Below are 230,686 nucleotides of genomic sequence, written 5' to 3' on the forward strand. Positions count from 1 at the left end.
CAGAAACGCGAGCTGGCCGAAGTGCTGACCCGCGAGATCTGCCGGATCGGGAACTGCGCCCCGGAATCGGTCGGCATCGTGTTCACCGACGTCGACACCGCGAACTGGGCCCGCGCGGGCAAGCTTTTCGCGGACAGCTGATGGCCAGCCTCCGTTCGCACGTCCTGCTCGACGCTCCCGCCGACGCGGTCTGGCAGGTGATCGGCGATGCCGCGGCGGTCGCCGGCTGGTTCCCGTCGATGAAGTCCTCCACCGGCGATACGCGGCAGCGCACCGTGATCCTGGGCGACGGCTCGGCCCTGGAGGAAGCCGTCGTCACGCACGACCCGGCCCGGCGGCGGCTGCAGTACCGGGTGACTGGCGGCGACCTCCCCGTCACCGAGCATCTGGGCACCGTGGACGTCCTGGAGATCGGCCCGGACCGGTCCATTGTCGTGTACAGCACGGAAATCTCGCCGGACTCGCTGGCGGACGCCTTCGACGCGGCGATCAGCGAGGCCGTCGCTGGCCTGCCCGGTCACCTGTCCTGACGTCCGTGAAGGACTCCATGAGGGAATCAGATTCCTTCAAGGGGTCCTTCACGGACCTTCCACGAACCGGTAGCCGGAGCCGTGTGACACGAGCTGGCCGCCGGTGGGCGGGGCGAAGTGCGTGCCCAGCACCAGGGTTCCCGAGTCGGCCAGCTCGGTCATGAGACGGCGGCGGGTCTTCTCGGACTCCGCCGGGTCGATGTCCACCGAAGCCCCGATCTCCGGACGCGCGAACTGCACCGGATGATGCACCGCGTCCCCGGTGATGAGCGCGGTTTCGCCGGAGCTGGTCAGTTCGACCGAGACGTGTCCCGGGGTGTGGCCGGGCGTGGGCAGCAACCGCACGCCGGACACGATCTCCACCCCGTCGGCGGGAACGTCGACCAGGTCCAGCAGACCCGCGCGCTCCACCGGTAGCACGGAATCCTCGAACATCTGCCGCCGCGGTTCGTCCATCGCGTACCCGGCCCAGAACTCCCGTTCGGCCCGGGCGGTGACGTACCGGGCGGAGGGGAACGTCGGCACCCATTCGCCGTCCCGCTCGCGGGTGTTCCAGCCGACGTGGTCGGTGTGCAGGTGGGTGAGCAGCACCAGATCGACCTCGTCCGGCGCGAACCCGGCGGCGGCCAGCGCGTCCAGGTAGCCGGTTTCGAGGCCGTGCCACACCGGGTTGGCGCGGGTCTTGCCGTTGCCGACGCCGGTGTCGACGAGGATCTTCCTCCCGTCCTTCTCGAACGCGAAACTGTGGCTGTGCAGCCGGATCCCGGCCGGCGCGGCGGGCAGCAGCCACGCGCCGGTGTCGCCGGGGAACTCGATCTCGTCGATCCGGTGCACGGCGAGGTCGCCGATGGTCCAGGTCACAGGTCCTCCTTAACGCAACATGTTTGCGTTAAGCGACACTCGGGCTACTGTCGCTTAAAGCAAATGCTTAGCTTTTAGGAGCCCTCGTGACTGAACTCGCCCCCGACGAGGCCGCCCGCCTGGCCGCCCGCGCCGGGCTGCCGCTCGCCGCCGCGCGGCACACCAGCGTGGCCGCCGTCGCCAACCACATCCACTCGGTGGTGACTGTCCTGCGCGACCTGGATTTCGGCGACACCCCGCCGGCTTCCTTCTACCGTCCGGAGGAGAGCCATGTCGCTCGCTGACCTCAGCCTCACCGAAGCTTCCGCCGCGATCCGGGAACGGCGCGTGTCGCCGGTGGAGCTGGTCGACGATGTGCTGACCCGCATCGACGAGGTGGAACCCCGGCTGCACGCGTACGTCACGGTCGACGCGGAGCGGGCCCGCGCCGAAGCGGCGGAACTGGGGCCGATCCGCGGCCCGTTGCACGGCATCCCGATGGGCTTGAAGGACCTGATCGACGTCGCCGGAACCGCGACGTCCGCCAGTTCCCGGGTCCGCGCCGGACATCGCGCGGAGAAAGACAGCACCGTCGCCGCCCAGCTCAAGGCCGCCGGTGCGGTGCTCCTCGGCAAGACCCACACCCACGAGTTCGCCTACGGGCTCACCACTCCGCAGACGCACAACGCCCGCAACCCGTCCCGTGTCGCCGGCGGCTCCAGCGGCGGTTCGGCAGTAGCGGTGGCGGCGGGCGCGGCGACGTTCGCCCTCGGCACCGACACCGGCGGCTCGATCCGGGTGCCCGCCGCGCTGAACGGGGTCGTCGGCCTGAAACCGACCTACGGCCTCATCCCGCGCGACGGCGTGACTTCGCTGTCCTGGTCGCTGGACCACGTCGGCCCGATCACCCGCACCGTCGCGGACGCCGGGCTCGTGCTGTCCGTCCTCATTGGACAGAGCCAGGCGATTGACCGGGGCCCGAATGGATTGCGCGTCGGAGTACCGGTCAACTACTACTTCGACCACGTCGATCCGGCGGTGGAAGCCGCGGTGCGCGAAGCCGTCGACCAGCTGGCCGCGCTGGGCGCCGAGGTGGTCGACGTCGAGATCCCGATGACGCGTTACCTCCAGGCGACGCAGTGGGGCTTGATGGTCCCGGAGGCCACGGCGTACCACGAGCGAAGCCTGCGCTCGGTGCCCGACCAGTACGCCGCGGACGTCCGAGTGCTGCTCGAAGCCGGTGAACTGATGAGCGCGGGGGACTACCTGCGAGCCCAGCGTGCCCGCACGCTCATGCGGCAGGAGTGGGCGCGGCTGTTCGAGCGGATCGACGTCCTCGCCGCGCCGACTGTCCCGATGACCGCGGTGCCGGCCGGGCAGGAGACGGTCACCTGGCCGGACGGCACCGTCGAAGCGGTCTCGGACGCCTATGTCCGGCTGTCGGCCCCGGCGAATATCACCGGTGTACCAGCGCTGACGCTCCCGATCGGGGACGACCTCGACGGGATGCCGATCGGCCTGCAACTGCTCGCCCGGCCGCACGAGGAGGCAGTGCTGCTGCGGACCGGACACGCACTGGAACGGGCGCGGCTTACAGTGGCACGGTGAGCCAGAAGCGGATGGTGCGGCCCGGCGGGCGCAGTGCGCGAGTCCAGGAGTCGGTGCACGCCGCGGTCCGCGATCTGGTCGCCGAAGCAGGCCGGGACGCGCTGACCGTGCCCCAGGTCGCGGCGCGCGCGGGCGTCACGCCGTCCACGATCTACCGGCGCTGGGGCGACCTGCAGGAACTCCTGTCGGACGTCGCGGTGGAACGGCTGCGCCCGGAAGCCCCGCCGGAAGACCACGGCTCGCTGGCCGCCGACCTCACGACGTGGACCGAACTGTTCCTGGACGAGATGTCCTCGCCGGCCGGCCGGGCCTACATCCGGGACGCGCTGCTCGGCGATCCGGACGGCAGCAACGCCGGGCAATGCTCGGCGTACGCCGCTGACCAGGTGGAAGTGGTCCTGGCCAGGGCGGTCGCCCGGGGCGAGGCGGCACCGGAGCCGGAAGCGGTGATGGACCGGGTGGTGGCGCCGATCATGTACCGGATCCTGTTCCGTCCGGACGGTCTCGACGCCGCCTACGCCCGCCGGCTGGTGGCTGAGGTGCTGGCTTAGAGCGGGATGCGGTCTGACCGGGACAGCGCGTCCGCCCGGGAGACCGCCTCCCCGTGGTGCGCCTGGACGTGCCCGGCTCGCACCAGCGCGCTCGACAGGGTCCCGCCCAGGTAGGTCGACCCGAGATCGCTCACGTCCAGCGACAGGTCCGGCGCAAGGTCGGTTCGCGCGCACTCCGCCTTCCGCCCGGACGGTCTCGACGCCGCCTACGCCCGTCGGCTGGTGGCTGGGGTGCTGGCTTAACTCAGCGCCGGGGGCGCTGCGGGAGCGAGGTGTGCGGTCCGTGAAGGACTCCTTGAGGGAATCAGATTCCCTCAAGGAGTCCTTCACGGACTTGAACTGGCTTAGAACCAGTGCACGCAGTGCGGAATGCGGTTCGATCGGAACAGCGCATCCGCCCGCGAGGCCGCCTCCCCGTGGTGCGCCCGGACATGCCCGGCCCGCGCCAGCACACTCGGCAGCGTCCCGCCCAGGTAGATCGACCCCAGATCGCTCACGTCCAGCGACAGGTCCGGCGCAAGGTCGGTCCGCACGCACTCCGCCTTCCCGTCCCGCACCGTCAGCTGGTACCGGCCGTGCTCTTCCAGGAACGGGTCCGTCACGTCGAGGACCAGCGAACCGTCGGTGAACCAGCCGCGGGTGGTCAGTGCGCGCGGGACGTCCAGCAGCCGCACCCAGAGCCAGTCCGTTTCGACCGGCTGGGCCGCGCGGAGGTCCGCGAGCTGCCAGCGCAGCGGGTTTCCCGGCGGGAGGTGCAGGAACTTGATCTGCTTTACCAGGTCGTGCTCCAGCAGGAACCGGGCGATCGCGGTAAAGGCGGCGTCGTCGGTCGCGATGAGTTCGTCGACGGTCAGGGTGGTGTCGGTGACCAGGTAGCTCGCGTAGCCGTTCGCGACGCCGTCGGCGTCCCGGTGCACGGCGAGGTACCGCGGCTCCGGGCCGGTCGGCGGGTGTCCGGCGCCCAGCGACCACCAGCGGTGCGGCCGGGAGAGGGCACCGGGTTGCGTGCGGCGGTAGCGGTCGTAGATCTCTTCCAGCAGATCGGTGCAGTCGGCGCGGCGCAGGAGTTCGACGGAGCCGTTTTCGGGGGCAACACCGCGCGGGGCGGCGAAAGCGGTGCGGTGCCGTTCGACGGTCAGCTGCTCCGTGTGGGTCGCCGGTCCGTAGCCGAATCGCCGGTAGATCACCGCTTCGCTGCACAGCAGTGCGGACACGAACTCCCCGCGAGCGCGCACGTCGGCGAGCTGCTCCTGCATCATCGCGCGGAGCACGCCTTGCCGCCGGTGCGTGGGCAGGACGCCGACGGCGGTGATGCCCGCGGCGGGGACGACCACGTCGCCCGGCAGCGTGAGGTCGAAGGAGTACGCGCCGGCGGTCCCGACCGGTCGTCCGTCCGGTGTGTAGGCGACCAGGCTCCGTTCGCGCTCGTACGCGCCCAGGATGCCGCTGCCCGCCGATTCAGGCCAGTACCGGCCGAAGGCGGCTTGGACGGTGCTGAAGAACAGGTCGTAGTCGTTGTCGTGCCGGATTTCCATGGCAGGGGTCCCCCAGGAGCTGACGGTGTCTCACCGTATCCCAGCCGCGCTCCCGGAGGCAGGCAAGCGATTTACGCCGGGCTCCTGGAACTTCTGCAGCAAAGCCGCCGCGACGCTCACCGCGATCACCGCCGGTTCCTTCCCGGTCAGGCCCGGCAGCCCGATCGGAGTCGTGATCCGGGCCAGCGCCGCCTCGTCGTGGCCGAGGCCGGTCAGGCGTTTCCGGAACCGCGACCACTTCCCGGCGGACCCGATCAGCCCGATCGACCCGCAGGTGCCGCTGCGCAGCGCCGCGTCGCACAGCGCGATGTCCTCGGCGTGGTCGTGCGTCATGATCAGCACGTGCGTGCCCGCGGGCAGCTGCGACAGCACCGTTTCCGGCAGCAGCGGGACCTGGTGGACGTGCACGCTCGCCACGGCGTCGTCGAGCACGGCCAGCCGTTCCGCGGTCAGCTGCTCCGGACGGCTGTCGATCAGGTGCAGCGAGACCTCGTGCCGCGCGAGCACCCGCGCCAGCTCCAGGCCGACGTGCCCGACGCCGAAGACGGCCACCGCGGGACGCACCGGCAGCGGCTCGAACAACAGCGTCATCGTCCCTCCGCAGCATTGCACGCCGTGCTGGTAAGGAGCCTTGTCGGACAACGAAAGCGTCTGCAGCTCCGGCGCGGTCGCGTTGTCCCGCAACAGTTCCCGGGCCCGCTCGATCGCGACCGCCTCCGCGTTGCCGCCGCCGATCGTGCCGTGGCTTTCCGAAGCGCTGACCACCATTTTCGCGCCGCCCTCGCGCGGGGTGTGCCCGCGCGAGGACGTCACCGTGACGAGTACGCCCGGCAGCCCCGCGTCCCGCAGGTGCTGCACCGCGCTGAGCCAGTTCATGGCTGGCCCACCAGATCCGGTACCGCCGCCTCGACCGCCGGAGCAGCGGTGACGGCGCGCTCGATCGCCCAGAACACGGCCTCCGGCGTCGCCGGGGAAGCGAGGTCGACGCTGTGGCCGGGCTCGCCGAACGCCTCGACCGCCTGCCGCAACGCCTCCCGCACCGCGAAGGCCAGCATCAACGGCGGCTCGCCGACCGCCTTCGACCCGTAGACCGCGCCTTCTTCGGCGGCATCGGTCAGCAGCGTGACGTTGAAGACCTCGGGCATCTCCGACAGGCTCGGCAGCTTGTACGTGCTCGCCGCCTGGGTCGCGAGCCGCCCGCGCGTGGGCCGGTCCGACTCGTCCCAGCGCAGGTCTTCCAGCGTCAGCCAGCCCATGCCCTGCACGAATCCGCCCTCGATCTGGCCGATGTCGATCAGCGGGGACAGGCTGTCGCCGACGTCGTGCACGATGTCGACCCGCCGCGTCCGGTACGCGCCGGTGAAGTCGTCCACCTCGACCTCGGCCAGCGCCGCGCCGTAGGCGAAGTACTTGAACGGCGTCCCGCTCATCGTCGCGGAATCCCAGCTCAGGCCCTCGGTCCGGTAGTACCCGGCGGCCGACAGGTGCACCCGGTCGAAGTAAGCCGCGTGCACGAGTTCGTCCCAGCCGATCTCCTCGCCGGACGGGGTGCGCGCGGCCCCGCGGACGATCCGGACGTCGCTTTCCGGCACGCCGAGCTTGCCCGCCGCGACGCTCAGCAGCCGGTCGCGGATCTGCTCGCAGGCGTTCTTGACCGCGCCGCCGTTGAGGTCCGCCCCCGAACTCGCCGCGGTGGCCGACGTGTTCGGCACCTTGTCCGTCCGGGTCGGGGCCAGCCGCACCTTCTCCGGCGGCACGCCCAGCGCGGTCGCGGCCACCTGCAGCATCTTCGTGTGCAGGCCCTGGCCCATTTCGGTGCCGCCGTGGTTGATCAGCACCGAGCCGTCCTTGTACACGTGCACCAGTGCGCCGGCCTGGTTGAACGCGGTGAGGTTGAAGGAAATCCCGAACTTCACCGGCGTGATCGCGAGGCCCCGCTTGGAATGCGCGTGCTTCGCGTTGTACGCCGCGATCTCGGCCTGCCTGCGCTCGGCGTCGCCCGACTCCAGCAGCTGCTGCCAGATGCGGTGGATGCGTTCCGGATGCCGCACTGGCATCCCGTACGGCGTCTCCTGGCCTTCGGAGTAGAAGTTGCGTCGCCGCATCTCGGTCGGATCGATGCCGAGTAGTGGGGCGCAGCGGCCGAGGATGTCCTCGATCACCAGCATGCCCTGCGGTCCGCCGAAGCCGCGGAACGCGGTCTGCGATGTCTTGTTCGTCTTCGCGATCCGGCCCATCGCGCGGACATGCGGGATCCAGTACGCGTTGTCGACGTGGCACAGCGCGCGGGCGAGCACCGGTTCGGACAGATCGAGGCTCCAGCCGCCGTCCGCGGTCAGCACGACGTCCAGCGCCTGCAGCTTGCCGTCGGCGTCGAAGCCGACGCTCCATTCGGCGTGGAAACCGTGCCGTTTGCCGGTCATCGTCATGTCCTGGGTGCGGGTGAGCCGCAGCCGCACCGGACGCCCGGTGAGCGTCGCGCCCAGCGCGGCGACCGCGGCGTACCCGTGCGGCTGCCATTCCTTGCCGCCGAAGCCGCCGCCCATCCGCAGGCTTTGCACGGTGACCTCGTGGCTGTGCTTGCCCAGCACGTGCGCGACGATGTCCTGGGTTTCCGACGGATGCTGCGTGCTGCTCTGCACGAAAACCTGGTCGGACTCGTCCACGTGGGCCAGCGCGCACTGGGTTTCCAGGTAGAAGTGCTCCTGACCGGCGAAGTCGAACTCGCCGCGGAACACGTGTGCCGAACCGGCCATCGCCGGGTCGACGTCGCCGCGCGCCACCACTCGCGGCTCGCCCTGGAAGCTGCCCGCGGCGATCGCCTCGCGGACGGTCACCAGCGACGGCAGCGCTTCGGTGTCCACCTCGACGGCCGCCGCGCCCAGCCGTGCCGCCTCCAGCGTCTCGCCGAGCACCCAGCACACCGCGTGGCCGAAGAACATGACCTCCGACGGGAACAGCGGTTCGTCGTGGTGCACGCCGGAATCGTTGACGCCAGGGACATCCGCCGCGGTGAGGACGCGGACCACGCCGGGCACGGCCTCGGCGGCTTCGGTGCGGATCGCGAGCACCTTCGCGTGCGCCTCGGGTACCTGTACGGGGTATGCGTGCAGGACGTCCTTGGTGCGGGCGACGAGGTCGTCGGTGTACAGCGCGGTGCCCCGGACGTGCGCGGCGGCGGCCTCGTGCGGCCGGGCGATCCCGATGGACGGGCTTTCCGGGCGTTCGGACAGTGCACTCATGCTCGTGCTCCCTCAAGAGAGTCGGCGTGCAGTTTCAGCAGGCTGCGGCCCAACGTCGCGGCACGGTACGCGGCGCTCGCGCGGTGGTCGTCCATCGGCGTTCCCTCGCCGCGCAGGATTTCCGCGGCGGCGCGGACGGTTTCCTCGTTCCAGGGCTGTCCGATGAGTGCGGCTTCAGTTTCCCGGGCGCGGATCGGTGTCGCGGCGACCCCGCCGAGCCCGATCCGCGCGGTGCGCACGAGGCCGTCCTCGATGTCGAGCGCGAACGCGACCGCGACGCTGGAGATATCGTCGAACCGCCGTTTGGCGACCTTGTGGAACGCGGTGGTTCCGGCCAGCGGCAAGGGAATCCGCACGGACCGGATCAGTTCGTCCGGTCGCCGCACGCTCTGCCGGTAGCCGGTGAAGTACTCGGCGAGCGGCACTTCGCGCTCGCCGTCCACAGAGGACAACACGACGCTCGCGCCAAGGGCGAGCAGCACTGGCGCGGAGTCGCCGATCGGCGAGCCGGTGCCGAGGTTTCCGCCGAGCGTCGCGGCGTTCCGGATCAGCCGGGACGCGAACTGCGGGATCAGCTGGCTCAGCAGCGGGACCCGGCCGTCGAGGCGGCGGTCCATTTCGGTGAGGCTCAGCCCGGCCCCGATCTCGAGCACGTCCGCGCCGAGGTCCAGCACCTGCAGTTCCGGCACCCGATCGATGGCGACGACACAGTCCGCGCGGACGCCGCGGATGTTCACCTCAACGCCCCAGTCCGTCGATCCGGCCACGAAGGTCGCGTTAGGAAGGTCGTGGCGCAGCTGCAGCGCTTCGGCCCAAGTGGACGGTCGGAGGTAGTCCCGTCCCTCGTCGTGCAGTTGCGTCGCAACGGGTTCCGGTGCGCGGCAGCTTCGCCGCTGGGCCAGCGGATCCTCGGCCGGGGGAGCGCCGAGCGCGTGCGCGGCGTCGCGGATCGGCCGGTATCCGGTGCAGCGGCACAGGTTCCCGCTCAGCGCGTGGATGTCGAAGCCGTTCGGCGCGTGGTCGTCGCCGTCCGCGTCGCGGTCGCTGCGGTAGTACTCGGCGGCCATGCTGCAGATGAACCCGGGAGTGCAGTATCCGCACTGGGATCCGCCGCGCACGGCCATTTCGTGCTGCACCGGGTGCAGGTCCTCTGTGGACCCGAGGCCCTCGGCGGTCCACACCTCCTGCCCGTCCAGCGAACCGACCGGGGCGAGGCAGGCGTTGATCGCGACCAGATCCGTCGGGGACTCGACGCCGGGCCGCGCGACCAGGATCGCGCACGCTCCGCATTCGCCTTCGGCGCAGCCCTCCTTGCAGCTGGTCAGGCCCTGTCCGCGCAGCCAGTCCAGCGCTGTCGTGTGCACGGGAACCGCGCCGATCGCGGTGCGTTTCCCGTTGACCGTGACCTCGGGGTCGGCCATCGGAGTTCCTCTCGTCTGTGCTCGGCTGGGTCCACGACCGCCGACGCGCCATCGGCGCAGGTCAGGGGACCGTGGGGAAGAGCGGCAACGGGACTCGGGCCCGTGCGCTAGTGCGTACCGAGCGGGGGAGACCGCTCAGTGCCGCGTTGGCCAGCCGTGCGCGACGCGCCCCTTGTTCCAGGCGGACTGGCGCGTGCGCTGACGGAGGTCGGCGAGCTGTCCGGACGTCAGCAGCATCGCGCACCTCCTCGAGAGCGAACGGAACGGGCGGTGCGGGCGCACCGCCGTTGACGAAGCGTAACCCCGGCCGCAGGTCCGAGACAAGGGCCGCCGCCGCCCGGAAAGAGACCCAGGACACACTTCCAAATACCCCCAGGGGGTATAAAGTTCAGCGCGTCGCCACCGAACGAAGGAGAAACCGATGAACGGCACCGCACTTTCGACCGGCGAGGTCCAGCTCGGCGCAGTGCACGCCCCGGCTCGGCCAGGGGAGGACGGAGAGCTTTTGTTCACCGTCGCCACCGCCGGCGGTCAGCCAGTAACCAAATACGAGGAGGCGCACGGCAAACAGTTGCACCTGATCGTGGTTCGCAACGACGGCGCGCACTTCCGGCACCGTCATCCCGTGCTCGACCCGGAAACCGGCGTCTGGACGATCCCGTGGGTGTGGGAAGCGGCGGGCACCTACCGGGTCTTCACCGACCTGACCCCGGCAGGCGGCGAGAGCGTGACGCTGTCGCGGACGGTCGAGGTCGCCGGTGACTATCAGCCGCAGGCCGCGGAACCCGTCGCGAAGGACGTCGTGGACGGCTACGAGGTGACCCTCGACGGCACGCTCGCGGCGGGCACCGGAACGATGCTGACCGCCCGCGTGACCCGCGACGGCCGGCCGGTCACCGACCTGGAGCCGTATCTGGGCTCGTTCGGCCACCTGGTCGCGCTGCGCCAGGGCGACCTCGCCTACCTGCACATCCACGCGCTCGGCGACGGGGAGCCCGGCGAAATCCGGTTCCACGCCGAGGCTCCGACAACCGGCCGCTACCTGCTGTACCTGGACTTCCAGGCCGAGGGCGTCGTACGCACCGCCGCCTTCGTCCTCGACGCGGCCTGAGCAGCTCTATGCCGTGCTGCCGTTCACCTTGAAGAGAAAGAGAAAACGATGACTACCGCACAAGAAACCCGGCCGAACACGCTCCGCTGGTGGGCGCTCGGACTGCTCGCACTGGCCCAGTTCATGGTCATCATGGACACCTCGATCATCGGCGTCGCCCTGCCGCGCATGCGCGACGCACTCGGCTTCACGCCCAGCACGCTGTCCTGGGTCTTCAACGCTTACGTGATCGCCTTCGGCGGCCTGCTGCTGCTCGGCGGACGACTATCGGATTTGTTCGGCGCCAGAAAGCTTTTCGCGACCGGATGGGCAATCCTCCTGGCCGGTTCGGTGCTCGCCGGCGCCGCCGGGAACGTCCCGGTCGAACTCGCCGGCCGGATCGTGCAGGGGGCGGGAGCCGCGCTCATCGCGCCGTCCGCGCTGACGCTGCTGATGATGCTCTTCGGCAGCAACCCGAAGGAACTGACCAAAGCCCTCGCCCTGTACGGCGCGGCGGCTCCGGCGGGCGGCACCGCTGGCGTGTTCCTCGGCGGAGTGATCACGGAGTACCTGTCGTGGCCGTGGGTGTTCTACCTCAACGTGCCCATCGCGGTGCTCGCGCTCGTCGCCACCCGGGCCGTGCTGCCTGGGGGAGCGACCGGAACCCGTGGCACCGTTGACGTTCTCGGCGCGCTGACCGTCACGCTCGGCCTGGGAACGCTGGTGTACGGGATCGTCCGCGCCCCCGAAGCGGGCTGGGCGGCCACCTTGACGGCGGTCGGCTCCGGTCTCGTGTTGCTGGCGGTTTTCGTTGTCCGGCAAGCGAAAGCCCGCACTCCGTTGATGCGGCTGTCGATCTTCCGCGCACCGCGGCTCGGCGCGGCGAACCTGGCGCAGGTGTTCCTCGGTGCGGCTTGGATTCCGATGTGGTTCTTCCTGAACCTGTACCTGCAGCAGGTGCTCGGCTTCCGCGCCTTCCCGGCGGGCGCCGCGCTGCTGCCGATGACCGCGCTGATCATGCTGGGCATGATCGCACTGGCCCCGCGGGTGATCGGCCGGTTCGGGCCGAAGCCGCCGATCGTCGCCGGACTGGTGGTGCTGGCGGCCGGGCTGGGCTGGCTCGCGCTGGTGCGCGCGGACGGCAGCTTCTGGGTGGACGTCCTGCCCGCGTCGCTCGTCGCGGCGCTGGGGATGTCGCTGGCCTTCATCCCGTCGCTGAGCACGGCGATCTCGGCGGCCCGCCCGGAGGAAGGCGGGCTCGCGTCGGGAATCGTGAACACCGGCTACCAGGTGGGCTCGGCGCTGGGGCTGGCCGTGATGACCGCGCTGGCGGCCACGGCGAGCAATGACGCGGTGGCGCTGACGAACAGCTACTCGACCGCGTTCGTCGGCTCCGCGGTGATCGCCCTGGTCGGGGCTGGCTTGGCCGCTCTCACCTTCCGCCGCCAGTAGATCCGTGAAGGACTCCTTGAGGGAATCAGATTCCCTCAAGGAGTCCTTCACGGCACGTCAGGCTTTGGTGGCGGCGGGTTTTCCGATGCGGCGGTGGAGGCCGACGAACAACAGTACGAATGCGACAGTCAGCAGGATGTGGCCCAGCCCGGCGATTCCGGCGATCGCCGCGCCGGATTCCTTGCCCAGTACGGTGAGCGTGCCGTGCACGACCATTCCGCCGACCGTGACCAGCATCCCGGCGTGGTAGATCCAGAAGAACGGCGCGAACGACCTCGTCGCCGACAGCGTGAACACCTTCTCCAGCACCAGTACGATCAGGAACACCAGCGTCCCGAGCGCGAGCAGGTGGGTGTGCAGCACTGACAGCTGGGTTTCGCCGGTGAAATCGCGGGCCTTGGTGAGTTCGCGGTAGTACAGCCCGGCGAGCAGGCCGAGGATCGTGTAGATCGCGGCGGCCCAGTAGATCTTCTTCGTCATCGGTTCTCCTCGGCGCCGGCCGGGGCCGGCTGGTGGATCCGTCCGTCGACGACCTCGTGCACCGAGTCGACCCCTTCGAGGTGGGAGCGGTCGTGGGTGACCAGTACGGTTGCCGTCGCCTGTTGGTGCGTGATCGTAGTGAGCAGATCGATCACCGCCGCGCCGCGGTCCTGGTCCAGCGCGCTCGTCGGTTCGTCGACCAGCAGCACGGCGGGTTCGTTCATCAAGGCGCGTGCGATGTTCACCCGCTGCTGCTGCCCGCCCGACAACCGGCCCGGCCGGTGCGCCGCCCGATCGGCGAGCCCGACCGCGTCGAGCAGGTCCCGCGCTCGTTTCGCCGCCTCGCGGCGCGGCGTTCCGCTCAGGTGCGCCATGACTTCCAGCTGTTCCGCCGCGGTGAGCGACGCGAGCAGATTCGGTTGCTGGAAAACGATCCCGATCGTCGTGCGGCGCAGGTCCGCCAGCGCGGCCCGGTCCAGGCCGGTGGTGTCCGTGCCGCCGACGACCACCCGTCCGTGATCGGGCCGGATGAGCGTCGCCGCGACGGCCAGCAGGCTCGACTTGCCGGAGCCGGACGGCCCGACCACCGCGGCGACGCTGCCGGCCGGCACGTGGAGGTCGACGCGGTCGAGCGCGGTGAGGCGGGAATCGCCGTCGGGGTAGGTGAGGGTGATGCCGGACAGGTGCAGGCTCATCAGTGCGCTCCGGAGGTGAGTGCGGTCAGCGGGTCGACGGAGGTGATGCGGCGGACTGCCAGCGCGGCGCCGAGCACGCCGAGCACCACCAGCACCGCGGCGGGTCCGAGCAGCGTGCCCGCGCTGAGCACGAACGGCACCGTTCCCGACGCGACCGCGCCGAGCGCGGCGGCCAGTCCGGTTCCGAGCGCGGTCCCGCCGACGAGCAGCACCACGACCTGGCCGAGCGCGTCCCGGAGCAGGTACTTCGTGGTCGCGCCGAGGGCTTTCAGCACCGCGATGTCGCGGCTGCGCTGGATCGTCCACACGGTGAAGAATGCGCCGATCACCAGCGCGGAGATCACGAACAGGAACGCGCGCATGAGCTGGAGCGAGCCGTTTTCCGCCGAGTAGGAACCGATCGCGGACAACGCATCGTCCTTTGTGACGGTTCGGGTGCCTAGGCGGGCGTCGGTCGCGGCGAGGTCGGCGTTGTTGGTGGTCATCGCGAGCACTGTCGCGTTTGGACCGGACAGCTCGGTCCATACCACCGGGAGATGGCTGTACGAGGCGTCTCCGGAGATGGCGGCCACGGTGACTTTGCGGCCTTGCAGGGTGAGCTGGTCGCCTTCGTGGGCCTTCAACGCGTCAGCCGCGCCGGTGGACAACACGGCCGTGCCTGGGCGCTGATCCCGGACTCCGAACGCCGCCAGCGTGGCGGTGTGCTCGCCGACCGCGGCGCTGGCGGTGCTGATCGCGATCGGGTCCACTTTGGTCACTCCGGGGACCCGCGCGTACTGCTCGGCCTGCTCTCGGGTCACTATGGACTGTCCAAAGGAGAGGGATCCGCTGCCCGGTTCGGCGAAGACGAGGTGGTCGGCCTTCAATCCGGTGATCGCGGACGTGCTCTGCGCGGCCAGCCCCGCGGTGAGCCCGGACAACAGCCCGACCAGCAACGTCATCAGCACGACGACGGTCCCCATCAACGCGAACCGCCCCTTGGCGAAGCGCAGATCCCGCCACGCGACGAACATGTGCGTCCCTTCCTTCTCGAGGTCGCTTCCCAGCCTCGTCCGGAGCGGACGCGGGGACATCGCGCCGCGGGCGGCTTCCCGCGAATCGATGGGTGCACTCGCCGGTCAACCTTTCGATTGATGCGAGTTCCCGGCGGAGCACGGACAATCGGAAGAGGAGGCTTTCGTGAACCCGCACACCCTCGACCGGCCGCTGCGCGTGCTGCGCGTCTGCCTGCACCTCCTGCTGGCCGGGCTGCTGGTGCTCGCCGTCGTGCGCGCGTTCGCCGACGGCCTGCCGAACGCGCCCGCGGTGCTGGCGGGCGCGCTGGTGATGGGCGGCGTCTACACCGCGGGCCCGCTGCTGCCGCGCGTCGGCAGGCTGCCGGGCGCGACGGCCGGCTGGCTGGCCGTGCTCGGCGTCGCCTGGCTCGTGCTGCTGTGGCTCACTCCGGACGGCGTGTGGCTGGCTTTCCCGCTGTTCTTCCTGCAAATGCACCTGCTGCCCGCCCGCTGGGGCCTGGTCGTCGTCGCGCTGACCACCGTGCTGGCGATCGCCGGTTTCACGCGCCACCAAGGCGGATTCAGCGTCGGCGTCATCATCGGCCCGGCGCTCGGGGCAGCCGTCGCGGTCGCCACCGTGCTCGGCTACCAGGCGCTCTACCGCGAAAGCGAACAACGGCGGCGGCTGATCGAGGAACTGCGCGAGACCCGCAACGACCTCGCCGCGATGGAACACTCCGCTGGGGTGTTGGCCGAACGCGAACGCCTCGCCCGGGAAATCCACGACACCCTGGCACAGGGTCTCTCCAGCATCCACCTGCTGCTCCGCGCCGCCGAACGCGCCCTGCCCGACCGTCCGGACGCCGCGGTCCCGCACGTCGCGCAGGCCAGGCAGGCCGCACAGGACAATCTCACCGAAGCCCGCCGCCTCGTCTACGCGCTGGCCCCGGTGGAACTGGAAGGCGCCTCCCTGCCCGCCGCGCTGGAACGCCTCTGCGCGACCACGCAACAGCGTTCCGGCCTGACTGTCCACTTTCACCTCAGCGGCACCCCGTTCGACGTGCCGACCGCGTACGAGGTGGCCTTGCTGCGCATCGCCCAGTCCGCGCTGGCCAACACCGTCCGGCACGCCGCGGCGAGCCGGGCCGAACTGACCTTGAGCTACATGGACACGAGCGTCACCCTGGACGCCGTGGACGACGGCACCGGCTTCGACCCGCAAGCCGTCCGCGGCGGCAGCGGCTTCGGCCTCCCCGCGATGCGCGCCCGCGCCCGCTCCCTCGGCGGCTCGTGGACAGTGGAATCGTCGCCCGGCCACGGCACCGCGCTGGCCGTGAGCTTCCCCGTGGAGGCGCGATGATCCGCCTCCTGCTGGCCGACGACCATCCCGTGGTGCGCGCCGGATTGCGCGCCGTGCTGGAAACCGAACCGGACCTGGAAGTCGTCGCCGAGGCTTCGTCCGCGGAAGAAGCCGTGCGGTTGGCGGGCGGGGTCGACGTGGTGCTGATGGATTTGCAATTCGGGTCCGGAATGCACGGCTCCGAAGCGACCGCGCACATCACCGCCGCCGCGGACGCGCCGAAAGTACTGGTGCTGACGACTTACGACACGGACGGCGACATCCTGGCCGCGATCGAAGCGGGCGCGACCGGGTACTTGCTGAAGGACGCCCCGCCGGAGGACCTGGCCGCCGCAGTGCGCAACGCCGCCGCCGGGCAAACCGTGCTGGCCCCGGCGGTCGCCCACCGCCTGATGAACCGCATGCGCACCCCGGCGGCCGCGTTGTCGCCCCGGGAGATCGAGGTGCTGGGGCTGGTCGCGGACGGCCTGTCGAATCTGGAAATCAGCAAACGGCTGTTTTTGAGCCAGGCGACGGTGAAATCGCATTTGGTGCACATTTACACGAAACTGGAAGTGGATTCCCGGACCGCGGCGGTGGCGGCGGGGAAGGCGCGGGGGCTGATCCGCCGCTGACCGCAAACGGGCGACAAGTGTGGTCCGCCCGCCCGGACCGGACGACACTAACTCCCGGGACCGAGGGAGGCGCAGTGAAAGAACACTGGAAAGACGAACCGGACGAACACGATTATCCGGCAGCATTCGACTATCTCACCCTCATCACGCCGGAGGAAACCGCGACCGGGCTTGTCGGTCAGCTCAAGCGGGCGGAGCTGACGCATCGCAAGGCGAAGGACATCCTGCGGGCCAGCAGGCTGAAGCTCCTGCCCGAGGACAACGCGCACGTCGCCAAAGACCTCGAGAAGGTCAAGGACGGCAAGGCGCTCTCGCCGGTGCTGCTCGTGCGCGGGCACGGTCACCCGGGGTTCGAGACGGCCGAAGACTTGGTGATCGCGGACGGTTACCACCGCGTGTGCGCTTCGTATCACCTGGACGAAAACGCGGACATTCCGTGCAAATTGATTTGAGCCCCGGCTGGATTCCGAAATGATTGCGAAGACCGGCCGTTCGTAACGCCAGCTCTCGGTTGTCGATCTTTCGAGGCGAGATCGACGAGGGCGAGGCGGAGGAAGTGGACGAGCACGACATCGAAAGCCATCCGGATCTGATGGATCCGGACTGGCAGCGGCACGCCGAGAAGGAAGCCTGGACCGGCCTGCGCCGTCAGCATCGCCGGGCGCGCTGGCGCAGGCGGGTGGTCATCGGGGCCGCGGTGGTGGTCGTCGCGGCCGCGGCGGGGGTCTACGTGTGGCAGCGGGGGACCAGGCCGGAGGAGATCGCCGGACCGGCATCCGCGCCCGCCACCACCGCGCCCGCGCCTACTGACCTGCCCGCCTCTGCGAAGGTCGACCTGACCAGGCCGTTCGACAACACTCCGGCGCGGAACTGGGCCGAGGGCATCGCCGGGCTGACCGTCCCGGCCCCGGCGAAGGTCGGCTCGTTCTCCGCGAAGCAGGTCGGCGACGCGCAGGAGCAGGTCAAGCACGCGATCGCCGTCGCGCACTTCGACCGGAACACCATCGAGGGCCACCGTCCCGACGCCTATATCGGCCTCTTCGCGCCGGACGCCAGGGCGGAACTCCAGGCCAACCCGACGGCCTACGTCGTCTACCTGGCCGACGGCACCCGGCTGCTGCCCGTGCCGCCGAGGATGACCGGGACGATGACGGTCCGGCCGGGCGAGGCGGGCGAGCTGGTCCTGCACGTCACCTACGTGGTGGCCTACGCCTTCGACCCCGGCAACCGCGGGGTCGAGGGGCCCGCCGACCTGGAGCCGTTCGTCCGGGTCGAAGCCGACTACATCGTGCGCGGCGGCAATGCGTGGGAGCCGGGCAGCCGCGGCCTGTGGCTCGGCGACTTCCGCGGGTTCTACACCAGCGTCTCGTGCGACGACCAGAAGGCGGGCCGGCTCGGGCCCGCCTTCCACGACCCGACCTTCACTGGGCCCTCGCTGACCCCTCAGCCCGGGCAGTTCGACCCGGCCAAACCCGTTCCGGAGAAGGGAAACTGCCTGCCCTGACGGCCCGATCCGGGCGGTCCGGCACCGCCGCGGCCGCCCGCCCGGTACCATCACTCCCGATGATCACGAATGCGTCTCGGCCGGTCCGGCCCGGAGCCGTCGCCCCGTGGCGGGTCGACGAGGTCGGGCGGAAGGTGCGGCTGCGCGAGGTCCGGCCCGGCGACCAGCGCACCCTCACCGGATTCGACCGGGGCTCCGCGCGCGTCGGAGATCCCCAGGTCGGCGGCTACCGGCACTGGGCGACCCACCGCGGCCACCCCTCCCCGGACGGGTTCCACTTCGCGATCGAGACGCTGCACAATCGCACGCTGGTCGGCTCCGTCTGGGTCGAAACGGACCCGTTCTCCGGCCGGTTCAGCTACGGCATCGGGATCGGCCCGCAGCACCGCCGCTGCGGATACGCCGCCGACGCGGTCGCGCTGCTGCTGGCGTTCATGTTCGGGCGCTGCCGGTACCGCGCGTGCGAGGTCAGCGTCAACGGCAGCAATTTCGCCTCGCTGTCGCTGCACGGCGAATTGGGCTTCCGGGAGGAGGCCCGGCTGCGGGATGCGGAGCTGCTGCGCGGGGAGATCAAGTATCCGGTGCTGATGAGCATCACGGCGGAGCAGTTCGCGGCGCGCGCCGCGGTTCGCGATCAGGGCCGTTCGTCGCGCGGGCGGCACTGGCGGGTCCAGCGGCCGGGGCGGCACCGCCGGGTCGCCTTCTCGTAGCTCCCATTTCTCCAAGCCCGCGTCGGTCCGGTCTGCGACGCTGGCCGGGTGATCAAGCGCATCATCGCCTACGTCGAGGGCACTGACGACGCCGCGACCCGCGATTTCTACGTCAACGTCCTCGGTCTCGACGTCGCCATGGACGATCCCGTTCTCGGCCTCCGCGGCCCCGGCGATCCGTCCGGGCAGGTGCTCGTCCTGCCGCCGGGCAGCACCGAGCCCGTCCCACGCTGGGGGATCGACCTCGGCGAGCTGGCGGCAGTCGAGCGGGCCCACGCCGAGGCGGTGCGGCGCGGGCTGCGCGTCGTTTATCCGCTCACGGACGAATCGTGGGGTGTGCGGCGGTTTTTCGTCGAGGATCCGGGCGGCACGGTCGTGAATGTGCTGGCCCACGTGACGGGCAGTTCGCGCACTGAGTAGAAGATCGCGTTCTCCTTGAACTCCAGGCGATCCAGCGGCACGGCGAGCGCCAAGCCGGGGACCCGCCGCAGCGTCGAGTACGCGATCTCCAGCTCAAGCCTGGCCAGGGGCGCGCCGAGGCAGAGGTGGCGTCCGTAGCCGAATGCGACGTGGTGCCGGGCGGGGCGGCGGACGTCGAACCGGTCGGGCTCCGGGAAGGCCAGCGGGTCCCGGTTCGCGGTGCTTTTCACCGCGATAATGCCCTCGCCCGCGCGGATCAGCTGGCCGCCGATCTCCAGGTCCGCCAACGCGACCCGCCGTGCCTCGGTGTGCGTGATCGACAGGTACCGCAACAGTTCCTCGGTCGGGTCCGCGGACGAAGCGCGGAACTGCTCCGGGTGCGTCAGCAGCACAGCGGTGCCCAGCGCGATCATGGCGGCGGTGGTGTCGTGGCCTGCCACCAGCAGAAGCTGGCCCAGTACGGCGATCTCGCGCGGGGGCATCGAGCCCGACAGCTTGCCGAGCAACCCCGGTCCAGCGGCGGCGAGGTCTTCCAGGTAGGCGTTCAGCTCTTCGCTGGCAGCCACCGCGCGCGCCGGGTCTGGGTCGTCCATGACCAGCGTGCGGGCCACGTTCTGGAAGAAGCCGCGGTCCGCGTAGGGGACGCCGAGCAGTTCGCAGATCACCAGCGAGGGGAGCGGCAGCGCGAACGCCTCGACCAGATCGGCCGGGCTCGGTCCGGCGAGCAGCTGGCCGAGGAGGTCGTCGACGATCTCCTGGACGCGCGGCCGCAGCGCCGCCATCTTCCGGACGGTGAACTCCGGGGCCAGGATCCGCCGCTGCGCGGTGTGTTCCGGCGGATCCATCTGCATCAACGTCTTCATCCGCGCGTCGCGTGCCTTGCTGACCGCGTTGGTGTGCGGAAAACCGGGCTGTGCGACGTCGACGCTGACCCGCGGATCCGCCAGCACCGCACGGACCTCCGCGTACCCGGTGATCAGCCAGGGCTCGCTGCCGTCCCACAGCCGCACCCGCGACACCGGCGGCCGCCTCGTCAACGCGGGCGCGGGGGCGAAGGGACACTTCGCCGCCCGTGCCATCGGGAAGGTTTCGCCGCTGCTCATGGAAGCTCCTCACGTCGGATTGCCTGTCCTCGCAGCATGGCCGCGCGGGGAGTCCCGGTAATCAGGCAAATCGGGCGTGAGGTGCGTCACTGCACAGCCGGGCTACCTCGTCCGGTTCGGAAGGCCGAGGGCGGGGTTGTCGTTCCGGATCCCGGCCCCGTCGGTTTCCCACCAGTTCTTGGCATTCGGGTTCGAGTGGTAGGTGACGTTCCACTCGCCCGCGTACGGGTCGTCCGTGTGTTCCCGGCCGGGCTTGGGCTTCCACGTCGTGGTGACGTCGTAAGTCGAACCCTGGGTGTCGATGTTCTTGATGTCCGGGTCTTTGTCGGTCTTGCCGTACTGCAGGCTGGGGGTGTTGTCCCGTTCCCGCCCGGCGTCGTCCCACTTCTGCTTGGCGTCGTTCATTTCTTGCTCTTTTTGGCGGAAGTCCTTGGTTTCCGGCTTGTCCTCGAACGCCTTGTCGGCCCGGTCGCGGAACGCTTTCTCCCGCTGAATCTTCTCGTCGTCGGAGAGCTTGTTCCAGGCGTCCTTGTCGTTGTTCTTCTGCTTCTCGAACGCCTTGTCGACCTTGGCGTCCCACTCTCGCTTCCGGTCGTCGTGCCCCCACTTCGCGTCGTCGTGATCCTCCTTCTTGGCGTCGTAATCGGCCTTGGCGTCGTTCACCTTCTTGTCGATCGGATCGGTCTTCGTCTTGGCGATTTCCGCCGCCTTGTGAGAGAAGACGTCCCGGTGCCATTCCTCGTGGACCCCGCCCGGGTACTTCGTGCCCGTCTTCGCGTCGAAGGGCATGTTGAGCCGGTCGGTCTGGTGCTTGTTCTGGTGGGAGTCGACGTACACCTTCATGTTGTCGCCGTACTTCTCGCCGGGGAACGACAGGCCGTTCTCGTCGTAGTGCGCCGGTTTGGTGCGGTCGCCCGGCTGGCGGCCCGCCTGGTTCCCGCCGCCCGCCCGGTCGTCGACGCCGCCCTTGTTCTTGCCGCACTTCCCGGTGCCCGATCCGGTGGGGGCCAGCCCGAGCGGGTCGCACGCGGCCAGCGGGTTGCCGACGTAGGCGACCGGGTTCGCGGCCGGCGCGAGGCCGAGCGGGTCCTGGCTGAGGTAGCGGCCGGTGGACGGGTCGTAATAGCGGTAGACGTTGTAGTACAGCCCGGATTCCGCGTCGGCGTACTGGCCGGGGAAGCGCAGCGGCGTCGGGGCGTCCGCGGCGGCGGAGTGCCACAGGCCCGCGCCGCCCGCGCGCCACACCGTGCGCCCGGCCTCGTCGAGCAGTTCGGCCGGGGTGCCGACGAGGTCGGTGACGATCGTCCGGAACACCTCGTCCACCGTGGCGGGCTGGTCGATCTGCAGGATCGGCCGGTCGCCGTCGGGGTGGTGCTCCCAGGTCGTGACCCGGCGGTTGCCCGCCGCGTCGACGTGGCTCTGCTCCACCAGTTTCGTGCCGCTCCAGGTGAATTCCCAGTACTCGGCCGTGTTCCCGGCGACGAGCCGCCGCTTGCTCACCCGCCGGCCCAGCGGGTCGTACCGGTACTGCCAGACGTCGCCCTCGGGCGTGGTGAGCGAGGTCAGCCGGTCCTGCCCGCCCCAGACGTAGCGCCAGATCCGGTCGCCCTCGCGGCGCGAGACCATCCGGCCCTGCCGGTCGTGCTCGAACACGGCGGGCCCGGCGGACCGGACGGTGTTGCCCCGGTAGGTGTGCGGACCGGCGGCGGACGCGACCAGGTTGCCCGCCGCGTCGTACCGGTACTGCTCGCCGCGGCGCGGCCCGTGCAGCTGCACGACGCGGCCGGCGGCGTCGAGTTCGATCCGCGTCGTGCCGGTCTCGTCGGCGACCCCGGTCAGCAGGCCGTCGAGCCGGTAGGAGAACCGGCGGCGGCCCGCTCCCGCGCTTTGCTCGACCAGGTTGTCGTCCGCGTCGAACACCTGCGACACAACGACCTGGCCGTCGACGACCCGGCGGATCTCGCGGCCGCCGTCGTCGTGGGTGAACTGCACGGAGTGCGCGCCGATCTGAAGGCTTTCCGGCCGTCCGGCCCGGTCGAACTCCCATCGGCTCTCGACCCCGGCGGGCGTCCGGCGGGTCACGACGCCGCCGCCCCGGGTGCGGGTGACCGTGCGCCCGTCCGTCGTTTCGCTGACCACGGTGCCGTACTCGTCGTAGACGACGTGCAGTTCGACGCCGTCCGCCTCGGCGTAGACGAGGTTGCCCAGTTCGTCGTGCCGATAGGTGATGATCAGCGACGGCGAGGCCTGGGTCTTCAGGTTGCCCAGTTCGTCGTACTCGTACCGGGTTTCTTCGCCGTTGCCGTCGATCGTGCTGACGGGCCGGCCGCCGCGGTCGTAGGCGAACCGCAGCACGCGTCCGTCGAAGTCGGTCTCCTCGACGACCCGGCCGGCGGCGTCGCGGCGGTAAGTCCACTTCAGACCGGCCGAGTTGGTGACCGAGGCCAGCCGCAGTTCGGTGTCGTAGGCGTACTCGGTGCGCGCGCCGGTCGTGTCGGTCGTCGCGGTGAGCAGGCCGAACACCCCGTACTCCGACGACGAGCTGAACCCGGCCCGGTCGGTGCGCCCGATCTCGTGGCCGTCGGCGTCGTAGCGCCGCGTTTCCCTTGCCCCGGACGGAAGAATCCGCAGAGTCTCGGCGCCCTCGACGGTCCAGCCGAGCCGGATCCGCTCGCCCGAACGGTTCGCCACCGTGCGCGGGCGGCCGAAGATGTCCCGTTCGACCCGGGCGGACGATTCGGCCGAGGCGTCCTTCCCCGCCTCGCGGACAGTTTCCCCTTGGTAGGAAAGGGAACCCGACACGCCGATCGGCTCGCGGTAGGGGTTCGGCCGGTCCTCGCCGCGGTGGACGCGGGTCACCCAGGAGCCGTCCGCCGCCCGGGTCCGCAGCGTCAGCTCGACGCCGTCGTCCCACACGTGGACCACCGATCCGTCGCCCCGGGTCACGGCGGTGAGGACGCCGTTGCGGTCGTGGGTGAACGACGCGGTGGTGCCGTCCGGGAAGGTCCGCTGGGCGAGCAGGCCGTCGCCGTCCCACACCGACGTCATCTCGCCGCCGGTCTGGTCGACGATCCGCACGATCTGCTTATTGGCGTTGTAGTGGTACTCGCTCTTCGCGCCGAGCGAGTCGGTGTACGTGGTGATCCGGCGTTCGAGGTCGTAGACGAACGAGCCGCTGAAGAAGCCGCGCGGCCCGGCGGTGCGCACGCAGCGGCCGGTGCGGTCGTAGCCGTAGCGGTACCAGGTGCCGGTGCGGTCCTGCCAGCCGACGATCCTGCCTTCGAGGTCGTAGTCGTAGGTTTCGGGCAGTCCGGAGGAGTTCACCACCCGCGCGAGGTGGCCCTGCGGGTTGTAGCCGAACGAGGCCACCTTGACCGCCGGCCCGCCGTCCGGGTCGACGACCTCGATGCCGGTGATCCGGGTGGCGGTGGCGGTGAGCCGCACGACGGGTCCGTCCGAATGCCGCACCACCGAGGGCGCGCCGTCCGGGCCGTGCTCGACGGTGATCCGCGGCCCGCGCTCGACGTCGATCGCGACCACCGGCAGCACCCCGGCGCGTTCTCCTGCCACCGGGGCGAATTCCGTCGTCCGGCGGTTCGGCGCGTCCTCCAGGACGTACGTCTCGCCGTCGCGGGTCAGCGGCAGCCGCGGGCCGGCGACCGGGAACACCGCGTCGGTCCCGGCGGTCCGCGGGTAGGTCAGGACCATGCCGTCGGCGGAGTAGTACCGGATCTCGTCGCCGCCGAGTTCCAGCCGCTGGTCCACTGTGGACGTCCACGTGGGACCGAACCACCGGCCGGTCCGGTAGGACGACAGGTGGGTGCGCTCCAGCGCCTGCTCCGGCACGCCGGGCAGCAGCAGGTCGGCGACGGTCATCATGACCTCGCCGCTGACGACGTCGACCGGGTCGCCGCAGCCCTCCTTGTCCTCGGACTTCGTTTCGTCGTTCTTGTTCTTCGGGTCCGTCTTGTTCTCGTCAGGGCGTTTCTCGCTGTTGCTGCCGCCGCGCTCGCCGGTGCCGCCGTGCTCGCCGCCGCGGTCCGCTCCGCCGCCTGGGGACTGGTTCTCGTTCTTGGGGTCCTTCGGCGCGTTGTTGTGGTCGCCGGAGGTGTGCGTGTTGCCGCCGTTCCCGCCGCCGCTGTGGTCGCCGGAGGCCGAGGTGCTCTCGTTGTCCTTCGAGCCGCCCTTCGGCTTGTCGGACTTGACGTTGATGTCCTTGGGCGTGTGCGTCGCGCCGCCCTTGCCGCTTTTGAGGTTCTTCAACGACTTCGCGGCGTCCTCGAACAGCGTCCCGGCCTTCTTCAGCAGCGGGACCAGCGCCTTGAGGGCCTTGACCAGCTTCGCGGTCACCTTGGCGATCGTCGAAGCGGTCTTCGCGACGGCGGTGACGACCTGCGGCACCACCCACGCCATGCCGATCCCGAGCGTGAAGACCACCTGCAGCGCCCAGGAGATCAGGTGCCCGACCAGGTCGGCGATCGTGTCGCGCACCAGCGTCCGGACCGCGGCCACCACCTCGCCCGCGGTCTTGACGCCGCTGGCCGCGCCCTCGCTGCCCTTCTGGGCGCTGGCGATCAGCGCGGAGGTGTCCTCGGCGCGCTTGCGGTAGGCGTCGGCGGCCTCGCCCTGCCAGCTCTCCAGGTCCTTCTTGATCAGCTCTTTCAGCTCAGTGGAGACGCCCTCGAGTTCCTTGGCGACGTTCGTCCAGGTCTCGGATTGGGATTTGATTTCGTCGGCGTTGCCGGTGAGCGCGTTGAGCGCCTCCTTCAGCGGGCCGACGTGCTCCATCAGCCAGCCGACCCCGGCGGCCAGGATCGCGCCGAACGGGTCCATCACCGCGGTGAGCACGTCGAGCGCGGTGCCGACCGCGCCGATCGCGACCGAGGCCCAGTTCTTGCTCTCGATGCCCTGCTTCAGCGTCTCCGCGTCCTCCAGCAGCGGAATGCCGGACAGCGCCGTCGTCGAATCTTTGACCGGCGCGATCAACGGGTTGGTCATCGGGCGTACCACTCCTGGCTGTGCATGGACATGACGAACTGGCGGAGCTGCCCCGCCATGCGCCGAGGTTATCGCTCGCCCCGGCAACCGTGCCGTCGCGGCACAGCCGGGGTGCCTGAACGCCGGGGAGGGTTGCCCGAAAGCACCCGTTCAGTCTGTGGTCGCGTCGGGTTCGTCTGGGCGTTCGACCACGCTCCAGAGGAACGAGTGCTTGCGGCCGGTCGGTTCTTCGCGGGCGACGAACTCGTCCAGGAGCGCGTCCAGCCGGCTGCGTAGTTCGGCGGCGGCTTCGTCGCTGAGGCGGACCACGCCGCGGCGGGTCTGCTGGATCGACTCCGGATCGCTTTCGAGCATCTCGGCGCGGTGCGCGTCCAGGGTCGCCAGTTCGACGCGGGCGGTCAGCGCCGGGTCGCCCGCCTGGTCGAGATCGAGATGCCAGGTGCGCCGCGTGGTCCGGTAAGGGCGTTCCCACGCGCCGAGGTCGCTGCGGCGGGCCGGTTCGGCGACCAGGAAACCGGCCTCGGCGAGCGCGTGCACCCGGCGCAGCACGGTGGCCGGGGACTCGCCGAGCCGCTTCGCCAGCTGCTGGTTCGTCCACGCGGAGTCCAGGCACAGTCGCAGGATCCGCCAGCTCAGCGGGTGGGCGAGCGCGCGCAGGTCGTCGGCGGTCGCCTGGCGCGGGAGACGGTCGTCCATTGACAGCAGCTTAGCCGGTTTGCTTCGATGGTATCGATATCAGAAAATGAAATCACTGGAGGACGGGTGCGCCGCATCGAGTCGTACGTGGAGCGGAACCGGGAGCGGCACGAGGCGGAGCTGGCCGAATGGATCGGCGTCCCGAGCGTGAGCGCGACCGGCGAGGGCATGGCGGACGCGGCCGAGTTCGCGTGCGGATTGCTGCGGCGCAGCGGACTCGACGCGCGCCAGGTCGAAACTGGCGGCTGGCCGCTGGTGGCGGGGCACGCCGAAGGCCCGGCGGGCGCCCCGCACGTGGTGATCTATGGCCATTACGACGTCCAGCCGGCCGGTCCGCTGTCCGCTTGGGACAGTCCGCCGTTCGAGGCCACGATCCGGGACGGCCGGATGTACGGGCGGGGCACGGGGGACAACAAGGGGCAGCATCTCGCGCAGCTGCTCGCGTTGCGCGCGCTTGCCGAGACCGGTGAACTTCCGTGCAGCGTAACGGTTTTGCTCGACGGCGAGGAGGAGATCGGCAGCCCGAATCTGGAAGCCGCGCTCGCCGGTCTGCGGGACGAGTGGGACGCGGATCTCGTGCTGTGGAGCGACGGTCCGGTGCACGACAGCGGCGAACCGACGGTCAGCCTCGGGGTGCGCGGCGCCGTCCGGTTCGAGATCCGGGTACACGGCGCGCCCGCCGCGCTGCACTCGGGAAACTGGGGCGGGGTCGGGCCGAACCCGGCGTGGGAACTGGTGTGGCTGCTGTCGACGATGCGCTCGCCCGAAGGCGAAATCCTGGTCAAGGGCATCGCCGACGGCATGGTTCCGCTGAGCCCGTCGGAGCGGGACGCGCTGGACGCGCTGCCGGTCGACGTGCCCGCCGCGCTCGCCGAGGTCGGGCTGGACCGGATGGACGTGCCCGGCGGCGTCGGCTTCAACGATCGGCTCGCCTTGCCGACCTTCAGCATCAACTCGCTGTCCTGTTTGGACGAAGGCGACCACCGCACGGTCATCCCGGCCGTCGCGGTCGCCCGGTGCGACATCCGGACCGTCGGCGGCCAGCGCGCTTCGACAGTCATCGAGGCGTTGCGCGCGCACCTCGCCGAACACCTTCCGCACGCCGAGCTGCACGTGCCGGGAGGGCTGATGGAAGCGTCGCGGACGTTGCCGGAATCGGCTTACACCACGGTGATCACCGACGCGGTCAGCGCGGCCGCGGGGCGTCCGGCGGTGCTGGTGCCCGCGATGGGCGGAAGCCTGCCGATCGCCGCGCTGTCCGACGGGCTCGGGCTGCCGTGCTACGGAATCCCGCTGGCGAACGTCGACGAGCACAACCACGGCCCGAACGAGAACTTCGAACTCGCCCGTTTCCACGCCGGAATCACCGCCGCCGCGAACGTCCTGCTCGAACTGGGCAAGCAGCGCTGATTTCCCGCACATGGTTGTTCCGGGCCGCCGTGCCCGGAGCCGCGATTCACCAATGACGCCGAACCGCTATCGCCTCGGAGGCGACCATGTCGATCCCCGCCCCGGATTCCCCTGCCACCCAAGACAATCCAGCGGACAGTCTTCCCTCGCCGCGCTCGTCCCGGATCGTGCTGGCGGCCACGATCGGCAACACCCTGGAATGGTTCAGCCTCGGTGCCTACACCTTGTTCGCCGACGTTCTGGCGAAACAATTCTTCCCCGCGACGGACCCGGCGGTCTCGCTGATGCTGGCTTTCGCTAGCGTCGCGGTCGCGTATCTGATCCGTCCGTTCGGCGGGATGATTCTCGGGTCCTACGCCGACCGCGCGGGCCGCAAAGCCGCGCTGGTGTGGTCGATCCGGATCATGGCGGTCGCCTCGCTGCTGATCGCGGTCATGCCGAACTACGCGACGATCGGGATCGCGGCTCCGATCGGGCTCGTGTTCGCCAACCTGCTGCAGGGATTCTCGGCGGGCGGCGAATTCGGCAGCGCGACGGCGTATCTGGTGGAGAGCAACCGGAAACGCCGCGGGTTCATGGGCAGTTGGGGCGCGGCGAGCCAGGGGCTGAGCACGCTGCTGGGCATCGTGTTCGCCGCCGTGCTCAGCGCGGTGCTGACTGATCAGCAGCTCGGGTCGTGGGGCTGGCGGATCCCGTTCGCCTTCGGCCTGCTCATCGCGCCGATCGGCTACTACATCAGGCGGCATGTGGAGGAATCCCCGGCGTTCGAGGAGGATTCGGCGGGCACCCCGCTGCGGGAGGTGCTGCGCTCGCAGAAGACCCGGATCCTGGTCGCGATGGGCGCGATGGCGGTGTCGACGGCGATCAGCTACCTCATCATCTACATGCCGACCTTCGCCATCCGGAACCTCGGCCTGCCCAAATCGCTGGCCTTCACCACGACGATCGTCACCCAGCTCGTGCTGACCGTGCTCGCGCCGGTCGCCGGGAGGCTGTCCGACCGGACCGGCCGGATCCCGCTGATGGCCGCCGCCTGTTCGGTGATGCTGCTGGCGATCTTCCCGCTTTTCCTCGCGCTGAACAGCCAGCCGACGTTCGCGGTGATGACGGCGGTGATGGCCGCGATCGGACTGGTCAAGGTCTGGTACGTCGGCCCGCTGGGCACGATGATGGCCGACGTCTTCCCGACCCGGACCCGCGCGACCGGGTTGTCGGTCAGCTACAACATCACCGCGTCGCTGTTCGGCGGGTTCACGCCGCTGGTGGTGATCTGGCTGATCGAGGTCACCGGGAGCAACCTGGCGCCGAGTTATTACGTGATGGCGCTGGCGGTGCTGAGCCTCGCCGCACTGGTCTTCGCCCGGAAACGGCTGCGGGTGCGCTGAGGAACGACCAGGTGCGGCAGCCGCCTGCTTCGGGGGCCAGCCGGGCAGGTTCTACTTGCGGTCGTGGCCGGTGAGCAGGAGGTGTTCGAGGGACGTCGGGGGGTGTCCGGTGAGGGTGGCCACGTCGGTGGTCACCTGGGCCAGTTCGCCGGCGGCGATCGCGGTGTAGGTGGAGATCCAGGCTTCCTGTTGCCAGTCAGGGGCGTCGTAGGCGGCTCGGGATGCCTTGGCCTCGTCGAGGGTTTCGTGGTGGTAGCGGGTTTCCCGGCCGGTGATCCTGGTGATCAGCTCGGCGATCTCGGACAGGTTCAGCGCCTGCGGTCCGGTGAGGCTGTAGGTGTGGCCGGCGTGCGGACCGGGGTTTCGCAGCACGGCCGTCGCCGCGTCGGCGATGTCGTCCTGGGTGACCGCGGCGACCCGGCCGTCGCTCGCCGGGCCGCGGATCACGCCGTCCGGCCCGGCCAGCAGGGGCAGGAAGTCGGCGTAGAGGTTGTCCCGCAGGAACGTGTACGCCAGGCCGCTGGCCCGGATGTGCTGCTCGGTCGCGGCGTGGTCCCTGGCCAGGGTGAAGGTGGCCGAGGGGCTTGCGCCGTAGAAAGAGATGTAGACCAGGTGAGCGACACCGGCCTCGGCCGCCGCGTCGACGAACGCCGTGTGCGCGGCGACCCTGCCCGGGTCTTCGTGCCCCGAGACCATCAGCACGGTGTCCACCCCGCGCAACGCCTCGGTGACCGCCGCGCGGTCCGCGTACTCGGCCACTGCCACCTCGGCGTTACGCAGTACGGGCGCCCTGGAGGCGTCCCGCACGATCAGCCGCTGGGCGCGGTCCGCCGCTTCCAGCCGCCGGGCGACTCTGCCGCCGAGCTGCCCGGTCGCCCCGGTCACCGCGATCGGGCTGGCAGACCGGAGCCGGGCGGTTCCGGTTCGGGGGAGGGATGGACGGTTGATCATTGTGGGCTCCTTGGGAGTGTTGGCGGGGACGAAGATCAGCGAGCGAGTTCGGTGAGAGTGCCGGTGTGCAGTTCGCCCACCCGGCCGTGCGCGGTGGAGTAGGTCCAGAAGGCGTGAACGGTGCCGGTGCCGAGGTTCATCGCGTGGGTGACCGTCATTCCCGACTTCTCCGTCCAGCCGACCAGGAACACGCCTGGGGCGATCTCGGCGGCGTGCAGGTCGACGTTCTCGGTTGCCCCGGCGGCCGGGCCGGCGAGGACCTCGTAGTGCAGCCGGGTGCCGTCGGCGGCGTAGGCGTTGCGGAACACCGTGCCGTTGTCGACGGTGAACCGGTAGGTCTTGCCGGCGTAGGTCAGATTGCTCATCTCGGGTTCCTCGCCTTCCTAGAACAGGCCGTTGCCGTGCGGGAGTTCGGCGGGAACGGGGGCGATGACGTCCCAGTGCTCGACGATCTTGCCGTCGGCGACCCGGAACAGGTCCCAGTAGGCGACCGGGACGCCGAACTCGCCCTCGGACTGCACCAGGACGAACTCGCCCTCGGCCACGACCCGGTGGATCGTGCGGTAGACCAGGTTCTTGCCCTGCTCGGCCCAGGCGGCGGCGGCCGCGCCGAAGCCGTCCAGCCCGTCCGCGGCCTCCGGGTTGTGCTGCCGATAGGTCTCGGCGGAGATGTAGTCGGTCAGCGCCGAGTAGTCGGCGTCCTTGAGCACCTTCTGGGCGAACTCGGTCACCAGCTTCCGGTTGGCCTCGGTGTTGTGCGGGTCGCCCGGCGCGGTCGGGCCGTCGGTCTGCGATCGGCCGGACACCGTGTCGGCCACCACCGGGGTCAGTGCGTCCCAGTGCTCGGCCAGCCTGCCGTCCTCGACGCGGAACAGGTCGAAGGCGACCAGCGGCTGGGGGCCGAAGCCGTGGTAGGTGCCGTGCAGCGCGACCAGATCACCGTCGGCGATCACCCGTGCGGGCTCGTAGCGGAAACCCTCGGGCAGGCTGGCCACCAGCTCGCGCAGCGCCTCGGGACCGTCCGCCGCCAACGAGCTGTGCTGCCGGTAGCCGGCGGCGACCCAGCGGTCCACCGCGGCGGGGTCCTTCGCGCCGAACAGCTCGCCGGTGGCCCGCACAACCAGATCCTTGGTGTTCATCATGCCCTCGTTTCGTTGTTCGCGGGTGTGGCGTTGATGGACTCCAGGTTCGTCCGAACAGGACGGAACGGCGAGGTAAGATCAGGAACCGCTATGGTCAAAAGTGGACAACACGATGCTGCCGCGGCCGTTGCCGAGTTCAGCTTCGGCAACCCGGACCGCGCCTTGCTTGACGTCGAGGTCGTCGACCTCGGCCGCCTGACAGGCAGAATCTCCCCCGAAACGCGTACGGTCGTGCACCGCACCGACTTCCACCAGATCTTCCTTGTCACCAGGGGCCAGGCCACCACCATGGTCGATTTCGTGGATCACCCCTGCGCCCCGGGCACGCTGCTCCACGTCACGCCCGGACGCGTCCTGCGCCTGCCCCGCCCCAGGACCCCCGGCGGCGACCTGCAGGTGCGGATGGTGCTGTTCGCCCCCGCCTTCCTGCCCCGGCTGGAGCCGGCCCGCACCCTGCTGAGCCCGTTCGGCCCCGTCGTCCTGCGCCTGCCGGCCGGCCAGCGAGCCGGCATCACCCGCGCGATCGACGACCTGGCCGCCGAATACGCCCACGCCGTCGCCGACACCGACGAGATCGCCATCGAGATCCTGCGGCATCTGCTCAGCGCGCTGATCTTGCGCATCGCCCGGCTCCCTCAGCCAGACGGCCTCGCCCCCGCCGCGAACGACACCTTCATGCGCTTCCAGCACGAACTGGAACGCTCCTTCGCCACCACCCGCAACGCCAACGACTACGCCACCCGGCTCGGCTACACGCTCCGCACCCTCAACCGCGCCTGCCACGCCGCCACCGGCCGCACCGCCAAAACCCTGATCGAAGCCCGCGTCACCCTCGAAGCCAAACGCCTCCTGGCCCACACCGACCTGCCCGTCGCCGCCATCGGCCGACGCCTCGGCTTCACCGAACCCACCAACTTCGGCAAGTTCTTCCACCGCGAAACCGGCCACCCGCCCGGCGCCTTCCGCACCCGCGAACGCACCTGACCCACCGGCGGCGGCCGCACGTCCAGGTCTGTCCGGCGAGCCCGGGGCGAGGTGGAACAGACACCCCTGACACAGCACATCCCCGCCGCGGCTTGAGAAATACCCTCCGAGGCCGAGGGTTGCGCGGCGGGGAAGTGCCATGCCAGAGTCAGTGCAATGTCACATAACACCTGAGGGGACTCGATGCGCACCGTCGACCGACCTTGGCGCGGCATCCACGTCGCGACCGCCCTGCCGTTCAACGACGATCTCTCGGTGGACTACGACGGTTACGCCGAGCACGTCCGGTGGCTCGCCGAAAACGGCATGGACGGCGTGACCCCCAACGGTTCGCTGGGGGAGTACCAGACCCTCACGGACGAGGAGCGGGCGCGCGTCGTCGAGGTCGCGGTCGAGGCCGCACCGGACGGTTTCGGGATCATGCCCGGTGTCGCCGCGTATGGCTCGCGCGAGACCTGCCGCTGGATCGAGCAGGCGGCTCAAGCTGGTGCGCAGTCGGTGCTGCTGCTTCCGCCCAACGCTTACCGGGCCGACGCTGACGCCGTCGTCGAGCACTATCGCGCTGCCGCCGCGGTCGGTCTTCCGGTCGTGGCATACAACAATCCGTACGACACCAAGGTCGACTTGACCCCCGACCTGCTCGCGCGGCTCTTCGCCGAAGGATTGATCGTGGCGGTCAAGGAGTTCACCGGCGACGTCCGGCGCGCCTACGAGATTGCCGAGCTGGCTCCGGGGCTTGACGTGCTGATCGGCAGCGACGACGTGGTGCTCGAACTCGGCATCGCGGGGGCGGTCGGCTGGATCGCCGGGTATCCGAACGCGCTGCCGGTCGCGTCCAAGAAGCTCTACGACTTGGCGACGTCGGGGCAAGCGCAAGCGGCGCTTCCGCTGTACCGGGACCTGCATCCGTTGCTGCGCTGGGATTCCAAGACCGAGTTCGTGCAGGCGATCAAGGCGTCGATGGACCTGGCCGGACGCAAGGGCGGCGCGTGCCGTCCGCCCCGCCACGCCTTGACCGGCGCGGCCGCGGACCGGGTGCACGCCGCTACCAAGGCGGCTCTCGACAAGGGCTACTGCTGATTCCCGGAAGAGGAGGTGAGCACCGATGAGGACGACCCGGATCATCCACGCCGTCGATTCGCACACCGAAGGAATGCCGACCCGCGTCGTGACCGGCGGGGTCGGCGTGTTCCCCGGCGCGAGCATGGCCGAACGCCGCGTGTGGTTCCAGGAGAACGCCGACGACCTGCGCACCTTTCTCATGTGCGAGCCGCGCGGGCATTCCGCGATGAGCGGGAGCATCCTGCAGCCGCCGACGCGGCCGGACGCCGATTACGGCGTGCTCTTCATCGAGGTCTCCGGCCTGCTGCCGATGTGCGGGCACGGCACGATCGGGACCGCGACGGTCCTGGTGGAAACCGGGATGGTCCCCGTTGTCGAACCGGTGACCACCGTGCGGCTGGAAACGCCGGCCGGTCTGGTGGTCGCGGAGGTCGCGGTCAAGGACGGGAAAGCCACGTCGGTCACGATCCGCAACGTGCCGTCCTTTTCGCTGGCGCTGGACGCGAGCGTCGCGGTTCCCGGTTTCGGGGACGTGCGGTACGACCTCGCGTTCGGCGGGAATTTCTACGCGATTGTCGACCTCGACGACCTGGGCCTGCCCTTCGACCGGAAGGCCAAGAACGAACTGCTCGACGCCGGGCTGAAGATCATGGCCGCGATCAATGAGCACGCCATTCCCCAGCATCCCGAGCGTCCCGACATCTCCGGCTGCCATCACGTTTATCTCAAAGCGCCCGGCTCCGACGCGAAACATTCGCGGCACGCCATGGCCATTCATCCCGGATGGTTCGACCGTTCGCCCTGCGGCACCGGGACGAGCGCGCGGATGGCTCAGCTGCACGCACGCGGAGAACTGGGCCTCGACACGGATTTCGTCAACGAGTCGTATATCGGCACCACTTTCATCGGGAGATTGGTCGAAGAAACGAAGGTCGGCGGAATACCGGCTGTGGTCCCGACAATCACCGGACGCGCCTGGATCACCGGCACCGCGCAGTACATGCTCGACCCGACCGACCCGTTCCCCGCCGGGTTCGAGCTGTGACTACGCCGGACGTCCTGATCATCGGCGCCGGCGCACTCGGCACCGCGACGGCTTGGTTCGCCACCCGGGCGGGCCTTTCCGTCACAGTCGTTGAACAGGGACAGGTGGCCAGCGGCACGACCAGCAGGTGCGAAGGGAACCTGCTGGTGTCGACAAAGAAGCCGGGCCAGAACTCGATCTCGCGCTCTTGTCGCTGGCTGCCTGGCGTGAGGATCTCGGCGAACACGGCGCGCTCTGGGAGTTCGAGCAAAAGGGCGGGCTGGTGGTGTCGTCCACAGTGGAGTCTGCCGCCGCGCTGGCCCAGCTCGCGGAGCGGCAACGTCTCGCGGGTGTCGAAGTGCTCGACGTGGCTCCTGAAGCGATTCCCGAATACGAGCCGCATTTGACCCGTGATCTTTCCGGGGCGGCGTTTTATCCCCAGGACTGCCAGGTTCAGCCCATGCTGGCGGCGGCTCATCTGCTTCGGATGGCACGGGAGCGTGGCGCCGAAGTTCGCACCGGCACGCGGGTTGTCGGCTTTCTCCGGGACGGCGAACGGATTCTCGGCGTCAAAACCGATCGCGGAAATCTGTACGGCGGATGCGTGGTCAACGCCGCGGGAACCTGGGCAGGCGAAGTCGCCACGCTCGCGGGCGTGGACGTCCCTATTCTGCCGCGCCGAGGGTTCATTCTCGTGACGCAACCATTGCCGCCGACCGTGTTCCACAAGGTGTACGCGGGGGAGTACGTCGCGAGCACGCAAAGCTCCGACGAAGGGCTCCAAACGTCAACGGTCGTCGAGGGAACCCAAGCCGGAACGGTGCTCATCGGCTCCTCCCGCGAGCGGGTGGGCTTCGACCGTTCCGTTTCGCCCCAGGCACTCCGGGAGATCGCCGCGAAGGCGCTCGTGCTCTATCCGTCGCTGCGCCGGACCAAGGTGATGCGCAGCTACCTTGGCTTTCGCCCGTACTGTCCCGATCACCTTCCGGTCATCGGCCCGGACCCGCGGGCGCCCGGCCTGTGGCACGCGGCGGGCCACGAGGGCGCTGGCATCGGCCTGTCCGCCGGAACCGCGAAGATCCTCGTCCAATCGCTTCTCGGCGAGGCACCCGACATCGATCTTTCGCCCTTCGCACCCGAACGTTTCGCCGTGATGGAGGCTTCGTGACCAAGACTGTGACGCTGACCTTCGACGGCCGGCCGCTCACCGCGTCGGCAGGGCAGAGCGTCGGCGCGGCGCTCACCGACGCCGGGGCGCGTTCCTGGCGCACGACTCGTCACGCGGGCCGGCCGCGGGGTCTGTTCTGCGGGATCGGCGTCTGCTTCGACTGCCTGATCACCGTGGACGGCCTGCCGGACCAACGGGCCTGCCTGGTGCCCGTCCGGGACGGCATGGTGCTTCGGAGCGACTCCGATGAGTAGCTACGACGTGGTCGTGGTCGGCGGCGGTCCCAGCGGTCTCGCTGCCGCGGCGGCCGCGTCCGGGAACGGCCTGCGCGTGGCGCTCGTCGACGCCTCGGCCCAGGTCGGCGGTCAGTACTGGCGCAGGCCGAGTGACCAAGTACCCGGACAGCACGGCACGACCTTTGAGTCGCTGCGCCGACGCCTCGTGGACGTCGACCATTACCCGGAACACCAGGTCTGGCTCCTCGAACCCGCTCCCGGAGACCACCGCCTGCACCTGGCCCCGACCCACGAAAGCGTGCGCACCGCGGCCCCGCCCGTCCTCCGCGCGCGTTCCCTGATCCTGTGTCCAGGTGCCTACGACCGCCAGCTGCCGATCCCGGGCTGGGACCTCCCCGGGGTCATGGCGGCGGGCGGAGTCCAGGCCCTGGTGAAGGCGCACGGCAGCCTCCCCGGCCGGCGAGCCGTGGTCGCGGGCACCGGGCCGTTTCTGCTTCCGGTCGCCCGGCAACTCGCCGAAGCGGGCGCGGAGGTCGTTGCCGTCTGCGACGCGAACAGCCCCGTGGGCTGGATGCGGACGCCGCTCGGCGCACTGGCCGTTCCGTCCAAAGTGGGCGAAGCCGTGTCGTACGCTGCTTCCTTTGCGCGGCACCGCATTCCCTTCCGGGCACGCACGGTCGTGGCTGCCATCGAAGGCGACGAGAAGGTCGACTCGGTGCGGATTCGCAAGGTCGACCGTACTGGTCGCGGTGAGACGCTCGACGGGATCGACCTGGTCGCACTGGGGTGGGGCTTCACTCCGTCCCTTGAGCTGATCCTCGCCGCGGGGGCCGCTACCCGCGTCGATCTGGACGAGTCGCTGGTTGCCGTGGTCGACGCTTGGCAACGCACCGATGTCGCCGGTGTCTACGTCGCCGGTGAAGCGACCGGAGTCGGCGGGGCGCTTCTGGCGCTTGCGGAAGGCGAGATCGCGGGCATGGCCGCCGCCATGGACCACGGCCGCACCGTGGACCGCCGACGCGCCGGGCGTCTCCAACGCCAGGTGCGGCGGGGAGAGCCTTCGCGGCCGCCATGCATCGCGCGCACCCCTTGCCCGCAGGTTGGCGGGACTGGCTCGAACCGGACACCACGGTGTGCCGGTGCGAAGAGGTCACCGTCCAGGACATCCGCGACGCCTGCCAGTCCCTGGGGGCCGTCGACGCACGGACCGCGAAGCTCCTGGCGCGCCCGGGGATGGGCTGGTGCCAGGGCCGGGTGTGCGGATTCGCCTCGGCCAAACTCGCCCAAGGAAAACGCTTGGGCGTCAACGATCTCGCGCCGATGTCCCAGCGGTCGATCGCGACGCCGGTGTCGCTGGAACGCCTCGCGGCGGACGACCTCACTAGGATGAGCGTCCGGGAAGAAGAGGGGTGAGGCGATGAGCGCGAACATCCAGGAGTTCGAGAAGACGACACTCCGGGAGCGAGTCTCGCGCGCCCTCCGCGCGGCAGTCGTGGCAGGCGAACTCGAACCGGGCACGGTCTACTCCGCGCCGGAGCTGGCCAAGCGGTTCGGAGTGTCGGCGACCCCCGTCCGCGAAGCGATGCTCGACCTGGTCCGCGAGGGGCTGGTCGAGACAGTCCCGAACAAGGGCTACCGGGTCACGGAGATGGCCGAGAGCGAACTGGACCAGATCACCGAGCTTCGCCTGCTGATCGAACCGTCCCTGGTCGCCCGCGCGCACATCCCCGACGGCGACCTGCCCGAACTGCGCGCGATGGCCCAGGCCATCGTCGACGGCGCGGCCGAGGGCGACCTGATCGCGTACACCGAGGCGGACCGGGCCTTCCACCTCAGGCTGCTGGACTACGCCGGAAACGCCCGCGCGACCTCCCTGATCGCCGATCTGCGCGCGCATACCCGGCTGTACGGGCTCGCCGCCTTGTCCGAGCGCGGCGAACTCGAGGAGTCCGCCCGCGAACACCACGCGATCCTCGACGCGATTTCCGGCGGAAACCCCGGGCTGGTCGAGAAACTCATGCGCACCCACATCGGGCATGTACGCGAGTCGTGGGCCAGTGCCGAGCCGACCCAGCGGAAACGGAAGTCCTGATGGGCCAGGAGTACGCACTGACGTGCGAAGCGATCGACATCGTCCTCTCGGACGCACCGCAGAAGACGAAGCGCCTTCTGCTGGGCGATGTCCTGCGTCGCATCCTGAAGGCGGACGTCTTCGCCTCCTTCGTCTGCGATTCCTCCGGCCCCTACGCCGATCCGGTCCAGCTCGACCTCGGCGACGACGCGCTTCGCGCCTACCACCGGCATTTCCGGCACGTCGACGACCTGACCCCGAGGCTTTTCGCCCGGGGACGCGCTTCGCGGGTCACCCCGGCCGCCGGGTTCTCCGCTGAGTTCGTCCACGACTTCCTGCACCGCGGCGGCATGTACCACGGCATGAACTACTTCCCGGTCGACGCCGGCCCCGGTTCCGTGGACCTGCGGCTGTGGCGGGGACGCGGCGGCCGCGCGTTCACCGAGGCGGACGCGCGGGTCCTCGAGTCCTTCGGGAACCTGGTCGCCCGGACCTGGCCCCGGGAGGCTCCGTCCGGTCAGAAGCCGTTGTCCCGGCGCGAAACCCAGGTCGCGGAGCTGGTCGCGGACGGCTACAGCGACAAGCAGATCGCCGCGGCCCTCGGCATCGCGCCGCCGACGTTGCGGACCCACCTGAGCAACGCGTTTGCCAAGACCGGCGCGCCCAACCGCGCGGCCCTGGCGGCGTACCACCTCCGGCATCGTCAGAAATAACGATGGCGGAGGCCGCGCGGCATGCCGAGACTCCCGGATAAGCCTCATTCCGCTGCAAAGGAGCCCCGGATGCCGCTTACCCCCACGGCCGCCCACCCCGCTGTCCTGGACGCGGTCGCACGGCCGGAACCAGGAGACTGGACGCAAACCTGCACTGCCGACGAGATCGCGGCCCAGCTTCCGTTAGCGGGCGGGAAACCGTATCCGCTCGCGGTGAAGGCGAACATCGCGGTGCGCGGACTGCGCCGATCGGCGGGATGCGAGCTGCTGGACATCGCGCCGGAGGAGGCCGACGCCCCGGTCGTCACGTTGCTGCGCCGCTCGGGCGCGGTGGTCGTCGGCATGGCGAACATGCACGAACTCGCCTTCGGGATCACCTCGCAAAACGCCTCCTACGGTGCGGTGTGCCTGCCGGACCGTCCGGGCTACCTGGCAGGGGGCTCCTCGGGCGGCAGCGCCGCGGCCGTCGCGCGCGGCCATGCCGAGGTCGCTCTCGGCACGGACACCGGCGGCTCGATCTCGATCCCGGCCAGCCTGTGCGGGGTCGCGGGTTTCCGCCCCAGCACCGGACGCTGGCCGACCGCGGGCATCGTCGGCCTGTCGTGGACCCGCGACACCCCCGGAATCTTCGCGCGCTCAGTGCGGCGCCTAGCCGAGATCGACCAGACGATGCTCGGCGCGACCGCGGACCAGGACCCTCCGCGCCCGAGGATCGGCGTGCCCGCCGAACTGTTCCACGCGCTGCACCCCAGCACGCGAGCGGCGATCGAACCGGCCCTGGACGCGCTCGCGGACACCGTCGAACTGGTGCCGGTGCAACTCGGGGAAGTCTGGGAGCTGACCCGCGCGGCGGCCATGCCGATCGTCTGCTGGGAAGCCCGCCGGCTGCTCGGAGACGTCGCCGCCCGCGCTCTGGGCATGAACGCGGAGCAGGCGTTCGCCCGGCTGGTCGCGGACGTGCGCAGCCACGATGTCCGGCAGATCCTGCGGGCGGAGGCAGAGTCCCCGGTGTCGCCCGACGCGTACGCGATCGCCCAGCGGCAAACCGACCAAGCGAGAGCGTGCTACGCGGAACTGCTGCACAAGCACGCCCTCACCGCGCTCGCGTTCCCCACCACGCCCGCACCGGCCCCGCCCGTCGACTGCGACGGGACGGTGGAACATCTGGGCAATCGCGTGGACGCTTTCGAGCTGTACACCCAGAACACGACGCCAGGCGCGATGCTCGGAGCGCCCATGGTCACCTTCCCGCTGGCCGTTCCCGAGACCGGTTTTCCAGTCGGGTTGACCGTTCAGGGAGCCCGGTTCGATGACCGGCGGACGTTGCGCCTTGCCGAACGGATGGCGGACTGCACTGGCGAGGCTGGGGCCGCTTCTCGGTGAACATGCCGGGCTTCAGGGAACCTCGGCTGTCCCGGCCTGGTGCCGGTCCCGTATGCACGGTGCGGCCGTTTCCGCCCAGGCGTCATCCGGTCCGCAGGGCGCACACCACAGGAAAGATCCTCGTGGCGACGATGCTGTTTCGCTCGCGATGGCTTTCGCCCAGGGCGCGGCCGCCGCCGTGTCTGGCGCCAGGACCGCTGACGCGAGGGCGCCGGTCACCACTACTGCGAGTCCGGCCTTCGTGCATCGATCGACGTGAACCATGGAACCCTCATTTCGGACCGGGCCGCGCGAGCGGAAACGCACGCGGTGCGTCTCGACAACGGCCGACTGGCTTCGGACAATGACCGGTGGCGGTTCGTGCTCGGCTTGGGCCCGGTCATGCTGGCCACCGTGGCCGCCGGTGCGTGCGAGGTTCCTGCGATCTTCTTGAAACGCCTGGTCGGACCTGCTGCGCACGCCTGAGGGGAGGGGCGGCGACATGCGGTGCGAGTTCGTTCTGCTCGGTGCGGTCGAGGTGCGGCTCGACGGGTGCTCGGTCGACGTCGGCGGGGCCCGGCAGCAATGCGTGCTGGCCGCACTGCTCCTGGACCTCGGGACTGTCGTGCAGACGGATCGGCTGATCCCGCGGGTCTGGGGCGAGTCGCCTCCGCTTCGCGCTCGCGCGACGCTGCACACCTACGTTTCCCGCCTTCGCCGGGCGCTGGCCGCGGCCGAGGGCGTGCTGTTCCAGGGCCAGACAGGCGGGTATCGGCTCAGCGCCGACCCCGAGACCGTCGATGTGCATCGGTTCCATCGCCTGCTCGCGCAGGCGCGGTCCGCGGCCGACGACGTTGACTCAGCGGAGCGATTCGAGGAGGCGCTCGCGCTGTGGCAAGGCGAGCCGTTCGCGCGCCTCGAGAGTCCGTGGCTCGACTCGGTGCGGGATTCGCTTGGGCAGGAACGGTATTCCGCCGAACTTGACCTGGCTGACCGCGGTTTGCGTTGCGGGCGGCATGCCGAGCTGCTGCCGGCGCTGCGGGATCGGGCGCGGGCGCATCCGTTCGACGAACGCGCTGCGGCACAGGCGATGCTGGCGTTGTACCGAAGCGGCAGGCAAGCGGAAGCATTGGCGGAGTACCAGCGCGTCCGGCTGCGGCTGACCGCCGATTTGGGCGTCGACCCCGGTTCGTCCCTGCAACTGCTGCACCAGCAGATCCTGTCCGCGGCACCGGACATCGACCCGCCTGAGCCGGTGTCCGCGCCGGTGACGCCCCGCCAGCTGCCCGCGGCCCCGGCAGCCTTCGCCGGCCGTGCCCGCGAACTCGCGACTCTGGGGGAGCGGCGCGAGCCGGCGGCGTGGGCGTTGTCCGGCGGCGGCGGTGTCGGGAAGACCTGGCTGGCGTTGCGCTGGGCGCACGAGCATCTCGCCGAGTTCCCGGACGGTCAGCTTTTCGTGAACCTGCGCGGTTTCGACCCGGTCGAGGAACCCGTGCCCGCAGTTTCGGCCCTGGGCGGGTTCCTGACCGCGCTCGGGGTGGCGTCCGCGTCGATCCCGCCGGACGCCGACGCCCGGGCGGGGTTGTACCGGAGCCTGATCGCCGACCGGCGGATGCTCATCGTCCTCGACAACGCCCGCGACACGGCACAGGTCGCGCCGTTGCTCCCCGGCGGGCGTGGCACGACCGTCTTGATCACCAGCCGCCGCAGGCTGGACGCGCTGCTGGCCGCGCACAATGTCCGGCCGTTGCCGGTGGGCGCGGTCGAGGAACGCGATTCCCGCGCGATCCTCCTCCGCCGGCTGGGTGCCGATCGCGTGGACGCCGAGCCGGGCGCCGCCGAGGAACTGGTGCGGCACTGCTCCGGCCTGCCGCTGGCGTTGGGAATCGTCGCCAGCCAGGCCGCGACCCATCCCGATTTCCCGCTCGCCAGCTTCGCCGCGGAACTGCGCGCCGCCGACGAGCGGCTCGACACGCTCGGCACCGGTGAACTGCCGTGGAGCCTCCGCACGGCGCTGTCGGCCTCCTACCGCGTGCTCAGCGACCAGGCCGCGGCTGTGTTCCGGGCACTCGGCCTCGCTCCGGGGCCCGACATCGCGCTTCCCGCCGCCGCCGCGCTCGCCGCACTGCCTCGCCCGGCCGCACGAACGATCCTCGCCGAACTCGAGACGGCAAGCCTGGTCGATCAGCCTCGCCCCGGCCGTTACCGCATGCACGACCTCACTCGCCTTTACGCCGCCGAACTCGCACATGCCGACAGCGCCGAGGCACTGACCCGCTTGCTCGGCCACTACTGCCACGTGGCGGCGGTCGCAGCGGACCTGCTCGCCCCGGGCGAGCGGTACCGGCGTCCGCCGATCCCCCTCCTTCGGGACCCACAGTCGCGCTGCCCGACGCCCACGCTGCCCTCGCCTGGCTCGACGCCGAACGCGACAACCTCGTCGCAGCCGCACGAGCCGCCGCCCAGCGCATGCCGAGAATGGCGATGCACCTTTCCTTCACGCTGTACCGATACTTCGACAACGGCGGCCACTTCCAGGACGCACTGACCCTGTACACCGCCATCCGGGACGCCGCCGATCCGGACTCTGTCGACCGGTCTTACGCACTCTGCGCGCGCACGCACACCCTCGTCCGGCTCGGCCGCTACGACGAAGCGATCCACGACGCCGACGAAGCTCTCCGGAATTCGCCTGAGGACTTCCTCGTGAAGTACAGCGGCTGCACCGATCTCGGCATCATCCACGAGTACCGGGGCGAGCACGACCAGGCGGTCGCCTGTTACCTGGACGCGATCGCGGCCAGCCAGGCCGCCGGCCATCGAGTCAATCTCGGGAACGCCCTCAACAACCTGGGCGACCTCTACCGCGAACTCGGCCGCTATGCAGAAGCGGACGACCATTTGCGGCGCAGCCTCGCCATCGCCGAGGAAGCTGGCGCGACCGGCCTCGCCGCCACCGCATTGACCGGCCTCGGCGAACTGGAACAGGCACAAGGGCACCACCACGACGCGCGCACCTATTATGCCCGTGCCCTCGATCTGGTCCGCACCTGGGGAAACCGCAGCGTGGAAGCCGAACTGCTCAACTGCCTGGCCGCCGCCGCACCCGACCGCCGCGAAAGCCTCGCACAGCACCAGGAAGCTCTCCGGCTGGCTCGCGACACCCATTCCGCCCTCGAACAAGCACGCGCCCACGACGCCCTCGCCCGCCTCCACCACGGCCTCGGCGAACTCGTCCTCAGCCGCCGCCACGCAACCTGCGCGCTGCGCCTCTACACCGCGCTGAAAAGCCCGCACGCAGACGCTGTCGAGGAATTCATCGCGAGCGCACTGGACCACACGGTCAGGATTGGTGGTGCACCAGCGTCGCGCCGGTCCGGAGGTCCTTGAGGGACGCGGTGATCGACCGGTCGCGGATCACGCACTGATAGCCGGGATCGTGCTGAATTCTCACCTGGACGGGGAACTTGGCGATTCCGGCGACGACGCCGTCGCTGATCGGGTATTCCGTCGTGACCAAGCCGGTCGCGGACGCGCGGAGGTCGAGACTCGACTCGCCGTTCGTGCAGAAAGCCTTCACTTCGGCGGACAATTTCGTGGAAATCGTTGTCGTGCCCCGCACCGCCACGTCGACTTCGCGGAACGAGACGGTCGCGACGACGCCGTCCCAGCCGATCGTGGTGGCCTCCGGCACGAAGTGCGCCTCGGCCGCCGACGCGGCGTCGGTGCCGGCGGCCAGGAGCGCCGCGGTGATCGTGGCGGTCGCGGCGATTCTCGCCGGATTCCGCCAGGCCGGCCTGGCCGGCCGACGAATGGTGAGCAGCGCACGAGCTTTCTGGAACGGCATATCGGCTCCTTGTCCGGTATCCGAGCGAAGAGAACGCGACTGACCGGCGACGCGCGCGCCGCCGGTCAGTCGTCAGAGCTAGGAGATCGGGTCGAAATGGATGGGGATGTCATGGTCTTTGTCGTCCTTGGCGCCGCCGGACGAGCTGTTGACGACGGTGAAGTCCTTGGTCGTCCCGTCGAGTTGCAGCCGCAGCGTCTCGAAACCGATGCGCAGGGAGGACACGCCCTGCATATCCGCGGCCTTGATCGTGAAATGCGCGCTGACGTGGAAGTGGTGCTGCTCCTGGTTGAGGTAGGTGTTCTTCAGCACGCTCCGGTTGCTGTCGTGCGAGAAGCGGAAGCCCCAGACCTTCCAGCTGTCCGACGACGGAAGGTTGTAGACCTGCCACAGGGCCTTGTAGTTGTAGGTCCAGAGATCGCCCTCGATCGTTCCGTCGAGATCGACGCCGTGCGACTGGAGCACGAAGGTCTGGAAACTGCTGAACCCGTGGAACGCGGTGATTTCGCCGGCCGGGGCGGCCGGTCTCGCCCGGCCGACCGGAACGACGAGGTCGAATCGGCCGTGGGTCACCTTGATCCCCGACGAGGGCGACGAGCCGGGCGGGGCCGCGGAAGCCGCCGCCGCTCCCGTCGTCAAGGCCAGGACGCTGACCGCGATCGCGGCCGCCGTTCGGGTGCATGCCTTCCAGGCACGGTTGTTCATTTCGTCCTCTTTCCTGTCGGGGAGACCGCCGATTCGTTAAGCGCGGCGAATAGCAGCCAATGCCCCGCGACGCCGTCGACCCGGTTACAGTATTTTCGCGGGGTTGCTGTCCATGTCCGGCTTGCCGGAATTGTTCACGCCGGCCGGGTTTGTTTCTCCGGTGAAACGCATCTGTCGGGGTGCGGTGTCCGGGAAAAGTCTGGGCCGCCGCGCCTTGGCAGCGGTTTGGCGGCGCTTAAACCGCTTGGTCGGGCGAAGACGTCCCGGTGCGAGGGCTCGGCGCGGGGGAGTGGTGATGGAGATCCAGTTCCGGCTGCTCGGCGAGATCGAGGTGCGCGTCGGCGGGCAGCCGATCGATGTCGGCCATGACCGCCAGCGGTGCGTGCTGGCGGTGCTGCTGGCGGAAGCGGGCCGCCCGGTGCCGGTCGGCCAGGTGGTGGACCGGGTGTGGGGCGGGCATCGCCTTCCCGGCCGTCCGCTCAAGACGGTGCAGACCTATGTGTCGCTGCTGCGGCGCGCGTTGGCTCCCGCGGCGGTCTCCATCACTCATCAGCCGGCCGGTTACCGGATCGGCGTCGACGAGCAAACGGTTGACCTGAACCGGTTCCGGAACCTGATCGACCAGGCGCACGCTGCCGAGGACGAGAAATCCGCGGCGCTGCTGGAGCAGGCTCTCGCGCTCTGGCGAGGCGTGCCGTTCGCCGCCCTCGACACCCCGTGGATCAACGCGACCCGGGCCGTGCTGGCCAAACAGCGGCACGCCGCCCAGCTCGACCTGACAGACCTCCGCCTGCGCCGCGGCCAGCACGCCGCGCTGGTGCCCGAACTCGCCGCCCGGGCCGCCGAACATCCCTGGGACGAACGCGTCGCGGGGCAGTTGATGCTCGCCCTCTACCGCAGCGGCTGCCAGAACGAGGCGTTGCTGCACTACCGGCGGATCCGCCGGCGGCTGGCCGGCGAGCTGGGAATCGACCCCGGCCCGGCGTTGCGGGAACTGCAGCGGCGGATCCTGGCCGCCGATCCGGCACTGGCCGCGCCGGCGACCGCCGCGACGTCCCGGTCGGTGCGGGTCGTCGTGCCGCGCCAGCTGCCCGCCCCGCCGCGGTTGTTCACCGGGCGGGCCGAGGCGCTCGCCCGCCTCGACACCACACTGCGGAGACAGGGCGAACCGCTGCGCACGATCGTGATCTCGGGGATGGGCGGCATGGGCAAGACCTGGCTCGCGCTGCACTGGGCACACCAGCACCTGGACCACTTCCCGGACGGGCAGCTGTACGTGGATTTGCGGGGCTTCAGCCCGGCGCAAGGCCCGGTCCCGACCGAGACGGCAGTACGCGGGTTCCTCGCCGCCCTCGGCGTCAGCCCGGCCGCGATCCCGCCGGAACCGGAGGCCCAAGCCGGGCTGTACCGCAGTCTGGTGGCAGGCAAACGGATGCTCGTCGTGCTGGACAACGCCGCGGACAGCGCCCACGTCCTCGACCTGTTGCCCGGCACCGGCGGCTGCGTGACGCTGGTCATCAGCCGACGGCGGCTCACCGGCCTGATGACCACGCACCGGGCCGATCCGCTGGACCTCGACGCCCTTCCCGACGGAGAGGCCGCGGAACTGCTGGCCGCTCTCGTCGGCCGGGACCGGACCGCGGCCGAGCCGGAAGCCCTGCTCGAACTCATCGCCTGCTGTGCCGGGCTGCCGTTGGCGCTGGGCGTCGTGGCGGTCCGTGCCGCCGCCCACCCTCGATTCCCGCTCGCCGCGCTGGCCGACGAGCTGCGGGAAGCCTCGACCCGGCTCGACGCGCTGGATTCCGGAGAGCTGACCACGCGCGTACGCACGGTGCTGTCCTGGTCGGATCGCACTCTTGATCCCGCGACAGCCGCCGTGTTCGCCCTGACCGGGCTGGCCCCCGGCCCCGAAATCGGCCTGCCCGCGGCCGCCAACCTCACCGGTCTGGCGACCGATCGGGTCCGCGCGGTGTTCCGGGAACTGGAGAACGCGTACCTGGTGCAGCAGTGCGCGCCCGGCCGATACCGGATGCACGACCTGATCCGCCTCTACGCCGGCGAGCAAGCCCGCCGCCAGCCGGAAGCCGGGCGCTCAGCCGCCTTGCGGCGGCTGGTCGACTACTACCTGCACACCGCGCACATCGCCGACAATCTGCTGGAGCCAAGCCAAACCGTCGAACTCGACCCTCCTGGCGACGGATGCCGTCCCTGCCGGCTGCCCGACATTCCAGCAGCCCTCGCCTGGTTCGACAAAGAGCACCCCTCGCTCGTCGCCGCGCAGCGCCTCGCCGCGGACAACGACTGGCACGCTCCGGCGTGGCAGCTGGCGTGGGTGCTGGACAACTTCCTCCTCGCCCGCGGCCGCCTGCACGATCACGTGCACACCTGGCGGATCGGACTCGCCGCCGCTCAACGGCTGAAGGATCCAGCCGCCCAGGCGCTGGCCCGGCAACGTCTCGGACTCGCCTGCTCGCGGGCGGGCTTGCACGCCGAGGCACTCACCCATCTGCGGTGCGCCCTCTCCATCGCCAGGCGGACCCGGGACCGGCGCGACCTGGCGCACACCCATCGATTCCTGGCCAAGGCCTGGGGCGAGATCGGCGACAACCACCAGGCATTGAGCCATTCCACGATCGCGTTGCGGCTGTTCCGCCTTTCCGGCAGCCCCGTCTGGGAAGCCATCGGACTCAACCAAGCCGGATGGTTCCACGCCCGCTGCGACGAACCAGACCGCGCCCGAGCCTACTGCGAACGCGCGAATCTGCTCTTCACCCAGCATCGCGATCGCGAAGGGCAGATGGTCACGCTGCACAGCCTCGGCTACATAGCCCACCGCGACGGCCGCGACGCCCAAGCGATCGACCACTACCAGCAAGCCATCGCCCTCTGCCGCGACATCGGCCGCACTTACACCGAAGCCGACATCCTCGAACACCTCGGCCACGCGTATGCCGCACTCGGCAGGCACGGCGATGCTCACCGGATCTGGGACCAAGCCCTTGACCTGTACCGAACCCAGCACCGGGTCGCCCCGGCGCACCGGCTCGAGAAGCACCTGGCCGCGTGCACCGGCAACATCCGGAGCGACCCCGGCAGGCGCGAGTAGGGCTTCGAGGAACGGCAGGCACTGCGGAATCGGCGATGTCCTGTTCCCGCAACCATTTGACGGGGTCGACGCGACGAGGCGGTGTCATTGGGTGAAAGCACGCCGGTAGGCGGTCGGAGTGGTCCCCAGGGTCCGGCGGAAATGCAGCCGCAGATTAGCCGCGGTGCCCAATCCGCAGTCGCGGGCTACCCGGTCCACTGAATGATCGGTCGTTTCGAGCAGTTCTCTGGCCAGGCTCAGCCGCGCGGTGACCAGCCAGCGCAGCGGGGTGGTGCCGGTTTCTTCGGTGAACCGGCGGATGAAGGAACGCTGGGAGACGCCGGCGTGCCGGGCGAGTGCGCGCAGGGTGAGCGGCTGGTCGAGGCGTTCGAGTGCCCAGCCGCGGGTTTCGGCGAGGGACGCGTCGCCCGCCTCCGCGACCGGGGCCGGGACGTACTGGGCCTGCCCGCCGTCGCGGTGCGGTGCGGCGACCAGGCCGCGCGCGATCTCGTTGGCCACCACCGCGCCCAGGTCGCGGCGGACGATGTGCAGGCACAGGTCGATGCCGCAGCACACGCCCGCGGAGGTGAGGACCTCGCCCTCGTCGACGTACAGCACGTCGCGGTCGACTTCGACGAGGGGATGGTCGCGTTCGAGCTGATCGACGTGCCGCCAGTGCGTGGTGGCGTGTAGCCCGTCGAGCACGCCCGCGGCGGCGAGTGCGAACGCGCCGGTGCAGATGGACACCACGCGCTGGCCTCGGTCGCGGGCGTCGGCCAGCGCCTCGAGCGCGGGTTCCGGCGGGCGCAGCAGCGGCTCGAACCCCGGCACGATCACGGTGTCGGCGGCGCGTACTGCTTCGAGGTCTCCGTCGACGACGAGGGCGAATCCGGAGGTGGTGATCCTCGGCACCAGTCCGCAGATCCTCATCTCGTAAGGCGTCTCCGGGCGGGTGTTGAAGACTTGCGCCGGGATGGCCAGGTCGAGCGGGGTGACCCCGTCGAGCGCCAGTATCGCGACTCGATGCACCGTCATGGCAAAATACTAACGAAGAGGGGCAAATTTGCCACTCGCTGAACGGGGCCGGGTTCGGGCAGCCTGGGTGCCTCCGCCCGCGAACAACCGGCTGACCGGCAAAGGAATCTGATGGCAAGCCTTTTCGACCCGATCACCCTGCGCGGCATGACCGCTCGCAACCGCGTCTGGCTGGCTCCGATGTGCCAGTACTCGGTCGACGCCCAGGACGGTGTCCCGGCCGAATGGCATCTGGTGCATCTGGGCGCACGTGCCGCGGGCGGGTTCGGTGTGGTGCTGACCGAGGCCACGGCAGTCGCGCCGGAGGGGCGGATCTCGCCGCAGGACACCGGCATCTGGAACGACGAGCAGGCGGAGTCGTGGAGCAGGATTACCGGTTTCGTGCGAGCGGCCGGCGCGGTTCCGGCGATCCAGCTCGCGCACGCCGGGCGCAAGGCCTCGACTGCTGCGCCGTGGCGGGGCAGGGGAGTGGTCGCCGCGGCGGACGGGGGATGGGTGCCCGTCGGGCCGTCGCCCGAGCCGTATCGGGGTCTCGCTGCCCCGGACGTCCTGACGGTTCGCGAAATCGACGCGACGGTGCGGGCGTTTGCCGACGCCGCTCGACGGGCGGTGGCTGCGGGATTCGGGGCGGTCGAAGTGCATGCCGCGCACGGGTACTTGCTGCACGAGTTCTTGTCTCCCCTGTCGAATACCCGCACCGACGGCTATGGCGGGTCCTTCTCGAACCGGGCCCGCGCGCTGATCGAAGTCGTCGAGGCGGTGCGGCGGGTGCTGCCGGACAGCACACCCTTGCTGGTGCGGTTGTCGGCGACCGACTGGGTCGACGGCGGCTGGACCCTCGACGAAACCCTTGAGCTGACAGCGTTGTTGGCCGCGCGCGGGGTGGACCTGTTCGACCTCAGTTCCGGCGGCAACGATCATCGGCAGCAGATCCCCGCCGCCCCCGGCTACCAGGTGCCCTTCGCGCGTGACGTGCGCGCGAAAACCGGGACGGCGACGGCCGCGGTGGGCCTGATCACCGCGCCCCGGCAGGCCCAGGACATCCTCGACGAGGGCGCGGCGGACGTGGTCCTGCTGGGACGGGCGGCGTTGCGCGAGCCGGCGTGGCCGTTGCGCGCGGCCCACGAACTCGGCGTCGCGGACGCTCCATATCCGGTGCAGTATCGGCGAGGGGCGTACGGCTCCTGAGGCTAAAGACGGGGAGAGACCAGCAGCCGGATCCCGGCTGCCGCGAACAACCCGGCCAGGGTGCCTTCGATCCAGCGATAGGCGCGGCGGTAACCGCGTGCCACGGCGCTGATCGAGAACACGAACGCATAGCCGGCGAAAACGGCCATTCCCAGTACCTCGCAGGTCGTGATGACCGCGAAGGGAACGACCGGGCTCGAACCCGCGTGCACGCCCAGGGCCATGACCGCGATCCAGGTGAGGACCGACTTGGGGTTGCTGATCTGCAGAATGAACCCGCGGCGCGCGAGAACGTGCCATCGCGGGGTGGCCTCCGCATTTCCCGGGGCAATGTTCTGCGCCCCGTTAAGGGCGGCCCGCGCCGATCGCCACGAAAGCCAGAAAAGAAACGCCGCGCAGGCCGCTTTCAACGCGATCATCGCCTGGGACACCGACGCCAGGACCGTGGATACGCCGAGCGCGGCCAGCACGGCCCAGCTCGCGCCGCCCGCCAGCAGCCCAGCGGCGAAAACAAGCCCGGACCGGCGTCCGTGCCGGGCGGCCACGGCCCCGATCGCCATGGTGCCGGGACCGGGGCTCGCCGTCATCGCCAGATAGGTCAGGAATGCGGGCGTCAACTGTGAAATCAGGGGAATGCTCCGTTCTCAACGCACACTTGAGCCTGAGGGTGGTCGCAGCGCGGCAGGTGTGCGAGCGGCAGGAGCGCCAGTTTTCGCAAGATTCTTGCCCCGAGGGCCTCAGTCCGACGGCACCGGATCGAGACGTGCGGCGGAAACCGGTTCGGCGAGGCGGTTCCAGTGTTTCTCGATCGCGGCGAGCGCCTTCGACATCAGCGACCGGGTCACCGCTTGCGCCAAGCCGCTGTCGCGCGCCTGGTAGGCGTCGACGAGGTAGCCGTAGTCCCGGCACGAGACTTCGAGCCGGCCGGGGAGCGACAGGCCGAAACTGCGGAGACGGTAGGTCCGCAGGCCGAGCGAGTCCATCAGCGGGCCGACCCGGCGGTTGGGGCAGATCGCGGCCTCGACGCGGCGGAAGTCCACCGTGGCATAGAAATACGCCTGCACGTCGCCGTCGTCGCGAGCCTGCCGGAGCCGGGCGAGGGGGTCGGCGAGCAGGGCGATCTCGGCGTCGGGCGTCCGCTCGGCCACCGCACTCGCGATCAGCGCGTAGAGCCCGGCCCGGATCTCGTAGAGATCGCGGACCTCGCTGAGGGAAAGTGTCGCCACTCGGGGGCGGCGCCGGGGCTCGATCTCCACCAGCCCTTCGCGCTGCAGCACCCCGAGCGCCTCGCGCACGGGCGTCCGGCTGGTGCCGAACCGCCTGCCGAGTTCCGCGGACGTGAGCTGGTACCCGCTCGGCAGTTCGCCCTCGATGATCTCCCTGGCCAGCGCGGCGGCCATGTCCCGCACCAGGTCGCCATGCCCGTCGAGGCTGGGCGAAGCCGCCAGGGCTTCGGTGATCCCGGTCGGTTCCTGCGCGTGCATGACCGCACTGTATCCCGCTCCCCGGCGGCGCGACACCGAGCAGTCAATCCGCAATCTGTCGCCAGTTTGCTTGCCAAACTCGCTAGATGACGCTTAGAGTCCCCATCGCTCGATCAAAGTGGCGACAGATTGGCGCTTCATGTATCCCGATGCCCGCACCGCGGACCTGGTCCGCGAGGTGCTCCCCGAAGTCGGCGAGATCGTCCGGAAGGACCTGCGCGACAGCGTCCTGGAAGTCTGGGTCCGGGCCTGGCGGTCCAGCGCCTGGCAACGGCTTTCCGACGTCCCGAAGTCGGTCGACCTGCCGCGCCGCCGGACGCTGGCCGTGCACACCCGGGCGGTGGCCCGGATGGCCGCGCAGATGGCCGACACGGTCGCCGAACTGCACGAGGTGCCGGTGGACCGCGACGCGGTGCTGGCGATCGCGCTGCTGCACGACGTCTGCAAGATCCGCGAATTCGAACCCGCGCCCGGCGGCGGGGGACAGTGGTCCGAGGTGGGACGCCGGTTCCAGCACGGTTTCCTGGGCGCGCACTGGATGCTCGAAGCCGGGATGGACGAGGATCTCGTCCACGCGGTCATCGCGCACACGCCGCACTCGTCGGTGCTCCCGCAGACCCAGGAGGCGGTGATCGTGCACTACGCGGACTTCGCCGATTCGGACGTGCAACTGCTCGACGCCGGGCAGCGGCTGTTCTGCAAGAGGCGCCCGTGAACGCGCCGGCAACCCTTCGCTACGACCTGGACGCGCTGGACGGCTTCGCCCGCGACGTCCTGCTCGCCACCGGAATGCGCCCGGACGACGCCGGGCTGCTGGCCCGATCGCTCGTCGAGGCGGACGCGACGGGAGTGGCCACGCACGGGCTGACCCGGCTGCCGGCCTACGCGGCCCAGCTCCGGGCCGGGCAGGTCAATCCCGTGCCGCGAGAGGAAGTTCTCGCCGACGCTCCGTCCGCGGTCCTCGTCGACGCGGACGGCGGCTTCGGGGTTCCGGTCGGGGTGCGCACCCTCGACCGGCTCATGGCGAAAGCCCGCGAGACCGGAGTCGCTTTCGGCGGCGTGACGCGGGTGGCGCATTTCGGCGCGGCGGCGTTCTTCACCCGGCGTGCCGCCCGGGAGGGGTTCGCGGCCTTCGCGATGAGCAGCACGTCGCCTTCCGTGGTGCCGTTCGGCGGGCGCGGACCCCGGATCGGCAACAGCCCGATGTCGTTCGCCGCGCCCGGGGTGCGGGAACCGGAACTGGTCATGGACATGGCGCAGTCGGTCAGCTCGCGCGGGCGGATCAAGGTTTTCGAGGCCGAGCACCGCGAGCTGCCCGAGGGCTGGGCGGTGGATCGCGACGGGCTGCCGACGAGGGATCCGGCGGCCGCGCTGGCCGGCGGGGTGCTGCCGAGCGGCGGGCACAAGGGTGCGGCGTTGTCGCTGATGGTCGAGATGCTGGCGTCCGGGATGACTGGCGCCCGGCTCACCCGCGACATCCGGCACGCCGGGTTCACCTCGGCGGGCACCCCGGACCTCGCCTCCGACGTCACTGTCGGCAATTCTTTCCTGGTTCTCGACGCGGCGGTCTTCGGCGACGCCCCCGGGGTTCGCCGCCGGGCGACCGAGATCGCGGAGCACGTGCGGCGCAGCGAGCCGGCCCGCGACGTCGACCAAGTCCTCGCCCCGGGCGATCCCGAGCGGGCGCGGTTCGCCGAGGCGGCCGTGGCCGGGGTCCCCCTGTCTTCCGCGGCCGCCGATGGCCTCCGGGCTCTCGCGGACGAACTCGGGCTCGCCTTTCCCCATCCCTTCAACGACGATCAGGGAGCCGACCATGGACACCGACGCAAGCAAGAAACCGGCCCCGCACTCGGCTGAGGAGCTGTCTGCCACGAACTCCGCGAAGGACAGTCGCCGGACGATCGTCGCGGCCTCGGCGGGCAATTTCGCGGAGTGGTACGACTGGGGCGTCTACGGCGTCGTCGCCACCATGATCGCCCAGCGGTTCTTCCCGGCAGGCAACAGCGCCCTGGCTCTCGTGGGCGCCTACGCGATCTTCGCGATCGCGTACCTGACCCGCCCGTTCGGCACCGTCCTCTTCGGACATATCGCCGACAGTTTCGGCCGGACGAAAGCCCTTTCGCTCACCATCGTCCTCACCTGCGGCGCGACCGCGCTGATCGGCTTCATCCCGACCTACGCGTCCATCGGCGTCGCCGCGCCGCTGCTGCTCCTGCTCTGCCGGTTGATCCAGTCGCTCGGCACCGGCGGAGAACATGCGACCGCCATCGCTTTCGTCTACGAACACGGACCGCGCGGCGGAAAAGCGAAGGCAGTGGGCATGCTGAGCGCACTGACCCTCGCCGGTCTGCTGTCCGGGACGCTGCTGGCGACCGGGCTGTCCGCCGTGCTGCCGGCGGACGCGTGGAGCAGCTGGGGCTGGCGCATGCTGTTCTGGCTGTCGCTCCCGATGGGGTTGATCGGCCTCTACGTGCGCCGCAACACCCAGGACAGCGAGGAATTCCGGCAGCTGCAGCGGTCCCGGTCGGAGAAGGCCACGCTGCGCACCTCGCCGGTTCTCGAGGCCATCCGGACTTCGTGGCGCAAGATTCTCCTGTTCGTCGCCTTCCTCGGCACCTGGTCGATCGTCTCGGCGATCGTGACCTCGTACCTGGCGACGTTCCTCAAACAGAACCATGCGCTCTCGCAAGCTCAGGCCTACGCCGCCAACACGACGTCCTCGGCGACGGCCGTGGTGTTCGTGCTGCTCTTCGCCCCGTTCGTCGACCGGCTCGGGCTGCGCCGGGCCACCGTCGTCGCCTGCCTCTTCGTAGCCGCGGCCGTCGTGCCGGGGTTCCTGCTGGCAGGCACGAACCCGGCGGGCGCGTTTCTCGGGGCGGTCCTGCTGGGCGCGGCCAAGGGCATCCTGGCCGTGCCGTCGCTGCTCGCCGTGAGCCAGATCTTCCCGGCGCGCTTCCGGGTCAGCGCCGGCGGCCTGTCGTACAACGTCGCCGCGTCGGGGCTGGGCGGCACCGCGCCGATCGTGGCGATCGCCCTCAACGAGACCTTCGGGTCGTCGCTGGCTTTCGCCTCCTACATTGTGCTCGCCGCCCTCGTCACCGTCGTGATCATGCTGACGGCGGGCCGGCGGTGGACGGCCGCGTAGCTCGCCGGGGCCGCGAGGCGCTGTCCGCCTCGCGGTCCCGCCGCGCTTATTCCCCCGCTTCGGGATAGGACGCGGTCGCGCGGATCTCCACGAGCAGGCCGGGACTGGCGAGCGTGCTGACGCCGATGAGCGACCAGGTGGGGTAAGGCGGCTTGACGAGACGCGCCTTGGCCGCGCTGAAACCGGCCATGTGCTCGTGCATGTCGACGTGGTAGCTGGTGACGTCGACGAGGTCGCTGAGGCTGAGCTTCTCCAGCCGCAGGATCTCCTCGATGCGCCGGATGGCGATCTCGGTCTGTTCTCCGATGTCCTCAGGGATGGTCCCGTCGGCGCGCCTGCCGATCGTGCCCGCGATGAACAGCTGGCCGTGCGAACGGACGGCCGCGGAATAGCCGAACCGCTCGAAGGCGGCCCGCGCCTCGCCGAAGACTTCGTTGCCCTCGGGGACTTCGACGGTGTACTTGGTCATGGGAATTCCTTTCTGGGGTGGGAAAGTCAGTCGCCCCAGCGGGACGAGCGGCAGGCGTGTTCCATCCGGGTCCGGCCGAACTCCCGGCGTTCGAGCAGGAATTCGCCGGGAATCGAGTAACGGGGCGCGTTTCCCGGGTTTTTCGCGGCTTGCGCGACAATCGCGTCGGTGAGCGAGCCGATCATGTCGAGCCGCGGATAGGCGAGGTGCACGGTGCCGGCTTGCTCCTCGGTGACGGCGTCGAGCTGGCCGGCACCCATCGGACCGCCGAATTCGACGGCGAGGCCTGCGCGGACGAGCACGCACAATGTCCCGCGTCGTTCGGCGATGCCGGGGGAGGTGTGCAGGGCGATGGCCTGCCACACCTCGTCGGCGTCCGACGCGGGCACTCCGTGCGAGGCAAGGAATTCCGCGGCCCGGTCCGCGCCCTCGACCTCGAACCGCTGGCGGTGCGGACCGTCCGACGCGACGCCGAGGTCGTGCATGGCGCACGCGGCGAACAGCAGATCGTCGTCGTAGTCGCGCCCCGCGGCGAGCGCGAGGCGGGGCGCGACCAGGCGGGCGAACAAGTAGGTGCGGATGCTGTGGTTGAACACCGACGGCGTTTCCACCGGACGGACGAGACGCACCACGGCGTCCGCGAGCGGCGTGCCGGGCAGCGCGACCAGTTCGTCGGCCGCCGCGGCGGGAGTGGTTCCGGTCATGGCTTCAGCCTGCCGGGGCGGGGGTAGGTCGGCGAGTGGCAACTTTGCCAGGGTTCGATAGGATCTTGCCAACCGGCGTCGGCGCTTGGCTGCGGAAGAAAGTCCGTGCGGGGAACCCTGACGGAATCTGGGTCGGTGAAGGTTCCCCTCCCGGACGACCCGCGCTCAGGCGGGATCGCGCGACAAGGGTTCCGCCGCGTGATCGCCGTGGGCGACGGACTCGCGGTGTACGCGGACGAGGGCCTGCGCCCGGGCGAATTCGGCGGGGGTGAACGGCAGCGGAGGACGGTGCGCTTCGAGGAGTTCGCCGGCGCGGCCGTGCAGCAGCATGGTGGTGCCGGCCAAGCGCTCGTCCCGTCCGCGCCGGCCGGTCTTCCGCTGGACGGTGCAGGACGGGCCGAGCAGCGTGCCGATGAGTTGAGCGAGATCGGCTCCGGGGCCGGCTGCCTGTCCGGCGATGGCGAGCATCCGGGTCGGGAGGTCGACGAGGTCGTGCACGTCCGTGCGCACGACCCAGACGTTCTCGCCGCCGCCGGACCGGGCCGCTTCGGCGATGTCGGCTCCGGTCGTGCCGTCCGGGGTGCGGAGCAGGAATTCGTCGACGGCGCCGTCGGGCACGGCGAGGACTTGCATGGCCGCGATGTCGTAGCGGTGCGCGGCCAGGGTGGCGGTGAGGGCGGCCAGGCTTCCCGGCACGTCGCGCACGGTCGCGCGGAGGCGCCATTCGCGCGCGTCCGCCGGCTCGGACGCAGCGGTGCGCCGCGGCGGCCGGTGGCTCCAGCGGTGCCGCAGGGCGGCGGAGACGATGAAGAGCCCGCCCAGCGCGAACATCAGGGCGGGTCCGACGCGGTTGTTGGAGAGGGTGCTGACGAACAGGTCGGCGATCCCGGTGGCGAAGAACAGCGCCGCCAGCTCGACCAGGTCCCGGTTGACCGAACGCTTCCGGCTCTCGGCGGTCGTACGCCGCTTCTCGGATGCTGTCATGCCGTCCAGCGTCGCGGCGGGTGTTTACCGTTGGTGCCACGACCTGTCACGATTCAGTTAACCGGCCCGGGGCGGCGGCGTCCACACCAGCCGCGGGTCGGTCTGCACGAAGCTGCCCAGCAGCTGGTCGACCCGCATCAGCACGTCCAGGTCGAGGCGGATGCCGGCGGCTTTCGCGTTCTCGGTGATCTGTTCCGGTGTGCTCGCGCCGACCACCGCCGCGGCCACGGTTTCGTGCTGCAAGGTCCAGGCGAGCGCGAGCTGGGCCATGGTCAACCCCGCGTCGTCCGCGACGCCGCGCAGCAGCTCCACCCGGTCCACCAGCTCCGGGTACCGCAGCGGCCGCGCGTACGCCGGTCCGGTCGCCCGAGAGCCCGCCGGGACCGCTCCGTTGCCGTACTTGCCGGTCAGGACGCCTTGCGCCAGCGGGACCGCGGCGAACTGGCCGAGGCCGAGGCGGTCGGACACCGGGATCACCTGTGCCTCCGCCACGCGCCACAGCATCGAGTAATGCGCCTGGTTCGAGATCAGCGGCACGTCGTACCGCGCGGCTGCCTCGGCGGCTTGCGTCAGCTGCTCCGCCGTCCACTCCGCGGTGCCGACGTAACGCACTTTGCCTTGCCGCACCAGGTCGGACAGGGTCAGGAACGTCTCCGCGACCGGTGTCTTGTAGTCGAATCTCAAGAGCTGGTAGACGTCGATGTAGTCGGTGCGCAGCCGCCGCAGGGAGCCCTCCAACGACGCGATCACGTGCTTGCGGCTCAGGCCCGCGTCGTTGGGCCCGGGGCCTTCGGGCCAGAACACCCCGGTGCACAGGACCAGGTCGTCACGGCGCGTGCCGGCGAACGCCGCGCCGAAAGCGGCTTCCGCGGCACCGCCGTCCCAGGCCGCCGCCGTGTGGAATGTGGTCACGCCCGCGTCCAGCGCCGCGGCGACACAGCCCGGCGCATGGTGGTTGTACCAGTTGCCGTAGGCGATTTCGCTCACGGCGAGTCCGCTCGCGCCGAGTCTGCGGTGCTCCATGTCAGCCTCCTTGGGCGGTCATCTCGTTGATCCACGCGTCGAGCGTGCTGGCTTTGCGGGCGAGCGATTCGTGCGGCGGGATCAGGAACTGGTCGCGGTCGGGTGTGTGGTGGTGCCGGTTGCCGTAGGCGAGCCCGCTCGCGCCGAGTCTGCGGTGCTCCATGTCAGCCTCCTTGGGCGGTCATCTCGTTGATCCACGCGTCCACCGCGCTGGCCTTGCGGGCGAACGATTCGCGCACCGATTCGTGCGGCAGGATCAGGAACTCGTCCCGGGACAGCCCGCGCACGACCGCGTCGGCGACGTCTTCGGGTTCGAGCAGCGGCGCGGCGGCCGCGATGGCCAGCGCGGCCGGGTGGCCTGCGGCGAGGCCCGGCTCCAGCAGCGCGGTGCGGACGCCGAGCGGGCACAGCGCGCTGACCCGCACCCCGCGCGGCCGGTAGGTGATCGCGAGCCATTCCGCCAGCGCGACGGCCGCGTGCTTGGTGACCGAGTACGGCGCGTCGCCCGGCACTCCGAGCAGGCCGCCCGCCGACGCGGTGAGCAGCAGGCAGCCCTCGCCCCGGGCGAGCATCGAGGGCAGCACCGCCTGCGCGGCGTGGACATGCTGCATCACGTTGATTTCCCAGGACTTCGCCCACTGTTCGTCCGCGGCGTGCACGCCGGTGCCGAACGCGGCGCCGGCGTTGGCGCAGAACAGGTCCACCGGCCCGAACTCGCCTCGCGCGCCGGCCACCAGCGCTTTCAAGTCCTTTTTGGACGTCGCGTCGGTCGCCGCCGCGACGGCCCGTCCGCCCGCGTCCCTGATCTCGGCCGCGACGCGCTCGGCACCGGCAGCGTCGAGGTCGGACACGACCACCCCGTGCGCGCCCTCGGCGGCGAATCTGCGGGCCATGGCGGCGCCGATTCCGTGCGCCGCGCCGGTGAGCACGGCTACCCGTCCGGTCAGTTCCACCTGCGCTCCACTATTTCCTGAGGCATTGTTACGGGGGTGAGCAAATTGTATTTCCGGACTGTCAGCTGGATGATAAAAGACCTGGTCAGCGGCCTGTGATGGGTTCGGTGCACGGTTTCGGACATTAGCACGCTGACGGTGGCGATGGTATGCTCCGCGGCAATTATTCACGGCCGGTATTGCGTTTTCCGCGGCCGATGCGTTATTGCTGTAAACGGTTCCGCGGCGATCACCGCCCACCCCGCTACAGGAGGTCAGCCGATGGTCGAGCTTGTCCCGCCGTCGCACGCTCGACGGCTGCGGTGCCTCGGTGTGGGCGACCCCGGCACGGTGGCGGCCGTCGCGCGCGGCGGAGGGCTGGGCGTGCTCGACGGGACCGATCCGGTGGAGCTGCAACTGGTCGCGGCCCGGGTCCGCGTGCCCTACGGCGTGCGTACGGACGGTCCGGTGCCCGCGGGCGCGGCCTTCGCGATCCGGACGAAAGCGCCGTGGCGGGGCGCGCTCGCCGAGGTGACGGATGCGGAAACCGCCGCCGAAGCGGTCCGCGGCGGTGCGCTGGGGCTCGTCGCCGGAGTCGGCGAGCTGAGCGATTTCGTGCTGCTGCAACAGCTTCTGGGCAGGTTTGACGTCCCGGTGTGGGGCCGTGCGGCCGGGCCGAGGACGGCGGTGGGCGCGCTCGCCGGGGGCGCGGCGGGAGTGGTCCTGCCGTCCGCCTCGGAGGCCGACGTCCGCCGGATCGTCGGGGCGGAGCTGCCCTCGGCGTCGTTGGGCGATCGGCTGTGCCGCACGCTGGGCACCGCACTGCCGATCGTGCAAGGCCCGATGACGCGCGTCAGCGATCAGCCCGCGTTCGCCGCCGCGGTCGCGGACGCGGGCGGCTTTCCCTTCGTCGCGGTCGCCACCGCGAACGGCGCGCGCACGGCAGAGTTGTTGCGCGGCACCGCCGAGCGGCTCGGCGACCGGCCGTGGGGCGCGGGCATCCTCGGCTTCGTGCCCGACGATCTGCGCGCCGAGCAGCTGGCCGAGATCCGGTCCGCCCGGCCGCGGTGCGTGCTGATCGCGGGCGGGAAACCGGGGCAGGCCAAGGCGTTGGAGGCCGAGGGCATCGCGACGTTCCTGCACGTTCCCTCGCCGATCCTGCTGCGCCAGTACCTCGACGCCGGAGTGCGCCGGTTCGTCTTCGAGGGAGCGGAATGCGGCGGCCACGTCGGCCCGCGGCCGAGCTTCGCCCTGTGGGAGGAGCAGCTGGCTGTCCTCGCGGGGGAGAAGGACGTCGAGGTGCTGTTCGCCGGCGGGATCCATGACGCCCGTTCGGCCGCGATGGTCGCCGCGATGGCGGCGCCGCTCGGCGGTGCGGGCGTTCTGCTGGGCACCGCCTATCTCTTCACCGAGGAAGCCGTGCGGCTCGGCGCGATCACCCGGCTGTTCCAGGAATGCGTGCTCGCCGCCGACACCACCGTCACCCTGGAAACCGCGCCGGGCCATCGGACGCGCTGCCTGCTCAGCCCGTACACGACGGAGTTCGAACAGCTCAAGGCGAACCTGGCCGGCGTGCCCGCGCGGGAAGCTTGGCAGCGGCTCGAGGAGCTGAACACCGGACGCTCGCGGATCGCCAGCAAGGGCGTGCGCCGCGACGGGACGCGGCTGAGCGCGCAGACCCAGCTCTCTGACGGGATGTACCTGGCCGGGGAGGTCGCGGTGCTGCGCGACCGCCGGACCACGATCGCGGAGCTGCACGCCGAAGTCGCCTCGGGACGGACCTTCGCGCGGCCCGCCGAAGAAGCGGCGGTCTCGAGCAGGGACATCGCCGTCATCGGCATGGCCGGTGCCTTCGCGGGCGCGCCCGATGTCGAAGCGTTCTGGTCGAACATCCTGCGCGGCGAGGACTCGGTCGCCGAGGTGCCGTCCGGGCGCTGGGATCCGGAAGTCTACTTCGGACAGTCCGCGTCGAAGTGGGGCGGGTTCCTGCCGCCGCTGCCGGTCGACCCGCTCGACTACGGCATTCCGCCGTCCGCGATGGGCAGCATCGACCCGGCGCAGCTCGTGTCGCTGGAGATCGCGCGCCGCGCACTGGCCGACGCCGGGTACGAAGACCGGGAGTTCGACCGGGAACGCGCGAGCGTCGTCTTCGGCGCCGAAGCAGGCGGCGACCTTTCCAACGCGGGCACGCTGCGCTCGCTGCTCGACGGCTACTTCGAAGAGGTCCCGCCCGAACTGCTGGACCAGCTGCCCGAACCGACCGAGGACACGTTCCCCGGCACGCTCGCCAACGTCATCTCCGGCCGGATCGCCAATCGGCTCGACCTCGGCGGCGCCAACTACACCGTGGACGCCGCCTGCGGATCTTCGCTGGCCGCACTGGATCTCGCGGTGAAGGAACTGCGCGCCGGCACCAGTTCGGTCGTCCTGTGCGGAGCGGTCGATCTGCACAACGGCATCCACGACTACCTGATGTTCACCGCCGCCGGCGCGCTCTCGCCCACCGGACGCTGCCGCCCGTTCGACGCTTCCGCCGACGGCATCGCGCTCGGGGAGGGCGTCGCCTGCCTGGTGCTCAAACGGCTCGCCGACGCCCAGCGCGACGGCGACCGGATCTACGCCGTGGTCAAGGGAGTGGGCGCGGCGAGCGACGGCAAAGCGCTCGGCCTCACCGCGCCGCGTCCGGAAGGACAGGCCCGTGCGCTGGAACGGGCTTACCGCGACGCCGGAGTGTCCCCGGCGGAGGTCGGGCTGGTGGAGGCGCACGGCACCGGCACGGTCGTCGGCGACGCGACCGAACTGCGCACGCTGACGAGTTTCTTCGCCGAGGCCGGGGCCCGGCCGGGCTCCTGCGCGCTCGGGTCCGTCAAGAGCCAGATCGGCCACACGAAATGCGCGGCCGGGCTGGCCGGGCTGATCAAGGCGGTTCTCGCGCTGTGGCACGAGGTCGTGCCGCCGACGCTGCACCTGGCCAAGCCCAACGCCGCCTGGGACGCGGCCGCCAGCCCGTTCGCGTTCACGACCTCGGCCCGGCCGTGGGCGGACCCGGCCCGCCTGGCCGGCGTGAGCGCGTTCGGCTTCGGCGGCACCAATTTCCACGCCGTGCTCGGCGCGGGCCCGGTCGCTCCCGACCGGCGGCACGGTCTTCGCGACTGGCCCGCCGAGGCGGAGGAAATCCTGGCCGGAATCACCACGGCCGCAACCGATCCGGGCAAGGTCGCGTTCCTGTTCCCCGGACAGGGCAGCCAGCGCGTCGGCATGCTCGCCGAGCTGTTCGTGCACTTCCCCGAACTGGCCGACCTCCTGCGGCTCGCCCCGGAGGTCGCCGCTGTCGCCTTCCCGCCGCAAGCGTTCGATCCCGATTCCGTTGCGGCGCAAGAGAACGCGCTGACCGACACTCGCGTCGCGCAACCCGCGCTGGGGCTGGTCGAAACGGCGGTGGCGCGGCTGCTGGACCAAGTCGGCGTCCGGCCCGACTTCCTCGGCGGGCACAGCTACGGCGAACTGGTCGCGCTGTCGGTCGCGGGCGCGTTCGACACCTCGGCGCTCGTGCGGCTCAGCCAGGCCCGGGCGAATGCCATCGCCGACGTCGCCGCGCCCGGCACCATGGCCGCGGTCAAGGCGTCGCGCGACGTCCTCACCGCGACCCTGATCGGCCCGGACGTCGTGGTGGCCAACCACAACGCGCCCGGCCAGAGCGTGCTGTCCGGGCCGGTCCCCGCGGTGGAGCGGGCGGTCCGGCGGTTGCGGGAGACCGGGATCGCGGCCAAGCGGATTCCCGTCGCCTGCGCGTTCCACAGCCCGCTGGTGGCCGGAGCGGGCGACGTCTTCGCCGCGGCGCTCGCCGGCGAGGACGTCTCGGACCCGCGGCTGCCGGTGTGGTCGAACCGGACCGCACGGGCCTACGAAGGCGACGTCCGCGGCGAACTCGCCGCGCAGATCGGCGCGCCCGTGCGGTTTCTCGACCAGATCGAATCGATGTACGCGGCCGGCGCGCGGACGTTCGTCGAGGTCGGACCCGGCCGGGTGCTGACCGGCCTGGTGGCGGAGATCCTCGGCGACCGCCCGCACACCGCGGTCGCGTGCGGACCCGGTCTCCAGGGGTTCCTCACCGCGCTGTCCCGCCTCGCGCAAGCCGGCGTCGCCGTGCGCACCGAACGGCTGGCCCGGCCGCCGCGCCCCGAGCCCGCCGCCACCGCCTGGACCGTCGACGGCCGGTCCGTCCGCGCGCCCGGCGCCGAAGTTCCCGCCCTCCCGCCCGCCCGACGGATCCGGAGCACCGCGATGACCGAGCCCGCCCCCGGCCGCGACCAAGCTGTCGTCGACTTCCTGCGCACCGCCCGCGAACTCGTGGCGGCACAACGCGACGTGATGCTCGGCTACTTGGGAACCCCGGTCGCCCCAGCTGTCCCAGCCGCTCCGGCCCTGGTGCCAGTGACGATCGAGGAACCAGCCGCGGCACCGGAACCGGTAGAGACCGCGCCCGGCGACGTGCTGACGACGGTGATCGGCGTGATCAGCGAACGCACCGGCTACCCGGCGGAGATGATCGCGGGCGACCTCGACCTCGAAGCGGACCTGTCGATCGACTCGATCAAGCGGACCGAGATCGCCGGAACCCTGCTGGGCAGCCTGGGCTTGCCCGCCGACGACCGCACCGACCAGCTCAGCCGCGACCGCACCGCGCATGCCCTCGCCGCCCGGCTGGAGAGCTGGTTGTCGCCCGCTCCGGCGGCCGCCGCGCCGAAGCGGTACCGGCTGGCCAGAGTGCCGGTCCCGCTCGACCCGGATCCCGCGCGGCTGCACGGAAAGTCGGTGGCGGTGCTGGGCGAGGACGAGTCCGTCCGCGAGGCTTTCGCCGGTGCGGGAGCGAAAATCGTCACCGGCGACGCCGACCTCACGGTGCTGCTCGCCGGTGGCGCCGAGGCCCCGGAGGCGTTCGCCCGGCTCAAGGAAGTGCGCGGAGCCGTCCTGATCGCGGCGGAGCCGGATGCCGCCGGGCTTCGCGGCCTGGTCCGCTCGGCCGCGCTGGAACGGGAGGGGTCCACCCGGCTCGTCGAGGTCGCGCAGGACCTCGCGAAGGTGCTGGTCGACGAAGCCTGCGGGGACGGGCCGTCCGTCGTCGGCCATGACCGCGACGGCCGCTTCACGATCGAGCCGCGGCCACAGGATCTCGGATCGATCGCCTACTCCGGCGCCGGACCGGGCGGCGGCGAACTCGCCGCGCTGAACCTAGGGCCGGATTCCCTGGTCCTGCTGGTCGGCGGGGCTCGCGGGATCACTGCCCGCGCGGCGGCCGCGTTCGCCGCGTCCGGCTGCCGGATCGAACTCGCCGGCCGCACCCCGTGGCCCGGCGAACCCGACGACCTGCCCGCCGATCCCGCCGCGATGCGGGCCGTGCTCGCCGGCCGCGGCGGCTCGGTGGCCGGCATCGAACGCCAAGTGCGGACCGTGCTGGCGCAACGGGAGATCGGACGTACCCTCGACGAGGTCCGGGCCGCGGGCGGCGACCCGGCCTACCAGCCGCTCGACGTGTGCGACGCGAACGCCGTGCACCAGCTGGTCAAAGACCTGGTGGCGCGGCACGGCCGGATCGACGGCGTCGTCTTCGCCGCCGGAGTCATCGACGACAAGCTCATGGCGGACAAGGACGAGCAGTCGTTCCGCGCCGTCTTCGAGACCAAAGTAGACGGTGCACGTGCGGTGCTCTCGGCGTTGACGGAATTCGGGGTCGAGCCGGGCTTCGTCGCCTTCTTCGGCAGCATCGCCGCGGTGCTCGGCAACCGCGGCCAGACCGACTACGCCGCGGCGAACGACGCGCTGGAATCGCTGGGCACGAGCTGGCCCGGCCGGGCAGTCACTGTCCACTGGGGACCGTGGGCCCCGGACGGCGGCCACGGCGGGATGGTGTCGCCGGAGCTGGCCCGCGAATACGAACGCCGGGAGGTCGCCCTGCTCGATCCCGCGGAAGGCGTCGCGGCCCTGGTGCGCGAACTCGCCTACGGAACTGATCGCGCGGTCCTGTACACGGCGTCACTGTGGTGAGGCAGGAACCGGTCGCGCTAGTTGGGATGGGCGTGTTCCTTCCCGGAGCGTCCACTGTGGACCAGTACTGGCGGAACCTCGTCGAGGGCGCCGACGCCGTCACCGAGATTCCGGAGGACCGCCGCGACCCGGCGTTCCACGGGCAAGACAGCTCCGCGCCGGACCGGACTCACGGCAGGCGAGGCGGGTTCGCTCCGGACACCCTCGAATTCGACCCGGCCGCGCACGGCGTGCCGCCGGCGTCGCTGGCCGGGATCGAGCCGGACCAGCTGACGGCCCTCGCGGTCGCCGTGGCCGCGGTGGACGACGCCGGCGGTCTCAGCGGGCTCGGCGACCCCGAACGGATCGGCGTCGTGCTCGGCCGGGGCGGCTATCTTTCCCCTGGGCTGCAAGGATTCGACCAGCGGGTCCGCACCGTCCGGCAGATCGCCCGCACGGTCGGCGAGCTGGTCCCGTCCGCCGGGCCGGACGTGCTCGGCCGGCTGCGCACCGCGCTGCGGGAAACCCTGGGCGAGTTCCGGCCGGAGACCGCCGCCGGGCTGGTGCCCAGCCTCGCCGCGGCCCGCGTCGCCAACCGGCTCGACCTCGGCGGCCCCGCCTACACCGTCGACGCCGCGTGCGCGTCGTCGCTGGTCGCGGTCGACCAGGCGATCGGGGAACTGGCCCGGGGCCGCTGCGACGCCGTACTGGCCGGCGGAGTGCACCAAACGCACGACGACACGCTCTGGTCGCTGTTCACCCAGCTCGGCGCACTGTCGCCGAGCCAGCGGATCAGCCCGCTCTCGCGTGCCGCGGACGGAATGCTGATCGGGGAGGGCACCGCGATCGTCGTGCTCAAGCGGCTGGCCGACGCCCGCCGCGACGGCGACCGCGTCTACGCCGTGCTCCGGGGCAGCGGCACGTCGAGCGACGGGCGCGGAGCGAGCTTGCTCAGCCCGTCCGTCGCGGGCCAGACCCTCGCGCTGCGCCGGGCCTGGGACGGCATGGACCCCGCGGAGATCGGCCTGCTGGAGGCGCACGGCACGGCCACGCCCGCCGGGGACGCGGCCGAGCTGACCACCGTCGCCGAGGTGTTCGGCACGACCGGCGGCCCGCGCGCGGTGATCGGTTCGGTCAAGTCGATGATCGGGCACACGCTGGCGACGGCCGGGGCCGCCGGGCTGGTCAAGGCGGCGCTCGCGCTGTACCACGAGGTGCTTCCGCCGACGCTGCACTGCGGCGACCCGAACCCGTTGCTCGACAAGACGCGGTTCCGGGTGCTGGCCGAAGCGCAGCCGTGGGGCGCGCTGCCGCGCGTGGCCGCGGTCAGCGCGTTCGGGTTCGGCGGCGTGAACGCGCACCTGGTGCTGGGGGCGGGCGACCCGGCGCCGAAACGGAAAGCCCGCGTCACCGAGCCGGAGCGCGTGCTGCGGCTGGCCGCGCGCTCTCCGGAGGAACTGCTGGAACGGCTCGACCGGCCGGGGGAGCCGGGGACGGGCGGTGCCGGATCGGGATCGTCGGCCCGGACGAGCGCAAACTGGCCATGGCCCGCAAGGTGATCGGCAAGGTGGCGGCCACCGGCCGGGCGTGGCACAGCGCCGACCTCTGGTGCACCGCCGATCCGCTGCTGCCGCACGGGAAAACCGTGTTCCTGTACCCGGGGCTGGAGGCGGACGCCGAACCGCGGCTGGCCGACGTCGCCCGGCACTTCGGGCTCGACCGTCCGCGCTGGTCGACGGCGGACGTGCCGGCCAGGGCGGCGAGCGTGGCGGCGGCCGGGCTCGTGCTCGACCAGGCGTTGCGGCGGCTGGCGATCCGCCCGGACGCGCTCGCCGGGCACAGTGCGGGCGAGTGGACCGCGATGCAGGCCGCCGGGATGTACCGGCCGGAGCCGGATCTCCTCGACCGGTACTGGCCGGAAGGATTCGAGCTGCCCGCCGCGGACTACCTGGTGCTGGGCTGCCCGGCCGGGCGCGCGGCCGAACTGCTCGCCGGAGATCTCGTGATCTCGCACGAAAACGCGGCGCGGCAGACCATCGTGTGCGGTCCGCCGGACGCGGTGGCCGCGTTCGCCAAGACGTGCCGCGGCAAGGGGATCGTGGCCCGGACCCTGCCCTTCCGGTCCGGCTTCCACACCCCCTTGATGCGGCCGCATCTGGCGCCGTTCGCCCGGCTCGCGGAGGAGCTGGACCTGCGCGAGCCCGCGGTGCCGGTGTGGTCGGCCACCTCCGCGCGGCCCTATCCCGCCGAGCCGGACGCGATCCGCCGGCTGTACCTGGAGCACCTCGTGCGCCCGGTCCGCTTCCGCGAGCTGACCGAGGCGCTGCACCACGCCGGGTTCCGCGTGTTCGTCCAGGTCGGCGCCGGCCAGCTGGGCTCGTTCGTCACCGACACGCTCGGCGACCGGCGGCATCTGGTCGTCGCCGCCGGATCCGGCACGCGCTCCGGGCTCGCTCAGCTTCGCCGGGTCGCGACGGCCTTGTGGACCGAAGGCGGCGCACCCGATTTCGCAGCCGCAGAGCCGCGCCGGATCCGGTTGAACACCGGCCGTCCGCTGCTGTCGCTGGGGGAGCGGGCCCGCGGGCTGCTCGACGACCGGAGCCTGCCGGAGCTGCCCGCGGGAGTGCCCGACGCGGTCGCCGCGGAGTTCACCGCGCTGCTCGACCAGACCCGCCGGACTGCGGCGGACGTCGTCGCGGCTGCCGTCCAGCGTCCGGTCGAGTCCACTGTGGACGTATCGCTGGCCGCGATGCCGTACCTGCGCGACCACCGGTTCTTCCGGCAGCGCGACGGCTGGCCTGACGAGACCGACTTCCGGCCGGTCGTGCCCGCGACCACGCTGGTGGATCTCGCCTGCCGGGCGGTCGAACGGACCTGGCCGGGCGCCGCGGCGGCAACGGTGCGCGACGCGGTGTTCTCGCGGTGGCTGATCGCCGCCCCGGCCCAGCGGGTGCCGTTGTCGCTCAACCGCCGGGGCGACCACGTGACTGTCGAGATCGGGCCGTACGCGCTGCTGACCGTCGAGCTGGGGCCGTTTCCGCCAGCGCCTCCGCGCGCCGGAATCCCCGCGCCGGAGACCCCGCCGCCCTTGGCCGCGGCCGAGATCTACGCGCGCCGCGAGATGTTCCACGGCCCGGCGTACCAAGGCTTGGCCCGGTTGACCGGCCTCGGCGAACAGCACATCCGGGGCGAGCTGGTGGTGCCGTCCGCTCCCGGCGGGCTGCTCGACACCGTGGGCCAGCTGCTCGGCTGCTGGCTGATGGCGACCCGGTCCGACGGCCTGCTCGCCTTTCCCCGTTCGATCGGCCGGATCGCCTGGCACGAGGCGGAACCCGCGCCGGGCGTCCGGGTCGAATGCCTGGTGCGGACCCGGCTGCCCCGGCCCGACGTCCTGGAGATGGACGCCGAGCTGGTGCGCGACGGCCGGGTGCTCGCGACCGTCGAAGGCTGGCGGGACGTCCGGTTCCCGTGCGACCGCGCGGCCCATCGCGTCTACGCCTTCCCGGACCGGCACCTGCTTTCCGAGCGGCTGGACGGCGGGCGCGTGTGCGTCACCGACCGCTGGCCGACCGTTGCCGCACGCGAGATCTACGCCGGCGTCTACCTCGCCGCCGAGGAGCGCGCCGAATTCGCCGCGGTCCCGCCGCGCGAGCAGCGCGGCTGGCTGCTGACCCGGATCGCGGCGAAGGACGCCGTCCGCGCGGAGCTGGCCGAAGAGATCTACCCGGCCGAGATCCGCGTGCACGCCGACGGCCGGGTGTCCGGTCGCGGCCGCGAACTGCCGGACCTCGCCGTCGCCGTCGAGCTGAACGGGGACACCGCCATCGCACGACTCAGGAGCACGACATGACCATCGACCACGCTTCGGCTGTCTTCGACGTCGTCGCGGAACTGCTCGGCGAGCTGGTCGGAGACGCCGAGGTGCTCGGCGTCGAGATCACGCCCGGCACGACGTTCCACGAGGACCTGCACCTGGAAAGCATCGACCTGGTGACCTTCGCGAGCATCCTGGCCGAGCACTTCGGCGAGGACGTCAACCTCGCCGAGTACCTGGCGGAGAAGGATCTCGACGACGTCATCGGGCTGACGGTCGGCGACATCGCCCGGTTCGTGGGGGAGCGCACGTGCCCACGATGACGGTGAACGGGCTGCGCACCAACGTGCAGCTCGTCCACGCCGGCGGCACCGAGACCGTGGTGTTCCTGCACGGCATGGGCACCGACAGCCTCGCGAGCTTCTACCTGACGCTGGCGCCCCCGGTCGCGGCCGCGGGGATCGACGTGATCAGCTACGACCTGCGGGGCCACGGCAAAACCGAGCGGCCGCTCCAGGGATACACCCTGGCCGACTTCGTCGCCGACCTCGACGACCTGCTGCGCCAGCTCGGCATCGAGCGGCCGGTGCACCTGGTGGGCAACAGTTTCGGCGGGACCCTCGCCTACAGCTACGCGGTCGCCAATCCGGCGCGGGTCCGCAGCATCGTGTGCATCGAATCGGAGCCCGCGACCGAGGCGTGGGCCGGGAAGATGAGCGAAATCCTCGCGCACACCGTGCGTTTCCTGCAGGCCGAGGAAAGCTTCGACTGGATCGAGGCGAACTTCAGCGCGCACCACCGGCGGCTGGCGCGGCTGGCGGCCGAGCGGATCACGTCCACGAAGATGGCCGAGGAGGTCCCGCTCGGCCCGCTGCTCACCTGGGAGCAGGTGGCGGCGATCGGCTGCCCGGTGCTGTCCGTGCTGGGCAGCCACGGCTACCAGTCCGACGACCTCGAAGCGCTGACCTCGATGCTGCCGCGCGGCGAACTGCACGTGTTCGAGGGGCAGGGGCATTCGGTGCTCGTGGAACAGCATCGCGAGGTGCGCAAGCTGGTGCTCGAATGGATCGGACGGCACGCGGCATGAGGTTCCTGCTGGTCGTCCCGCCGCTGGCCGGGCACATCGCGCCGTTGCGCGGAGTGGCGGAGGAGCTTTCCGCGCGCGGCCATGAGGTGGCTTGGTGCGGGCCGTCGCCGGCGGTGTCCGGACTGGTCGCCGGGCGGGTCTTTCCGGCGGGCGACTCCCGGCCGTTTTCGGTGGCGTTGCGGCCGCCGGAGCTGCGCGGGTTCGCCGCGCTGAAATACCTCTGGGAGTCCTATCTGGTCCCGCTCGCGGACGCGATGGTTCCGGGAGTGCAGCTCGCGGTCGACGCTTTCCGTCCCGACGTCGTCGTGGCCGACCAGCAGGCGCTGGCGGGCGCGCTGGTCGCCGCGCGGCGCGGGCTGCGGTGGGCGACGTCGGCCTCGACGTCCACCGAACTGGCCGATCCGCTCGCGTCGATGCCGAGGATCGCGTCCTGGGTCGCCGGGCTCCAGACCCGGCTGTGCGCGCGGCACGGAGCCCTTGCCGCCGATCTGCGGTTCTCGCCGCACTTGGTGCTGGCGTTCACGACGCGGGCCTTGGCCGGGCAGGCTCGGGTGGCGGCGCCGGTCTGTTACGTCGGACCGGTGCTTCCGGCCGCCCCCAACGGATTCAAGCGGTCCTTTATGGACACTCGGCCGCTGGTCGTGGTGACTCTCGGAACGGCCAATGCTGCGGCGGGGGAGCGGTTTCTCGCCGAGAGCGTCGACGCGCTGGCCGGATTGCCGCACGTCCAGGGCCTCGTCGTCGATCCGACGGGCACGCTGGAGAGCGAGGAGGTCGCGCTGGCGTGGCGGATTCCGCAGGTCGAGGTGTTCGCGCAGGCGTCGGTGGTGGTCTGCCACGGCGGGCACAACACGGTGTGCGAAGCGCTGGCGGCCGGGCTCCCGCTGGTGCTCGCCCCGATCCGCGACGACCAGTCGATGCTGGCCCAGCAGGTCGTCGCCGCGCAGGCCGGGGTCCGGCTGCGCTTCGACCGCGCCCGGGCCGCGGACATCCGCGAAGCGGTCGAGGCGGCGCCGAAGTACCGCGAGGGCGCGGCGCGGATCGGCGCGTCGTTCGCCGCGGCCGGGGGTGCGCCGGAGGCGGCGGCCCGCTTGGAGGCGCTGGCCTAGGCGTTGTGCGGCAAAGGTTCCGGCTCGCACGCGTCCGTCGTCTCGGAGCGCATGTAGCCGGGCGCTGACGGCTAGGACCTAGCGGCGGTCGCGAAACGTGCGCGCCGCCAAGCTTCCGCCCACCGCTGCGGCCGCCGCCGCGATTGCCAGTGCCGCGGCGACCGACCAGCCGATCGGGCGGTTCAGCGCCAGCGCGCGGGTCGCGTCGATCGCGTACGTCAGCGGGTTGACCGCCGACACCGCGCGGACCCATTCCGGCATCGAGTCCAGCGGCATGTACGCGCTCGAGGAGAACATCAGCGGGAACATCACCACGAACGACGCGGCCTGGAGAGTCTCGGCCTTGCGCAGCCACGTCGTGATCGCGACGAACACCCAGCTCAAACACCAGCCGACGACCAGAGTCAGCACCAATGCCAGGCTGAGGCCCAGCACCCCGCCCGCCGGGCGGAAGCCGAGCAGCAGCACGCTCGCGGCCGAAGTCACGACCAGTTGCACGCAGAGCCGCGCGGAGTCGGCGAGGGTGCGGGCCAGCAGCACCGAGAACAACGAGATCGGCAGGCAGCGCAGCCGCGCGGTGAACCCGCTGTAGATCTCCGCGAGCAGGCCCGCGCCCGAACTCATCGCGGTCGTCATCGAGATGTTGACCAGCGTCGCGGGCACCAGGAAGTTCACGTATCCCTGGTACGCCGCGACGCTCGGCAAAGCCCCGACGCCGCTGAACACCTGGCTGAACAACAGGAGAAGCACGACTGGCTGCAGCAACCCGAAGAAGATCAGCCGCCAGTCGCCGAACGCGGTGCGCAGCGAACGCGCGGCGAGTACTCGGACCTGTGTCCAGAAGCCGGCTTCGGGCCACGCCGCCGGATCGGCGAGCCCCGCGACCGGTGCACGGTGACGGGACTGCGTCACGAGCCTGCCGCCGCCGAGTGCAGGGACAGGTACACGTCGTCGAGCGTCGGCTCGGTCACCGTCAGGTCCCGAAGCGGAGCCTCGGCCGCATCGAGCGCGCGCACCAGCATCGTGAGGTCGCCGGGGCCGCGCAGCGGGACGGTCAGCGTCAGGCCGGCGCAGCCCGCCGAGAGGCCGAGGCGGGACACCGCGTCCACCGCGCGCCGCACCGTGAGTTCGCTGCCGAGGGTCAGCGTCGCCGTGCGGCTGCCGAGCCGCGCTTTGAGCTGGGCGGGGGTTCCGGAGACGGTGACGCGCCCGAGGCCGAGGACGACGACGTGGTCGGCCAGCCGGTCCGCCTCTTCGAGATATTGGGTGGTCAGCACGATCGTGGTGCCGCGCGCGGCCAGCTCTTCGACGACGTTCCACAGCCCGGACCGGCTCACCGGGTCGAGTCCGGTGGTCGGCTCGTCGAGGAACAGCACCTCCGGCGCGCCCACCAGTCCCGCGGCCAGGTCGAGCCGCCGCCGCATGCCGCCGGAGTAGGTGCCTGCCGGGCGGTCCGCCGCGTCCTCGAGCCCGAACGACGCGATCAGTTCGGCGGTCCGCGCCCGCGCCTGCGCCGGGTTCGCGCCCAGCAGCCGCGCGATCAGCAGCAGATTCCCGCGTCCGGACAGGGCTTCGTCGACCGCGGCGAACTGCCCGGTGACCCCGATCCGCCGCCGGATCGCACGGCCGCGCCGGACGACGTCGTGCCCGCAAACCCGGGCGGTGCCCGCCGTCGGCCGGACGCGCGTGCTGAGAATGTCGATCAGGGTGGTCTTTCCGGCGCCGTTGTGCCCGAGAACCGCGAGCACCGTTCCGGGTGCGACGGTGAGGCTGATGCCCGCGAGCGCGGTGACTTCGCGGTACTTTTTGACGAGGTCCGTCACGGCGATGACCGGCGGGCGCATGGCCGCTCCTTCCCTTTCCCGGAAAGGTAGCGACGCGCGGCCGGGAAAAGCAAGAACCTCGCCGTCCGCTGTCCTGGGCGTAACAGTTTTCCGTTCGGCGAATAGCATGCGCGTGACAAGTGCGGAGGCGGGTGACTCTTTTCCCGCCGGGCATTCCGACCGGCGTGACAAGAAATTCTCCGGCAGTTGTTGCGACGGCAATCGCGGAGGTATTTTCCGGAAACATTAAACATTGTCCCGATTCCCCGAGGTGACGAGCCGTGAAGTTTCCGTGGAAATCGAGAAAACCGGCGCACGCGCTGGCCGTCGTGACCGTCGCGGGGGCCGCCGCGGCCGCCGCGCTGGCCGGGGCCGGGCTGTCGCAGGCCGCGTCGGCCAGCCTGACCCTGAACTACAGCTGCCCGTTCCCGCTGATCGGCGACCAGGTGCTCGCGGTGAAGATCGACACCAACCTGCCCGACAACGCGGTCGCGGGTTCGGCGTCCACCCCGATCAAGTTCGACGTGGACGTCACCGTCCCGGAGACCGCGACGGAAGGCCTCGCCCTGGTCGGCGCGACGTCGCTGGACGGCTCGGCCAAGGCGGCGGCCCAGCTGAAATATCCCGTCGACAAGACGCTGAACCTCGGCCTGCCGCTGACCATCCCGTCGACGCCGGTGCCGCCGTCCGGCGCGTTCCACGTCAAGACCAGCGGCCAAGCTCCCGCCGTGACGTTTCCCGCGCCTGGCACCGCATCCGTGACCGTCGGGAACTTCAGCACGACGATGACGCCGCGCAACGCCTCCGGCCAGCCGACCGACCTCGGCACGTTCACCTCGGACTGCGTTGCCGTCCCCGGCCAGAACCAGCAGCTGGGCACCTTCGAGATCAAGCCGGGCGGCGGCAGCACCACGACGCCGACCTCGCCGACTTCCCCCACCTCGTCGACCGTGCCGACCCAGCCCACTTCGCCGACCTCGTCGACTGAGCCGACCCAGCCCACCTCGCCGACGCAGCCGACGTCGCCCACCGAGCCCACGTCCGCGACCCAGCCGACTTCACCGACGCAACCGACCTCGCCGACTGAGCCGACCCATCCCACCTCTCCAACCCAGCCGACCTCGTCCACCGAACCCACGCAGCCCACGTCCCCGACGCAACCGACCTCGTCCACCGAGCCGACCCAGCCCACCTCGCCGACGGAACCGACCTCGCCAACCCAGCCGACGTCTTCGACTGAGCCCACGCAGCCCACGTCCTCCACCCCAACGACTTCCTCCACCGAGCCGACCCCACCGACCTCGCCGACTTCGTCGACTGAACCCACCCAGCCCACGTCCCCGACCCCATCCACGGAACCGACAACCCAGCCCACCACCACACCGCCGGGCACCACCGCGTTCACCTACTCGGTTCGCGGCAAGACGACGCTCAAGCGGCTGCACGCCACCCTGCCGCTCGGCCCGGGCAGGCTCGAAGCGAAGCTCGACGCGGCCGCGGGCAAGTTCGACGCCCGGTTCGCCCTGCCGAAATCGGACGTGTACTTCCGGCTGTTCGGCTTCCTCCCCGCCTCCGCGACGGTCAAGCTGAGCCAAGCCGGCCCGATCGACGGCACGCTCGCCGGCGGTGCCGCCAAGGCGAACGCGAAGGTGGACGTCCGGCTCGCCAAGGTGCGGCTGCTCGGCTTCCCGATCATGACCTCGTCCTCCTGCCGCACGAAGACTCCGGCCGAGGTGCCGCTCTCCTCGGCGTCCGGGTTCGACCCCGCCGCGGGCGGCAGGCTGACCGCGACCTACACCATCCCGGCGTTCACCGGCTGCGGCTTCCTGACCGGTCTGATCACCGATCTCGCCTCCGGTCCGGGCAACAACCTGGACGTGACGCTCACGCGGAGGTGAAGCGAAGCGGGTAAAACGCAGACCGGCGTGACAAGAATGCGGAAATCCTTGTGCCGCAACGAGAATCATCAGTAACTTCGGAAGGAACGTCTTCGATGAGGAAGTCCGGATGCCTGCGCTGACCCGGTTCTCGCTGCCGCTGGTTCTGGTGCTGGCCGCGTTCTCGCTCGGTTCGGCGCAAGCCGCGCCCGGCGAGGACGCGCCAGCTCCGGCGCCCGCCGCCGCCAACTTCCCGGTCGGCTTCTACGTCGGCGACGCACAGCAGCCGACCACCAGCCACGTGGCGAAACTGGGTTCGGACATCAGCTTCCCGCAGGGCCGGTTCGACGGCGCCCTGCTCGGGCTCAGCGGCCGCGTGCCGCTGACCGGCAAGCTCAGCATTCCGGTGACCGCCAGCTATTTCGTCGCTTTCCGGTTCATGCCCGCCACCGGCACGGTCGAACTCGTCCCGGACGGCGACGTCACCGGCACCACCCAGGTGCTGACCGGCAAGGACACCAACTGCAAGCGGACGGGGACCAACCTCTGCGCCGACTCCGCGGTCACCGCGAAGGTCTTCGTCAAGCTGTCGAACATCAAAGTGGACGGCAGGCCGCTCGACGTCGGCCCGGACTGCCGCACCGCGCGACCGGCCGAGGTGACGCTCAAAGCCTTGCTGCCGCTGGCTTTCCCCGCGTCGCCGACGAAGGTGACGACCACGTTCACGACGCCGCCCTTCGCCGGCTGCGTCGGCCACGAGGACCTCAGCCGCCTGTTCACCGGGCTGGTTTCCGGTCCCGGCAACACTTTGACGACCAATCTGGTGCTCCGGTGCGTCAGCAGCTCCGGCCCGCACGGGTGCGGGACGGCACCGTGACGACGCTGCTGGCCCAGATCCCGCGGCGCGCGGCGGGCGGGCTGCGCGAGTTCGGCCGCATGTGCGCGATGGGGCTGGACATCATTCTCGCGATGTTCCGCAGGCCGTACCAGGTACGGGAGTTCGTCCAGCAGTTCTGGTTCATCGCCAGCGTGTCCATCTCGCCGGCGATCCTCGTCTCCATCCCGTTCGGCGCGGTGATCTCGCTGCAGCTCGGCTCGCTCACCAGCCAGATCGGCGCGCAGCAGTTCAACGGCGCGGCGAGCGTGCTGGCCGTCGTGCAGCAGGCCAGCCCGATCGTCACGACGCTGATCATCTCCGGGGCGGGCGGCAGCGCGATCTGCGCGGACCTCGGCGCGCGCACCATCCGCGAGGAGATCGACGCGATGGAGGTGCTCGGCGTTTCGGTGATCCAGCGCCTGGTCGTGCCGCGGGTGCAAGCGGCGGTCCTCGCGTGCGTGCTGCTCAACGGCCTGGTCAGCGTGGTCGGCGTGCTCGGCGGCTACTTCTTCAACGTCATCGTCCAGGGCGGCACTCCCGGCGCCTATCTGGCCAGCTTCAACGCCCTCGCACAGCTGTCCGATCTCGTTGCCAGCTCGGTGAAAGCGGTTATCTTCGGCTTCCTCGCCGGCGTGGTGGCGTCCTACCGCGGCCTGAACCCGAAGGGCGGGCCGAAGGGGGTCGGCGACGTCGTCAACCAATCGGTCGTCATTACTTTTCTGCTGCTGTTCTTCGTCAACACCGTGCTGACCGCCCTGTACCTGCAACTCGTTCCAGCGAAGGGGACCTGAGTGGTCAACCTCAGCAAACCCGGCGACAAGCTGTTCGACCTCGGCGACCAGCTGCTTTTCTACGTCCGCGCGCTCGCGGCCGTCCCGCTCGCGGTGACCCGCTACTTCCGCGAAGTGGTGCGGCTGCTGGCCGAAGTGACGTTCGGCAGCGGTGCGCTCGCGGTGATCGGCGGCACGATCGGCGTGATGGTCGGGCTGTGCGTGTTCACCGGCGTGACGGTGGGGCTGCAGGGGTTCAGCGCGCTCAACCAGATCAACATCTCGGCGATGACCGGCTTCCTGACCGCGTACTTCAACACCCGCGAGATCGCGCCGCTCGTCGCCGGGCTCGCGCTTTCGTCCACTGTGGGCAGCGGGTTCACCGCGCAGCTCGGCGCGATGCGGATCTCCGAGGAGATCGACGCGCTCGAAGTGATGGCCGTGCGGAGCATGCCCTACCTCGTGACCACGCGGATCGTCGCCGGGTTCATCGCGATCATCCCGTTGTACGTCATCGGATTGCTGATCTCCTACCTCGGTTCCCGGCTGACCACAGTGGTCTTCTTCGGACAGTCGGGCGGCACCTACGACCATTACTTCACGCTGTTCCTGCCGCCTGGCGACGTGCTGTGGTCCTTCGGGAAGGTGCTGGTCTTCAGCGTCGGAGTGATCCTCACGCACTGTTTCTACGGCTATCGCGCGAGCGGCGGACCGGCCGGCGTCGGGGTCGCGGTGGGCCGGGCCGTGCGGACGTCGATCGTGCTGATCAGCGTGCTCGACCTGTTCCTCTCGCTCGCGATCTGGGGCGCGACGACCACGGTCAAGGTGTCCGGATGAACCGGCTGGCCACGCAGCTGGCCGGGGTCGCGTTCCTCGGCGTGCTCGCCCTGCTCGGATACCTCGCGGTGGCGATCTACGACAAGGACTTCGACGATTCGGCGCTGGTGACGCTGGAGGCCGACCGGGTCGGCAGCCAGCTCGCGCCGACGGCCGAGGTGAAGGTCAAGGGGGTGCCTTTCGGCGAGGTCAGGGCGGTGCGCAGCACCCCGGCCGGAGCAGAGATCGACCTGGCGCTCGACCCGGCGAAGATCGGGCAGCTGCCGGGCAACGTCTCCGCGCGGCTGCTGCCGAAGACGGTGTTCGGCGAGCGGTACGTGAACCTCGTGCTGCCCGCACGCCCGGTCGGTGCGCTGCGCGCGGGCGACGTCATCGCGCAGGACCGCTCGGCCAACGCGATCGAGCTGGAGCGCGTACTCGGCGACTTGTTGCCGTTGCTGCGGGCGGTCCAGCCGGAGAAACTGAACAGCTCGCTCGGCGCGATCTCGCTCGCCCTCGACAATCGCGGGAAACCGCTCGGCGACAGCATCGTGCGGCTGCGGGACCTGCTGGCCAAGCTGAACCCGTTGCTGCCGCAGTTCAAAGCGGACATCACCGGCCTCGCCGACGCCGCGGACGTCTACACCGGCGCGGCACCGGACATCCTCCAGGCATTGAGCGATTTGTCGACCACCGCGAAGACCATTGTGGACACTCGCGGCGATCTCGGCAGTCTCTACTCGAGCGTGACCGGCGCCGCCGGGAACCTGAACGACTTCCTGCGGAAGAACGCGGACAACATCATCGGCGTGTCCGCCGCGAGCCGGCCGTCGCTGGAGCTGCTGTCGCGGTACTCGCCGGAATTCCCCTGTCTCTTCGACGCCGTCAACCGGCTCAAACCGTTGATGGAGAAGGCTCTCGGCAAGGGAACGAACGAACCGGGCCTGCACGTGACGCTGACCGTGCAGGACCCGCGCGAGAAGTACGTGCCCGGCCGAGACAGCCCGCGCTACGACGCCACCGGCGGCCCGCAGTGCTATGGCGGAGGTGCGGCCCCGGGCGCCGCCGAGGGCGATCTCGGTCCGGCGAACTCGCCGGGGGAGCGGCGGCTGATCGCCGAGCTTTTGGAGCCCTCGCTGGGGGAAGTGCCCGACTGGAGCAGTGTCCTCATCGGACCGGCACTGCGCGGAACGGAGGTGACTGTCCGATGAGGAGTGTCGCGGGACCGGCCTTTAAGGGCTTGGTCTTCTTCTTCGTCACCGTGTGCGCGACCGCGGTGCTGGCGATCACGATCGCCAACTCGAACGTCGGCACGACGATCGGCTACACCGCCCGGTTCACCGACGCGACCTCGGTCAATCCCGGCGACGAGGTCCGCATGGCCGGGGTGCGGATCGGCCAGGTCGACGAGGTGCGCGTCGTCGAGCACCGGCTCGCCGACGTCACGTTCTCCGTCGACCGGGCCCGCCGGCTCACCACCGCGGCCTCGGTCGTCATCCGCTACCGCAACCTGGTCGGGCAGCGCTATCTCTCGGTCGACCCCGGAGCCTCCAGTGCTTCGCCGATGCTCGGCGACGGTGCGCTGATCCCGCCGGACAAGACGAAACCGGCGCTCGACCTGACCACCCTGTTCAACGGCTTCAAACCGCTCTTCCAAGCCCTGTCCCCGAAGGACGTCAACCAGCTGTCCTTCGAGATCATCCAGGTCCTGCAGGGCGAAGGCAGCACGATCGAAAGCCTGCTGCAGCACACGGCGTCGCTGACGTCCACCTTGGCCGGCAAGGACGCCGTGATCGGAAAGGTGATCGGCAACCTCAACACGCTGCTGGGCACCGTGAACGCGCAAGGCGACCAGTTCGACGCGCTCGTGGACACGACGGCGCAGCTGGTCACCGGCCTCGCCTCGGACGCGAAGCCGATCGGGCAGGCCATCGGCGGGCTCGGCGAGCTGACCACGTCCACCGCGGGGCTGTTGCAGGCCGGCCGCCAGCCGCTCAAGGACAGCATCGCCGCGCTCGGCGACCTGTCGAAGAACCTCGCCGACAACACCCCGGTGTTCGAGCAGTTCATCGGCAACCTGCCGAAGAAACTCGACCGCATCGGCACGATTTTCTCCTACGGCTCCTGGGCGAACTTCTACCTCTGCTCGGTGCGGACCGACGCGAAGCCCGCACCCGGCGGGCCGATGCCGGGCATTCCGGTGACCGCTGCGAGGTGCCGGTGAAGCCGCCGCGGATCAAGCCGTTCCGGCTGCGCAACCCGATCGCCGTCGGCGCGGTGACCGCGTTGCTGATGGCGCTGGTCGGCACCGCGACCTTCTTCTCGGACGACCTGCCGATCGTGGGCGGCGGCACGGCTTACCGGGCGGAGTTCCGCGAGGCCGCCGGGCTCAAGCCGAACGACGAGGTCCGGGTCGCCGGGGTGAAGGTCGGAGAGGTCACCGGCGTCGGGCTGGCGGGCGGTCACGTCGAGGTGCGGTTCCGCGTCAAAGACGCCTGGGTGGGCAACCGGACGACCGCGGCGATCAAGATCAAGACCTTGCTGGGCCAGAAGAACCTCGTGCTCGACCCGGTCGGCGACGGCGAGCTGGACCCGGATCGGCCGATCCCGGTCGAGCGGACGAGTTCGCCGTATGACGTCACCGCTGTCTTCAACGACCTGGCCGGGACCGTCGGCGCCATCGACACCGGCCAGCTCGCCCAGGCGTTTCGCACGCTGTCGGAGACGCTCGGCGCGTCGGCGCCCAGCGACGTCCGCACCGCGTTCAACGGGATCGCCGCCCTGTCCCGAACGCTCGCGTCCCGCGACGACGAGCTGGTGAAGCTGTTCCAGAACACCAGCAAGGTGTCGAAGACGCTCGGCGACCGCTCCGGCCAGATCCAGGCCCTCATCCGCGACGGCACCACGCTGCTCAAAGAGCTGAACGACCGCAAGGACGCGATCGCGAAGCTGTTCAGCGGCGTCAAGAACCTGTCGATCCAGCTGCGCGCGCTGGTCGCGGAGAACCAGAAAACCCTCGGGCCCGCGCTCGACCAGCTCGACCGCGTCGCGACCGTGCTCCAGCGCAATCAGGGGCGGCTCGAGGACAGCCTCCGCCTGGCCGGTCCGTTCTACCGGCTGCTCGGCAACGCGGTCGGCAACGGCCGGTGGATCGACACCTACCTGTGCGGGCTCGTCCCGAACGGCGGCGCACCGGGCAGCTGCCTGCCACCGAAGAACGGGGGACGCTGATGGCGCACCAGCTCATCGACCTGGGAGCCCGGGCACGCCAGCGGGCCAGGCTGCGCGCGCTCGCGCTCGGCGTGGTGTGCGCGCTTCTGCTCACGGCGGGATGGGGGCTGGCGACGGCACCGCGCGATCGCACGCTGACCGCGTACTTCAGCGCGGCCGTCGGCATCTACCCGAACTCGGACGTCCGCGTGCTCGGGGTCGCCGTCGGCTCGGTGTCCAAAGTGGAGCCGAACGGCACCGACGTGAAAGTGACCATGACGATCGAACCGGACGTGCAGCTGCCCGCCGACGCCGGCGCGGTCGTCATCACGCCCAGTCTGGTCGCCGATCGGTACGTGCAGCTCACGCCCGTCTTCTCCGGCGGCCCCGAGCTGGCCGACGGCGCGTCGATCCCGCGCGAGCGCACCGCGACGCCGGTCGAGGTCGACGATCTGCTGCGCAGCCTCAACCAGCTGATGGCGGCGCTCGGCCCGCAGGGCGCGAACAAGGACGGCGCGGTCAGCGACGTCCTGACGAAGTCGGCCGAATACCTGGGCGGCAACGGCCAGACGATCGGGCAGGCGATCAAGAACCTCGGCGAATTCGCCCGCGCCGCGAGCGATTCGAAGGACGACCTGTTCAGCTCGGTCGACCGCATCAGCAAGTTCACCGCGATGCTCGCCGCCAACGACGCGCAGGTGAAGCAGGCCATCGCGCAGATTTCCTCGCTCAGCAAGGTTCTCGCCGACCAGCGCGACCAGTTCTCCGGCGCGCTGACCGAGCTGACCCAGGCGCTGGGCGTGGTGCAGGGGTTCGTCAAGGACAACCGCGGCAAGGTGCAGTCCGATGTGGACAAACTGGCCGGCGTCGCGAAGGTGCTGGCGAACCAGAAGGACTCGCTCGCCGAGGCGCTGAGCGCCGCCCCGAACGCGCTGACGAACCTGCTCGGAGCCTACGACCCGGACGCGCGCGTCATCGACGGCCGAGGCAACCTCCTCGAATTCCCGGAGCCGAAATGAAATCACTGGCGAAGGCCGCCGCGGTGCTGACGCTGGTCCTGGTGACCACCGGGTGCGGCACCGGCGTCAGCGTGTACGACCTCCCGCTGCCCGGCGGCGCCGCGCTCGGCGACCACCCGATCCACGTCACCGCGAGCTTCGCCGACGTGCTGGACCTGGTGCCGCAGTCCGGCGTCAAGGTCAACGACGTGCCGGTCGGCCAGGTCGCCAAGGTCCAGCTCGCCGCGGACGGGCACAGCGCGGTCGTGGACCTGGTGCTCAACGGAGACGTCGACCTGCCCGCCAACGCCGTCGCGCGGCTGCGGCAGGCCAGCATCCTCGGCGAGAAGTTCGTCGAACTGGCCCCGCCGCCGGACGCGACGCCCTCGGGCAAGCTGGCCGACCGGGCGGTCCTCCCGCTCGACCGCTCCGCGCTGACCCCGCAGATCGAAGAGGTCTTCGGCGCGCTTTCGTTGCTGCTCAACGGCGGCGGTGTCGCACAGGTCCAGAACATCAGCCACCAGCTCAACGCCGCGCTCGGCGGGAAGGAAACCGCGGCGCGCAGTCTGCTGTCCAGTTTGGACACTCTAGTCAAGGGGCTCGACGAACAGCGCGGCGAGATCACCCGGGCGATCGAGAGCGTCAACCGGCTCGCCGAAACGCTCAACGCGCACACCGACCGGATCACCACGACGCTCAACGGCCTGACCCCGGGCATCAGCGTTCTCAACCAGCAGCGGCAGGCGCTGGTCGGGATGCTCAAGTCGCTCGACGGGCTGACCTCGGTCGCCGTCGGCACGGTCAACCGCAGCAAGGACGACCTGGTCGCCGATCTCCAGGCCCTCGCGCCGTTGCTGCGGCGGCTGGCCGATTCCGGGGACAAACTGCCGAAGGCGATGGAGATGATCTTCACCTTCCCGTTCCCGGATGCCGCGCTGGACGCGATCCGCGGCGATTACCTCAACGGCTTCCTGAAGACGGGCCACTGATGCTGACCAGGTTCGTGCGGGTCCAGGTGACGGTGTTCGTCGTCATCGCCGTCGTCGGCGTCGCCTACGTCGGGGCCGCTTACGCCGGTCTCGACAAGGTGTTCTTCGGCCGCGGCTACACCGTGAAGGCCCAGTTCCCTACGGGCGGCGGCATTTTCACCAACGCCGAGGTGACTTACCGGGGAGTGCCGATCGGCCGGGTCGGCCAGCTGCGGCTCACCTCCGCCGGGATGGAAGCGGATCTCGAGATCGACTCCGGCACCGCGCCCGTCCCGGCCGACACCGAAGCCGTGGTCTCCGACCGGTCGGCGGTCGGCGAGCAGTACGTCGACCTGCGGCCGCGCACCGCCAGCGGGCCGGTGCTGCACGACGGTTCGGTGATCACCCAGCACGACACGAAAATCCCGCTCCCAGTCGACACCGTTTTGTCTACTGTGGACTCTTTCGCCGCGTCGGTGCCGAAGCCCGCGCTGCGCACCGTCGTCGACGAGCTGTACAACGCGACCTCCGGTGCGGGTCCCGCACTGGACCAGCTGGTCGGCCGCGGCATCGAGTTCGTGCAAACCGCGAGCGAGCACGTCGCGCCCTTGACCCAGCTCGTCACCGACGCGCACACGGTCCTCGACACCCAAGCGCAGCAGGCGGACGCGATCCGCAGCTTCGGAGCCAACGCCAAACTGCTCGCGTCGACGTTGAAGCAATCCGACGGCGACCTCCGCAAGCTCATCCCGGCGGTGCCCGCCGCCGCGAACGAAGTCGGTTCGCTGATCCGCGACTCCGGGCCGCAGCTGGGCGTACTGCTCGCGAACCTGCTCACCACCGCGGACGTCCTGGAATCCCGGCAAAGCGGGATCCGGCAGCTGCTGATCACCGCGCCGCGGGCGGTCGGCGCGGCCAGCGCGGTCGTCCGGCCGGACGGCGCGCATTTCGGGCTGTCGCTGTCCTTCTTCGATCCGCCCCCGTGCACGACCGGATACGCGACGCCGTATCACGACGGCCTCGACACCTCGACCAGACCGCTGAACACGGCCGCGCGCTGCGCGCTGCCGAAGGGCGACCCGACGAACGTGCGGGGCTCCCAGAACGCACCGGGAGGACGGCCGTGAGGATTTTCGCGTCCCTGGCTCAGGTTGCCGCTGTCCTCGCGACCGCGGCGGCCGGATGGACCGGGTACACCTGGTGGCAGGCCGCGCACGACGACGGCGTCACGCGCGCGGCCGTCCGCGAGGATGCCTTGCGAGCAGGGCGTTCCGCGATCGCCGGACTGACCACTTTGGACTACCGGCAGGCGGCGGCCGGATACCAGCACTGGCTGGACGTGTCCGGCGGCGCGCTGCGCGACGAGCTGGCACGGGACCGGCAAAGCAGCCTCGACCGGATCGCCCAAGCGAAAACCGTCACCACCGGCAAGGTGACCGACGCCGCGGTGACCGAGGCGGACGCCGGGGCGGGCACCGCGAAGCTGCTCGCCTCCGTCGAACTGCTCGTGACACCCGACGGCCAGGAGGCCGTGACCAAGCGCTCCCGGTTCCAGGCCGACTTGGTCCGTGCTCCGGACGGATGGCACGTCACCGCATTGGGCCAAGTCCCGGCAGGGGAGGCACCGTGACCACGCGAACGAAGAAGCGCCCCGTCAAAGTGGCCGGACGCCACCACGAGCCGCCGGAGCCGGAGCCGGACGAGGCCGCCGAACCTGTCGTACCGCGGAAACGCCGATGGGTCTTCCCGGCCGTGGCGGTCGTGATGGCCGCACTGGCAGTGTGGTTCTCCATCGAGGCGCGCACCACGAACGCGGTCGTCGCACACAACACCGCGCTGTCCGACGTCTCGGGCACCGCGGACGCGGGCAAGCAGGTCAGCGCCGCGCTCGGCACGCTTTTCTCCTACCGCTACGACGATCCGTCCCGCAACGACCGAGCGGCCAACGACCTGCTGACCGGACCCGCGCTCGCCCAGTACAGCCGGCTTTTCGGCCAGGTCCGGCAGCTCGCGGCCGCGCAGAAGCTCGTCGTGACCTCGACGGCCGTCGCGTCCGGGGTGAAACTCCTCGACGGCGACCGCGCGGCCCTGCTGGTGTTCCTCGACCAGACCGGCACGCGAGGCGACGGGCAGCGCAGCACCGGGGCCGCGCAGCTGAGCGTCACCGCCGAGCGGAGCGGCGGGAAGTGGCGGATCACCGGGATGTCCGCCGCCTGAGCGCGGGCTCGCTCCCGTTTCCGGTCCGTGAAGGACTCCTTCACGGACCTTCGCCGTCAGTGCCAGGAGCTTGACGCGGTTCTAGGGGTGCCGATGCGGCTCCTGCCCGGATCAGCGCGAGCGGCGGGGCGGGGTTGCCGTCTGTGAGGGCCTCCTTGAGGGAACCAGATTCCCTCACGGGGTCCTTCACGGACCTTCGCGCCCGGCACCGGACGAGGCCGCTCAAGCCAGGGTGGCGCGGAGGGCGAGGATCAGCTCGAAGCGGTCGTCCGGGTCCCACAGCCTGCCCTCGAACATCGTTTCCAGTTCCTGGGCGCGGGCGCGGACGGTCTGCGGATGGATCGCCAGCCGGTCCGCCACCTCGCGGACGTTGCCGCGCGTTTCCAGCCAGGCGAGCAACGTCCTGGCCAGCCGGCTGTGCTGCTTCGCGGTCAAGGCGGCCAGCGGAGCCAGCCGGCGGCGGGAGACATTCGCCGGGAGCAATGGGTCCTTGTGCAGCAACAGCGTCGCGAGATGGTCCGCGCACCAGGTCACCGGCTCGTCCGGGAGCACATTGGCCGCGACCAGGTGCAACGCCTCGCGCGCCGCCGTCAGCGAGCGGCCTGCCCGGTGCGGAGGCACTGCCGGGCCGACCGCCGCCCGGTGACCCGCCAGTGCGGCGGCGAGCGGCCCGCGTTCCTCCGGCATCGCCAGCAACAGCCGCGGTGCCGCGTCTTCGAGGTCTTCGAGAGCGTCGAGCCCGACGACGTCAGCCGGTCCGTCGAGAGCGACCGCTACCAGCCGCCCCGGCAACGGCCATGCCGCGTCCGAGGCAGCTTCCTCGAGCGTTTGGAGGGGAGCGGGCGGGCCTGAGAGCAGCAGATCCAGCAACCGACGGCGGCGGCGTTCCCGCGCGCCCGTCGCCCGGGCCCGCGCGGCCGCGTGCCCTTCCACCGACAATGCCGAAAGTTCGTCGATGTAGGCGAAAATCGCTTCGGCCAGCAGGCACAACGTCGCCGACGGCACCCCGGCCCTCGCACCCACCTCGGCCATCCGCCGCCACGTGACGCGCGCGCCGACCCGGTACGCCGCTTGGAGAACGTCGACGCTGCGGCCCTGCTCGAACTCGTGCACGCCCAGCGCGACGAACACTTTCCGGCGGTCGTCGGCCACCGCGCCCGCCGCGGCGATCCGGTCGACGAACTGCAGGATCGCCGTCTGCACGCCGCCGCGCAGCGCTTTGCCGAACGGGCCGTCGAGCGGCTGCGCGTAGCCGGGCACGGTGCGCTGGATTTCGCGCAGCACGTCGTCGGCGACGTCCAGCAGCCGCGGCCGGAACACCGCGGCCAGCTCGCGGGGGAGCATCGCCCACAAGCGCCCTGGCCGTCCGTCGCCGCTCAGCATCGGCCCGAAGGCTGTCTCGCCGGACAGCCCGGACAGTCCTGTCACATGCCTCACCACTTCGCTGGGATGACGCGGTTCAGGAGCCCAGCAGCGCTTCCGCGCGCAGGGCGATCTCCAGGTCGAGCCGGGCGTCGGCGTTGTCGAGCCGATCGCCGAACAGTTCGGTGAGCTGGTGCATGCGGTAGCGGACGGTCTGCGGATGCACCTTCAGGATCTTCGCGATCTCCGGGGCGCTGCCGCGGGACTGCAGCCAGATCAGCAGGGTCTCGCCGAGCCGCGCGCGCTGTTTGGGCGTGAGGTCCCGGAAGGGCTCCAGGCTGCGCTCGCACAGTTCGCGGACGAGGAATTCGTCGGCGAGCAGCCAGAGCGTCGAGAGGTGGTCCGTGCACTGCGTGACCGGCACGTCCGGCAGCACGCCGCGCTGGACGAGCCTCAGCGTGCGGCGCGCCCAGAGCAGCGACCGGGGCGCGTCGGTGAGCCGGACGGCGGGGCCGACGACCGCGCGCCAGCCGGGCAGCTGCTCGGCGAGATCGGCCAGCTGCTCGTCCGGGGTGCCGGCGACCAGGCACGGCTCGCCGCCTTCGAGGTCGACGAGAACGTCGGGGTGCAGGTCGGGGGTGGTCAGCCGGTGCCGGCCGGAGCGCGGTTCGAGGGCGACGACGGCGACCTCGTCCGGGAGCCCCCACTGCGCGGCGGCGGCTTGCGCGGCGATCGCCTGCGGCGCGGACGGCGGATCGGCGAGCAGCAGATCGAGCAGCCGCCGCCGGCGCCGGGCCAGGTTCCCGGCCGCCCGGGTCTGCGCCGCCGTGTACCCCTCGATCGACAGCGCGGAGATCTCGTCGACGTAGGCGAAAATGGCTTCGGCTCCGGTGCAGAGCGTCTCCGCCGAGAGCCCGGCGGCCTGCCCGAACTCCGAGATGTGCCGCCACGCCACCCGCCCGCCGACGCGGTAGGCGGTCTGCAGGCAGTCGAGGCTGCGGCCCTCCGCGAACTCGATCTTGCCGAGGTCGCGGAAGACCGCGGTCGAGGCGGCGGCCGGTGCCGCCGCGGGCTTGCCGACACTGTCGAGGCACTGGACGATCGCCTGCCGGACACCCTGGGTGATGACCTGCCCGAACGCGCCTTCGATCGGCTGCCGGTACTCCGGCACCGCCAGCTGGACCTCGCGCAGGATGGCCTTCGCCAGCGGGTCGACCCGCGGGGCGAAGCGGACCGCCAGCTCCCTCGGCAGCGACGCCCACAGCCCGAGCGCGCTGGACGCGCGCACCGGCCGGGTTTCCGCGGGGCTCCGAGGGGCGGGCGGGACCGGCCCGGCCGTCCCGGGATACGGGCGGACGGAAGGCCCGGCAGGGCGTTCGCCGGGGTGCGGCCTGCGGCCCCGCGGCGCGGGACGGACGAACCCGGAGTCCACTTCGGTCATGTTTTTATCCTTGCTGGCAACAAAACCGGCCTCTTCGCGGTCGAAGCCGATCCAGATTTTGCGGCACAGGCAACATAATTTCCGCGGAACGGCAGTGTCAACGGGACGGCGACCGCCGCGGCCATCGCCCGTCCGGACTACACCCGAACGGGTGGAAAGGGGTGGGTGCGAGTGATACCTCCGGGACCGCCGGATGCTATCCGGATGACAATTTTCCGGCGGGCGGTTTCGCGTCCCCGGCCAGGCGGGCCGCCACGTCGTCCAGGGTGAGCCGGGCCGGTTCGGTGCCGGTGAGGAACTCGTTGAGCAGCAGGCAAAACCCGTCGGGGTCGGCGACGTGGGGAAAGTGCTTCGCGTTTTCCTGGACGACCAGCCTGCTGCCGGGCAGCAGTGCGGCGGTCCGCCTGCCGTGCGCGACCGGGATGAGCGGGTCGCGGGCTCCCCAGACCAGCAGCAGCGGCACCGATTCGGCCAGGTACAGCTTTTCCGCGGCGCTCGCGCGCTGGCCGCGCAGGTCCATCAGGCTGCCCGCGATGGACAGGAAGGCCCGCCGCCGCGCGGGGTCGGCGAGCGAGCCGAAATGCCGCGCCAGTTCCCGTGTTTCAGTTTTCAACGACCCGCCGAGCCCGCGCGCGAGCCGGGCCAGCGCGAGGGTCGCCCGGTTGACGGCCAGCGCGAGGACCGCGGACGCGCCGGGCAGCGAGGCGGCCCGGAGCACCGGGCTCACCTCCGTGCCGAGCCCCGCGCTGCCGACCAGGACCAGCCGGTCGCACATTTCCGGGAATTGATAGGCGAATTGCATCGCGATGCCGCCGCCGAGGGAATGCCCGGCGACCGTGGCGTGCCGCACGCCGGACACCGCGAGCACGTCCCGCACGATGCTCGCCATCGCGCCGAGCCCGTAGTCCGCGCGGGGCGCGTCGGAACCGCCGTGCCCGGGCAGGTCCAGCGCCAGCACGCGCCTGCCGAGCGCCGGGCAGCGGTCGAGGACCGGCTGCCAGGTTTCCGCGCTGCCCGCGATTCCGTGCACCAGCACGACGGCTTCGTCGCAGGTGTCCGCCGCGGGCCGGTATTCGCGCAGCCGGACCCGCTGGCCGTGGAGGACGAGGGAGTACGTCTCGAGTGTCATCGGCAGCCCTTTCTCGCGAAGCCGAAATTAGGCCAGCTCTTCTCTTTCCCGCGAGGTGGCGAGCGCCACTTTCCGGGAATTCGGAACGGGCGTGACAGGAAAGGGGGCGGAAAAGCGGTCGCGGATGCGGATTTTCGGGGACCGCCGTACGGCTTGTCGACATCGCGGCGGCTCGCGGGTCATCCTCGACGCATGGTCGCAACGACGCACCGGACGCGCTGATGTCGTGCCGCGCGAGGATTCTTTCCGCCCATCAATGCCACAGTCCGCCTTCGCCGCGGCAGGCCCGCGGGTCGTGGCGAAGGGTGCTGCCGATGCCCGCGAGCCGGCTGGAGCCCGGGGCCGGGCGGCAGTGGCCGCCGGCGGCGATCGCGCGGCCGCTGCGCCAGTCGCTCCGCCGGTACTGGCGGCCGCCGCGGTGCGGAGCGTCCGCGCCGGTCAGTTCTCCAGCGGCCGATGCGCGCGCATGAGGCGCTGCGCGCGCAGGGCCAGCTGCATGCCGAGCCGGTCGTCGGCGTCCTTGAGCCGGTCGCCGAACAGCCCCTCCAGCTGCCGCAAGCGGTTGCGGACGGTCTGCGGGTGCACGCCGAGGCGCTGGGCGATCTCCGGAGCCCCGCCGCGGGTTTCCAGCCAGGCCAGCAGGGTTTCGCTGAGCCGCTCGCGCTGTTTGGCGCTCAGCGAGGCGAACGGGTCGAGGCTTTGCCGGGCCAGCTCGGCGGCCAGGAAGTCCTCGGCGAGCAGCCAGAGCGTGGCCAGATGGTCGCGGCACCAGACGACCGGGCCGGGCGTCTCCGGCCCGGACAGCTGCAGTGCCCTGCGCGCGGTGCGCAACGCGGCCGGCGCGTCGGCCAGCGGCACGGTCGGCGACACCGCGGCCCGCCAGCCGGCGGGCATGGCCGCCAGCGGGGCGAGGTCGGTGTCCGGGTCGCTGGCGAGCAGGTGCGGCTCGGGACCGTCGAGGTCGGCCAGAACGCCGTCGCCGAACGCCCCGGCCGGGAATTCGCGGGAGCCGGGGTCGCGTTCGAGGGCGACCATCGCGGCCGTCCCGGGCAGCGGCCAGCCCGCCCCGCCCGCCAGTTCGGCGATGCTGCTCGCCGCGCCTTCCGGGGCCTGGACGATCAGCTCCAGCAGCCTTCGCCGCCGGGCGGGCACGGCTCCCTCCGCGTCGGCCTGTGCCTGCTGGTAGCCGGCGATCGCGGTGGCGCACAGCTCGTCGACGTAGGCGAAGATCGCTTCCGCGCCGACCGAGATGACGGCCGGATCGACGCCGGCGGCCACCACGGCGGGGTGCATCGCCCGCCAGGCGACCCTGGCCCCGATCGTGGCGGTGTCCTGCAGCGCGTCGAGGTTGCGGCCCTCGCCGAACTCCACGGCGCCGCGGGCGCGGTAGAACGCGATCCACTCCTCGTGCGGCAGGTCCGGGGCTCCCATCGAGTCCACGCAGTGCAGCACCGCGTACTCGACGCTTTTGATCAGGACCTTCCCGAACACGCCCTTGAGCGGCTGGCCGTAGGCCGGGACCGTGCGCTGGGTCTCCTGGATCATCGCGGCCGCGGCGTGCGCGGCGTGCGGGCGCAGGCACGCGCCGAGCGAGCGCGGAAGCGAGGCCAGCAGATCGAAGCTCCGGTACTCGACCACGAATCCCCCTTCGAGGCGCTAGGGCGAAGGCGAGCGTAGCGGAAAACATGCGTCACTAAAAATGAACGATCCACACCTGAAAGAGCGACGCGGACCCGTCCTTTTGACACGGACGAGTGTGCGTTCTACGCTCCGTGCCGGCCGATGCCGGTTATTCCTGAATCTTCTATGTCCGAGTAGGGGATTAAAACGCCATGCGCGGTTCCGCCGTTCCGGACGGCTCGGTGTGGGCTCGTCTCCCGCGCCGGCTCGGCGACGCGGTGCGCCCGCGGATCCCGGAGATCGCCCGGTCCTGCGTCGACGCGATCGCGGCCGAGGTCCCGGAATATTCCCGCTGCTTCGGCGGCCCCGGGCGGGCCGCCGCGATCGAGCAGGCCCGGCGGGGGATCGAGCGGGACATCGACCGCGTCGGGGCCCCGGCGATGTGGCAGAGCGACCGGCTGGCCGATTTCCGCGGCCACGGGCGGGCGGCGTTCCGCGCGGGGCTGAGCCGCGAATCCGTGAAGGCGTCGGTGCGCGTCGCGAGCCGGGTGATGTGGCGCTGGATCGCCGAAATAGCCCAGGAAACCGGTCTGTCCGGCGATGTCGTGTACGGGATGGCCGAAGGCATGCTCGGCGATGTCGAGACGTCGATGGCGGCGGTCGCGGAGGGCTACAGCGCGGCCGAGGCGGAGGCTTCGGGCGGCGGCGAACGGAATCGCCGCGTGCTCCGCGCGCTGCTCGACGGCGGACAGCGCGCCGAAGAGGACAGTCCGGCCGGGCTGCCCGAGCGCGTCGCGGCGGTGGTGTTCCGGGCGCTGCCGGGAGCGCCCGAGCTTCCGCCCGGCCTGCTGCCGGACCACGTCATCGCGGATCCGGCGGGCGATCCGCCGGCGGCGCTCACCGGCGCGCCGGACACGGATCTGGCGGGACTCGCCGGGCTGCCCGCGGGCTGGACCGCCGCGGTCGGCCCGCTGGTGCCGTCCGGCTCGGCGGCCGAGTCGTTCCGGGTCGCGCGCCGCGCGGCCGACCTGGCGGCCCGGGGACTGCTGGACGCGCCGGGCCCGGTCGTCTGGTGCCGCGACCACGTGCCGGCGCTGCTGCTGCTCGCGGACGAGTTCCTGGCGGCGCAGCTGGCCGAGACGACGCTGGCCCCGTTCGCCGGGCTTCCGGAGAAGCGTCGCGAGCAGCTGGCGGAGACGTTGCTGGTGCTGGTCCAGACGAGAGGCAGCGCCCCCGAACTCGCGCGGGCACTGGACCTGCACCCGCAAACGGTCCGCGCGCGGCTGAAGACGCTCGCCGGCTTGTTCGGGGAACGCCTGACCGACCCCGACGAGCGGCTGCGGCTCGAGCTGGCGTTGCTGGCGGAGCGGGCGCTTCCGGGCCGGGAGTGAGGCGGGTGCCTGCTCGCCAGGCGGTGGCTGGAATTCTTGCTGTGCTGGGTGGGCGGGTGCGGTTTGAGTTGGCGGGAGCGGGCGCTTCCGAGTCGGGAATGATTCTCCGGGCGGTGGCGGAAAACCTTGCGGTGCCGGTGTTCACGGTACTTCGGCGACCGGTTCGCCTCGCGGCCCCGGACACGGCTGTGCGACCGGCTCGCCGTGGATTTCCTTCGGGCGAGCCGGTCCCGGGAACACCCACCGCCGGTAGCCGAACCAGCGGAACGCCGTTCCCGCCGCCGTGCCCAGCACCATCCCCGCGGCGAAGTCCGCGATTTCCTGCCCCAGGTAACCGATGTTCGGCTCTTCGAGGCGCAGGACGTACCGCGATACCAGCAGCGGCACCAGATTCACCGCCACCGCGCCGGCATTGACCGCGAAGAACAGCGTTGCTTCCCGCAGCCGTCCATGGCCGCCTCTGCCCGCGAACGACCATCGGCGGGACAGGAGGTACGCGAAGGCCGTCGACGCGACGGTCGCGATCGCCAGCGCGGTCACCGGTTTCTCCTGCAGCACAGTCAGTTTGAGGCTGTAGTCGACCAGTGTGGTGACCCCGTAGGCGGCCGCTCCGACGACGGCGAAGCGAAACAGTTCGGGCATGGTTTCGCGGATCAGCAGTTCGACGCGGCCGGTTTTCCGGCGATCCGGTCCTTGACGAAGGCCAGTACGTCGGCGTTGCCGGTGTAGACCAGCGTGATGTGGTCGGTGTCGTAGGTCTTCCACGTCTCCTTGACCCCGGCGGCGCAGTACGTTTTGTGCAGGGCGTCGGCCTGCGCGAACTGCACCAGCTGATCGCCGGTCGCGTGGTAGAGGAACAGCGGAGCCTTCGGCGGGGCGGCGCCGAGCTTGTTCTCGCTCAGCCGGGCGGTCCAGGCGGGCTGGATGTAGCCAGGGCTCGTCGTGTAGTCGGCGATCTTCTGATTCGCGTACGTCGTGAGCAGTTCGAACGTGCACGCGCTCTGTTTCATCTCGGCGAACTTCGCGCGGCCGTTGTCGCTGAGGAACGAGTCGAGTTTCAGCTCCGGGTACGCCTGGTCGAGACCGAGCAGGGCGTAGGCGAAGACTCCGAAGCCGAACTTGCCGTCGAGCTGCAGCGTCACCTGGACGAGGTCGGCGGGCACCCCGCCGGCGGCGATCCCGGCGAGATTCAGCTCCGGCGCGTACGACGGTTGCAGCTCGCCCGCCCACACCGCCGCGCCGCCGCCCTGGGAGTAGCCGCGGAAGACCACCTTCGACGTGCTGGAGAGCCCGGCCGGGGCGAGCCGCTGCGCCGCGCGGACCGAGTCGATCACGGCCGGGCCTTCGGACCGTCCCACGACATACGTCGTCCGAGGGGAGCTTTGGTAGCCCTCGTAGTCCGGGACGGCGACGGCGTAGCCCGCGTCGAGCAGGTCGTCGAGCCCGGGCTGCTCGTAGAACGCGCCCATGTCGATCATCTTCGACGGAGTGCAGGCGAAGGCCGGACCGTGCGTCCCCGGGGCGAACGCGACGACCGGCGCGCTGGCCCGGTCCGCGTTCTTCGGCACCAGCACGGTGCCGGTGACCGCGTCGGGCTTGCCGAGTGCGTTGGTGGACAAGTACATCACCTGCCAGGCATCGACGGACGCCTTGCGCGGCCCGGCATTCGACGGCCGCCAGCGGATGACGTCGCCGGGCTTGCCCGCCGGCAGCGGCGAAGGCGGCGTGTAGAACGAATCGTCGGCAGGGCCGGTGCCGCTCGGGTCCGCCGCCGCGGCCGCCGGGGCGAGTGCGGTGGCGAGGACCAGCACGACCAGCGCGGCGAGCGCGCGACGGGCCGTCATGAACTCGTCCCGTAGACGCGTTTGCAGGTCGCGGACTCGGCGAAGGCCAGGTTCAGCTCAGGGTTCGCCTTGAGGTCCTTGATCGGCCCCTCCGGGTCGGCGAGCTGCCCCATCGTCGCGTCGGCGTCGGCGATCGCCTGGCGCAGGCTCGCCTGGTCGTGCACCTTCGCCTGTGCCATCTTGGCCTTCGTCGCGGCGATTTTGCCCGTGGTCTCGGTCAGGTTCGCGGCGGCCTTGTCCACGGCGGACTGCCCGTCCGGGACCGGCGGCACCCCGGCCGCGCGGATGCCGCCCGCCATGTCGCCGAGTGCCGAGCCCAGCCGGTCGAGGAAGGCGACCATGGCGTCCCGCGTCTTGCCGGGGGCGGCGCTGTCGGCGGCCGGCGGCTGCGAGAGCTTCGCAGAGCCCGCGGCCACGCTGGTGCACACCTTGTCGACCCAGGCCAGCGCGGCGGGATCGGCGTGCCGGCCGGGGTTCGCGGGTGCGGCCGAGGAGCAGGAAGTGCACGACAGGAGCACGGCAGCCGACGTCACGAGCACCGCGCTGTGCATTCGTTTCATGGTTTTCGAGGCTACGCAGCACGCTCGCGGGCAGGCAAGAATAGAATGCGCGATTGGCACGCGCATCCACATTTCCGGATCCGGTTTTGTCACCTGCGTCAGCGGCTCGCCGCTGGGACCGTACCCGGGAAAATTCGCCTGTGCCTGCTAGGAAAACGGTTCGTGCGGCGTGCCGGGGTGACAATTTGCGGAGCAGGCTCCGGGATTTCCGGTCCAGCTCTTGATCGGCGCTGTTCCCGCTCGCTAGCTTGCTGATCGGTAGCGATTTAGCGGTTAAAACGCTCCGCCTTTTCGTATCACTGTTGATACACGGAAGGACCATCGTGAGTCACCCAAGAGGCAAGAAGAAGACGGCCGCCGTCGCCGCGGCCGCGGGTGCGGCGGGGCTCGTCGCCGCCGCGCTGGTGGTCGGGGCACAGGCCAGTGCCGCCGACCCGATCTCGCTGACGCTGAACTACCACTGCACCTTCCCGCTGGTGGGTTCGCAGTCGCTGAAGGTGGTGATCAACACCGATCTGCCGAAGACCGTGAACGCCGGGCAGGCGACCGGGGCCTTCGACATCAAGGCCGTGTCCACGATCAACGCGGACACCGTCAGCGGGCTGGGCCTGATCGGGGCCACGACGCTGGAAGGCACCGCGACGGCGAGTGCGAAGGTGGCCGCGCCCGGCCTCGACCTGCCGGTCAGCGTTCCGATCGCGCTGGACAAGACGAACATCCCGCCCTCGGGCGAGATGACCATCAACGCGACGGGCAAGACGCCGTCGCTCACGTTCACCCAGCCCGGCCAGGCGAAGATCACCGTGGGCGACCTCGCGCTCAAGGTCACCCCGCGCAAGGCGGACGGCTCGGTCACCGGGATCACCCCGGACGGCACCATCAACGCGCCGTGCACTCAGGACCAGGGCCAGGACAACACCCTCGCCACGATCACCGTCAACGGCGGCGGGACTTCGACGCCGCCGCCGAGTTCGGAGACTCCGCCGCCGACGTCCGACACTCCGCCCCCGAGTTCGGACACCCCGCCGCCGACGTCGGACACGCCGCCGCCCGCGGGCAGCAAGTTCGTGTTCGGCATCGACGGGAAAACCGCGCTGAAGTCGCTGGGCAGCTCCGCGCCGATCAAGGGCGGGTTCGACGCCGACGTGGACATCGCGGCCAAGAAGTTCACCGGCGCGCTGAAGCTCGACGCGACCAAGAACGACTTCAAGCTGCTCGGCTTCCTGCCGGGCAGCGCGGACGTCAAGGTCGTGCAGAACGGCACGCAGAGCGGCGAGCTGGTGGGCACCGGGTTCAAGGCGCACATCAAGTTCGACGTCTTCCTGCCGTCGGTCAGCCTGTTCGGCGTCCCGATCAGCACCGACCCGAAGTGCGGCACGGTCAGCCCGTCGACCAGCGAGATGACCACCGGCGACGGGTTCGACCTGCTCAAGGGCGGCAAGCTGACCGGGACCTACGCGCTGTCGGCGTTCCAGAACTGCGGCTCGTTCAACGACTGGATCAGCGGGTTCGCCAAGAGCGACGGCAACACGCTCGACCTGAACCTCGCCCGCCAGTAGCCCGATCTGCCTGCCCCCGTCGCGGCGCGGCGGGGCAGGCGCCATGCCCCGGAAAGGGGGAACCCGTGCCGAACGCCCGGTTGCCGCTCGCGGCGGGACTCGCCTGCCTCGCCGTCTCCGTCCTCGCCCCTCCCGCGTCGGCGGGGACGCCGGTCGACAAGGTGCTGAGCTACACCTGCCCGTTTCCCTTGATCGGGGAGCAGAAGCTGGACGTCGAGGTGAAGGCGTCGTTCGAGACGCCGTCCGCGCCGGGCGGCACGCTCACGACGTCGGACCTCGCGGTCTCGGTGTCCGTTCCGGACAAGGCGACGCGCGGCCTGGCCCTGGTCGGCGCGGCCAGCGTCGAAGGGACGGCGTCCGCGGGGGTGACGCTGGTCAACGGCTCGCTGACCAAACCGGTGCAGGTGCCGCTGACCGTGGCGAAGACGGCGCTGCCGCCGTCGGGGCCGTTCACCGCGCGAGCGACCGGCTCAGTACCGCAGATCGTGGTGCCGAACGCCGGCAAGACAACGGTGACCCTCGGCGGGTTCAGCACGCGGCTCACCCCGAAAAAGGCCGACGGCTCGTTCACCGGCCTCGGCTCGTTCACCTCGGACTGCACGCTCGACCCGGGACAGGACGCGGTGCTGCTGAGCTTCGAGGTCGGGACGGCGCAGAGCGGATACGACTACCGCGTCACCGGGACGACGACGCTGAAGACACTGGGCATGACGGTGCCGCTCACCGGGTCGTTCGCCGTTGCCGCACAGCCGTCGTTCAGCGGCGGACCGGTGTTCGACCCGGCTAGTGCGGAGTTCAAGCTCTTCGGCTTCGTGCCGGGTACTGCGGAGCTGCGGTTCGCTCCGGACGGCGAGCAGAGCGGCGAACTCGGCGACGGCGGGTTCGCCGTGCACTCGAAGCTCGCTCTGGCGCTGCCGCGGGTGTCGCTGTTCGGCCTGCCGGTCGCGGACCCGAACTGCCGGACGAGCGCGGCGTTCCCGGTCGAGCTGCGCACTGGCACCGGGTTCGCGCTGGCGACCGGCGGTCCCGTGACCGGGACTTACGCCATCCCGCCGCTGACCGGCTGCGGCGCCTTCACCGCGTCCCTCAGTTCGTTCTTTCAAGGGGAGGGAAACACCTTCGCGCTCGTGCTCGCCGCGCACTAGACCCCGGGGGATCGGGAAGCGGGGCATGGCGCTGGCCTTGGACCATCGGGCGGTGCCGTGCCCCGCTGCGCGGGCGTCGACGCGTCGCGACCGTTTACCGCTGTCTGAGCTGTTTGCGTTTGGCTGCCAGGTTTCGTCGGACAGCCCGGGTCTGCCTCGGTGACAGCGCGGGAAACCACCAGCGCCGCGCGATCAAGCACCATCTCAGTGATGGCGCTGAGATATCCCTCGAGCCCGCGTCGGTGCTCGTCCTGGGACGCGGTGCCGTGGCGTCTGGCGTCGACCGCCAGAGCGGCGCCGCCATCGATCTGAACGGCCCCTCGATCTGGGACCGCTTGTCGGCAAATCCGTTTCCCTGCACACTGAAACCGTCTTCGGCCAGATCGCGGCCGACGGCGACCTCGCTAGTCAGGCCCGACCACCGACGCGAGCCGCTTGGCGGTCGACCCGGTGCCGCAGCCCGCGTCGACCGCCTTCGCGGACACCGAGTTCCGGGGCAAGGTCAGCGCGCGGCCGAGCCCGCCCGGCGTTTGGTCCAGATGTCGTAGGCGACCGCGGCGAGCAGGACCGCGCCTTTGACCAGCATGACGCGTTCGCTGGGCGCCCCGATCAGCGACATGCCGTTGTTGATGACCGCCATGATCAGGCCGCCGGTGATGGCTCCGGCGACCTTTCCGACGCCGCCTTGGACCGCCGCCCCGCCGATGAACGCCGCGGCGATGGCGTCGAGTTCGAAGTTGACCCCCGCGGTCGGTCCGGCCTGGTTGAGGCGGCCGGCGAAGATGATTCCGGCCAGCGCGGCGAGGACGCCCATGTTGACGAAGACCCAGAAGGTGACCGATTTGACCTTGACGCCGGACAGGGTCGCGGCCTGCCGGTTTCCGCCGATGGCGTAGATGTGGCGGCCGAAGACGGATTTCCCGGCGACGAGGGAGTAGCCGAGCACGAGCACGGCGAGCAGGACCAGCACCCACGGCAGGTTCCGGAAGCGGGCCAGTTGCACGACGACGGCGAGCACGAGTGCGGCGGCGACGGCGATTTTGAGGACGAAGACCGGGAACGGGTCGACTTCCTGCCCGTAGCCGAGGCGGGCCGCGCGGGTGCGCCATTGGGAGAGCGCGATTCCGGCGACCGCGACGATTCCGGCGAGCAGGCTGAGGAGGTCGGCGCCGCCGAGCGGGCCGAGGCCGATGTTGCCGAGGTAGCCGCCGGTGAAGCCGTTGGACAGGGTGCGGATGGCATCCGGGAACGGGCCGATGCCCTGGTTGCCGAGCACGGTCAGGGTGAGCGCGCGGAAAGCGAGCATCCCGGCCAGGGTCACAATGAAGGCTGGGATGCCGAAGTACGCGACCCAATATCCTTGCCAGGCCCCGATCGCCGCGCCGGAGACCAGGGTGAGCACGACGGCGAGCGGCCACGGCAGGCCGAGGTCGACGGTGAGGACCGCGGCGATCGCGCCGGTCATCGCCACGACCGAGCCCGCGGACAGGTCGATGTGCCCGGAGACGATCACCAGGATCATGCCGATGGCGAGGATCAGCACGTAGGAGTTCTGCACGATGATGTTCGAGATGTTCTGCGGTTCGAGCAGCGCGCCGCCGGTGACGACCTCGAACAGGACCACGATCAGCGCGAAGGCGACGTAGATGCCGCTTTGCCGCGGGTTGATCGAGATCCGCCGGGGGCTGCGCCCGGCGGGCGGGGCGGCCGGGTCCGCGGCCCGCGCGGGATTGGTGGTGGTCATGGCCGTTCCTTCGTCATGTGTCGCATGAGCAGTTCCTGGGTGGCGTCGGCGCGGGCGGCCTCGCCGGTGATCCGGCCCGCGGAGAGGGTGTAGATCCGGTCGCAGAGGCCGAGCAGTTCGGGGAGTTCCGACGAGATGACGAGGACCGCTTTCCCCTGCGCGGCCATTTCGTTGATCACCGTGTAGATCTCGTATTTCGCGCCGACGTCGATGCCGCGGGTGGGCTCGTCGAGGATGAGCACGTCCGGGTCGGTGTAGATCCACTTGGCCAGCACGACTTTCTGCTGGTTCCCGCCGGACAGCTTGCCGGTGACGCTGCGCACCGACGGCGCCTTGATCCGGAGGTCGCGGTGGAACCGGGTCGCGACGTCGTGTTCGGCGTGCTCGTTCACCCAGCCCCGGCGCGAGAGCGCGGGCAGCCCGGCGGCGGAGGTGTTGCGCTGGATGTCGTCGATCAGGTTGAGCCCGTACCGTTTCCGGTCTTCGGTGGCGTAGGCGATGCCGTGCCGGATGGCGTCGCGCACGGACCGGACGGCGATCTCCTTGCCGTCCTTGACCAGCCTGCCGGAAATGTTCGTGCCGTAGGAGCGGCCGAACACGCTCATCGCGAGTTCGGTGCGCCCCGCTCCCATCAGCCCGGCGAGCCCGACGATCTCGCCGCGGCGCAGCGTCAGATTCGCCCGGTCCACCACGATCCGGCCGGGCTGGCCCGGGCTGTGCACGGTCCAGTCCTCGATCCGGAGCACCTCGTCGCCGATGTCCGGTTCCCGCGGCGGGAAGCGGTGTTCGAGGTCGCGGCCGACCATGCCGGTGATGATGCGTTCTTCGCTCAGCCCGGCGGCGCTGAGCGTTTCGACCGTCTTGCCGTCGCGCAGGATCGTGACGGTGTCGGCGATCGCGGTGACCTCACCGAGCTTGTGCGAGATGATCACGCACGTGACGCCGTCGTCGCGCAGTTCGCGCAGCAGCGCGAGCAGATGCGCCGAATCGTCGTCGTTGAGCGCGGCGGTCGGCTCGTCGAGGATGAGCAGCTTGACGCGTTTGGACAGGGCTTTGGCGATCTCGACCAGTTGCTGTTTGCCCACGCCGAGTTCGCTGACCGGCGTGACCGCGTTCTCGCGGAGCCCGACCCGGCGCAGCAGGCGGGCGGCCTCGTGGTTGGTCCGGTTCCAGTCGACCCAGCCGCGGCGGGCCCGCTCGTTGCCGAGGAAGATGTTCTCGGCGATCGAGAGCTGCGGGCACAGCGCGAGTTCCTGGTGGATGATCACGATGCCGCGGCGTTCGCTGTCGCGGACCGACTCGAACGCGCACCGCTCGCCGTCGAAGGCGATCTCGCCGTCGTAGCTGCCACGGGGGTGGACTCCGGAAAGCACCTTCATCAGGGTGGACTTCCCGGCGCCGTTCTCGCCGCAGATCGCGTGGATCTCCCCGCGCCGCACCGACAGCGTCACGTCGGAGAGCGCGGTGACGCCGGGAAAGGTCTTGGTGATCCCGCGCATGCCGAGCAGTTCGGTCATTTCAGCTGGCCCGCCGTGTAGTAGCCGGAGTCGATCAGTTCCTTGCGGTAGTTGGACTTGTCCACCACGACCGGCTGCAGGACCTGGGCGGGGACGATCTTCTTGCCGTTGTCGTAGTCGGTTGTGTTGTTCACCGCGGGCTTCTGTCCTTTGAGGACGGAGTCGGCCATTTTCACCGTGACGTCGGCGAGTTTGCGGGTGTCCTTGAACACGGTGGTGTACTGCTCGCCCGCGATGATCGACTTGACCGAGGCGACTTCGGCGTCCTGTCCGGTGACGATCGGATAGGGCTGGCCCGCAGTGCCGTAGCCGTTGCTCTTGAGCGCGGACAGGATGCCGATCGACAGACCGTCATAGGGGGAGAGCACGCCCTGGACTTTCGCGCCGCCGGTGTAGGTCTTGGTGAGCAGGTCCTCCATCCGCCGCTGGGCGGTCGCGGGGTCCCAGCGCAGGATCGCGGTGGGGGCGAAGGTGGTCTGGCCGCTCTTGACGATCAGCTTCTTGCTGTCGATGAGCGGTTTGAGCACGGACATGGCGCCGTTGAAGAAGTAGGTCGCGTTGTTGTCGTCGGGCGATCCGCCGAACAGCTCGATGTTGAACGGTCCCGGTCCGGAACCGAGGCCCTTGAGCAAGGAGTTCGCCTGTTCGACCCCGACCTTGAAATTGTCGAAGGTGGCGTGGTAATCGACGGCGGGCGAGTTGAGGATGAGCCGGTCGTAGGCGATCACCGGGACCTTGCGGTCGGCGGCCTCCTGCAGCTGGGTGGTGAGCGCGGTGCCGTCGATCGGGGCGACGACCAGCAGCTTCGCGCCCTTGGTCAGCTGGTTCTCGATCTGGTTGGCCTGGGTGGGGATGTCGTTCTCGGCGTACTGCAGATCGACCTGGTAGCCGAGCTTTTCCAGCGCGGCCTTGATGTTGTCGCCGTCGTGGATCCAGCGCTCGGACGCTTTGGTCGGCATCGTCACGCCGACCAGCGCCCCGGCGGACCCGCCCGCCTGCCGGTCCACGGTCTTCTCGCTCGACCCGCAGGCGGCGATGCCGAACGCGAGCACGGCGACCCCGGCCGCGCGGATTGCTCGAATGAACCTCATTGTTCGTTCTCCTTCTCCTAGAAGCCCTTGGCGAGCCGGTGGTAGGCCTGGTTCCAGCGGAGGCGGTCGGCGAAGTCCGCGGCGGTGGTGTTCCCGTCGATGACGAGCAGTTCGACGTCGAGCATGCGGGCGAAGTCGCGCACGGACTCGATGCCGACCGCTTGGGTGAGCACGGTGTGGTGCGGGCCGCCCGCGGTGATCCACGCTTCGGCGGAGGCGGCGAGCGACGGCGCGGGCTTCCACACGGCGCGGGCCACCGGCAGGTTGGGCAGCGGTGCGTCGGGCGGGACGACCTCGATCTCGTTGGCCACCAGCCGGAACCGGTCGCCGAGATCGGTCAGGCCCACGACCGCGCCAGGGCCGGGCGCGGCGTCGAAGACCAGCCGCACCGGGTCCTCGCGGCCGCCGATGCCCAGCGGGTGGATCTCGCACGACGGGGTGCCCGCAGCGATGCTCGGGCACACCTCGAGCATGTGCGCGCCGAGGATCTTGGGTTCGCCAGGGCCGAAGTGGTAGGTGTAATCCTCCATAAAGGACGTTCCGCGGCCGGAGTCGCGGCCCATCGCTTTCATCGCGGCCAGCAGCGCGGAGGTCTTCCAGTCGCCTTCGCCGCCGAAGCCGTAGCCGTCGGCCATCAGCCGCTGCACCGCCAATCCCGGCAGCTGGCGCAGACCGCCGAGATCCTCGAAGTTCGTGGTGAACGCGCCGAATCCGCCGTCGCCGAGGAAAGACCGCAGGCCGAGTTCGATCCGGGCGGCGTACCGCAGCGACTCGTGCCGTTCGCCGCCGCGCGCCAGTTCCGGTGCGAGCGCGTACTCGTCGGCATACTCGGCGACTAGGGTTTCGATGTCCACTGTGGACGCGGCGTCGACCCGTTCGGCGAGTTCGGTGACGCCGTAGGTGTTGACCGAGACGCCGAACCGCAGCTCCGCCTCGACCTTGTCGCCTTCGGTGACGGCGACGTCGCGCATGTTGTCGCCGAACCGGGCCAGTTTCAAGGTGCGCAGATGCGCCGCGCCGATCGCCGCCCGCGCCCACGCGCCGATGCGGGCGGCCACCGCCGGATCGGCGGCGTGCCCGGCGACGGTCTTGCGCGGAATCCCGAGCCTGGTCTGGACGAACCCGAACTCCCGGTCGCCGTGCGCGGCCTGGTTCAGGTTCATGTAGTCCATGTCGAGACTGGCCCACGGAAGCGCCGCGTCGAGCTGGGTGTGCAGGTGCAGCAACGGTTTGCGCAGCGCGTCCAGTCCGCTGATCCACATCTTCGCCGGGCTGAACGTGTGCATCCACGCGATCACTCCGACGCAGGCCGGATCGGCGCCGGCCTCTTCCATGACCCGGCGGATCCCGGCGGACTCGGTCAGCACCGGCTTGCTGACCAGCTCGCACGGCAGCCCGCCGGAGCCGGCCAGCAGCTGCCGGATCCGCAGCGACTGCCCGGCGACCTGGTCGAGGGTCTCCTCGCCGTAGAGCGCCTGGCTGCCGGTGAGGAACCACACCTGCGGCTTGGTCGCGGAAATCATCGTTTCTCCTTGCCGGGTCGGGGTTTCAGCGCTGCCCGTAGACGTTCTGGTAACGCGCGTGCAGCCGGTCGACGTCGGTGCGCGACAGCGGGGCGGGAGTGCCGAGCTGGTGTGCGATGTGGACGGTGCGGGCCACGTCCTCGACCATCACCGCGGCCTTCACCGCGTCCCTGGCGCTGGCGCCGACGGTGAACGGGCCGTGGTTGCGCATCAGGACCGCGGGGGAGCGGGTCGCGCGAAGGGTTTCCACGATGCCGCGGCCGATCGAGTCGTCGCCGATCAAGGCGAACGGGCCGACCGGGATCTCGCCGCCGAACTCGTCGGCGATCATCGTGAGCACGCACGGAATCGGCTCGCCGCGCGCCGCCCACGCGGTGGCGTAGGTCGAATGCGTGTGCACGACGCCGCCGATCTCCGGCAGGTGCCGGTAGACGTAAGCGTGCGCGGCGGTGTCGGACGACGGCGCGAGTTCGCCGTGCACGAGCTTGCCGTGCAGGTCGGTGACGACCATGGTGTCGGCGGTCAGGTCGTCGTAGGAGACGCCGGACGGTTTGATCACCATCAGGTCTTCGCCGGGGACTCGTGCCGAGATGTTTCCTGCGGTCCAGACGACCAGTTCGTTGCGTGTCAGTTCGGTGTGCAGTCGTGCGACAGATTCCCTCAGCTCCGCGATGGTGCCGCGCGTCTGGGCGGTCAGCGTCATCGGTTCTGTCCTTTCGCGACAGTGGCCAGTTCGCGGCGGCGGGCGGCGAGGCGGTGCAGGACGTCGTTGCCGCCGCGGCCGAAGTAGTCGTGCAGCGCGGTGTATTCCGCGTACAGCTCGTCGTAGGCCGACACGTTTGCCAGCACCGGCTGGTACGCCATCCGCTGGACCGAGCCCATCGCCGCCGCGGCCGCGCGTACGTCGGGGTAGGCGCCGGCGGCGACCGCCGCGTGGATCGCCGAGCCGAGCGCGGGGCCTTGCGCCGAGCCGATCACCGAGAGCGGGAGCCCGGTGACGTCGGCGTAGATCTGCATCAGCAGCGGGTTCTTCGTCAGCCCGCCCGCGACGATCAGCTCGGCGACCGGGACTCCGGCGGCCTCGAACGTCTCGATGATCTTCCGGGTGCCGAACGCGGTCGCCTCCAGCAGCGCCCGGTAGACGTGCTCGGGCCGGGTGCTCAGGGTCTGCCCGGCGAGCACCCCGGACAGTTCGTGGTCGACCAGGACCGACCGGTTGCCGCTGTGCCAGTCGAGCGCGACCAGGCCGTGCTCGCCGATCTCCTGCTGAGCCGCGAGGCGGGTCAGGAATTCGTGGAGCCCTTCTGCCCCCGCGGCGTCCGAATAGGACTTCGGGACGCACTGGTCGGCGAACCAGCCGAAGATGTCGCCTACTCCGCTCTGTCCCGCTTCGTAGCCCCAGAGGCCGGGGACGATGCCGCCGTCGACGACCCCGCACATGCCCGGGACTTCGCGCAGGTCGGCGCCGTTCATGACGTGGCAGGTCGACGTGCCCATGATCGCGACCATCTGGCCCGGCTCGACCGCCTGCGCGGCCGGCGCGGTGACGTGCGCGTCGACGTTGCCGACCGCGACCGCGATCCCGGCGGGCAGCCCGGTCCACGCCGCGGCCGCCGCGGTGAGCTTCCCGGCGAGCGAGCCCAGCTGTCCGACCGGGTGCTCGAGTTTGTCGTCCACAAAGGACTCGAACCCGGGAGCCAGCGCGCCGAGGAAGCCCCGGTCCGGGTAACGGCCGTCCTGGAGGATTCCCTTGTACCCGGCCGAGCAGGCATTGCGGACGTAGGTCCCGGTCAGCTGCCAGACGATCCAGTCTGCGGCTTCGACCCAATGCCGCATGGCGCGGTAGACCTCAGGCGCTTCCTCGAAGACCTGCAGCGCCTTGGCGAATTCCCATTCGGACGAGATCAGCCCGCCGTAGCGCGGCAACCACGGTTCGGCGCGCTCGCGGGCCACGGCGTTGACGCGATCGGCCTGCGGCTGCGCGGCGTGATGCCGCCACAGCTTCACATACGCGTGCGGATTGCCCGCGAACTCCGGCAGCTCGGACAGCGGAGTGCCGTCCGCGGTGGTCGGAATCATCGTGCAGGCAGTGAAATCCGTGCCGATCCCGATCACGTCCCGCGGGTCGGCGCCCGCATCGGCCAGCGCGGCGGGCACGGCGGTGCGCAGGACGTCGACGTAGTCGGACGGAACCTGCAGCGCCCAGCCCGGCGGCAATTCCTCGGCCGTGGCGGGGAGCCGGTCGTCGACGACCCCGTGCCGGTAGTCCGTCACGGCGGTCCCCAGTTCGGCGCCGTCGCGCACCCGGACCACCACCGCGCGCCCGGACAGCGTGCCGAAGTCGACGCCGACGACAAGAGAATCTGCTGGCACTGGCAGGTTTCCTTCCAGGTTCTGTTAGCGCTAACATTCGGCCGCTGCGCCCCTGCTCGGCCGTTCGCGGGCTGCCGTGTTATCGAGGACCCGTGCTGTCCCGGACAATCAGGTCGGGAGCCACGAGATGGCGGACGTCCGGCGCGCCGCCCTCCATGCGTTCGACGAGCAGCCGGAAGGTCCGCCTGCCGACCTCGATGAAATCCTGCCGGACGGTGGTGAGCGGAGGGCTGAAGTAGGCCGCCTCGGGCACGTCGTCGAAGCCCGCGACGCGGACCTGGCCCGGCACCGGGATTCCCGCTTCGGCGAAGGCGCGCAGCACGCCGAGCGCCATCTGGTCGTTCGCCGCGAATACCGCGTCCACTCCGGTTTCGGCGGCCAGCCGGCGACCCGCTTCGTAGCCGGACCGGGGACTCCAATCCCCGCGCAGCACCGGCGGAATCCGCGCGCCGCGCCGGTCGAGGGCGTCCCGCCAGCCCTGTTCCCGGTCAAGCGATTCGAGCCAGTCGTCCGGTCCGGCGACGTGCCACACCGTCTCGTGCCCGAGCGACAGCAGATGCTCGGTGACCCGCCGGGCCCCGTCGTAGTGGTCGACCGAGATCACCGGCACCGGCGACGATTCCCTGCCGCCGACCGCCACCACGGGCACGTCGGCGGGGATCTGCCGCAGCGCCTCGCCCGCGGTGACGTGCGGGGCGATCACGACGATCCCGCCGACCGCCTGCCGCCGCAGATTGTCCACCGCGTCCGCGATCGACGACCGGCGGGGACGGCTGACGCTGGAGATGGTGATGCCGTACCCCTCCTCGCGGGCGGCGTGCTCGATCCCGTGCAACGTGCTCGCCGGACCGTACAAATTGGACTCCAGCGCCACCACGCCCAGGGTGTTCGACCGTCCGGTCGCTAGGGCCCGGGCCACGGAATTCGGCCGGTACCCCAGACGGTCCACCGCGGCCAGCACCCGGGCCCGGGTCTCCGCACGGACCGGACCGCTGTCGTTCACGACCCGCGAGACAGTCATGTGCGAAACGCCCGCCAGCGCCGCGACCTCGGCCAGTCCCGGCTGACGTTTTCCCGGAGGTCCCTCGGCGGGCATCGGCGCCTCCTTGCTGAACCCGATGGGGTGAGTATCGCAATGTTAGCGATAACGCCGCAGAGGTCAAGCCGTTGTCGGCCGGAGTGCAGCGGTCTCGCCGGATTGCTCTCCGAAGCAGGAGCGTGCTGCGGGTTCTACCGTCAGTAGCGCGCGTCCAGGCGTTGCGGGCGGCACTTCAGCGGATCGTGTAGCGGATTTTCGGGCCAGTAGTTGATCTTTCCCGGCTACGCTGCCTTCTGCTCAGAGGAATCCCGTCTAGCGTCGTCAGGAGCGCGTGCGTGCGAAAGATCCGTAAACCGACCGGGCTTGCCACGGCTGCCGCTGTATCGGCTGCCGCTTGTCTGACAGTGAGCCTCGCCGGCTCCGCGCAGGCCGCACCGGAGGCGGCGGACGCCCCCAAGCTGACGTGGGGTTCCTGCGGGGACGACCAAGCGCTGCAAGGACTTCAGTGTGCCACGGTGCAGGTTCCGATGGATTACGCGCGTCCGGACGGGAAGAAGATCGGGATCGCGATCTCCCGGCACAAGGCCACCAACCAGAACCAGCGCCACGGGGTGCTGCTGACCAACCCGGGCGGTCCGGGCGGGAACGGGCTGGCCCTGCCGAATGATTACAAGGACCTGCGGATGGCGCGGTTCTACGACATCATCGGCGTGGACCCGCGCGGGGTCGGCCGGTCGGCCCCGTTGTCGTGCGGCACGATCCAGGACACCGGCGACCTGCATTCGCGCAGCCGCCCGGCCGACGCGCAGTTCGACGAGTACGCCCAGGCGGCCAAGCGCGACGAAGCGGCGTGCGAGAAGGCCGGCGGCGAGTACCGCCAGTTCGTCACCACCCGCAACACCGCGCGGGACATGGACCGGATCCGGGTCGCGCTCGGCGAAAAGAAGATCAACTACCTCGGAGTCTCGTACGGCACCTGGCTCGGCGCGGTCTACGGCCAGCTGTTCCCGAACAACCTCGACCGCAGCGTGCTCGATTCGGCGGTGGACCCGACGAAGACCTGGTACGACCAGACGGTCGACAACAACGAGTCGAAGGAGTTCAACTTCGGCGAGTGGGCGAAATGGGTCGCGGCCCGCAACGACTCCTTCGGTCTCGGGACCTCCGCCGACGCTGTCCGGAAGGTGATCGACCGGATCTCCGCGAAGGTGGCCGAAAAGCCCGGTTTCGCCGGTATCAAGGACCAGAACGTCTACGACGAGTCGGTCGGCATCGAAACCCGCTACCGGACGAGGTGGGCCGCGTTCGCCCTGCTCACCGAGCGCACGGCGAGGGCGCTCGACACCGGAACCGCGGACAGCGATCTGACGCAGCAGAACGAGAAGACCGACGCGGCAGTCGAGAAGGATCAGCAGGCCGAGGAGCAAGCGTCCACTGTGGACGCCGCGTACAACGCGCTGACCTGCGACTGGCAGTGGTCGACGTCGATGGACACCTACTACGGCCACATGCGCGAGTGGCGAGACCGGTTCCCCTACGGCGGGACCGCGGTGGCCATGGAGCCGACCGTCTGCGCCTTCAACCCCAACGAGGGCAAGCCGGACATCAAGGTGGAGGGGCGGAAATACCCGAAGGGCCTGGTGCTCAACAGCGACGGCGACACCCAGACCTCGCTGATCAGCGCCCAGCGCATGGCGAAGCTGCTGAACGAGCCCCTGATCACCGTCCACAACGAGGGCGTGCACGGCCTCTACGGCATGAACGACACCAGCGCGGAAAGCGGCTACCGGCCCAACCCCTGCGTCGACAACCAGGTCGACGACTACCTCATCAACGGCACCCCGCCCGCGAAGACCGACTGCGACACCAGCAACCCGCCCGCCTACATCCCCGCCGACCAGGACGGCATCACGACCGACCCCGAACAGCCAGGACGTTCCACCCGCTGACCGGTATCGGCCCTCCGTCGATACGCAGAGTCCGGACGGCAGTAACCCGCTGTGGTGTGACGGTCCCGGCGGCGGCTCGAGGTTGCGTGCGGCGGCATCCCCGTTATCCTGCGACTAAGCGGCCGCTTTAGGCAGAAAACCGGTGACGTGTCCCTGAATTGGGGATGTCATACCGATGAGCCTAATCGCTGTCCGGGCTGACGAGGCTGGAAATAGCACCTTTGGGTCTGACGGTGATCCACGGGACCGCCCGTGGATCACCGTCGGCTACGCGGAGCTGGATGCGCAATACCGGCACCATAGGTCGGATGTCTGCGGGTATCGTCCGCCGGAAGAGTTGCGCGGGTTCGCTCGATGCTGGAAGGAAAGAAGGGGCTCAGGCTGCGAGCGGATGCGGCTCGCCGGTCAGCGCCGCGAGGGCGGTGGCGATCTCCTCGATCGTTGCCGAGACGTAGGTGAGCGTGGTGCCGGTCTGGAATCCGGCGAAGCCGCGGGTCTCGTCGGGGATGTCCGCAGAAAGCTGGAGAATGCGAGCGTCCGGCGATTGTGGCGTTACGTCGAGCCGGTCAGGCGGACGATGACCGACCGGCTTCATGCTGGTGGTGCGCTGGATCGAGAGATCATCGACATCTATGATTCGCTCCTTCTCGCACGTCAACGGAACTGCGGACGGGTGCGTGAGAGGGCGTCGTTGGTAGCGGACGCCGCCGGTCTGCTGCGGCGGGACCGAGATGAGTTCTTGGATGCAGTGGCCCTGCGCGCTGTGGTGAGTGGGCCATACCGGCTCCAGCGAGCGCCGGTGCGTACTACGTCGGGGAAGCTGGACATTGACCTCGAGACGGATCCGCTCGACGTGGACGTTGTGGCGCAACGAGCCCAGGTTGTCCGGTTGGCGAGACTTGTGTTGCGGGACGGGATGGTGCGACGTACCGCCTAGGAGGTAGGCCTCGGTCTCCGAATGGTGTTGTTGGAGGGCGTTCGTGGGTGGAATGCGCCCTGGGCAGGGCTACATGCAGACGGTCCCGGGGCTGACCATCGGGTTTCCAACGGGATGCTGATGATTGAGCGCAGCTTCCGGGTCGGCAAGCCTGGAGGGGGTACCTGATCGCCCCCGATGGGCGCAACTTCGCGTGTCAGGCACGGACTTGGCTACGACATCATTGTCAGGGCTGTCACTGCGATCATGGGCACAGTTGTCGGCTTGACATTTCTGTTTGGTTCGGCAGCAGGCTGAGCCTGGCTCTGCGGCTCGGGGTGCCCGCTCGGGTCGCACCGCTGGCAGCTCCTGCGGTTGATCTTTCGATTCTGGGGCTTCTTCTTGCTGTGCGGCACCTCGCGCTTGCGGGCGCGGTTTTAGAGGTGGTGCGGCCTGCTCGTCACTTGCTGGTGTTTGCAAGCTTGGTCACCCTCGCGCTGAACGTCGCGGAGCCTCGTGCCACGGGTGAGTCCGGGAAGGCGGCGTTCGAGTCGGTTAACAGGCCGGTCTGGACGGCCGCGGATCACCGGCCGACGCCGCCGGTTTGAAGGCGAGCCGGGCGCAGCGGGCCTGCGGCTGCTGCTGGCAGGAATCAGCAGGCTGAGGCCTTGCTTGTGACGCATGGAGCGTGCCGATCGCAGCACGGCTGACTGGCTATGCTGCCGAACCGGGGACATTCGCGACCGAAGGCGGTGACAACGCGGGGATGGAGTTCACACGCCCGCCCTATGTCGTGGTGGACACCACCGAGTTCCGCGCCGACCTGACACTGGGGACCCGCTGGACGGCGACTCTGTCGGCCGGTAGCTACGGCCTGCTCAAGCTCGCGATTCCGGTAATCGTGCGACTCGAGGCGATCCGGCACCACGATCAGCTGGTCTCCGAAGGCGAGCGGGGAGCGCTCAAGGGACTCAACATCGTCCGCCGCTACGCCGAGGAACCCGACGACATCATCGACGCTCGGGAGATCACCCAGATCTGCGAAGCGACCCGACGCGGCTTCCAGTACAAGCTCGAGTACTACATCGAGCAGGCGGGCGGCAGGTTCCTTCCTGTGCCAGCCATTGACCACGGGGCCCTCGTAACCAGGGCCATGCAGGGCCGGAAACCGTTCACCAGCAACGGAAAAGAAGGCTACCGCGATGCTCTGATCTGGTACTCCATTCTTGATCTCTGCGGCAGTCTCGACGCGGACGATCACGTCCTGTTCGTCACCGGCAACAGCCGCGACTTCTGCGATTCCGGCAGCAACGCCCTCGCCGAGCCGCTGCGACAGGACCTGGCGAAGCTTGCGGCACCGCCCACCCTCACCGTGGTCCCCTCGCTGCGCGACCTGCACGAGGCGTACGGCGAGGCCATCAACGCGCTCGCGACCCCCTCGAACCGACCCCCTCGTCACCCGCCGGCACCGCCCCATCCCGACCTGCTCGCGGACAGGATCGGCAAGATCTGCGACGGCTTGGTCGGCAGCGCCATCCCGAGCGCGGACATCCCGACTCCTTTCGATCAAGCCGGACTGCCTGCGATCGGGCTAGACGACGTGCTCGTCCGAGACATCGAGGAAATCGACGAGCCGGGGCCCGGTGCCCCGATAACCCCGATTGTCGACGACATGCTCACCCGTGAGATGGCGCAGTCCGCGTCGGTTGCGCTCGAGGGCGTGATGACCGAGTCGGATTTCGCCCGCTACGTGCCGAACGATATCGACGAGCTCCAAGTGCTCGAAGCGGCCGCCACACCGGGACAGCTTCGTGTGCGCTTGACCAGACCGGCGTTGCTGTTCTTCCAGGTCACCTACGACGTCCGCAGCGGCAGCATCGACCGGATCCACCTCGCGCTCGTCGAATACGTCGTCGACGTCCTCGCCGAGCATCCCTTCTTCGACCTCCCCGATGCTGCCGACGACGGGGTTTCAGATTGAACGCGAACCGTTCGCAGGCAATGCAGCTGAATCCGGACATCGGGCCTCGCGCCGGAGAAGAACAGTCGACCGTGCCCCATAACTGATTCCTTCGACCAATGGCCTTCGAAGCGGCGGAGCGGAGGACACGGGACGAGGAGGAACATCGCGATCGTCGGCGAGGATCCGCGGGAGGTGCGCGACCGGTTCGACGCCGACACCGACGAGAGACTGCTGGTCACGCTTCGGCCCCTGCCACCTTCCGCCAATCCGAGGAGTCGGGGGTCTGCATCGCCTCGTAGCCGCTGACACCGGCCGGGGCCGGAGAGCCCCACCTTGGCGTGCACATCGGATTGTCGCAGGCGCAGGTCCGCGCGCGCTGTTTCGCCCGCAGCCGTGTCCTCTTGGGCTTGACGAGCAGTTTCTCAGCTTCGATGTAGTGCTTAGGTCCGGTCACTGCACCAGTATCGGCGCGCGCGGGAAGGTGCACGGGCTTCGGTCCGGTTTTCGCGGACAGCACGCGATAATTGGTTCTCCGAGGCCACCGGCGGTCCGTCTGCAAGGAAGGAGTTCCATGGTGAAGGGCGGGAGACGGCTGACTAGGCCGCAACTCATGGCGCTGGCGCAGGCCGCGCTGGACAACGCGGTTGGGCTTCTTGACGACGCGCGAATTCTGCTGGAGATGCGGCGATGGCCGAGAGCCTGCTCGCTGGCTGTCCTGGCCGCCGAGGAGTACGGCAAGTTCTACCTCAGCGTGGTGACGGCGTTGCAGTTGAAGACCGCCACTACAGAAATCTGGACGAAGTTCTGGAAAGACTTCGGGGGTCACCAGCCGAAGTACACGAACCTGATCGGGCAGTTCGTTGACAGCCAGGACTGGGGGCCTGTGGGCGGCCCCGGAGACGCAGAGTGGTTGAACGCGTGGAACTCGCGGTCGCAACGTGCTGCCGACAGCGACAAGCTGAAGCAAAAGGGCTTCTACGTCGACGTCGACCGCGGTACGGGCGCTGTCCTCACGCCGACGCAGTCGATCGACGAGGACAGCGCGATTCAGCAGGTCGAAACGGTGGAGTCCGTGGTTCGCCGGCACGCCGCTCTCTTCTCGGGCGGCCTTACCTCCCTGGCAACACCGCCTCCTGAGTTTGAAAGGTTCTGGGAGGAGGCGAAGGCATTGAAGGCCGCTGGTGAACCGTCACGGGCCGACGCGGCAGCTTTGTGGGAAAAGTACTTCGGCGACATCGCGGACGCCTCGCCGGACGGCAGACAGGCGAAGGGTCGGCAGGCATGATCTGCCGTGAGTTCGCATTGCCGAGCCCAGGCGTCTCAGCGGAAACTGTCCGGTTCGGCCGGGTGATGGTCTGTGTGCTAGCCGCCGGGCCGACTGCCGTGCCGAGGAAGCACCGCGGACCTCGCCGCCGCGCGATCTCCGATCCCGCTTCGGGGCAGCCTGGTCCTGGTCGCGCCACGCTTGCACTGCTCGCGCCGGGATCTCGCGCCGTTTCTCACGGCCGCCCTCCTGAAGGTATCGCAGCACCGACGGTTGGTCCGCGAAGAATCGGACGTCAAGCGGAACCCCGTGCGCAGCGCATTCGCCCAGATCAACGACGTGTCGGAGGCCAGTCAACCCCACGCCGCGTCGAACTGGCTGACTCGTCTTCCTCCAGGCGCTGTTCGTCGCGATCCTGGGAATACCTCCTGGCCGCGAAAAACGCGGTGACCAGCGTCGCGTCGGTGCTCAAGCTGGTAAGAAAGCCGAGCGCATTTGTTGACCGCGGCTAGCCACTCCGCCCGGGAGACGCCCTCTTGCGAGCGATCGCCCACTTCGGCACCGGGAACACCGAAGCACCAGACAAACCCCCAACGCCACGACCGCCGTCCTGGCGCCCCCACGCTGAACCCTTACCTGCATGGGGACATTCCGCTACAACGTCAGAACACCCCAAAACCACCCACCCTCCGGCAGGTATTCCGGAGCCTTGGTGCTTCCATCGGGCGGTCTCGCCGGAGCATGCTGAACAGAACCGCCCGGGCTTGCTTGCCGCCGCTGAGTTCTTCTACTTGCCAGATATCTGAGTTCGCGCGGACGAATGTCTGCACGCGGGTGCGTGTGGTTGCCGGATGTTCGAGCAATCTCGCTACTTCGGCGCCGGCCGCTCGATAGTCTGCTGCGTTGTGAGCGTTCCTTCGGAGAACTTGCTGCGAGACCAGTTGGCTGCAGACCTGGCTGTAGTGGATCCCGGCCTGGAGTTGGTTGACACGGAGTACCTGCTGAACAATGCGGTTGGCACGCGTGGCCGCGTCGACATCCTTGCGCGTGACCTGCACGGATCCTGGGTGGTGATCGAGCTCAAGCGTTCGAAGAAGACGACTCGCGAGGCGGTGCAGGAGGTCGCCAAGTACGTCGAGTTGTTGTGCCGCGAGGAGGGGTTGCCGCGGGACCGTGTCCGGGCCATCATTGTGGCGACCGAATGGGATGAACTTCTCGTTCCTCTCAGCAGCGTCGCGCGCGACTGGTTTCACGACGTGACGGGCTACCGTCTTCTACTCGACGAATCTGGCCGCCCGGTGGGCACGGAGCCGGTCGCGTTGCTTTCGCCGCCGCTCGAACGGGGAGTCGCCCCTGTCCATTTCGTCTACTTCTTCCCCTCGCCGGCCGAACGCAACCTGGGTTGGCAGCAAGCCTGCCGCTGCGCCGGAGACCACAGCCTCGTGGGTGTCGATCTCCGTTACACGGGAACAGATGATGTGGTGAGGGCACCGTATGCACTGTATGTTGCGATCGGTCGGATCGCACCGGACAACGCGGACGCTGACCTTGCTGCGGAGGCGGACGCACTGGGCCATGACGAGGTGCTGGGGGAGGAGCACCGACTGGAGCGCGCGCTGCTTAGGCGCATCGGCCGCGACGTGTCCGCGTCTTATGCCGAGTCGGCGAACCCGGACACCTACCGACACCTGGCAGCCTACGACAAATGGGAGACCGAGCAGGTGCGTCGCTCGGGTTCTCTCGAACAGGACCGTCTGCGCGAAGACGAAGACCTTCGACGGGCAATGGTGGGCAACGACGGCCACTCCCAGTTCCAGCTGGATAGCTCGGCCACGCCCCGCAACCGCAACCAGTGGGCTTCATTCGTCGAACGGACGGAATCCAGCCTCGCCGGCAACGATCAATGGCACCAGCTCATCCGGCTGTGGCTCGATGACATCGCCCGAACTCGTCCGGACAGCGACGTGAATTTGCGCATTTTCAACCCGTGCGACGTGATGCAAGCTCTGGTGTTCGGCTGGCCTGATCGGTTGATCAATCACACGCCGCATGTCCTCGGAGCCAGCAGCAACACCCACGAAGACACAGTCCGCACCCTGGCGGGCACGCTGTACTGGGACGGCCACCACGTGCCGAACCTCCGCCAGTTGGTGCGGATGGTCTATCGAGGCCCAGTGCAATGGCGGGCTGCTCACTACGGTGGTGTCGCTTGGCAGCGTGACCAAGAGCTCCTCGAACTGCTTGGCTTGCGTTATCTCCTACTCGACGCAGTAACCGACGGGTGGCCCGATGAGTCAGGGCAGCTAAAGGAAGCGACATTCCTGGCTGTCTGCAGCGACGGGCCGCAATGGATGACCGACCCGGCCAGCGTCATGGCCAAAGAGAATTGGAACGGCCTCCACACTCTGGAGACCTTCCTGCAAGAGCACGCCGACCAGGTGGCCCCGCTGGTCGCGGAATACCGTACATGGCTCGGCATTGACGCACCCGGCTGACAACAACGACAGCCACCGCGAAGCTCTCGAACAACGTAACCCAGGCGCACGTCAGGCAACGACAACCTCCTGCCGGGGCCTGGAGATCGGCGATGAAGTCTTCGTCAGTATCCCGCCGTTGGTGCCGCTCTCCTCGCGCGACGCGCAGGGAGGTGATCGACGCCGCGGCGTCAGCTCGATGTAGTACTCTGTTGCTCGGCGGGTGCGGCCTGCCAGGTTGACGTCATCCCCGGCCTCGGATGGCAAGGTCAAGCCCACGAGTTGAAAAACTCGCCGCACACATGAGTGGTTGAGCTGTTCGCGTGTCCAGGTGCATGTTGTCCTTGTTCGCCGAGCCGGGCGGCGGCAGCAAGGGGTGCCCTGTGTCCAGCAAGTCTCATGTCAGCGGCCTGATCGCCGTGCGACGATGCCAAACCGGCGAGCCGCGCCGCGAACTCAAACAAGCGATGAAAGGTCTCGCGGCGGAGCTGTCGCCTGCTCAGAAGGCGACGATCGATGAGGCGCTTCATCCTGCTAACAGCGCGGCCGACGGCCGAGAGCACGAAGTCGGCATCGACCCGGATCTGAAGCATCGGATCCTCCCCTCGGCGCTCGACAGAGCGCAGCAGGAATTGGAAGCGGCCGTATTCCATGCGCTCGTGCGCGCCTCGGATCGCCTCGGCAGCCACCCGACGGCCTGGTGCTACCGATTCGGGCAGGTGGTGCGGCAGGTCCGACCGGAACCGGATCGGCTGCGCCTGACACTGAACCCTGTCATCCTCGGGCCGCTGTTGGCTGAGCTTCTGCCCACCGAGGCTGACCCGGCCGAGGGCGACGCGCTGTACGGGACGGCGGGGGTCCGGATGCGGATGGACCGATCCGGGCTTGAGCTCTACCTGGTTGACAGCGACCCACGAGCCACGGTGGTGCTCTCCGGGATCACCCGCAACATCTTGCGCGACGCAGAAGCCTATCTTGCTGAGGACCGCCTCTCGTCGGTCCTGCGATTGTGCGCGAACTCGCCGGATGCCTTGTCCCCGACGGAGAAGGCCTGGCTGCACGAGGTGCGCCGTGTCTACGGTCCGGTCCACGTCACCAGTGGTCTGCTGCGCCGGATCCGCCTCTTCGCAGACACGCCGTGGATCAAATCCACCCCCAGAGGCACCGCTGAACTCGTTGTGGAGTGGGCCGGGCCGCCAACGCAGCAGGCAGTTCTGGCCACGCTGTGCCACCCGATGACCACCATCGCAGCAACTCGCTACTCCGGGGCGCACTGGCCCACGTCCAAGATCGCGCGCTTCGACGTCCTAGGCTCGCCTGCGTCCACAACTACTCCACGGTCGCCGCGGGCGGCCGAAGTGCTGTTTCGTGCGTTACCGCCCTACCACGGCGGCCCAGACTACCTGCACACCAAAGCTTCCTCTCCGCATCGAATCCCGCTGAGGTCCTTCCACCGGCCGGCGTTGCTCGACGACCTTGTTGCCCTCCGGTGTCTTCGCACCGGCGAACCTCTCGAGCGCGCGGAACGACGCATCAGGGAGGCGTTCGAGAAACACCCTGACCTCCGCCGGATGACGTCGGCGCGCTCGTCATCCCTTGACACAGCAAGCAGCGACACCCTCAGCCTCGTTCGCGAAGCGGCATTGCCGAGCGCGCATTCGGTGCACCAACGACTGCTCGAGACGTCCCTGCTGCTCGCAGCCCGCGGCAACTGGTCCATCGACCAGCACCTCCAGGGCGGGCACGAGGTGTTCGCTGCGGTTAGCCCTGGCCCGTACACGCTGGCGGTGGAGTTGGTCGATGGCGTCGCACCCATGTTTTTTCGAGCGATACTGCCGCAGCTTGACCCGGAGCACGCAGCAGGCGGCATTCCAGGACTGCGCGTCGCTCACTCCGACACTCGGCTCGTCCTGCGGCTTCTGGATCGCAACGGAGCCATGACCAACGCTTCGGTCAACATCGAAGGCATCGACAAGACCCAGTGGAAAGAGATCTTGACCGAACTCAAAAGGATGCTGACGGCGTTGAGTTGATCAACCCCATGCTGGAGCATTCGCCGGCGCCGCACCCGGGCGAGCGAAGCAGCATGGACTTCCATCGATGGGACTGTGGACCTGTCGGGCTTGGCAGTGCACTGCTTCGTCGGATCGGTTCGTTCGCTGGCGCGGACATGGTCGATGCATGGTCGAGCATGCCTGCTGGCGAGATCCACGTCGAGACAGACGGCCGCTCGTCATTTCGCGCGGTGGTCAACACTTTCGCACATCCGATCCTTGGAATCGTCCACGGCGACACCGTTCTAGAACGATTCGATGGCTCGTTCGCGCGAATTGTGGATACCTCAGCTGACGCTGCTCCGTTCGCCGAGCTCAAAACCAACTACAAGCGTCGGCCCGCGCTCGTCCTGCGGCAGTATGCCTCCTCGCACGCAAGCCGCGACCGGCGGCCACTCACGCCATGACCCGAGAACACTGCGGCAGGAACGCGCTTGCACCGATGGATCTTCTGGACAGAGTCTTGTCCTGCGACGATCGTACGCGTCGCGCCAAAACCCTCATCTACAGCAGCGCGGCAGGGCTGAGTGTCGTCGTTGTCTGCCTCGCCGTTTCCGTTTACCTATGGACAACCTCTGCGGGAGTGCTCGGCGGTGCCGGGCTCGTTGGTGTCACCGGACTGTTGGTGCGGAGTCGGCGAGCGCGCCGGTCCGCACGCCGACGCGCTCGTAACAGCAGGCCCGCAGGCAACCTGACACCTCGAGTGCCGGACATCCCTGGCGGTACCAGTTCACCGTAGAACTCTGTTCACTGGGCTGAAGGCTGTTGCCAGAAGGAGCCCTTAACTACATGACCTGGGCAAGGCCTCTGTTTCAGGCCCGGCTGATAGCCCGACCGCCGGTCTCTGCCGCGATAGACGGCAACTGCCTGCGCACAGTCGCTTAGTGCGCTGGCGGCGGCGGTCCGGCCGATACAACTACAATCTGCTGCAGCAGCCGGACCGAAAATCCCTTCACTGTCCGCGAGTTCTTCTCGCAGAGGCACAATATAGCAAGAGTTCGGTCGCGCCACGACTATATTACTCTTGAAACCTCTCTTCGGCATCCGATTCGGTGAGCAATAGAAACGCGGCTGTTTTCTCGTCAATAAGGTGCCCGTCGGCGGCTATTTCAGTGGCATGTGTCAGCAACGATAGTGCCTCCTCGTGTCGTCCCAGCTTCTCCAGAACTCCACTGAGTTTAACCATCGTCAATGCTTGACCGGCGGCATCTCCGCCTTTTTCTGCCAAGCGGATTGCGTCAGCGTAGGCCGCCCGGGCGGTTTCGAACTGGCCGTCATCGGCATGAATGTCGCCCTCGACCATGCATGCGTGCGAAACGACCACGGGGTCAGTGTCGATGTAAACTAGCATCCTCACTTTACGCAGATGCTCGAATGCGCGAGCAGAACTCATCGTGTCGATCACTGCGATGCATGCCGCGATCTGAATGTGTGCACGCGCACTTCCTCGGCGATCCTCGAGCTGATAGCAGATTGCAAGATCGCGTTGGTGGCGTTCAAGCGCCTCATGGGGCTTGTCTAGGAAGTTGCGGAGAATGATGCCCAGGTCGTTCTGCGCGTTGGCTTCCTCTCGAATATCATGGCACTCGACGAACTTGTCGATTGCTTCTCGGAGTGCCAGCTCCGCGCCGTGAACATCCCCCGCTCGGGACTTTGCAAGCCCAATACTGTTTAATGTATGGGCTTCACCTTGAATATCGCCGCGGCGTCGGCACTCGTCAAGGTCGTACTGAAGGTCGGACAGTCCTTCTTTGGCGCGCCCAACATAGCTGCGCGCGATCCCGATGTTATGGCGGATAGCACTTTGCAGGGCGGGCGGTGCATCCGCCTCCTGGTAAGCGCGCAGAGAATCCTCGTAGTAGGAGAGAGCTTCCGTATAGCGGTGTCGCTCCTGGCATATTTGGCCACGGTGATTAAGGGCGCTCCCGCGTGCCAGGGAATTTCCTTCCCCGGCACCGAAATTCTCGATCTGATCGCATGTGTCAGTTGCGAGATCATAGTCTCGGCAGGCCGTTGCCGCTGAACACAGTGCCTGCAAAAGAACAAACTCCGCCCCAGCGGCTGTCTCGTGTTGGAACCCGGGAAGCTGCCTGGCATCTCGAATAAGCTTCAGGGCGGATTGCATGAGAGCCTTTTCTGTTGACCACGCGCTACGGCGGGTCAGGTACGCGTTTAATGTCAATGCAGAGGAAACAGCGATGTTGTAGAGCTTTTTTCGACGGCCAGCACGTGCGCCGGAACAATATTGCCAATGTTGTCATCCAGTCATAAAAGACTTTCCTGCAGGTAGGTTCCGTCCCGATGTGCAGGAAGATTTGAATTGATGTCGAATGATAATTTTGATGCGGTTTCCAGTAGGTAGGTAACGATCTTTTTAGATACAACACCAGTACGTATTCGAGAGTCGGTTGAGTTCAGGGTTTCCTCAGCGTAGAGACGGAGCAGGTCATGGATAGCGTAACGTCCGTCGCGGCGACCGTAGCTGATAAGATTGAGTTCTGCGAGGAGTTCCAGTTGATCATCTAGATCGGTATCGCACTCTTTCTCCGTTGCGATGCTGATCAGGTCTAGATTGAAGTCCGGACCAGGCACCAAGGGGATCCGGCGGAATACCAGTTGAGTGTCGGGGTGCAGTCGGCGATAGGACAGGTGGAAGCTGGCCCGAACCGCGACGTCACCTGCCGTTAGTTGGTCCAGTCTGCGGTGTTCGTCCGATAGGCGCTGAGCGAGGTTGTTGAGAGACCAGCCGCGACGCTTGGTTGCGAGGGTGCCGGCGATCCGCAGCGCCAGCGGAAGGAATCCGCAGAGCTCGCAGATGAGCGCAGCCGAAGGATATTCCGCAGATATTCGCTCAGGGCTCGTGATGGCCGCGAGCATATCCAATGCCTCACGAGGGCGTAGAGTGTCAAGCTGGATGTGCCCTACGGCGTCGAGACCGCTCAAACTGCTTCGGCTGGTGACGAGAGCAAGGCACCCCGAGCCGGCAGGGAGGAGCGGACGCACTTGTCCTTCATCGGCCGCATTGTCCAAGACAATGAGGAGCCGCTTGTCATGGCAGAGGCTGCGATAGAGGCGGAACTGCTCGTCTATTCCACGATCGAGTGAGTCTTCCGCGCCAAGTGCGCGCAGCAAGTCGGCCATCACGGCGTCAGGCGAAGCGGCGTCGGCGTGGGTGCCACGGAGATCAACGTAGATCTGACCATCGGGGTAATCGGCGCAACGAGAATGGGCGAAGCGGACGGCCAAGGCGGTCTTTCCGACGCCAGGCTGCCCCGCGATCACGACGGCGTTCGCGCGGATAGCAGCATCGAGCAGTGCGTTTAATGAGTCGCGCCTACCGACGAAGTCGGGGACGTCGCGGGGAATCTGGGCTGGCGGCGTGTATGCGGTTCCGTCGATGCTGCGGCGGATCATCTCGGTAACCGAGCGGTGCACGGTGGGGTTCGTGCTCAGCCAATCGAAAATGTCGTCCGCATCTTTTACTTCGATGCCACGCCAGATACCTTCTGCGCGTCGTCTGTCGCGCCAGGTGATCTTGGTGACCCACCGGCGCATCGACACGAATACCAACACGGTCTCGGACGGGTTGACCCCCTGTTGGTCTGGGCGACTCGTCCGGTTGGTGTAGTCCTGTGTCGCCTTCCCGCTTGGATCGGAACTAGTGCCGAGCTCCCAACGAGATTGCTTAGCTGGTACGTACGGCGAGCCGGGTGCGTTGTCTACGCAGATATCCCAGCCCCGGGTGATGACGCCGTCCCCTCCCGGGGCCATGAGCCCCTCGACGCCTGGTGTCTCTTCCAGTAGGCGGCGGATGATGTCGGGTAAAAGTCCTTGCGCCTCTCGCGGCCGCCTGTCGGCGAAATGATGCAGGTCAGATCCATCGATAAGCTTGTGGGCATACGCCACCACAGCGTGCTCCTTGCGTCAATAACCGAGCATCGGCGCTACGGCCCCGGATGCGGGACGCAGTCGTTCAGGAAGAAGGACGCAGCCACGTTCGGGGTCCAGACTGGCGATGATTCGCAGGTTGGTTAAAGCGACGACCATAGTGCGTGACGGTTTCGACTGGTCAGCGTGCTGGTCAGGACTACGTGCGTGACCGGGTTGCGTAGAACGGCGCATGACGTCTCCGCTTGTCAGCCCGTTTCCAGCGGCGGGCCTGCTGGCGCAGCCGTCCTGCACCGTGTTCCTCGGCGTACGCGGTCAGATTGTGCGGGGCCCGCTCGAGGCGTGTGGACAGCATCTCGATTGTGACGTTCCATCACGGGCGAAAGCTGTCGAGTAGTCCCGCGACTGTCGGTGATGGGCGGGGCACACCGGGCACGCCCGTCACCGTGCACCGCCGCGCGTGTATGCGATCGCCGGATTGCACGGTGCCGCTGAGCCTCAGGTGGCGTCACGAAAAGCACTCCCGGGCATGCCCTGAACGGAGCATGCCTTCGGGTCTGATCCTGCCCTCGATACCAAAAGTGATTACACAGTGTCAGAATAATGTTCCAATGGATGAGATATGCGGGTGAGACCCGTTAACCGTTGTGCAATCCGGGGGAGGTGGGTACTGCGAAGGGCTCCGCTGAACTAGCGTTGATCCAGTCCATCGGACGAAAAATGGGCGCCCGCCGCGGCTACGACGGACGCCCGTTTGCAACACCCCAATTGTCACCCAGCGTCACTGAGAGAATGAGGTCTTGCATGGCAACCGTAACCCGGGCGCGGCGTAGAAGTCGCTCCCCCGACCCGGCGAATAGCCGCGGTCGCCCGCTCAACCTGTGGGGTTTCGCTCTGCAGGTTTTGCGCGAGCCGAACACTGCGCGGGAAGCCCGCTGGTTCGCGGTCGCCGCTGGTGTGTTCGTCCTGACCGTGATGTTGCTGGCGCTGCTGGCGTTCGTTGTGCGCCCGGTCGAGGCGGGGCAGATCGTCGGCTCGATCGGCGGGCTGATTCGGGGCTGAGGCTTCGCGGCTCGGGGTGCCTTCGCGCAGGTCGCGCGAGGGCACCCCGGACTCCGGTCTGCCACACGCTCTTCCCAGTGGGACCTGCGTCCCCCAAATTCTCGCACCGTCGACGGTCAGGGTCGGCCAATGCCTGTGCGGCGGCAGACGGTTAAACGTTTGTGCGGTCTCGGAGGTAGTACTGGTTGTAAAACCTGTGTCCTTGGGACGGATGCCGTCCTCGTTGAGCGTCGGTGCCTGTACGCGGGCGACGACGTGTGCGGCCGCGGTGCCGCGCGGCTTGCGACTGCTGGCTGAACTGCGCTGGCGGTGCCTCGTGTTGCGTCCGGTCGGGGGTGCCCCCGGCGGAGAGCTTCGCGGACGTGGCCTTCTCTCCGCGGCGGCATCGAGCGCGCGGAGGCGGCGATGCCGCGCCACATTTCTGAGCACAATGCCGAGGAGATCGCCGACTTGTTCACCGCCGTCGCGCGCGATCTGCACCGCTACGCGTCGAGGCTGGTGCAGGGCGACCGCACTGCCTCGGACGACCTCGTGCAGGAGGCGTTCCACGCCGCCGCGAGCGACTGGGACGACCTGCGCGGCCGCGAACCCGGTCAGCAGCGGGCCTGGCTGTTCGTCGTCGCCAGGAACAAGGTCGTCAGCCGTTGGAAAGCCGCTGCGCGCGTCGAGGTCGGCGTCGAGCACCTCGAACACCGGGCCAGGGCCAGCGCGCCGGAGGACACCTGGGACAAGGCGGTCTGCGACTTGACGTTGCAGTGCTGCCGCAAGGTGCTCGACCGGATGCTTTCGACCCGATACGAGGTGGCGCATCTGCACTGGTACGAGCAATGGTCCACCCGCGAGATAGCCGACCTGCTCGGGATCGCCGCATCTACGGTGCGGGTGCATCTCAAGTACTCGCGCGACGAGTTGGCCGCGGCTCTCGGCCCGGACCTGCTGCTCACCGAGGAACCCGTCATGCCCGCGGGGAAGGAGGAAGCGTCGTGACGAGCAACAACACCGGCTCCGAGCCGACCCCGGAACGGATCTCGCTCTCGCAGCTCTACTCGCTGCTGGAACGCCATGCCGGCGACGGGATTCCTTACGAAGTCCACGCTGGCCTGGAGAAACTCGCCGACTGGATGGCCGAGGACGTCAACGAGGAGGACGCCGCCCGGCAGGACCCTGACACGGTGCGGGCCTTGCGGCCCTCGTGGTCGCAGGTAGCGCGCGGGGTCTGAACGCGTCCTCTCGGCACCGGACGATCGTCGTGGTCGACCCTCATGGGTGCGCGGCCCTGACAGAGGCTGCCCGGATCACGCTGCGGCGCGTCGTGTTCGATCTGCTCGAGGGCGCCTTGGAGGAAAGCGGCATCGGCGAAGGCCAGCACGACCGGGTCGTCGACCGGGGAGACGGAGCCGTGATGCTCGTCCGGCCCGGCGACGAGGTGCCCAAGACGTTGCTGTTGACCTCGGTCGTCCCGGCGATGGCCAGGCTACTGGCCGAGTTCAATGCCACCGGTTGGTTCGGCTCCGAGGTCCGGCTGCGCGTCGCCGTGCACGCCGACGAGGTCCACTATGACCGTCGCGGACCCTTCGGCGAAGGCCTTGACATCGCCTGCCGCCTGGTCGACTCCTCGGTGCTGAGGAGGGCACTGCGGGGCGCACCCGGTCCGCTGGTGCTGGCGGTCTCCGACTCGTTCCACCGGGCGGTGATCCGGCACAACTTCGCCGGCATCGACCCGAACGCCTTCAAACGCGACGTTCTCGTCAGGATCGGCGGCAGGCGGGTGCCGGGATGGATCCACTGCCCGGTCGCCGCGAAGGAAGAGCGCCCTATCACTGCGTGACGGACGGCCGCTGCTCGCGGCTGCCAGCGTGGCCTGCGCAAGCTGAACATATAGCGCCTTATGCGAGTTGGCGGCAGTGAACCATCCGGAGGTACCTGTAGAACCGATCGGTTTCCCTCGCTCAGCGCAGCATGACCACCGTTCGTCGCGGTCGCCCGATGCTGCCGGGCTGCTCGATCCAATACTGGGGAGACCGGTGGGAGGGGACTTCCTCGCGGCGGGTGTGCGAGCAGGGAGACAACAGTTGCGGGCCGGCCGGACGCGGATTTCGGGGAAGGAGGCGGAACGTATCCGGAACACGCTTGGGCGGAGGCTGCCGGTGACGGCGCTCGGAACAGGCCCAGCAGACGCACGGTGCGTGCGTCGGTTCCTACCTGCCTTCAGCGCGTCTTGTTCTCGAAACACACCTCTTGCGGGTTTCTCTTGCTCGAGCCGGGAAAGCCGCGGCCCGGACGGTGACCGGCTCCTCCAGGCAGCCAGCTTGGGGCGGCTGAATATCCGGGAGACGGAAAGGGGTGACGTGGTGCCCAGGCGCTGCGAGAACAGGTTCACCGTGACGGTAGCCGGTTCAGTGACCGTCACGGTGAGACAGGTGCTGTTTCTGCTGATGCTGGTCGGAATGGGAGTGGCGACGCTGTACCAGCGTTAGCGAGGCTGCTGCACTGTGATAGGTCGTCGGCGGGTTGTTCCTTCGGGCTGGAAGGGGCGGCCCGCCGAGGTCGGTCTCGGCCTCACTGGAGAATCGAATCGGCCGCGGGTCACGTGCTGAATCGAGCCTGACGCGGCGGTGGATCACCTCATGCTTGGGTAATTCGGTATTTCGCCAAACCGCTTGGCGGCGTGGCTGTTTCGTGGTTTGCTGAATGCCGGGCTGTCTTACTCGACATACCATGCGGGCAGCGGGGAGGGCTGCAGATCGGTTGGATCACCGGGGCGCGCCAGAGTGAGAACGGCTCGCTGGATTTCTGGACGGGCGTTGAGCGCGTCTTGGATCTCGTTGACCCGGGCGGCGACAGCGGATTCGGGTGCGTCGCCGGATAGGTCAACGGCGGCGACAAGGAAGATCTTGTCCGAGCCGACCCACTCCATATGCAAAAAGCTGACCCGTTCGATCGCGTCATGATCGAGCAGAACCTGTAAAGCCCGGTTACGGGCCAGCGGGGTGACTTTCTCTCCGGTGAGGAAGTCCATGTTGCGCATGATGAGGAAGATCGCAACCGCGCCGAGCAGGAGTCCGACCAGGATCGAGCCTAACGCGTCCCAGCGGGGGTCGCCGGTCAGTTGGTGAGCCAGAATGCTCAACCCTGCGATCACAAGACCGACCAGCGCCGAAAGGTCCTCGGCGAACACGGCCCGCAGCACCGGATTGGAAGTAATGCGCACATATCGCAGTGGTTTGAGCTGTCTGGTCATCGCGCCGTGCCGGGTTTGGCGCAGCGCTTGAGCAAACGAGGTGCCCTCGAGGACGAACGACACTCCTAGCACCGCGTAAGCCCACACATAGGAAGATGATTCCTCTGCCTCGTGCAGGGGCACGCCGTGCCAGATGGAGACTGCCGCGCCCACGGTGAACAGACCAAACGCCGCGAACATCGACCACACGTAGCCACTCCGGCCGTAACCGAGTGGATGGGTCTGGTCAGGACTCTTGCCTGCTTTGCGTTCACCGACGAGCAGAAACACCTCGTCACCGGTATCTGCCCAGGAGTGCGCCGCCTCGGTCAGCATCGCCGCCGATCCGGTGATCGCGGCGACCGCAGTCTTCGCCGCCGCGATCAGCACGTTGGAGCTCAACGCAACGAGGACGGTCACCAAGCTCTCGCCCGACTTGTCGGGTTGGGGCGGTGCCAGTGGTGCGGTCATGACCGTGTCCTTACTCAGTGGTCAATGCGCGCCGACATTCAATGCGCGGTAACGATGCCGGCGACAAGATTGATCGTGGCTGCCAGGATCACGGTGCCGAACACATACGACAGCAGGGTGTGTCGCAGCACGACCGCGCGAATAGTTGCGCTGGACACGTTTGTGTCGGACACCTGGTAGGTCATGCCGAGGTTGTAGCTGAAGTAGAAGAAGTCCCGATACGCTGGCGGGTCCTCGGAGTTGAAGTCGATGGCGGCGGATGACCTCGCGTAGTACAAATCGGCATAGCGGGTGGCGTACATCAGGTGCAACGCTGTCCAGCCGAAGAACACCTCTCCCAGCGCAACGGCTGCGGCCGCGGGGCCGACCGACTGCCCAGACGCTAGTAACACCACGATGCCAGTGAGACCACAGAGCGCAGCTGTCACCACGATGAGTTCCTCAAGCGCTGGTCGCAGATCCTCTCGGCGCGCGTACCGGCGAGTCGTATTCGCAGCCATCGGCTACAACACGAGCCAGCCCGTGCCGACGAACACTGCCGCAGCCGCTGCGATGCCACTCAGGATCCCCAGTGCTGCCCCCGCGCCGATGCCTACCCCGGTTCCGACCGCAACTCCCGCTGCCGCCGTGATCGCGAGCCGACATCCTACGGATTCCAGAAAACTGAACTGCATTGATGAATGCTACTCGGTGAGCGTTCTGCGAAGGCGCGGAGACCGACCGCGGTTCATCTTTGTTCAAAAATACAAATTAGTTTGTTCGATGCCACGGAGTATTGGCTCCGGGTGAGGTGTCAGCCGTTGGGTGAACGCGGGCTGCTGACGCTAACGGCTGAGCCGCTCGATAGCCTTGGCTGCGTCCTCCGGGCTGGCATCGTAGGTCTCTCGGTAGCGTTGGATGGCCTCCATTTTCTTCCGGTGGAGACCAAGGTCTTGATCTCGGCGGAGAGCGGAAGCTCGACGCGTTCTTCCGAGCGGTCATCCACGCCGAAGTGAGCGTAAAGGTAGTCGATTTTCGTTCGAGTTCTTGCAGTTTATTGCAGGTGGTCTCGTCGGCCTGGTCCACGTTGGATGCCATGGATAGACCGTACCGATTCGGTTGGTTCCACAGGGGAAGGGGCAGAGGATCGAACCAGGAGGATATCCGCGGAACCGTTGGCAGCCAGCAGCAACGGGTCGCCGGTGCGTATTTCGCACCGCGACCGCAAACCGGCCGGCACCTTCACCCGGGGCCCGCCGATCACGGCGAAAGCGCCCTCGGGATCCCGGCGGACAACTATCGCCGTGTCGTCACGCGACGTGACGGACAGCCTGGTGCCCACAGCCCAGTCGAGCGCGTGCAGCAGCCTCCGCTCGGCGATGCGCCCGGACCGGTCGATCCGGGCGATCGTGTAACTCCACGCGGCTTCGGGAAGGCGGCGGTGGATCGTGGGCAACGGTGCCGGAGAAGCTGCCCTGGAACTGGTCCGGTGTGGGGTGGCAGGCGGGATCAGCGGAGCGAGCAGTGACTCAGGCATCCGACCACCTGCGGGCCTGGCTGGGGTTCCCAGCCGGTGCTGTCAAGCGCCGCCTGACGGCCCACGTTGGATACGCAGGGTTTGCGGGGTGGTAACCCGCTGTGGTGTGACGGTCGCGGTACGGCTTTGAGGTTGCGTGGGGATGTATCCCCGATATTCTGCGGTAAGCGGCCGCTTAGCGGTGGCTGTCCAGCGTCGGACAAGGAGACGGTGTGGTGGAGTCGTTCAAGGATCGGGTTGCCCTGGTCACCGGGGCCAGCCGGGGGATCGGGCTGGCTATCGCGAAGGGGCTTGTCGAGCGCGGGGCCAAGGTGTGCATCACCGCGCGCAAGCCGGAGCCGCTTGCCGAGGCCGTTGAGCAGCTTGGCGGGTCGGAGGTCGCGATCGCGGTGCCCGGCAAGGCCGACGACGCCGCGCATCAGCAGGAGGCGGTCGCCGCCGCGGTCGAGAAGTTCGGCAGTCTCGACATGCTGGTCAACAACACCGGCATCAACCCCGTTTACGGGCCCACGCTGGACGTCGACCCGGCCGCGGCGAGCAAGATCTTCGCGGTGAACGTGGTCGCGCCGTTGTCGTGGATCCGCGCCGCCCGGGACGTGTGGATGGGCGAGCACGGCGGGGCGGTCGTCAACGTCGCCTCGATCGCGGGCATCCGCACCTCGCCGGGCATCGGCATGTACGGCGTCAGCAAGGCCGCGCTGATCCGGCTTACTCAGGAACTCGGCGCGGAACTCGGCCCCAAGATCCGGGTGAACGCGGTGGCTCCGGCCGTGGTCAAGACGCAGTTCGCGACCGCGCTTTACGAAGGCCGCGAGGAAGAGGTCGCGGCGGCGTATCCGATGAAGCGGCTCGGAGTGCCGGAGGACATCGCGGGTGCGGTGGCGTTCCTGCTGTCCGGCGAGGCGGGCTGGATGACCGGTCAGACGGTCGTGCTCGACGGCGGCGTGACGCTCGGCGGCGGTCTGTGAGCGCCGGGGTCGTCGTCACCGGTGGTGGCGGCGGGATCGGGGCGGCGCTGGCACGCCGGTTCGCCGCGGACGGTGCCCGCATTGTCGTCGCGGACCTCGACGGCGATCGCGCGGCCGAGGTCGCGGCGGAGGTCGGCGGGACGGCGTTCGCGGGTGATGTGGCGAGCGAATCCGGCGTGGCCGACCTGATCACCGCCGCCCGCGAAACGCTCGGCGAGATCGACGTTTTCTGCGCCAACGCCGGGGTCGCGCCGTTCGGCGACGCCAACGCGGACGAGGACGCGTGGTCGCTGGCGTGGGACGTGAACGTGATGGCGCACGTCCGCGCGGCCCGGTTGCTGCTGCCCGCGTGGCTGGAGCGCGGCGAAGGACGGTTCGTCGCGACGGTGTCCGCGGCCGGCGTGCTCACCAGCCTCGGCTCGGCCCCGTATTCGGTGACCAAGCACGGCGCGCTGGCGTTCGCGGAATGGCTGTCGGCGACCTACCGGCACCGCGGGATCACCGTGCAGGCGATCTGCCCGCAGGGCGTGCGCACCGCGATGCTGGAGGAGACCGGCGAACGCGGCAAACTGCTGATGGGCGCGACCGCGATCGACCCGCCGCAGGTCGCCGACGCGCTGTTCGCCGCGATGGCCGAGAACCGGTTCCTGGTGCTGCCGCACGCCGAGGTCGCGGACTTCTATGCCTTGCGCGCCACCGAAACCGACCGCTGGCTCGGCGGCATGAACAAACTGCAGCGGAAAATGGAGCAGCTGCCCGGCGACGCGTGACCCGATAGTCTCCCGTGGCGGCACCGGGCCGCAGGGGAGAACAGGGAGCAGGAATGACCGCACCCGCGCGTGCCGAAACCTCGCGCATCGCCACCGCCAGCTTCATTGGCACGGCTATCGAGTTCTACGATTTCTACATTTACGGAACCGCGGCGGCGCTGGTGTTCGGGAAGGTCTTCTTCCCGAATTTCTCCTCCGCCGCCGGGGTGCTGGCCTCGCTCGGCACCTTCGCGGTGGGCTTCGTCGCGCGCCCGGTCGGCGCGATCCTTTTCGGACACTGGGGCGACCGGATCGGCCGCAAGTCGATGCTGGTCACGTCGCTGCTGGTGATGGGACTGTCCACAGTGGCCGTCGGGCTGGTGCCGGAGTACGGCACGCTCGGCATCTGGTCGCCGGTCCTGCTGGTGGTGCTGCGGTTCGTGCAGGGCATCGGCCTCGGCGGCGAATGGGGCGGCGCGGTGCTGATGTCCACGGAGTACGCGCCGCCGGGCAAACGCGGGCTGTACTCGGCGTTCCCGCAGCTCGGCCCCGCGATCGGATTCGTGCTGGGCAACCTGCTGTTCCTGGTGCTGGACGCGGCGCTGCCGCCCGAGGCGTTCCTGTCGTGGGGCTGGCGGCTGCCGTTCCTGTTCTCCGCGGTGCTGCTGGCGGTCGGCTTCTACGTCCGGATCAAGATCGCCGAGACGCCGGTTTTCCAAGCCGCGCTGGACAAAGCCGAGCAGGCGAAGGTCCCGCTGTTCGAACTTCTGCGGAAACAACCGCGAGTTCTGGTGCTGGCGACGCTGTCCTTCGTGCTCTCGCACGCGCTTTTCTACACTGTCACCACGTTCTGCCTTTCGACGGCGACGACCACGCTGGGCATCCCGCGCACGACTGTGCTGATCGGCCTGCTCGTCGCGGCCACGGTGATGGGCGTGGCGACACTGGTGTTCGCGATGAAATCCGACCAGTGGGGACGCCGAAAGCTGAGCGCGGCGGCCGGGATCTCCGTTGCGGTGTGGGCGTTTCCGCTGTTCGCGTTGCTGCAGACGGGAAATCCGGTGCTGCTGACGCTCGGGTTCGTCGGCGGACTGGCGTGTTTCGCGATGCTGTACGGGCCGATGGGCGCGTACCTGCCGGAGCTGTTCCGGGTGCGGTACCGGTATTCCGGGGCGTCGATCGCGTACAGCGTCGCCGGGGTGATCGGCGGCGGGATCGTGCCGTTGATCTCGACCGACCTGTGGGCTTCGACCGGTTCGACGGTGCCGGTCGCGCTGGTCCTGGTCGGGCTCGGGGTGCTCAGTTTCCTGTGCGTCCTCGGCCTGCCGGAGACGCGGGACCACGACTTCGCCGACGGGCTCACCGAGCGGCCCTGACCCGCGGTTCCCGGTCCGGTGCGCCGTTCGGGCTGCGGCTCTTGACACGCCGTTTTGGTCTAGTCCAGTGTGTGACGGCACCCTCCGGGTGCACTCCTCCCGGGTTGATCCCGCCGCCTCAAACCGGAGGTGTTCCGTGGTGCTCGTGGGAGGAACACAATGAGAACAGTGCGTCGGCTGGCCGCGCTCGCGGCCGCGGCAGGGGCGGCTCTCGGAGTCGTGGCCGGGGTGGCTTCCGCCGCTCCCGCGCCGCGGCTCGCGGCCGCGCCGGACCCGGTTCTGGCGTCGCCGTACCTGTACCAGTGGGCGGGACAGACCAGTGCGTCGGCGGCGATGTCCGCGACCGGGATCAAGACGTTCACGCTCGCCTTCATGCTGTCGGACGGCTCGTGCAACCCGAAATGGGACGGCGACCGTGCGCTGTCCGGTTCGGACAAGACCCTGATCAAGGGCATCCGCGACGCGGGCGGCGACGTGATCCCGTCCTTCGGCGGCTGGTCCGGCACGAAGCTCGGCGCGAAGTGCACGACGCCCGCCGCGCTGGCCGGGGCGTACCAGAAGGTGATCGACGCCTACGGCCTGAAGGCGATCGACCTCGACATCGAGAACACCGACGAGTTCGAGAACGCGACCGTGCAGGACCGGATCCTGAACGCGGTCAAGATCACCAAGCAGAAGAACCCCGGCGTGCGCGTGGTGATCACGATCGGGACCGAGACGTCCGGCCCGAACACCTGGGGCAAGCGGCTGATCAAGCAGGCGAAGGCGATCGGCGCGCCGGTGGACGTGTGGTCGGTGATGCCGTTCGACTTCTCCAGCGGCGGCGACATGGCAGGCAAGACGAAATCCGCCGTGGACGGTCTCGTGGCACAGCTGAAGTCCACCTTCGGCTGGGACAGCGCCACGGCGTACCGGCACGCGGGCCTCTCGTCGATGAACGGCAAGACGGACAACGCCGGCGAGGTCGTGTCGGTCGCCGACTTCACCGCGATCCGCGACTACGCCGCCAGCCACCACCTCGGCCGCTTCACTTTCTGGGCCACCAACCGGGACTGCTCGGGCGGCGGCGAGTGCAGCGGGATCTCGCAGCCGAAGTACGCGTTCACGAAGATCGTGGCCGGGTATCACGGCTGACCTGGTCCAGTTGGGCTGAGACTGGGTCGAGCTGGGGCGAGTTTGGCGACGAGGCCGCCGTTTCCGAGGGGTGCGGCCTCGTCGCCTGCTGCCGGAGGGTCGTGAGCGGCAATCCCGCTTAGAACCGGGATTGCCACTCACGACTCACGCAGGCAGATCCACCAGATCAGCCAGCCGGGCCCGATGCCGCCCAGGCGTGCCGAACGCGATCTGGTCGCTCTTGGCCCGCTTCAGGTAAAGATGCGCCGGATGCTCCCACGTCATCCCGATCCCGCCGTGCAGCTGAACGGCTTCCTCCGCCGCGTGCACCGCGATCGGCGACACCCGGGCCTGCGCCACGGCCACCGCGATCGGCACGTCGTTCCCCGTCGCCAGCGCGTCCGCCGCGTACCGGGCTGTCGCCCGCGCATTGACCAGTTCCGTGTACAGATTCGCCAACCGGTGCTTCAGCGACTGGAAACCGCCGACCGGACGGCCGAACTGGTACCGGCCCTTCAGGTACGTGACGGTCTCGGTCAGCGCCCACTCGGCGATCCCGGTCTGCTCCGAAGCCAGCAACCCGGCCGCCGTGGTCAGCGCGTTGTCCAACGCCTCCGAAGCAGCCGAGCCAGTGCAGATCTCCTGCGCGGCAGCGGATTCGAAGGTCACATCGGCGATCCGACGCGTCAGGTCCAGCGACACAGCCTCGGTCACCGTCGCCGCGGAGGCGTCCACGGCGTACAGCGCGGGACCGTCCGGGCCGACCGCCGGGACCACCAGCACATCCGCCACCGACGCATCGACCACTGTGGACACTCGGCCGGTCAGAACACCGCCTGCAGACCGTACGGTGGAAGGGAAGTCAGCACCCGGCGCAGTCGACAAAGGCACCGCCAAAGCACCCGTCACCGCGCCCGAAGCGAGCTGGGGGAGCAGGTCCGAGCCGGTCGGAAGCAGCGCCGCGGTCGCGAGCACCGCACTGCCCAGGAACGGCACCGGCGCGACGCTCCGGCCCAGTTCCTCCAGCACGACCGCGACCTCGCGCGTCGAAGCCCCGTGCCCGCCAAGGGATTCCGGCACCATCAAGCCAGCCGTGCCGAGATCGGCGGCCAGCGTCTTCCACAGCGAAAGGTCGTACGGCGTGTCCGTTTCCACCCGGGCGAGCAGCTCGACCGGACCGGCCCGGTCCGCGAGCAGGGACCGCACCGAGGACCGCAGATCCTCTTCGACATCCGAGTACAGCAGGTCCGGCGTGCTCATCGCGGCAGGTCCTTCCAGGCGACGTCCTTGTCCGCCCGCGGCTCGGACGGCAGCCCCAGCACGCGTTCGGAGATGATGTTCCGCAGCACCTCCGAGGTACCGCCCTCGATCGAGTTTCCCTTGGCGCGCAAGTACCGGTACCCGGCGTCGCGGCCGAAGAAGTCGACGTTCTCCGGGCGGCGCATCGTCCAGTCCTCGTAGCGCAGGCCCTCCTCGCCGAGCAGTTCCAGCTCCAGCCCGGACAGCGCCTGGTTCAGCTCGGCGAACGCCACCTTCATCGCCGAACCCTCCGGACCCGGCGCGCCGACGGCGAGCTGCTGCCGGAGCCGGGCGCCGGCCAGCCGCAGCGATTCCGCCTCGACCCAGTGCTGCACGAGCCGGTCGCGCAGTTCCGGCGTGCGCAGGTCCGGACGGTCCCGCCACGTCTTCGCGACGATCCCGATCATCCCGCCCTCGCGCGGCATCGCGTTGCCGCCGATCGCGACGCGTTCGTTCATCAGCGTGGTCTGCGCGACCTTCCAGCCCTCGCCGACCGCGCCGATCCGCTGCGAGTCCGGAATCCGCACCTCGGTGAGGAAGACCTCGTTGAACTCCGCCTCGCCGGTGATCTGGCGCAGCGGCCGCACCTCGACGCCGGGCGCGGTCATGTCGCACAGGAAGTACGTCATGCCCTGGTGTTTCGGCACGTCCGGGTCGGTGCGGGTGACGAGGATCGCCCACTGCGCGAGATGCGCGCTGGACGTCCACACCTTCTGCCCGGTCACGACCCAGTCGTCGCCGTCGCGGACCGCGCGCGTGCCCAGCGCGGCGAGGTCGGAGCCGGCTCCCGGTTCGCTGAACAGCTGGCACCACACCTCCTCGCCGGTCCACAATGGACGGAGGTAGCGCTTCTTCTGCTCCTCGGTGCCGAACGCGAGGATGGTCGGCGCGGCCATGCCGAGCCCGATCAGGATCCGGCGCGGGTTGTTGTCCGGCGCGCCCGCTTCGGCGAACGCGGCCTCGACCTCGCCCTGCAGCTCGCGCGGCGCGCCCTGGCCGCCGAGCCCCTCGGGGAAGTGCACCCAGGCGAGCCCGGCGTCGAACCGCGCCCGCAGGAAGTCCACAGTGGACATTTCAGAAGGGTTGTGCGCCGCGAGGAACGCGGCGACCTGCGCGCGCAGCTCCTCGGCGGTCACTTGGCCGCCTCCGTCCGGTACTTCTTCAGCTCGCGCCGCGCCAGCGACCGCTTGTGCACCTCGTCCGGGCCGTCGGCCAGCCGCAGCGTGCGCACCCCGGCCCAGATCTCCGCCAGCGGGAAGTCCTGCGAGACGCCGCCCGCGCCGTGCGCCTGGATCGCCTTGTCCAGGATCCATTCGACGGCCAGCGGGGTGGAGATCTTGATCGCCTGGATCTCGGTGTGCGCGCCCTGGTTGCCGACGGTGTCCATCAGCCACGCGGTCTTCAGCACCAGCAGCCGCTGCTGTTCGATCCGCACGCGCGCCTCGGCGATCCAGTCCTGCACCACGCCCGAATCGGCGATCGGACGGCCGAACGTCTCGCGCGACAGCGTACGGCGGCACATCGCCTCCAGCGCCCGCTCGGCCATGCCGATCGCGCGCATGCAGTGGTGGATGCGGCCGGGCCCGAGGCGGGCCTGCGCGATCGCGAAACCGGAACCCTCGTCGGCGATCAGGTTCTCCGCGGGCACCCGCACGTCTTCGAACAGCACCTCGGCGTGCCCGCCGTGGTCGCCGTCGGCGTAGCCGAACACCTGCATGCCGCGCACGACGGTCAGGCCCGGCGTGTCGCGCGGGACCAGGATCATGCTCTGCTGCTTGTGCGCGGGCGCGTCCGGATCGGTCTTGCCCATCACGATGAAGATCTTGCAGTTCGGGTTCATCGCGCCGGTGATGTACCACTTGCGCCCGTTGATGACGTACTCGTCGCCCTCGCGGCGGATGCTGGTCGCGATGTTGCGCGCGTCGGAGGAGGCCACCTCGGGTTCGGTCATCGCGAACGCGGAGCGGATCTCCCCGGCCAGCAACGGTTCCAGCCACTGCTTCTTCTGCTGCTCGCTGCCGAACATGGTCAGCACTTCCATGTTCCCGGTGTCCGGCGCGGCGCAGTTCACCGCGGCGGGCGCGAGATGCGGGCTGCGGCCGGTGATCTCGGCCAGCGGCGCGTACTGCAGGTTGGTGAGTCCACGCCCATGCCCGCCGGCATTGGAGGCACCAACACCGTGGTCGCCGGGCAGGAAGAAGTTCCACAGGCCGCGCTTGCGCGCCTCCGCCTTCAGCTCGTCGACGACCGGCGGCGGCGACCACGGGTCGGTGCGCGCGGCGAGCTGGTCGTGGAAGACCGCCTCGGCGGGGTAGACGTGCGAATCCATGAATTCGAGCAGCTGCCCGCGCAGTTCCTCAGTGCGGGCGTCGAACGCGAAGTCCATCAGTTCTCCTTGGTGAGCGTCTTGCTGCCCTGTTCGATCAGCGGGGCGACCGCGGCGCCGATCTGGTCGAAGCCCTCGCCGACGGTTTTGCCTTGCTGGAAACGGAAGTAGATGCCTTCGAGGATCACCGCGAGCTTGAAGTACGCGAAGCTCACGTACCAGTTCAGCGCCGACAGATCACGGCCGGAGCGCTGCGCGTAGCGGGCGATCGTCTCGTCGGTGTCCGGATAGCCGGGCGCGCTGCTGGCGTTGGACACCATCGGCAGCGACAGCTGGTCCCGCTGCGCGTAGGTGATCATCAGGCCGAGGTCGGTGAGCGGGTCGCCGAGGGTGGACATCTCCCAGTCCAGCACCGCGGTGATCCGGTCCTCGCCGTCGACGAGCACGTTGTCCAGCCGGTAGTCGCCGTGCACGATGGCCGGCGGGCCGGACGCCGGGATCGCGGCGGCGAGCTGGTCGTGCAGCCGGTCCGCGCCAGGGAGATCGCGGCTGCGCGAACCGTCGAGCTGCTTCTTCCACCGGCGCAGCTGGCGTTCCAGGAAGCCGTCCGGTCGGCCGAAATCGCCGAGCCCGACCGCCTCCGGATCGACCGCGTGCAGGTCGACGAGCGTGTCCACCAGCGAATCGGCGATCGCCCTCGTCCGCTGCGGACCGAGCTGCTCCAGCTCCCGCGCAGTCCGGTACGGGGTGCCCTCGACGAACTCCATGACGTAGAACTGCGCGCCGAGCACGTCCGCGTCCTCGCACAGCAGCACGGTTTCCGGCACCGGCACCGGAGTTCCGGCGAGCCCGCTCATCACGCGGAACTCGCGCCGCATGTCGTGCGCGGTGGGCAGGACGTGCCCGAGCGGCGGACGGCGCACGACCCAGCGGTGCGCGCCGTCCGACACGACATAGGTGAGGTTGGACCGCCCGCCCTGCACCACGTCCGCGGTGAGCGGACCGGCGACGAGCCCGGGCCGCTCGCGGTCGAGATGGGCGCGCAGCCTCGCCAGATCGAGGCCGGGCGGGTCGGTTTCGGGCATCGGAAGGACTCCCATTCGTACGAGGTCAAGAAAATTCAGACGATGAGCCGGGAAACCATCTCGGCGACGCAGGCGGGCTTGTCCTCGCCCTCGATCTCGACGGTCCAGCGCACCACGGCCTGCTTGCCGCCGGGCACGTCGGTCAGCTCGACCAGCTCGGCGCTCCCGCGCACCCGCGAGCCGACCTTCACCGGCTGCGGGAACCGCACCTTGTTGAGGCCGTAGTTGATGCCCATCTTCAGGCCGTCGACCCGGTAGATCTCTGGCAGGAACGCGGGGATCAGCGACAGCGTGAGGAACCCGTGCGCGATCGTCGAGCCGAACGGGCCCGCAGCCGCCTTTTCCCGGTCGAGGTGGATCCACTGGTGGTCGCCGGTGGCGTCGGCGAACAGCTGCACCTGCTCCTGGGAGACGGTGTGCCATTCGCTCGTGCCCAGCGACCCGCCGACGGCTTCGGCGAGTTCGGCGACGTCGGAGAACACGCGCATCGAGATCAGTCCTTCGGTCCGCCGGCGACGTAGATGACCTGGCCGGACACGAATCCCGCGCCCTCGCTGACCAGGAACGACGCGACGTTCGCGATGTCCTCGGGCGTGCCGACGCGCTGCACCGGGATCTGCGAGGCGGCCGCGGCCTTGAAGTCCTCGAAGCTCATGCCGACGCGTTCGGCGGTCGCCGCGGTCATGTCGGTGGCGATGAACCCGGGCGCGATCGCGTTGGCGGTGACGCCGAACTTGCCCAGTTCGATCGCCAGCGTCTTGGTGAAGCCCTGCATGCCCGCCTTGGCCGCGGAGTAGTTGACCTGCCCGCGGTTGCCCAGCGCGGACGTGCTGGACAGGTTGACGATCCGGCCCCACTTCTCCTGCGTCTGGTACTTCTGCACCGCGCGGGTCATCAGGAACGAACCGCGCAGGTGCACGTTCAGCACCGAGTCCCAGTCCTGTTCGGACATCTTGAACAGCAGGTTGTCGCGGGTGATGCCGGCGTTGTTGATCAGCACGGTCGGCGCGCCGAGTTCCTCGGCCACGCGGGTCACCGCGGCCTCGACCTGCTCGGCGTCGCTGACGTCCAGCGCGACGCCGACCGCGCGGCCGCCGTCGGCGACGATCGCCTCGGCTCCCTGCTTGACCCCCGCCTCGTCGAGGTCCAGCAGGCCGACGGCGAACCCGTCGGAGGCGAGGCGGCGGGCTACGGCGGCGCCGATGCCACGGCCGGCTCCGGTCACGATGGCCACACGGGAAGCGGTCACGGGGTTCTCCTCATCGTCGGGGAAAGCCTGCTCGGCACGTCCGGGCAGGCTGGGCACGCTCGGACTGCCTGCGCAGGATGCCACGGAGCGGCACCTGTCGCTGGCGGCTAAGCGTACGCTTATTACGCGTCGATCGCGAGTCCCTCGTCCGATCGGGGGCGGTGTCCGGGCGGGGCGGCCAGTGCGGCGAGCGCGACGAGTTCGGTGAGCGCCATCCCGCGTTCGACGAGGCCCAGCGGGATGAGCAGCCACCAGTGCTGTCCGGTCGTCGCGGCGACGGCGACCGCGCCGAGGATCACCGCGAACCACGCGAGCGACGCCACGGCGAGCGCGCGGGCGAGAAACCGGCGGCGCGGCGAGTCCGGAAAGGCCGTCCGCGCCGAGACCAGCACCGCGAGCGGAAGGCAGACGAAGGCGATGACGCTGGCGATCCGGTGCAGCGTGCCGCCCGCGCCGGTGGCCGCGGCGTTGGCCCAGTCGGTCTTGGGGAACGCGACGATCACGAGCAACCCGGCTGTCCAGCATGCCCCGAACACCGCCGCGAGGACCGGCAGCCGTCCCTGCAGCCGCAGCACGGCGAACGCGACCGCAGAACCGGCCGCGACCAGCACGAGCGCCAGGTTGAACACCCATTTGTGGTCCGACAGCCCGTATTCGCTGATGGTCCGCCGGGTCACGCTGATCTCGTCGGTGGGCGGCACCACCTGCAACAGCAGCACCAGAACGGCGCCGAGGGCGAGCGCGGCGATCCCGGCGAGCGCGAGCAGGGCGGGACGGCGGTCCGCGGGCACGGTCGTCATGCACCCAGCGTGACAGGCGCCGGATATGTCCCCGGTGAGTCAGGCCGCCCGGCCGGACCCGGTGACCTGCGCGCGCACCGTGCGCAGCGCGTTGTGGTCCACAGTGGACGGTTCGGCGGACAGCCAGCCGCCGATCTCGTGCAGGAACTGCTCCGGCGTCATCGGGGGACCGGGTTCGCCGTCCGGTTCGGCAGTGGTGACCTCGCCGTCCCGGCTGGGGTACACGATCATCGCGCCGCGCAGCGCGACGCCGGGCAGCAGCTCGCGGTAGCGGTCGAGGCTTTCTTCCAGCTGGCTGCCGCCGCCGCGGAACGGCCGCCCGTTGCGCAGCAGCCGTCCGTCGTCGGCGGTCTCGTAGTGCCCGGGAAGCCACAGCTTCGACTCGACCAGCACCAGGCGTTTCCCGCACAGCACCGCGTGGTCGACGTCGGCGAACACCGAACCGGGCCACGCGAGACCGTGGAAGATGCGCGCGCCGGGCAACCGGGTCAGATACCGCTCCAGCAGGTCGGCGGTGAGCCGTTCGGCCAGTTCGTCGGCCTCGGCGCCAGGGGAGCCGAACACCGCGCTGCCGCCGAATTCCTCGGCGAAAGCGTGCCGGGCGCGGCGTGCGGACAGGAAGCCACGGGCGAGCCGGTGCACGAGCAGCGCGGTGCCCGCGGTGAGCGCGAGCCAGACGATCAGCACCGGCGGCGTGAACTCGATCCCGGCGAGCAGCGGCAGCAGCACGAGCACCGCGCCGGCGACCGCCGCGACCACCGGCGTGTGCCCCGGCCCGCGCCTGCGCCCGTGCCGCATCCGCGGGTCGGCGGCCGCGAAGGACCACCACTCCAGGCTTTCCGGATCGATGTCCGGCGCTTCCGGCCGGTAGCCGGGCTGCTCGCCGAACCGCCGCCGCGGCCGGGGTTTGGGCATCGAGGCGGCGGGAACGCCGGCGTCGTAGCGCGCGCGTTCGTTGGGGTCGGCGAGGGTGTCGTAGGCCTCGCGCAACAGCTGGAAGGTGCCGACCGTGCCGCCCGCGTCCGGGTGCAGCGTCTTGGCCAGCCGACGGTAGGCGGCCTTGATCTCCGTGGGGGACGCGGTTTTCCCCACGCCGAGTACCGCGTAGTAGTCGGGCACGGTTCGGGTTCCACCTCCGGACGGCTGCCCGCGCAACGATATGGGGTCGCCGAGGCGGCGCGCCATCCGCCTCCGCGGCGCGCCGGAGTGAACCTGTCCGCTACGCCCACTCCTCGCGGCCGATGGCGTACTCGACGGCGTGGAGGTCGTCGCCGGGCGCGAAGTACTCCGGGTCGGCGACGAAGTCCCGGACGTGCCGGAGCCCGATCGAGGCCATCGTCGCCTGGGACCCTTTGTTGGCGGCCGCGGTACGGGCGTAGACGCGGTCGAGCCCGACGTCGCGGAACCCGTGCCGGAGCATTTCGCGCGCGCCCTCCTTGCCGAATCCTTGACGCCAATGCCGGCGGTGCAGGCGGTACCCCAGTTCGGCCTGTCCCGCGGATTCCCCCGGCCGCAGGGACCAGAGACCGGCGAAACCGGCTTCGACGAACCCCGCCCAGCACCCGAGGCCGCGACCGGCGTACGCGAGGGTCTTTCGCAGCTCTTCCGCCGCCTGCTCGCGAGTCAGCACGCCGGCCAGATACCGCATCACTTCCGGGTCGGCGGAGAGTTCGACGAGGTGCTCGAGATGTCCGGCGGACAACGGGACCAGCCGGATGCGCTCAGTGCGCAAGATCGGTTGCGACATCAGGCGAACCCTCCCCAGCCCGGCGGACGACGGGAAGCAGTCTGACAGTCGCGCGGCCGGCCGTCAGCTCGTTTTCCGGCTGTCCTCGCAGGTGGCGGCGCTGCCGCTGGGGTCGGGTCTGCTGTGGTGCGGTCGCTGGGGTCGGGTTGGCTGTGGTGCTGCTGCTGGGGTCCGGTCTGCTGCGCTGTCGCTGGGGTCGGGCTGGACGCGGCGCTGCCACCGGGTTCGGGTTGGCTGCGGCGCTGTCGCCGGGGTCCGGTCTGCCGCCGTGCTGCCGCCGGGTCCCGCCCTCCTCTCCGGACCCGCGCCCCACCGTCCCCATCTCCCACTCCCGCACCGGTTTCGGCAACTTTCCGGACGCAGCCCTTCCGCACCCCGTTCATTCTATGTTAAGAAGCTTTACTAACTATTGGACGGAGGCACGACGTGAGCGCACCCACCCGCCCGGGGGACTCCTCGCCCCTTCCGCGGACCGGTCTCGAACGCCGGATCGGGCCGCTTCAGGCGACCGCGATCAACATGACGCAGATGTGCGGGATCGGCCCGTTCGTCACCATCCCGGCGATGGTCGCGACGATGGGCGGCCCGGAGGCGATGTTCGGCTGGATCATCGGCGCGATCATCGCCCTCGCCGACGGGCTCGTGTGGGCCGAACTGGGCGCGGCGCTGCCCGGGGCCGGCGGGACCTACATCTACCTGCGGGAGGCGTTCCAGTACCGCTCGGGCAGGCTGATGCCGTTCCTCTTCGCCTGGAGCGCGGTGCTGTTCATCCCGCTCATCATGTCCACCGGCATCATCGGGCTGGTCCAGTACCTCGGCTACCTGGTGCCCGGCGTGACCGACGCGGACGGCGTGACCCCGCTGGGCAAGGTCATCGGCATCGGCATCATCGTGCTGATCGTGCTCGCGCTGTTCCGCCGGATCGGCCAGATCAGCAAGCTCACCACCGCGCTGTTCCTCATCATGCTGTTCGCCGTCTTCGCGGTGATCATCGCGGCCTTCACGCACTTCGACGGGCACCAGGCGTTCGCCTTCACCCCAGGGGCTTTCAGCTGGGGCGGCTCGTTCTGGTCCGGCCTCGGCGCGGGCCTGGTCATCGCCGTCTACGACTACCTCGGCTACAACACCAGCGCGTACCTCGGCGGCGAGGTCCGGAACCCGGGCCGCACGCTCCCGCGCTCGATCATCTTCTCCATCCTCGGCATCATGACGCTCTACTTCCTGCTGCAGGTGGGCGTTCTCGGCTCGACGCCGCTGGAGGAACTCAAGAACGCGACGTCCGTGGCGTCGACGGTGCTGGAGCAGGCGTGGGGTTCGGCGACCGCGAAGATCGTCACCGTCTTCATCGTGATCGCCGCGGTCGGTTCGGTGTTCGCCGGTCTGCTCGGCGGGTCGCGGGTGCCGTTCGAAGCCGCGCGCGACAAGGTGTTCCTGCCGGTGTTCGGCAAACTGCACCCGAAGCTGAACCTCCCGACCGCGGGCGTGCTCGCGATGGGCCTGATCACCGCGATCGGTTCGCTGTTCACGCTGACCGACGTCATCAACGCGGCGGTCACCGTGCTGGTCATCATCCAGTCGCTCGCGCAGGTCGCGGCGATCGTCGTGCTGCGCCGCCGTCAGCCGAATCTCCGGCGGCCGTACCGGCAGGTGCTGTATCCGGTGCCGACGATCATCGCGCTCATCGGCTGGATTTACGTCTTCCATTCCGCTACGCCGTTGTCGAAGTGGCTGACGGCTGCCTGGATCGCCCTGGGCCTCATCGCCTTCGCTCTGTACGCCGCGAAGGAAAAGGTGTGGCCGTTCGGGCCCAAGGAAATCCGCGAGGCGTTCGCGTCCCAGACCGCGGGGGTGGAGTCGTGAGGAAGCCGCTGATCGCCGGGATCGCCGCGCTGGTCCTCGTTCCCGGCGTCGTGACGGCCACCGCTTCCGCGCAGCAGCCGGAAACGGAGGCGGCGCGTCCGCAGGGACCGTCGACGATCGGCCTCGGCGGCTGGCAGGTGCTGACGACCGCGCAGGTCAAGGACGACGGCACGGCGGTGTCGAAGCCGGGTTACCCGACCGGCGGATGGCTGAAGGTGAAGCCGGACGACGCGGGCGCGCCGGGCACCGAAATCAACGCGCTGGTGCAAAACGGCAAGTGCCCCAACGTGTTCTATTCGGACAACATGCGCAAGTGCTTCGGCTACCAGGCGAAGCGCGGACCGGTCGTGACGAAGCAGTTCATGGACCCGTGGTGGTTCCGCACCGATTTCGACCCCGGGTTCCGGCCGGGCAAGAACGCGAAGCTGACCATCCCGGGCGTCGTCGGCGAGGGCGACGTGTGGGTGAACGGCACGCTCGTCGCGGGCAAGGACGTGGTGAGCGGCGCGTACGCTGGCCACACCTTCGACGTCACGAAACTCCTGCGGCCGGGCAAGAACACGCTCGCGGTCAAGATGTACCCGAACGACCCGAACTCGATGTACACGCTCGACCAGGCCGACTGGGCACAGATCGTGCCGGACAACAACACCGGTCTGCAGTTCCCGCCCACGCTTCAGCTGTCGGACGCGCTGAGCGGCGACAACGCGCACGTGGTGCAGGACAACGCGGCCGATCTGTCGACGTCCTCGCTGACCGCGAAGGTCGACGTCACGAACGACTCGGCCGTGCCGCAGACCGGCGAGGTGACCGCGACAGTGACGCCGCCGGGCCGCGGCGCGCCGATCGTGGTGAAGCAGCGCGTGACGATTCCCGCGCATGCCAAGCAAACCGTGACGTTCACGCCGGCGAAGTTCCCGCAGTTGAAGATCGTGAAGCCTGAGGTGTGGTGGCCGTACTCGATGGGTGCACAGCCGTTGTACACCTTGGGTACGACAGTTTCGCAGGGCGGCGTGGTGTCGACGTCGTCGTCGGAGACGTTCGGGATCCGGACGGTGACGTCGAAGCTGGTCGGGAAGTCCCCGGCGTTGCCGGACGGCGCGCGGAAGTTCGCGGTCAACGGCCGCGATTTCGTGTTCCGCGGCGGCGGTTTCGCGCCGGATCTGTTCCTGCGCTACAACAAGGCCGACATCGCGCATCAGCTGGCGCTGATCAAGAACCTCGGCCTTTCCGGCGTCCGGCTCGAAGGCCACGACATGCCCGCGGACTTCTACGAGCAGGCCGACCGCGCCGGACTGCTGGTGCTCGGCGGATTCATGTGCTGTGACGCCTGGCAGCCGGAACATCCGGAGAAACTGACCGAGCGCGACTACCGGATCATGCACGACTCCGCGTACTCGATCGCGCAGGCCGAACGCAGCCACCCCAGCGTGATCACCTACGGCTGGAGCGACAACGCGCCGATCCCGAGCCAGGAAACCGAGACGCTGAGCGCGTTCAAGGCGGCCGACTGGGACGTGCCGGTGACCGCGTCGGCGGAGTACAAGAGCACCAAGACGCTCGGCCCGTCGGGGGAGAAGGAAGGCCCTTACGACTGGGTCCCGCCGACCTATTGGTACGACTCCTCGACCTTCGACAAGACCGACCCGAGCCGCACGAACGCGGGCGGCGCCTGGGGTTTCGCCAGCGAACAGAGCGCCGGGCACACGGTGCCGACGCTGGACTCGATCCGGCGGTTCCTTTCGCCGGAGGAGCAGGCGAAACTGTGGCAGGACCCGGCGTACAACCAGTACCACGCGAACTACGAATCCGGGCACGGCGGCTACAAGTTCGGCACGCTGTACACCCTGGACGAGTCGATCGCCCGCCGGTACGGCAAATGGGATTCGCTGGAGTCCTATGTGGAGTCCGCGCAGGTCGCGAACTACGAGAACACCCGTTCCCAGTTCGAGGCGTTCCTCGCGCACTCCAACGACCGGAAGAACCCGTCGACCGGCGTCGTGTACTGGCAGCTGAACAAGGGCTGGCCGACGCTGCTGTGGTCGCTGTACAACAACGACGGTGACCAGCCTGGCGCGTATTTCGGCGCGCAGAAGGCGAATAAGCCGCTGCACGCGCTGTACACCTACGACAACGGCACAGTCGCGCTGTCGAACCTGGGCGCTTCCCGGCAGAACGGGATTTCCGTGCAGTCCAAGGTGTACGACGCGGCGGGCAAGGTGCTCGACGACCAGACCGCTCCGGCGGTTTCGCTGGACAGCCAAGGCGTCGCGACCGGGTTGCTGAAGCCGAAGGTCCCGGCGGAGACGAAGGCACCCGCGAAGGCGCAGGCGTACTTCGTGGAGCTGCAGGTGCGCCAGGCGGGGAAGGTCGTGGACCGGAACGTCTACTGGATGTCCACGCAGAAGGACGTCGTCGACTGGGCGAAGACGCTGCAGAACCCGCAGGCGACGATGAGCCAGTACAGCGACCTGACCGCCCTGCGCGACCTGCCGAAGTCGCAGGTCGACGTCACCGCTTCGACCCGCCCGTCGCGAGGCCCGGACGGCACGGACACCGCGACGACGGTCACCGTCGCCAACACGTCGAAGACCTCCGCGGTCAGCTTCTTCCTGCGCGCGGACCTGCGCCGCTCTACGGACGGGTCGCAGCTGCCGGCCGCGACCTGGGACGACAACGACATCACGTTGTGGCCGGGCCAGTCGCAGACGCTGACCGTCCGCTACCGGGCCGCCGACCTGCACGGCGCGGCCCCGACCGTCAGCGTCGACGGGTTCAACACCGGCCGGGTCGTGGTGCCCGCCGGTCCGCACCGGGACAGCCACGGGGCTGTCCCGCCGGTCATCGAGGGGACCCGCGAGTGACATCGGAAGACCTGATCCTGGGCATCGACTTCGGCGGCACGAAGGTGGCGCTGGGCCTGTCCGACCGGACCGGCACGCTGCTGGCGACCCGCCGCCTGGACACCGACGCCGAGGCAGGCGCCGAACAAGTGGTCACCCGGGCGCTCGCAGCCGCCGCCGAGCTGGTCGCCGATTCCCGGATCACCGCGATCGGCGTGGTCAGCCCGGGAATCGTGCTCCCGGACCGCATCCTGCTGGCCCCGAACGTGCCCGGCTGGGAAAAACTCCACCTCGCCGAACTGGTGTCGGCAGCGTTCCCGGACGTCCCCGTCGCAGTCGGCACCGACGCCAAAGCCGCGGCACTGGCGGAATGGACCTGGGGAACTTTGCAGGGCGCCGACCCCGCGGTCTTCCTGTCCCTCGGCACCGGAATAGCCGCCGCAGTCCTGGTCGGCGGCCGCCTGCTGACCGGCGCGAACGGAGCAGCCGGGGAGATCGGGTACAACCTGCGGACCCCGCAAGACACCGACGGATTCGCCGGCGGAGCGGCCCCGCTGGAAGAAGCCGTGGGAGGCCGATGGCTGGGCACGCGCGCGACGGAGCTGCTCGGCCGCCCGGTGACGGCGGGGGAGTTGTTCGCGCTGGCCAGGGAGAACACGGAAGCGAAGGAACTGGTCGCTTCGGCGCTGGACGAGCTTTCGATGCACGTGGCCAACCTGGCGATCGCGTTCGACCCCGCGCGGATCGCCGTGGGCGGCGGGTTGGTGCGGTCGGCTGATGTGTTGTTGCCTGCGCTGAGAGAACGCCTGGCGGCGGCCGTGCCGTTCCCACCGGAGCTGGTGGCCGCGCGGTTCGACCAGGACGCTTCGTTGCTGGGCGCGGTGGCGGTGGCTTTGGGGAGTGAGACTCCGTGACCGGCGGGGTTGAGCTGTCGCTCTGCCGGTCACGGGCACCACGTTGTTCGGCGGGATTGTGCGGCTGGCGTCCGGATTTCCGCGACGCTCGACTCACGTCGCGTGAGCTGGCCCCGGACCGATTCCGGCCCTGACCGCGTCGCCCGCTAACCGTCCACAAAGGACTCCATCGCTGGCGGTATAAGCGACCTATACCCGTATGATCGTTCCTCACAGCCCCGCAGACCTGCTCCCGCCGCCGTCCGGGGCCCTCCGACGATCAGCTCGGGCACGTCGGGCCAGTCGCACCTCGAACGCGTCCGCGGTGCCAGATCCGTCCGTACCCCCTGCATTCATCCGGTCCGGATCGTGCCGCCCGAGCGGTGTCTCGCGTTGGCACGGCACTGCGGGCACTCGATGCGGTTGTCGTTTCCTCTTGCCACCGCGCAGTCGCGGTCGGCTGTCGCGGTTCTTCATGCCGTGCGGTTGCTCGCCGTGCGGCTTGTCAGTGGGTCGTACTTGATTCGCTTCCCTTTGCGGTGTCTCGCGGTTGGCACGGCACGGCGGGCACTCGATGCGGGTGTCGTTTCCTCTTGCCACCGCGCAGTCGCGGTCGACTGTCGCAGTTCTTCATGCTGTGCGGTTGCTCGCCGTGCGGCTTGTCGGTGGGTGGTACTTGGTTCGCTTCCTTTGCGGTGTCTCGCGGCTCTTCGTGTTGTGCGGTCGTTTGTGGTGCGGCTTGTCGGCGCACTTGTTTCGCTTCCCTCGCAGCGTGTCGCGGTCCTGTGTCCTGCACGATCGCTCGTCGTGGGGCTGGTCGGGCGAGTCGCGCCGGATCCAGTCTCGCGCTTCCTGCCGCGGCGTCTCGCGGTTGGCGCTCCCGATTCCTCATGCTGTATCCGCTTGCTCGCCGCGCAGCCTGTCGGCCCGCCGCGCCAGATCCGGTCTCGCGCCTCCCTCCGCCACGCTCCCCGCCGCCTCCTTCCTGCCCGGACCAGCCCGCTGACCTGCCCCAGCGCCCGCTAGATCCGACCTGGCAGCACCGCGCACCGATCTGGCGCCCAAGAAGTGTGGACGAGGAGCTGCGGGTAGCCGTGCTCGTCGCCAGCACCCGGGAAGGCCGGGTCGGCGGCGAGATCGGGCGATGGTTCGTCGAGCGGGCCGCCGGGCGCGGCGGGCTGGTGCTCGACGTGCTCGACCTCGCGACGTTCGCGATCCCGGCCCGGCTGCCCGCCGAGCCGACGGCCGCCATGGCCGGGTTCGCGAGGCGGATCGCGGTGGCCGAGGCGTATGTCGTGGTCACGCCCGAGTACAACCGCAGCTTCCCGGCGTCGCTGAAGCAGGCGATCGACTGCGCGTACGAGGAGTGGCGGGCCAAACCGGTCGGCTTCGTCTCTTACGGATACCGCGCGGGCGGCCGGTACGCAGTGGAGCACCTCCGGGATGTCTTCACCGAACTGCACACGGCTCCGGTGCGGGATTCGGTGTGTCTCGACTTGCTCGAGCACGAATGCGGCGACCCGAGCGCGGGTCCGCACGGAGAATCCGCAGGCCATGCGGTCTCTGCTCTACTGGACGAACTGGTCTGGTGGGGTCTGGCACTGCGCGACGGCCGGCGTGCGCGGCCGTATCGCGGATGACTCACTGAGGGGAAGGAACAGCACATGACCAACGCAGCCGGGCAACCGGCGATCGAGACTTCGGGGCTCGTCAAAGTATTCGGCGAGACCCGCGCGGTCGACGGCGTTGACCTGGTGGTGCCCGCCGGAACGGTGTACGGCGTCCTCGGGCCCAACGGCGCGGGCAAAACCACCACCGTCCGGATGCTCGCCACACTGTCCCGCCCGGACGGCGGCGAAGTGCGGGTCTTCGGCCACGACGTGGTGCGCGAGGCCGACACCGTGCGCAGCCGGGTGAGCCTCACCGGCCAGTACGCGTCGGTCGACGAAGACCTGACCGGACAAGAGAACCTGGTGCTGCTGGGCCGGTTGCTGGGGCACCGGAGCGGGCCCGCGCGGGACCGGGCGGCGCAGCTGCTCGCGGCGTTCGGGCTCACCGACGCCGCGCGGCGGCAGGTGAAGAACTACTCCGGCGGCATGCGGCGAAGGCTCGACATCGCCGCGAGCATCCTCAACACGCCGGACCTGCTGTTCCTCGACGAGCCGACCACCGGCCTCGACCCGCGCAGCCGCAACCAGGTGTGGGACATCGTCCGCGCGATCGTCGCGCAGGGCACCACCGTCCTGCTCACCACGCAGTACCTCGACGAGGCCGACCAGCTGGCGTCGCGGATCGCGGTCATCGACCACGGCCGCGTCATCGCCGAGGGTACGAAGGGCGAGCTGAAAGCGTCGGTCGGGGTCGGCGCGGTCCACTTGCGCCTGCGGGAGGCCGACCAGCGCGCCACCGCCGCCGAACTTCTGGAACGCGCTTTGTCCGCCGTCGTGCAGCTGGATCACGACCCGGTCGCGCTCACCGCCCGGCTGTCGTCGGACGCGCAGGAGCCCGCCGCCGACCGGGCGTCGCGCGCCCTCGCGGAACTCGCGAAGGCAGGCATCACCGTCGACACGTTCTCCCTCGGCCAGCCCAGCCTCGACGAGGTTTTCCTGGCCCTCACCGCTCGCACAGCCACCGAGGAGGCGGCGTGACCACCGTCAAGGAACCCGATCTCGACCTCGCGGCCCCGAAACCGGAAGACCTGGCCGCGGTCCTGCTCGCCACCGAACGGCCGCCGCGGCCGAGCGCGCTGTCCGCGTCGTTCTCGTTCGGCTGGCGGGCGGTGCTGAAGATCAAGCACGTGCCGGAGCAGCTGTTCGACGTCACCGCGTTCCCGATCATGATGACGTTGATGTTCACCTACCTCTTCGGCGGCGCGCTGGCCGGTTCGCCCACGCAGTACCTGCAGTTCTTCCTGCCGGGCATCCTCGCGTCGAGCGTCGTGATGATCACGATGTACACCGGGGTCTCGGTGAACACGGACATCGAGAAGGGCGTCTTCGACCGCTTCCGCACGCTCCCGATCTGGCGGCCCGCCCCGATGGTCGGCTATCTCCTCGGCGACGTGCTGCGCTATCTGATCGCGTCCGTGGTGATCATGGTCGTCGGCCTGATCCTCGGCTTCCGCCCGGACGGCGGGCTAGGCGGCGTGGCCGCGGGAGTCCTGCTGCTGCTCGTGTTCTCGTTCGGCCTGTCGTGGGTGTGGACGATGTTCGGGCTGCTGCTGCGGTCCGAGAAATCGGTGATGGGCGTCAGCATGATGGTGATCATGCCGCTGACGTTCCTCAGCAACATCTACGTCGACCCGTCCACCATGCCCGGCTGGCTCCAAGGCCTCGTCTCGGCCAACCCGATCAGCCACCTGGTGACCGCGGTGCGCTCGATGATGTCCGGAGCCTGGGACGGAGGTGCCATCAGCTGGACGCTGATCGCGGCGGTCGCGCTGACCGCGGTCTTCGGGACGCTGACCATGCGGCTGTACAACCGGAAGTGACCCGACGCGGGCGGCCGTCCAGCGTCGGACGGCCTCCCGCTTCAGGTCGCGGGGCAGAGCACATAGGAGAACCGGCGGACCGCGGGCACCCACTGCTGGAACCGGGAAAGCGTGTCGACGCGCAGGGTGGCCGACACGTGGGCGAGACCGCGGTGCAGCTGACGCCAGTCCCGCAGTTCCTTGTCGTCGAGCGCGCCGGCGACCGGGTTCTGCCAGGTGTCTCCGTGGCGTCGCGGGGCGCAGTCGGCGACGAAGCTCGCCCAGGTGGCGTCCGGTGAACGGTGCATGAGACCGCCGGTGATCGACCGATCCGGATCGGGCCGGGTGTCCAGCGCCTTCTCGAGCACCCGGCCCGGTGCGGTGAGCAGGCCGAGCAGCGCCACGACAGCTTGGTAGTCGCCGGGTTCGGTCTCGTTGCCGAGGAAACGGGACGCCTCGGAGAGGTCACGGGTCGCGCGCAGCATCCGGTACAGGTTGAACAGCCGTTTCGCCTCGCGCGGGGTGCTGATCAGCAAGTCCAGTTCGGACAGCAGGTCGATCTCCGCCGGCGTGAGCGGACGCGGCGGATCCGCGGCCCGCTCCGGACGGCTCTGACTGTCCACTTCGGACCCTTCCTCGATGCCGGGGGCCAGGTCGAAGGAAGTCCGGGCCGGAGCCGGGATGCGCTGCGTTCGCGGCTGGTCCTCTCCCGCGGGCTCCAGCAGGCGGTCGTCGGTGAGCGACCGCAGCAGCTGGCGCAGGCTCCCCTCCGACATGGCGGGCAGCACGAGCGGCAGGTTGATGATCTTCGCGAGATAGTCCTCCGGCGACGCGAGCCTGCCGTCGCCGGGGGAGTCGCCGAGCATCCCGGAGTAGTGGCTGGACAACGAGCGGGTCAGCCACCGCGGGTCGACGCCGACCACCACCACGAACAGTTCCAGGGCGAGCAGCAGGTGCACCGCCTCCAGCACCTCGACGACCTGACGCGGGCTGCAGCGGTCGAGGTCGTCGATGTACAGCACGATCCGGTCGATCGGGGTGCCGCCCGAGCCGGGATGCGCCCGCCAGTCGGCCATGAGGTCGACCAGCTGCTCGAAATCCTTGCGGATCGTCGAGATCAGGCCGAGGTCGCGCCGGTAGGAATCGCCGTGCGCGCGGTCGGCCAGGAACGCGTACAGATTGCGGCCCGGCGTCAGCTCGGTCAGCTGCCTGCCGAGTTCGCCGACCCGCGCCACCACCTCTTCCAGCTGCGCCTCGGCGACCCGCTGGTCGGTCTCCGTTTTCCGGATCGCCTCGAGCAGCCGGGCGACCTTGGGCTCGACCGTCCGGCTCGCCGCCCTGTCGATGCCGTGCCGGAGGTCTTCGCCGAGTTCGCGCAGCTCCCGGATCCCCGAACGGGCCCGGCTCAGCAACGCGATCCCGGTGCCCGCCATCGCGGCGAACCCGACCCCGGCCCCCGCCAGCCATTCCCGCGCCACCGGCACGGTCGCGGCGGCGAAGAACCCGACGATCAGGATGACCGCGGCCGCGATCAGCGCCGCTTTGCCCCAGCGGCCCTTCGGCGATCTGCGCAGCGCCTCGGCCTCGGACAACGTGCCGCGCAGCTGCTCGGCCAGCAGCGCCCCCTGCTCGGCCTCGTCCTGAATCCCGAGGTGCCGCCACACTTCCCGGCTGCCGGCCAGCGCCCGGATCAGCACTTTCGCGGTGTCTTTTCGATTGCGCGCGGCCTGGTCGACATCCGCCTGGAGCTTCGCGGCGGTCGCCTGCGCCTGACGCTTCGCGTCCTCTAGTTCGGTGACCTGGTCGAGCCGTTTGGCCAGTTCCTCGCGCAACTGCACCCGCCGCTGCTGCGCGTTCGGCCCGGGACCGGCGAGCTGTCGGAAGATCTCGTCGCCGAGGCTGGCCCACAGATTGCGGTCCGCGTAGTGCCACGCGTTGAACCCGATCTGGACGATCTCGCCGCAGTAGGCCGGATTCCCCGAGCCCGCGAGCCGGTCGATCTCGTTCCGCATCAGCCCCATGAAGTAGCTCTTGCCGGACCCCCATTCGCCGAACACCCCGACCGACAACGGCGGCAGCGTGTTCCGGTCGGCGATCACCGTCGCCAGCATCGACACGTAAGGCGAGACACCGAGCCGGTCGCGGTCGAGCGGGATGCCGAGCGTCGGATCGACCAGGTCGTTCGAGACGCCGCCGGCCAGCTCGACCGAGGAGAACCTCGTGACCGCCGCCGCTTTCCAGGCCGCGCGGATCGCGTCTTCCGCCTCCTCGGAGGTGCAGACGAAGACCAGGCGGCGCAGCCCGCTGGTTTCCTGGAGCGCCTTGACCGCCGCCGGAATCGCTACCGCGGCGACTTCGGCCTCGTCGAACCCGAGATCGCCGGTGCCCAGCAGCGGCAACCCGAACGAGCCCGAATTCGTGCTCGCCGCGAGACGGATCCCGGCGTCCGTGGCCGTGGCGATGGCAGGCAAGGTCGGCGGACCGGAGCCGCCGCCTTCATGCGGCGTCACGAGCACGGCGAACTGCAGCGAGTCCCGGTCGTCGGTGCGGAAGCGCAGCACGAGCGGCCGTTCCGGGACGATCGCCTCGTAGTCGACCGAATCCCAGCCCGCGTCCGGAAACCGCTCGCTCACGGCGCGGCCGAGACTGCCGAGAATGCCGCCGACGGACACTGCGATGGCGTCGATCCCGGCCGTCCACGGACGGTGCGTGCGCACCAGACGGCACGAGGTCCCGCCCACCGAACCGAGATAGCTGGAATCACCCGTGCCTGGGTAACCGGAATCGCTGCGTTGCGGTGTCCCTGCCATAGCGGCCTGCGGCCTCCAGCACCTCGGGGTCGACGCGGACGGCCAGCCTAGCCAACAACCTCGCCGCGCCGCTCGGACCGCGCGATTTCGCCTGGCTGCGGTTTCGGGTGCGTGGTGCTGCGGGCTGCAGGGGCAGTCTCTGGTCGCGGCGACCTCGCGGTGGCCCGCCGCTTCGCTGACGGTGCCTTTCCGGTCGCCTTCTCCCGAGACGGGCGGCCTGTTTCGGCTCGGCTCGCGCTGCTCGCCCGGGTGTTCGGCGAGGCAGCTTGTCCGGCCGGGCAGCTCGGGATTTGGTGCGCGGGAGCGGGTTTTCCGGCGCGTGGCGGTGGCGATGCCCGCCGGGGTTTCGCTTGCGCGGCTTGGTCCTGTTTGGTCGCCTCCTTGCGGTGGTGCGGTGGTGCGGTGGTGCGGTGGTGCGGTGGTGCGGTGGTGCGGTGGTGCGGTGGTGCGGTGGTGCGGTGGTGCGGTGGTGCGGTGGTGCGGTGGTGCGGTGGTGCGGTGGTGCGGTGGTGCGGTGGTGCGGTGGTGCGGTGGTGCGGTGGTGCGGTGGTGCGGTGGTGCGGTGGTGCGGTGGTGCGGTGGTGCGGTGGTGCGGTGGTGCGGTGGTGCGGTGGTGCGGTCCTCTTCTCCTTTCCCGTTCTCCCTTCTCCCAGCCTGTCCGCCTGGCCCGTTCGCGGCGGCGCGGTGCTTCGAGCGCTGGCGGTTACAGGCGCCAGGTCATCGGCGTCTCCGGCTGGTAGCTGCAGGACGAGCCGGTGGTGACGGTGGTGCGGAGGTGGTCGGCCAGTTCCGGGTGGAGGCTGGTCAGTTTGCGGAGGGTGTCTCGGATTCGGGCGGTGACGGCTTTGCGGGCGCGTTCCGTTTCGTCGCCTAGGCGGCGGGTTCGGCCGGACAGGCCGGTGGAGGTGCGGAGTTCGTCGAGCAGGGCGGCGCGTTCGGTGTCCAGCTTGGCGGCTTTGGCGTCGTCGCCGCGGAGGGTGGCGGCGTCGATGGCTTCGTCTAGGTGGTCCAGGCGGCGGCGGTACGCGGCTTTCGCGGTGTCGTCCAGGACGGGGTCGCCGCTGTAGGTTCGGGTGGCTTCCGATTCCGCACCGCCGTCGGGGGAGAGCAGTTGTGCGGCGGGGATTTCGGTTCCTGGTCTGCTCAGCAGGAAGTTCAAGTCTCGCAGGCCTTTCGCGTCCGGCATGCGTACTTCCCGGTTGGCGAAGCGCAGGGTCCAGACCGCGTCGGTGCGGCGGAATTCGTTGGCTGGCGGCGGCGGGGTTGAGCTGGGGCGGGCGGTGATGTGGTGCATGCCCAGGTCGGTTGCTTCGGTCTTCACGGCCTCGGACAGGGCTGCGGCGCGGTCGGTTTCGCCTAGTGCCAGCAGGGTGGTTGCCAGGTGGTTGCGGGCTTCGACGGCCCAGGGGCGGGCGCGCAGGCGGTCTGCGGAGCGGGCGGCGGAGGCGAAACAGGCGGCGGCTGCTTCGTGCTCGCCAAGGGTTTTGTGCAGCAGGCCGGTCCAGAGGTCTACTGGGCCGCTCAATTCGCAGCCGTAGATGGAGACCAGCCATTCTCCGGCGTGCGGGGTGAGTTCGCGCAGCAGGCGTTCTGCGGCGGCGCGGTCTTCCAGCACCGCGGCGGCTTGGGCTTGGCAGCGCAGCCATAGCGGGGTGAAGACGCGGGCGTAGGGGGCGTCCGCGGCTGCTTCGGACAGTTCGTGCCGGGTGGTGGCTACGTCGCCGGCGAGGGCGGCGGTGAGGGTGCGCAGCAGGGCGGGGTGCGGGAAACCGGCTTCGGTCATGCGCGGCGGGAGTTCGGCGGCTTCGGCGAATCGGCCTTGGACGAGCAAGGCGCTCCATCGCAGCTGGTCGGGCATGTAGCCGTAATCGTTGCTGCCGAACAGTTCCGGGGCGGAGAGTGCTTCTTCGAGCGCTGCGTCGGCCTCGGCGAACCGGCCGCGGAAGGTGCAGAGGATGCTGCGGTCGATCGCTTCGGCTAGCCGTGCGGCTGGTACGCCTTCGTCGGCGATCGCCTGGAACACCTGGAACTGGTCCAGGTAGCGCGGATCTCCCTGTTCCAGCAGCGCGACCCACTTGAGCGAGGCGGCGAAGAACTCGTTCTCCCGATCGCCGGTGCGCCGCGCGATGGCGGTGAGTTCATCGGTGAGCCGCTCGCGTTCGGCACCGCTGCCCAGGCCCCAGATCGCGTCGTGCCGTGCCCACAAGGTGAACGCCAGCGCGTCGTCGTCCTCGTCGTCGCGGGCGAGGATCGCGGCGCGGGCGGTGAGTTCCAGCCGGATGCGGTCGAGCGAGAGAGGGTCGGATGCGTTGCCGCCGCACAGTTTTTCGTGTGCCTCGCGGAGAAGTTGCTCGGTGAACTCGCGCCGTGCGCCGCCGGGGGCGAGCTTGGACAGGGTGAGGGCGGCGCGGGCGAGGAGATTCGCGTTGTCCAGCCTGCGGGCTACTTCGACGGCTTCCTCGCAGAGGAGCCAGGCCTCGTCTTTGTCTTCGAAGCGCCACAGCGCGGTGCCCAATTCCAATGCGACGACTGCTTGGCCGCGTTCGTCCGCGGCTCGTTCGCGGGCCCGGCGCAGGTGTGCGATGGATTCCTCGAACGCCATCCGCGCGCCGGCGTCCTTGGCCGCGGTGAGCAGCAGGCGGACGACGTGCCGCGGTTCCAGATCGGGACCGGCCAGGTAGGCGTGCCGGGCGCGTTCGGCGACGCCGACCAGGGACGAGGCGTGTTCGCCAGCGCGTACTACGGCCGCGTGCCGACGTTGTGCTTCGGCGGGGGTCAGTTCGGCGTATCTCGACTCCCGCACCAAATCGTGCGCGAAGGCGAAGCGTCCTTCGCCGAGGGCGAGGACCAGCCGGGCTGCTACGGCGCGCGTGAGCAGGTGGTCGACCTGTGCGGCGGGCGCACCGACCGTGGCGGCGAGCAGTTGAAGCGAGAACTCACGACCGAGCACCGCGGCGTCGGTGAGCAGTTCGGTGACCGGGCGGGGAGCAGGGACAGCCGCCGCTGGAGTGCGTCGGCGACTCCCGGCGCGACCGCGGACACCGCGCTCCCGCTGTGCCACAACCGGGCTGTCTGCTCCACGAAGAACGGGTTGCCGCCGGTGCGGCGGTGCACGTCGGTGGCCAGCTCCGCGCCCGGATCGGCGCCCGCGGTGCGGCCCATCAGCTCGGCGACGCCGCTTTCGTCCAGGCCGGTGAGCGTGATCGTGGTTGCTTTCGCGACGAGCGGCAGCATCAGCTCGTGCAGGGGGTGGCTGGGCGCGTCCACCTCGACGTCGCGGTACGTGCCGAGGAGCAGCAGCCGCTCGAACCACGTGTGCCTGGCCGCGAACTCGAGCAGCCGCAGCGACGCCGGGTCGGCCCAGTGCAGATCGTCCAGGATGACGACCACTGGCCGCTCCTGCGCCACCGTGACCAGTGCTCTGGTGACCGAGTCGGGCAGCTGGAACCCGTCGTCGGCCGGGGCCTCGGGGCTTTCGCCGAGCAGCGCGGACAGCGCGGGCGAGCTGGCGGCCGCCCATTCGTGCGGGGCGGCTTCCCGGCGCAGCGAGCGCATGACCTGGACCCACGGCCAGTAGCCCGGTGCGGCCCCGGACTCCCAGCAGGTGCCGCCGAGGACGAGTGCGCCCGCCTCGCGCGCGTCGTCGGCCAGTGCGCTGACCAGCGTGGTCTTGCCGATGCCCGCCTCTCCGGTGACCAGGGTGAGGCCGCCGTGGCTGGCGGTGGCGCGCGAAAGCTGCGCACGCAAGGTCGAGGCGGGATGCTCCCGCCCGATCAGCGCCGCAGTCATGTCCGGTTCCTCCCTTTCGCTGCGAGCCTCTCACGAGGACTCGCGTGCCGTCCTGTTCTTTCACCGACTGCGACCGGCTGGTCACGCAGCTCGCTGTCGATGCGGGTCATTCTGTCGAAGGGGTCTGACAATTTTCGGAAGCGGTCACCTGCCCGGGTGACGGAAGTCCACTGTGGACTAGCGCTGGTCACAAGGTGACGGGCGTCTCCGCCCGGGACCGGCGCCAGGGGTGGTTGCGGTACTGTCGCCGACATGGGGAGTCTCCGTTCGCGCATCCTCGCTTGGGCCGGCCGCCGCTACATCGCCCGCCAGCAGAAGCGCGGTTTCGATCTCGAGAAGATGGCGCTGCTGCCGGATTCGGCGCTGGAGCCGTTGCGCCGCCACGGTCTCGACCCGGTGCCGGACCTCGGGAAGCTGCGCGGCGAGGCGCCGATCAGCAAGCTGGACCTGCCGTTCGGGATGAACGCCTGGCTCGTGACCGGGTACGAGGAGGCCAAGGCCGTCCTCGGGAAGGGCGCGGAGTTCAGCAACGACTTCACGAACCTCGTCGGCAACGCGGGCGTCACCGAGGACCAGAACCCGGGCGGACTCGGGTTCGCCGACCCGCCGGTGCACACGCGGCTGCGGAAGCTGCTGACGCCGGAGTTCACGATGCGCAGGCTCTCCCGGCTGACGCCGCGGATCGACGAGATCGTGGCGGGCCAGCTGGACGCGATGGCCGCCGCCGACGGCCCGGTGGACCTGTGGGAGCAGTTCGCGCTGCCGATCCCGTCGCTCACGATCTGCGAGCTGCTCGGCGTGTCCTATGAGGACCGGGCGGACTTCCAGCGGCTGAGCACGGCGCGGTTCGACCTGTTCAGCGGCGCGGGCGCGTCGCTGGGCGCGATCTCGGAGTCGCTGGGCTACCTGCTGGAGATCGTGCGCAAACAGCGCGAGCAGCCCGGCGACGGCCTGCTCGGCATGCTGATCAAGGAGCACGGCGACGAGATCGACGACCGGGAACTCGCCGGCCTCGCCGACGGCATCCTGACCGGCGGCCTCGAGACCACGGCGAGCATGCTGGCGCTGGGCGCGCTGGTGGTGCTGCGCGACGAGGCCGCGTTCGACGCGGTCCGGGGCGACGACGACTCGGTGCACCGGTTCGTCGAGGAGCTGCTGCGGTACCTGACGGTGGTGCAGATGGCGTTCCCGCGGTTCGCGAAGCAGGACCTGGACGTCGCCGGGGTGCACATCAGCGAGGGCGACATCGTGCTGGTGTCGCTGTCGGTCGCGGACCGCGATCCGGTGCTCGGCAAGGGCGACATGGACCGCTTCGACCCGACCCGGGAGCCGTCCTCGCACCTGGCGTTCGGCTACGGGATCCACCGGTGCATCGGCGCGGAACTGGGCCGCATGGAGCTGCGCGCGGCTTATCCGGCGCTGGTCCGGCGGTTCCCGAACCTGCGGTTGGCGGTGCAGCCGGAGGAACTGGCGTTCCGGAAGGTGTCGATCGTGTACGGGCTCGATTCGCTGCCGGTGCTGGTGGACTGAGGCCGGTCCCCGCGAGGCGATCGGCGGGGCCGGTGTGCGAGGGAATCAGGTGCGGCCGAAGGACGGCGCGCGGACATCGCGGAGCGATGCTGACTGTGGGCTCGCGGTGCATGCCGACGATGCCATGCGGCAACGGGTCGGCCTGACCTTGCGAAGCAGCGATGCCGTGCGGCAACCGCGGGCCTGACCTTGCGGAGCGGCGATGTCGTCGGAAGCGGCGATGCCGCCGGATCATGCGTCGGCTAACAGGGCGAGGCTAACGGGGCGAATGACGCCGCCGCCCTCACTCCGACGGCCGTGGTGACTCCAGTTCCCTCACCGCACCCCTCTCGGCCGGAACTGCACGCTGATCCGCGGCCCCACCGCCCGGGAGGTCTTCGGGATCGCGTGCTCCCACGTCCGCTGGCAGGACCCGCCCATCACGATCAGATCCCCGTGCCCCAGCGGGTACCGCACGGACTCGCCGCCGCCCCTTGGGCGCAACGCCAGATGCCGGGCCGCTCCGACGGACAGGATCGCCACCATGGTGTCCTCCGTCCGGCCGCGGCCGAGGTCGTCGCCGTGCCAGGCGACGCTGTCCTGGCCGTCCCGGTAGTAACAGAGCCCGGCCGTGCGGAACGGTTCGCCCAGCTCCGCCGCGTAATGCGCCGACAGTGCCTCCCTCGCCTCGGTCAGCACCGGATGCGGCAGCGGCGCGTGCTCCCGGTAGAAGCACAGCAGCCGCGGCACGGCGACCACGCGGTCGTACATCTGCCTGCGTTCCGCGTACCACGGGACCTCGGCCGCCAGGTGCTCGTACAGCTCGTCCGAGCCGTCGAGCCATCCCGGCAGGACGTCGATCCACGCGCCTTGTCCCAGCTCGGTGCGCTGCACGCCGGACAGCGAGCCCAGTGTGGCCGGCCCGCTGGCACCGAACAGCGAGCCCTGAAGTGCCTGACCCATGCCTCCACGCTACACGACGTTCGAACACCTGTTCGGATGAACTACTCGGCGGGTTTGGGGTGCGCGGTGACCACGAGCCGGTGATAGCGGGCGTCGGGGGCGGATTCGTTGTGGTAGCGGGACACGAGGTCGGTGACGAGGACGGTCAGCTCGTCGGTGAACGCGGAACGGTCGCGGGCCGAGGCGAAGGCGATTTCCGTGTCCAGGGTCAGCGTCGAGAGCGGTTTGCCCGCGCGCGCCGCTCGGCGGGCGAGGCCGGCGACCTCGCGCAGGGTCCGGCCCGCGACGGCCAGGAGGTAGCTCACCGACAGGCGGTCCGGTTTGACCCGGGCGCTGCCCGCCGCGCCGAGTGCGGCGGGGGAGACCAGGTAGCCGCCGGCGGTGGCGGAGAAGAGGCGTTCGGTGAGGCCGCCCCACTGCCGGGTTCCGGCGGGTTCCACCAGGCCGTGCGCTTCGAGCGCGCGCAGATGGTAGTTGACCTTTTGCCTGGTCAGGCCCACTCGGGCGGCCAGCGCCGCGGCGGACGCCGGTTCGGTCAGTGCCGCCAGCAGACGGGCGCGCACCGGGTCCAGCGCGGCCGCCGCGACGGCGGGGTCCTCGATTACTTCGACGTCCTGCATCCCCTGAGCCAAGCAGTGACAAACAAAGTCGTCAAGGGAGCGGCCCTTGTCCGCGACCGGGCGGGGACCTACAGTGATCACCCAGTGGTCTGGACCTGTACCGCTACCGCCGCCCTGAGTTCGACGGAGGTTGGCACGTGCGCACGAGAACCCGGATCGGCGGAGCACTGGCGGCGGCGGTGTGCGGGCTGGCGATTCTCGCCCCGGCCGCGGACGCCCAGGTCGGCGGCGGCACCTGGAAGCCGTGGTCGCCGGGGTACAAGGAGCAGCAGAAGGGCTGCGGCCAGGTCAGCGGGCTCACGTTCAAGCTGACCTGCTCCGACGGCAGCGGCGAGCAGCGCGCCGAGCGCCGCTACGACACCTACACCGGCGGGACGCACCAGTTCGAGGGTTCTTTCAAGATCACCAGCATGGGCGGTTCGCGGATCAGCCTGAAACAGACTTTCCGCGACGGTGCGAACGCCGGGCCGTATTTCCTGCTGGCGGTGGAGAAGGGCGGCCGGCTTTACAGCGTGGAGAACGGCCAGACGGTGGCGACCGGCGCGACGGTCGGGACTTCGGTGCGGGTCAATACGATCAACCAGGTCGGCAGTTCGCACAAGGTTTACATCAACGGTTCGCTGAAGCAGAGCGAAAGCAGCGCGTCGGGCAGTTATTACGACAAGTTCGGTTCGTATCGGACGGCCAGCGGGGCCGGGCCGATTACCGTGCAGTGGAGCGGGATCAAGTTCTGGACTCGGTGATCGCTGGCCCGACGGACGGGTGCCTGCCGCCGCCTGGCATCCTTCCGGCGGGTATTTCCGTTGCCGCGGCTGGGGAATTCGGTCACCGTGGCGGTCATGACTTTGGTTGAGCATTACGACACTGGTGCGAGCGAAAACACCCGGCTGACCCGATCGCCGCACGGCAGGCTGGAATTCCGGCGCACTCAAGAACTGGTGCGCAGAACGATATCGGGAACCGGGAGAAGAGTGCTCGACGTCGGCGGGGCGACCGGCGTGCACGCCCGATGGCTGGCCGCGGACGGACATTCGGTGCACGTCGTCGATCCGGTGGCCAGCCATGTCACGGAGGCGGCCGAGATCGACGGCGTGACCGCGGAAGTCGGCGATGCCCGAGCCTTGACCTGGCCGGACGACAGCGCGGATGTCGTGCTGTTGATGGGCCCGCTCTACCACCTGACCGAATCCGCCGATCGGGCGCGGGCGCTGGCTGAGGCCCGGCGGGTGCTGCGGCCTGGCGGAGTGTTGTTCGCCGCCGCGATCAGCCGCTACCTCTCCGCGATGGAGACCGGAACCAACGGTCAGCTCACGGAACGGTTGAGCCCGGCGGTCGAATCCGTCCTAGAGACTGGCTGCTACGACGGCCACGTCGGCTTCGTTCCCGCGCATTTCCACACCGCGGACGAGCTTCGCGGCGAGCTGGAAACCGCTGGCCTGTCCGGAATTTCCGTCTATGGCGTGGAAGGCCCCGCCTGGCCCGCGCTGGACGTCGCCGGTATCGAGGAGTTCGACGTACGCGTGGACGCGGCCGTTCGCTGCGCCCGCTTGGTCGAGCAGGACCCTCTCCTGATCAACGCCAGCGCGCACTTCCTCGCGGTCGCCGTCAACTAGCCCAGGCGTCGAGGGAGTCCCAGGCCGCGAGCGTCCGGCGGCTGGTGAACCGGCGGTGCTCGCCCGTCAGCGGGTCGTCGAACTCCAGCACTTTCGCCAGCAGCTGCAACGGTTTCGTGAAGTCGTCGAGCGGTTTCTCGTGCAGGTCCGGGTAGAAATCGTCGCCGAGGATGGGGATTCCCAGCGAACTCAGGTGCACGCGCAGCTGGTGCGTGCGCCCGGTGGCGGGGATGAGGCGGTAGCGGCCGAGTCCGTCCCGGCGTTCCAGAAGCTCCACTGTGGACTCTGCGTTCGGCGGTCCCGGAACCTCCTGCGCGGCCAGCACGCCGCGTTCCTTCACAATCCTGCTGCGCACGGTGCGGGGCAGCTCCAGGGCCGGATCGTAGGGCGCGATCGCCTCGTATTCCTTGTGTACCAACCGATCGCGGAACATCGTCTGGTACGCCCCGCGCGCGGACGGGGTGATCACGAACATCACCACGCCCGCTGTGACGCGGTCCAGGCGGTGGGCGGGGGACAGCGTGGGCAGGTCGAGTGAGCGGCGGAGGCGCACCAGCGCGGTTTCCAGGACGTGCCGTCCGCGCGGGATTGTCGCCAGGAAGTGGGGTTTGTCGACCACCAGCAGGTGTTCGTCGCGGTGCAGGACGGTGACGTCGAACGGCACCGGGACCTCGTCCGGCAGGTCGCGGTGGAACCAGATGAACGAGCCGGGGACGTACGCCGCGTCGATCCCCAGTGGACCGTCCTCGCCGTGGATGCGCTGCTCGTGCAGCATTTCCTCGATCCGGGCGGGGGCGACCCTCGGCAGGCGTTCGACCAGGTGCTCCAGCAGGGTCGTCCACGGGCCCTCGTCCGGCAGCCGCAGCCGGGCGGGGTCGAGGCCGTGCCGGGGCGGGATCGGGGCCGGGCGCTTGCGTCTCATCGGCTCCCGAGTCTAGTCGGCGGGGTCGCGCCGGTACGCCGCGATGTACCGGGCGGTCGCCTCGGCGTTGGCCTCGGCGGCCTTCTCCCGCCGGATCCGCTTGCCGGTGCCGGGCGGGAAACCGTTGCGGGACAACCGGTGGTCGATGCTTTCCTCCATGTAGGCGCACGAGTAGAAGTACGACACCAGCGCGGCCATCAGCACGATCGCCAGCCGCAGCCCGAGCGGGGCCGGCAGCAGCAGCCAGACCAGGCACAGCGGCGCGATGCCGACCGACGCGCGCAGGACGTGCCGCGCCTTCCAGTGCTTGGACGTCGCGTCGTGCAGGAGCCAGTCGCGGTAGCGCTCGGGGAGCCGTCCGCTGACGGCGTACCAGAACCAGCGGAGAACGCCGGGCCGTTCGGTCATCGTGCCTCCTCGTCAGCCTGCCGTCACAGTACACTAATGATTAGCACACTAACTATTAGTGTGGTGCAGCCCGCGCTAGAGTGGGCCCGAGCACGAGGAGGACGAGTGGCCGAGATCGACCTTGGCGAGGACCCGCTGAAGCTCGACCGGCAGGTGTGTTTCGCACTGTCGGTCGCCTCGCGCAGCGTGATCGCGATTTACCGGCCGCTGCTGGAGCCGCACGGGCTGACCCATCCGCAGTACCTGGTGATGCTGGCGCTGTGGGAGCAGTCGCCGCGGTCGGTCAAGGACCTCAGCACGGCGTTGCGGCACGAGCCCGCGACGCTGTCGCCGCTGCTCAAACGGCTGGAGGCGGTCGGGTACGTGACCCGCGGCCGCAGCCGGGCCGACGAGCGCCAGCTGACCGTCGAACTCACCGAGAAGGGGCGGGAGCTGCGCGCCGAGGCGGAGAAGATCCCGTATCGCGTCGTCGAACGGCTCGGCATGGAGGTTTCGGAGCTGGAGGCGTTGCACGCCGCGCTCGGCCGGGTGATCGAAGCGACTGCCTAGCGGGAAGAACTCGCGCCGGGATCCGGTTCTGTCGAGGAGAACGTGTCGACTGAGCGGAGCGAGCGTGGACAAGATCCGGGTGGGGGTGGCTCCGGGACTCGGGACCGGGCCGGCGGAATTCACCGGTTTGGCCGAGCTGACGGAAGCGGCGGGCGTCGACTCGCTGTGGCTGTCGGAGGTGGTCTATTCGCCGGATGTCGACCCGCTGATCGGCATGACTCACGCGCTGGCCCGCACCGAACGGCTCAAACTGGGCACGGGCGTGGCGATCCTGCCCGGACGCAATCCGGTGCTGGTCGCGAAACAGCTGGTCACGCTTGCCGGGCTGGCTCCGAAACGCGTGCTCCCGGTGTTCGGCCTGCTGCCCGCGCAGCCCGCCGAACGCGGCCTGTTCCCGGTGCCCGACGGCCGTCGCGCGGCGGTGTTCGACGAGTCGCTCGCGCTGCTGCGGCTGCTGCTGGAACAGGACGACGTGTCCTTCGACGGCGAGTTTTTCCAGGTCGACGGCGTGACGATCGGGCCGCGTCCGGCGAAGCGGCTCGACGTCTGGGTCGGCGGGGCGGCACCGGCGGCGTTGCGTCGCGCGGGCAGGTTGTCGGACGGATGGCTCGGCAGCTTCCACACGCCGGAGCAGTCCCGGGCGGCCCGGCTGGCGATCCAGGAGGCTGCCGCCGAAGCCGGCCGGGAGATCGAATCGGATCACTTCGGATTGAGCATGGTCCTTGCGCCGCATGGGATTCCGGACCGGCTGCGGGCGGTGGCGCAGCAGCGCAATCCGGGCCGTCCGGTCACCGAACTTGTGCCCACCAGTTGGGCCGAGGCACGCCGGATGATCGAGCAGCACGTCGAAGCCGGACTCACGAAATTCGTGGTCCGGCCCGGATACTCCGGCGACTACCGGAAGTTCCTCGACGAGTTCGTGCGGGAAATCGTGCCGCTGCAGAACTAAAAGGTCAGCTGTTCGGTCTTGCGCGGCATGAGCAGCAGCGCGACGACCATGAGCACCGACACCGCGACGATCGCGAGGAACACGTGGTGTGTGGCCCCCGCGAGCGATTCGCGCACGTATGCCGTCGCCGGCGAGTTGTCGTGCGAGCCGCTGAGGATCCGGCTGGTGGCGTCGACGCTGGCCGGGAGGTGTCCGGCGACCTCCGCGGGCGGGTTCGCGAAGCGGCTGGCCAGGGTGGCGTTGGCGATCGCGCCGAAGATCGCGGTGCCGACCGCGCTGCCCAGCGAGCGGCTGAACATGTTGGTCGCGGTCACCACGCCGCGCCGCTCCCAGCCGACGGTGGACTGCACGGCCACGACGGTCGGGCTCGACGAAAGCCCGAGCCCGATCCCCACGACGAACACGGCTGCCGCGGCCATCCAGACCACCGAGTCCAGTCCGAGGAACGTCGCCATGACCGCCCCGACGAGCAAGAATCCGCTGCCGATCAACGCGGTGTCGCGGAATCCGATCCGCAGGTAGACCCTTCCGGACAGGGACGCCGCGATCGGCCAGCCGATCGTGAGCGCGGCCAGCGCGAAGCCCGCGGTGAGCGCGTCCGTGCCGAGCACGCCTTCCGCGTACGTGGGCAGGAACGAGCTGAAGCCCAGCAGCACCGCGCCGGTGACGAGCGCGACCAGGTTGCCGCCGATCAGCGTGCGGCGGGTGAACACCCACAGCGGCAGCACGGGTTCCTCCGCGCGCCGTTCCACCAGGACGAACGTGACCAGCATCAGGACGGCGACGGCGAAGATCGCCAGGCTCGGCGCGGACGTCCAGCTCCACGCGACCCCGCCTTCCAGCAGGGCCAGGATCAGCAGCGCGCAGCCGAGCGTCAGCAGGGTCGCGCCGGCGTAGTCGACCTTGTGCCGCGTGCGTTTCACCTGCTCGGTGAACTTGCGGTAGAGCATCCACGCGGCGAGCGCGCCGAGCGGCAGGTTGACGAAGAAGATCCACCGCCAGCTGAGGTATTCGGCGAACACGCCGCCGAGCGTCGGCCCGATCACCGAGGCGACCGCCCACACGCCGGCGAGGTAGCCCTGCACCCGGGCGCGCTCCTCGACCGTGTACAGATCGCCGACCATCGTCATGCTGATCGGCTGCACCGCGCCCGCGCCGATGCCCTGCACCGCGCGCGCCGCGATCAGCACCGGCATGCTCCACGCGACCCCGCACAGGACCGAGCCGACCAGGAACGCGGCGATCCCGAAGAACATCACCGGGCGGCGGCCGAGGACGTCGGCGAACTTGCCGTACAGCGGAACGGTGACCGCTTGGGTGAGCAGGTAGATCGAAAACAGCCAGGGGAACTGCGAAAACCCGCCGAGGTCGTGGACCACCGAGGGGACCGCGGTGGCGATGATGGTGCTGTCGAGGGCCACGAGGCCGGTGCTCAGCATGACTGCGGCGAGGACAGGACCCCGTTCGGAACGAAGGCCTACTGCGGCGCGTTTCGCCGCTGGCGGACTGCTCGTGCTACCCATGCTGGGAATAAACTCCTTCGCCTCGGCAAGCATTCCCCAGCCGATCGATCGGTGCCCCGCTGTTCGCCTGGCCGTCATGATGGAGGGATGGACAGATGGGTGCGGCCGATCGACCGCGGCTGGGTCGTGCGGGGCGCGGTGCCGGGACCGGACGTCGACGAGTTCGCCGAGCCGGAGGCGGTGACCAGGGCCTTGGCGGCGGCCGAGGGCGACACGCTGCTGGCGGCGCAGCATCCGGCGCGCACCCCGGCGGCGCTCGCGGCCGGGCTGGACGTCGAAGCCGCGCTGCCCGAGGCGCGGGCGACGCTCGAACGGCTGCTGGCCGGGCACTACCGGCCGGAAACCGGGTTTGTCGCGGCTTATCGGATCGGCGAGACCATCGCGGGCGTGCTGTGCCTGGTCGACGTCCGGGAGCTGACGTCGGCCGGGGCGCACGTGAAGCACACCGAGGAGGTCTACCCGGAGGTCGTCGCGGAGCGCGCGGCCGTGCTGGACGGCCTCGGGTGCGCGACGAGCGCCGCGCTGCTCGTGCCGGTCGGCGACGGCTCGGACCTGACGGCGGCGGTCAAGGAGGCGGCGAGTTCGGCTGATCCCGATGTGTCCACTGTGGACCGCGCAGGGCTGTCGCACGAGCTGTGGGTGGTGCGGGCCGGCGAGATGCGGGAGCGGCTGCTGGAGGCCGCGTCCGCGAGCGATCTGCTGGTGGCGGACGGGAATCACCGGGTCGCGGCCGCGGCCGGGAGCGGGCAGCTGCTGGCCTTGATCACGGCGGGCTCGCAGCTGGAGATCCGGGCGATCAACCGGGTGCTCCTCGGGACCGGGCTTGCCGGGGACCGGCTGTTCGAGCTGTGGCGGGAGGCAGGGCTGGAGGTCGCGTGGTCGGACGACCGGACCCCGCCCTCGTGCCCGGGCACGGCGGTGGTGCTGGCCGGATCGCGCGTGCTGCTGGTGCGGCTGCCGGGTTCGGACCCGCTGGTGATCGACCACGAGGTGGTGGAGCAGGTGCTCCTCGGCTCGGCGCTCGGGCTCGACCCGGACGGCCCGCACGTGCGCCCGCTGCTGCCGGGCAGCCCGGTCCCGCCGGACGCGGACGCGGTGGTGCAACTGGCCCCGGTGCCGTTCGAGACGGTGCAGGCGGTGCACGCGGCGGGGCGGCGGATGCCGCGGAAGGCCACGTACTTCACCCCTAAGCCGCGGGGCGGGCTGGTGCTGGCGCGCTGGTAAACGCTGGTCAGTGTCGGTAAAAAGGTGCAGGTCAGCGTCTGTTCCGCTTAGGATCGCGCGGGTGGAGCTACCTCTGATGCCGCCGGTGCGGCCGATGCTCGCCAAAGCCGTGCACGAGGTGCCGCGCGACGGCGGGTTCTGGTACGAGCCCAAGTGGGACGGCTTCCGCTGCGTGGTCTTCCGCGACGGTGACGAGGTCGAACTCGGCTCGCGCAACGACCGGCCGCTCACCCGGTACTTCCCGGAGCTGGTCGAGCTGCTGCGGGAGGCGTTGCCGGACAAGTGCGTCGTCGACGGCGAAATCGTGCTGGTCACGCCGCGCGGCCTGGACTTCTGGGGCGTTGCAGCTGCGGTTGCATCCGGCGGCCAGCCGGGTCCGGAAGCTGGCCGAGGAGACGCCGGCCAGCTTCGTCGCGTTCGACCTGCTCGCGCTGGGGGAGCGGGACCTGACCGAGGAACCGTTCGCGGAGCGGCGGCGGGCGCTGGAGGGGATTTTCGCGCCCTCGAGCGGGCTGCAGCGGGTGCACCTGACCCCGATCACGACGGATCCGGACCTCGCCCAGGACTGGTTCACCCGGTTCGAGGGCGCGGGCTTCGACGGGGTCATGGCGAAGCCCGCGGATCTGCCGTATGAACAGGACAAACGCGTGATGCTGAAGGTGAAGCACGAGCGCACCGCGGACTGTGTCGTCGCCGGGTTCCGGTGGCACAAGGACGGCAAGGGCGTCGGCTCGCTGCTGCTCGGCCTGTACGACGATGCCGGGGCGCTGCACCACGTCGGCGTCGCGAGCAGCTTCACCGCGGCGCGGCGGCGGGAGCTGGTCGAGGAGCTGGCCCCGTGGCGGGAGAACGCGCTGGACGGGCACCCGTGGCGCACCTGGGCGGAATGGCAGGCCGAGGAGGTCCGGCGACCGGGCGCGAACAGCCGATGGGCGCCGGACAAGGACCTGTCGTGGGAACCGCTTCGCCCGGAACAGGTCGCCGAGGTCCGCTACGAACACCTGCAAGGCGGCCGCTTCCGTCACGGCGGGCGGTTAGTGCGCTTCCGCCCCGACCGGACCCCGGAATCGTGCACCTACGCACAACTGGACGAGGCCCCGCCTGCCGAACTGGCGGATCTTTTCGGGGAGGCCCGATGAGCGGCGAACTGCTGGAACTCGACGGCGTGGAATTGACGATTTCCAGCCCGGACAAGGTCTATTTCCCGGAGCGAGGCGAGACCAAACTCGATCTCGTACGCTATTACCAAGCCGTGGCTGGTCCTTTGCTGGACCGGCTAGGCGGACGGCCGTTGCTGCTCGAACGCTATCCGGACGGCGCGGGCGGGAAATCGTGGTTCCAAAAACGCACGCCGAAGAACGCACCTTCTTGGCTGACCACCGCCGTCGTTTCCACCCCGAACGGCACCACTAGCGATGCGTTGGTGGCCGCCGACCTGGCGCACGTCTTGTGGGCGGTCAACCAAGGCTGCCTGGGCTTCCACGTGTGGCCGAACCGCGCGGCTGCGTTGGACATCGCGGACGAACTGCGCATCGATCTCGACCCGTCGCCCGGGATCGGCTTCCCACAACTGCGCGAGGCAGCGGTTCTGGTGCGGGAATTCCTTACGGAGCTGGGAATCGAGGTTTATGTGAAGACCTCGGGCTCCCGGGGCTTGCACCTTTATTCCATGCTTGAACCGCGTTGGGACGGTTACGAAGTGCGGGCCGCCGCGGTGGCTCTTGCGCGGGCGTTGGAACGGCGGCATCCGGATCTCATCACCGCGCAATGGTGGAAGGAAGAGCGCGGCTCGCGGGTTTTCGTGGACTTCAATCAGAATGCGCCGCATAAGACCGTGTTCGGGGCTTGGTGCGTGCGGCCAAGGGTCGGTGGGCAGGTTTCCACACCGATTTCCTGGGACGAGCTGGACACGGTCGAGCCGGATGCGTTGACGTTGTCGACCGTTCCCGCGCTGCTCGCTTCGCGGGGAGACCCGTGGGCGGGGGCGAATGACCGGCCGCAGTCGATCGAGGCGCTGCTGGAGATGTCTCGGGCGGACATGGCTGGTGGGCTGATGGATGCGCCTTGGCCGCCGGTGTATCCGAAGATGCCGAACGAACCTCCTCGGGTTGCGCCTAGCCGGGCGAAGAAGGAGTGATTCCGGTGTATCGTGGTTGGCACGGCGAGTGATCGCCGCGCTAAGGATAAGGGGCCTTAGCTTGCCCAATGGAAACATTGGTCGGGCTGACGTGTCCTTGTCTGCCGGGCCAGGCAGGCAGGGAGCGCGACCATGGCGATGGGCTTCACCGAGTTGGCGGCGATAGTCGCGGTTGTCGGCACCGTTGTCGGAGGCATTGTCCGCCCGTTGTGCAAGTGGCTCACGGTGCGGACGCTCGCGGCGAAGGCTCGCCCGGAGGACCTTCCGAAGATCGCTGAAGCCCTGCATCCGCCGCTGCAACTGCGGCCAATGCGCGAGAAGGCGGCTTCAAGCCGCCGCGCCGTCGGGGAGCCCGCCGCAGGCCCACCCGAAGTCCGTGAGGGGAACCCTCACGGACTCTGATTCCCTCAGGGTTCCCCTCACGGACGCCGATTCCCGTCTCGGGGGGTCCTTTACGGACGCCGATTCCCGCACCGCAGGGGAGCCTTCACGGACTTGGGCCGCCCTCGGGAACCTTGGCCGTCCGTGAAGGGCCCCTTCACGGACGTAGATTCGCTCAAGGAGCCCTTCACGGACCAACCCCCGCCGAACTGCGCACCCAATGTGGCATTGGGTGCGTCACATGCACCCAATGCCACATTGGGGCGCAAGCCCCGTCCCAACCGGCAGCGAATCCGCCTACCTCAGCCAGGCAGCCGCACACCCCCAACCGCACCCGCCTACACAACCAACCAGGCAGCCACACCCCCCGCACCCCGATACGAAGCCGAAAACACGGTCTGTGGGTGCTTGTCAAGGCATCTTTCCCGCCTTGACAAGCACCCACAGACCGTAGTCACACTCAGCTTCGGGGTGCCCCCACGCAACCCCGGCCCCACAACGAAACCGCAGCCATTCACCCCAACGGCAAGTCAAACGCCAGCTGCTCCTGCGCCCCAACCCCCACAGGCGCACCGGACAACGTAGCCGCACACCCAGGACACGGCGTAATCCCCGGCTCAGTCAGATCAACAGCCGTCCAGGTCCGGGAATCCCGCTCCCCACAAGCAGACCGCCGATACCGAAGATCATCCGCACGAGTCATCAGATGCGCGACCGGATCATCCTCCGGCAACGCACCCACGAGATACCACCGGGCAGCACCAGTCATGGAACTCGTCCTCCAAAGAGGCTGGGTTCGAGCTACCACGACATACTGCGACTGCCGCCGCGCAAACCGCCGCGTTTACGTTTCCTCGGCGTGGCGCGAGTCCTCATTCAAATACCGGAGAAACCGCAAAAGCCCGCGCTCATCAGGCGTCTCATCCTCGGCAACACAAGCAGCCAGCTGCCGTTCAAGATCGTCCGCATCAATCCCGGCACCGATCAGCACCAGCTCAGTCCGACGCGGCCCCGGCCCCCAAGACGACCGCTCGACCTGCACAAACGCCCCGACGGTATGCAACCCGAACCGAGACGGCGAAGCCAGGTCCACGTGTCCCTTGACCCGGTAAAGCCCAGCCGGCCGGCTCTCCAGAAAAGCGAGCAGCCGCCGGGGCGAAAGCGGCCGGGAAGCGGTGAACGTGACACTCTCGAACTGCTCGTGCAGATGCTCGGAATGATCATGCTCGCGCAGATCGTCGAAAGACAACTGTCCGTAGCTTTCCCGAGGCCGGGGATCGAAAAACAGCCCCGGATCGACCCGCCCGTGATCGGTCGTCAGCACCGGCACCCGGGGTGCGTGCTCCTCGACGATCGCGCGGACCTTGGCCAGGGCGTCCCCGTCGACCCGATCGGCCTTGTTGAGAACCACCAGGTCAGCGACCCGAAGGTGCTCGGTCAGTTCCGGATGCCGGGTCCGGGCGGCCTCGAACTCCACGGCGTCGACGACCTCGACCAGCCCGCCGTACCGGATATCGGGGTTCTCGCTGGCGATCATCAGCCGCAGCAGGTCGCGGGGTTCGGCGATCCCGCTGGCTTCCACCACGATCACGTCGATCCCGGCCTCGGGCCGCGACAGTTTGCCGAGCATCGCGTCCAGCCCGCTGGCGTCGACCGCGCAGCACAGGCAGCCGTTGCCGAGCGACACCATCGTGTCGACCTGCCCGGCGACGGCGAGCGCGTCGATGTTCACCTGGCCGAAGTCGTTGACCACCACGCCGACCCGGACGCCCTGGCGGTTGGCGAGCAGGTGGTTGAGCATCGTGGTCTTCCCCGCCCCGAGAAACCCCGCGACGAGCACTACCGGAACCCGCTGCCTGGCCACGCTTCACCCCTCCTGTCGTCCGGGCCATCGACGATACCCGCCGTCACCCGGCCAGCAGGCGGCGCTCCAGTTCGGCCATCCGCGACGGACGCAACGGGACGCTGAGCCGGAACCGTTCGACCGGAGCGCCGAGCGGGCCGGACCAGAACGGCTGCGGTTTCCCGACGATCCCCAGCGGCCGCAACCGCGAAGCCAAGTCCTGCGCGAAGTGCAGATGAGGGAGACCGCTGTGGGTCCGGATCGGCGCGGGGAACCCGGCAGCGGCGAGGAGCGCGACAGCTTCCGTTATGGCTTCAGCGATCCGGGCGCGCAGCCGTACGGTGATGTCGCCGAGCGAGAGCACCGCAGCACCAAGGCGGAGCGAGAGCGACGAGGCGAGCATCGGCGGTATGAGCGCGGTCATGCGCTTGGTGAGTGCGGGGGAGCAGACGCAGTAGGAAAGCCGAAGTCCGCCTAGCCAGTATCCCTTTGACAGGCCGCGGAAAACGGCGAGATTGTCCAACGAAGCCGCGATGGTGGCGGCGCTGTATTCGAGCGGGCGGTAGTTGGCGTAGGACTCGTCGATCACCACGATTCCCCCGTGTGCGGCTGCTTCGAGGCATAGCTCGCGGACCGCGTCCAGGCGGTCGAACGAATCGTCCACTGCGGACGGTCGGTCGAGCAGGATCAGCGGGGAGCCACGCAAGCGGGAGGTGAGCGTGCCGCCGGATTGCTGGATGAAGTGCGGGAGATCCGGGTACACATCGCCGAGCACGCATGCGTCGCCGAGCGTGGACACCGCGTGCAGCAACGAGATCACGCCGGCGCCGCAGACGACGCCGCAGTCCCAGCCGGGCTGGCCGAACAGGCGGGCGACGACCGGGCCGAGCCAGGCCGAGCCGTGCGGGTCCTGGACCAGGTAGCGGTCCACGGCGGACAGATTTGTCGATTCGTCGGCAAGTTCGGCGGCCAGCAGGGCGGGCAGGTCGGCGTCGAGCAGTTCGCGTTCGTCGAGGGTCCAGGCGAGGTTGAGCGAGCCGGGGTCGTCGCGCAGCGGGAGCGCCTCGTAGGAGGAGTTCGCGAGCGGCATTGCAGCCTCCGTAAAGGGGATTGGCGGAGTGCGCCGATGTGGCAGGATGAACGGATGATCTGGACGCCAGGCAGGGAGGACCGCGTCGACGGCATGCCGACGGCCGCGGAATGGCGGCAGTTGTCGGTCGTGCCGGAGAAGCGGGAGGTGTTCGGCTACGACCTGTATTTCCGCGAGGGCTGGGCGGACCTGCTCGCGGTGTTCGGCGACGACGCGGCCGAGGTGCTCGGCGGGCTGGCGATGCTGGTGGTCAAGCCGGACGCGGTGGTCGGGCGCCGGCTCGGCCCGATCGCGGAGTACCTGGCGGACAACGGTTTCGTGCCGGTCGCCACCACCCGGTTCGGCTACACCCGGCATTCGATGCGCGAGGTGTGGCGCTACGACTGGCACATCTACACCGTCGACCGGCTGCAGCTGTGCTCGTTCTGGTACGTCACCAACGACGTTCTGATCTTCCTGGCTCGCGACGTCCGGCCGGAGGCGGGATTGCCGGCGACGGTCCGGCTCAGCGAGCTGAAGGGCGTCGGCGATCCGGCCAAGCGCGGGCCGCATCATCTGCGCACGAAGCTGAACCCGCCCAACCGGATCCTGAACTTCGTGCACGTCGGGGACGAGCCGTCGGACATCGTGCGCGAGCTGGCCATTTTCCTCGACCGTCCGGAGCGGCTGCGGTTCCTGGAGGAGCTGCGGGACCATCTCGCCGAGGACCGCACGGCGCAGGCGCAGGCGGAGATCGCCGCGATCGAGGCGGATTGCCCGGCGCACGATCTGGACATCGAGGCGACGTTGGCGCGGTTGGCTCCGGTGGCCGGGGACGACGCAGTCGCGCGGTTGCGGGCGGTGGTCGCTGGTGCGGACCGGATCACGTGGGACGACCTGGCCGAGCTGGTGCCGTTCGACAAGGTCGATCGGTGGGACGTGATCGTGACGGCCTCGTTTGTGGTGCATAACGAGCGGCCGGTGCCGCATGCGTTGCTGCCGGCTGTGTCCGCGGAGGCGTGGACCGCGCAGGCGGTGGGTCACCCGTCGTAGGTGCGGGCGCCGTGTTCGCGGTGCCACACGCGGATGAGGTGCCGTTTGAGCGCCGGGTCCTCGTGGTCGGTGAAGGCGCTGCGGAAATGCGCGCACTCCAGGTTGTTGAGGTACTGCAGCTGCCCGCGTTCGATGGTGAACTCGACCCACAGGCTCTGGTCGGCAATGGTCTGGGCCAATGCGTCGAGGGCCTCGGCGAGCCGGGCGTCCATCGGCTCGTCGACCATGTCGTACCCGCGCCGGATCAGGCCGGGGACCAGGCGGGCGTGCAGTTTTTCGCCGTCGTAGCGGAACATCCGGGCGCGCATGACCTTCGGCGCGCCCGGCGCGTGCTCGGCTTGCCGGTCGTAGTAGGCCGGTTCGTACAGGCGGCGCAGCAGGTCCGGGTGTTCGGCGAGCATCCGGTTGTGCACGGAATACAGGCTGCAGAACCGGCTGATCCCGCCGGTCGCGGCCGGGCGGATGCAGAGCAGGCCGACGTAATCGGGCAGCGTCGAGCCGAACGCGTTGTCGGTGTGGAACGACAGTTCGACGTTCGTCGCCGAGCCGCGGACGCCGTAGCCGAACCGTTTGCCGGTGTCAGTCACGTGATACGTCATCGTGCCGTCCCACTTCGTGGCGACCGGGGTGGCCAGGAACTGGCCCAGCAGCCAGTACACCGCGACGGCTTCCTCGTCGGTCCATTCGTCCATCGGCAGGCCGTCCACGACGGCCAGGCCCATGCCGTCGACCAGATGCTCCTTGATCCGCGCCATGCAGCGGGCGGATTCGGCCAGGGAGAACTGATCGGGGGTCAGCAGGAGGAGCGGCAGCGGGGCCTCGCGCAGGCGGGTCACGACGGCGCGCAGTTCCGCCACCGCGGCCGGGGTGAGCGAGACGACCCATTCGCCGGGGGTGACGCTGTCCCGCGTCCACGCTTTCGGGCCGGTCACCGGGCGGTCGAGGAAGACGATCGGCTCGTCGGCCTCCGCCAGGCGCAGCACCGGCTCGCCCTTGGCGAGGCCCCGGTAGGTTTCGGTCTGCGTCACGCCGTTTCCCTTTCGTCGGTCGCCGCCCGCACCGCGTGGCCGGCCCAGCGGGCGATGTTGTCGAGCACGGAGCTGCCGGAGTGCGGCCGGGCCGCGCTGAGCTGGAAGTACGCGACGCCCTCGACCGGGTTGCCCAGCACGGTGAGCCGGTCGTCCACGGTTCCGTCGGCGCGGACCGGATGGAACTCGCGCGTGACGTCCAGCCCGCCGGGTTCGAAGTCCGGCGGGTTGCGCCAGCGGCGGATCAGGCCGCGGCGCAGCAGGTTCGGGTAGAGCGGACGCAGGTCGTGCTCGGCGTCGAAGGGATGCGCGCGGCCCTCGGCGACCACCGCGACCTCCCGGGTCTCGCCGGTGACCGGGCCGCTGATCCGGAAGCCGCCGGGCACCGGGGCGACGTCGGGCTCCGGGCCGATCCGGACGTCCACGACGCCCGCTTCGACCAGCGCGAGGATCCGCCGCATCGGTTCGAGCCCGGTGCCGTTGGACATCCTGGTGTAGTAGCGCAGATGCCGCCGCACGAACTCGCGCTGCGACCGGGCGGTGAGGCCGCCGAAGTCGATCGCGGCGGAGAAGACCGACCGCAAGTCGCGCCAGACGCCGTCGCAGGCGGCCTTTACCGGGTTGTCGAGGTTTCCTTGTGCTGCCGCGGCATGGTCTTGTCGCATGTGGACGATCAAGGCGGAACGCCAGTCGTCGCCGGTCATTCCCGGGACCCGTTCGACCGGCTCGAACCAGCGGCGCCAGACGAACCGGTGGTCGGCGAGGTCGCGGGAATGGCCGTATGCGTTGTCCACGACCCGCCGGAACGCTGCCGCTTGGTCCTCGTCCAGGCCTTCGGCGAGCACGGTGTCGAAGCATCGGGTCACTGGTTCCAGCAGGCGGTCGATCGGGCCGGGGCCGCCGAGCAGGAGGAACTCCTCGTACCGGTCGGCGACGGCGGCGCGCAGCCGGTCGCCGAAGCGGTCGCCGAGCAGGGTCCGGTAGTAGACCTCGGCCAATTCCAGCACTACCAACGGAAACAGCTGGGTGGCGAAGTCGAGCTGCCGCACCGGCCCGGTGGGGAGATTCGCGGGCACGCCGTGTTCGGCGCGCAGCCGTTCGATGACCGGGACGGTCAGGAACACCGGGCGGTGTTCGAGCGCGGCGTGGCCGAGGCCGGTCTGGTCGGCGGCTTTGCGGTTTTCCGCGCGGCTGGAGGTGAACATGCCGCTCGGGCTCACCGCGATGATCGGCATCGGCTCGCGTCCGCTCGGCACGTAGCGCAACCGGCGCGGACGCGAGGGGTCGTCTTCCTCGACGAACTGGCCGCCGCGGCCTTCGGTGAGGTGCAGTATCGCGTCGATGGCGGTCAGGCCGAGCCCGAGCAGGCCGAGCGGCTCGCCGGGCGGAACAGCGGCTTCGTCCAGTTGCGTCGCCAGCGGGTACGGGCTCGGGAGGTAGCGGGCCCGCGGGTCGGTCGAGGCATGTTCGGCAAGCCTGGCGGCCCGGGTGCCGGGCGCGGGGGCGTTGCGGGAATGTCCGGTCACCAGGAGGATGTGGTCGGCCGGGACGGGGGCGGTGGTTTTGCCGTGCACCAGATACGGGTGCTCGGCCGAAGGCGAGATGTCGACGGCCTCGTCGGCGCGCAGATCGACGTGCACGTCCGGGATTGCCCGCAGGAGTTCCGCGTAGCGGCCGAACATGTCGCGCAGGGCGTGTCCGTGCAGATACCGCCTTGGCACGTCCTGCGGTCCGAGGTCGAACCGGCTGTCTCCGGTGGCGCGGAAGCGGTCCTGGGACCATTCCACGAACGTCGGGCGCAGCTGCCGGGGCAGCAGGGCGTCGGTCTGGTTGGACTCGTCGGAGGCGAAGGCGATCTGGCTGGCCACGCGGTTGAGATAGCTCGTCCACACCTGCTGGTCGTCGTGCGTCGAACCGGCGCCGAACCGGCCGTTCAGCTCGAAAACCGTGATGTGCACCGGAATCCTCGGCGGCGCGGCGGACAGCAACGCGGCCAGGCGTTCCATCGCGTACGTCCCGCCCGGACCGCCGCCGACGATCACCAGCCGGTGTCCGGTCATGCCGTGCGCTCCAGCGCGCCGAACTCCGGACGGCGGTCGCTGATGCCCGCCGCGGCCTCGAAAGCGGCACCGACGCGCAGTACGGTGCGCTCGTCGAACGGCCGTCCGATCAGCTGGAGGCCCAGCGGAAGCCCGGAGGCGCTGAATCCACAAGGGACGGACATCGCCGGGTTGCCGGTGACGTTGAACGGCGCGGTCAGCACCCCGACCGCCAGGCTCGGCGGCGGCCAGTCGCGCGGGAACTCGTCCAGCCGCGCGGCCGGGGCGAAACCGGTGGTGGTGAGCAGGATGTCGTGCGCGGCAAGGGCTCCGGTGTTCAGCTCAACGGTCAGCTCGCGACGCAACCGTTGCGCCTGAACGTAATCCGCCGCGGTGAGCCCGGCGGCTCCGGCGATGCGCTGGTAGGTGTAGCGGCCGTAGTCCTTCGGCCGGGTGCGCAAAGTTTCCTCGTGCACCGCGAATCCTTCGGCCAGCATGATGAGCCGCCCGCACGCTTTGAGCAGCTCGAAATCGGGCAGCTGGACCTCGTGGACGATCGCCCCGAGGTCGGCCAGCGTCGAGGCGGCCGCGTCGACGGCGGCGACCACCTCCGGGGAGACGCCCGTGACCGTGGTGAACATTTCCCGCGCGTAGCCGATGCGCAGGCCCTCCACGCCGCGGTCGAGATCCGCGGCGTAGTCCGGCACCGGACGGTCGGCGCTGCTGGGATCGAGGGGATCGTGCCCGGCGATGACGTTCAACGCGAGCGCGGTGTCCCGGACGTTCCCGGCGATCGGTCCACAATGGTCCAGCGAGTACGACAGCGGATACACGCCGCGCCGGGAAACCAAGCCATAGGTGGGTTTCAGGCCTACCGCGCCGCAATGACAGGCTGGCGAGCGGATCGAGCCGCCGGTGTCCGAACCGAGGGCGAGCCGGAGCAGCCCGGCCCCGACCGCGGCCCCGCTGCCAGTGGAGGAGGTGCCGGTGAAATGCTCGGTGTTCCACGGGTTCCGGGCGGCCGGGAACGGCAGGTCGCTGCTGGTACCCAGGGCGAACTCGCCGGTGTTGAGCTTGCCGGCGAGCACTCCGCCGCCGGCCGCGAGCCTGGCTTGCACGTCGCTGTCCTCAGTGGGCACGTTGTCGAGCAGCAGCCGCGAGTTGCACGTGGTCGGAATGCCTTCGGTGGCGTAAATGTCTTTGAGGGCATAGGGAATTCCGTGCAGCGGGCCGCGGTCCACCCCGGCGGCCAGCTCGGTGTCGGCGCGGGCGGCGTCGGCGAGTGCGCGTTCGGGCGTGACTCGGATGAACGCGTGGACCTCGCGGTCGATGGCGTCGATGCGAGCGAGGGTGTGCTCGGTCAGCTCCGTCGAGGTGAGTTCGCCGATGCGCAGCGCGGTGCCCAGTTCGCTGATCGACAGCTCGTGCAGCTGCCGGGTCACCGGTCCGCCCCGGGGAGCAGGACGTCGAGGCGGAACTGCCCGGCCGGCTCGCTTTCCGCGGCGCGGGGCTGGCGCATCAGGCCCGCCATCGCGGTCAGTTCCCGGAAAGCGGCGAAAGTCCCTTCGCGGAGATCGTCCGGGACTTCCATTCCCGCCCGGTTCATCGCGGCGGCGAAACGATCCTCCGCACGGTCCATCGTGAGCCCTCCCAGAGACGCGGCAGTGGCGGCACGGACCGACATTACCGCAGAAATTCCGCCCGCCGCCGCGAATTCCGCACCGCCGTTGTCTCGGCTGGCCGGGCACCGCCACCTGAGACAAAACGCTTTCGGCCAGCCTTGCCGGGGTGTTCGAAGCTGCCGTACAGTCGGCGATCGGCGCGTCCGAACTGGGGGTTTCCGCGGCGCTGCCCGCGCGGGAAACAATTCCCCGCGGCGATCCGGGAAATGCGCTGCCGCAGCGCGCGTTTTCCCAAGAACCGTGACGACGAGGAGGCGCGATGTCGGTCGAGCACCTGTCCACCGCCGGAATCCGTTCGGTGACCGAGGAGGAGATCGCCCATTACCGGGAAAAGGGCTGGGCGAAGCTGCCCGGCTTCTTCTCGCCCGAGACGGTCGCCGACCTCCTTCGCCGGGCCAAGAGCAAGATGGGTGAGCAGGCCCCGCTGACCGTCCGCCGCGACGACGCCGACCAGCTGGAACCCAATGAATACAACTGGTACGCCCGGTGGGACGGCTGCTCGCACGAGGACCCGCGGATCCGCGACGTCGGCCAGTCTCGCGCGCTGGCCACCGCGGCGAGCAGGCTCATGGGCGACCAGGTCCGGTTCTACTTCGACCATTTCTTCGTCAAGGTGCCGCAGGCCGCCGAGGGCACCGAAACGCCGTGGCATCAGGACCTGCCGCACCATCCGCTGGACCGCCAGGGCGTGCTGACCATCTGGGTCCCGCTCGTGGAATGCCCGCCGGAGAAGGGCTCGCTGCGGTTCCTCAGCGGTTCGCACCGGGCCGGGCTGCTCGGCCGCTACCTCAACCGGCGCGACGAGGTGCAGCTGGTCGACGAGCATCCGTGGATCCTGGACGAGTACGAGATGTCGCCGCCGCTGCACCTGTACCCGGGCGACGCCACCGTGCACAACCTCGCCATCACGCACTACGCGCCGCCGAACACGACCGACACCCCGCGCTGGGTCTACTCGACGCAGTGGCTGCCGGTCCGCACGCGCTACACCGGCGCGCCGAACCACCGGACCGAGGGGCTCGGCCTGAAGGTCGACCAGCCGCTGGACCACCCCCGGTTCCCCGTCATCGAAACGGACCACCGCTGAGGACCGGTCTGGCCTGGTCGCCGCTGTTCGCCGCGGCGGAGCCGGGCCCGGCCGCGGCGTTCCTGCCGTCCGCCCAGGTGCCGGACTTCGTGCCGGACGCGCCGTGGGACGTCGGCGCCCGGGTCGGCTGCTTGCACGCGGTCGTCGAGCGGGCCGGGCTCGACCTGGTCCGGGTCGAGGATTTCGCCCCGGCCCGGCTGGACGAGCTGCGGGAATTCCACGACGAAAGCTATGTGCGGGAGCAGCCCGATGGGCCGTGGACCGACGCTGGCCGGGCGGCAGTCGGCGCCGCGCGGGAGCTGTGCCGCCGGATCTGGGCGGGGGAGCTGGACAACGGCTACGCGCTGGTGCGGCCGTCCGGTCACCACTCCGAGCGGGCGTCGCCGGGCGGTGGATGCCTGTTCGCGACCGGGGTGCTGACCGTGCTGGAAGCGCGCCGGCTCGGTGCGCGGCGAGTGCTGGTGGTGGATTGGGACGCGCACCACGGCAACAGCCAGCAGACCGCGTTCTTCTCCGATCCGTCGGTGCTCACGATCTCGATCCACCAGGACCGGCGCTGGCCCGCGGGCACCGGCGGCCTCGACGCGCGCGGCACCGGAGCGGGGTTCGGCTCCTCGATCAACGTGCCGGTGCCGCCGGGCGCGGGCGGAGGGGTGTACCGCGAGGTGTTCGACCGCGTGGTGACCCCGGCGGCGGACCGGTTCCGGCCCGACTTCGTGCTGGTGGCGTGCGGTTTCGACAGCGGCTACCTCGATCCGTCCGCCCGGCTGTGCCTGCACTCGGGCGACTACGGCTGGATGACGGAACGGATGGCGGACATCGCCGCTCGGCACGCGCGGGGCCGATTGCTGCTGACCCAGGAAGGCGGGTACGCGCTCGGATACCTGCCGCTGTGTTTCCTGCGGGTGCTGGAGGCGTTGTCCGGTGGGGAGTCCGGGATCGAGGATCCTTTCCTGGCTCGGTGGGGCGAGGATTTCGCGGCCGCGGTGAGCGTGGAGGCGGCGGAGACGGTGGCACGGTGTGCGGCATACGTGCCGGACATCGGCTGACTGTCCACAGAGGACGTCAGGCCCAGAGTGCGGGATCGGGATTGCCGATCTGCTTGGGTTCGCCGGGTTCGTCGCATTCGATCAGGCTTGCCCCGACCGCGGCGAGGTCCCAGCGGTCCACTTCGGCTCCGCTTGCCGCGACGGCTTCGGCCACCTCGATCCAGGGCACTGGTTCTCCGAAGCGGAGGCGTTCCAGCAGCTGAAGGGCCTGGCTGCCGTGCTCGGACCGCTTGAGCGCGTCGGCCACGGCGTCGGCGGCCGCGTCGGCGTCGAAGGTTTGCGGGGTGGCCGCGGCTTCGGCGGCGAGCGCTTCTTCGAGCAGGCCGAGACCGGTCGGGCTGTCCGAGGCGAGACCGTGCAGCGCCTCTCGCCGCTGCGCCGGGTCCAGCAGCAGGCCGAGTTCGCGGACCAGGTCGGCGGGCTCGTCGGCGACATGGATGTAGCTGAAGTTGCGATTGTGCTGGCGCAGCAGGGCGCGCAGCGTGCCGGGTTTCTGCTTCGACAGATCCGCTGAGCCTTTCAGCGAGGCCAGCCGCATCGTCGCGGGCATCGGCCCCGGGCGCTCGTCCCGCAGGAGCAGCAGCAGGCCGGAGCCGACATAGATCAGATCGTTCAGCGCGAGCCGGTCCACCGTGGCCGAGGTCAGCTGGTACCGCCACATTTCCCGCCACCGGAAGCCGGTGAACGCGGGGCACTGCACGGCCTGGACGGCGAACCCCTGTCCCGCCAGCCAGTCGAGCACCGGGCGGACCTTGCCCGCGGCGACCCCGTCCGGTTTGACCATCAGCAGCGCGTGCCGGCGCAGGATCGACGCGGCCCGCTCGCCGAGCATCCGGGAGGTGTCCCTCGCCCCTTCCCGGAAATACGTTTCGCGGCGGTAAGCGGTCCGCTTCGCGGGCATTCGCGTGAGCGCGGCCCAGTCCATGTCGTCGATCTTCGCCCCCGTGGTCGATTCCGGATCCGGTGCGGCGATGCTATCCCGGATCGGGGCCGAGCGGATTGCGCCGGGAGCGGAAAAACCGGATTCGCCGCGACGGGGGAATGGGCCGTTCGGCGGGTTGACGGCCCGGCGGCGAGTCGCGGCGGCTGCGGAACCTCGTGGTCGAGCACTCAACAGGGATCAGGTATTCGTGGTTTTTCTCGGGTATGAGAACGGAAACCGTATGCCGGTTGAGCGTTGTCCGTTTTTGCGTTTATGTGCTCGGTTCCGGCCGGGCCAATACCACCGGGAATGCCTGGTCCGGTAACGCCGGTGACGGTGCGAAGCCGGGAAATGCGCCGTTCGGGTGACGGGAACGGGGCGGGTGAGACCTCCTTGACGCAGATCACAGCATGGGTACACTCGGTCTTCGGAGTCACTGGCGGTACTGGGGTGAAAGTCTTTTTTAATCGGTGGCGATAATGCGCGCCTTGGGTCGCGGCTGTCCGTACGCCGAGTCTTTTCTCCCGTTTCGCGCTGCCCGTATTCCGGAGCCGGATCGCGATTTCGCGCCCGGCGACCGCTCCCGCGCCCCGGCGCACCGGACTCGAGAGGATCGGCTGGCCGCATGGATTCGCACCCCGCTCCCACCATTTCGATCGTCACCGCGCACGGCAGGCAGGTGCTCGCCGGCGACGGGAACGAGCGGCTGGTCGACCTGCTCAACCGGCACCGGGTCCCGTGGTCGGCGGTGGCCGCCTACGTGGTGCCGCGCAGCGGCGGCGAACCGCGGCTGTCGCCCTCGCTCGACACCCGGCTCGAGGAGTTCGAGGACGCGGCGGAGATCCTGCTTTACTTCAACCGCAACGTGAATCCGTTCCTGTTCGCGCTCGACGACTTCAAGACCATCGAGAGCGCGGACCCCTCGCTCGGCACCGAATACTTCTACCAGCGGCTCGACAACGAGTCCGGCACGGCCGAGGCGTTCCTCAAGAAACTGAGCCCGGACGAGTGCAAGGAGATCATCGCCGACCGCGTCGCCGAGACCGTGCGCGCGGCGGTGCCGGAGGGCTCCACCCTGGTGGTGGGGGTGAGCGGCGGCGGCGACAGCAACGCGATGCTGCTGGGCCTGAGCCGGCTCGCCGACTACGGCGTCACCATCGATCCGGTGATCCTCAAAGGAATCCCGGACTGGGACGCCGGCGTCCCGCGCGCGCAGGCGCTGTGCGAATCCTACGGGCTCGACCTCACGGTGATCGACGAGAACGAGGTCAAGGACCTGCTCGGCATCCCGGTGGACGACCCGACGCCGCTGATCGACCGGTTCGAGCGCGAGTTCGCCGGCGACGACTTCGAGTTCATGGGCACCCTGCTGATCCGGCTGGCGCTCACGAAACGCGCCAAGGACGTCGGCACCTCCTACATCGCCACCGGGCTCAACCTGGAGGACGTGGTGTGCGAGGCGATGTTCCGGGTGTCGTCGGGGATGAAACCGGCCCCGTTCCCGGCGAGGGAGATCGGCGAGACCACGCTCGTCTTCCCGCTGTGGATGTGCCCGAAGCGGATCATCGACGGCTGCTTCCCGAAGTACTCGCTGGACAACTACGACGCGCGCTATCCGTGTTTCTCCTTGGGCCGCAACATGTACTACAGCGTGGTGTACGCGATGCAGTCGCAGTTCCCCGGCTTCCTCGAGCAGCTCACCCGCGGGCTGTCGAAGATGAGCATGACCGACCCGATCACGTACACGCTGGACGAGCAGCTCGGGTTCTACACCGAACGCGCGGTGCCGTTCCCGTTGCGCCGCCGGTTCCAGAAGATGCTCGGCCTGACGCCGGCGGGCAGGTGAGCGCAGCCGCCCGGCGGCCGTCCGTGACGACCGTGCGGGCCCGGCTCGCCGGACTCGTCGCGGGCCGGGCCGGGCGGCGGGAAGGCGGCGCGGTGGTCGTGTTCGCCCTCGACGGGGTGGGCCGTGCGCTGGCCGCGCGAGCGTGGCGGACGGCCGCGGTGTCCGTGCTCGACTCGGTGTTCCCGACGGTCTCCTCGGCCGCCTGGCTGAGCAGTCTCACCGGGAAACCGGTGGCGGAGCACGGGATTCCCGGCGTGGTGTGCACTGTGGACGGAAGGCCGACGAACATCTACGACCATCATCAGCCGCTCGTCGCGGCGCCGCCGGACAACGTGTTCAGCGACGCCGCCGCGCGGGGCATCCGCCCGGTCGCCGTGCTGTGCGACCTGGCCCACTACCCGTGCTCTTGGCGGGACCTCCTGCTCACCCACGCGGAGACCGTCGAGGGCACGCCATTATTCACCACCGCGGGGCCTTACGAGCCGCCACCGCTCGACCGCGTCGAGGCGGACCTGCGGGCCGCGGTGGCCGCCGGGCTCAGCGGCGGAAAGCGGGCGCTGGTCTGGTGTTTCGTGGAGATCGACACGCATCTGCACCACTGCGGGGAGGACGAGTACGCGGTGGCGGCGCTGCGGATGATCGAGCGGATCGCGACGGATCTGGTGGCCGACGGGCACGTGGTCGCGGCGCATTCCGACCACGGGCACACGCCGACCACGTACGACCCGGAGCTGGCCCGGCTGCTCGACGGGCTCGCGGACGAGTACGGCTTCGCGATGGGCGGCGCGGGCCGCACGCGGTGGCTGTATCCGCGGCCGGGCACGGCGGAAGCGCTGGCGGAGCGGCTGCGCAAGGAGCTTCCGGCGGACATCGGAGTCGAGGACGCGGACGAGGTCTTCCCGCCGGGTTCACCGGCGCGGGCCCGGGTCGGCGACCTGTTTCTGGTGGCGGCGGGCGAAAAGTTCCTTGCGCCGGAGGGGTACCGGTACGAGCACGGGTCGCGGACCGAGGCTGAGGTCGAGGTCCCGTTCGCGGTGTGGGGCGGTGAGCCGGATGGTCGCGGAACTGGTCGCTGAGCTGCTCGACACGGTGAAGACCGACCGGGTGCTCGACGCGCTGGCCGAGGTGGCCGCGTTCGACCGGTACCAGGCTTCCGCGGGGATCGAACAGGCCGCGGATCTTGTTGCCGCGCGCGCGGAAGCGGCCGGATTGTCCGAGGTCGGCATCCAGCGGTTCCGCGCGGACGGCAAGGCGCAATGGTGGACGTTCGAGGCGCCGACGTCGTGGACGCCGACGGTCGCGCGGATCGCGGCGGACGGTTTCGAGGTCGACCACGCCCGGCAGCCGTTCGCGCTGGCGACGCATTCCGCCGCGCTGACCGGAAAGTCGCTTCCGGTGAAACGCCCCGGCGAAGACGTGCGAGGCTCGATCGTGGCGCTCGACGCGGTCCCCAGCACCTTCCGGGAGCTGGAACAGGCCGGAGCGCTGGGGTTCGTGACGGACGGCCCGGCCCGGCGAGCCGGATACCGCGGCCGGATCGAACTGCCCGCCGACACCGGCCTGGCCGGATTCAGCCTGCTGCCCGAGGAGTTCGCGACGCTGCCCGGCCGGGTCGACGTCGACGTGCGGCTCGGTCCGGAAGCGAGCATGCCGGTCGTGAGCGGCCTGCTGCCCGGCGAGGGCGACGGCGAGGTCTGGCTGATGGCGCACCTGTGCCATCCGCGACCGGGCGCGAACGACAACGCGTCCGGCGTAGCCGCGCTGCTCGGCGTCGCGGAAGCGCTGGCCGGTACGCGAAACGCGCTGGGCATCCGGTTCATTTGGGGGCCCGAGTTCACCGGCACCGCGGCGGTGCTGCACCAGGCCGGAAGGCTGCCGGAAGCGGTGCTGAACCTCGACATGGTCGGGCAGGACCAGCAGCAGTGCGGTGCGCCGTTCGTCGTCGAGCGGCCGCCGGACTACCTGCCGCCGCAGCTGGCCGCGGTCGCGGAACTGGTGGTGGCCGAGACCTTCGCGCAGACCGCCGAGCACCCGGGCACCTGGGAGCCAGCGCAGTTCGCGGGCTTTTCGGACCACGCCTTGTTCGCCGACCCGGCGATCGGTCGTCCCGCGGTGCAGTTCTGCCATCCCGCCGACCGGTTCAACCACACCGCGGCCGATTCGCTCGACAAGGTCGCGCCGGTCGAGATGCTCCGTTCCACCGCGGCCGCCGCGGCGGTGGCCCGGCTGGCCGCTGGCCGATACGCGGGCGTGGATCTCACGAAGGTCCTGGAACGCTGGCACCACAAGCAGAACGCGCCAGCGCGCGCGGACGGCGAGCCCAAGCTCGTACGGAAATGGGAAGGCCCGCTCAACGTGCGGGCAATGCTCGCCGCGGCCTCACCGTCCACACAGGACGCTGTCGGTGCGCTGGTCGCGGCGGACAAGGCGAATCTCTCCCTGATTTTCAACCTCGGCATCCGGATCACCGGCCGCCGCAGCGGGACGGAGCTGGCCGAAGCGGCCGGGTCGGCCCGGTTGCGCCCGGTGGATCCGGATACCGCCGCTGTCCTGCTGTCCGCGTTCGAGGACGCGGGCTGGGCGGAAGCGGTGTGACGCACCGGGGTTGGCGGGTTTCGGCGAAACTGGGAAAGGGGGTGAGCGCGATGAAGAAGTACACGAAGCCGCAGGCGAAGAAGGTGAACGCGGGCGCGGTTCTGCGTTCCAACGTCTGATTCAGGGAGGAGGCGGGGTCCGCTGCGGCGGGCCCGCCTTCGCCTTTCGTTCGCGGGGAATGGGCACGAGTGGGCATGAGGCAGGGTTTCCGGTTCGGCAGCGCCGATTTCGTCCGGCTGTGGGCGTCCGGGACGGTCAGTTTCTTCGGCACGGCGGTCAGCACCGTCGCGCTGCCGCTGGTCGCGTTGAGCGTGCTCGGCGCGTCGACCTTCGAGGCGGGCGTGATCTCCGCGGCCGGGCTGGTGGCCTGGCTGCTGCTCGGCCTGGTGGCCGGGGCGCGGATCGAGCGCGTCCGCCGCCGTCCGCTGCTGATCGGCTGCGACGTGGTCCGCGCCGTCGCGCTGGCGACGATCCCGGCGGCGTACGTCCTCGGGATCCTGACCATCGCCCAGCTCGTCGTGGTCGCGCTGGTGGTCGGGGTCGGGTCGGTGTTCTTCGACATCGCCGTGCAGACCTATCTGCCGTCCGTGGTCAGCCGCGACGAACTGGTGGCGGGCAACAGCAAACTGCAGGTCAGCGAGAACGCGGCGAAGACCGGGGGACCGGCGGTCGGCGGCGCGCTCGTGTCCGCGATCGGTGCGCCGGTCACGATTCTGGTCGACGTCGCCAGCTACGTGTTTTCCGCGCTTTGCCTGGTCGCGGTGCGCAAGCGGGAAGAGCCGCCGGAGCAAACGGCGCCCCGGCCGGTCGGCGCGAGGGTCCGCGAAGGACTGCACGCGGTGCTCGGCGACCCAGTGCTGCGTCCGCTGACCATGGTCGCGGCCAGTCTCAACTTCCTCGGCGCCGGATTCGACACGCTGCTGGTGCCCTACCTGCTTCGCGGGCTGGAGCTGACGCCGGCGCTGATCGGGGTGCTGGTCGCGCTCGGCGGAGTGGGCGGCGTGCTCGGCGCGGCGCTCGGCCCCGCGATCGCGCGCCGGTTCGGCGATGCCCGCGCGATGGTGGTGACCGCGCTGGTCGGCCCGCTGTTGTCGCTGCTCGTGCCCGCGGCGTTCGGCGGCACCGGGCTGGTGCTGTTCGCCGTCGGCCTGATCGGCCGCGAGGTCTGCATCGCGGTGTACAGCCTGCTCGCCCGCAGCTACCGGCAGCTGACCACGCCGGCCGGGCTGCTGGCGCGGGTCACCGCCTCGATCAAATTCCTGTCCTGGGGAGTGCTGCCGCTCGGCGCGCTGGCCGGCGGGCTGCTGGGCCAGGTGCTCGGCAACCGCGCCGGGATGTGGGCGATCTGCCTCGCGCTGCTGCTGACGCCGCTCCCGCTCGTGCTGTCCGGGTTGCTGCGCAAGCGCGACCTCGGCGAACCGGCCCCGATCACCGAATAGGAGAGCGCTATGTGTGGCCTGGCGGGTATCGCGTCGATCGGCAGGGACCTGCCGCCGGACGCCGGTGCGGTGCTGACCTCGATGGCCCGGGCGGTCGCGCACCGCGGGCCGGACGGCGAGCAGCTGTTCGCCGACGGGCCGGTCGCGCTCGGCTTCCGCAGGCTCGCGCTGGTCGGGCCGACCAGCGGGGACCAGCCGCTGTTCAGCGAAGACGAGCAGACCGTGCTGATCGCCAACGGCGAGGTGTACAACCACCGCGAGCTGGAAGCGCGGATGCCGGACGTGCGGATGCGCACGAAGTCCGACTGCGAGGTCCTGGCGCACCTCTACGCCCGGCACGGAATGTCCTTTTGGACGACGTATGCGGCATGTACGCCATCGCGCTGTGGGACCGCAGGCGCAACCGGCTGGTGTTCGCCCGCGACCGGTTCGGCATCAAACCGCTGTACTTCACGATCGCCGGCGGCCAGGTGGTGTTCGGGTCGGAGATCAAGGCGCTGTTCCAGCATCCGGCCTGCCGCCGCGAACTCGACTGGGAGCGGTCGCTGGCCGACCAGTCGATGAACATCGGCGCGTACCTGACCGACGAGCCGCCCTCGACCTGGTTCCGCGACATCGAGCTGGTGCCCGCGGGCGGGATGGTCGCCATCGACCTGAACACCGGCCGGATCGAGCGCAGCCGGTACTGGCAGCTGCCCTCCTTTGACGGCGACGAGGACGCATCGGACGCGGAGCTGATCTCGCGGTACCGGGAACTGCTGGAGGCGTCGGTCGCCGATTGCGCTTCGGCGGACGCGGAACTCGGCCTGTTTCTCAGCGGCGGCGTCGATTCGGCGGCCGTCGCCGCGCTCGCCGCCCGGCTGGACGGCCCGGAGATCCACACCTTCACCGTGCTCGGCGCGAGCACGTTCCTCAACGGGGACGGCGGCGCGGCGCACGACGCGGCGGTCGCGCTCGGGATTCCGAACCATCAGCTGGTGTTCGACGTCGACCGCACGCCGGGCGTCGACCAGTGGAAACAGTTGCTGTGGCTGCTGGAGACGCCGCTGTGCAACGCGGAGCAGTACTTCAAGTACGAGTTGTACCGGTACGCCAAGCAGTTGCGGCCGGAGCTGCGCGGCATGCTGCTCGGCCAGGCCAGCGACGAGTACAACGGCGGCTACTCGCCGGTGCTGTCCGGTGACACTGATTGGGCCGGTTTCGAGGCGGGCTTGCGGCAGATGGCGCGCACGTCGGCGTTGCGAGAACGGCCGACGCTCGCGCCGTGGTGGCCGGACGGACAGTCGTCGCTGGTCAACGACGATCTGCTGCGCGGGTCCGCGTTAACCGATCCGTATCGGGCTTATGTGGCTTGGAAGCATCGGCACATCCAGCAGTACAACTGCTGGCACGAGGACCGCACCGCGGCGGGCAACGGCGTCGAGGCCCGCGTGCCGTTCCTCGACCACCGGATCATCGAGCTGCTCGGCCGGCTGCCGGCGAAGCGGCGCGCGGGCCTGTTGTGGGACAAGCGAATCCTGCGCGACGCGGTACGGGATGTGCTGCCGCCAGCGATCACCGACCGGGAGAAGGTGTCGTTCTTCTACGGCGAAGGCGAGGGCTACACGCACCGGATGATGGTGCGGATGCTCGCCCGCGACGGCGGCGCGCTGCTCGAAGAAGCTCTGGCCGCGCCCGGCGCCGCCGGGATCCTCCGGCCGGACCAGGCCCGGGATGCCTTGCGCCGCTTGGAGAACGACCTCACCCCGTTCGACGTCGAGTACCTGCTGCGGCTGGTGAATCTCGGCCTGCTCGACCAGATGACCCGGTCCCTGCCCGCGCTGCCGGTGGACGCGCCGCGCTACGAGATCCTGCCGGTGGCCGACGAAGCCGACTGGGAGGACGACGGCGCGCGCCTGGCCGCCCGGTTGCGCAGGGTGCCCGCGCCGCAGCAGGACGAGGTGGTCGAGTTCGGCGAGGACGTGCTGCTGGTGCACGCGCCGGATGATCCCTCGACGATGTACCTGGCGGTCGACGGCCGGTTCGAGTACGTGGTGGATGCGGAGGAGTCGCCGGAGTGGTGGGCGTTCCTGCGGGCTGTTGACGCGCGGCGGTCGGTCGCGGAGGTCGTGGCAGCGGCGGGGCTGAAGTACGACGACGTGCAGGCGACCCTGCGAGACGCGCTGGATGCTGGGTTGCTGGTTCTGGTTCGGACCCCGGTGGTGGCCCGATGAATTTCGAGCATTGTCCGGAAGTCCTCAACGACCGCGACCTGCTGCCGGACGACACGCTGAGCGTGTTCGTGGTCGGGTCGATGGCCCGCGGCTGGGCGAACGACGCCAGCGACATCGACCTGGTCGTGGTGACCGGGGAGCGGTTCGAGGGCGGGGAAAAGGCGTTCTCGCTGGACGTCCCGCTCCGGCCCGGTTCGCTGCCGACCGTCGCGTTCGACCACGACGGACGGCGCTGGGAGATCCGCTACTGGCAGGACAGCCAGGTCGACCAGGTCTTCGAGAAGGTCGGCTGGGACGCGTTCGAGGCGGACCGCAAGGTCGGCGACCGGCTGGTCGAGGCCGAGCAGCTGTTTCTCGAACGGCTGGTCAGCTGCGTGCCGGTGCGCGGCGCGGACTGGGTCGCGGACCGGCGCGAGCAGCTGTCCGGGTCCGCGTTCCGCTCGCTGCTGGTGATGCAGGGCCTGACCAAGGTCGACGCCAAAACCCGGACCGCGCTCGCGCAGCTGGCCGCGGGCGACGTCGAGAGCGCGACGCTGTCGGCGCGCGACGCGTTCGGCTGGGCGATGGACACGCTGCTGCACGGCCACGACGAGCACGGCGCGCTGGTGAAATGGCGGGCCCGGCGGTTCCGCGCGGCCGGACCGGACCTGCTGACCTTCGACGAGTACTGGGCGGTGGAAACCATGCGGGACTACGACCCGGCCGATCCGGGCGACTGGATCCGCCGCGTCGTGGCGCTGTGCAAAAAGGTGAGCATGGAAGTGGAGATCTGAGATGGACCCGAGCAGCGTGCCGCGGCTCAGCCTCGACGCCAAGGTGCGGCGGTTCCGGGGCGCGCTGCTCGTGGCCGTCGGGGACGAGACGCTGGAGCTGACCGAGAGCGCCGCCTTCCTGTTCCGGGCGGTCGACGGGGCGCGCAGCGTCGCGGACATCGGCGCGATGCTCGCGCAGGAGTACGACGTCCCGGCTGATGAGGCGGCTGAGGACGCGGCCGGGTTCCTGGGAGAGCTGGTGGACAACGGCGTGCTGGAGCTGGGGCCGTGACGGCATCTCCCTGGCCGGAGTACGAAAGCCGGTTCCACAACTGGGAAACCCGGTCCAGCGTGCGCACGAAACCGCGGCGGCTGTTCGACGCGAACGGCACCGCGTTGCTGCTGTTCCCGCCGGAATCGGTGCCCGCGCTGGCGCATCCGCTCGTGCGCGCGCACGGTCCCGGCACCGCGGATCTGGTGCTGCAGCACAGCCTTTACCAGTATCTGCACTTCACGACCGTGCTGGAACAGACCGCGGTGCTGCCGGTGACGGCGAACCTTTCGCTGGGCACGGCCGGGATCGAGCTGCCCCCGGCGATGCGGGCGGACGCGTTCAAGATCACCACGGACGAGGCGTGGCACGCCCAGTTCAGCGACGACCTGACCACGCAAATGGTGGCCGCCACCGGGGTTGCGGCCGAGGCGGTGGTCGAACCGGCGTTCGTCGGGGAGCTGCGGCGGCTGCGGGCGGAGTTCGATCCGGCGGACCGGCCGCTGGCCGATCTCGTGTTCGCGGTGGTGAGCGAGACGCTGGTCTCGGCGTTGCTCGCCGACCTGCCGAACGACCGGCGGCTGGCCCGGCCGGTCCGCGAGACCGTCGCCGACCACGCGGCCGACGAAGGCAGGCACCATTCGTACTTCCAGAGCGTGCTGCGGGTGCTGTGGCCGAGCCTGTCGGCCGAACACCGCGGATTGCTCGGACCGCGGGTGCCCGCGTTTGTCCGCGCGTTTCTGGAGCACGACCTAGCGGCAGTGCGCTCGGCCCTTGTCGCGTCCGGACTCACTGCGCAGGAAGCGGCGACCGTGGTGGACGAGTCCTACACACCGGTCGATCTCCGGCGGCCGGCGCGGGCGACTGTGCGCGGGTTTCGCGGAGTGGGTGCGCTGGACGATTCGTGCACGCGGGACGCGTTCCTCGCGGCGGGTTTGCTGGCCGAGGACGAGCTGTGAGGGAGGTGCGGAGATGGTAGTCATGGTCCGCGACGAGTTGCCGAGTTGTTCGTTCTGCGGCACGCCGAAGTCGGAGGCGGAGCATCTGGTTTCGGCGGCTGACACGCACATCTGCGCTGGTTGTGTTGACGAGTGCGCGAACGAGGTGGCGGAGGTCCGTGCGGAACGGGCGGGCGACGGCGGTCCGGCGCACCTGCCGCGGCCGCGCGAGATGGGGGCGCTGCTGGACGAGTACGTGGTGGACCAGCGCCGGGCGAAACGCTCGCTGGCGGTCGCGGTTTACAACCACTACAAGCGGATCCAGCCGGGTGCCCGCCGCCCGCCGGGGGACGACGTCGAGATCGCGAAGTCGAACATCCTCCTGCTGGGGCCGACTGGTTCGGGCAAAACGCTGCTGGCGCAGACCCTCGCGCGGATCCTGCGCGTGCCGTTCACCATCGTGGACGCGACCGGGCTGACCGAAGCGGGTTACGTGGGGGAGGACGCGGACGGAATTCTGCTGAAACTGTTGCAGGCGGCCGACGGAGACGTCGCGGCGGCGGAAACCGGCATCGTGTACATCGACGAGATCGACAAGATCGCGCGCCGCGGCGGCGGTTCGCAAGCGGCCCGCGACGTGTCCGGCGAGGGCGTGCAGCAGGCGCTGCTGAAGATCCTCGAAGGCACGGTGGCGACCGTGATGCCGCGCAACCGCAGCGGAAACCTGTCGCACGGCAGCCGCAGCCGGACCGCGCAGGAGGGCATCCAGATCGACACCCGCAACATCCTCTTCATCGTCGCCGGCGCGTTCGCCGGGCTCGAGAAGACGGTCGAGAAACGGTTGGGGGTCAAGGAGATCGGCTTCCTCGGCGGACGGTCGCGGCCGGTCCGGCGCACGACGTCGGAGCTGCTGGCCGAGGTCGTCCCGGAGGATCTGGTGGCGTTCGGGATGATCCCGGAGTTCGTCGGCCGGGTGCCGATGATCACCTCGGTCGGGGAGCTGAACCGCGCGGCCCTGCTGCGGGTGCTCACCGAACCGAAGAACGCGCTGGTGCGCCAGTACCGCAGGCTGTTCGAGTTCGACGGCATCGACCTGGATTTCCGGCCGGGAGCGCTGGCGGCGGTCGCGGACCAGGCGATCGAGCGCGGCACCGGGGCCCGCGGGCTGCGGTCGATCCTGGACGCGGTGCTGATCTCGGCCATGTACGACGTTCCGTCGCTGACCGAGGTGACCAGGGTGGCGGTGACCGAGGAGACGATCACCGGCGGCGTCCCGCCGGTGCTCTACACCGCCTCCGGCGAGGTCTACGACTGGACGGAGGATTCCGCGACCGCGTGATCCGCGGCGAATTCGACGACCTGGCGCTCGGCGAACAGCGTCATGAGTTCGGCGGTGTCGGAAACGGCGTCGGCCACCGCGTAACGGTAGCGCTCGGCGAGCTGTGCGCCGATTTCCCGCACCGTGGCGGTGCCGTCGACGAGCCGGAAAGCGAATTCGGCCTGCTCGTTCAGCTCGAAGGCCTGCGCGGTGTTCGCGATGAACAACCGGCCGCGATAACGCCGGGTGCGGACTTCGGCACAACGCCGGGGAACGGAATCGCCGGTCATCAGCGGACCTCGATTTCCAGCGCGAGCGTCCGGCATTTCGCGATGACCTCGTCGATCCACGGACGCGGTTCCGCCGGATCGTAGCCGCGCATCGTTTCGATCGCCCAGTACTGCTCGAAAGACAGTTCGCGCGGAGCGGTCTCCTGGAAACGGCGGGCGCGCCATTTGGGAATCCGGGAGCCGAAGTTCCCGCAGCTTTCGAGCAGCGCGTCGACCGTATGCCCCCACGCTTTGTGCGCGGACAGCACCGCGCTGAGATGATCGTTCGCGGCGAGCTGGCCCAGCGCGTCTTCCGCGCAATTGTCCGCGGCGGTCAGCGAACGGGTGGTGACGAAAGCCCGGAACGCCGACGCCCCGAGCTGCGCGGTGCGCCTTGCCGCCCAGTCCGCCCCGGTCAGCGGCACGCAGGTGAGCAGGCGTTCGAGGAACAGCTCCTCGTCGACGGCCAGTACGTCCGCGGCGGGACGGCCGCTGCCGAACCGCTCCCAGGCGACCTTGGCCAGCATCTCGTCGACCTGCGCGTCGGTCCAGTACTTCAGCTCCCAGCGGCGGCCGCGCACCTCGAGCACCCTGGTCGGGACCGTGGCCGTGCGCAGCGGGACCCGGATCGTGCGGGAGCCCGCGGCCCGCGGCTGGCGCCGCGCGACGACGTTGAAGTCGTAGTCGCTGCGGTCGTTCGCCCACCCCCGGGCGAGCGAGCCGACGGCGCACGCGGCGAGGCAGTCCGAGGGCAGCGCGCCGTGCCCGGCGAGCACCTCGAGACAATCGGAGGCCGTCCATTTCGGCCGCGGCGAAACCGCGAAGCCGGACAGGATCGCGGACATGCGAATCATCCCCCAGGATGTCCTTGTCGCACCGGAACCGGAAATGCCGCGTCCGGCCTCGTCGCCGGATCGGCATTCCGTTCAGTCCACCATTTCCGGACCGCGTCGTCAAGGCCTTCCACGCGCGCGCGGACGGGCCGCCGCGATCCGCGGCGGCCCGTCCGCTGAGAAACGATTGCTTACTGCGCGCCGGTCTCGCAGCTGGCGCCGCAAATGGTCTCCAGGCCGTGCTTGGAAGCCGGCACCGCGGTGCCGCCGACGCGGATGGCCTCGAGTTCGCGGACGCTCATCACGACGCGCGTGGCGACGCCGCCCGAAGGAATAAGCTCGACAAGCTCGGTCTTCAGGTCGAAGTTGCTGCTCTGCGTCGCGGTGCTGGTTGCTTCGCGCATGCGCTGCTCCCTTCGTCAGGCAGGAGGAGATCTCCCGCTGAAAAGCGAGTCTACGGTCCGGTACGGGTGCTTCTGAACGCTTTCCCGGCGGCAATTTGTCTCAGCTGGAATTCGGTCCCGGCGGCTCTGTCTCAGCTGCTCCGCCGTCCGGTTTCACGACTTTGCGCCTGCCGAACAGCTGCTCGACGAAATGCCCGCTGAACTCGCGCAGGATGCGCGGCCGGGGCCGCTCGGCGGCGGCCGCCGGACGGGCGCCCGCCGACCGGAGCCGCGTCGCCGCGGCCTCGGACAACGCCTCGGCCCACGCGCGAGTCGGCGCCTCGGCGGTTTCGTCGCCGGACAGTTCCCCTAGCGCGGTCCACAGTCCGGCGTTCGCCCAGTGGGTGAAGCGCCGATGAGCGGTTTGCCAAGAGACGCCGAACGTTTTCGGCAGCTCCCGCCACGCACAGCCGGTGGCGAGCACGTAACAGATGGCGGCGAACGTCGCCTCGTCCTGAATGCGCGGAGTGCCGCCGCCCTGCGGCCGCGAGGCCGGATTCGGCAGCAGCGGCTCGGCGTAGGGCCACAGCGTCATCGGTGCGAGCCAGCTGAACCGGTTCATCCCCTCATCATGCGGCATGCGCGCCCGCCGCGGAACCCGCGAGTACCGTACGTCCATTGTGGACATAACCGATTTGTCCGCACTGACAGGCGGATTCAGTGGTCCGGACCAGTTATCGCTCTCGATGTCGTGCTGGCCCGGACCGGTCCGGACCGGCGATTGCGCCGGATGCCGCAGGCGCATTGCCCGGTTCCGCGTCTTGTCTCGACAGATTCTCTATTATTCCTCGAATTCGCGTAGAATGTTGTTCACCCGGATGGTCGCTGCGCCGGTTTGCCGGGGTCCATAGAGTCTGAAGGGCAGCCCTGGTCCAGTGGGGGAATAACCGCCAGCGGCTCCGCTTCGCGGCTCGCACACGGCCGCGCGCTGGGACGGACGGGTGCGGGTGAGCCCCGGACGCGCCGCAGGCAAGCACCGGACCGAGCCGGCTGCGCGAACAGCCAGCAATGGCACGGTATTTCCGCATTTGAACCCCGAGCACCCCGAACACCAAGCAGCCGAGCACGACCACGACAACCCGCGCCACCGTCCGCACCGGCGGCGGCGCTTCGCATGCCCGGATTGATCGACGCCGCGCCGGGGCGGCCGTCGGCCAGCCGGAATCCGTTCAGCGGGACAGCCGGTGAAATTCCTGCTCGACCGGCTCCCGCGCGACTGCGGCCCGGCCGGACGGCGGAAGGACCACATATCCCGAGGAAGAATATTCCCGGAGGGGCCGGAATGCACCGATTGCTCGAATCCCGCACCACCACCCTGATCACCCAGCAGGAGGCCGAAACCACCGGAACCGGCTGGCGCGCCGCCGCGTTCCGCGACGTCGAGTCCAGGCTCACCGACTCCGGTTTCCCTTGTGTGTTCTCGCGAAACGCCTTCAAGAAGCGGCTGCTGCTGTTCGCTTTCGCCGACGACGTCGGGCCGGACGGCATCGCGAGACTCGGCGCGGCGCTCGCCGATTACGTCGAGCTTTCCCGGAACTGGAACGGCCACCTCGACACCGCGTACCCGCTGCTGATCGTCTTCTCGCCGGACGCGGTGTCCGCCGGGTCGGTCGCCGAGTACCAGGCGTTCGGCTGGGAGGTCATCCAGAAACTGCACCACGCGGACCCCGCGCCGTGGCCCGAGGACGTCGGCACCGACCCCGGCGAAAGCTCGTGGTCCATGTGTTTCAACGGAATGCCGTTGTTCTTCAACATGAGCAGCCCCGCGCACGAGGTCCGGCGCAGCCGCAATCTCGGCGAGCACTTCGTGCTGGTGGTCAACCCGCGCGAACGGTTCGACGCCGTCGCGGGCGACACCCCGAGCGGCCGCAAGGTCCGCAGCAACATCCGGGCGAGGATCGACCGCTACGACCGCGCCCCGCGTGCCCGGCAGCTCGGCTCGTACGGCGTCGCGAGCCTCGAATGGTGGCAGTACGGGCTGCCCGAGGAAGACGTCGACCGGACCGACAAGTGCCCCTTTTCCTTCCGGGCGCCCGAAACGGCGCGGCCGGACGGGGCCGTGGCCCCTACCTGATCGGAGACAGGCGATGATGGATGTGATCGTTTCCCAGGGCCGCATCGGCGACCGCGGCGCCGGGATGATCGAGGGCGCGGCCCGGACGGCGCGTGCGCTGGCGGAGCGCTACGGCCTCGAACCGCGTTTCGTCGGCACGCCTTCCGGCCCGGAGGACGACGACTGGACGGCCAGCCTCCCGGCCGCCGAGGAGACGCTTTCCGGCCTGGCGCAAGCGGTTTCGGCGAGCGTCGCGGCCGGACGGCGCACGGTGCTCGCGGTCAACACCTGCTCGGCCAGCCTGGCGACGCTGCCCGCGGCGGTCCGCGCGTACCCGGACTGCGTGGTGCTGTGGATCGACGCGCACGGCGATTTCAACACCCCGGACACCACCGGATCGGGCTACCTCGGCGGCATGGCGCTGTCCGGCGCGTGCGGCCTGTGGGAGAGCGGGCACGGCGCGGGCGTCGACCCGAGCCGGGTCGTGCTCGTCGGCGCGCGCGACATCGACCCGCCGGAACGCGAGCTGCTGGACAAGGCGGGCGTGCGGATCATCGCGCCCGCCGAGGCCACCGGGCAGCGGGTCGCGGCGGCGGTCGGCGGCGCGCAGGTGTGGGTGCACATCGACTGGGACGTGCTCGAACCCGGCACCGTCCCAGCCGATTACCACGTGCCCGACGGCCTGCTGCCGGAGAAGATCCGAGAGATCCTCGACGCGATCCCGGCCGCGGACGTACTGGGCATCGAGCTGGCCGAGTTCGCCGCGACCGGCGACGAGGGCACCGACGCGCGCGCGACCGAGTCCATCCTGGACATGATCGCGCCGGTGTTCGCGACCGCGGCGGCCCGATGAGCCCTTCGCTTCCGTTCACCAAAATGCACGGGTGCGGCAATGATTTCGTCGTACTCGACCTGCGGGACGCGCCCGCGCCGTCGCCGGAGCTGTGCCGGGCGCTCGCCGACCGGCACACCGGCGTCGGCTGCGACCTGATCCTCGGGATCCGGCCGCCGCGCAGCGCGTCGGCGGTCGCCGCGTTCGAGATCTGGACCGGGGACGGCGAAAGCTCGATGCAGTGCGGCAACGGCGCCCGCTGCGTCGCCTCCTGGCTCGTCCAGGCCGGGCTGGCGCGCCCGCCGTCGTTCGAGATCGACAGCCCGAGCGGCACGCATCCGGTGGAAGTGCTGGGAGACAGCGTGTTCAGCATCGGGCTCACCGTTCCGGAGTTCGAGCCCGAGCGGATCCCGCTGTCCGGTTTCCCGAGCCGGGACGACCGGTACGAGGCCGAGCTGGCGGATGGTACTCCTGTTCGCTTCGCCGCGGCCTCCACCGGAAATCCGCACGTGGTGCTCGAAGTCGACGACGCCGGCAGCGCCCCGGTGGCCCGGCTCGGCCCGGCCGTGCGCGCGCTGCCCGGTCTGCCGCCGACGGTCAACGTCGGATTCGCCGAAGTCGTGGCGCGCGACCGGATCCGGTTGCGGGTCCACGAATTCGGTGCGGGCGAGACGCTCGCCTGCGGCAGCGGGGCCTGCGCCGCCGCCGCGGTGCTGATCCGGGCCGGGCGGCTCGACCGGGACGTGACGGTCGAGGTGCCCGGCGGCGAACTCCGGATCGGCTGGCCCGCCGAGGGGGAGCCGATCGTCCTGGCCGGCCCGGCCACGACTGTGTACGAAGGAGGATTCCGTCATGCCGCTGTACTCCAGCATTCTTGACACGATCGGCCGCACCCCGATCGTGCGGCTGAACCGGATGGCGCCCGAGCACGTCTCGGTGTACGTCAAGGTCGAGTCGTTCAACCCGGGCGGCTCGGTGAAGGACCGGCTGGCGCTGGCGATCGTCCTCGACGCCGAGAAGAGGGGCGAACTCAAGCCCGGCGACACGATCGTGGAGTGCACGTCCGGCAACGTCGGCATCGCGCTGGCGATGGTGGCGGCCGCGCGCGGGTACCAGTTCGTCGCGGTCCTCGGCGACACCTACTCGGTGGAGCGGCGCAAGCTGATCCGCGCGTACGGCGGCAAGGTGCTGCTGTTCCCCGGCCACCTCGGCAGCGCGGGCGGCAACCGGATCGCCGACGACCTGGCCGAGAAGCACGGCTGGTTCCGCGCCCGGCAGTTCGAGAACCCGGCGAACCCCGCGTACCACCGGGAGACCACGGCGGCGGAGATCCTCGCCGACTTCGCCGGGAAACGGCTGGACACCTTCGTCACCGGATTCGGCACGAGCGGCACGATCACCGGCGTCGGCCAGATGCTGAAGCTCGCCCGCCCCGAGGTGCGCACCGTCGTGCTGGAACCGGAAAAGGCGGCGGTGCTGGCCGGGCAGTCATGGAATCTGCACCAGCTGCAGGGCTTGGCTCCGAACTTCGTGCCCGGAGTGATGGACCGGACCGTGATCGACGAGCTGGTGACGATCGACGACGAACTGGCCCGGGACACCGCGCGCCGCCTCGCCGCCGAGGAGGGGATCTTCGCCGGCATGTCGGCGGGCGCGACGCTGGCCGCCGCGCTGCGCGAAGCGGAGAACTCGCCCGAGGGCACGGTGCTGCTCGCGATGCTGCCCGACACCGGCGAACGGTATCTGTCCAGTTTCTGGTTCGAAGGCATCAGCGACGGTTCGGACGACGAATGGCTGGCCTCGCTCGGCGGGTGACGCGGAAACTCGCACGACCACACGGGAAAAGCATGATGCAGGAGTTCATTCCCCCGGCCACCCGGTTCGCCCGGCTGCCGGAGCGGTTCACCATGAAGCGCGGCGGCGTGCTGCACGGCGCGCGCGTCGCCTACGAGACCTTCGGGCAGCCCAGCGCGGCGCGGGACAACGCCGTGCTGCTGCTCACCGGCCTCTCGCCGGACGCGCACGCCGCGTCCAGCAAGGAGGACCCGAACCCCGGCTGGTGGGAGCAGATGCTGGGGCCGGGCAAGCCGATCGACACCGACCAGTGGCACGTGATCTGCGTGAACTCGCTCGGCGGCTGCCAGGGCTCGACCGGCCCCGCCTCGCGCGACCCGGCGACCGGGCAGCCCTACCGGCTCGGCTTCCCCGAACTGTCCATCGAGGACATCGCCGACGCCGCGGCGCACACGGTGGCGGAACTCGGGTTCGAGCGGCTGGCGTGCGTGATCGGCGCGTCGATGGGCGGGATGAGCGCGCTGGCGGTGCTGGCGCGGCATCCGGAGCTGGCGCGCAGCCACGTCAGCATCTCCGCGGCCGCGCATTCGCTGCCGTACTCGATCGCGATCCGTTCGCTGCAACGGGAAGCGATCCGGTCGGATCCACTGTGGAACGACGGGCGGTACGTTCCGGAGCGCTACCCGGAACGCGGCATGCTGACCGCGCGCAAGATCGGCATGACCACCTACCGGTCGGCGCGGGAATGGGAACGGCGGTTCGGCCGCGAGAGATCCGGGCCGGGCGACGTCGCGTTCGGTCCGGAGTTCGCCGTCGAGTTCTATCTGGACCACCACGCGCGCCGGTTCGTGCGGCGGTTCGATCCCAACAGCTACCTCTACCTCAGCCGCAGCATGGACTGGTTCGACCTCGGCGAGCTGTCCGGCGGCGGCACCGCCGAGGCGCTCGCGGCGCTGCGGGTCGAGAAGGCGCTGGTGATCGGCACGGAGACGGACATCCTGTTCCCGCTGCACCAGCAGCGCCAGATCGCCGACGGGCTGCGGGCGGGCGGCGCGGACGTGGAATTCCTCGCGCTGGAGTCCGATCTCGGCCACGACGCGTTCCTGGCGGACCTCGACAGTTTCGGGCCGCCGGTAGCGAAGTTCCTGTCCACCCTGTGAGGCGTTTGTGCCGGAACGACAAGAGAGCGAGAACGGTTTGGAGGACACTATTGCCCTGGTCACCGGAGCCAACCGCGGCATCGGGTTCGAGATCGTGCGCCAGCTCGCCGAACGCGGCGTCCGGGCGGTGCTGAGCGGCCGCGACCAGGCGGCGGTCGACACGGCGGTGGCCGGCCTGCGCGAAGCGGGCCTGCCCGTCGAAGGGCTCCGGCTCGACGTGACCGACCCGAAGAGCATCGCGGCCGCCGCGGCGGAGCTGGAGACCCGGCACGGACGGCTCGACGTCCTGGTCAACAACGCGGCCGTGCGGATCGAGAAGTACGGCAAGAGACCGTCCGAGCAGACGCTCGCCGAATGGCGGGAAACCTTCGACACCAACCTGTTCGGCATGGTCGAGACGACGCTGGCGCTGCTGCCGCTGATCCGCCGGTCGGCCGCCGGGCGGATCGTCAACGTGTCGAGCCTGCTCGGTTCGCTCACCCTGCACAGCGACCCCGAGTCCTACACCTACAGCGACACCTTCAAGGCGCTGCCCGCCTACAGCGCCACGAAGAGCGCGGTGAACTCGTGGACCGTGCACCTGGCGTACGAACTGCGCGACACGCCGATCAAGGTCAACTCCGCGCATCCCGGCTACACCAAGACCGGCATGAACGACGGGGCGGGCGACCAGGAACCGCCGGACGGCGCGGTGACCAGCGTCGAACTCGCGCTGCTCGACGAAAACGGCCCGAGCGGCAGCTACGTGCACGCCGGGAAGGTCCTGCCGTGGTGACCCGCGCCGTCCCGATCGGGGGAAATTTCCGATGACCACCGTCGCGCTCGTGACCGACCGGGTGAGCCTGCCCATCGACTACGACATGCCGCTGCTGCGCGAGGCCTGCGCGCAGATCGGGCTCGGCGCCGAGGTGTGCCAGTGGGAGGACCCGGACGTCGACTGGGCCGCGTTCGACGCGGTCGTGCTTCGCTCGCCGTGGAACTACGTGGACCAGCTGCCGGAGTTCCTGGCGTGGTGCGAGCGGGTCGAGGAGGCGACGCTGCTGCTCAACCCGCTCTCGGTCGCCCGGTGGGCGCTCGACAAGTCCTATCTGGCCGACCTGGCCGCACTCGGCGTCCCGGTGGTGCCGAGCCGGTTCGCCTCGCCCGGCGACGACCCGGACGCTGTAGTGCGGGAAGTGCTGGACGAACACCGCTCGGCGACGGAAATCGTCGTCAAACCGGGGATCGGCGCGTATTCGCGCAATGTCCGCCGGTTCACCCGGCCGGCGGCGGCCGAGGCCGCGGCGCATCTGTCGAAACTCTTCGGCGAAGGCGGGCACGCGCTGGTCCAGCCGTATCTCCCGTCGGTCGACCAGAACGGCGAAACGAACCTGATCTATTTCGACCGGCAGTACAGCCACGCGATCCGCAAGGCCGCGATGCTGATGCCGGACGGGACCGTGCACGTCCCGACCCTCGATTTCCGCAAACCGCGCGTCGCCGCCGACGACGAACGCGCGGTCGCCTCGGCCGCCCTCGACGCCGCCGCCAGCCACCTCGGCCTGGACCGGCCGCTGCTGTACGGCCGCGTCGACCTGGTCCGCGACGACCGGGGCCAGCCGAGGGTGCTCGAACTCGACATCTGCGAACCGTCGCTGAACCTGCCCTTCGGCGAGGGCAGCGCACTGCGGTTCGCGACCGTTCTCGCCGACCGGGTCGGCTGACCCCCCTGTACTCAGTGACGAAAGGATTGTGCGACGTGCGTGTTCTTGGCTACCTGGACGGTTCCGTAGCCGACCCCGACGACCCGCAGATCAAGGTCGCCGACCTCGGCCTGCTGCGCGGCGACGGGGTGTTCGAAACGGTCTTGATCGAGGACGGCGAACCGAGAGAACTGGACCTGCACCTCGACCGGCTGGCGCGCTCGGCGCGGATGATGGAACTGCCCGAGCCGGACGACAAGCAGTGGGAACGGGCCATCCGCGCGGTGATCGACCACTGGCCCGACGACAGCGAAATCGCGATGAAACTCATCTACACCAGGGGATTGGACTCCGAACCCGACTCCCCGCCGACGGCTTTCGCGCTGGGCCTGGAGATCAGCCCGAAGATGATGCGCGAGCGCACCGAGGGCATCGCCGCGATCACCCTGGAACGCGGCATCGAACCGGGCCTCGCCGAACGCGCGCCGTGGCTGCTGCTGGGCGCGAAAACGCTGTCCTACGCGGTCAACATGGCCGCCCTGCGCGAAGCGAACCGCCGCGGCGCGTCGGACGTCATCTTCACCGCGACCGACGGTTCGGTGCTGGAAGGCCCGACGGTGTCGGTGGTGATGGTGCGCGGCCGCACGCTGTACACGCCGCCGCCGATCATCGGCATCCTCCCCGGAACCACCCAGGCGGCGGTGTACCGGGGAGCCGAGCGCGCCGGTTTCACCGCGAAAATCGAAACGCTGACCGCGGACGACCTCTTCTCCGGCGACGCCGTTTTCGTCGCGTCGTCAGTCCGCAAACTGACCCGCGTGCACACCCTGGACGGCAAGGAACTGCCCGACTCGACCGAATTGCACCAGGAATTGAGCGCCGCCTACGAATCCGTGTACCGGTAAGGATCTTGCCGACCCCGGCCGCCGCCGGGCAAGATCGGAACCGACACTTCCCGCCTGCCTCGGGCCTCGGCGATTTCCCGGTGCCCCGGGCAGGCGGGACAGGAATATTCCGGCCGCCGTGCGGGCTCCGGCCGCGGGCTTCCGGCCGCGGGCTCCGGCCGGGGGAGGATGTGATGATCGACGACCCGGTTCCGCTGGCCGCCGGGGTTTCCCTGAGTGGAGGCGGGTTTGCGGCTGCCCGGCCCGGTTGTTCTGTTGCTGGCGGGGTGGTGGTGTTCCGCGCCGGTTTCGCTCGGCAGGCTGGCTTTTCGGCCTCGGCGGTGGGGCGGGGATTTGCGTTGCGTCCCGCGCAAGCCCCACCCGGCAGGCCAGTTTCGTGGGTTGTTCGTCGCGCACCGGGGATTTCCCCTGCCGAGACCGCGCCCTGCCCCGTTCCCGTAGTTTCCGAGCGGAAAACCCCATCACCCCCGGAACCACTCCCGACCGGCGGCAGTTCCCTCGCCTCAGCCGTCCGCGCGGAGGCCGCCGCATGACCGCCCGTCCCGGCCCCGCCGCGCCCGAGGCCCCCGAACGCGGCACCCCGCTGCGCCCCGGGCTCATCCTGATCGGCGTCCTGCTGATCGCCACCAACCTGCGCGCCGCGATCACCACCCTCGGCCCGATCCTGAACCTCGTCCAAGCCGACCAGCACCTCTCGTCGGTAGCGGCGTCGGTCCTGGTCAGCGTCCCGCTCATCGCCTTCGCCGTGTGCTCGCCGATCGCGCCCAAGGTCGCCGCGAAACTGGGGCTCGAGCGGGCGCTCGGCGCGGCGGTCCTGCTGCTCGCCGTCGGCATCGTGTTGCGCTCCACGCCTCCGCAGCTGTTGCTGTGGGCCGGGACCGTCCTGCTCGGGGTCGCCATCGCGATCCTGAACGTCCTGCTCCCCGCACTCGTCAAACGCGATTTCCCCACCCGCATCGGGCCGATCACCGGCACGTACACCGCGGTCCAGTCCGGCGTCGCAGCGATCGCCGCCGGGGTCGCGGTCCCGCTGGCCGGGCAGGAAGCCGGCGGATGGCGGCTGTCACTGGGCATCTGGGCCGGGCTCGCCCTCGTCGCGCTCGGGGTTTTCCTGCCACAGCTGCGCCGTTCCGCCGCCACGCCGACGCTCTCCGGAACGACCAGCGCGGCGCGACCGTGGACGAGCGCCCTCGCCTGGCAGGTCACCGTCTTCATGGGCTTGCAGTCGCTGGCCTTCTACGTACTGGTGACCTGGCTGTCCTCAATCGAGCACGCCGCGGGCATCAGCTCGGTGACCGCCGGATTCCACCAGCTGCTCTTCAACCTCTCCGGCCTCGCGGGCAGCCTGGTCTGCTCCGCACTCATCCACCGGCTGCCCGATCAGCGTGCGATCGCGATCTCCGGGTCCCTGCTGATGGCGGCCGCGCTGGCCGGGCTCTTGATCGCGCCGGGGCTTGGGGTGCTGTGGGCGATCCTCGCCGGGTTTGCGGGCGGCATCACGCTGGCGTTGTCGTTGTCCTTGTTTGGGTTGCGCACTAAGCATTATTCCGACGCGGGTGCGCTGTCCGGGATGGCGCAGGCGGCGGGGTACACGCTGGCGGCGCTCGGTCCGATCGCGATCGGGGCGATTCATGACGCTACGTCGTCGTGGACGCCTGCGCTGGGGGTGCTGATCGCGCTTGCGTTGGTGCAGACGGTGTTTGGGGCGTTGGCTTCTCGGCCCCGGACTATCGGGTGAGTGTTGCGGTGGGGCACCCCGAAGCCCAAGTGTGCTGACGGTTCGGGGGTGCTTGTCAAGGCGGGAAAGATGCCTTGACAAGCACCCCCGAACCGCAGGGAGGCTTCGTATCGGGGTGCGGGGGAGGGGCTGGGTGCACCGCTGGTTGGGCGGGCGGGTTTCGTTGGCGGGGTGGACAATGGGGCGATGATCACCGTCCTGGTCGCGTATGCGGGCAAGCGCGGTGGCACGCGCGGAATTGCCGAGGTCATCGGCGAGGAGTTGCGGGCCGCCGAGTTCGCTGTCGACGTGCGTGATGCGGCCGAGGTCGATGGCGTCGCGGAGTACGGCGCGGTGGTCGTCGGCAGTGCGCTCTACTACGCGCGGTGGCGGCCGGAAGCGGTGCGGCTACTCGAACGCAACACCGAAGCGTTGCGGGCGCGTCCGGTCTGGTTATTCCACAGTGGACCGTGCGGCCCCGGTGCGAACCTTGCCCGGGTGAGTCTGCCCGCGCGGGTGACGCTGCTCGCCGCCGCGATCGACGCGGGGCGTACCGAGACGTTCGGTGGCCGTCTTGATCCGGCGTTGGCGGACGGGGTGCTGGAGAAACTGCTGGCGCGAGGGAACCGGGTGGGTGATTTCCGTGACTGGCACCGTATTCGGGCCTGGGCGCGGGACATCGGCCGCAGGGTGCGGTCGCGCGTGGCGATCTGAGTGCCAGGACATCCGCCGTCAAGAAGCAACACCGTGGTGGACAATGCTTCCTCGGCCGCGTCCGGGAGAACCGGCTGGCGTCGGACGCGGTCGCGTGTGGCGGGCTGAACGCTGGGACATTCGCCGTCAAGAGGCACCGAGTACTCGCAGGACCGTGGTGGATAACGCTTCCTTGGCCGCGTCCGGCGGGATCCGGTCGGCGCCGGGTGCGGTCGCGTGTGGCGATCTGAGCGCTGGGACATTCGCCGTCAAGAAGCGCCGAGTACTCGCAGCACCGTGGTGGACAACGCTTCCTCGGCTGCATCCGGCGAGATCCGGCCCGCGTCGGACTCGGCCGCGGCTGCGTGGCCGAGCTGGATGATCACCGTGACCAGCCAATCCGCTGGCGGCTGGCTGTCGAACTCGCCTGCGTGCTGACCGCGTTCGACGATTCGCCGCAGCCGTTCCGCGACTGGCTCGTGCTGTTCTCGTCCGGTTTCCGCGGAGGACTGCGTCGCGGCGAAACGGCGCAGCAGCATCGGATACCGCGCGGAAGCCCGGCGCGCGGCGTTGAGCACGCGCAGGACCGCGTCGGCTGCTGGCCCAGCGTCCGGACCCGCGGCGTCCATCGCGTCCACCGCCTCCTCGGTGAGCCGGTCCAGCACCGCGGCCAGAAGCCGTTCACGCGAAGGGAAATGGGCGTACACGGTCTGCCGGGTCACGCCGGCCGCGGTGGCGATGCCCTCGACGCTCGCGTCCGGATCCTCCTCCAGCACGCGGAGCGCCGCGTCGAGGATCGCGGCGCGGCTGCGCTGCGCGTCGGCACGGAGTTTTGCCATCTCTTACACCTTGTCAAAGTTCGTCCCTGAAGGATATCTTACAGTGTGTCAGACTTCTACTGGGAGGTTTCATGGACACGCTCGAACGCACCGACCCGAAAGAGTTCATCGCGCGCTTCTTCACCGCGTTCACCGACGACCTGGTGCGCACCGACGAGGACGCGGCGAAGGTGGTCGACCGCTATCACACGCAAGACGTGGTGCAGATCGCCGACGGCTTGCGGATCGACCGGGACCGGCTGATCGCGCATTGCCGTCCGGTGCGGAAGAACCGGCCGGAGAGCCGGATCGAGGTGCACGAGGCGCTGGCGAACGGCGATCGCATCGCCGCGCGCTACACGCTGCACGTTCGCCAGCGCGGCAAGGACCTCGAGATCGAGGTGTCCTTCTTCGGGCAGTTCACTTCGGACGGCCGGATGCGCGAGGCGCACCTGCTGACTCGATCGGAGAAAACGTCCGGCTGACCCGATTCCTCCGCTTTCGCTTGGTATGTCAGGGACATCCGGAGTCCACATGCGACTCTTGCCTCGCCGCCGCGCCGGGTGTAGACCGGGCCGGTGACCGAAAACGCAGCCGGGGGCAGGGAAAAACGCAAGCTGACCGCCGATCAGCGGAACTCGTTCCTCGCCGCGTGGCTCGGCTGGAGCATGGACGCGTTCGACTATTTCCTGGTCGTGTTCGTGATCGCGGACATCGCGAAGGACAAGTCGTTCGGCGCCACCGCCACGCAGCTGGCGTTCATCACCACCGCGACGCTCGTGATGCGCCCGGTCGGCGCGCTGCTGTTCGGGCTGTGGGCGGACCGGTCCGGACGGCGGATCCCGCTGATGGTCGACGTCCTGCTGTACTCGGCGGCGGGCGTGCTGTGCGCGGTCGCGCCGAACTTCACCGTGCTGCTGATCCTGCGCTTCGTCTACGGCATCGGCATGGGCGGCGAATGGGGGCTGGGCGCGGCGCTCGCGATGGAGAAGATTCCCGTGGAGCGGCGCGGGTTCTTCTCCGGGCTGCTGCAGGCCGGCTACTCCGCCGGATACCTGCTGGCCGCGCTGGCGTACCTGCTGTTCCACACCGCGCTCGGCCTGGAGTGGCGGTGGATCTTCGTGCTGAGCATCTTCCCGGCGCTCATCAGCCTGCTGATCCGGGCACGGGTCAAGGAATCCGAGGTGTGGGAGGCGGCGCAGGAGAAAATGCGCGTCACCCGGACGTCGGTCAAGGACGTCCTGTTCAACCCGAAGGTGCTGCGCCGGTTCGGCTACCTCGTGCTGCTGATGACCGCGTTCAACTGGCTTTCGCACGGTACGCAGGACGTTTACCCATCATTCCTCAAGGCGACCGACCACGGCGGCGCGGGATTGAGCGCGGCGACCAGCACGTGGATCGCCGTGCTGTACAACGTGGGCGCGATCGTCGGCGGCCTGGTCTTCGGCTCGCTGTCGGAACGCTTCGGCCGCCGGATGACGATCGTCGGCGCCGCGGTGCTGGGCCTGCCGATTGTCCCGATCTTCGCTGTCGACCACGGGGCCGGGATGCTCGCGCTCGGCTCGTTCCTGATGCAGGTCATGGTGCAGGGCGCGTGGGGCGTCATCCCCGCGCACCTGACGGAAATGTCCCCGGACGCGATCCGCGGCTTCTTCCCCGGCGTCACCTACCAGCTCGGCAACCTGCTGGCCGCGCTCAACCTGCCGATCCAGGAGAGCATCGCCCAGTCGCAGGGCTACACCGCCGCGCTGCTGTGGACGGTGATCCCCGTGCTCATCGCGGTCGCCGTGCTCACCGCACTGGGCAAGGAAGCGAAATCGATCCGCTTCGGCGGCGAAGGCGCGACCACCGCGCCCGCTGGAACGTCCGGCTGATCCTCCGCTCGTAGTCGCCCTGCCTTGTCGTCGAACCATCGCCGATATATCGTGGTCATATCGGCGATGGTTCGACGAAGGAGGACTTCATGACGACGACCGCAGGCGGAGGACATCTGTTCCGAGGCTTCGGCGGCCCAGAACGCTTCGGCGACCGCGGCCTGCCGTTCGGCTTCGGCCGCCCCGGCGACGAGGACCGCGGGGTGCCGTCCGCCAGGCCGGACGCGCATCGGGGCGGGCCCGGCGAGGGGAGAGGGCGACATCCGGGCGGACCGGGGAAAGGACACGGCTGGCCCTGGGGAGACGACGAGCGCGGCTGGCCCGGGTCGTTCGGCGGTTTCCGGGACGGGAGTGGGCTGGGAGCCGAGTTCGGCTGGCCCGGGTCGTTCGGCGGTTTCCGGGATGGGAGTGGGCTGGGAGCCGAGTTCGGCTGGCCCGGGTCGTTCGGCGGTCTCCGGGATGGGAGTGGGCTGGGCACCGAGTCCGGAGGGTCCAGGCCGTTCGGTGGCTTCAGGGGCGGGCTGGGAAGCGGGTCCGGCTGGCCCGGGCACAGGGAGCACCCGGCTGGCATGCCGGGCGGGCCCGGGGGTTTCGGCGAGCAAGGTCGGTCCGGCGAGCCAGGAGCGGCCTTCGGCTGGCCGCACCCGGGTGAACATCACGGGTGGCCTGGCGAACACCTGGCCGGGCACCCCGCCCTCCCGGGCGAGCATCCCGCCCATCTTGGCGGGCACCCCGCCCATCTTGGCGGGCACCCCGCGCACCCGGGCACCGAGCAGGCCTGGGACGACACCGTCTTCCAAGCCCGCGGCGGCTTTCCGTCAGGACCGCCGATTCCTCCCGGTCCGCCTGGACCTCCGCATCGCCCAGGCTTCCCGGGCTTCCCAGGTTTCCCCGGGTTCCCGCCAGGACCGGGAGGGTTCTTCGGCGGCCCCCCGCGCGGCGGGCGCACCCCGGCGCGTCCGGTGCGTCCGGCGGTGCTCGCGCTGCTGGCCGAGGAACCCCGGCACGGCTACCAGTTGATGCAGGAAATCCGCCGCCGCACTCACGACGAATGGCGACCCAGCCCGGGCTCCATCTACCCGATCCTCCAGCAGCTCGAGGACGAAGGTCTCGTGCGTACTTCGGAAGAGGGCGGCCGTCGCGTCGCGCATTTGACCGAGGCCGGGCGCGAGCACGTCGCGGGGCGGGAGGAGGAGTTCGCCGCGCTCTGGGAGTCTCCGGCGCGCGACGAAGAGCCTGGCGCGGACCGGTTTGCCGCGCTGTATCAGCAGCTCGGCGAGCTGGGCGGGGCGGCGGCGCAGGTCGCGCACGCCGGCACCGAGGCGCAGTTCGCGGAGGCGCGCAAGGTGCTGCGCGAAGCCCGCCGCCGATTGTACGCGTTGCTCGCGGACGACTCCGAAGAATAAAAACCCGCCGGTGGGTGAGTCCATTGTGGACGCGCCCACCGGCGGCGACCTCGGTGCACAACCGGGAGTGGTCTGAGCGCGCGTGTCGGTTGTTGGACGCCGTCGTGGTGCGGCGGGTCCAATGCGGCCATGCGATCGTTTGTCCACCTGCACGTCCACACCGAGTACTCGATGCTGGACGGTGCGGCGAAGATCGGTCCCTTGTTCGCGGAGGCGGCCCGGTTGGGGATGCCCGCGGTGGGGATGACCGATCACGGGAACATGTACGGCGGGGACGAGTTTTATCAGACGTCGAAGAAGCACGGGATCAAGCCGATCATCGGGATCGAGGCGTACATCGCGCCGGAGTCGCGGTTTCACAAGAAGCCGGTGTTCTGGGGGCAGGCGTCGCAGCGGGGGTCGGACGAGTTCGGCGAGGGCGGCGACGTCTCGGGCGGCGGTGCGTATACGCACATGACGATGGTGGCGGGGAACGCGACGGGGTTGCGGAATCTGTTCAAGTTGTCGTCGCTGGCGTCGATCCAGGGGTATTACCGGAAGCCGCGGATGGATCGGGAGTTGATCGCGGAGAACGCGGAGGGGATTATCGCGACGACGGGGTGTCCGTCGGGCGAGGTGCAGACGCGGTTGCGGCTGGGGCAGCGGGAGGCGGCGATCCAGGCGGCCTCGGATTACAAGGACATTTTCGGCGCGGGGAATTTCTTCCTGGAGCTGATGGACCACGGTTTGCCGATCGAGCGGTCGGTGCGGGAGGGTCTGCTGGAGATCGGGAAGCTGCTGGATCTGCCGCCGCTGGCGACGAACGATTCGCATTACGTGACGAAGGACCAGGCGGACACGCATTCGGCGTTGCTGTGCGTGCAGGCGGGCAAGACGCTGAACGATCCGACGCGGTTCAAGTTCGACGGTGACGGTTACTTCCTGAAGTCGGCGGACGAGATGCGCGAGTACTGGGACAAGGAGGTCCCGGGGGCGGCGGACAACACGCTGCTGGTCGCGGAGCGGGTCGAGTCGTACGAGGACGTGTACACGCACAAGGACCGGATGCCGGTCTTCGACGTCCCCGAAGGCCACACCGAAGCGACCTGGCTGCACCACGAGGTCATGGCTGGCCTCGAACATCGCCTGCCGGACGGGGTGCCCGCGGAATACCGGGACCGCGCCGAGTACGAACTCAATGTCATTGTGGACAAAGGGTTTCCCGGATACTTCCTCATCACGGCCGACCTCATGAGGCATGCCCGCGAGGCGGGAATCCGGGTGGGCCCGGGGCGCGGGTCGGCGGCGGGATCGCTGGTCGCGTACGCGCTCCGGATCACCAACCTCGACCCGATCCGGCACGGCCTGCTGTTCGAACGCTTCCTGAATCCGGAACGAGTGTCCATGCCGGACATCGACATGGACTTCGACGACCGCCGGCGCGGCGAGATGATCCGGTACGCCACCGAAAAGTATGGTGCGGACCGGATCGCACAGGTCATCACTTTTGGTACCATTAAAACGAAAGCGGCGATCAAGGACTCCGCCCGAGTCCACTTCGGACAACCAGGCTACTCGATCGCCGACCGGATCTCCAAAGCCCTCCCGCCGCCAGTGGCAGCGAAAGACATTCCGCTGTCGGGGATCGTGGATGCCAGGCATGAACGCTATGCGGAAGCGGCCGAGGTCCGCACGCTGGTCGAGACCGACGAAGAGTGCAAGACGATCTTCGAGACCGCCCGCGGCCTCGAGGGCCTGATCCGCAACGCGGGTGTCCACGCCTGCGCCGTCATCATGTCCAGCGAACCCTTGGTGGACGCGATTCCGTTGTGGCGCAGGGACGACGGTTCGATCATCACCGGCTGGGACTATCCGTCGTGCGAGGCCATCGGCCTGCTGAAGATGGACTTCCTGGGCCTCCGCAACCTCACCGTCATCGGCGACGCGATCGACAACATCCAAGCCAACCGCGGCGAGGACATCGACCTCGACCGGCTGGCCACCGACGACCCGGAAACCTTCGCCCTGCTGGTCCGCGGTGACAGTCTCGGAGTGTTCCAATTGGACGGTGGCGCGATGCGGGATCTGTTGCGCCGCATGCGTCCCACGGGTTTTGAGGACATCGTGGCCGTCAACGCGCTCTACCGGCCGGGCCCGATGGCGATGAACACGCACAACAACTACGCCGACCGCAAGAACCGGCGTCAAGCCATCGAACCGATCCATCCGGAACTGGCGGAACCACTGCAGGAGATCCTCGCCGAAACGCACGGTCTGGTGGTGTACCAGGAACAGATCATGCAAATCGCGCAAAAGGTGGCCGGCTACTCGATGGGTCGCGCGGACGTGCTGCGCCGTGCGATGGGCAAGAAGAAGAAAGAAGTCCTGGAGAAGGAATTCGAAGGCTTCCGCGCCGGGATGATCGACAACGGTTTCTCGGCCGAGGCCGTGCAAGCACTGTGGGATACGATTCTCCCGTTCGCGGGCTATGCGTTCAACAAGTCGCACGCCGCCGGATATGCGCTGGTCGGATATTGGACGGCGTATCTCAAGGCGAATTACACCGCGGAGTACATGGCCGCGCTGCTCACGTCGGTGGGTGACAACAAGGACAAGTCGGCGATCTACCTGTCGGAGTGCCGCCGGCTGGGGATCAAGGTTTTGCCGCCGGATGTGAACGAGTCGGCTCTGCGGTTCGCGGCCGTCGGGAACGACATCCGCTTCGGCATGGGCGCGGTCCGCAACGTGGGCGCGAACGTGGTGGAGTCGATCATCAAGACGCGCGAGGAGAAGGGGAAGTACTCCTCGTTCACCGATTTCCTCGACAAGTCGGAGCTGGTGGCCTGCAACAAGCGGGTGATCGAGTCGCTGATCAAGGCGGGCGCGTTCGATTCGATGGGCCACACGCGGCTGTCGATGATCCAGGTGCACGAGGACGCGGTGGAAGCCGTGGTCCCGCTCAAGCGCCAGGAGGCGATGGGCCAGTTCGACCTGTTCGGCGGCGGAAACGACGAACCGGCTTCTTCTCCGCTGGCGCACGTGAAGTTTATCGCCGAAGAGTGGCCGCGCAAACAATTGCTGGCGCACGAACGCGACATGCTCGGACTGTACGTTTCCGGCCATCCGCTCGACGGTGCTGAAGGCGTCCTCCGCAAACACGCGCCACGCCCGATCGCGGCGATCATCGACAATCCGCCGAAGGAAGGCGAACTGATTCTTTCCGGACTGATCACTTCGCTGGAACGCCGGGTCAACAAAAAGGGCGAACCGTGGGCGATCTGCACCGTGGAGGATTTGGACGCGTCGCTGGAGGTGCTGTTCTTCGCCAAGTCGTACGCGTTGTGCGCGGCGGACCTGGTGGAAGACAACGCGGTGCTGGTGAAGGGCCGGGTGAACTGGCGGGAGGACAAAATGTCGGTCTTCGGGGCGGACCTGGTGCCGCTCGACCTGACGGAACTCGGGGACGCACCGCTGGTGCTGCACACGCGCGCAGAGAAGGTGACGTTGCCGGTGGTGCTGGAGCTGAAGCAGACTTTGCTGGCGCACCAGGGAAACACGCCGGTGCACCTGCATGTGGGGGAGCAGCGTTACGCGCTGGACGGGTACTCGGTCAAGGTGACGTCCGCGCTGCTGGGCGAGGTGAAGACGATCCGGGGGATCACTGTGGCCTCGTGAGTGGCAATCCCGGTTCTAACCGGGATAAACACTCACGACCCCCGCGAGCGTCGTGAGTGCTGGCACCGGCCAGAACCGGCACCAGCACCCACGACTCAGCCCTTCAACCCGTGCTCAATCGCCTCGATAATCCGCGGCCGAAGCTGCGCCGTGCTGATGATCGCGTCCACCGACCCGACCTCGACCGCCCGCTGGATGCTGTGCACCCGGTCGAACTCCGACGCCACTTCGCCCAGCTTCTCGGCCCGCACCGCGGACTTCACCTCGGCCAGCTCGGCCGCACACGCAGCCCGCTCGGCCCCGCTCAGCTCGCCAAGCCGTTTCTGCAGTTCGGCGACCCGCGGGTCGTTGGCCGTGCGGGTGTTCACGTCGCCCGCGAACACCACCGCGGCCGCCGGGGCACCGCCGAGCACCGAGGCGAACGAACCCTCCAGCGCCAGCACCGTCATGTTCGGGTTCAGCGCCTTCGAGAACACCACGAACGCTCCGCCGTGGTAGCGCGAGATCACCGTGAACACGATCGGGCCCTCGAAGTTCACGATCGCGCGGCCGATCTCGGCCCCGTACTCCAGCTGCAGTTTCTTCATCGACTCCGGCGAGCCGTCGAAGCCGGACAGGTTCGCCAGCACCACCAGCGGACGGTTGCCGCTCGCCGCGTTGATCGCGCGGGCCGCCTTCTTCGACGACTTCGGGAACAGCGTGCCCGCGGTGAACGAGTCCGGGCCGTCGGTGGGCGGGAAGCCGCGGCGGGGCACCGAACGGGATTCGATGCCCAGCAAGCACACCGGATGGCCGCCGATGTGCACGTCCTGCACCGCCGCGGTGTCCGCGTCCGCCATGCCGGCCCAGCGTTCCAGCACCGGGTGGTCCTGGTCGGACAGCGCGCGCATCACCGTGCGGATGTCGAACGGCTTCTTGCGGTCCGGGTTGTGCTCGGCGGAGAAGATCTGGCCCACCGTGGTGAAGTCGCTGCCGACGACGGCGTGCGGGTAGTCCGACACGTCCCGGCCCGCCGGGTCGGTGGTGACCGCCTGGCGCGGGCCCGTTTCGCCCGGCACGACGTAGGTGTGCGCGTAGTGCGCCATCAGCACGTCGCGCGCGCCGGCGAGGTTCGGCGCCCAGTACTGCGCCTGCCCGTTCGGCCCCATCACCCGGTCGTAGCCGCCGATGCCGAAGTTGTCCTCGGCCGACACGCCGCCGGAGAAGTCCAGCGCCTGCTTGCCGGTGAGCACCATCGCCGAATCCGGCGTCATCACCAGGATGCCCTTGGTGTGCATGAGCATCGTGGCCTCGGCGTTCCAGTACGGCTGGGCGCCCACGGTGATCCCGGCGACCACGATGTTGATCTCGCCGCCGTCCTGGGTGAACTCGACGATCCGCTTAAGCGCGGCCGCGACCCAGTCCATGTTCTCGGTGCCGGAGTCCATCGAGATCCGCGCGCCGGACGACAGCGCGAACCATTCGACCGGGACCCGCATCTCCTGCGCCAGGTTCAGCGCCGCGATGACCCGCGCGCACTCCGGTTCGGACAGCGCGCCCAGCGACTTCGTCGGGTCGCCCAGCAGCACCACGCGCTGGACGCCCTCCGGGACGCGGTCGGTCGGCGTGCTGACCACGCCGGCGACGATCGCGGCCTTGTTCTGCCCGCGCGGCCGGTCGACCGGGACCAGCGCGCCCGCGTCGTCGAGGTCGTGCTCCACAAAGGACCCGCCGCCCGCCAGCAGGTCGGTGAGTTCGTACGGGTACACCGTGTCGCGCCGGGCCGCGCGCAGCACCTTCTGGCGGTAGTCGTCCAGCGGCTGCACCGGTTCGGTGCTCGGGGCCTCGACCGTCAGCCGCACGCCCGCGCCGACCTCGTTGCGGACCGTCACCGCGATGTCGGTCAGCTCGCCGGTTCCGGCGTTCCGCTGCCGGGCCAGGAACTGGATCTCCTCCAGGCCCGCGCCCGCGGTGGTGGGCAGGATGCGGCGGGCGAGCAGGTTCAGCTCGTCCATGGTCAGGTCGCTCGGCGGCCACACGTAGATGACGATCCGGTTGGTGTCGAACCGGTTCCGCGCCGGACGCCGCGCCTGCGCGTTGCGGACCGCGTCGAGGCACGCGTTGAGCGTGTCCTCGGCCGAGGGCAGCGACACGAGCCTGCCGTCCGCCTCGCGCAGCGGGGTCAGGTCGCGGACCTGCGCCATCGCGATCAGCCGCTCGTCGGCCGGGTTGGCCCGCGCGGTGCCGGTGAACAGGTACACCTCTTCGTCCGCCGACGGCAGCCGCGTGAGGTCGAATTCCTGCAGCCGCTCCAGCTGCAGCCGCTCGGCGACGCGCGGGTGCAGCCCGCGGATCACCCGGTCCTCGGCGAAGCCGGATTCGGTCCGGCGGAAGGTGAAGTGGTGGTGCATCACCGCGCCGCCGCCCCCGGCGACGGTGGTGACGACCCGGGTGACGTCCGCCGGAAGCGGTTGCGCCGCCACGATTTCGCCCAGCTGCTCGGCCATCGCGTCGCTGTCGGGCTGGTCGGCCCACTTCAGGTACACGTCCGCGGCGACCGGCGCGCCCGCGTCCGCGGACAGCTCCGCGACCCCGCGCATCGCGTCCGGCAGCTGCGGGAAGTCGACCGCCGTGGTGACCACGCGCGCCGGTTCCGGATGCGAAGCGGTGACGAACGTGCAGCCCGCGACCTCCCGCGTGCGCACGTCGGCGAGCGCCTTGTTGCCGTAGTAGCGCCGGGACAGCACTTCGAGCATCGGGGCCGGGTCCGCGCCCGGCCGCCCGATCCGCTGGCCGAGCAGCCGCACCAGCGGCTCGTTGCTCGACACCATGCCGGAGATCCGCTCGGCGCGGTCGGGCGCGTCCGGGTTGCGGTCGAGATAGCGCAGGTGACCGCGGATCTCCGCGTACACCTCGGCCCGCGCCCGGCGCAGCAGCGGCTGCGCGAACCAGCGGAACACCACGCCGCGGGCGAGGTCGCTGACCGCCGGGAAACGCAGCTGCGTGGCAGCGACCAGGTGCTCCAGCGCGAGACCGGCCGCTTCGCGCAGCTCGGCCGGCGGCGGGGCCTCGGCGAGCCACTGCCGCAGCAGCGCGGACACGATCGCGCTGTCGCTCGAAGCCCGTTGCTGGGCAAGGAAAATCCGGAAGACCGCTTCCTCCAGCTCCGGCGTGCGCTCGAGGTCGCCGACGCCGTAGTGGCCGAGCACGCGGCGCAGCCTGCCCTGGAACTTCTCCGGCAGCCCGGCCCGCTCGACGTCGAGGCTCTGCAGGTAGGCGTGGAAGTACTCGCGGGCGCTGTGCACCGGGCTGGACGCGCTGAGATCGTCCGCGGCCGGCTTGTTCCGGCTCAGCTCGGACAGGTCGGCGAACACGTCCAGCAGCCCGAGTTCGCCCTCCAGCGGCCGCACCGGCAGCTCCGCGCGCGCCGCGAGGTAGCCGCTGAGCACGCGGCCCTGGTCGTGCGGGTCGACGTCGAAGCCGAGCAGCAGGCTGAACAGGTCCTGCCTGCCGCGCTCGGCCCGGTCGGCCGCGCTCGTGCCGTCCTGCTCGCCGGGAAGGTCGATCTCGGCGGTCTCGGTCTGCGCGGCGGCCTCGTCCTCGGCCCCGTCGGCCAGCGGTTCCAGCCGCAGCAGCGGCGCCCCGGTCTCCACCTGGCTGCCGATCGACACCGGGAGTTCCTTGACCCTGGCGCGGAACGGCGCGCGCAGCACCGTTTCCATCTTCATGCTTTCCAGCACCAGCACCGGCGCGCCGGATTCGACCTCGTCGTCCACCGCCACCGGCGTGGCGACCACCAGCGCGGGCGCGGGGGAGCGGACGACGCCGCCCTCGTCGCGGCTGACCCGGTGCGTGACGCCGTCGACCTCCACCAGGTGGATCGGCCCGTGCGTGCCGGTGACGAGCCGGAACCGCGTGCCGTTGACGGTGATCTGCCCGCTGTGCTCGTCGAACCGCTCGATCTCGGCGTCCGCCTGGTGCACGTCGCCGCCGCCGCTGACGCCGACCCGGAACCGCTTCGGCCCGGTGCGCGCGACCGTGACCCGGTAGGACGCGCCGCGCAGTTTCAGGTCCAGCGGACGGATTTCGTGGCGCACCTGCGGACGCCCGCCGAACGCCGTGGACAGCAGCCGCTGCCGGCCGACCTCCTCGTCGTCCTCGTACGCCTCGATCGCCGCCGCGGCGAGCGCGACCGCGGAATGCCGCGTGGTGACGAGACGGCCCTCGGCGCGGACGCGGTCGATCCAGCCGGTGTCCGCGCTGGCGTCGATCACCTCGGGCTGGTCGAGCAGGTCGAGCACGAAGCTCTTGTTGGTGGCGCCGCCCTCGATGAGCACGGACGTCTCGGCCATCGCCCGGCGCAGCCGAGCGAGCGCCTGGTCGCGGTCGCGGCCGTAGGCGATGATCTTGGCGATCATCGAGTCGAAGTCAGCCGGGATGGTGTCGCCCTCGCTGACGCCGGTGTCGACGCGGATGCCCGGCCCGGCGGGCAGCAGCAGCCGCGCGATGCGGCCCGGCGACGGCGCGAAGTCGCGGTCCGGGTCTTCGGCGTTGAGCCGTGCTTCGACGGCGTGCCCGGACTCCTCCGGCTGCGTGCCTTCGAGCTTGCCGCCGGACGCGACGTGCAGCTGCAGCCGCACCAGGTCGGTGCCGGTGGTGATCTCGGTGATCGGGTGCTCCACCTGGAGCCGGGTGTTCACCTCGAGGAACGCGAACAGCCGGTCGCCCGGGTGGTAGAGGAACTCGACGGTGCACGCGCCGCGGTAGCCGACCGCGACCGCGAGCCGTTCGGCCGACGCCTTCAGCTCGGCGGTCTGGTCCGCCCCGAGCACCGGCGACGCGGACTCCTCGATGATCTTCTGGTTGCGCCGCTGCACCGAGCAGTCGCGGACGCCGAGCGCCCACGCGGTCGCGCCGTCGGAGATCACCTGGACCTCGACGTGCCGCGCGCCGGTGACCAGGCGCTCCAGGAACACGACGCCGCTGCCGAACGCGCGCAGCGCTTCCTGGCTGGTGCGCTCGTACGCCTCGGTGAGGTCGCCGGCCGACTCGACTTTGCGGATGCCGCGCCCGCCGCCGCCCGCGGTGGCCTTGAGCATGAGCGGGTAGCCGATCTTGTCGCCCGCGGCGAGCGCTTCCTCCAGCGTCGCGACCTCGCCGCCGCTCCACGGCGCGACCGGGACGCCGACCTCCTCGGCGATCAGCTTCGCGCCGATCTTGTCGCCCAGCTTGCGCATCGCGTCCGCGCTCGGGCCGACGAAGGCGACCCCGATCTTCTCGCACAGCTCGGCGAACGCCGGGTCCTCGGCGACGAAGCCCCAGCCGACCCACGCGGCGTCGGCCTTCGTGTCGACCAGCGCCTTCTCCAGTTTGGCGAGGTCGAGGTAGGGCCGCGCGGAGGCGGGGCCGAGCGGGTACGCGACGTCGGCTTCGCGGACGAAGGTCGCGGTGGCGTCCGCGTCCGTGTAGAGCGCGACCGTCTCGATCCGTCGCCCGGTCTCGGCGGACAGGTCCCGGACGGCGTGGATCAGCCGCATCGCGGCCTCCCCGCGATTGACGATGGCGACGCGATTGAACACGGACAAGGCCTCCCAGCGAACCAGCTACACCCACGCACAGCAGGCGACGCCGGACCCGCCGGGACGTCGCCTGTCTTCGTCGTACACATTGCTCCTCTACCGCCGGGTACACCAATGTCGCGGATGGCGCATGCCGCGCCTGCCGGTTTGTAGGAACCCGCCAAAAACGGCTCCTGTCACGTCGGCACGGCCTGAATTATCGCGAGGTATGCCACAAATCACGCCCGGATGGCGGCAGCTGGACGGCGGGCCGTTTCCAGGGGGTCGGACAGGGGTCACCCGCCGTTCAGGCAGGGGTGCGGACAGTGGCCTCCCCGAACCGGAGCTGAGGCTCCCCTGAGCAGTGAAAATGTGACCCTTGACACTCTTCTGGAGTACCCCGTACGGTCTCGGGTAATCGATTTCTCGACACGGGGCGGGCCGAGAGGGCGGGCATGGGCGACGGCGGCGTCGCGCTGGTCGAGCTGGCCGGCGTCAGCAAGACCTACGGCGGGGTGCGTGCCCTGGGCGCGGTGGACTTCACCGCGGCGAAGGGGGAGGTGCACGCGCTGCTCGGCGAGAACGGGGCAGGCAAGTCCACGCTGCTGAAGATCTTGTCCGGGGAGGTCGCCGCCGGGGAGGGGGCGATCCGGATCGCGGGGGAGGCGGTCCGGTTCGCCCGTCCGGCCGACGCGCGGCGCGCCGGGGTCGCGATGATCCACCAGGAACTGGACCTCGTGCCCGCGCTGTCGGTGGCGGAGAACGTATTTCTCGGCCGCGAACCGCACACCCGCGCTGGCACGGTCGACCGGCGGCGGATGGTCGCGGCCACCCGCGAGGTGCTGGCGCGTTCCGGCGTCGACCTCGACCCGCGCACGCCGGTCGAACGGCTGCGGACCGGCGAACAGCAGCTCGTCACCATCGCGAAGGCGCTGTCGCTGGACGCGCGGATCCTGCTGATGGACGAACCGACGTCGGCGCTGTCGCCGCGGGAGGTCGAGCGGCTGTTCACGGTCATCGACCAGCTGCGCGCCGACGGGGCCGCGATCGTTTACGTGTCGCACCGGATGGACGAGATCGGCCGGGTCGCGGACCGCGCGACGGTGCTGCGCAACGGCGAGGTGGTCGCGGAGTTCAGCGCGGCCGAGCTGACCGCGGAGCAGGCCGCCGAGGCAATGGTGGGGCGTCCGGTGCACCTGATGTTCCGTGCGGACAGCGTGTCCTCGCCGAATCAGGACGATGTGCTTCGCGTGGAAGACCTCGTGGTGCGGCCGCGTGCCGGACGGCGGGAGCCGGACGGGATCAGCCTCACCGTGCGGGCCGGGGAGATCGTCGGTCTCGCCGGGCTGCTCGGCGCGGGGCGGACGGAGCTGCTGGAGACGCTGTACGGCGCGTCCGGCGGCAAACTGGCCGGCGGGCGGATTTTCCTGCGCGGCAAGGAGTTCCGGCCGCGTTCGCCGCGCCGGTCGATGCGGTCCGGGATCGCGTTCGTGCCCGAGGACCGGCGGATCGCGGGGCTGGCGCTGGAGCATTCCGTCGTGGCGAACACCGTGTTGTCCATTGTGGACCGGCTGGCCCGGTTCGGGATCGTGGCGGGCGGGCGCGAGCGGGCGGTGGCCGGGGAGGAAGCGGGGCGGCTCGGGGTGAAACTGGGGTCGCTCGCGGATCCGGTGGGCTCGCTGTCCGGCGGGAATCAGCAGAAAGTGGTGCTGGGCCGGGCTTTGCTCACCGAACCGGTGTTGCTGCTGCTGGACGAGCCGACGCGCGGCGTGGACGTCGGGGCGAAGGCGGAGATCTACCGGCTGCTCGGCGAGGCGGCGCGGAGCGGGGTCGGCGTGCTGCTGGCGTCGTCGGAACCGGCGGAGCTGGTCGGCGTGTGCGATCGCGTGGTGGTGCTGCGCGGCGGGCGCAGCGTGCACGAGCTGGACACCGCTCATGCCGGCGAGGCGGAACTGCTCGCCGCGTCGATGGGAGACGTCCGGTGAACGGGCGCTCCGTGCTGGCCGCGGTGTTCCGGTTCCAGAGCGTCTTCGGGCTGGTGCTCGTCTTCGCCGCCGCGATCGTCTTTTCGCCGCATCGCGACGGGGAACTGGTGTTCCTGGGCAGCGGCAACCTGTTCAACGTCGTCCGCGCGATCTCCGAGATCGGCATCATCGCGGTCGGCATGACGCTGGTGATCCTCGTCGGCGGCATCGACCTGTCGGTGGGCTCGGTGATGGGGCTGGCCAGCGTGGGCGTCGCGCTGCTGCTCACCAGCGGCGGCTGGGGCCTGGTGCCGGGCGTGCTGCTGGTCCTCGCGCTCGGGTTCGGTTTCGGGCTGCTGCAAGGGATCGCGAGCGCGCGGTTCCGGATCCAGTCGTTCATCGTGACGCTCGCCGGGATGCAGATCGCGCGCGGGATCGCCCGGATGTGGTCCGGCGGCGAGGGCGTTTCGATCACCTACGGCGACGGTACCGGCCAGGCTCCGGTGCCGTTCTCGCTGCTGGGCGAGCGGACGTTCGGCGGCGTGGTGCCGATCCCGGCGCTGTTCTTCGTGGTCGTCGCGGTGCTGGCGGTGCTGGTGCTGCGGTCGAGCGCGTTTTCCCGGCACGTCTACGCGATCGGCGGCAACGAGAAGGCCGCGGTGCTGTCCGGGGTGCCGGTGATCCGGACGAAGGTGCTGGTCTTCGGGCTGTGCGGGCTGCTCGCCGCGCTGGCCGGGATCGTCCACGCGGGACAGTACAACTTCGGCGGCCCCAACGACGGCACCGGCTACGAGCTGAACGCCATCGCGGCCGTCGTGATCGGCGGGACCAGCCTGTCCGGCGGGCGCGGGTCGGTGTCCGGCACCGTCGCGGGCGCCCTGCTGGTCGGCGTGCTCGACAACATCCTCCAGCTCAACGACATCGATTCGAACGTCCAGCTGATCGTGGTCGGCGTGGTGATCGTGCTCGCCGCGGGCCTGCAGCGGCTGCGCCCAGCCACGGCATAGGCGTTCGGGAAAAGGGGAGCAGATGTCCGGCATCATCCGCGGCGGGGCGGTCCTGGCGGGGCTGGCCCTCGTCGCCGCCTGCGGCACCACCCACGAAAACGCGCCGGGAGCGGCGTCCGGCACCGCGCCGACCGCGAAACAATGCCACGGCCCGAGCGGCAAGTACAAAATCGGGATGAGCCAAGCGAATCTGGCCGAACCGTACCGCGTCCGGATGGACGACGACGTCCGCAAGGCGGCGGCCGGCGTGCCGCAGTTCAGCGTCAGCTACGCGGATGCCGCGCAGGACAACGCGAAACAGGTCGAGCAGGTCAACACCTTTCTGACCCAGGGCATCGACCTGCTGATCATCAGCCCGAACGAGGCGACGCCGCTCACCAGCGTGGTGAAGAAGGCCTACGACCAGGGGATTCCGGTGCTGGTGCTGGACCGGAAGGTCGACGGCGACGGGTACACGTCGTTCATCGGCGCGGACAACGTGGACATCGGCCGCCAGGCGGGCAAGTTCTTCGCCGAGAAACTGCTTCCCCATGGCGGGAAAGTCGTCGAGCTGAAGGGGCTCGCCGGGTCGACGCCCGCGAAGGAGCGCAGCGACGGATTCAACCAGGGCATCACCGACCGCAACATCACCGTGGTGGCCAGCGCGGACGCGGATTGGTTGCGGGACAAGGGACAGCAGCAGGCGGACGCGCTGCTGAAGGCGCATCCGGACGCGCAGGCGATGTTCTCCGAAAACGACCCGATGGCCGAGGGCGCGCGCATCGCGGCGCAGAACGCGGGCCGCGCGGACCTGCCGATCGTCGGCATCGACGGCCTGCCGGTGCCCGAGGGCGGCATCAAGGCGGTGGAGGCCGGGCGGCTGTCGGCGACGTTCATCTATCCCACCGGCGGCAAGGAAGCCGTTGCGGCGGCGAAGAAACTGCTCGTCGACTGCCAGACCGTGCCCAAGACGCAAACCCTGCCCACCCGCCTGGTGACGCGCGACAACGCGGCCCAGGTCTACGCCGAACTGAACCGGAGCTGACCTATGGCGCGTATCGGTGTCCTTGCCGTTTCCGACGGGCGCGACCACGTGCACCGGCGGAACACCGGCTTCATCCGGTCCAAAGCGGACGAGTTCGCGGCCGCGCTGACCGCCGCGGGCCACGACGTCGTCACCGGAGGACTGGTCGCCACGAACACCACCGCGACCGCGGCCGCGCGTTCGGTCGCCGCGAGTTCGGTGGACGTGACGGTGCTGTACTACGCGGTGTGGGCGTTCCCGCACTTCACCATGCTGGCCGCGGACGCGACGCCGGGCCCGCTGCTGCTGGTCGCGAGCATCGACCCGGCCGAACCCGGCCTGGTCGGCATGCTCGCCGCCGGGGGCGCGCTCGACCAGATCGGCCGCGCGCACACCCGCCTGTGGGGCGCGCCGTCGGACCCGGAACTCATCGCCGAAATCAGCGCACACGCCAGTGCCGCGGCCGCCGTCGGATCGCTGCGCGGTTCGACATTCGGCCGCTTCGGCGGACGCCCGATGGGCATGAACACCACGGTGGCCAACACCGATCAGTGGATGCGCCAATTCGGTGTGGACGTCGAGGAAATCGACCAGTACGAACTGGTGCGCCGCGCGGAATCCGGTTACTCGGACGAAGCCGTGCACGGCCGCGAATGGCTGGAACGACACGCCACCGTGCACTACGACGGCGACCGCCTCACCCCGGACCTATTGGAACGGCAACTGCGCCTGTACCTGGCCGTACGCGACGTCGCGGCCGAACGGCACCTGGATTTCTCCGGCATCAAAGCCCAACCGGAACTGACCGAGCACTTCGCGACCGCGGACGTGGCCGAGGCGCTGCTCAACGATCCCTACGACTGGAACGGCCCCAAGGCGGTGCACATCACCGCCACCGAGTCGGACATGGACGGCGCGCTGACCATGCAGCTGATGCACCGGATCACCGGAACGCCAGTGCTGTTCGCCGACGTCCGGCACTACCACCCGGACCGCGACGTGTGGGACCTGTGCAACTCCGGCCAGCACGCGACGTGGTTCGCCGCGCGCAGCGACGATCCGGCGGAGAACCTGTCGAAGGTGCACCTGTATCCGGAGGTGTTCTTCTTCCCGGCGGGCGGTGCTTCGGTGCAGCACATCGCCGCCCCCGGCCGGATGACGCTGGCGCGCCTGAGCCGGTTGTCCGGGGAGTACCGGATGCAGGTGGTGCTGGGGGAGTTCGAGAACTTCGACGAGCGGACGACGGAGGAACTGGTGTCCCGGTCGACACCGGAATGGCCGCACGCGTTCGCTCGTCTGGATGTCGCTGCGGAGACGTTCCTGTCGCGGTTCGGGGCGAACCACGTGCACGCGGTGCCCGGGGACCGGCGGCGGGAATTGCGGGCGGCGGCGGAGTTGATGGGGGTGCGGGTGGAGGAGTGGAGTCGCTGAGGGGGTCTTGAGTGGCTATGCCGGTTAGAACCGGGACCGCCACTCACGACACCTAGCCCGCACCCCCGCTCCGGCGCGGCAGGCACCCCGCAGCGCGGCGGCGGCGAGCGATGCGGTCGGGGACTGGTCCCGCGCGTCCTGGCTAGCTTTCCGGCATGGGCGAACGACCATCCACCAGAGCAGCCACCACTGCACTGGTACTCAGCATCCTCGGCTGGCTCGTGTTCGCCGGGACCTACCCCGGCCGAAGTCCCGGCGGCAGTTTCGGCGACGCCGTCTACTACCAGCCGTTCACGGTGCTGGGGCCGCTGATCCTGCCGCCGCTCGCGATCGTTTTCGGGCACCTCGGAATGCGCCGATCCGGAGGCCGTCGCCGGGCGACCGCGGCGCTCGTGCTCGGGTATCTGCTGCTGGTCGTCGAGGCGGCACGATTCGCTGGCATGGGCTGAATCGAGTCGCCGCTCGGACATGACCCGATTCGTTGCCTCGACGTTTCAGCGGCGAGAACGGCGTTGCCCGCGGAACGAGCCTGTCCGGCCACCCGATCGTGGAGCTTCGTTTTCGCAGGTCGAAGCGGTCCGGGTACAGCTCGGGGCCTTGCCCGTTCCTGCTGTCAATGCTGCCCTTGCGTAGCCAACTGAGACGTAGATCTCCACCGTTGGGGTGAAATCTGCTCGGTCGGGCAGCTTACGCTCTTACGGCGCGTTACTTATTGAGAAACATTCACTTCGGTCCGGACAGGTTCGCGACCGGGTAACGAAGGAGGCGCCGTCGTGGAAACCGAACCGCAGGTCGTCCGCGCGACGATCATCTTCGGGCTGCGCACGTTCGGGTCCGTCCCGCTGCCGGTGCGCGCCGATCTGGAGTACGACCCGGCGGATCCGTTCGCGGTGTCGGTCGGCTACCACGCCGGCGGCGGGGTCGTGCGCTGGCTCTTCGGGCGCGACCTGCTCGCCGACGGCCTCCTCGCCCCGGCGGGCGACGGAGACGTCCAGGTGCGCCCCGCCGCCGACGACAGCCGCGTGCTCGTGGAATTGAACGCCCCGGACGGCTCCGCCGTGCTGGAGGCGGCGGCGAGCGAACTCGCCGACTTCCTCGACCGCACCTACGACGAGGTCCCGGTCGGCGACGAGGACCGCTGCTTCGACTTCGACGAGGAACTGGCGAAGCTCGCCCTGCGCGACTGACGGTCCACAGTGGACTGAAGCCGCGCGAGGCGGCACCGGCGAACGGTCGCGGCGCGGATGCGCTTTTCCGTCGCGGTGGCACCGGCGAAGAGGCGCGACGTGCGTGCGCCGTCTCGCCGCAGTGGCGGGGGCGAACAGCGGCAGCGCGAATAAAGGCTCAGCTGAACGGGAACGAATTCCGTTGCCCGGCGAGAGAATGCGCGAGAAGGCACCGCACGGCGAGACCGATCGCGACAAGAGGCAGACCCCGCCGTCCTCCCCCGGATGAGGCGAATCGAGCCGCCCGCGCATGAACGATCGGTGAACGAAACCCCGGCAAGACCCCGTCATCGCGCACCCCCCGAACAGGCGGACTCAGCCTCCGCCTGAGTGAACGCCCTCGTCACGCGGGTTGACCGCACTGGCAGAACGCGTACGGTTTCCAGTGTTGGCTGTTGTCCGGAACCACACTGCGGTCAGCGCCCCAAGCAGATCTCTGCGAAAGGAGCGCAGCGCATGACTCTCCACATCCCGGCGGTCAGCACGCCGGAGGACCTGACTGTCCGAGCGGCCCGGCAGGCGGACGCGATCCACCTCGCCCCGGTCGGCGACCTCGACGCGGCCACCGCGCCCGTTTTCGCGGCGGCGGTCGCGCCCTTGACCGGACCGGTGGTCGTCGATCTGTCCGGCGTCGCGTTCCTGAGCTGCGCGGGCGTCCGCGCCCTGCTCGACGCGCACGAGCGGATCCCGTCGTTCACCGTCGTGCCCGGTCCGGCGCACGCGGTCCGGAGGTGTCTCGCGGTGACCGGCGCGGACGAAATCCTGTGCGTGCGCGAGACCGCCGCCGCCTGATCGAGCGAGTTTCGCCGCCGCCGCGCACGGGTAGGCCGCCGACATGACGATCGAGACGAACCGCGTTCCGCAGCTCGAACTGAACAACGGCGTCCGGATTCCGCAGTTCGGCCTTGGCGTCTTCCAGATTCCGCCGGAGGACACGGCGGCCGCGGTCCGGGAGGCGCTGGAGGCCGGATACCGGCACCTCGACACGGCGCAGATGTACCGCAACGAAGAAGGCGTCGGGGCGGGCATCCGCGATTCCGGCGTGCCGCGCGAGGAAATCTTCGTCACCACGAAGCTGGCGAACGACGCGCAGGGCCACGACAACGCGATCAACGCGCTGGAGGGCAGCCTGCAGCGGCTGGAGCTGGAGTACGTCGACCTGTACCTGATCCACTGGCCGTTGCCGAAGCAGGACAAGTACGTGGCCACCTGGCACGGCTTCGAGGAACTGCAACGGGCGGGCAAGGCCCGCGCGATCGGGGTGTCGAACTTCCAGATCGCGCACCTGGAACGGCTGGCCGCCGAGTCGGCGACGGTGCCCGCGGTGAACCAGATCGAGCTGCATCCCGCATTGCAGCAGCCGGAACTGCGCGCGTACCACGAGGCGCACGGCATCGTGACCGAGGCGTGGAGCCCGCTCGCCCAGGGCGAGGTGCTCGACGATCCGCTGCTGGCCGAGCTGGCCGGAAAACACGGCAAGTCTCCCGCGCAGATCGTGCTGCGCTGGCACGTCCAGCTCGGCAACGTCGTGTTCCCGAAGTCGTCGTCGCCGAAGCGGATGCGGGAGAACATCGACATCTTCGACTTCTCCCTCAGCGACAGCGACCTGGACGTCCTCAGCGGGCTCGACGAGGGCCGCCGGACCGGCTTCGACCCGGACACCTTCGACGGCTGAACCAGATCGCCCGGTCGTCCGTGTCTCCTGCAGGAAGGAGGCAGCGTGCGACTGTCCTGTTTCGTGGTGCCGAGCGACATCGACGACCTCGGCGCGCCCAGCGGCGGCAACACCTACGACCGCCGGGTGGCCGAGCGGCTGCGGATACCGCTGCGGCCGGTCGGCGGGGCCTGGCCGGACGGCGACCGGCGCCAGCTGGACCAGGTCCTCGCCGAGGTGCCCGACGGGGAGAAAGTGCTGCTCGACGGCCTGGTCGCCTGCGGAGTGCCGGACGTCCTCGCCCGGCACGCGGACCGGATCGGGCTGGCGGTCCTGGTGCACCTGCCGCTGGCCGACGAGACCGGACTGGACCCAGACCGGGCGGCTGACCTCGACGTTCGCGAGCGGAAGGCCCTCCAGCTCGCGCACCAGGTCATCGTCACCAGCCCGGCCGCCGCCCGCGCTGTCGAGCAGCGGCACGGCCTCGGCACCGTCCACATCGCACCGCCCGGAACCGATCCGGCCCCGCGAGCGACCGGGACCGACGGAGTGTCCCAGCTGATCTGCGTCGCCGCGGTGACCCCGCGCAAGGGCCAGGACATTCTCCTGAGCGCACTGTCCCAAGTGGACGGACTGAACGTGGATTTCGTCGGCTCTCGCACCCGGAATCCGGCCTACGCCAACGGCTTGAGCCATCCGCGAGCCCGCTTCACCGGCCCGCTGTCCGGGCCAGCGCTCGAAGCCGCGTACGACCGGGCGGACCTGCTGGTTTTGCCCTCGCACGCGGAGACCTACGGCATGGTCGTCACCGAAGCGCTCGCGCGCGAGATTCCGGTGCTGGCCTCGGACGTCGGCGGCGTGCCCGACGCGCTCGGCTACGCACCAGAGCTGCCGGGAATGCTCATCCCGCCCGGCGACCCTACAGCGCTGGCGGCAGCGCTTCGAAGCTGGCGCGACGACCCGGACCTGCGGAAACGGCTGCGTGCTGCGGCTGCCGGACGAGCGCGCACACTAGAGGGATGGCCCGCCGCAGCGGCGAGGTTAGGCGGGATCTTGGCTGGTCAGGTGGTGCGGTGATGAAGTGGCTGCGACTGCTGGCCGGGGCGGCCCTGATCGCCGCGCTGTGGTGGCGGCTCGGCACGGGTGCGTTCGCCGGTGGCCTGCGTGCGCTGGGGCCGGGGCCGATCGCGACAGCCCTGGTCATCGGGGTCGTGACGACGCTCGCGAGTGCCGCGCGCTGGCAGCTGGTCGCGGCGCGGCTGGGCTTGCAGCTGCCGTTCCGTGAGGCTGTCGGCGACTACTACGGCGCGCAGTTCCTCAACGGCGTCCTGCCCGCTGGCGTGCTCGGCGACGTGCACCGCGCGGTGCAACACGGCCGACGGTCTGGCGACGTCGGCCGGGGAGTGCGGGCGGTCGTGCTCGAACGTGCCGCCGGGCAGGCCGTGGTGGTGGTCGCCGGTCTGGCTGTCGTGGCCTTCCGGCCGGAGCTGCTGCCGCGTCAGGTGCTCATCTGCCTGGGGATCGTGACTGCGGCGCTGGTGGTCGTGGCGGTGGTGCTGCGGCGACGGCTGCGGGAGGTCTGGGCCGCCGACATCCGGAGCGGCGTGCTCGAAGCGTGGCCCGGCGTCACCGGGTGGTCCGTGCTGACGGTGGTGGGGCATCTGACGCTGTTCGTGGTCGCCGCGCGGGCGGCGGGCGCGACCGCGCCGTTGAGCGTTCTGCTGCCGCTTCTGGTGCTCGCGCTGCTGGCGATGGGGATGCCGCTGAACGTCGGCGGGTTCGGTCCGCGCGAGGGCGCCGCGGCGGTTTCCTTCGCCGCGGCGGGGCTGGGTGCGGAGCAGGGCGTGACGGTGGCGGTCGGCTACGGCGTGCTCGGTCTGGTCTCGACGCTGCCCGGCGGAGTGGTTCTCGTGCTCCGCCGGATGATCCGGCGGCCGGGCCCGCAAGCCCGGCCGGTATCGTCCGGCCGGTGGCGGCGGCTTTTCGGGGGATTCGGCGACGGTGGTTCGCGGCGCTGGCCGTCGTCCCCGTTCTGGCCGTGTCGGCCTGTGCGGCTTCGGACGCGGCGATCAGCCGGGCAGGCGACGTCGTGCACACCGCCGCCGGCGCCGTCCGCGGCAGTGTCGCTCCCGATCACCGGCTCTTCCAAGGCATCCCGTACGCGGCCGCTCCGGTCGGCGAGCGGCGCTGGCAGCCGCCCGCCCCGGTCGAACCCTGGACGGGGGAGCGGGACGCCACGAAACCAGGGCCCCGCTGTCCGCAGGCCGCCGACGGAGCTGTGACCAGCGAAGACTGCCTCTATCTGAACGTCTGGACGCCGCCGGCCGGGCACACCGGGCGGCCGGTGCTGGTGTGGCTGCACGGCGGCGCGTTCCTCACCGGCGGCGGCGACCGGTACGGCGCCGCCCGGCTCGTCGAGCGCGGCGACGCGGTGGTCGTCACGCTCAACTACCGGCTCGGCGCGCTCGGTTTCCTCGCCGATCCGTCGCTCGGCCCGGAGCCGGGGAACTACGGCTTCCTCGACCAGCAGCAGGCGCTGCTGTGGGTGCGCGACAACATCGAATCCTTCGGCGGCGACCCGAACCAGGTGACCGTCGCGGGGGAGTCGGCGGGCGGGATGTCGGTGTGCGACCACCTCGTCGCCCCCGGTTCGCGCGGGCTGTTCCGGGCCGCGATCATCCAAAGTGGACCGTGCCAGGCGCAGGCGACGCTGGCCGCCGCCGAACGCAAGAGCGTCGAGTACGCGGCCGCGCGCGGCTGCACCGACCGCCGGACCGCCGCGGCATGCCTGCGGAAACTGCCGCCCGGGAAACTGCTGACCGCCCCGGGGTACGGCTCGATCGCGGGCATCGAGATGCCCGGGCCGGTCACCGGCGGGTCCGTGCTGCCCGCCAAGGTTCCCGCCACGCCGGTGCCGGTCCTGCTGGGCACGACACACGACGAGTTCACGTACTTCCTCGCCGAACAGGCGGCGGCTGGCCGCGAAGTCACCCGGCACAGCTACCCGCAAGCGCTTGCGAGCGTGTTCCCGAACGCCGCCGCCGTCGCTCGCGAGTACCCGGTGGATGCGTTCAGCGGCAACGCTTCTCTCGCGTACGCGGCGGCTGTCACCGACTGGGCGTTCGCCTGCCCGACCGCGCGGCTCGGCAGTTCGCTGCCGTCGGTGTCGACCTACGAGTTCAACGACCCGACGTCCCCGGCCGCCGCCGCGCTGCGGGCGCCGTTCCCGCTCGGGGCCACGCACACCGCGGAACTGCCGTACCTGTTCGATTTTGACGGTCGGCCAACAGCTTTTACCCCGGCGCAGCAGCGACTGGCGGACCGGATGGTGGACGACTGGACGGCGTTCGTCCGGGGCGGCCCGACCGGGCAGGCGGTGGCGTACCGGCCGGGCGGCGCGCAGCCGTTGACCGGGTTCGCGAAAGATCACCACTGCGGCTTCTGGGCTTCTCTACGCTGACCGCATGACCGTGCGTGTCGAAGACCTCGACGAAGCCCTCGCCTGCGTTGCCGCCGTTCTCGGGCCCGTCACCGACGGCGACTGGACGCGTCCGGCAGGCGATCTGGACTGGGATTGCCGTTACACCGCAGAGCACCTAGGCGACACGCTGCTGTCCTACGCCGCGCAGGTCGTGAGCCGCCCAGCCGACCGTTACGTGCGCTTCCTCGCCAAAGCCGACGCCGACGCGTCCCCTGCCGAGTTGCTCGAATTCGCTCTCACCGGCGGCCGTCTCCTCGCCGCCGCGGTCCGGGCCAGCCGGCCGGACGAACGCGCCTACCACCCGACCGGACGCTCCGATCCGGCCGGTTTCGCCGCGATGGGCTGCGTGGAACTCCTGCTGCACGGCGACGACATCGCCCGCGGCCTCGGCGTCGCGATCGACCCGCCGCGCGACACGTGCGCCCGCGTCGTCGCGCGGCTTTTCCCCGAGCAGGAGCCGATTCCCGACGCGTGGGAAGCGCTGCGCTGGTGCGCGGGCCGGATCGACCTGCCCGGACGGCCGCGGCGGACCGGCTGGAAATGGCAAGGCAGCCCGCTCGAGGACCGTTCGATTCCCGAGGAGTGAACACGGCTGCCCGCGGGATGGTCACATCCGGTAGTCTTGACCACCAGGTCGAGAGGCGCTGCAACGGACCGGTGGTCCGCCACGCTCGGCCGGCACCACCATCCCCAAGGGCGCCTCCGTGGACTCATGCGGAGGTGGCGATGACCCAGAACCTGCGGAACCTGCTCGACCAGCGCGTCGTCGTGCTCGACGGGGCCTGGGGCACGATGCTGCAGGGCGCCGGGCTCGCTCCCGAGGACTACCGGGCGGACTGGCTCGAAGGGCACGAGAAGGACGTCACCGGCGACCCGGACCTGCTGAACCTCACGCGGCCGGACGTCGTGCTCGACGTGCACCGCCAGTACCTCGCCGCGGGCGCGGACATCACCACCACCAACACGTTCACCGCCACCAGCATCGGCCAGGCCGACTACGGCCTGCAGGACCGGGTGCGCGAGATGAACCTGCGCGCCGCGGAACTCGCGCGCCAGGCCGCGAACGAGTTCGACAACCGCTTCGTCGCCGGGTCGATCGGGCCGCTCAACGTCACGCTGTCGCTGTCGCCGCGCGTCGAAGACCCGGCGTACCGCGCGGTCACCTACGAGGACGTCAAAGCCTCGTACGCCGAGCAGATCAAGGCGCTCGCCGACGGCGGCGTCGACCTGCTGATGATCGAGACGATCTTCGACACCCTGAACTGCAAGGCCGCCATCACCGCGGCCCGCGAGGTCGCGCCGCACCTGCCGCTGTGGATTTCGGTGACCATCGTCGACCTGTCCGGGCGCACCCTGTCCGGCCAGACCGTCGAGGCGTTCTGGACGTCGGTCGCGCACGCGCGCCCGATGGTCGTCGGCGTCAACTGTTCGCTCGGCGCCGCCGAAATGCGCCCGCACGTGGAGGAACTGGCGAAACTCGCGGACACCTACACCGCGTGCCACCCGAACGCGGGCCTGCCCAACGCGTTCGGCGGCTACGACCAGACGCCCGAGGAGACCGGCGGCATGCTCGGCGAGTTCGCCGGGGCCGGGATGGTCAACATCGTCGGCGGCTGCTGCGGCACCTCGCCCGCGCACATCGCGAAGATCGCCGAGGCGGTCAAGGGCCTCCCGCCGCGTCCGGTGCCCGCGCACGAGCCGAGCACCCGGTTCTCCGGGCTCGAGCCGTTCAAGATCGGCGCGGACACCGGGTTCGTGATGATCGGCGAGCGCACCAACGTCACCGGTTCGGCGAAGTTCCGCAGGCTGATCGAGGCGGGCGACCACCAGGCGGCGGTGGACGTCGCGCTGGAGCAGGTCCGCGGCGGCGCGAACCTGCTCGACGTCAACTTCGACGCCGACCTGCTCGAATCCGAGCAGGAGATGACGACCTTCCTCAACCTGATCGCCACCGAGCCCGAGGTCGCGCGCATCCCGGTGATGATCGACAGCTCGCGCTGGAGCGTGCTGGAGGCCGGGCTGCGCTGCGTGCAGGGCAAGGGCGTGGTCAACTCGATCAGCCTCAAGGAGGGCGAGGGCCCGTTCCTGGAACAGGCCCGGCGCATCCACGACTACGGCGCCGGCGTCGTGGTGATGGCCTTCGACGAGAAGGGCCAGGCCGACACGGTCGAGCGCAAGGTCGAAATCTGTTCCCGCGCTTACGATCTGCTCACCCGTGAGGCGGGTTTCGCGGGCGAGGACATCATTTTCGACCCGAACGTGCTCGCCGTCGCCACCGGCATCAGCGAGCACAACGGGTACGCGAAGGCGTTCATCGAGGCGCTGCCGCTGATCAAGGAACGCTGCCCGGGCGCGCACACCTCCGGCGGCATCTCGAACCTGTCGTTCTCCTTCCGCGGCAACAACGTCGTGCGCGAGGCGATGCACTCGGCGTTCCTGTTCCACGCCGTGCGCGCCGGGCTCGACATGGGCATCGTCAACGCCGGCCAGCTCGCGGTGTACGAGGACATCCCGAAGGACCTGCTGGAACTGGTCGAGGACGTCCTGTTCGACCGCCGCCCGGACGCCACCGACCGGCTGGTCGAGTTCGCCGAGACGGTCAAGGGCAGCGGCACCAAGCGCGTCGTCGACCTGTCCTGGCGCGAAACGCCGGTGGCCTCGCGGCTCTCGCACGCGCTGGTGCACGGCATCGTGGACTTCATCGAGGAGGACACCGAGGAGGCCCGGCAGCTGTTCGACCGGCCGCTCGAGGTCATCGAGGGCCCGCTGATGGACGGCATGAAGATCGTCGGCGACCTGTTCGGCTCCGGGAAGATGTTCCTGCCGCAGGTCGTGAAGAGCGCGCGGGTGATGAAGCGGTCGGTGGCCTATCTCGAGCCGTACATGGAGGCGGAGAAGGAGAAGATGAAGGCCGAGGGCCGCATCGACACCTCCCGCGGCCAGGGCAAGGTCGTGCTCGCCACGGTGAAGGGCGACGTGCACGACATCGGCAAGAACATCGTCGGCGTCGTGCTGGGCTGCAACAACTACGAGGTGATCGACCTCGGCGTGATGGTGCCCGCGGCGAAGATCCTCGACACCGCGGTGGCCGAGCACGCGGACGTCGTCGGGCTGTCCGGGCTGATCACGCCGTCGCTGGACGAGATGGTGTCGGTCGCGCAGGAAATGCAGCGGCGCGGGCTGAAGCTGCCGCTGCTGATCGGCGGCGCGACCACGTCGAAGCAGCACACCGCGGTGAAGATCGCCCCGGCGTACGACCACACGACGGTGCACG

Annotated in this window: 198 protein-coding genes, 5 pseudogenes and 1 riboswitch (2 of these 204 only partly in view); of the genes and pseudogenes, 124 read left to right on the forward strand and 79 right to left on the reverse strand. The window is 69.8% G+C overall.

Translation table 11 applies throughout. From position 1 onward, the window contains the following. Window positions 1-141, forward strand: the 3' portion of a protein-coding gene (locus RPX00_RS28290; RefSeq protein WP_406629901.1) for a tautomerase family protein. Its footprint begins 45 nt before the window's first position; 141 of the gene's 186 nt are visible here — the last part of the coding sequence; its start codon lies off the left edge, out of view; the stop codon is at window positions 139-141. Further along, complete coding sequence (locus RPX00_RS28295; RefSeq protein ID WP_406629902.1) at window positions 141-530, forward strand: SRPBCC family protein; 390 nt, start codon at window positions 141-143, stop codon at window positions 528-530. Before RPX00_RS28290 ends, RPX00_RS28295 begins: the two co-directional genes overlap by 1 nt. Window positions 531-578: 48 nt before the next feature. Here RPX00_RS28295 and RPX00_RS28300 read toward each other — a convergent pair whose 3' ends face one another. Then, window positions 579-1,391 carry an MBL fold metallo-hydrolase gene (locus tag RPX00_RS28300; RefSeq protein ID WP_406629904.1) on the reverse strand — a complete coding sequence of 271 codons (813 nt, stop codon included), beginning with the start codon at window positions 1,389-1,391 and terminating at the stop codon, window positions 579-581. Window positions 1,392-1,477: 86 nt separating this feature from the next. On the opposite strand from RPX00_RS28300, the gene RPX00_RS28305 reads away from it, so the two are divergent. From RPX00_RS28305 to RPX00_RS28315, 3 genes are read left to right on the forward strand one after another with little or no spacing between them, the layout of a single operon-like run. Continuing rightward, a complete protein-coding gene (locus RPX00_RS28305) occupies window positions 1,478-1,675 on the forward strand; it encodes a hypothetical protein (RefSeq protein WP_406629906.1) in 198 nt (65 codons plus the stop codon). Further along, a complete protein-coding gene (locus RPX00_RS28310) occupies window positions 1,662-2,978 on the forward strand; it encodes an amidase (RefSeq protein WP_406629907.1) in 1,317 nt (438 codons plus the stop codon). The genes RPX00_RS28305 and RPX00_RS28310 overlap by 14 nt, the downstream gene beginning before the upstream one ends. Continuing rightward, the gene (locus tag RPX00_RS28315) at window positions 2,975-3,529 is read left to right on the forward strand and encodes a TetR/AcrR family transcriptional regulator (RefSeq protein WP_406629909.1); all 555 of its coding nucleotides are present in this window, start codon (window positions 2,975-2,977) and stop codon (window positions 3,527-3,529) included. Before RPX00_RS28310 ends, RPX00_RS28315 begins: the two co-directional genes overlap by 4 nt. Here the strand turns inward: RPX00_RS28315 and RPX00_RS28320 are convergent. The 5 genes and pseudogenes from RPX00_RS28320 to RPX00_RS28340 form a co-directional block, all read right to left on the reverse strand. Further along, window positions 3,526-3,699, reverse strand: a pseudogene (locus tag RPX00_RS28320) (sterol carrier protein domain-containing protein); the annotation flags it as partial. The gene RPX00_RS28315 and the pseudogene RPX00_RS28320 sit on opposite strands and share 4 nt — an antisense overlap. 174 nt (window positions 3,700-3,873) lie before the next feature. Then, window positions 3,874-5,064, reverse strand: a complete 1,191-nt coding sequence (locus tag RPX00_RS28325) for a GNAT family N-acetyltransferase (RefSeq protein WP_406629911.1) — start codon at window positions 5,062-5,064, stop codon at window positions 3,874-3,876. A gap of 30 nt (window positions 5,065-5,094) precedes the next feature. Further along, entirely contained in the window at window positions 5,095-5,940 is an 846-nt protein-coding gene (gene xdhC / locus RPX00_RS28330; RefSeq protein WP_406629913.1) for a xanthine dehydrogenase accessory protein XdhC, read from the reverse strand. Next, entirely contained in the window at window positions 5,937-8,306 is a 2,370-nt protein-coding gene (gene xdhB / locus RPX00_RS28335) for a xanthine dehydrogenase molybdopterin binding subunit (RefSeq protein WP_406629914.1), read from the reverse strand. Before xdhB ends, xdhC begins: the two co-directional genes overlap by 4 nt. After that, complete coding sequence (locus RPX00_RS28340; protein ID WP_406629916.1) at window positions 8,303-9,727, reverse strand: xanthine dehydrogenase small subunit; 1,425 nt, start codon at window positions 9,725-9,727, stop codon at window positions 8,303-8,305. Before RPX00_RS28340 ends, xdhB begins: the two co-directional genes overlap by 4 nt. 421 nt (window positions 9,728-10,148) lie before the next feature. Here RPX00_RS28340 and RPX00_RS28345 point away from each other — a divergent pair, with 421 nt between their 5' ends. Continuing rightward, entirely contained in the window at window positions 10,149-10,838 is a 690-nt protein-coding gene (locus tag RPX00_RS28345) for a hypothetical protein (protein WP_406629917.1), read from the forward strand. A gap of 48 nt (window positions 10,839-10,886) precedes the next feature. Continuing rightward, on the forward strand, window positions 10,887-12,269 hold the full coding sequence (locus RPX00_RS28350; protein WP_406629919.1) for an MFS transporter: 1,383 nt from the start codon (window positions 10,887-10,889) through the stop codon (window positions 12,267-12,269). 57 nt (window positions 12,270-12,326) lie between these two features. On the opposite strand, the gene RPX00_RS28355 is transcribed toward RPX00_RS28350, so the two are convergent. Genes RPX00_RS28355 through RPX00_RS28365 form a run of 3 tightly spaced genes read right to left on the reverse strand, consistent with a single transcriptional unit; the run spans window position 12,327 to window position 14,457 of the window. Further along, the gene (locus tag RPX00_RS28355) at window positions 12,327-12,749 is read right to left on the reverse strand and encodes a DUF2871 domain-containing protein (protein WP_406629921.1); all 423 of its coding nucleotides are present in this window, start codon (window positions 12,747-12,749) and stop codon (window positions 12,327-12,329) included. Next, on the reverse strand, window positions 12,746-13,444 hold the full coding sequence (locus RPX00_RS28360; protein WP_406629923.1) for an ABC transporter ATP-binding protein: 699 nt from the start codon (window positions 13,442-13,444) through the stop codon (window positions 12,746-12,748). The genes RPX00_RS28355 and RPX00_RS28360 overlap by 4 nt, the downstream gene beginning before the upstream one ends. Further along, window positions 13,444-14,457, reverse strand: a complete 1,014-nt coding sequence (locus RPX00_RS28365) for an ABC transporter permease (RefSeq protein ID WP_406629925.1) — start codon at window positions 14,455-14,457, stop codon at window positions 13,444-13,446. The genes RPX00_RS28360 and RPX00_RS28365 overlap by 1 nt, the downstream gene beginning before the upstream one ends. A gap of 166 nt (window positions 14,458-14,623) precedes the next feature. Between RPX00_RS28365 and RPX00_RS28370 the strand changes: the two genes are divergently transcribed. The 6 genes from RPX00_RS28370 to RPX00_RS28395 all read left to right on the forward strand — a co-directional run bounded on the left by RPX00_RS28370 (window position 14,624) and on the right by RPX00_RS28395 (window position 19,047). Then, window positions 14,624-15,799, forward strand: a complete 1,176-nt coding sequence (locus tag RPX00_RS28370) for a sensor histidine kinase (RefSeq protein ID WP_406629927.1) — start codon at window positions 14,624-14,626, stop codon at window positions 15,797-15,799. Further along, the gene (locus RPX00_RS28375; protein WP_406629929.1) at window positions 15,796-16,413 is read left to right on the forward strand and encodes a response regulator; all 618 of its coding nucleotides are present in this window, start codon (window positions 15,796-15,798) and stop codon (window positions 16,411-16,413) included. Before RPX00_RS28370 ends, RPX00_RS28375 begins: the two co-directional genes overlap by 4 nt. A gap of 74 nt (window positions 16,414-16,487) precedes the next feature. Beyond that, window positions 16,488-16,865 (forward strand): hypothetical protein, encoded by a 378-nt coding sequence (locus RPX00_RS28380; RefSeq protein WP_406629931.1) that lies wholly within the window; start codon window positions 16,488-16,490, stop codon window positions 16,863-16,865. A 59-nt stretch (window positions 16,866-16,924) separates the two neighbouring features. Continuing rightward, window positions 16,925-17,917, forward strand: a complete 993-nt coding sequence (locus RPX00_RS28385; RefSeq protein ID WP_406629933.1) for a hypothetical protein — start codon at window positions 16,925-16,927, stop codon at window positions 17,915-17,917. A gap of 134 nt (window positions 17,918-18,051) precedes the next feature. Continuing rightward, on the forward strand, window positions 18,052-18,627 hold the full coding sequence (locus RPX00_RS28390) for a GNAT family N-acetyltransferase (protein ID WP_406643123.1): 576 nt from the start codon (window positions 18,052-18,054) through the stop codon (window positions 18,625-18,627). A gap of 48 nt (window positions 18,628-18,675) precedes the next feature. Further along, window positions 18,676-19,047, forward strand: a complete 372-nt coding sequence (locus tag RPX00_RS28395) for a VOC family protein (RefSeq protein ID WP_406629935.1) — start codon at window positions 18,676-18,678, stop codon at window positions 19,045-19,047. On the opposite strand, the gene RPX00_RS28400 is transcribed toward RPX00_RS28395, so the two are convergent. The 3 genes from RPX00_RS28400 to RPX00_RS28410 form a co-directional block, all read right to left on the reverse strand. Continuing rightward, the gene (locus tag RPX00_RS28400) at window positions 18,936-20,150 is read right to left on the reverse strand and encodes a cytochrome P450 (protein ID WP_406629937.1); all 1,215 of its coding nucleotides are present in this window, start codon (window positions 20,148-20,150) and stop codon (window positions 18,936-18,938) included. The genes RPX00_RS28395 and RPX00_RS28400 overlap by 112 nt on opposite strands. A 102-nt stretch (window positions 20,151-20,252) precedes the next feature. Next, on the reverse strand, window positions 20,253-25,148 hold the full coding sequence (locus RPX00_RS28405) for an RHS repeat-associated core domain-containing protein (protein ID WP_406629939.1): 4,896 nt from the start codon (window positions 25,146-25,148) through the stop codon (window positions 20,253-20,255). A gap of 150 nt (window positions 25,149-25,298) precedes the next feature. Then, a complete protein-coding gene (locus tag RPX00_RS28410; RefSeq protein WP_406629941.1) occupies window positions 25,299-25,844 on the reverse strand; it encodes an ArsR/SmtB family transcription factor in 546 nt (181 codons plus the stop codon). A 66-nt stretch (window positions 25,845-25,910) separates the two neighbouring features. Between RPX00_RS28410 and RPX00_RS28415 the strand changes: the two genes are divergently transcribed. After that, complete coding sequence (locus RPX00_RS28415; RefSeq protein WP_406629943.1) at window positions 25,911-27,254, forward strand: M20/M25/M40 family metallo-hydrolase; 1,344 nt, start codon at window positions 25,911-25,913, stop codon at window positions 27,252-27,254. Between the two features lie 86 nt (window positions 27,255-27,340). Next, a complete protein-coding gene (locus RPX00_RS28420) occupies window positions 27,341-28,639 on the forward strand; it encodes an MFS transporter (RefSeq protein WP_406629945.1) in 1,299 nt (432 codons plus the stop codon). A 51-nt stretch (window positions 28,640-28,690) separates the two neighbouring features. Here the strand turns inward: RPX00_RS28420 and RPX00_RS28425 are convergent, their stop codons facing one another. Genes RPX00_RS28425 through RPX00_RS28435 form a run of 3 tightly spaced genes read right to left on the reverse strand, consistent with a single transcriptional unit; the run spans window position 28,691 to window position 30,729 of the window. After that, window positions 28,691-29,590 carry an SDR family oxidoreductase gene (locus tag RPX00_RS28425; RefSeq protein ID WP_406629947.1) on the reverse strand — a complete coding sequence of 300 codons (900 nt, stop codon included), beginning with the start codon at window positions 29,588-29,590 and terminating at the stop codon, window positions 28,691-28,693. Window positions 29,591-29,625: 35 nt separating this feature from the next. After that, window positions 29,626-29,955, reverse strand: coding sequence for a MoaF-related domain-containing protein (locus RPX00_RS28430; RefSeq protein ID WP_406629948.1), 330 nt, complete (start codon window positions 29,953-29,955; stop codon window positions 29,626-29,628). 18 nt (window positions 29,956-29,973) lie between these two features. Then, window positions 29,974-30,729 carry a nuclear transport factor 2 family protein gene (locus RPX00_RS28435; RefSeq protein WP_406629949.1) on the reverse strand — a complete coding sequence of 252 codons (756 nt, stop codon included), beginning with the start codon at window positions 30,727-30,729 and terminating at the stop codon, window positions 29,974-29,976. 36 nt (window positions 30,730-30,765) lie between these two features. Between RPX00_RS28435 and RPX00_RS28440 the strand changes: the two genes are divergently transcribed. The 12 genes and pseudogenes from RPX00_RS28440 to RPX00_RS28495 all read left to right on the forward strand — a co-directional run bounded on the left by RPX00_RS28440 (window position 30,766) and on the right by RPX00_RS28495 (window position 42,742). Next, on the forward strand, window positions 30,766-31,716 hold the full coding sequence (locus RPX00_RS28440) for an AraC family transcriptional regulator (protein ID WP_406629950.1): 951 nt from the start codon (window positions 30,766-30,768) through the stop codon (window positions 31,714-31,716). Between the two features lie 183 nt (window positions 31,717-31,899). Further along, on the forward strand, window positions 31,900-32,796 hold the full coding sequence (locus tag RPX00_RS28445; protein WP_406629951.1) for a dihydrodipicolinate synthase family protein: 897 nt from the start codon (window positions 31,900-31,902) through the stop codon (window positions 32,794-32,796). Window positions 32,797-32,821: 25 nt separating this feature from the next. Then, on the forward strand, window positions 32,822-33,823 hold the full coding sequence (locus RPX00_RS28450; protein WP_406629952.1) for a proline racemase family protein: 1,002 nt from the start codon (window positions 32,822-32,824) through the stop codon (window positions 33,821-33,823). Next, window positions 33,820-33,930, forward strand: a pseudogene (locus RPX00_RS28455) (FAD-dependent oxidoreductase); the annotation flags it as partial. The gene RPX00_RS28450 and the pseudogene RPX00_RS28455, both read left to right, overlap by 4 nt. A 20-nt stretch (window positions 33,931-33,950) precedes the next feature. Then, window positions 33,951-34,970, forward strand: coding sequence for an NAD(P)/FAD-dependent oxidoreductase (locus RPX00_RS28460; RefSeq protein WP_406629953.1), 1,020 nt, complete (start codon window positions 33,951-33,953; stop codon window positions 34,968-34,970). Next, window positions 34,967-35,224, forward strand: coding sequence for a (2Fe-2S)-binding protein (locus RPX00_RS28465; protein ID WP_406629954.1), 258 nt, complete (start codon window positions 34,967-34,969; stop codon window positions 35,222-35,224). Before RPX00_RS28460 ends, RPX00_RS28465 begins: the two co-directional genes overlap by 4 nt. Then, window positions 35,217-36,596 (forward strand): FAD/NAD(P)-binding oxidoreductase, encoded by a 1,380-nt coding sequence (locus RPX00_RS28470; RefSeq protein ID WP_406629955.1) that lies wholly within the window; start codon window positions 35,217-35,219, stop codon window positions 36,594-36,596. Before RPX00_RS28465 ends, RPX00_RS28470 begins: the two co-directional genes overlap by 8 nt. A 27-nt stretch (window positions 36,597-36,623) precedes the next feature. Beyond that, complete coding sequence (locus RPX00_RS28475; protein ID WP_406629956.1) at window positions 36,624-37,298, forward strand: GntR family transcriptional regulator; 675 nt, start codon at window positions 36,624-36,626, stop codon at window positions 37,296-37,298. Further along, window positions 37,298-37,990 carry a LuxR C-terminal-related transcriptional regulator gene (locus RPX00_RS28480; RefSeq protein WP_406629957.1) on the forward strand — a complete coding sequence of 231 codons (693 nt, stop codon included), beginning with the start codon at window positions 37,298-37,300 and terminating at the stop codon, window positions 37,988-37,990. Before RPX00_RS28475 ends, RPX00_RS28480 begins: the two co-directional genes overlap by 1 nt. Before the next feature lie 69 nt (window positions 37,991-38,059). Further along, window positions 38,060-39,373: an amidase family protein gene (locus RPX00_RS28485; RefSeq protein ID WP_406629958.1), complete on the forward strand. Its 1,314-nt coding sequence runs from the start codon at window positions 38,060-38,062 to the stop codon at window positions 39,371-39,373. Between the two features lie 481 nt (window positions 39,374-39,854). Beyond that, the gene (locus RPX00_RS28490) at window positions 39,855-41,900 is read left to right on the forward strand and encodes a BTAD domain-containing putative transcriptional regulator (RefSeq protein ID WP_406629959.1); all 2,046 of its coding nucleotides are present in this window, start codon (window positions 39,855-39,857) and stop codon (window positions 41,898-41,900) included. Further along, entirely contained in the window at window positions 41,837-42,742 is a 906-nt protein-coding gene (locus RPX00_RS28495) for a tetratricopeptide repeat protein (RefSeq protein ID WP_406629960.1), read from the forward strand. The genes RPX00_RS28490 and RPX00_RS28495 overlap by 64 nt, the downstream gene beginning before the upstream one ends. Here the strand turns inward: RPX00_RS28495 and RPX00_RS28500 are convergent. Next, on the reverse strand, window positions 42,696-43,199 hold the full coding sequence (locus tag RPX00_RS28500; protein WP_406629961.1) for a hypothetical protein: 504 nt from the start codon (window positions 43,197-43,199) through the stop codon (window positions 42,696-42,698). The two genes, RPX00_RS28495 and RPX00_RS28500, sit on opposite strands and share 47 nt — an antisense overlap. Window positions 43,200-43,277: 78 nt before the next feature. Beyond that, the gene (locus tag RPX00_RS28505) at window positions 43,278-43,904 is read right to left on the reverse strand and encodes a hypothetical protein (protein ID WP_406629962.1); all 627 of its coding nucleotides are present in this window, start codon (window positions 43,902-43,904) and stop codon (window positions 43,278-43,280) included. A 295-nt stretch (window positions 43,905-44,199) separates the two neighbouring features. Here RPX00_RS28505 and RPX00_RS28510 point away from each other — a divergent pair, with 295 nt between their 5' ends. Continuing rightward, window positions 44,200-47,010, forward strand: a complete 2,811-nt coding sequence (locus RPX00_RS28510; protein WP_406629963.1) for an AfsR/SARP family transcriptional regulator — start codon at window positions 44,200-44,202, stop codon at window positions 47,008-47,010. Between the two features lie 84 nt (window positions 47,011-47,094). Here RPX00_RS28510 and RPX00_RS28515 read toward each other — a convergent pair whose 3' ends face one another. Then, the gene (locus tag RPX00_RS28515; protein WP_406629964.1) at window positions 47,095-48,024 is read right to left on the reverse strand and encodes a GlxA family transcriptional regulator; all 930 of its coding nucleotides are present in this window, start codon (window positions 48,022-48,024) and stop codon (window positions 47,095-47,097) included. A 111-nt stretch (window positions 48,025-48,135) separates the two neighbouring features. Here RPX00_RS28515 and RPX00_RS28520 point away from each other — a divergent pair, with 111 nt between their 5' ends. Beyond that, window positions 48,136-49,212, forward strand: a complete 1,077-nt coding sequence (locus tag RPX00_RS28520) for an NADH:flavin oxidoreductase/NADH oxidase (protein ID WP_406629965.1) — start codon at window positions 48,136-48,138, stop codon at window positions 49,210-49,212. A 2-nt stretch (window positions 49,213-49,214) separates the two neighbouring features. Here the strand turns inward: RPX00_RS28520 and RPX00_RS28525 are convergent, their stop codons facing one another. Both RPX00_RS28525 and RPX00_RS28530 read right to left on the reverse strand, forming a co-directional pair. Continuing rightward, complete coding sequence (locus tag RPX00_RS28525) at window positions 49,215-49,829, reverse strand: LysE family translocator (RefSeq protein ID WP_406629966.1); 615 nt, start codon at window positions 49,827-49,829, stop codon at window positions 49,215-49,217. 120 nt (window positions 49,830-49,949) lie between these two features. Then, window positions 49,950-50,696 (reverse strand): GntR family transcriptional regulator, encoded by a 747-nt coding sequence (locus tag RPX00_RS28530; RefSeq protein ID WP_406629967.1) that lies wholly within the window; start codon window positions 50,694-50,696, stop codon window positions 49,950-49,952. A 139-nt stretch (window positions 50,697-50,835) separates the two neighbouring features. On the opposite strand from RPX00_RS28530, the gene RPX00_RS28535 reads away from it, so the two are divergent. From RPX00_RS28535 to RPX00_RS28545, 3 genes are read left to right on the forward strand one after another with little or no spacing between them, the layout of a single operon-like run. Next, a complete protein-coding gene (locus tag RPX00_RS28535) occupies window positions 50,836-51,411 on the forward strand; it encodes an HD domain-containing protein (RefSeq protein ID WP_406629968.1) in 576 nt (191 codons plus the stop codon). Then, the gene (locus RPX00_RS28540; protein WP_406629969.1) at window positions 51,408-52,553 is read left to right on the forward strand and encodes an Ldh family oxidoreductase; all 1,146 of its coding nucleotides are present in this window, start codon (window positions 51,408-51,410) and stop codon (window positions 52,551-52,553) included. The genes RPX00_RS28535 and RPX00_RS28540 overlap by 4 nt, the downstream gene beginning before the upstream one ends. After that, entirely contained in the window at window positions 52,510-53,841 is a 1,332-nt protein-coding gene (locus RPX00_RS28545; protein ID WP_406629970.1) for an MFS transporter, read from the forward strand. Before RPX00_RS28540 ends, RPX00_RS28545 begins: the two co-directional genes overlap by 44 nt. A gap of 46 nt (window positions 53,842-53,887) precedes the next feature. Here RPX00_RS28545 and RPX00_RS28550 read toward each other — a convergent pair whose 3' ends face one another. The 6 genes from RPX00_RS28550 to RPX00_RS28575 all read right to left on the reverse strand — a co-directional run bounded on the left by RPX00_RS28550 (window position 53,888) and on the right by RPX00_RS28575 (window position 57,974). Continuing rightward, window positions 53,888-54,310: a RidA family protein gene (locus tag RPX00_RS28550; RefSeq protein ID WP_406629971.1), complete on the reverse strand. Its 423-nt coding sequence runs from the start codon at window positions 54,308-54,310 to the stop codon at window positions 53,888-53,890. Between the two features lie 26 nt (window positions 54,311-54,336). Then, window positions 54,337-55,014: an HD domain-containing protein gene (locus tag RPX00_RS28555; RefSeq protein ID WP_406629972.1), complete on the reverse strand. Its 678-nt coding sequence runs from the start codon at window positions 55,012-55,014 to the stop codon at window positions 54,337-54,339. A gap of 165 nt (window positions 55,015-55,179) precedes the next feature. Beyond that, the gene (locus RPX00_RS28560) at window positions 55,180-55,998 is read right to left on the reverse strand and encodes a hypothetical protein (RefSeq protein WP_406629973.1); all 819 of its coding nucleotides are present in this window, start codon (window positions 55,996-55,998) and stop codon (window positions 55,180-55,182) included. A 57-nt stretch (window positions 55,999-56,055) separates the two neighbouring features. After that, entirely contained in the window at window positions 56,056-57,021 is a 966-nt protein-coding gene (locus RPX00_RS28565) for an aldo/keto reductase (protein ID WP_406629974.1), read from the reverse strand. 1 nt (window position 57,022) lies between these two features. After that, complete coding sequence (locus RPX00_RS28570; protein WP_406629975.1) at window positions 57,023-57,184, reverse strand: hypothetical protein; 162 nt, start codon at window positions 57,182-57,184, stop codon at window positions 57,023-57,025. A 1-nt stretch (window position 57,185) separates the two neighbouring features. Continuing rightward, a complete protein-coding gene (locus RPX00_RS28575; protein ID WP_406629976.1) occupies window positions 57,186-57,974 on the reverse strand; it encodes an SDR family oxidoreductase in 789 nt (262 codons plus the stop codon). A 261-nt stretch (window positions 57,975-58,235) separates the two neighbouring features. Here RPX00_RS28575 and RPX00_RS28580 point away from each other — a divergent pair, with 261 nt between their 5' ends. The 6 genes from RPX00_RS28580 to RPX00_RS28605 are packed head-to-tail and all read left to right on the forward strand — an operon-like array spanning window position 58,236 to window position 69,987. After that, window positions 58,236-63,998 (forward strand): SDR family NAD(P)-dependent oxidoreductase, encoded by a 5,763-nt coding sequence (locus tag RPX00_RS28580; RefSeq protein ID WP_406629977.1) that lies wholly within the window; start codon window positions 58,236-58,238, stop codon window positions 63,996-63,998. A gap of 26 nt (window positions 63,999-64,024) precedes the next feature. After that, window positions 64,025-65,536: a polyketide synthase gene (locus tag RPX00_RS28585; protein WP_406629978.1), complete on the forward strand. Its 1,512-nt coding sequence runs from the start codon at window positions 64,025-64,027 to the stop codon at window positions 65,534-65,536. Beyond that, window positions 65,521-67,827: an acyltransferase domain-containing protein gene (locus tag RPX00_RS28590; RefSeq protein WP_406629979.1), complete on the forward strand. Its 2,307-nt coding sequence runs from the start codon at window positions 65,521-65,523 to the stop codon at window positions 67,825-67,827. Before RPX00_RS28585 ends, RPX00_RS28590 begins: the two co-directional genes overlap by 16 nt. Next, complete coding sequence (locus tag RPX00_RS28595) at window positions 67,824-68,114, forward strand: phosphopantetheine-binding protein (protein ID WP_406629980.1); 291 nt, start codon at window positions 67,824-67,826, stop codon at window positions 68,112-68,114. Before RPX00_RS28590 ends, RPX00_RS28595 begins: the two co-directional genes overlap by 4 nt. Next, a complete protein-coding gene (locus tag RPX00_RS28600; RefSeq protein ID WP_406629981.1) occupies window positions 68,102-68,878 on the forward strand; it encodes an alpha/beta fold hydrolase in 777 nt (258 codons plus the stop codon). Before RPX00_RS28595 ends, RPX00_RS28600 begins: the two co-directional genes overlap by 13 nt. Further along, complete coding sequence (locus tag RPX00_RS28605) at window positions 68,875-69,987, forward strand: glycosyltransferase (protein ID WP_406629982.1); 1,113 nt, start codon at window positions 68,875-68,877, stop codon at window positions 69,985-69,987. The genes RPX00_RS28600 and RPX00_RS28605 overlap by 4 nt, the downstream gene beginning before the upstream one ends. Window positions 69,988-70,065: 78 nt before the next feature. Here RPX00_RS28605 and RPX00_RS28610 read toward each other — a convergent pair whose 3' ends face one another. After that, window positions 70,066-70,899, reverse strand: a complete 834-nt coding sequence (locus RPX00_RS28610; RefSeq protein ID WP_406629983.1) for an ABC transporter permease — start codon at window positions 70,897-70,899, stop codon at window positions 70,066-70,068. After that, complete coding sequence (locus tag RPX00_RS28615; protein WP_406629984.1) at window positions 70,896-71,831, reverse strand: ATP-binding cassette domain-containing protein; 936 nt, start codon at window positions 71,829-71,831, stop codon at window positions 70,896-70,898. Before RPX00_RS28615 ends, RPX00_RS28610 begins: the two co-directional genes overlap by 4 nt. 260 nt (window positions 71,832-72,091) lie before the next feature. On the opposite strand from RPX00_RS28615, the gene RPX00_RS28620 reads away from it, so the two are divergent. From RPX00_RS28620 to RPX00_RS28675, 12 genes are all read left to right on the forward strand, one after another. Then, window positions 72,092-73,708 carry a DUF6801 domain-containing protein gene (locus RPX00_RS28620; protein WP_406629985.1) on the forward strand — a complete coding sequence of 539 codons (1,617 nt, stop codon included), beginning with the start codon at window positions 72,092-72,094 and terminating at the stop codon, window positions 73,706-73,708. Between the two features lie 109 nt (window positions 73,709-73,817). Beyond that, a complete protein-coding gene (locus RPX00_RS28625) occupies window positions 73,818-74,564 on the forward strand; it encodes a hypothetical protein (RefSeq protein ID WP_406629986.1) in 747 nt (248 codons plus the stop codon). A 59-nt stretch (window positions 74,565-74,623) separates the two neighbouring features. Beyond that, window positions 74,624-75,355, forward strand: a complete 732-nt coding sequence (locus RPX00_RS28630) for an MlaE family ABC transporter permease (protein ID WP_406643124.1) — start codon at window positions 74,624-74,626, stop codon at window positions 75,353-75,355. Continuing rightward, the gene (locus tag RPX00_RS28635) at window positions 75,356-76,171 is read left to right on the forward strand and encodes an MlaE family ABC transporter permease (RefSeq protein WP_406629987.1); all 816 of its coding nucleotides are present in this window, start codon (window positions 75,356-75,358) and stop codon (window positions 76,169-76,171) included. Continuing rightward, window positions 76,168-77,361: an MCE family protein gene (locus RPX00_RS28640; protein WP_406629988.1), complete on the forward strand. Its 1,194-nt coding sequence runs from the start codon at window positions 76,168-76,170 to the stop codon at window positions 77,359-77,361. The genes RPX00_RS28635 and RPX00_RS28640 overlap by 4 nt, the downstream gene beginning before the upstream one ends. Beyond that, window positions 77,358-78,374, forward strand: coding sequence for an MCE family protein (locus tag RPX00_RS28645; protein WP_406629989.1), 1,017 nt, complete (start codon window positions 77,358-77,360; stop codon window positions 78,372-78,374). Before RPX00_RS28640 ends, RPX00_RS28645 begins: the two co-directional genes overlap by 4 nt. Continuing rightward, window positions 78,371-79,381 carry an MCE family protein gene (locus RPX00_RS28650; protein WP_406629990.1) on the forward strand — a complete coding sequence of 337 codons (1,011 nt, stop codon included), beginning with the start codon at window positions 78,371-78,373 and terminating at the stop codon, window positions 79,379-79,381. Before RPX00_RS28645 ends, RPX00_RS28650 begins: the two co-directional genes overlap by 4 nt. Continuing rightward, a complete protein-coding gene (locus RPX00_RS28655) occupies window positions 79,381-80,379 on the forward strand; it encodes an MCE family protein (protein WP_406629991.1) in 999 nt (332 codons plus the stop codon). The genes RPX00_RS28650 and RPX00_RS28655 overlap by 1 nt, the downstream gene beginning before the upstream one ends. Continuing rightward, the gene (locus tag RPX00_RS28660) at window positions 80,376-81,347 is read left to right on the forward strand and encodes an MCE family protein (protein ID WP_406629992.1); all 972 of its coding nucleotides are present in this window, start codon (window positions 80,376-80,378) and stop codon (window positions 81,345-81,347) included. Before RPX00_RS28655 ends, RPX00_RS28660 begins: the two co-directional genes overlap by 4 nt. Then, entirely contained in the window at window positions 81,347-82,453 is a 1,107-nt protein-coding gene (locus RPX00_RS28665; protein WP_406629993.1) for an MCE family protein, read from the forward strand. The genes RPX00_RS28660 and RPX00_RS28665 overlap by 1 nt, the downstream gene beginning before the upstream one ends. Beyond that, window positions 82,450-82,956 (forward strand): hypothetical protein, encoded by a 507-nt coding sequence (locus RPX00_RS28670; protein WP_406629994.1) that lies wholly within the window; start codon window positions 82,450-82,452, stop codon window positions 82,954-82,956. Before RPX00_RS28665 ends, RPX00_RS28670 begins: the two co-directional genes overlap by 4 nt. Next, complete coding sequence (locus RPX00_RS28675) at window positions 82,953-83,543, forward strand: hypothetical protein (protein WP_406629995.1); 591 nt, start codon at window positions 82,953-82,955, stop codon at window positions 83,541-83,543. The genes RPX00_RS28670 and RPX00_RS28675 overlap by 4 nt, the downstream gene beginning before the upstream one ends. A gap of 222 nt (window positions 83,544-83,765) precedes the next feature. Here the strand turns inward: RPX00_RS28675 and RPX00_RS28680 are convergent, their stop codons facing one another. The 4 genes from RPX00_RS28680 to RPX00_RS28695 form a co-directional block, all read right to left on the reverse strand. Next, window positions 83,766-84,926, reverse strand: coding sequence for a helix-turn-helix domain-containing protein (locus tag RPX00_RS28680; protein WP_406643125.1), 1,161 nt, complete (start codon window positions 84,924-84,926; stop codon window positions 83,766-83,768). 76 nt (window positions 84,927-85,002) lie between these two features. Next, window positions 85,003-86,346, reverse strand: coding sequence for a helix-turn-helix domain-containing protein (locus tag RPX00_RS28685; protein ID WP_406629996.1), 1,344 nt, complete (start codon window positions 86,344-86,346; stop codon window positions 85,003-85,005). 196 nt (window positions 86,347-86,542) lie between these two features. After that, window positions 86,543-87,475 (reverse strand): alpha/beta fold hydrolase, encoded by a 933-nt coding sequence (locus RPX00_RS28690; RefSeq protein ID WP_406629997.1) that lies wholly within the window; start codon window positions 87,473-87,475, stop codon window positions 86,543-86,545. Between the two features lie 438 nt (window positions 87,476-87,913). Then, on the reverse strand, window positions 87,914-89,113 hold the full coding sequence (locus RPX00_RS28695) for a PucR family transcriptional regulator (RefSeq protein ID WP_406629998.1): 1,200 nt from the start codon (window positions 89,111-89,113) through the stop codon (window positions 87,914-87,916). Window positions 89,114-89,307: 194 nt separating this feature from the next. On the opposite strand from RPX00_RS28695, the gene RPX00_RS28700 reads away from it, so the two are divergent. After that, window positions 89,308-90,486 (forward strand): helix-turn-helix domain-containing protein, encoded by a 1,179-nt coding sequence (locus RPX00_RS28700; RefSeq protein WP_406629999.1) that lies wholly within the window; start codon window positions 89,308-89,310, stop codon window positions 90,484-90,486. Window positions 90,487-90,627: 141 nt separating this feature from the next. Here the strand turns inward: RPX00_RS28700 and RPX00_RS28705 are convergent, their stop codons facing one another. The 3 genes from RPX00_RS28705 to RPX00_RS28715 are packed head-to-tail and all read right to left on the reverse strand — an operon-like array spanning window position 90,628 to window position 92,890. Further along, entirely contained in the window at window positions 90,628-91,128 is a 501-nt protein-coding gene (locus tag RPX00_RS28705) for a GtrA family protein (protein ID WP_406630000.1), read from the reverse strand. Between the two features lie 11 nt (window positions 91,129-91,139). Further along, window positions 91,140-92,330 (reverse strand): lipase family protein, encoded by a 1,191-nt coding sequence (locus RPX00_RS28710; protein ID WP_406630001.1) that lies wholly within the window; start codon window positions 92,328-92,330, stop codon window positions 91,140-91,142. Further along, window positions 92,327-92,890, reverse strand: coding sequence for a hypothetical protein (locus RPX00_RS28715; protein WP_406630002.1), 564 nt, complete (start codon window positions 92,888-92,890; stop codon window positions 92,327-92,329). The genes RPX00_RS28710 and RPX00_RS28715 overlap by 4 nt, the downstream gene beginning before the upstream one ends. A gap of 323 nt (window positions 92,891-93,213) precedes the next feature. Between RPX00_RS28715 and RPX00_RS28720 the strand changes: the two genes are divergently transcribed. After that, the gene (locus RPX00_RS28720) at window positions 93,214-94,449 is read left to right on the forward strand and encodes a DUF6801 domain-containing protein (protein WP_406630003.1); all 1,236 of its coding nucleotides are present in this window, start codon (window positions 93,214-93,216) and stop codon (window positions 94,447-94,449) included. 65 nt (window positions 94,450-94,514) lie between these two features. Then, window positions 94,515-95,594: a DUF6801 domain-containing protein gene (locus tag RPX00_RS28725; protein ID WP_406630004.1), complete on the forward strand. Its 1,080-nt coding sequence runs from the start codon at window positions 94,515-94,517 to the stop codon at window positions 95,592-95,594. Between the two features lie 502 nt (window positions 95,595-96,096). On the opposite strand, the gene mmsB is transcribed toward RPX00_RS28725, so the two are convergent. From mmsB to RPX00_RS28760, 7 genes are all read right to left on the reverse strand, one after another. Then, window positions 96,097-97,338, reverse strand: a complete 1,242-nt coding sequence (gene mmsB, locus RPX00_RS28730; protein WP_406630005.1) for a multiple monosaccharide ABC transporter permease — start codon at window positions 97,336-97,338, stop codon at window positions 96,097-96,099. Continuing rightward, complete coding sequence (gene mmsA, locus RPX00_RS28735) at window positions 97,335-98,855, reverse strand: multiple monosaccharide ABC transporter ATP-binding protein (RefSeq protein ID WP_406630006.1); 1,521 nt, start codon at window positions 98,853-98,855, stop codon at window positions 97,335-97,337. The genes mmsB and mmsA overlap by 4 nt, the downstream gene beginning before the upstream one ends. Further along, window positions 98,852-99,946 (reverse strand): multiple monosaccharide ABC transporter substrate-binding protein, encoded by a 1,095-nt coding sequence (chvE, locus tag RPX00_RS28740; RefSeq protein ID WP_406630007.1) that lies wholly within the window; start codon window positions 99,944-99,946, stop codon window positions 98,852-98,854. Before chvE ends, mmsA begins: the two co-directional genes overlap by 4 nt. Window positions 99,947-99,963: 17 nt before the next feature. Beyond that, window positions 99,964-101,469: an L-arabinose isomerase gene (gene araA / locus RPX00_RS28745; RefSeq protein WP_406630008.1), complete on the reverse strand. Its 1,506-nt coding sequence runs from the start codon at window positions 101,467-101,469 to the stop codon at window positions 99,964-99,966. Between the two features lie 25 nt (window positions 101,470-101,494). Further along, window positions 101,495-102,172 (reverse strand): L-ribulose-5-phosphate 4-epimerase, encoded by a 678-nt coding sequence (locus RPX00_RS28750; RefSeq protein ID WP_406630009.1) that lies wholly within the window; start codon window positions 102,170-102,172, stop codon window positions 101,495-101,497. Beyond that, complete coding sequence (araB, locus tag RPX00_RS28755; protein WP_406630010.1) at window positions 102,169-103,842, reverse strand: ribulokinase; 1,674 nt, start codon at window positions 103,840-103,842, stop codon at window positions 102,169-102,171. Before araB ends, RPX00_RS28750 begins: the two co-directional genes overlap by 4 nt. A gap of 79 nt (window positions 103,843-103,921) precedes the next feature. Further along, window positions 103,922-104,938, reverse strand: a complete 1,017-nt coding sequence (locus RPX00_RS28760; protein ID WP_406630011.1) for a LacI family DNA-binding transcriptional regulator — start codon at window positions 104,936-104,938, stop codon at window positions 103,922-103,924. A 470-nt stretch (window positions 104,939-105,408) separates the two neighbouring features. Here RPX00_RS28760 and RPX00_RS28765 point away from each other — a divergent pair, with 470 nt between their 5' ends. Further along, window positions 105,409-106,830 carry an alpha/beta fold hydrolase gene (locus RPX00_RS28765; RefSeq protein WP_406630012.1) on the forward strand — a complete coding sequence of 474 codons (1,422 nt, stop codon included), beginning with the start codon at window positions 105,409-105,411 and terminating at the stop codon, window positions 106,828-106,830. A 376-nt stretch (window positions 106,831-107,206) separates the two neighbouring features. On the opposite strand, the gene RPX00_RS28770 is transcribed toward RPX00_RS28765, so the two are convergent. Next, a complete protein-coding gene (locus RPX00_RS28770; protein ID WP_406630013.1) occupies window positions 107,207-107,701 on the reverse strand; it encodes a hypothetical protein in 495 nt (164 codons plus the stop codon). A gap of 733 nt (window positions 107,702-108,434) precedes the next feature. Here RPX00_RS28770 and RPX00_RS28775 point away from each other — a divergent pair. After that, window positions 108,435-109,727: a PIN domain-containing protein gene (locus RPX00_RS28775; protein ID WP_406630014.1), complete on the forward strand. Its 1,293-nt coding sequence runs from the start codon at window positions 108,435-108,437 to the stop codon at window positions 109,725-109,727. Window positions 109,728-109,944: 217 nt separating this feature from the next. On the opposite strand, the gene RPX00_RS28780 is transcribed toward RPX00_RS28775, so the two are convergent. Next, a complete protein-coding gene (locus tag RPX00_RS28780) occupies window positions 109,945-110,163 on the reverse strand; it encodes a hypothetical protein (RefSeq protein ID WP_406630015.1) in 219 nt (72 codons plus the stop codon). Window positions 110,164-110,280: 117 nt separating this feature from the next. Between RPX00_RS28780 and RPX00_RS28785 the strand changes: the two genes are divergently transcribed. From RPX00_RS28785 to RPX00_RS28800, 4 genes are all read left to right on the forward strand, one after another. Further along, window positions 110,281-110,994, forward strand: a complete 714-nt coding sequence (locus RPX00_RS28785) for an AbiV family abortive infection protein (protein WP_406630016.1) — start codon at window positions 110,281-110,283, stop codon at window positions 110,992-110,994. 830 nt (window positions 110,995-111,824) lie between these two features. Then, complete coding sequence (locus RPX00_RS28790) at window positions 111,825-113,468, forward strand: endonuclease NucS domain-containing protein (protein ID WP_406630017.1); 1,644 nt, start codon at window positions 111,825-111,827, stop codon at window positions 113,466-113,468. 362 nt (window positions 113,469-113,830) lie between these two features. Continuing rightward, window positions 113,831-115,480, forward strand: a complete 1,650-nt coding sequence (locus tag RPX00_RS28795) for a hypothetical protein (protein ID WP_406630018.1) — start codon at window positions 113,831-113,833, stop codon at window positions 115,478-115,480. Window positions 115,481-115,488: 8 nt separating this feature from the next. Next, complete coding sequence (locus tag RPX00_RS28800; protein WP_406630019.1) at window positions 115,489-115,908, forward strand: hypothetical protein; 420 nt, start codon at window positions 115,489-115,491, stop codon at window positions 115,906-115,908. Window positions 115,909-116,519: 611 nt separating this feature from the next. On the opposite strand, the gene RPX00_RS28805 is transcribed toward RPX00_RS28800, so the two are convergent. Both RPX00_RS28805 and RPX00_RS28810 read right to left on the reverse strand, forming a co-directional pair. Beyond that, window positions 116,520-117,626 (reverse strand): tetratricopeptide repeat protein, encoded by a 1,107-nt coding sequence (locus tag RPX00_RS28805; RefSeq protein ID WP_406630020.1) that lies wholly within the window; start codon window positions 117,624-117,626, stop codon window positions 116,520-116,522. Window positions 117,627-117,766: 140 nt separating this feature from the next. Further along, window positions 117,767-119,410 (reverse strand): ATP-binding protein, encoded by a 1,644-nt coding sequence (locus RPX00_RS28810; protein ID WP_406630021.1) that lies wholly within the window; start codon window positions 119,408-119,410, stop codon window positions 117,767-117,769. A 783-nt stretch (window positions 119,411-120,193) separates the two neighbouring features. On the opposite strand from RPX00_RS28810, the gene RPX00_RS28815 reads away from it, so the two are divergent. The 4 genes from RPX00_RS28815 (at window position 120,194) to RPX00_RS28830 (ending at window position 122,279) form a co-directional block, all read left to right on the forward strand. Beyond that, entirely contained in the window at window positions 120,194-120,451 is a 258-nt protein-coding gene (locus RPX00_RS28815) for a hypothetical protein (RefSeq protein WP_406630022.1), read from the forward strand. A gap of 405 nt (window positions 120,452-120,856) precedes the next feature. Next, window positions 120,857-121,438, forward strand: coding sequence for an RNA polymerase sigma factor (locus tag RPX00_RS28820; protein ID WP_406630023.1), 582 nt, complete (start codon window positions 120,857-120,859; stop codon window positions 121,436-121,438). Next, window positions 121,435-121,671, forward strand: a complete 237-nt coding sequence (locus tag RPX00_RS28825; RefSeq protein WP_406630024.1) for a hypothetical protein — start codon at window positions 121,435-121,437, stop codon at window positions 121,669-121,671. Before RPX00_RS28820 ends, RPX00_RS28825 begins: the two co-directional genes overlap by 4 nt. A 92-nt stretch (window positions 121,672-121,763) precedes the next feature. After that, window positions 121,764-122,279, forward strand: coding sequence for a hypothetical protein (locus RPX00_RS28830; protein ID WP_406630025.1), 516 nt, complete (start codon window positions 121,764-121,766; stop codon window positions 122,277-122,279). Window positions 122,280-123,155: 876 nt separating this feature from the next. Here RPX00_RS28830 and RPX00_RS28835 read toward each other — a convergent pair. Both RPX00_RS28835 and RPX00_RS28840 read right to left on the reverse strand, forming a co-directional pair. Next, complete coding sequence (locus RPX00_RS28835) at window positions 123,156-124,142, reverse strand: cation diffusion facilitator family transporter (RefSeq protein ID WP_406630026.1); 987 nt, start codon at window positions 124,140-124,142, stop codon at window positions 123,156-123,158. A gap of 38 nt (window positions 124,143-124,180) precedes the next feature. Then, complete coding sequence (locus RPX00_RS28840) at window positions 124,181-124,642, reverse strand: DUF1345 domain-containing protein (RefSeq protein WP_406630027.1); 462 nt, start codon at window positions 124,640-124,642, stop codon at window positions 124,181-124,183. A gap of 1,231 nt (window positions 124,643-125,873) precedes the next feature. On the opposite strand from RPX00_RS28840, the gene RPX00_RS28845 reads away from it, so the two are divergent. The 4 genes from RPX00_RS28845 (at window position 125,874) to RPX00_RS28860 (ending at window position 129,885) form a co-directional block, all read left to right on the forward strand. Next, window positions 125,874-126,626: an SDR family oxidoreductase gene (locus RPX00_RS28845; protein WP_406643126.1), complete on the forward strand. Its 753-nt coding sequence runs from the start codon at window positions 125,874-125,876 to the stop codon at window positions 126,624-126,626. Beyond that, window positions 126,623-127,396 (forward strand): SDR family oxidoreductase, encoded by a 774-nt coding sequence (locus RPX00_RS28850; RefSeq protein WP_406630028.1) that lies wholly within the window; start codon window positions 126,623-126,625, stop codon window positions 127,394-127,396. The genes RPX00_RS28845 and RPX00_RS28850 overlap by 4 nt, the downstream gene beginning before the upstream one ends. A 53-nt stretch (window positions 127,397-127,449) precedes the next feature. Further along, on the forward strand, window positions 127,450-128,751 hold the full coding sequence (locus RPX00_RS28855) for an MFS transporter (RefSeq protein WP_406630029.1): 1,302 nt from the start codon (window positions 127,450-127,452) through the stop codon (window positions 128,749-128,751). Between the two features lie 159 nt (window positions 128,752-128,910). Then, on the forward strand, window positions 128,911-129,885 hold the full coding sequence (locus RPX00_RS28860; protein WP_406630030.1) for a chitinase: 975 nt from the start codon (window positions 128,911-128,913) through the stop codon (window positions 129,883-129,885). Window positions 129,886-130,029: 144 nt separating this feature from the next. On the opposite strand, the gene RPX00_RS28865 is transcribed toward RPX00_RS28860, so the two are convergent. The 9 genes from RPX00_RS28865 to RPX00_RS28905 all read right to left on the reverse strand — a co-directional run bounded on the left by RPX00_RS28865 (window position 130,030) and on the right by RPX00_RS28905 (window position 138,370). Beyond that, window positions 130,030-131,124 carry an acyl-CoA dehydrogenase family protein gene (locus tag RPX00_RS28865; protein WP_406630031.1) on the reverse strand — a complete coding sequence of 365 codons (1,095 nt, stop codon included), beginning with the start codon at window positions 131,122-131,124 and terminating at the stop codon, window positions 130,030-130,032. Beyond that, window positions 131,121-132,299, reverse strand: coding sequence for an acyl-CoA dehydrogenase family protein (locus RPX00_RS28870; RefSeq protein ID WP_406630032.1), 1,179 nt, complete (start codon window positions 132,297-132,299; stop codon window positions 131,121-131,123). The genes RPX00_RS28865 and RPX00_RS28870 overlap by 4 nt, the downstream gene beginning before the upstream one ends. Continuing rightward, a complete protein-coding gene (locus RPX00_RS28875) occupies window positions 132,296-133,549 on the reverse strand; it encodes an acyl-CoA dehydrogenase family protein (RefSeq protein ID WP_406630033.1) in 1,254 nt (417 codons plus the stop codon). The genes RPX00_RS28870 and RPX00_RS28875 overlap by 4 nt, the downstream gene beginning before the upstream one ends. Beyond that, complete coding sequence (locus RPX00_RS28880) at window positions 133,549-134,574, reverse strand: phosphotransferase family protein (RefSeq protein ID WP_406630034.1); 1,026 nt, start codon at window positions 134,572-134,574, stop codon at window positions 133,549-133,551. The genes RPX00_RS28875 and RPX00_RS28880 overlap by 1 nt, the downstream gene beginning before the upstream one ends. A 35-nt stretch (window positions 134,575-134,609) precedes the next feature. Further along, on the reverse strand, window positions 134,610-135,062 hold the full coding sequence (locus RPX00_RS28885; protein ID WP_406630036.1) for a MaoC family dehydratase: 453 nt from the start codon (window positions 135,060-135,062) through the stop codon (window positions 134,610-134,612). A 5-nt stretch (window positions 135,063-135,067) separates the two neighbouring features. Continuing rightward, entirely contained in the window at window positions 135,068-135,823 is a 756-nt protein-coding gene (gene fabG, locus RPX00_RS28890; RefSeq protein ID WP_406630038.1) for a 3-oxoacyl-ACP reductase FabG, read from the reverse strand. A gap of 122 nt (window positions 135,824-135,945) precedes the next feature. After that, window positions 135,946-136,623, reverse strand: coding sequence for a DUF998 domain-containing protein (locus tag RPX00_RS28895; RefSeq protein WP_406630040.1), 678 nt, complete (start codon window positions 136,621-136,623; stop codon window positions 135,946-135,948). A gap of 39 nt (window positions 136,624-136,662) precedes the next feature. Further along, a complete protein-coding gene (locus RPX00_RS28900) occupies window positions 136,663-137,742 on the reverse strand; it encodes a DnaJ domain-containing protein (protein ID WP_406630042.1) in 1,080 nt (359 codons plus the stop codon). Window positions 137,743-137,842: 100 nt separating this feature from the next. Continuing rightward, on the reverse strand, window positions 137,843-138,370 hold the full coding sequence (locus RPX00_RS28905; protein ID WP_406630044.1) for a GNAT family N-acetyltransferase: 528 nt from the start codon (window positions 138,368-138,370) through the stop codon (window positions 137,843-137,845). Window positions 138,371-138,796: 426 nt separating this feature from the next. Between RPX00_RS28905 and RPX00_RS28910 the strand changes: the two genes are divergently transcribed. From RPX00_RS28910 to RPX00_RS28935, 6 genes are all read left to right on the forward strand, one after another. Next, window positions 138,797-140,230: an APC family permease gene (locus RPX00_RS28910; RefSeq protein ID WP_406630046.1), complete on the forward strand. Its 1,434-nt coding sequence runs from the start codon at window positions 138,797-138,799 to the stop codon at window positions 140,228-140,230. Then, on the forward strand, window positions 140,227-143,094 hold the full coding sequence (locus RPX00_RS28915) for a glycosyl hydrolase 2 galactose-binding domain-containing protein (RefSeq protein ID WP_406630048.1): 2,868 nt from the start codon (window positions 140,227-140,229) through the stop codon (window positions 143,092-143,094). The genes RPX00_RS28910 and RPX00_RS28915 overlap by 4 nt, the downstream gene beginning before the upstream one ends. Next, window positions 143,091-143,987, forward strand: coding sequence for an ROK family protein (locus RPX00_RS28920; RefSeq protein WP_406630050.1), 897 nt, complete (start codon window positions 143,091-143,093; stop codon window positions 143,985-143,987). The genes RPX00_RS28915 and RPX00_RS28920 overlap by 4 nt, the downstream gene beginning before the upstream one ends. Window positions 143,988-145,036: 1,049 nt before the next feature. Then, complete coding sequence (locus tag RPX00_RS28925) at window positions 145,037-145,606, forward strand: NADPH-dependent FMN reductase (RefSeq protein ID WP_406630052.1); 570 nt, start codon at window positions 145,037-145,039, stop codon at window positions 145,604-145,606. A gap of 24 nt (window positions 145,607-145,630) precedes the next feature. Continuing rightward, window positions 145,631-146,614: an ATP-binding cassette domain-containing protein gene (locus tag RPX00_RS28930; protein WP_406630054.1), complete on the forward strand. Its 984-nt coding sequence runs from the start codon at window positions 145,631-145,633 to the stop codon at window positions 146,612-146,614. Then, a complete protein-coding gene (locus RPX00_RS28935; protein ID WP_406630056.1) occupies window positions 146,611-147,456 on the forward strand; it encodes an ABC transporter permease in 846 nt (281 codons plus the stop codon). Before RPX00_RS28930 ends, RPX00_RS28935 begins: the two co-directional genes overlap by 4 nt. Before the next feature lie 41 nt (window positions 147,457-147,497). On the opposite strand, the gene RPX00_RS28940 is transcribed toward RPX00_RS28935, so the two are convergent. The 3 genes from RPX00_RS28940 to RPX00_RS28950 form a co-directional block, all read right to left on the reverse strand. Further along, window positions 147,498-150,176 (reverse strand): P-loop NTPase fold protein, encoded by a 2,679-nt coding sequence (locus tag RPX00_RS28940; protein ID WP_406630058.1) that lies wholly within the window; start codon window positions 150,174-150,176, stop codon window positions 147,498-147,500. 772 nt (window positions 150,177-150,948) lie between these two features. Then, complete coding sequence (locus RPX00_RS28945; protein ID WP_406630060.1) at window positions 150,949-153,195, reverse strand: ATPase; 2,247 nt, start codon at window positions 153,193-153,195, stop codon at window positions 150,949-150,951. Beyond that, window positions 153,105-154,034, reverse strand: coding sequence for an ATP-binding protein (locus RPX00_RS28950; RefSeq protein ID WP_406630062.1), 930 nt, complete (start codon window positions 154,032-154,034; stop codon window positions 153,105-153,107). Before RPX00_RS28950 ends, RPX00_RS28945 begins: the two co-directional genes overlap by 91 nt. A 252-nt stretch (window positions 154,035-154,286) precedes the next feature. Here RPX00_RS28950 and RPX00_RS28955 point away from each other — a divergent pair, with 252 nt between their 5' ends. Next, a complete protein-coding gene (locus RPX00_RS28955) occupies window positions 154,287-155,564 on the forward strand; it encodes a cytochrome P450 (RefSeq protein WP_406630064.1) in 1,278 nt (425 codons plus the stop codon). Window positions 155,565-155,879: 315 nt separating this feature from the next. On the opposite strand, the gene RPX00_RS28960 is transcribed toward RPX00_RS28955, so the two are convergent. Then, window positions 155,880-156,506, reverse strand: a complete 627-nt coding sequence (locus RPX00_RS28960) for an alpha-ketoglutarate-dependent dioxygenase AlkB (RefSeq protein WP_406630066.1) — start codon at window positions 156,504-156,506, stop codon at window positions 155,880-155,882. 41 nt (window positions 156,507-156,547) lie between these two features. Beyond that, a complete protein-coding gene (locus RPX00_RS28965) occupies window positions 156,548-157,126 on the reverse strand; it encodes an ArsR/SmtB family transcription factor (RefSeq protein WP_406630068.1) in 579 nt (192 codons plus the stop codon). A gap of 137 nt (window positions 157,127-157,263) precedes the next feature. Here RPX00_RS28965 and RPX00_RS28970 point away from each other — a divergent pair, with 137 nt between their 5' ends. Both RPX00_RS28970 and RPX00_RS28975 read left to right on the forward strand, forming a co-directional pair. Continuing rightward, window positions 157,264-157,869 carry a hypothetical protein gene (locus RPX00_RS28970; protein WP_406630070.1) on the forward strand — a complete coding sequence of 202 codons (606 nt, stop codon included), beginning with the start codon at window positions 157,264-157,266 and terminating at the stop codon, window positions 157,867-157,869. Between the two features lie 96 nt (window positions 157,870-157,965). Then, the gene (locus RPX00_RS28975) at window positions 157,966-158,739 is read left to right on the forward strand and encodes a class I SAM-dependent methyltransferase (protein ID WP_406630071.1); all 774 of its coding nucleotides are present in this window, start codon (window positions 157,966-157,968) and stop codon (window positions 158,737-158,739) included. Here RPX00_RS28975 and RPX00_RS28980 read toward each other — a convergent pair. After that, window positions 158,732-159,661, reverse strand: coding sequence for an RluA family pseudouridine synthase (locus tag RPX00_RS28980; RefSeq protein WP_406630073.1), 930 nt, complete (start codon window positions 159,659-159,661; stop codon window positions 158,732-158,734). The two genes, RPX00_RS28975 and RPX00_RS28980, sit on opposite strands and share 8 nt — an antisense overlap. Before the next feature lie 12 nt (window positions 159,662-159,673). Then, window positions 159,674-160,069, reverse strand: coding sequence for a DUF5313 domain-containing protein (locus RPX00_RS28985; RefSeq protein ID WP_378313499.1), 396 nt, complete (start codon window positions 160,067-160,069; stop codon window positions 159,674-159,676). A 105-nt stretch (window positions 160,070-160,174) separates the two neighbouring features. Here RPX00_RS28985 and RPX00_RS28990 point away from each other — a divergent pair, with 105 nt between their 5' ends. Both RPX00_RS28990 and RPX00_RS28995 read left to right on the forward strand, forming a co-directional pair. Further along, window positions 160,175-160,618 carry a MarR family winged helix-turn-helix transcriptional regulator gene (locus RPX00_RS28990; RefSeq protein ID WP_101438764.1) on the forward strand — a complete coding sequence of 148 codons (444 nt, stop codon included), beginning with the start codon at window positions 160,175-160,177 and terminating at the stop codon, window positions 160,616-160,618. Window positions 160,619-160,682: 64 nt separating this feature from the next. Continuing rightward, window positions 160,683-161,567, forward strand: a complete 885-nt coding sequence (locus RPX00_RS28995) for a TIGR03854 family LLM class F420-dependent oxidoreductase (protein WP_406630076.1) — start codon at window positions 160,683-160,685, stop codon at window positions 161,565-161,567. Here RPX00_RS28995 and RPX00_RS29000 read toward each other — a convergent pair. After that, the gene (locus RPX00_RS29000) at window positions 161,564-163,090 is read right to left on the reverse strand and encodes an MDR family MFS transporter (RefSeq protein WP_406630078.1); all 1,527 of its coding nucleotides are present in this window, start codon (window positions 163,088-163,090) and stop codon (window positions 161,564-161,566) included. The two genes, RPX00_RS28995 and RPX00_RS29000, sit on opposite strands and share 4 nt — an antisense overlap. An 87-nt stretch (window positions 163,091-163,177) precedes the next feature. On the opposite strand from RPX00_RS29000, the gene RPX00_RS29005 reads away from it, so the two are divergent. The 4 genes and pseudogenes from RPX00_RS29005 (at window position 163,178) to RPX00_RS29020 (ending at window position 166,853) form a co-directional block, all read left to right on the forward strand. Continuing rightward, a complete protein-coding gene (locus RPX00_RS29005; RefSeq protein WP_406630080.1) occupies window positions 163,178-164,314 on the forward strand; it encodes a DUF1015 family protein in 1,137 nt (378 codons plus the stop codon). A gap of 61 nt (window positions 164,315-164,375) precedes the next feature. Further along, a pseudogene (locus RPX00_RS29010) lies at window positions 164,376-165,453 on the forward strand (ATP-dependent DNA ligase). Further along, window positions 165,450-166,451 (forward strand): non-homologous end-joining DNA ligase, encoded by a 1,002-nt coding sequence (gene ligD, locus RPX00_RS29015; RefSeq protein ID WP_406630081.1) that lies wholly within the window; start codon window positions 165,450-165,452, stop codon window positions 166,449-166,451. The pseudogene RPX00_RS29010 and the gene ligD overlap by 4 nt, the downstream one beginning before the upstream one ends. A gap of 132 nt (window positions 166,452-166,583) precedes the next feature. Continuing rightward, entirely contained in the window at window positions 166,584-166,853 is a 270-nt protein-coding gene (locus RPX00_RS29020; protein WP_406630083.1) for a hypothetical protein, read from the forward strand. A gap of 493 nt (window positions 166,854-167,346) precedes the next feature. On the opposite strand, the gene RPX00_RS29025 is transcribed toward RPX00_RS29020, so the two are convergent. The 3 genes from RPX00_RS29025 to RPX00_RS29035 all read right to left on the reverse strand — a co-directional run bounded on the left by RPX00_RS29025 (window position 167,347) and on the right by RPX00_RS29035 (window position 169,765). Next, entirely contained in the window at window positions 167,347-167,601 is a 255-nt protein-coding gene (locus RPX00_RS29025) for a hypothetical protein (RefSeq protein ID WP_406630085.1), read from the reverse strand. Between the two features lie 75 nt (window positions 167,602-167,676). Further along, window positions 167,677-168,696, reverse strand: coding sequence for a CobW family GTP-binding protein (locus RPX00_RS29030; protein WP_406630086.1), 1,020 nt, complete (start codon window positions 168,694-168,696; stop codon window positions 167,677-167,679). Between the two features lie 43 nt (window positions 168,697-168,739). Continuing rightward, window positions 168,740-169,765, reverse strand: a complete 1,026-nt coding sequence (locus RPX00_RS29035) for an aminotransferase class I/II-fold pyridoxal phosphate-dependent enzyme (protein WP_406630088.1) — start codon at window positions 169,763-169,765, stop codon at window positions 168,740-168,742. 54 nt (window positions 169,766-169,819) lie between these two features. Between RPX00_RS29035 and RPX00_RS29040 the strand changes: the two genes are divergently transcribed. Then, window positions 169,820-170,797: a nucleoside-diphosphate kinase gene (locus tag RPX00_RS29040; protein WP_406630090.1), complete on the forward strand. Its 978-nt coding sequence runs from the start codon at window positions 169,820-169,822 to the stop codon at window positions 170,795-170,797. Here RPX00_RS29040 and RPX00_RS29045 read toward each other — a convergent pair. The 4 genes from RPX00_RS29045 to RPX00_RS29060 are packed head-to-tail and all read right to left on the reverse strand — an operon-like array spanning window position 170,785 to window position 175,503. Next, a complete protein-coding gene (locus tag RPX00_RS29045) occupies window positions 170,785-171,825 on the reverse strand; it encodes a TauD/TfdA family dioxygenase (RefSeq protein ID WP_406630092.1) in 1,041 nt (346 codons plus the stop codon). The two genes, RPX00_RS29040 and RPX00_RS29045, sit on opposite strands and share 13 nt — an antisense overlap. Next, a complete protein-coding gene (locus RPX00_RS29050) occupies window positions 171,822-173,885 on the reverse strand; it encodes an FAD/NAD(P)-binding protein (protein WP_406630094.1) in 2,064 nt (687 codons plus the stop codon). The genes RPX00_RS29045 and RPX00_RS29050 overlap by 4 nt, the downstream gene beginning before the upstream one ends. Beyond that, window positions 173,882-175,306, reverse strand: coding sequence for an amidase (locus RPX00_RS29055; RefSeq protein WP_406630096.1), 1,425 nt, complete (start codon window positions 175,304-175,306; stop codon window positions 173,882-173,884). Before RPX00_RS29055 ends, RPX00_RS29050 begins: the two co-directional genes overlap by 4 nt. Next, complete coding sequence (locus tag RPX00_RS29060; protein ID WP_406630098.1) at window positions 175,303-175,503, reverse strand: hypothetical protein; 201 nt, start codon at window positions 175,501-175,503, stop codon at window positions 175,303-175,305. Before RPX00_RS29060 ends, RPX00_RS29055 begins: the two co-directional genes overlap by 4 nt. Before the next feature lie 149 nt (window positions 175,504-175,652). Between RPX00_RS29060 and RPX00_RS29065 the strand changes: the two genes are divergently transcribed. The 3 genes from RPX00_RS29065 to RPX00_RS29075 all read left to right on the forward strand — a co-directional run bounded on the left by RPX00_RS29065 (window position 175,653) and on the right by RPX00_RS29075 (window position 177,682). Further along, a complete protein-coding gene (locus tag RPX00_RS29065; protein WP_406630101.1) occupies window positions 175,653-175,790 on the forward strand; it encodes a hypothetical protein in 138 nt (45 codons plus the stop codon). A gap of 15 nt (window positions 175,791-175,805) precedes the next feature. Then, entirely contained in the window at window positions 175,806-176,633 is an 828-nt protein-coding gene (locus RPX00_RS29070; RefSeq protein WP_406630103.1) for a phytanoyl-CoA dioxygenase family protein, read from the forward strand. A 77-nt stretch (window positions 176,634-176,710) separates the two neighbouring features. Further along, window positions 176,711-177,682 (forward strand): class II histone deacetylase, encoded by a 972-nt coding sequence (locus RPX00_RS29075; RefSeq protein WP_406630105.1) that lies wholly within the window; start codon window positions 176,711-176,713, stop codon window positions 177,680-177,682. A 16-nt stretch (window positions 177,683-177,698) separates the two neighbouring features. Here the strand turns inward: RPX00_RS29075 and RPX00_RS29080 are convergent, their stop codons facing one another. Further along, entirely contained in the window at window positions 177,699-178,607 is a 909-nt protein-coding gene (locus RPX00_RS29080; RefSeq protein ID WP_406630107.1) for a nucleoside-diphosphate kinase, read from the reverse strand. Window positions 178,608-179,229: 622 nt separating this feature from the next. Between RPX00_RS29080 and RPX00_RS29085 the strand changes: the two genes are divergently transcribed. From RPX00_RS29085 to clpX, 11 genes and pseudogenes are all read left to right on the forward strand, one after another. Further along, the gene (locus RPX00_RS29085) at window positions 179,230-180,450 is read left to right on the forward strand and encodes a hypothetical protein (protein ID WP_406630109.1); all 1,221 of its coding nucleotides are present in this window, start codon (window positions 179,230-179,232) and stop codon (window positions 180,448-180,450) included. Window positions 180,451-180,473: 23 nt separating this feature from the next. Further along, entirely contained in the window at window positions 180,474-181,526 is a 1,053-nt protein-coding gene (locus tag RPX00_RS29090) for an alkaline phosphatase family protein (RefSeq protein ID WP_406630111.1), read from the forward strand. Further along, on the forward strand, window positions 181,504-183,045 hold the full coding sequence (locus tag RPX00_RS29095; protein ID WP_406643127.1) for a DUF4910 domain-containing protein: 1,542 nt from the start codon (window positions 181,504-181,506) through the stop codon (window positions 183,043-183,045). Before RPX00_RS29090 ends, RPX00_RS29095 begins: the two co-directional genes overlap by 23 nt. After that, window positions 183,042-183,164, forward strand: a complete 123-nt coding sequence (locus RPX00_RS29100) for a hypothetical protein (protein ID WP_378313537.1) — start codon at window positions 183,042-183,044, stop codon at window positions 183,162-183,164. Before RPX00_RS29095 ends, RPX00_RS29100 begins: the two co-directional genes overlap by 4 nt. 75 nt (window positions 183,165-183,239) lie before the next feature. Beyond that, window positions 183,240-184,484: an MFS transporter gene (locus RPX00_RS29105; RefSeq protein ID WP_406630113.1), complete on the forward strand. Its 1,245-nt coding sequence runs from the start codon at window positions 183,240-183,242 to the stop codon at window positions 184,482-184,484. Window positions 184,485-184,565: 81 nt separating this feature from the next. Then, window positions 184,566-184,927 (forward strand): annotated as a pseudogene (locus RPX00_RS29110) (asparagine synthetase B); the annotation flags it as partial. Window positions 184,928-185,122: 195 nt separating this feature from the next. Continuing rightward, a complete protein-coding gene (locus tag RPX00_RS29115; RefSeq protein WP_406643128.1) occupies window positions 185,123-186,697 on the forward strand; it encodes an asparagine synthase-related protein in 1,575 nt (524 codons plus the stop codon). Then, a complete protein-coding gene (locus tag RPX00_RS29120; protein ID WP_406630116.1) occupies window positions 186,694-187,470 on the forward strand; it encodes a nucleotidyltransferase domain-containing protein in 777 nt (258 codons plus the stop codon). The genes RPX00_RS29115 and RPX00_RS29120 overlap by 4 nt, the downstream gene beginning before the upstream one ends. A 1-nt stretch (window position 187,471) precedes the next feature. Further along, window positions 187,472-187,741 (forward strand): PqqD family protein, encoded by a 270-nt coding sequence (locus tag RPX00_RS29125; protein ID WP_406630118.1) that lies wholly within the window; start codon window positions 187,472-187,474, stop codon window positions 187,739-187,741. After that, on the forward strand, window positions 187,738-188,679 hold the full coding sequence (locus RPX00_RS29130) for a diiron oxygenase (protein WP_406630120.1): 942 nt from the start codon (window positions 187,738-187,740) through the stop codon (window positions 188,677-188,679). The genes RPX00_RS29125 and RPX00_RS29130 overlap by 4 nt, the downstream gene beginning before the upstream one ends. Window positions 188,680-188,692: 13 nt before the next feature. Continuing rightward, on the forward strand, window positions 188,693-189,997 hold the full coding sequence (gene clpX, locus RPX00_RS29135; RefSeq protein WP_406630122.1) for an ATP-dependent Clp protease ATP-binding subunit ClpX: 1,305 nt from the start codon (window positions 188,693-188,695) through the stop codon (window positions 189,995-189,997). Here the strand turns inward: clpX and RPX00_RS29140 are convergent. From RPX00_RS29140 to RPX00_RS29155, 4 genes are all read right to left on the reverse strand, one after another. Beyond that, window positions 189,964-190,266 (reverse strand): PqqD family protein, encoded by a 303-nt coding sequence (locus RPX00_RS29140; protein WP_406630124.1) that lies wholly within the window; start codon window positions 190,264-190,266, stop codon window positions 189,964-189,966. The two genes, clpX and RPX00_RS29140, sit on opposite strands and share 34 nt — an antisense overlap. Further along, complete coding sequence (locus RPX00_RS29145) at window positions 190,266-191,090, reverse strand: hypothetical protein (RefSeq protein WP_406630126.1); 825 nt, start codon at window positions 191,088-191,090, stop codon at window positions 190,266-190,268. The genes RPX00_RS29140 and RPX00_RS29145 overlap by 1 nt, the downstream gene beginning before the upstream one ends. A 179-nt stretch (window positions 191,091-191,269) precedes the next feature. Then, window positions 191,270-191,482, reverse strand: coding sequence for a hypothetical protein (locus RPX00_RS29150; RefSeq protein ID WP_406630128.1), 213 nt, complete (start codon window positions 191,480-191,482; stop codon window positions 191,270-191,272). A 100-nt stretch (window positions 191,483-191,582) separates the two neighbouring features. Then, window positions 191,583-192,083, reverse strand: coding sequence for a transposase (locus RPX00_RS29155; protein ID WP_406630130.1), 501 nt, complete (start codon window positions 192,081-192,083; stop codon window positions 191,583-191,585). A gap of 720 nt (window positions 192,084-192,803) precedes the next feature. On the opposite strand from RPX00_RS29155, the gene RPX00_RS29160 reads away from it, so the two are divergent. From RPX00_RS29160 to RPX00_RS29205, 10 genes are all read left to right on the forward strand, one after another. After that, the gene (locus tag RPX00_RS29160; protein WP_406630132.1) at window positions 192,804-193,595 is read left to right on the forward strand and encodes a YqcI/YcgG family protein; all 792 of its coding nucleotides are present in this window, start codon (window positions 192,804-192,806) and stop codon (window positions 193,593-193,595) included. A 13-nt stretch (window positions 193,596-193,608) separates the two neighbouring features. Beyond that, the gene (locus RPX00_RS29165; RefSeq protein ID WP_406630134.1) at window positions 193,609-194,427 is read left to right on the forward strand and encodes an arginase family protein; all 819 of its coding nucleotides are present in this window, start codon (window positions 193,609-193,611) and stop codon (window positions 194,425-194,427) included. After that, window positions 194,424-195,284: a diaminopimelate epimerase gene (gene dapF, locus RPX00_RS29170; RefSeq protein ID WP_406630136.1), complete on the forward strand. Its 861-nt coding sequence runs from the start codon at window positions 194,424-194,426 to the stop codon at window positions 195,282-195,284. The genes RPX00_RS29165 and dapF overlap by 4 nt, the downstream gene beginning before the upstream one ends. After that, the gene (cysK, locus tag RPX00_RS29175) at window positions 195,259-196,221 is read left to right on the forward strand and encodes a cysteine synthase A (protein WP_406630138.1); all 963 of its coding nucleotides are present in this window, start codon (window positions 195,259-195,261) and stop codon (window positions 196,219-196,221) included. The genes dapF and cysK overlap by 26 nt, the downstream gene beginning before the upstream one ends. A gap of 32 nt (window positions 196,222-196,253) precedes the next feature. Beyond that, window positions 196,254-197,360: a homoserine O-acetyltransferase gene (locus RPX00_RS29180; RefSeq protein WP_406630140.1), complete on the forward strand. Its 1,107-nt coding sequence runs from the start codon at window positions 196,254-196,256 to the stop codon at window positions 197,358-197,360. A 7-nt stretch (window positions 197,361-197,367) separates the two neighbouring features. Then, complete coding sequence (locus tag RPX00_RS29185; protein WP_406630142.1) at window positions 197,368-198,135, forward strand: SDR family oxidoreductase; 768 nt, start codon at window positions 197,368-197,370, stop codon at window positions 198,133-198,135. Window positions 198,136-198,166: 31 nt separating this feature from the next. Then, entirely contained in the window at window positions 198,167-199,063 is an 897-nt protein-coding gene (locus tag RPX00_RS29190) for a RimK family alpha-L-glutamate ligase (RefSeq protein ID WP_406630144.1), read from the forward strand. A 35-nt stretch (window positions 199,064-199,098) separates the two neighbouring features. Then, window positions 199,099-199,947: an aminodeoxychorismate lyase gene (locus RPX00_RS29195; RefSeq protein ID WP_406630146.1), complete on the forward strand. Its 849-nt coding sequence runs from the start codon at window positions 199,099-199,101 to the stop codon at window positions 199,945-199,947. A 529-nt stretch (window positions 199,948-200,476) separates the two neighbouring features. After that, window positions 200,477-201,685, forward strand: coding sequence for a CynX/NimT family MFS transporter (locus tag RPX00_RS29200; RefSeq protein WP_406630148.1), 1,209 nt, complete (start codon window positions 200,477-200,479; stop codon window positions 201,683-201,685). 186 nt (window positions 201,686-201,871) lie between these two features. Continuing rightward, window positions 201,872-202,378 carry a flavodoxin domain-containing protein gene (locus RPX00_RS29205; protein WP_406630150.1) on the forward strand — a complete coding sequence of 169 codons (507 nt, stop codon included), beginning with the start codon at window positions 201,872-201,874 and terminating at the stop codon, window positions 202,376-202,378. Window positions 202,379-202,626: 248 nt separating this feature from the next. Here RPX00_RS29205 and RPX00_RS29210 read toward each other — a convergent pair whose 3' ends face one another. After that, window positions 202,627-203,196, reverse strand: coding sequence for a TetR/AcrR family transcriptional regulator (locus tag RPX00_RS29210; protein ID WP_406630152.1), 570 nt, complete (start codon window positions 203,194-203,196; stop codon window positions 202,627-202,629). A gap of 71 nt (window positions 203,197-203,267) precedes the next feature. Here RPX00_RS29210 and RPX00_RS29215 point away from each other — a divergent pair, with 71 nt between their 5' ends. The 4 genes from RPX00_RS29215 (at window position 203,268) to dnaE (ending at window position 210,109) form a co-directional block, all read left to right on the forward strand. Next, window positions 203,268-203,660: a nuclear transport factor 2 family protein gene (locus RPX00_RS29215; protein WP_406630154.1), complete on the forward strand. Its 393-nt coding sequence runs from the start codon at window positions 203,268-203,270 to the stop codon at window positions 203,658-203,660. Between the two features lie 183 nt (window positions 203,661-203,843). Beyond that, window positions 203,844-205,049, forward strand: coding sequence for an MFS transporter (locus RPX00_RS29220; RefSeq protein WP_406643129.1), 1,206 nt, complete (start codon window positions 203,844-203,846; stop codon window positions 205,047-205,049). 962 nt (window positions 205,050-206,011) lie between these two features. Continuing rightward, window positions 206,012-206,455: a PadR family transcriptional regulator gene (locus RPX00_RS29225; protein ID WP_406630156.1), complete on the forward strand. Its 444-nt coding sequence runs from the start codon at window positions 206,012-206,014 to the stop codon at window positions 206,453-206,455. Window positions 206,456-206,584: 129 nt separating this feature from the next. After that, window positions 206,585-210,109, forward strand: a complete 3,525-nt coding sequence (gene dnaE / locus RPX00_RS29230) for a DNA polymerase III subunit alpha (protein WP_406630158.1) — start codon at window positions 206,585-206,587, stop codon at window positions 210,107-210,109. Window positions 210,110-210,204: 95 nt separating this feature from the next. Here dnaE and RPX00_RS29235 read toward each other — a convergent pair whose 3' ends face one another. Beyond that, entirely contained in the window at window positions 210,205-215,667 is a 5,463-nt protein-coding gene (locus RPX00_RS29235) for a biotin carboxylase N-terminal domain-containing protein (protein ID WP_406630160.1), read from the reverse strand. Between the two features lie 434 nt (window positions 215,668-216,101). Here RPX00_RS29235 and RPX00_RS29240 point away from each other — a divergent pair, with 434 nt between their 5' ends. The 13 genes and pseudogenes from RPX00_RS29240 to metH form a co-directional block, all read left to right on the forward strand. Beyond that, window positions 216,102-217,631, forward strand: a complete 1,530-nt coding sequence (locus tag RPX00_RS29240; protein WP_406630162.1) for a sugar ABC transporter ATP-binding protein — start codon at window positions 216,102-216,104, stop codon at window positions 217,629-217,631. Next, window positions 217,628-218,617, forward strand: a complete 990-nt coding sequence (locus RPX00_RS29245; protein WP_406630164.1) for an ABC transporter permease — start codon at window positions 217,628-217,630, stop codon at window positions 218,615-218,617. Before RPX00_RS29240 ends, RPX00_RS29245 begins: the two co-directional genes overlap by 4 nt. 22 nt (window positions 218,618-218,639) lie before the next feature. Beyond that, window positions 218,640-219,641 (forward strand): substrate-binding domain-containing protein, encoded by a 1,002-nt coding sequence (locus RPX00_RS29250; protein ID WP_406630166.1) that lies wholly within the window; start codon window positions 218,640-218,642, stop codon window positions 219,639-219,641. A 3-nt stretch (window positions 219,642-219,644) separates the two neighbouring features. After that, window positions 219,645-221,051 (forward strand): L-fucose/L-arabinose isomerase family protein, encoded by a 1,407-nt coding sequence (locus RPX00_RS29255; RefSeq protein WP_406630168.1) that lies wholly within the window; start codon window positions 219,645-219,647, stop codon window positions 221,049-221,051. A 155-nt stretch (window positions 221,052-221,206) separates the two neighbouring features. After that, window positions 221,207-221,500 carry a hypothetical protein gene (locus tag RPX00_RS29260; protein WP_406630170.1) on the forward strand — a complete coding sequence of 98 codons (294 nt, stop codon included), beginning with the start codon at window positions 221,207-221,209 and terminating at the stop codon, window positions 221,498-221,500. A gap of 324 nt (window positions 221,501-221,824) precedes the next feature. After that, the gene (locus RPX00_RS29265) at window positions 221,825-222,238 is read left to right on the forward strand and encodes an SsgA family sporulation/cell division regulator (RefSeq protein WP_378311148.1); all 414 of its coding nucleotides are present in this window, start codon (window positions 221,825-221,827) and stop codon (window positions 222,236-222,238) included. Between the two features lie 495 nt (window positions 222,239-222,733). Beyond that, entirely contained in the window at window positions 222,734-223,069 is a 336-nt protein-coding gene (locus tag RPX00_RS29270; RefSeq protein ID WP_406630172.1) for an STAS domain-containing protein, read from the forward strand. Window positions 223,070-223,112: 43 nt separating this feature from the next. Further along, entirely contained in the window at window positions 223,113-223,952 is an 840-nt protein-coding gene (locus RPX00_RS29275; RefSeq protein ID WP_406630173.1) for an aldo/keto reductase, read from the forward strand. A 45-nt stretch (window positions 223,953-223,997) separates the two neighbouring features. Further along, on the forward strand, window positions 223,998-225,008 hold the full coding sequence (locus RPX00_RS29280) for a glycosyltransferase family 4 protein (RefSeq protein WP_406630175.1): 1,011 nt from the start codon (window positions 223,998-224,000) through the stop codon (window positions 225,006-225,008). Beyond that, window positions 225,008-225,817, forward strand: a pseudogene (locus RPX00_RS29285) (lysylphosphatidylglycerol synthase domain-containing protein); the annotation flags it as partial. The gene RPX00_RS29280 and the pseudogene RPX00_RS29285, both read left to right, overlap by 1 nt. A gap of 152 nt (window positions 225,818-225,969) precedes the next feature. Continuing rightward, window positions 225,970-227,391 (forward strand): carboxylesterase/lipase family protein, encoded by a 1,422-nt coding sequence (locus RPX00_RS29290; protein ID WP_406630177.1) that lies wholly within the window; start codon window positions 225,970-225,972, stop codon window positions 227,389-227,391. 4 nt (window positions 227,392-227,395) lie between these two features. Next, entirely contained in the window at window positions 227,396-227,998 is a 603-nt protein-coding gene (locus RPX00_RS29295) for a maleylpyruvate isomerase N-terminal domain-containing protein (protein ID WP_406630179.1), read from the forward strand. Between the two features lie 44 nt (window positions 227,999-228,042). Further along, window positions 228,043-228,121, forward strand: a riboswitch (S-adenosyl-L-homocysteine riboswitch). 17 nt (window positions 228,122-228,138) lie between these two features. After that, window positions 228,139-230,686: the 5' portion of a methionine synthase gene (metH, locus tag RPX00_RS29300; protein WP_406630181.1), read on the forward strand. The gene runs 1,058 nt beyond the window's last position; only the first 2,548 of its 3,606 coding nucleotides appear in the window; its start codon is at window positions 228,139-228,141; its stop codon lies beyond the right edge, outside the window.

The organism is Amycolatopsis sp. WGS_07 (assembly GCF_045278895.1).
Taxonomy (GTDB): domain Bacteria; phylum Actinomycetota; class Actinomycetes; order Mycobacteriales; family Pseudonocardiaceae; genus Amycolatopsis.

Coding starts and splice junctions, on each gene's coding strand:
- RPX00_RS28295 (WP_406629902.1), top strand. CDS start 141: ATGGCCAGCCTCCGTTCGCACGTCCTGCTCGACGCTCCCGCCGACGCG.
- RPX00_RS28310 (WP_406629907.1), top strand. CDS start 1,662: ATGTCGCTCGCTGACCTCAGCCTCACCGAAGCTTCCGCCGCGATCCGG.
- RPX00_RS28325 (WP_406629911.1), bottom strand. CDS start 5,064: ATGGAAATCCGGCACGACAACGACTACGACCTGTTCTTCAGCACCGTC.
- xdhC (WP_406629913.1), bottom strand. CDS start 5,940: ATGAACTGGCTCAGCGCGGTGCAGCACCTGCGGGACGCGGGGCTGCCG.
- xdhB (WP_406629914.1), bottom strand. CDS start 8,306: ATGAGTGCACTGTCCGAACGCCCGGAAAGCCCGTCCATCGGGATCGCC.
- RPX00_RS28340 (WP_406629916.1), bottom strand. CDS start 9,727: ATGGCCGACCCCGAGGTCACGGTCAACGGGAAACGCACCGCGATCGGC.
- RPX00_RS28345 (WP_406629917.1), top strand. CDS start 10,149: ATGAACGGCACCGCACTTTCGACCGGCGAGGTCCAGCTCGGCGCAGTG.
- RPX00_RS28350 (WP_406629919.1), top strand. CDS start 10,887: ATGACTACCGCACAAGAAACCCGGCCGAACACGCTCCGCTGGTGGGCG.
- RPX00_RS28355 (WP_406629921.1), bottom strand. CDS start 12,749: ATGACGAAGAAGATCTACTGGGCCGCCGCGATCTACACGATCCTCGGC.
- RPX00_RS28360 (WP_406629923.1), bottom strand. CDS start 13,444: ATGAGCCTGCACCTGTCCGGCATCACCCTCACCTACCCCGACGGCGAT.
- RPX00_RS28365 (WP_406629925.1), bottom strand. CDS start 14,457: ATGTTCGTCGCGTGGCGGGATCTGCGCTTCGCCAAGGGGCGGTTCGCG.
- RPX00_RS28375 (WP_406629929.1), top strand. CDS start 15,796: ATGATCCGCCTCCTGCTGGCCGACGACCATCCCGTGGTGCGCGCCGGA.
- RPX00_RS28400 (WP_406629937.1), bottom strand. CDS start 20,150: ATGAGCAGCGGCGAAACCTTCCCGATGGCACGGGCGGCGAAGTGTCCC.
- RPX00_RS28405 (WP_406629939.1), bottom strand. CDS start 25,148: ATGACCAACCCGTTGATCGCGCCGGTCAAAGATTCGACGACGGCGCTG.
- RPX00_RS28410 (WP_406629941.1), bottom strand. CDS start 25,844: ATGGACGACCGTCTCCCGCGCCAGGCGACCGCCGACGACCTGCGCGCG.
- RPX00_RS28420 (WP_406629945.1), top strand. CDS start 27,341: ATGTCGATCCCCGCCCCGGATTCCCCTGCCACCCAAGACAATCCAGCG.
- RPX00_RS28425 (WP_406629947.1), bottom strand. CDS start 29,590: ATGATCAACCGTCCATCCCTCCCCCGAACCGGAACCGCCCGGCTCCGG.
- RPX00_RS28430 (WP_406629948.1), bottom strand. CDS start 29,955: ATGAGCAATCTGACCTACGCCGGCAAGACCTACCGGTTCACCGTCGAC.
- RPX00_RS28435 (WP_406629949.1), bottom strand. CDS start 30,729: ATGAACACCAAGGATCTGGTTGTGCGGGCCACCGGCGAGCTGTTCGGC.
- RPX00_RS28440 (WP_406629950.1), top strand. CDS start 30,766: ATGGACTCCAGGTTCGTCCGAACAGGACGGAACGGCGAGGTAAGATCA.
- RPX00_RS28445 (WP_406629951.1), top strand. CDS start 31,900: ATGCGCACCGTCGACCGACCTTGGCGCGGCATCCACGTCGCGACCGCC.
- RPX00_RS28450 (WP_406629952.1), top strand. CDS start 32,822: ATGAGGACGACCCGGATCATCCACGCCGTCGATTCGCACACCGAAGGA.
- RPX00_RS28470 (WP_406629955.1), top strand. CDS start 35,217: ATGAGTAGCTACGACGTGGTCGTGGTCGGCGGCGGTCCCAGCGGTCTC.
- RPX00_RS28475 (WP_406629956.1), top strand. CDS start 36,624: ATGAGCGCGAACATCCAGGAGTTCGAGAAGACGACACTCCGGGAGCGA.
- RPX00_RS28480 (WP_406629957.1), top strand. CDS start 37,298: ATGGGCCAGGAGTACGCACTGACGTGCGAAGCGATCGACATCGTCCTC.
- RPX00_RS28485 (WP_406629958.1), top strand. CDS start 38,060: ATGCCGCTTACCCCCACGGCCGCCCACCCCGCTGTCCTGGACGCGGTC.
- RPX00_RS28490 (WP_406629959.1), top strand. CDS start 39,855: ATGCGGTGCGAGTTCGTTCTGCTCGGTGCGGTCGAGGTGCGGCTCGAC.
- RPX00_RS28495 (WP_406629960.1), top strand. CDS start 41,837: ATGCACCTTTCCTTCACGCTGTACCGATACTTCGACAACGGCGGCCAC.
- RPX00_RS28500 (WP_406629961.1), bottom strand. CDS start 43,199: ATGCCGTTCCAGAAAGCTCGTGCGCTGCTCACCATTCGTCGGCCGGCC.
- RPX00_RS28505 (WP_406629962.1), bottom strand. CDS start 43,904: ATGAACAACCGTGCCTGGAAGGCATGCACCCGAACGGCGGCCGCGATC.
- RPX00_RS28510 (WP_406629963.1), top strand. CDS start 44,200: ATGGAGATCCAGTTCCGGCTGCTCGGCGAGATCGAGGTGCGCGTCGGC.
- RPX00_RS28515 (WP_406629964.1), bottom strand. CDS start 48,024: ATGACGGTGCATCGAGTCGCGATACTGGCGCTCGACGGGGTCACCCCG.
- RPX00_RS28520 (WP_406629965.1), top strand. CDS start 48,136: ATGGCAAGCCTTTTCGACCCGATCACCCTGCGCGGCATGACCGCTCGC.
- RPX00_RS28530 (WP_406629967.1), bottom strand. CDS start 50,696: ATGCACGCGCAGGAACCGACCGGGATCACCGAAGCCCTGGCGGCTTCG.
- RPX00_RS28535 (WP_406629968.1), top strand. CDS start 50,836: ATGTATCCCGATGCCCGCACCGCGGACCTGGTCCGCGAGGTGCTCCCC.
- RPX00_RS28545 (WP_406629970.1), top strand. CDS start 52,510: ATGGACACCGACGCAAGCAAGAAACCGGCCCCGCACTCGGCTGAGGAG.
- RPX00_RS28550 (WP_406629971.1), bottom strand. CDS start 54,310: ATGACCAAGTACACCGTCGAAGTCCCCGAGGGCAACGAAGTCTTCGGC.
- RPX00_RS28555 (WP_406629972.1), bottom strand. CDS start 55,014: ATGACCGGAACCACTCCCGCCGCGGCGGCCGACGAACTGGTCGCGCTG.
- RPX00_RS28560 (WP_406629973.1), bottom strand. CDS start 55,998: ATGACAGCATCCGAGAAGCGGCGTACGACCGCCGAGAGCCGGAAGCGT.
- RPX00_RS28565 (WP_406629974.1), bottom strand. CDS start 57,021: ATGGAGCACCGCAGACTCGGCGCGAGCGGACTCGCCGTGAGCGAAATC.
- RPX00_RS28570 (WP_406629975.1), bottom strand. CDS start 57,184: ATGGAGCACCGCAGACTCGGCGCGAGCGGGCTCGCCTACGGCAACCGG.
- RPX00_RS28580 (WP_406629977.1), top strand. CDS start 58,236: ATGGTCGAGCTTGTCCCGCCGTCGCACGCTCGACGGCTGCGGTGCCTC.
- RPX00_RS28585 (WP_406629978.1), top strand. CDS start 64,025: ATGGGCGTGTTCCTTCCCGGAGCGTCCACTGTGGACCAGTACTGGCGG.
- RPX00_RS28590 (WP_406629979.1), top strand. CDS start 65,521: ATGGCCCGCAAGGTGATCGGCAAGGTGGCGGCCACCGGCCGGGCGTGG.
- RPX00_RS28595 (WP_406629980.1), top strand. CDS start 67,824: ATGACCATCGACCACGCTTCGGCTGTCTTCGACGTCGTCGCGGAACTG.
- RPX00_RS28605 (WP_406629982.1), top strand. CDS start 68,875: ATGAGGTTCCTGCTGGTCGTCCCGCCGCTGGCCGGGCACATCGCGCCG.
- RPX00_RS28615 (WP_406629984.1), bottom strand. CDS start 71,831: ATGCGCCCGCCGGTCATCGCCGTGACGGACCTCGTCAAAAAGTACCGC.
- RPX00_RS28625 (WP_406629986.1), top strand. CDS start 73,818: ATGCCTGCGCTGACCCGGTTCTCGCTGCCGCTGGTTCTGGTGCTGGCC.
- RPX00_RS28630 (WP_406643124.1), top strand. CDS start 74,624: ATGTGCGCGATGGGGCTGGACATCATTCTCGCGATGTTCCGCAGGCCG.
- RPX00_RS28640 (WP_406629988.1), top strand. CDS start 76,168: ATGAACCGGCTGGCCACGCAGCTGGCCGGGGTCGCGTTCCTCGGCGTG.
- RPX00_RS28645 (WP_406629989.1), top strand. CDS start 77,358: ATGAGGAGTGTCGCGGGACCGGCCTTTAAGGGCTTGGTCTTCTTCTTC.
- RPX00_RS28655 (WP_406629991.1), top strand. CDS start 79,381: ATGGCGCACCAGCTCATCGACCTGGGAGCCCGGGCACGCCAGCGGGCC.
- RPX00_RS28660 (WP_406629992.1), top strand. CDS start 80,376: ATGAAATCACTGGCGAAGGCCGCCGCGGTGCTGACGCTGGTCCTGGTG.
- RPX00_RS28665 (WP_406629993.1), top strand. CDS start 81,347: ATGCTGACCAGGTTCGTGCGGGTCCAGGTGACGGTGTTCGTCGTCATC.
- RPX00_RS28680 (WP_406643125.1), bottom strand. CDS start 84,926: ATGCTGAGCGGCGACGGACGGCCAGGGCGCTTGTGGGCGATGCTCCCC.
- RPX00_RS28685 (WP_406629996.1), bottom strand. CDS start 86,346: ATGACCGAAGTGGACTCCGGGTTCGTCCGTCCCGCGCCGCGGGGCCGC.
- RPX00_RS28690 (WP_406629997.1), bottom strand. CDS start 87,475: ATGACACTCGAGACGTACTCCCTCGTCCTCCACGGCCAGCGGGTCCGG.
- RPX00_RS28700 (WP_406629999.1), top strand. CDS start 89,308: ATGCGCGGTTCCGCCGTTCCGGACGGCTCGGTGTGGGCTCGTCTCCCG.
- RPX00_RS28705 (WP_406630000.1), bottom strand. CDS start 91,128: ATGCCCGAACTGTTTCGCTTCGCCGTCGTCGGAGCGGCCGCCTACGGG.
- RPX00_RS28710 (WP_406630001.1), bottom strand. CDS start 92,330: ATGACGGCCCGTCGCGCGCTCGCCGCGCTGGTCGTGCTGGTCCTCGCC.
- RPX00_RS28715 (WP_406630002.1), bottom strand. CDS start 92,890: ATGAAACGAATGCACAGCGCGGTGCTCGTGACGTCGGCTGCCGTGCTC.
- mmsB (WP_406630005.1), bottom strand. CDS start 97,338: ATGACCACCACCAATCCCGCGCGGGCCGCGGACCCGGCCGCCCCGCCC.
- mmsA (WP_406630006.1), bottom strand. CDS start 98,855: ATGACCGAACTGCTCGGCATGCGCGGGATCACCAAGACCTTTCCCGGC.
- chvE (WP_406630007.1), bottom strand. CDS start 99,946: ATGAGGTTCATTCGAGCAATCCGCGCGGCCGGGGTCGCCGTGCTCGCG.
- araA (WP_406630008.1), bottom strand. CDS start 101,469: ATGATTTCCGCGACCAAGCCGCAGGTGTGGTTCCTCACCGGCAGCCAG.
- RPX00_RS28750 (WP_406630009.1), bottom strand. CDS start 102,172: ATGACGCTGACCGCCCAGACGCGCGGCACCATCGCGGAGCTGAGGGAA.
- RPX00_RS28760 (WP_406630011.1), bottom strand. CDS start 104,938: ATGCCCGCCGAGGGACCTCCGGGAAAACGTCAGCCGGGACTGGCCGAG.
- RPX00_RS28765 (WP_406630012.1), top strand. CDS start 105,409: ATGGATTACGCGCGTCCGGACGGGAAGAAGATCGGGATCGCGATCTCC.
- RPX00_RS28785 (WP_406630016.1), top strand. CDS start 110,281: ATGGTGAAGGGCGGGAGACGGCTGACTAGGCCGCAACTCATGGCGCTG.
- RPX00_RS28790 (WP_406630017.1), top strand. CDS start 111,825: ATGTTCGAGCAATCTCGCTACTTCGGCGCCGGCCGCTCGATAGTCTGC.
- RPX00_RS28800 (WP_406630019.1), top strand. CDS start 115,489: ATGCTGGAGCATTCGCCGGCGCCGCACCCGGGCGAGCGAAGCAGCATG.
- RPX00_RS28805 (WP_406630020.1), bottom strand. CDS start 117,626: ATGCAATCCGCCCTGAAGCTTATTCGAGATGCCAGGCAGCTTCCCGGG.
- RPX00_RS28815 (WP_406630022.1), top strand. CDS start 120,194: ATGGCAACCGTAACCCGGGCGCGGCGTAGAAGTCGCTCCCCCGACCCG.
- RPX00_RS28820 (WP_406630023.1), top strand. CDS start 120,857: ATGCCGCGCCACATTTCTGAGCACAATGCCGAGGAGATCGCCGACTTG.
- RPX00_RS28835 (WP_406630026.1), bottom strand. CDS start 124,142: ATGACCGCACCACTGGCACCGCCCCAACCCGACAAGTCGGGCGAGAGC.
- RPX00_RS28840 (WP_406630027.1), bottom strand. CDS start 124,642: ATGGCTGCGAATACGACTCGCCGGTACGCGCGCCGAGAGGATCTGCGA.
- RPX00_RS28855 (WP_406630029.1), top strand. CDS start 127,450: ATGACCGCACCCGCGCGTGCCGAAACCTCGCGCATCGCCACCGCCAGC.
- RPX00_RS28860 (WP_406630030.1), top strand. CDS start 128,911: ATGAGAACAGTGCGTCGGCTGGCCGCGCTCGCGGCCGCGGCAGGGGCG.
- RPX00_RS28865 (WP_406630031.1), bottom strand. CDS start 131,124: ATGAGCACGCCGGACCTGCTGTACTCGGATGTCGAAGAGGATCTGCGG.
- RPX00_RS28875 (WP_406630033.1), bottom strand. CDS start 133,549: ATGGACTTCGCGTTCGACGCCCGCACTGAGGAACTGCGCGGGCAGCTG.
- RPX00_RS28880 (WP_406630034.1), bottom strand. CDS start 134,574: ATGCCCGAAACCGACCCGCCCGGCCTCGATCTGGCGAGGCTGCGCGCC.
- RPX00_RS28885 (WP_406630036.1), bottom strand. CDS start 135,062: ATGCGCGTGTTCTCCGACGTCGCCGAACTCGCCGAAGCCGTCGGCGGG.
- RPX00_RS28895 (WP_406630040.1), bottom strand. CDS start 136,623: ATGACGACCGTGCCCGCGGACCGCCGTCCCGCCCTGCTCGCGCTCGCC.
- RPX00_RS28905 (WP_406630044.1), bottom strand. CDS start 138,370: ATGTCGCAACCGATCTTGCGCACTGAGCGCATCCGGCTGGTCCCGTTG.
- RPX00_RS28930 (WP_406630054.1), top strand. CDS start 145,631: ATGACCAACGCAGCCGGGCAACCGGCGATCGAGACTTCGGGGCTCGTC.
- RPX00_RS28950 (WP_406630062.1), bottom strand. CDS start 154,034: ATGACTGCGGCGCTGATCGGGCGGGAGCATCCCGCCTCGACCTTGCGT.
- RPX00_RS28955 (WP_406630064.1), top strand. CDS start 154,287: ATGGGGAGTCTCCGTTCGCGCATCCTCGCTTGGGCCGGCCGCCGCTAC.
- RPX00_RS28960 (WP_406630066.1), bottom strand. CDS start 156,506: ATGGGTCAGGCACTTCAGGGCTCGCTGTTCGGTGCCAGCGGGCCGGCC.
- RPX00_RS28965 (WP_406630068.1), bottom strand. CDS start 157,126: ATGCAGGACGTCGAAGTAATCGAGGACCCCGCCGTCGCGGCGGCCGCG.
- RPX00_RS28975 (WP_406630071.1), top strand. CDS start 157,966: ATGACTTTGGTTGAGCATTACGACACTGGTGCGAGCGAAAACACCCGG.
- RPX00_RS28980 (WP_406630073.1), bottom strand. CDS start 159,661: ATGAGACGCAAGCGCCCGGCCCCGATCCCGCCCCGGCACGGCCTCGAC.
- RPX00_RS28985 (WP_378313499.1), bottom strand. CDS start 160,069: ATGACCGAACGGCCCGGCGTTCTCCGCTGGTTCTGGTACGCCGTCAGC.
- RPX00_RS29000 (WP_406630078.1), bottom strand. CDS start 163,090: ATGGGTAGCACGAGCAGTCCGCCAGCGGCGAAACGCGCCGCAGTAGGC.
- RPX00_RS29005 (WP_406630080.1), top strand. CDS start 163,178: ATGGACAGATGGGTGCGGCCGATCGACCGCGGCTGGGTCGTGCGGGGC.
- ligD (WP_406630081.1), top strand. CDS start 165,450: ATGAGCGGCGAACTGCTGGAACTCGACGGCGTGGAATTGACGATTTCC.
- RPX00_RS29020 (WP_406630083.1), top strand. CDS start 166,584: ATGGCGATGGGCTTCACCGAGTTGGCGGCGATAGTCGCGGTTGTCGGC.
- RPX00_RS29025 (WP_406630085.1), bottom strand. CDS start 167,601: ATGACTGGTGCTGCCCGGTGGTATCTCGTGGGTGCGTTGCCGGAGGAT.
- RPX00_RS29035 (WP_406630088.1), bottom strand. CDS start 169,765: ATGCCGCTCGCGAACTCCTCCTACGAGGCGCTCCCGCTGCGCGACGAC.
- RPX00_RS29040 (WP_406630090.1), top strand. CDS start 169,820: ATGATCTGGACGCCAGGCAGGGAGGACCGCGTCGACGGCATGCCGACG.
- RPX00_RS29050 (WP_406630094.1), bottom strand. CDS start 173,885: ATGACCGGACACCGGCTGGTGATCGTCGGCGGCGGTCCGGGCGGGACG.
- RPX00_RS29060 (WP_406630098.1), bottom strand. CDS start 175,503: ATGGACCGTGCGGAGGATCGTTTCGCCGCCGCGATGAACCGGGCGGGA.
- RPX00_RS29070 (WP_406630103.1), top strand. CDS start 175,806: ATGTCGGTCGAGCACCTGTCCACCGCCGGAATCCGTTCGGTGACCGAG.
- RPX00_RS29080 (WP_406630107.1), bottom strand. CDS start 178,607: ATGGACTGGGCCGCGCTCACGCGAATGCCCGCGAAGCGGACCGCTTAC.
- RPX00_RS29085 (WP_406630109.1), top strand. CDS start 179,230: ATGGATTCGCACCCCGCTCCCACCATTTCGATCGTCACCGCGCACGGC.
- RPX00_RS29095 (WP_406643127.1), top strand. CDS start 181,504: ATGGTCGCGGAACTGGTCGCTGAGCTGCTCGACACGGTGAAGACCGAC.
- RPX00_RS29105 (WP_406630113.1), top strand. CDS start 183,240: ATGAGGCAGGGTTTCCGGTTCGGCAGCGCCGATTTCGTCCGGCTGTGG.
- RPX00_RS29115 (WP_406643128.1), top strand. CDS start 185,123: ATGGTCGCCATCGACCTGAACACCGGCCGGATCGAGCGCAGCCGGTAC.
- RPX00_RS29120 (WP_406630116.1), top strand. CDS start 186,694: ATGAATTTCGAGCATTGTCCGGAAGTCCTCAACGACCGCGACCTGCTG.
- RPX00_RS29125 (WP_406630118.1), top strand. CDS start 187,472: ATGGACCCGAGCAGCGTGCCGCGGCTCAGCCTCGACGCCAAGGTGCGG.
- clpX (WP_406630122.1), top strand. CDS start 188,693: ATGGTAGTCATGGTCCGCGACGAGTTGCCGAGTTGTTCGTTCTGCGGC.
- RPX00_RS29140 (WP_406630124.1), bottom strand. CDS start 190,266: ATGACCGGCGATTCCGTTCCCCGGCGTTGTGCCGAAGTCCGCACCCGG.
- RPX00_RS29145 (WP_406630126.1), bottom strand. CDS start 191,090: ATGTCCGCGATCCTGTCCGGCTTCGCGGTTTCGCCGCGGCCGAAATGG.
- RPX00_RS29150 (WP_406630128.1), bottom strand. CDS start 191,482: ATGCGCGAAGCAACCAGCACCGCGACGCAGAGCAGCAACTTCGACCTG.
- RPX00_RS29155 (WP_406630130.1), bottom strand. CDS start 192,083: ATGAACCGGTTCAGCTGGCTCGCACCGATGACGCTGTGGCCCTACGCC.
- RPX00_RS29160 (WP_406630132.1), top strand. CDS start 192,804: ATGCACCGATTGCTCGAATCCCGCACCACCACCCTGATCACCCAGCAG.
- RPX00_RS29165 (WP_406630134.1), top strand. CDS start 193,609: ATGATGGATGTGATCGTTTCCCAGGGCCGCATCGGCGACCGCGGCGCC.
- dapF (WP_406630136.1), top strand. CDS start 194,424: ATGAGCCCTTCGCTTCCGTTCACCAAAATGCACGGGTGCGGCAATGAT.
- cysK (WP_406630138.1), top strand. CDS start 195,259: ATGCCGCTGTACTCCAGCATTCTTGACACGATCGGCCGCACCCCGATC.
- RPX00_RS29180 (WP_406630140.1), top strand. CDS start 196,254: ATGATGCAGGAGTTCATTCCCCCGGCCACCCGGTTCGCCCGGCTGCCG.
- RPX00_RS29190 (WP_406630144.1), top strand. CDS start 198,167: ATGACCACCGTCGCGCTCGTGACCGACCGGGTGAGCCTGCCCATCGAC.
- RPX00_RS29200 (WP_406630148.1), top strand. CDS start 200,477: ATGACCGCCCGTCCCGGCCCCGCCGCGCCCGAGGCCCCCGAACGCGGC.
- RPX00_RS29205 (WP_406630150.1), top strand. CDS start 201,872: ATGATCACCGTCCTGGTCGCGTATGCGGGCAAGCGCGGTGGCACGCGC.
- RPX00_RS29210 (WP_406630152.1), bottom strand. CDS start 203,196: ATGGCAAAACTCCGTGCCGACGCGCAGCGCAGCCGCGCCGCGATCCTC.
- RPX00_RS29215 (WP_406630154.1), top strand. CDS start 203,268: ATGGACACGCTCGAACGCACCGACCCGAAAGAGTTCATCGCGCGCTTC.
- RPX00_RS29220 (WP_406643129.1), top strand. CDS start 203,844: ATGGACGCGTTCGACTATTTCCTGGTCGTGTTCGTGATCGCGGACATC.
- dnaE (WP_406630158.1), top strand. CDS start 206,585: ATGCGATCGTTTGTCCACCTGCACGTCCACACCGAGTACTCGATGCTG.
- RPX00_RS29240 (WP_406630162.1), top strand. CDS start 216,102: ATGGGCGACGGCGGCGTCGCGCTGGTCGAGCTGGCCGGCGTCAGCAAG.
- RPX00_RS29250 (WP_406630166.1), top strand. CDS start 218,640: ATGTCCGGCATCATCCGCGGCGGGGCGGTCCTGGCGGGGCTGGCCCTC.
- RPX00_RS29255 (WP_406630168.1), top strand. CDS start 219,645: ATGGCGCGTATCGGTGTCCTTGCCGTTTCCGACGGGCGCGACCACGTG.
- RPX00_RS29260 (WP_406630170.1), top strand. CDS start 221,207: ATGGGCGAACGACCATCCACCAGAGCAGCCACCACTGCACTGGTACTC.
- RPX00_RS29270 (WP_406630172.1), top strand. CDS start 222,734: ATGACTCTCCACATCCCGGCGGTCAGCACGCCGGAGGACCTGACTGTC.
- RPX00_RS29275 (WP_406630173.1), top strand. CDS start 223,113: ATGACGATCGAGACGAACCGCGTTCCGCAGCTCGAACTGAACAACGGC.
- RPX00_RS29295 (WP_406630179.1), top strand. CDS start 227,396: ATGACCGTGCGTGTCGAAGACCTCGACGAAGCCCTCGCCTGCGTTGCC.